Source organism: Chitinophaga sp. CF118, assembly GCF_900112615.1.
Lineage (GTDB): Bacteria > Bacteroidota > Bacteroidia > Chitinophagales > Chitinophagaceae > Chitinophaga.
Genome location: NZ_FOMK01000001.1, coordinates 115,344 through 346,029 on the forward strand (window position 1 = coordinate 115,344; position 230,686 = coordinate 346,029).

192 protein-coding genes, 7 tRNA genes and 2 riboswitches (2 of these 201 only partly in view) are annotated in these 230,686 nt (G+C 41.9%); of the genes, 93 read left to right on the forward strand and 106 right to left on the reverse strand.

The genetic code is table 11. The features are described from left to right. On the reverse strand, positions 1-1,709 hold the 5' portion of the coding sequence (locus tag BM176_RS00305; RefSeq protein ID WP_090098395.1) for an ABC transporter permease. It extends 703 nt beyond the left edge of the window; only the first 1,709 of its 2,412 coding nucleotides appear in the window; the start codon lies at positions 1,707-1,709; the stop codon falls past the left edge of the window. 183 nt (positions 1,710-1,892) lie between these two features. On the opposite strand from BM176_RS00305, the gene BM176_RS00310 reads away from it, so the two are divergent. The 6 genes from BM176_RS00310 (at position 1,893) to BM176_RS00335 (ending at position 10,283) form a co-directional block, all read left to right on the forward strand. Beyond that, the gene (locus tag BM176_RS00310) at positions 1,893-3,185 is read left to right on the forward strand and encodes an SWIM zinc finger family protein (RefSeq protein WP_090098397.1); all 1,293 of its coding nucleotides are present in this window, start codon (positions 1,893-1,895) and stop codon (positions 3,183-3,185) included. A 4-nt stretch (positions 3,186-3,189) separates the two neighbouring features. Further along, a complete protein-coding gene (locus tag BM176_RS00315) occupies positions 3,190-4,668 on the forward strand; it encodes a DUF5691 domain-containing protein (protein ID WP_090098399.1) in 1,479 nt (492 codons plus the stop codon). Between the two features lie 12 nt (positions 4,669-4,680). After that, complete coding sequence (locus BM176_RS00320; protein ID WP_090098401.1) at positions 4,681-5,760, forward strand: ATP-binding protein; 1,080 nt, start codon at positions 4,681-4,683, stop codon at positions 5,758-5,760. Then, positions 5,679-7,946, forward strand: a complete 2,268-nt coding sequence (locus tag BM176_RS00325) for a DUF5682 family protein (protein ID WP_255373389.1) — start codon at positions 5,679-5,681, stop codon at positions 7,944-7,946. The genes BM176_RS00320 and BM176_RS00325 overlap by 82 nt, the downstream gene beginning before the upstream one ends. Before the next feature lie 180 nt (positions 7,947-8,126). Continuing rightward, positions 8,127-9,269, forward strand: a complete 1,143-nt coding sequence (locus BM176_RS00330; protein WP_090098406.1) for a VWA domain-containing protein — start codon at positions 8,127-8,129, stop codon at positions 9,267-9,269. Between the two features lie 72 nt (positions 9,270-9,341). After that, on the forward strand, positions 9,342-10,283 hold the full coding sequence (locus BM176_RS00335) for a helix-turn-helix domain-containing protein (protein ID WP_090098408.1): 942 nt from the start codon (positions 9,342-9,344) through the stop codon (positions 10,281-10,283). A gap of 349 nt (positions 10,284-10,632) precedes the next feature. Here BM176_RS00335 and BM176_RS00340 read toward each other — a convergent pair whose 3' ends face one another. Together BM176_RS00340 and BM176_RS00345 are read right to left on the reverse strand one after the other, a co-directional pair. Continuing rightward, on the reverse strand, positions 10,633-11,196 hold the full coding sequence (locus BM176_RS00340; protein ID WP_090098410.1) for a hypothetical protein: 564 nt from the start codon (positions 11,194-11,196) through the stop codon (positions 10,633-10,635). Positions 11,197-11,545: 349 nt separating this feature from the next. Beyond that, the gene (locus BM176_RS00345) at positions 11,546-12,175 is read right to left on the reverse strand and encodes a hypothetical protein (protein WP_090098412.1); all 630 of its coding nucleotides are present in this window, start codon (positions 12,173-12,175) and stop codon (positions 11,546-11,548) included. 503 nt (positions 12,176-12,678) lie between these two features. Here BM176_RS00345 and BM176_RS00350 point away from each other — a divergent pair. Both BM176_RS00350 and BM176_RS00355 read left to right on the forward strand, forming a co-directional pair. Next, positions 12,679-15,930, forward strand: coding sequence for a SusC/RagA family TonB-linked outer membrane protein (locus tag BM176_RS00350; protein ID WP_090098414.1), 3,252 nt, complete (start codon positions 12,679-12,681; stop codon positions 15,928-15,930). An 11-nt stretch (positions 15,931-15,941) separates the two neighbouring features. Next, positions 15,942-17,549 (forward strand): SusD/RagB family nutrient-binding outer membrane lipoprotein, encoded by a 1,608-nt coding sequence (locus BM176_RS00355; RefSeq protein ID WP_090098416.1) that lies wholly within the window; start codon positions 15,942-15,944, stop codon positions 17,547-17,549. A 79-nt stretch (positions 17,550-17,628) separates the two neighbouring features. Here BM176_RS00355 and BM176_RS00360 read toward each other — a convergent pair whose 3' ends face one another. Further along, on the reverse strand, positions 17,629-19,839 hold the full coding sequence (locus BM176_RS00360; RefSeq protein WP_090098418.1) for a multicopper oxidase domain-containing protein: 2,211 nt from the start codon (positions 19,837-19,839) through the stop codon (positions 17,629-17,631). Between the two features lie 286 nt (positions 19,840-20,125). On the opposite strand from BM176_RS00360, the gene BM176_RS00365 reads away from it, so the two are divergent. Both BM176_RS00365 and BM176_RS00370 read left to right on the forward strand, forming a co-directional pair. Continuing rightward, the gene (locus BM176_RS00365; protein ID WP_143097662.1) at positions 20,126-20,977 is read left to right on the forward strand and encodes a helix-turn-helix domain-containing protein; all 852 of its coding nucleotides are present in this window, start codon (positions 20,126-20,128) and stop codon (positions 20,975-20,977) included. Between the two features lie 83 nt (positions 20,978-21,060). Beyond that, positions 21,061-21,597, forward strand: a complete 537-nt coding sequence (locus BM176_RS00370; RefSeq protein WP_090098423.1) for a YbhB/YbcL family Raf kinase inhibitor-like protein — start codon at positions 21,061-21,063, stop codon at positions 21,595-21,597. A gap of 2 nt (positions 21,598-21,599) precedes the next feature. Here BM176_RS00370 and BM176_RS00375 read toward each other — a convergent pair whose 3' ends face one another. The 7 genes from BM176_RS00375 to BM176_RS00405 form a co-directional block, all read right to left on the reverse strand. Then, positions 21,600-23,627: an alpha-N-acetylglucosaminidase gene (locus tag BM176_RS00375; protein ID WP_218162126.1), complete on the reverse strand. Its 2,028-nt coding sequence runs from the start codon at positions 23,625-23,627 to the stop codon at positions 21,600-21,602. Between the two features lie 7 nt (positions 23,628-23,634). Then, the gene (locus BM176_RS00380; protein WP_177230255.1) at positions 23,635-25,152 is read right to left on the reverse strand and encodes a right-handed parallel beta-helix repeat-containing protein; all 1,518 of its coding nucleotides are present in this window, start codon (positions 25,150-25,152) and stop codon (positions 23,635-23,637) included. 17 nt (positions 25,153-25,169) lie between these two features. Beyond that, positions 25,170-26,474: an IPT/TIG domain-containing protein gene (locus BM176_RS00385; RefSeq protein ID WP_090098427.1), complete on the reverse strand. Its 1,305-nt coding sequence runs from the start codon at positions 26,472-26,474 to the stop codon at positions 25,170-25,172. A 35-nt stretch (positions 26,475-26,509) separates the two neighbouring features. Beyond that, complete coding sequence (locus tag BM176_RS00390) at positions 26,510-28,333, reverse strand: RagB/SusD family nutrient uptake outer membrane protein (protein WP_090098429.1); 1,824 nt, start codon at positions 28,331-28,333, stop codon at positions 26,510-26,512. A 21-nt stretch (positions 28,334-28,354) separates the two neighbouring features. Beyond that, entirely contained in the window at positions 28,355-31,780 is a 3,426-nt protein-coding gene (locus tag BM176_RS00395; protein WP_090098431.1) for a TonB-dependent receptor, read from the reverse strand. A 142-nt stretch (positions 31,781-31,922) separates the two neighbouring features. Further along, a complete protein-coding gene (locus BM176_RS00400; RefSeq protein WP_090098434.1) occupies positions 31,923-33,044 on the reverse strand; it encodes a FecR family protein in 1,122 nt (373 codons plus the stop codon). Positions 33,045-33,062: 18 nt separating this feature from the next. Further along, the gene (locus BM176_RS00405; RefSeq protein ID WP_090098436.1) at positions 33,063-33,605 is read right to left on the reverse strand and encodes a sigma-70 family RNA polymerase sigma factor; all 543 of its coding nucleotides are present in this window, start codon (positions 33,603-33,605) and stop codon (positions 33,063-33,065) included. 498 nt (positions 33,606-34,103) lie between these two features. Between BM176_RS00405 and BM176_RS00410 the strand changes: the two genes are divergently transcribed. After that, positions 34,104-34,493, forward strand: coding sequence for a helix-turn-helix domain-containing protein (locus tag BM176_RS00410; protein WP_177230256.1), 390 nt, complete (start codon positions 34,104-34,106; stop codon positions 34,491-34,493). A gap of 14 nt (positions 34,494-34,507) precedes the next feature. Here the strand turns inward: BM176_RS00410 and BM176_RS00415 are convergent, their stop codons facing one another. From BM176_RS00415 to BM176_RS00440, 6 genes are all read right to left on the reverse strand, one after another. Beyond that, complete coding sequence (locus BM176_RS00415) at positions 34,508-34,747, reverse strand: hypothetical protein (RefSeq protein ID WP_090098441.1); 240 nt, start codon at positions 34,745-34,747, stop codon at positions 34,508-34,510. Positions 34,748-34,817: 70 nt separating this feature from the next. Continuing rightward, positions 34,818-35,867, reverse strand: coding sequence for a sensor histidine kinase (locus BM176_RS00420; RefSeq protein ID WP_143097663.1), 1,050 nt, complete (start codon positions 35,865-35,867; stop codon positions 34,818-34,820). A gap of 192 nt (positions 35,868-36,059) precedes the next feature. Beyond that, positions 36,060-36,956, reverse strand: a complete 897-nt coding sequence (locus BM176_RS00425; protein ID WP_090098444.1) for a TraB/GumN family protein — start codon at positions 36,954-36,956, stop codon at positions 36,060-36,062. Positions 36,957-37,028: 72 nt separating this feature from the next. Beyond that, positions 37,029-38,045 carry a terpene synthase family protein gene (locus BM176_RS00430; protein WP_090098446.1) on the reverse strand — a complete coding sequence of 339 codons (1,017 nt, stop codon included), beginning with the start codon at positions 38,043-38,045 and terminating at the stop codon, positions 37,029-37,031. Positions 38,046-38,049: 4 nt separating this feature from the next. Then, complete coding sequence (locus BM176_RS00435) at positions 38,050-39,837, reverse strand: ATP-binding protein (RefSeq protein ID WP_090098448.1); 1,788 nt, start codon at positions 39,835-39,837, stop codon at positions 38,050-38,052. 250 nt (positions 39,838-40,087) lie between these two features. After that, positions 40,088-40,879: a hypothetical protein gene (locus BM176_RS00440; RefSeq protein WP_090098450.1), complete on the reverse strand. Its 792-nt coding sequence runs from the start codon at positions 40,877-40,879 to the stop codon at positions 40,088-40,090. A 302-nt stretch (positions 40,880-41,181) separates the two neighbouring features. On the opposite strand from BM176_RS00440, the gene BM176_RS00445 reads away from it, so the two are divergent. Further along, positions 41,182-41,667 (forward strand): molybdopterin-dependent oxidoreductase, encoded by a 486-nt coding sequence (locus tag BM176_RS00445; RefSeq protein ID WP_255373390.1) that lies wholly within the window; start codon positions 41,182-41,184, stop codon positions 41,665-41,667. 93 nt (positions 41,668-41,760) lie between these two features. On the opposite strand, the gene BM176_RS00450 is transcribed toward BM176_RS00445, so the two are convergent. From BM176_RS00450 to BM176_RS00460, 3 genes are all read right to left on the reverse strand, one after another. Then, positions 41,761-42,768: a type II toxin-antitoxin system antitoxin SocA domain-containing protein gene (locus tag BM176_RS00450; RefSeq protein WP_090098454.1), complete on the reverse strand. Its 1,008-nt coding sequence runs from the start codon at positions 42,766-42,768 to the stop codon at positions 41,761-41,763. Then, on the reverse strand, positions 42,765-42,977 hold the full coding sequence (locus BM176_RS32695) for a hypothetical protein (RefSeq protein ID WP_218162127.1): 213 nt from the start codon (positions 42,975-42,977) through the stop codon (positions 42,765-42,767). The genes BM176_RS00450 and BM176_RS32695 overlap by 4 nt, the downstream gene beginning before the upstream one ends. Positions 42,978-43,594: 617 nt before the next feature. Continuing rightward, positions 43,595-43,774 carry a hypothetical protein gene (locus tag BM176_RS00460; RefSeq protein ID WP_090098456.1) on the reverse strand — a complete coding sequence of 60 codons (180 nt, stop codon included), beginning with the start codon at positions 43,772-43,774 and terminating at the stop codon, positions 43,595-43,597. Between the two features lie 107 nt (positions 43,775-43,881). Here BM176_RS00460 and BM176_RS00465 point away from each other — a divergent pair, with 107 nt between their 5' ends. Further along, complete coding sequence (locus tag BM176_RS00465) at positions 43,882-44,814, forward strand: YiiG family protein (RefSeq protein WP_090098458.1); 933 nt, start codon at positions 43,882-43,884, stop codon at positions 44,812-44,814. 93 nt (positions 44,815-44,907) lie between these two features. Here the strand turns inward: BM176_RS00465 and BM176_RS00470 are convergent, their stop codons facing one another. Both BM176_RS00470 and BM176_RS00475 read right to left on the reverse strand, forming a co-directional pair. After that, complete coding sequence (locus tag BM176_RS00470; RefSeq protein WP_090098460.1) at positions 44,908-45,873, reverse strand: MBL fold metallo-hydrolase; 966 nt, start codon at positions 45,871-45,873, stop codon at positions 44,908-44,910. Positions 45,874-45,918: 45 nt separating this feature from the next. Then, a complete protein-coding gene (locus BM176_RS00475) occupies positions 45,919-47,346 on the reverse strand; it encodes an RtcB family protein (protein ID WP_090098462.1) in 1,428 nt (475 codons plus the stop codon). Positions 47,347-47,563: 217 nt separating this feature from the next. On the opposite strand from BM176_RS00475, the gene BM176_RS00480 reads away from it, so the two are divergent. Next, entirely contained in the window at positions 47,564-47,896 is a 333-nt protein-coding gene (locus BM176_RS00480; RefSeq protein WP_090098464.1) for a DUF6799 domain-containing protein, read from the forward strand. A 96-nt stretch (positions 47,897-47,992) separates the two neighbouring features. Here the strand turns inward: BM176_RS00480 and BM176_RS00485 are convergent, their stop codons facing one another. Next, positions 47,993-50,224, reverse strand: a complete 2,232-nt coding sequence (locus BM176_RS00485) for a hypothetical protein (protein WP_177230257.1) — start codon at positions 50,222-50,224, stop codon at positions 47,993-47,995. Between the two features lie 86 nt (positions 50,225-50,310). Then, positions 50,311-50,429: transfer RNA gene (locus BM176_RS32330), tRNA-OTHER, on the reverse strand. A 181-nt stretch (positions 50,430-50,610) separates the two neighbouring features. Between BM176_RS32330 and BM176_RS00490 the strand changes: the two genes are divergently transcribed. Continuing rightward, positions 50,611-51,189, forward strand: coding sequence for a pentapeptide repeat-containing protein (locus BM176_RS00490; RefSeq protein ID WP_090098467.1), 579 nt, complete (start codon positions 50,611-50,613; stop codon positions 51,187-51,189). On the opposite strand, the gene BM176_RS00495 is transcribed toward BM176_RS00490, so the two are convergent. Continuing rightward, the gene (locus BM176_RS00495; RefSeq protein WP_090098470.1) at positions 51,190-51,990 is read right to left on the reverse strand and encodes an FkbM family methyltransferase; all 801 of its coding nucleotides are present in this window, start codon (positions 51,988-51,990) and stop codon (positions 51,190-51,192) included. A gap of 9 nt (positions 51,991-51,999) precedes the next feature. Then, positions 52,000-52,905, reverse strand: a complete 906-nt coding sequence (locus BM176_RS00500) for a hypothetical protein (protein ID WP_255373391.1) — start codon at positions 52,903-52,905, stop codon at positions 52,000-52,002. A 266-nt stretch (positions 52,906-53,171) separates the two neighbouring features. On the opposite strand from BM176_RS00500, the gene BM176_RS00505 reads away from it, so the two are divergent. From BM176_RS00505 to BM176_RS00560, 12 genes are all read left to right on the forward strand, one after another. Continuing rightward, positions 53,172-54,389, forward strand: coding sequence for an acyltransferase family protein (locus BM176_RS00505; protein WP_090098472.1), 1,218 nt, complete (start codon positions 53,172-53,174; stop codon positions 54,387-54,389). A 59-nt stretch (positions 54,390-54,448) separates the two neighbouring features. Further along, complete coding sequence (locus tag BM176_RS00510) at positions 54,449-55,219, forward strand: polysaccharide biosynthesis/export family protein (RefSeq protein ID WP_090098474.1); 771 nt, start codon at positions 54,449-54,451, stop codon at positions 55,217-55,219. A 13-nt stretch (positions 55,220-55,232) separates the two neighbouring features. Beyond that, entirely contained in the window at positions 55,233-57,590 is a 2,358-nt protein-coding gene (locus tag BM176_RS00515) for a GumC family protein (protein WP_090098476.1), read from the forward strand. Further along, positions 57,583-58,932, forward strand: coding sequence for a flippase (locus BM176_RS00520; RefSeq protein WP_090098478.1), 1,350 nt, complete (start codon positions 57,583-57,585; stop codon positions 58,930-58,932). The genes BM176_RS00515 and BM176_RS00520 overlap by 8 nt, the downstream gene beginning before the upstream one ends. Further along, on the forward strand, positions 58,929-59,636 hold the full coding sequence (locus BM176_RS00525) for an FkbM family methyltransferase (protein WP_090098487.1): 708 nt from the start codon (positions 58,929-58,931) through the stop codon (positions 59,634-59,636). Before BM176_RS00520 ends, BM176_RS00525 begins: the two co-directional genes overlap by 4 nt. Further along, complete coding sequence (locus BM176_RS00530) at positions 59,629-60,270, forward strand: class I SAM-dependent methyltransferase (RefSeq protein WP_090098489.1); 642 nt, start codon at positions 59,629-59,631, stop codon at positions 60,268-60,270. Before BM176_RS00525 ends, BM176_RS00530 begins: the two co-directional genes overlap by 8 nt. Beyond that, on the forward strand, positions 60,270-61,178 hold the full coding sequence (locus BM176_RS00535; protein WP_090098491.1) for a hypothetical protein: 909 nt from the start codon (positions 60,270-60,272) through the stop codon (positions 61,176-61,178). Before BM176_RS00530 ends, BM176_RS00535 begins: the two co-directional genes overlap by 1 nt. Before the next feature lie 9 nt (positions 61,179-61,187). Next, positions 61,188-62,606 carry a hypothetical protein gene (locus BM176_RS00540; protein ID WP_090098493.1) on the forward strand — a complete coding sequence of 473 codons (1,419 nt, stop codon included), beginning with the start codon at positions 61,188-61,190 and terminating at the stop codon, positions 62,604-62,606. After that, positions 62,587-63,681: a glycosyltransferase family 4 protein gene (locus BM176_RS00545; RefSeq protein ID WP_090098495.1), complete on the forward strand. Its 1,095-nt coding sequence runs from the start codon at positions 62,587-62,589 to the stop codon at positions 63,679-63,681. Before BM176_RS00540 ends, BM176_RS00545 begins: the two co-directional genes overlap by 20 nt. Continuing rightward, on the forward strand, positions 63,678-64,418 hold the full coding sequence (locus tag BM176_RS00550; RefSeq protein ID WP_090098497.1) for an FkbM family methyltransferase: 741 nt from the start codon (positions 63,678-63,680) through the stop codon (positions 64,416-64,418). Before BM176_RS00545 ends, BM176_RS00550 begins: the two co-directional genes overlap by 4 nt. Positions 64,419-64,508: 90 nt before the next feature. After that, positions 64,509-65,912: an undecaprenyl-phosphate glucose phosphotransferase gene (locus BM176_RS00555; protein ID WP_090098499.1), complete on the forward strand. Its 1,404-nt coding sequence runs from the start codon at positions 64,509-64,511 to the stop codon at positions 65,910-65,912. Positions 65,913-65,922: 10 nt separating this feature from the next. Then, positions 65,923-67,188, forward strand: a complete 1,266-nt coding sequence (locus BM176_RS00560) for a WcaI family glycosyltransferase (protein WP_090098501.1) — start codon at positions 65,923-65,925, stop codon at positions 67,186-67,188. Here BM176_RS00560 and BM176_RS00565 read toward each other — a convergent pair. From BM176_RS00565 to BM176_RS00585, 5 genes are all read right to left on the reverse strand, one after another. After that, positions 67,156-67,878 (reverse strand): hypothetical protein, encoded by a 723-nt coding sequence (locus BM176_RS00565; RefSeq protein WP_090098504.1) that lies wholly within the window; start codon positions 67,876-67,878, stop codon positions 67,156-67,158. The genes BM176_RS00560 and BM176_RS00565 overlap by 33 nt on opposite strands. A 494-nt stretch (positions 67,879-68,372) precedes the next feature. Next, positions 68,373-71,000, reverse strand: coding sequence for a glycoside hydrolase family 2 protein (locus BM176_RS00570; RefSeq protein WP_090098506.1), 2,628 nt, complete (start codon positions 70,998-71,000; stop codon positions 68,373-68,375). Positions 71,001-71,186: 186 nt separating this feature from the next. Next, positions 71,187-71,597, reverse strand: coding sequence for a hypothetical protein (locus BM176_RS00575; protein WP_090098508.1), 411 nt, complete (start codon positions 71,595-71,597; stop codon positions 71,187-71,189). Positions 71,598-71,688: 91 nt separating this feature from the next. Continuing rightward, the gene (locus BM176_RS00580) at positions 71,689-73,017 is read right to left on the reverse strand and encodes a HEAT repeat domain-containing protein (protein ID WP_177230258.1); all 1,329 of its coding nucleotides are present in this window, start codon (positions 73,015-73,017) and stop codon (positions 71,689-71,691) included. A gap of 5 nt (positions 73,018-73,022) precedes the next feature. Continuing rightward, positions 73,023-74,294 (reverse strand): Gfo/Idh/MocA family oxidoreductase, encoded by a 1,272-nt coding sequence (locus BM176_RS00585; protein WP_090098512.1) that lies wholly within the window; start codon positions 74,292-74,294, stop codon positions 73,023-73,025. A gap of 200 nt (positions 74,295-74,494) precedes the next feature. On the opposite strand from BM176_RS00585, the gene BM176_RS00590 reads away from it, so the two are divergent. From BM176_RS00590 to BM176_RS00600, 3 genes are all read left to right on the forward strand, one after another. Beyond that, a complete protein-coding gene (locus tag BM176_RS00590) occupies positions 74,495-75,454 on the forward strand; it encodes a helix-turn-helix domain-containing protein (RefSeq protein ID WP_090098514.1) in 960 nt (319 codons plus the stop codon). 305 nt (positions 75,455-75,759) lie between these two features. Then, positions 75,760-76,305 carry a sigma-70 family RNA polymerase sigma factor gene (locus BM176_RS00595; RefSeq protein WP_090098516.1) on the forward strand — a complete coding sequence of 182 codons (546 nt, stop codon included), beginning with the start codon at positions 75,760-75,762 and terminating at the stop codon, positions 76,303-76,305. Positions 76,306-76,329: 24 nt separating this feature from the next. Beyond that, complete coding sequence (locus BM176_RS00600; protein ID WP_143097664.1) at positions 76,330-77,481, forward strand: FecR family protein; 1,152 nt, start codon at positions 76,330-76,332, stop codon at positions 77,479-77,481. A 113-nt stretch (positions 77,482-77,594) separates the two neighbouring features. Here the strand turns inward: BM176_RS00600 and BM176_RS00605 are convergent, their stop codons facing one another. Genes BM176_RS00605 through BM176_RS00630 form a run of 6 tightly spaced genes read right to left on the reverse strand, consistent with a single transcriptional unit; the run spans position 77,595 to position 84,555 of the window. Next, positions 77,595-77,801, reverse strand: a complete 207-nt coding sequence (locus BM176_RS00605) for a hypothetical protein (RefSeq protein WP_090098520.1) — start codon at positions 77,799-77,801, stop codon at positions 77,595-77,597. Positions 77,802-77,831: 30 nt separating this feature from the next. Then, positions 77,832-78,614: a GDSL-type esterase/lipase family protein gene (locus BM176_RS00610; protein WP_090098522.1), complete on the reverse strand. Its 783-nt coding sequence runs from the start codon at positions 78,612-78,614 to the stop codon at positions 77,832-77,834. 14 nt (positions 78,615-78,628) lie between these two features. Then, positions 78,629-79,720 carry a sensor histidine kinase gene (locus tag BM176_RS00615; RefSeq protein WP_255373392.1) on the reverse strand — a complete coding sequence of 364 codons (1,092 nt, stop codon included), beginning with the start codon at positions 79,718-79,720 and terminating at the stop codon, positions 78,629-78,631. Between the two features lie 41 nt (positions 79,721-79,761). Further along, positions 79,762-80,322 carry a chemotaxis protein CheB gene (locus BM176_RS00620; RefSeq protein ID WP_090098536.1) on the reverse strand — a complete coding sequence of 187 codons (561 nt, stop codon included), beginning with the start codon at positions 80,320-80,322 and terminating at the stop codon, positions 79,762-79,764. A 6-nt stretch (positions 80,323-80,328) separates the two neighbouring features. Further along, complete coding sequence (locus BM176_RS00625; protein ID WP_090098537.1) at positions 80,329-81,147, reverse strand: CheR family methyltransferase; 819 nt, start codon at positions 81,145-81,147, stop codon at positions 80,329-80,331. A gap of 9 nt (positions 81,148-81,156) precedes the next feature. After that, entirely contained in the window at positions 81,157-84,555 is a 3,399-nt protein-coding gene (locus BM176_RS00630; protein ID WP_090098540.1) for a hybrid sensor histidine kinase/response regulator, read from the reverse strand. Positions 84,556-85,077: 522 nt separating this feature from the next. Here BM176_RS00630 and BM176_RS00635 point away from each other — a divergent pair. The 6 genes from BM176_RS00635 to BM176_RS00660 are packed head-to-tail and all read left to right on the forward strand — an operon-like array spanning position 85,078 to position 94,749. Then, the gene (locus BM176_RS00635; RefSeq protein ID WP_090098542.1) at positions 85,078-85,458 is read left to right on the forward strand and encodes a response regulator; all 381 of its coding nucleotides are present in this window, start codon (positions 85,078-85,080) and stop codon (positions 85,456-85,458) included. 43 nt (positions 85,459-85,501) lie between these two features. Continuing rightward, positions 85,502-86,629, forward strand: coding sequence for a HEAT repeat domain-containing protein (locus BM176_RS00640; protein ID WP_090098544.1), 1,128 nt, complete (start codon positions 85,502-85,504; stop codon positions 86,627-86,629). 6 nt (positions 86,630-86,635) lie between these two features. Further along, a complete protein-coding gene (locus BM176_RS00645; protein ID WP_090098546.1) occupies positions 86,636-88,087 on the forward strand; it encodes a glycosyltransferase family 2 protein in 1,452 nt (483 codons plus the stop codon). Positions 88,088-88,113: 26 nt separating this feature from the next. Beyond that, positions 88,114-89,610, forward strand: coding sequence for a glycosyltransferase family 2 protein (locus BM176_RS00650; protein ID WP_090098548.1), 1,497 nt, complete (start codon positions 88,114-88,116; stop codon positions 89,608-89,610). Further along, positions 89,607-92,474, forward strand: coding sequence for a tetratricopeptide repeat protein (locus tag BM176_RS00655; protein WP_090098551.1), 2,868 nt, complete (start codon positions 89,607-89,609; stop codon positions 92,472-92,474). The genes BM176_RS00650 and BM176_RS00655 overlap by 4 nt, the downstream gene beginning before the upstream one ends. Before the next feature lie 22 nt (positions 92,475-92,496). After that, positions 92,497-94,749, forward strand: coding sequence for a DUF4838 domain-containing protein (locus BM176_RS00660; protein WP_177230259.1), 2,253 nt, complete (start codon positions 92,497-92,499; stop codon positions 94,747-94,749). Between the two features lie 161 nt (positions 94,750-94,910). Here the strand turns inward: BM176_RS00660 and BM176_RS00665 are convergent, their stop codons facing one another. Continuing rightward, on the reverse strand, positions 94,911-96,452 hold the full coding sequence (locus tag BM176_RS00665) for an alpha-N-arabinofuranosidase (protein ID WP_369823682.1): 1,542 nt from the start codon (positions 96,450-96,452) through the stop codon (positions 94,911-94,913). Between the two features lie 213 nt (positions 96,453-96,665). Here BM176_RS00665 and BM176_RS00670 point away from each other — a divergent pair. Continuing rightward, positions 96,666-96,738: transfer RNA gene (locus BM176_RS00670), tRNA-Gly, on the forward strand. 725 nt (positions 96,739-97,463) lie between these two features. Here the strand turns inward: BM176_RS00670 and BM176_RS00675 are convergent. Together BM176_RS00675 and BM176_RS00680 are read right to left on the reverse strand one after the other, a co-directional pair. Further along, on the reverse strand, positions 97,464-97,664 hold the full coding sequence (locus BM176_RS00675) for a hypothetical protein (protein ID WP_090098555.1): 201 nt from the start codon (positions 97,662-97,664) through the stop codon (positions 97,464-97,466). Positions 97,665-97,724: 60 nt separating this feature from the next. Next, entirely contained in the window at positions 97,725-98,774 is a 1,050-nt protein-coding gene (locus BM176_RS00680; RefSeq protein ID WP_255373393.1) for a glycosyltransferase family 2 protein, read from the reverse strand. A gap of 64 nt (positions 98,775-98,838) precedes the next feature. On the opposite strand from BM176_RS00680, the gene BM176_RS00685 reads away from it, so the two are divergent. Then, a complete protein-coding gene (locus BM176_RS00685) occupies positions 98,839-100,008 on the forward strand; it encodes a sensor histidine kinase (RefSeq protein ID WP_255373394.1) in 1,170 nt (389 codons plus the stop codon). 53 nt (positions 100,009-100,061) lie between these two features. On the opposite strand, the gene BM176_RS00690 is transcribed toward BM176_RS00685, so the two are convergent. The 3 genes from BM176_RS00690 to BM176_RS00700 all read right to left on the reverse strand — a co-directional run bounded on the left by BM176_RS00690 (position 100,062) and on the right by BM176_RS00700 (position 101,364). Next, positions 100,062-100,637: a hypothetical protein gene (locus BM176_RS00690; protein ID WP_143097665.1), complete on the reverse strand. Its 576-nt coding sequence runs from the start codon at positions 100,635-100,637 to the stop codon at positions 100,062-100,064. Positions 100,638-100,936: 299 nt separating this feature from the next. Then, positions 100,937-101,020 (reverse strand) — tRNA-Leu (locus BM176_RS00695). A gap of 152 nt (positions 101,021-101,172) precedes the next feature. Beyond that, positions 101,173-101,364, reverse strand: coding sequence for a hypothetical protein (locus tag BM176_RS00700; RefSeq protein WP_090098559.1), 192 nt, complete (start codon positions 101,362-101,364; stop codon positions 101,173-101,175). Positions 101,365-101,393: 29 nt separating this feature from the next. Between BM176_RS00700 and BM176_RS00705 the strand changes: the two genes are divergently transcribed. From BM176_RS00705 to BM176_RS00715, 3 genes are all read left to right on the forward strand, one after another. Next, the gene (locus tag BM176_RS00705; RefSeq protein ID WP_090098561.1) at positions 101,394-102,023 is read left to right on the forward strand and encodes an HAD family hydrolase; all 630 of its coding nucleotides are present in this window, start codon (positions 101,394-101,396) and stop codon (positions 102,021-102,023) included. Positions 102,024-102,224: 201 nt separating this feature from the next. Then, complete coding sequence (locus BM176_RS00710; RefSeq protein WP_090098563.1) at positions 102,225-102,857, forward strand: DUF4136 domain-containing protein; 633 nt, start codon at positions 102,225-102,227, stop codon at positions 102,855-102,857. A gap of 12 nt (positions 102,858-102,869) precedes the next feature. After that, positions 102,870-103,490, forward strand: coding sequence for an outer membrane beta-barrel protein (locus BM176_RS00715; protein WP_090098565.1), 621 nt, complete (start codon positions 102,870-102,872; stop codon positions 103,488-103,490). 58 nt (positions 103,491-103,548) lie between these two features. Here the strand turns inward: BM176_RS00715 and BM176_RS00720 are convergent, their stop codons facing one another. From BM176_RS00720 to pyrF, 3 genes are all read right to left on the reverse strand, one after another. Next, positions 103,549-104,535 (reverse strand): FAD:protein FMN transferase, encoded by a 987-nt coding sequence (locus BM176_RS00720; RefSeq protein ID WP_090098567.1) that lies wholly within the window; start codon positions 104,533-104,535, stop codon positions 103,549-103,551. A 2-nt stretch (positions 104,536-104,537) separates the two neighbouring features. Continuing rightward, positions 104,538-105,719, reverse strand: a complete 1,182-nt coding sequence (locus tag BM176_RS00725) for an acyl-CoA dehydrogenase family protein (protein WP_090098569.1) — start codon at positions 105,717-105,719, stop codon at positions 104,538-104,540. Positions 105,720-105,810: 91 nt separating this feature from the next. Beyond that, positions 105,811-106,635 carry an orotidine-5'-phosphate decarboxylase gene (gene pyrF / locus BM176_RS00730; RefSeq protein WP_090098572.1) on the reverse strand — a complete coding sequence of 275 codons (825 nt, stop codon included), beginning with the start codon at positions 106,633-106,635 and terminating at the stop codon, positions 105,811-105,813. A gap of 427 nt (positions 106,636-107,062) precedes the next feature. On the opposite strand from pyrF, the gene BM176_RS00735 reads away from it, so the two are divergent. Both BM176_RS00735 and BM176_RS00740 read left to right on the forward strand, forming a co-directional pair. Beyond that, on the forward strand, positions 107,063-107,923 hold the full coding sequence (locus BM176_RS00735; protein WP_177230260.1) for a sugar phosphate isomerase/epimerase family protein: 861 nt from the start codon (positions 107,063-107,065) through the stop codon (positions 107,921-107,923). 15 nt (positions 107,924-107,938) lie between these two features. Next, positions 107,939-109,294, forward strand: coding sequence for a Gfo/Idh/MocA family protein (locus BM176_RS00740; RefSeq protein WP_090098576.1), 1,356 nt, complete (start codon positions 107,939-107,941; stop codon positions 109,292-109,294). A 96-nt stretch (positions 109,295-109,390) separates the two neighbouring features. Here the strand turns inward: BM176_RS00740 and BM176_RS00745 are convergent, their stop codons facing one another. Then, positions 109,391-110,488 carry an Mrp/NBP35 family ATP-binding protein gene (locus BM176_RS00745; protein WP_090098578.1) on the reverse strand — a complete coding sequence of 366 codons (1,098 nt, stop codon included), beginning with the start codon at positions 110,486-110,488 and terminating at the stop codon, positions 109,391-109,393. Between the two features lie 178 nt (positions 110,489-110,666). Here BM176_RS00745 and BM176_RS00750 point away from each other — a divergent pair, with 178 nt between their 5' ends. The 4 genes from BM176_RS00750 to BM176_RS00765 all read left to right on the forward strand — a co-directional run bounded on the left by BM176_RS00750 (position 110,667) and on the right by BM176_RS00765 (position 114,249). After that, on the forward strand, positions 110,667-111,332 hold the full coding sequence (locus tag BM176_RS00750; RefSeq protein ID WP_090098580.1) for a carboxypeptidase-like regulatory domain-containing protein: 666 nt from the start codon (positions 110,667-110,669) through the stop codon (positions 111,330-111,332). 12 nt (positions 111,333-111,344) lie between these two features. Then, positions 111,345-112,235, forward strand: coding sequence for a 3-hydroxyacyl-CoA dehydrogenase family protein (locus BM176_RS00755; protein ID WP_090098582.1), 891 nt, complete (start codon positions 111,345-111,347; stop codon positions 112,233-112,235). A gap of 171 nt (positions 112,236-112,406) precedes the next feature. Continuing rightward, positions 112,407-112,916 carry a helix-turn-helix transcriptional regulator gene (locus BM176_RS00760; RefSeq protein ID WP_090098586.1) on the forward strand — a complete coding sequence of 170 codons (510 nt, stop codon included), beginning with the start codon at positions 112,407-112,409 and terminating at the stop codon, positions 112,914-112,916. 220 nt (positions 112,917-113,136) lie between these two features. Then, on the forward strand, positions 113,137-114,249 hold the full coding sequence (locus tag BM176_RS00765; RefSeq protein WP_090098588.1) for a metallophosphoesterase family protein: 1,113 nt from the start codon (positions 113,137-113,139) through the stop codon (positions 114,247-114,249). A 70-nt stretch (positions 114,250-114,319) separates the two neighbouring features. Here the strand turns inward: BM176_RS00765 and BM176_RS00770 are convergent, their stop codons facing one another. Genes BM176_RS00770 through ribD form a run of 3 tightly spaced genes read right to left on the reverse strand, consistent with a single transcriptional unit; the run spans position 114,320 to position 117,327 of the window. After that, complete coding sequence (locus tag BM176_RS00770; RefSeq protein WP_090098590.1) at positions 114,320-114,910, reverse strand: IMPACT family protein; 591 nt, start codon at positions 114,908-114,910, stop codon at positions 114,320-114,322. A gap of 9 nt (positions 114,911-114,919) precedes the next feature. After that, positions 114,920-116,278, reverse strand: a complete 1,359-nt coding sequence (locus BM176_RS00775; RefSeq protein WP_143097666.1) for a hypothetical protein — start codon at positions 116,276-116,278, stop codon at positions 114,920-114,922. Continuing rightward, a complete protein-coding gene (gene ribD, locus BM176_RS00780) occupies positions 116,275-117,327 on the reverse strand; it encodes a bifunctional diaminohydroxyphosphoribosylaminopyrimidine deaminase/5-amino-6-(5-phosphoribosylamino)uracil reductase RibD (protein WP_090098593.1) in 1,053 nt (350 codons plus the stop codon). The genes BM176_RS00775 and ribD overlap by 4 nt, the downstream gene beginning before the upstream one ends. A 76-nt stretch (positions 117,328-117,403) precedes the next feature. Here ribD and prmC point away from each other — a divergent pair, with 76 nt between their 5' ends. From prmC to BM176_RS00795, 3 genes are all read left to right on the forward strand, one after another. Continuing rightward, on the forward strand, positions 117,404-118,252 hold the full coding sequence (gene prmC, locus BM176_RS00785) for a peptide chain release factor N(5)-glutamine methyltransferase (protein ID WP_090098596.1): 849 nt from the start codon (positions 117,404-117,406) through the stop codon (positions 118,250-118,252). 61 nt (positions 118,253-118,313) lie between these two features. Further along, entirely contained in the window at positions 118,314-119,516 is a 1,203-nt protein-coding gene (locus BM176_RS00790) for an AAA family ATPase (RefSeq protein ID WP_090098597.1), read from the forward strand. After that, on the forward strand, positions 119,517-120,221 hold the full coding sequence (locus BM176_RS00795) for a hypothetical protein (RefSeq protein ID WP_090098599.1): 705 nt from the start codon (positions 119,517-119,519) through the stop codon (positions 120,219-120,221). Positions 120,222-120,393: 172 nt separating this feature from the next. On the opposite strand, the gene BM176_RS00800 is transcribed toward BM176_RS00795, so the two are convergent. From BM176_RS00800 to pepT, 3 genes are all read right to left on the reverse strand, one after another. Then, complete coding sequence (locus tag BM176_RS00800) at positions 120,394-120,810, reverse strand: ExbD/TolR family protein (RefSeq protein WP_090098600.1); 417 nt, start codon at positions 120,808-120,810, stop codon at positions 120,394-120,396. A 26-nt stretch (positions 120,811-120,836) separates the two neighbouring features. Further along, on the reverse strand, positions 120,837-121,553 hold the full coding sequence (locus tag BM176_RS00805; protein WP_090098602.1) for a MotA/TolQ/ExbB proton channel family protein: 717 nt from the start codon (positions 121,551-121,553) through the stop codon (positions 120,837-120,839). A 111-nt stretch (positions 121,554-121,664) separates the two neighbouring features. After that, positions 121,665-122,909, reverse strand: coding sequence for a peptidase T (gene pepT / locus BM176_RS00810; RefSeq protein WP_090098603.1), 1,245 nt, complete (start codon positions 122,907-122,909; stop codon positions 121,665-121,667). 204 nt (positions 122,910-123,113) lie between these two features. Beyond that, positions 123,114-123,326: riboswitch (cobalamin riboswitch) on the forward strand. 170 nt (positions 123,327-123,496) lie between these two features. Between pepT and metE the strand changes: the two genes are divergently transcribed. Genes metE through BM176_RS00825 form a run of 3 tightly spaced genes read left to right on the forward strand, consistent with a single transcriptional unit; the run spans position 123,497 to position 126,506 of the window. Further along, positions 123,497-125,794 carry a 5-methyltetrahydropteroyltriglutamate--homocysteine S-methyltransferase gene (gene metE / locus BM176_RS00815; protein ID WP_090098605.1) on the forward strand — a complete coding sequence of 766 codons (2,298 nt, stop codon included), beginning with the start codon at positions 123,497-123,499 and terminating at the stop codon, positions 125,792-125,794. 59 nt (positions 125,795-125,853) lie between these two features. After that, entirely contained in the window at positions 125,854-126,096 is a 243-nt protein-coding gene (locus tag BM176_RS00820; RefSeq protein WP_090098607.1) for a cysteine-rich CWC family protein, read from the forward strand. A 14-nt stretch (positions 126,097-126,110) separates the two neighbouring features. Further along, positions 126,111-126,506, forward strand: a complete 396-nt coding sequence (locus BM176_RS00825) for an acyl-CoA thioesterase (RefSeq protein WP_090098609.1) — start codon at positions 126,111-126,113, stop codon at positions 126,504-126,506. Positions 126,507-126,872: 366 nt separating this feature from the next. Here BM176_RS00825 and BM176_RS00830 read toward each other — a convergent pair whose 3' ends face one another. Next, entirely contained in the window at positions 126,873-127,298 is a 426-nt protein-coding gene (locus BM176_RS00830) for an FKBP-type peptidyl-prolyl cis-trans isomerase (protein WP_255373395.1), read from the reverse strand. Between the two features lie 130 nt (positions 127,299-127,428). Between BM176_RS00830 and BM176_RS00835 the strand changes: the two genes are divergently transcribed. Both BM176_RS00835 and fmt read left to right on the forward strand, forming a co-directional pair. Continuing rightward, positions 127,429-128,592, forward strand: coding sequence for an exo-beta-N-acetylmuramidase NamZ family protein (locus BM176_RS00835; RefSeq protein ID WP_090098613.1), 1,164 nt, complete (start codon positions 127,429-127,431; stop codon positions 128,590-128,592). Continuing rightward, positions 128,582-129,511 (forward strand): methionyl-tRNA formyltransferase, encoded by a 930-nt coding sequence (gene fmt, locus BM176_RS00840; protein ID WP_255373396.1) that lies wholly within the window; start codon positions 128,582-128,584, stop codon positions 129,509-129,511. The genes BM176_RS00835 and fmt overlap by 11 nt, the downstream gene beginning before the upstream one ends. Positions 129,512-129,572: 61 nt before the next feature. On the opposite strand, the gene BM176_RS00845 is transcribed toward fmt, so the two are convergent. The 3 genes from BM176_RS00845 to hemH all read right to left on the reverse strand — a co-directional run bounded on the left by BM176_RS00845 (position 129,573) and on the right by hemH (position 133,319). Next, complete coding sequence (locus tag BM176_RS00845) at positions 129,573-130,577, reverse strand: LysM peptidoglycan-binding domain-containing protein (RefSeq protein WP_090098615.1); 1,005 nt, start codon at positions 130,575-130,577, stop codon at positions 129,573-129,575. A 364-nt stretch (positions 130,578-130,941) separates the two neighbouring features. Then, positions 130,942-132,279: a protoporphyrinogen oxidase gene (gene hemG, locus BM176_RS00855; RefSeq protein WP_090098619.1), complete on the reverse strand. Its 1,338-nt coding sequence runs from the start codon at positions 132,277-132,279 to the stop codon at positions 130,942-130,944. An 8-nt stretch (positions 132,280-132,287) separates the two neighbouring features. Then, positions 132,288-133,319 (reverse strand): ferrochelatase, encoded by a 1,032-nt coding sequence (gene hemH / locus BM176_RS00860; protein ID WP_090098621.1) that lies wholly within the window; start codon positions 133,317-133,319, stop codon positions 132,288-132,290. A 232-nt stretch (positions 133,320-133,551) separates the two neighbouring features. Between hemH and hemA the strand changes: the two genes are divergently transcribed. From hemA to hemL, 7 genes are read left to right on the forward strand one after another with little or no spacing between them, the layout of a single operon-like run. Next, complete coding sequence (gene hemA, locus BM176_RS00865) at positions 133,552-134,805, forward strand: glutamyl-tRNA reductase (protein WP_090098623.1); 1,254 nt, start codon at positions 133,552-133,554, stop codon at positions 134,803-134,805. Beyond that, a complete protein-coding gene (hemC, locus tag BM176_RS00870) occupies positions 134,798-135,727 on the forward strand; it encodes a hydroxymethylbilane synthase (protein ID WP_090098625.1) in 930 nt (309 codons plus the stop codon). The genes hemA and hemC overlap by 8 nt, the downstream gene beginning before the upstream one ends. Beyond that, a complete protein-coding gene (locus tag BM176_RS00875; protein WP_090098627.1) occupies positions 135,702-136,373 on the forward strand; it encodes a uroporphyrinogen-III synthase in 672 nt (223 codons plus the stop codon). The genes hemC and BM176_RS00875 overlap by 26 nt, the downstream gene beginning before the upstream one ends. Positions 136,374-136,378: 5 nt before the next feature. Then, positions 136,379-137,404, forward strand: coding sequence for a uroporphyrinogen decarboxylase (gene hemE / locus BM176_RS00880; protein ID WP_090098629.1), 1,026 nt, complete (start codon positions 136,379-136,381; stop codon positions 137,402-137,404). Continuing rightward, positions 137,405-138,316, forward strand: a complete 912-nt coding sequence (hemF, locus tag BM176_RS00885; protein ID WP_090098631.1) for an oxygen-dependent coproporphyrinogen oxidase — start codon at positions 137,405-137,407, stop codon at positions 138,314-138,316. Between the two features lie 19 nt (positions 138,317-138,335). Next, a complete protein-coding gene (gene hemB, locus BM176_RS00890) occupies positions 138,336-139,301 on the forward strand; it encodes a porphobilinogen synthase (RefSeq protein WP_090098633.1) in 966 nt (321 codons plus the stop codon). 24 nt (positions 139,302-139,325) lie between these two features. Then, positions 139,326-140,612 carry a glutamate-1-semialdehyde 2,1-aminomutase gene (gene hemL, locus BM176_RS00895; protein ID WP_090098635.1) on the forward strand — a complete coding sequence of 429 codons (1,287 nt, stop codon included), beginning with the start codon at positions 139,326-139,328 and terminating at the stop codon, positions 140,610-140,612. Positions 140,613-140,681: 69 nt separating this feature from the next. Here the strand turns inward: hemL and BM176_RS00900 are convergent, their stop codons facing one another. Beyond that, a complete protein-coding gene (locus BM176_RS00900) occupies positions 140,682-141,431 on the reverse strand; it encodes a carboxylesterase family protein (RefSeq protein ID WP_218162128.1) in 750 nt (249 codons plus the stop codon). 363 nt (positions 141,432-141,794) lie between these two features. Here BM176_RS00900 and BM176_RS00905 point away from each other — a divergent pair, with 363 nt between their 5' ends. The 3 genes from BM176_RS00905 (at position 141,795) to BM176_RS00915 (ending at position 143,997) form a co-directional block, all read left to right on the forward strand. Then, positions 141,795-142,169 carry a hypothetical protein gene (locus BM176_RS00905; protein ID WP_090098639.1) on the forward strand — a complete coding sequence of 125 codons (375 nt, stop codon included), beginning with the start codon at positions 141,795-141,797 and terminating at the stop codon, positions 142,167-142,169. Between the two features lie 196 nt (positions 142,170-142,365). Further along, a complete protein-coding gene (locus tag BM176_RS00910) occupies positions 142,366-143,157 on the forward strand; it encodes an alpha/beta hydrolase (protein ID WP_090098641.1) in 792 nt (263 codons plus the stop codon). A gap of 99 nt (positions 143,158-143,256) precedes the next feature. Beyond that, complete coding sequence (locus tag BM176_RS00915; RefSeq protein ID WP_090098642.1) at positions 143,257-143,997, forward strand: SDR family NAD(P)-dependent oxidoreductase; 741 nt, start codon at positions 143,257-143,259, stop codon at positions 143,995-143,997. A 94-nt stretch (positions 143,998-144,091) separates the two neighbouring features. Here the strand turns inward: BM176_RS00915 and BM176_RS00920 are convergent, their stop codons facing one another. Then, entirely contained in the window at positions 144,092-144,883 is a 792-nt protein-coding gene (locus BM176_RS00920; protein ID WP_090098644.1) for an O-methyltransferase, read from the reverse strand. Between the two features lie 33 nt (positions 144,884-144,916). After that, positions 144,917-145,657, reverse strand: a complete 741-nt coding sequence (locus BM176_RS00925; protein ID WP_090098646.1) for a glycosyltransferase family 2 protein — start codon at positions 145,655-145,657, stop codon at positions 144,917-144,919. A 267-nt stretch (positions 145,658-145,924) separates the two neighbouring features. Between BM176_RS00925 and BM176_RS00930 the strand changes: the two genes are divergently transcribed. After that, complete coding sequence (locus BM176_RS00930; protein WP_090098648.1) at positions 145,925-147,172, forward strand: hypothetical protein; 1,248 nt, start codon at positions 145,925-145,927, stop codon at positions 147,170-147,172. Between the two features lie 153 nt (positions 147,173-147,325). Further along, positions 147,326-148,273, forward strand: a complete 948-nt coding sequence (locus BM176_RS00935) for a hydrogen peroxide-inducible genes activator (RefSeq protein WP_090098651.1) — start codon at positions 147,326-147,328, stop codon at positions 148,271-148,273. Between the two features lie 151 nt (positions 148,274-148,424). Here BM176_RS00935 and BM176_RS00940 read toward each other — a convergent pair whose 3' ends face one another. The 3 genes from BM176_RS00940 to prmA form a co-directional block, all read right to left on the reverse strand. Further along, positions 148,425-149,228 carry a M48 family metallopeptidase gene (locus BM176_RS00940; RefSeq protein WP_090098653.1) on the reverse strand — a complete coding sequence of 268 codons (804 nt, stop codon included), beginning with the start codon at positions 149,226-149,228 and terminating at the stop codon, positions 148,425-148,427. A gap of 164 nt (positions 149,229-149,392) precedes the next feature. Further along, positions 149,393-150,034 (reverse strand): glycerol-3-phosphate 1-O-acyltransferase PlsY, encoded by a 642-nt coding sequence (plsY, locus tag BM176_RS00945; RefSeq protein WP_090098656.1) that lies wholly within the window; start codon positions 150,032-150,034, stop codon positions 149,393-149,395. A 130-nt stretch (positions 150,035-150,164) separates the two neighbouring features. Beyond that, a complete protein-coding gene (gene prmA, locus BM176_RS00950) occupies positions 150,165-150,989 on the reverse strand; it encodes a 50S ribosomal protein L11 methyltransferase (protein ID WP_090098658.1) in 825 nt (274 codons plus the stop codon). A gap of 156 nt (positions 150,990-151,145) precedes the next feature. Between prmA and BM176_RS00955 the strand changes: the two genes are divergently transcribed. Continuing rightward, a complete protein-coding gene (locus tag BM176_RS00955) occupies positions 151,146-151,724 on the forward strand; it encodes a hypothetical protein (protein WP_143097668.1) in 579 nt (192 codons plus the stop codon). A 124-nt stretch (positions 151,725-151,848) separates the two neighbouring features. On the opposite strand, the gene BM176_RS00960 is transcribed toward BM176_RS00955, so the two are convergent. The 4 genes from BM176_RS00960 to BM176_RS00975 form a co-directional block, all read right to left on the reverse strand. Then, positions 151,849-152,646: an NIPSNAP family protein gene (locus BM176_RS00960; protein WP_218162129.1), complete on the reverse strand. Its 798-nt coding sequence runs from the start codon at positions 152,644-152,646 to the stop codon at positions 151,849-151,851. Positions 152,647-152,776: 130 nt separating this feature from the next. After that, a complete protein-coding gene (locus BM176_RS00965) occupies positions 152,777-155,125 on the reverse strand; it encodes a polyribonucleotide nucleotidyltransferase (protein ID WP_090098662.1) in 2,349 nt (782 codons plus the stop codon). Between the two features lie 87 nt (positions 155,126-155,212). Further along, a complete protein-coding gene (gene rpsO, locus BM176_RS00970; protein WP_090098664.1) occupies positions 155,213-155,485 on the reverse strand; it encodes a 30S ribosomal protein S15 in 273 nt (90 codons plus the stop codon). Positions 155,486-155,631: 146 nt separating this feature from the next. Beyond that, a complete protein-coding gene (locus tag BM176_RS00975) occupies positions 155,632-156,324 on the reverse strand; it encodes a cell division ATP-binding protein FtsE (protein ID WP_090098666.1) in 693 nt (230 codons plus the stop codon). Between the two features lie 336 nt (positions 156,325-156,660). Between BM176_RS00975 and BM176_RS00980 the strand changes: the two genes are divergently transcribed. Both BM176_RS00980 and BM176_RS00985 read left to right on the forward strand, forming a co-directional pair. Then, the gene (locus BM176_RS00980) at positions 156,661-157,035 is read left to right on the forward strand and encodes a BlaI/MecI/CopY family transcriptional regulator (RefSeq protein ID WP_090098667.1); all 375 of its coding nucleotides are present in this window, start codon (positions 156,661-156,663) and stop codon (positions 157,033-157,035) included. A 2-nt stretch (positions 157,036-157,037) separates the two neighbouring features. Beyond that, positions 157,038-158,273, forward strand: a complete 1,236-nt coding sequence (locus BM176_RS00985) for a M56 family metallopeptidase (protein WP_090098679.1) — start codon at positions 157,038-157,040, stop codon at positions 158,271-158,273. A 134-nt stretch (positions 158,274-158,407) separates the two neighbouring features. Here the strand turns inward: BM176_RS00985 and BM176_RS00990 are convergent, their stop codons facing one another. Beyond that, a complete protein-coding gene (locus BM176_RS00990; RefSeq protein ID WP_090098681.1) occupies positions 158,408-159,586 on the reverse strand; it encodes an AIR synthase related protein in 1,179 nt (392 codons plus the stop codon). Between the two features lie 141 nt (positions 159,587-159,727). On the opposite strand from BM176_RS00990, the gene BM176_RS00995 reads away from it, so the two are divergent. Then, entirely contained in the window at positions 159,728-160,663 is a 936-nt protein-coding gene (locus BM176_RS00995) for a bifunctional riboflavin kinase/FAD synthetase (protein WP_090098682.1), read from the forward strand. 4 nt (positions 160,664-160,667) lie between these two features. Here BM176_RS00995 and holA read toward each other — a convergent pair whose 3' ends face one another. Continuing rightward, complete coding sequence (gene holA, locus BM176_RS01000) at positions 160,668-161,663, reverse strand: DNA polymerase III subunit delta (protein WP_090098684.1); 996 nt, start codon at positions 161,661-161,663, stop codon at positions 160,668-160,670. A gap of 10 nt (positions 161,664-161,673) precedes the next feature. Further along, positions 161,674-162,399 (reverse strand): ribonuclease H-like domain-containing protein, encoded by a 726-nt coding sequence (locus BM176_RS01005; protein ID WP_090098686.1) that lies wholly within the window; start codon positions 162,397-162,399, stop codon positions 161,674-161,676. Positions 162,400-162,505: 106 nt separating this feature from the next. On the opposite strand from BM176_RS01005, the gene BM176_RS01010 reads away from it, so the two are divergent. Together BM176_RS01010 and BM176_RS01015 are read left to right on the forward strand one after the other, a co-directional pair. Beyond that, the gene (locus BM176_RS01010; protein WP_090098687.1) at positions 162,506-163,468 is read left to right on the forward strand and encodes a hypothetical protein; all 963 of its coding nucleotides are present in this window, start codon (positions 162,506-162,508) and stop codon (positions 163,466-163,468) included. A gap of 419 nt (positions 163,469-163,887) precedes the next feature. Continuing rightward, positions 163,888-164,286, forward strand: coding sequence for a response regulator (locus tag BM176_RS01015; protein ID WP_090098688.1), 399 nt, complete (start codon positions 163,888-163,890; stop codon positions 164,284-164,286). A gap of 58 nt (positions 164,287-164,344) precedes the next feature. Here BM176_RS01015 and BM176_RS01020 read toward each other — a convergent pair whose 3' ends face one another. Continuing rightward, positions 164,345-165,994, reverse strand: coding sequence for an ABC-F family ATP-binding cassette domain-containing protein (locus BM176_RS01020; protein WP_090098690.1), 1,650 nt, complete (start codon positions 165,992-165,994; stop codon positions 164,345-164,347). A gap of 107 nt (positions 165,995-166,101) precedes the next feature. On the opposite strand from BM176_RS01020, the gene BM176_RS01025 reads away from it, so the two are divergent. After that, a complete protein-coding gene (locus BM176_RS01025) occupies positions 166,102-166,770 on the forward strand; it encodes a carbonic anhydrase (protein WP_090098692.1) in 669 nt (222 codons plus the stop codon). Continuing rightward, the gene (gene murI / locus BM176_RS01030; RefSeq protein ID WP_090098694.1) at positions 166,767-167,585 is read left to right on the forward strand and encodes a glutamate racemase; all 819 of its coding nucleotides are present in this window, start codon (positions 166,767-166,769) and stop codon (positions 167,583-167,585) included. The genes BM176_RS01025 and murI overlap by 4 nt, the downstream gene beginning before the upstream one ends. 289 nt (positions 167,586-167,874) lie before the next feature. Here the strand turns inward: murI and BM176_RS01035 are convergent, their stop codons facing one another. From BM176_RS01035 to BM176_RS01070, 8 genes are all read right to left on the reverse strand, one after another. Next, positions 167,875-170,007 (reverse strand): S9 family peptidase, encoded by a 2,133-nt coding sequence (locus BM176_RS01035; RefSeq protein ID WP_090098696.1) that lies wholly within the window; start codon positions 170,005-170,007, stop codon positions 167,875-167,877. 37 nt (positions 170,008-170,044) lie between these two features. Further along, the gene (locus tag BM176_RS01040) at positions 170,045-171,427 is read right to left on the reverse strand and encodes a Gfo/Idh/MocA family protein (protein WP_090098698.1); all 1,383 of its coding nucleotides are present in this window, start codon (positions 171,425-171,427) and stop codon (positions 170,045-170,047) included. A 202-nt stretch (positions 171,428-171,629) separates the two neighbouring features. Continuing rightward, complete coding sequence (locus tag BM176_RS01045; RefSeq protein WP_255373397.1) at positions 171,630-172,379, reverse strand: succinate dehydrogenase/fumarate reductase iron-sulfur subunit; 750 nt, start codon at positions 172,377-172,379, stop codon at positions 171,630-171,632. Positions 172,380-172,454: 75 nt separating this feature from the next. Further along, the gene (locus tag BM176_RS01050) at positions 172,455-174,431 is read right to left on the reverse strand and encodes a fumarate reductase/succinate dehydrogenase flavoprotein subunit (RefSeq protein WP_090098701.1); all 1,977 of its coding nucleotides are present in this window, start codon (positions 174,429-174,431) and stop codon (positions 172,455-172,457) included. Positions 174,432-174,450: 19 nt separating this feature from the next. Beyond that, on the reverse strand, positions 174,451-175,134 hold the full coding sequence (locus BM176_RS01055) for a succinate dehydrogenase cytochrome b subunit (RefSeq protein ID WP_090098703.1): 684 nt from the start codon (positions 175,132-175,134) through the stop codon (positions 174,451-174,453). Positions 175,135-175,252: 118 nt separating this feature from the next. Continuing rightward, positions 175,253-175,816, reverse strand: coding sequence for a hypothetical protein (locus tag BM176_RS01060; protein ID WP_090098704.1), 564 nt, complete (start codon positions 175,814-175,816; stop codon positions 175,253-175,255). Between the two features lie 119 nt (positions 175,817-175,935). Then, positions 175,936-176,748 carry an N-acetylmuramic acid 6-phosphate etherase gene (gene murQ / locus BM176_RS01065; protein ID WP_090098706.1) on the reverse strand — a complete coding sequence of 271 codons (813 nt, stop codon included), beginning with the start codon at positions 176,746-176,748 and terminating at the stop codon, positions 175,936-175,938. Between the two features lie 5 nt (positions 176,749-176,753). Continuing rightward, entirely contained in the window at positions 176,754-177,605 is an 852-nt protein-coding gene (locus tag BM176_RS01070) for an N-acetylglucosamine kinase (RefSeq protein ID WP_090098708.1), read from the reverse strand. 196 nt (positions 177,606-177,801) lie between these two features. Between BM176_RS01070 and BM176_RS01075 the strand changes: the two genes are divergently transcribed. Continuing rightward, positions 177,802-179,406, forward strand: a complete 1,605-nt coding sequence (locus BM176_RS01075) for a S41 family peptidase (protein ID WP_090098710.1) — start codon at positions 177,802-177,804, stop codon at positions 179,404-179,406. A gap of 280 nt (positions 179,407-179,686) precedes the next feature. On the opposite strand, the gene BM176_RS01080 is transcribed toward BM176_RS01075, so the two are convergent. The 5 genes from BM176_RS01080 to BM176_RS01100 all read right to left on the reverse strand — a co-directional run bounded on the left by BM176_RS01080 (position 179,687) and on the right by BM176_RS01100 (position 183,032). Then, positions 179,687-179,899, reverse strand: a complete 213-nt coding sequence (locus tag BM176_RS01080; RefSeq protein ID WP_090098712.1) for a hypothetical protein — start codon at positions 179,897-179,899, stop codon at positions 179,687-179,689. A gap of 85 nt (positions 179,900-179,984) precedes the next feature. Beyond that, positions 179,985-181,301 (reverse strand): ribosome biogenesis GTPase Der, encoded by a 1,317-nt coding sequence (der, locus tag BM176_RS01085; protein ID WP_090098714.1) that lies wholly within the window; start codon positions 181,299-181,301, stop codon positions 179,985-179,987. A gap of 51 nt (positions 181,302-181,352) precedes the next feature. Continuing rightward, on the reverse strand, positions 181,353-182,219 hold the full coding sequence (gene era, locus BM176_RS01090) for a GTPase Era (RefSeq protein WP_090098716.1): 867 nt from the start codon (positions 182,217-182,219) through the stop codon (positions 181,353-181,355). A gap of 93 nt (positions 182,220-182,312) precedes the next feature. Beyond that, a tRNA-Met gene (locus BM176_RS01095) sits at positions 182,313-182,384 on the reverse strand. Between the two features lie 255 nt (positions 182,385-182,639). Continuing rightward, positions 182,640-183,032: a single-stranded DNA-binding protein gene (locus tag BM176_RS01100; RefSeq protein ID WP_090098718.1), complete on the reverse strand. Its 393-nt coding sequence runs from the start codon at positions 183,030-183,032 to the stop codon at positions 182,640-182,642. A 187-nt stretch (positions 183,033-183,219) separates the two neighbouring features. Continuing rightward, a riboswitch (TPP riboswitch) is annotated at positions 183,220-183,312 on the forward strand. 110 nt (positions 183,313-183,422) lie between these two features. Between BM176_RS01100 and BM176_RS01105 the strand changes: the two genes are divergently transcribed. Continuing rightward, positions 183,423-185,789, forward strand: coding sequence for a TonB-dependent receptor (locus BM176_RS01105; RefSeq protein ID WP_090098720.1), 2,367 nt, complete (start codon positions 183,423-183,425; stop codon positions 185,787-185,789). Positions 185,790-185,929: 140 nt separating this feature from the next. Here BM176_RS01105 and argH read toward each other — a convergent pair whose 3' ends face one another. The 9 genes from argH to BM176_RS01150 form a co-directional block, all read right to left on the reverse strand. Then, the gene (argH, locus tag BM176_RS01110; RefSeq protein WP_090098722.1) at positions 185,930-187,261 is read right to left on the reverse strand and encodes an argininosuccinate lyase; all 1,332 of its coding nucleotides are present in this window, start codon (positions 187,259-187,261) and stop codon (positions 185,930-185,932) included. 2 nt (positions 187,262-187,263) lie between these two features. Then, the gene (locus BM176_RS01115) at positions 187,264-188,328 is read right to left on the reverse strand and encodes a M20 family metallo-hydrolase (RefSeq protein ID WP_090098723.1); all 1,065 of its coding nucleotides are present in this window, start codon (positions 188,326-188,328) and stop codon (positions 187,264-187,266) included. A 3-nt stretch (positions 188,329-188,331) separates the two neighbouring features. Beyond that, entirely contained in the window at positions 188,332-189,120 is a 789-nt protein-coding gene (gene argB, locus BM176_RS01120; protein ID WP_090098725.1) for an acetylglutamate kinase, read from the reverse strand. 3 nt (positions 189,121-189,123) lie between these two features. Then, the gene (locus BM176_RS01125) at positions 189,124-190,077 is read right to left on the reverse strand and encodes a Rossmann-fold NAD(P)-binding domain-containing protein (RefSeq protein WP_090098727.1); all 954 of its coding nucleotides are present in this window, start codon (positions 190,075-190,077) and stop codon (positions 189,124-189,126) included. Between the two features lie 27 nt (positions 190,078-190,104). Then, complete coding sequence (locus tag BM176_RS01130) at positions 190,105-191,235, reverse strand: aspartate aminotransferase family protein (RefSeq protein ID WP_090098729.1); 1,131 nt, start codon at positions 191,233-191,235, stop codon at positions 190,105-190,107. 94 nt (positions 191,236-191,329) lie between these two features. Further along, positions 191,330-192,313, reverse strand: a complete 984-nt coding sequence (argC, locus tag BM176_RS01135; RefSeq protein WP_090098731.1) for an N-acetyl-gamma-glutamyl-phosphate reductase — start codon at positions 192,311-192,313, stop codon at positions 191,330-191,332. Position 192,314: 1 nt separating this feature from the next. After that, entirely contained in the window at positions 192,315-193,514 is a 1,200-nt protein-coding gene (locus tag BM176_RS01140) for an argininosuccinate synthase (RefSeq protein WP_090098733.1), read from the reverse strand. A gap of 25 nt (positions 193,515-193,539) precedes the next feature. Continuing rightward, complete coding sequence (locus BM176_RS01145) at positions 193,540-194,343, reverse strand: GNAT family N-acetyltransferase (protein WP_255373398.1); 804 nt, start codon at positions 194,341-194,343, stop codon at positions 193,540-193,542. A gap of 669 nt (positions 194,344-195,012) precedes the next feature. Then, positions 195,013-197,085: an alpha-L-fucosidase gene (locus BM176_RS01150; RefSeq protein WP_255373399.1), complete on the reverse strand. Its 2,073-nt coding sequence runs from the start codon at positions 197,083-197,085 to the stop codon at positions 195,013-195,015. 288 nt (positions 197,086-197,373) lie between these two features. On the opposite strand from BM176_RS01150, the gene BM176_RS01155 reads away from it, so the two are divergent. Further along, the gene (locus BM176_RS01155) at positions 197,374-198,768 is read left to right on the forward strand and encodes a Gfo/Idh/MocA family protein (RefSeq protein ID WP_090098737.1); all 1,395 of its coding nucleotides are present in this window, start codon (positions 197,374-197,376) and stop codon (positions 198,766-198,768) included. Between the two features lie 54 nt (positions 198,769-198,822). Here the strand turns inward: BM176_RS01155 and BM176_RS01160 are convergent, their stop codons facing one another. Continuing rightward, positions 198,823-200,148 carry a sugar MFS transporter gene (locus BM176_RS01160; RefSeq protein ID WP_090098739.1) on the reverse strand — a complete coding sequence of 442 codons (1,326 nt, stop codon included), beginning with the start codon at positions 200,146-200,148 and terminating at the stop codon, positions 198,823-198,825. A gap of 327 nt (positions 200,149-200,475) precedes the next feature. On the opposite strand from BM176_RS01160, the gene BM176_RS01165 reads away from it, so the two are divergent. The 7 genes from BM176_RS01165 to BM176_RS01195 all read left to right on the forward strand — a co-directional run bounded on the left by BM176_RS01165 (position 200,476) and on the right by BM176_RS01195 (position 209,230). After that, entirely contained in the window at positions 200,476-202,107 is a 1,632-nt protein-coding gene (locus BM176_RS01165; protein ID WP_090098741.1) for an MFS transporter, read from the forward strand. After that, positions 202,079-203,044: an ROK family protein gene (locus tag BM176_RS01170; protein ID WP_090098743.1), complete on the forward strand. Its 966-nt coding sequence runs from the start codon at positions 202,079-202,081 to the stop codon at positions 203,042-203,044. Before BM176_RS01165 ends, BM176_RS01170 begins: the two co-directional genes overlap by 29 nt. A 20-nt stretch (positions 203,045-203,064) precedes the next feature. Next, complete coding sequence (locus BM176_RS01175; protein ID WP_090101513.1) at positions 203,065-204,111, forward strand: N(4)-(beta-N-acetylglucosaminyl)-L-asparaginase; 1,047 nt, start codon at positions 203,065-203,067, stop codon at positions 204,109-204,111. 2 nt (positions 204,112-204,113) lie between these two features. Continuing rightward, positions 204,114-204,866 carry a copper homeostasis protein CutC gene (locus BM176_RS01180; protein WP_090098744.1) on the forward strand — a complete coding sequence of 251 codons (753 nt, stop codon included), beginning with the start codon at positions 204,114-204,116 and terminating at the stop codon, positions 204,864-204,866. A gap of 293 nt (positions 204,867-205,159) precedes the next feature. Further along, positions 205,160-207,085, forward strand: a complete 1,926-nt coding sequence (gene nagB / locus BM176_RS01185) for a glucosamine-6-phosphate deaminase (protein WP_090098746.1) — start codon at positions 205,160-205,162, stop codon at positions 207,083-207,085. Between the two features lie 261 nt (positions 207,086-207,346). Next, positions 207,347-208,228: a class I SAM-dependent methyltransferase gene (locus BM176_RS01190; RefSeq protein ID WP_090098747.1), complete on the forward strand. Its 882-nt coding sequence runs from the start codon at positions 207,347-207,349 to the stop codon at positions 208,226-208,228. 39 nt (positions 208,229-208,267) lie between these two features. Then, the gene (locus BM176_RS01195) at positions 208,268-209,230 is read left to right on the forward strand and encodes a YpdA family putative bacillithiol disulfide reductase (protein ID WP_090098748.1); all 963 of its coding nucleotides are present in this window, start codon (positions 208,268-208,270) and stop codon (positions 209,228-209,230) included. On the opposite strand, the gene murB is transcribed toward BM176_RS01195, so the two are convergent. Then, entirely contained in the window at positions 209,223-210,239 is a 1,017-nt protein-coding gene (murB, locus tag BM176_RS01200; protein ID WP_090098751.1) for a UDP-N-acetylmuramate dehydrogenase, read from the reverse strand. The genes BM176_RS01195 and murB overlap by 8 nt on opposite strands. Positions 210,240-210,299: 60 nt before the next feature. Here murB and BM176_RS01205 point away from each other — a divergent pair, with 60 nt between their 5' ends. Next, on the forward strand, positions 210,300-210,962 hold the full coding sequence (locus tag BM176_RS01205) for an oxidoreductase (RefSeq protein WP_090098753.1): 663 nt from the start codon (positions 210,300-210,302) through the stop codon (positions 210,960-210,962). Here the strand turns inward: BM176_RS01205 and priA are convergent, their stop codons facing one another. The 3 genes from priA to BM176_RS01220 all read right to left on the reverse strand — a co-directional run bounded on the left by priA (position 210,963) and on the right by BM176_RS01220 (position 214,677). After that, positions 210,963-213,413 (reverse strand): replication restart helicase PriA, encoded by a 2,451-nt coding sequence (gene priA, locus BM176_RS01210; protein ID WP_090098755.1) that lies wholly within the window; start codon positions 213,411-213,413, stop codon positions 210,963-210,965. Between the two features lie 9 nt (positions 213,414-213,422). Continuing rightward, positions 213,423-214,109, reverse strand: a complete 687-nt coding sequence (locus BM176_RS01215) for a lysophospholipid acyltransferase family protein (RefSeq protein ID WP_255373400.1) — start codon at positions 214,107-214,109, stop codon at positions 213,423-213,425. A 148-nt stretch (positions 214,110-214,257) separates the two neighbouring features. Then, positions 214,258-214,677 (reverse strand): DUF4258 domain-containing protein, encoded by a 420-nt coding sequence (locus tag BM176_RS01220; RefSeq protein WP_090098758.1) that lies wholly within the window; start codon positions 214,675-214,677, stop codon positions 214,258-214,260. A 104-nt stretch (positions 214,678-214,781) separates the two neighbouring features. Between BM176_RS01220 and mtaB the strand changes: the two genes are divergently transcribed. Further along, on the forward strand, positions 214,782-216,101 hold the full coding sequence (gene mtaB / locus BM176_RS01225) for a tRNA (N(6)-L-threonylcarbamoyladenosine(37)-C(2))-methylthiotransferase MtaB (RefSeq protein ID WP_255373401.1): 1,320 nt from the start codon (positions 214,782-214,784) through the stop codon (positions 216,099-216,101). On the opposite strand, the gene BM176_RS01230 is transcribed toward mtaB, so the two are convergent. The 5 genes from BM176_RS01230 to BM176_RS01250 all read right to left on the reverse strand — a co-directional run bounded on the left by BM176_RS01230 (position 216,037) and on the right by BM176_RS01250 (position 221,428). Further along, positions 216,037-216,999 (reverse strand): Abi family protein, encoded by a 963-nt coding sequence (locus BM176_RS01230; RefSeq protein WP_090098762.1) that lies wholly within the window; start codon positions 216,997-216,999, stop codon positions 216,037-216,039. The genes mtaB and BM176_RS01230 overlap by 65 nt on opposite strands. Before the next feature lie 241 nt (positions 217,000-217,240). After that, positions 217,241-217,315, reverse strand: a tRNA-Val gene (locus BM176_RS01235). A 107-nt stretch (positions 217,316-217,422) separates the two neighbouring features. Beyond that, positions 217,423-217,497: transfer RNA gene (locus BM176_RS01240), tRNA-Val, on the reverse strand. Between the two features lie 31 nt (positions 217,498-217,528). Continuing rightward, positions 217,529-217,603, reverse strand: a tRNA-Val gene (locus tag BM176_RS01245). A 240-nt stretch (positions 217,604-217,843) separates the two neighbouring features. After that, a complete protein-coding gene (locus BM176_RS01250; RefSeq protein ID WP_143097669.1) occupies positions 217,844-221,428 on the reverse strand; it encodes a PKD domain-containing protein in 3,585 nt (1,194 codons plus the stop codon). A 442-nt stretch (positions 221,429-221,870) separates the two neighbouring features. Between BM176_RS01250 and BM176_RS01255 the strand changes: the two genes are divergently transcribed. Both BM176_RS01255 and BM176_RS01260 read left to right on the forward strand, forming a co-directional pair. Next, complete coding sequence (locus tag BM176_RS01255; RefSeq protein WP_090101516.1) at positions 221,871-222,395, forward strand: YceI family protein; 525 nt, start codon at positions 221,871-221,873, stop codon at positions 222,393-222,395. A 21-nt stretch (positions 222,396-222,416) separates the two neighbouring features. After that, positions 222,417-223,439 (forward strand): LLM class flavin-dependent oxidoreductase, encoded by a 1,023-nt coding sequence (locus tag BM176_RS01260; protein ID WP_090098766.1) that lies wholly within the window; start codon positions 222,417-222,419, stop codon positions 223,437-223,439. Positions 223,440-223,446: 7 nt separating this feature from the next. Here the strand turns inward: BM176_RS01260 and BM176_RS01265 are convergent, their stop codons facing one another. Further along, the gene (locus BM176_RS01265; RefSeq protein ID WP_090098768.1) at positions 223,447-224,853 is read right to left on the reverse strand and encodes an alpha/beta hydrolase family protein; all 1,407 of its coding nucleotides are present in this window, start codon (positions 224,851-224,853) and stop codon (positions 223,447-223,449) included. 16 nt (positions 224,854-224,869) lie between these two features. After that, positions 224,870-227,035, reverse strand: a complete 2,166-nt coding sequence (locus BM176_RS01270; protein WP_090098770.1) for a cation:proton antiporter — start codon at positions 227,033-227,035, stop codon at positions 224,870-224,872. Between the two features lie 162 nt (positions 227,036-227,197). Here BM176_RS01270 and BM176_RS01275 point away from each other — a divergent pair, with 162 nt between their 5' ends. Both BM176_RS01275 and aat read left to right on the forward strand, forming a co-directional pair. Beyond that, positions 227,198-227,506 (forward strand): ATP-dependent Clp protease adaptor ClpS, encoded by a 309-nt coding sequence (locus BM176_RS01275; protein ID WP_090098772.1) that lies wholly within the window; start codon positions 227,198-227,200, stop codon positions 227,504-227,506. After that, a complete protein-coding gene (aat, locus tag BM176_RS01280) occupies positions 227,506-228,153 on the forward strand; it encodes a leucyl/phenylalanyl-tRNA--protein transferase (RefSeq protein WP_090098774.1) in 648 nt (215 codons plus the stop codon). The genes BM176_RS01275 and aat overlap by 1 nt, the downstream gene beginning before the upstream one ends. Positions 228,154-228,185: 32 nt before the next feature. Here the strand turns inward: aat and BM176_RS01285 are convergent, their stop codons facing one another. After that, positions 228,186-229,106: a hypothetical protein gene (locus BM176_RS01285; RefSeq protein WP_090098777.1), complete on the reverse strand. Its 921-nt coding sequence runs from the start codon at positions 229,104-229,106 to the stop codon at positions 228,186-228,188. A 149-nt stretch (positions 229,107-229,255) separates the two neighbouring features. Here BM176_RS01285 and BM176_RS01290 point away from each other — a divergent pair, with 149 nt between their 5' ends. Further along, the gene (locus BM176_RS01290; RefSeq protein WP_090098778.1) at positions 229,256-229,915 is read left to right on the forward strand and encodes a metal-dependent transcriptional regulator; all 660 of its coding nucleotides are present in this window, start codon (positions 229,256-229,258) and stop codon (positions 229,913-229,915) included. After that, on the forward strand, positions 229,912-230,686 hold the 5' portion of the coding sequence (locus BM176_RS01295; protein ID WP_090098780.1) for an Nramp family divalent metal transporter. 1,103 nt of this gene lie beyond the right edge of the window; only the first 775 of its 1,878 coding nucleotides appear in the window; its start codon is at positions 229,912-229,914; the stop codon falls past the right edge of the window. Before BM176_RS01290 ends, BM176_RS01295 begins: the two co-directional genes overlap by 4 nt.

A 230,686-nucleotide genomic window follows, 5' to 3' on the forward strand; every position in this document is an offset into this window, starting at 1 on the left:
TTCATAACAATTGCCTGTGTATCTGTAGGCATCTTCGGCGAGAAATTCCTTCCTTTAGCCATTTCCATACCCAGTGTGGGTATATAATCAGCATCAACACTCCATTCTGTTAATCCTAACACCTGCCCTTCACTCTGGGCTGCATCTTTGGAGTAAATGCCAGTATTCAGATCCATTGCTGTGGGAAGAGCGCCCGCCATTGTTCCAGCCTCTACGCCTTTGATCTGCAATACTTCACTTTTAAATGTCTGTGCATGCGTCCATAGAGATTTAATATTACCTAACACGAGTACCTGTTCTCTTTTATAACCCAGGTTTTTGTTCCTTATATAATTCAGCTGACTGTAGATAACAAGCGTACCTACTATCAATACAATCGCCGTTGCAAACTGGAACACTACTAAACTATTCCTGAGCCATCCCCCCTTAAAACCTGTGGCAATCTTACCTTTCAAAACTTTCACGGGCTCAAAGGAAGAGAGGAAAAATGCAGGATAACTACCTGCCAGTAAACCTACTGTGATAGCTGCAAGCACTAATGAAGCAAATATCCAATTTGCGGCAAACAGATTCAACACCATTTGTTTTCCAGCCAGCTCATTCAGAAAAGGCAATAACAGTATTGCTATAAAAACTGCCAATACCAATGCAATGATACTGGTTAATACAGATTCTGTGAGGAATTGAGAGATAAGATTTGAACGTTGTGAACCCAGTACTTTACGCACTCCTACTTCTTTAGATCTTCCTGCAGAACGCGCAGTGGAGAGATTCATAAAGTTAACACATGCAATCAGTAAGATGATAACAGCGATCACAATAAAACTATACACATACTGAATATTTCCGGAAGGTTCCTGTTCATTTGTAAGCGTTGAATACAAATGAATTTTAGTAAGAGGAATGACATCATATCTGAAATGCCCGCCTTTCTTTTCCAGATCACTGATACTGCTTCCTACCATCTTTATGAGCGATGGCTCCATATATTTTTTAGTGACCTGCTTCAGATAGGTTTCAAGCATATGCTTATCTGTAGCGGGCTTTGTCAATATGTACGTAGTAAAATTATCCGTCATCCAGTTGTTATCACGACTCTCTTCCAGTCCGACCATTGCCTTAATGAAGTTCATATGGATATGCGAACGGGAAGGCATATCTTTTATCACACCGGTAATTGTATAAGTATCGGTATTACCTACCTGTAATGTTTTACCGAGTACATCTGTGCTGTTAAAGTATTTCTTTGCCATACTTTCCGATATTACCATCGTATTGGCCAGCGTTAATGCAGTTTTTGGATTACCCACAATCATTGGTAAGGTAAACACATCAAACAAGGTAGAATCTGCAAAGGTAGCATTGTGCTCTATCAGTGTTTCATTTCCTTTTTTTACCAACATATCTCCTATACCGGTGATACGGGCAGATCTCTCCACCTGTGGATAATCATTTACCAACACAGATCCCAGTTGGGCAGGCACTGTCCTTTCTTTAAAAACACTCCCGTTCACGAGAAAATCTGCATTAATCCGGTAGATCCGGTCGGCCTTTTCGTTATATTTATCATAACTCAGTTCATCTGCTACAAACAATGTAATCAGCAAACATATAGCTAACCCTATTGCCAGACCAAAGATGTTTATGGCAGAGAAAACTTTGTTATTCCAAAGGTTCCTTAAAGCGATCTTAAAGTAGTTTCTGAACATCAACAGTAAATTTATCCTATTATGATGAACATGTTATCCTAAGAAAGTGCCAGATTTACATTCACATAATAATCAATACCTTACAATAAAATATATTGTTAAAACTGTCCGTTTTTGATACGCATAGTGTTCGCTTTTGGAATTTTGTATTACTTTAAAAGCCAATTTACCGGGACAAATTATATGCAACTAACAGAAGAACAAGTACTGGCGCTGGCCCCTGACGATTCTTCCCGCAAAGCAGGAAGGGAATTAAGCGGTCCCTCAAAATGGGTCACCAAAGGTGCGAATGAACAAGCATTATGGGGTGAATGCCAGGGAAGCGGTAGCAAACCCTATCAGACACAGGTAGATCTGAACGGGATGGCTTTTAAATGCAGTTGCCCCAGCCGCAAATTCCCCTGTAAACATGGTATTGGATTACTAATACTCTACGCAAGGCAACCCGCTGATTTCACCACCACTGAACCACCTGCATGGGTAAGCGAATGGTTAGGTAAAAGAGAAGAAAAGGATACTAAAAAGAAAGAGAAGCCCACCAATGAAGCTGCACAAGTTAAAAGACAACAGGCCCGGGAGCAGAGTGTGGAAGATGGACTGGCAGAACTCCTGTTATGGATCAAAGATATTGTTCGTAATGGCCTCATCGGCATCCCTGAAAAAGATCCATCTTTTTTCATCAATATGACCCGGCGTATGGTTGATGCCAAAGCCCCCGGACTGGCAGGACTTGTGAAGACGGCCAGCAATCTTAACTTTTACCGTGAAGGCTGGCAGACAGAGTTTACAGATCTGCTGGTAAGGATGTATTTGCTGATAGCAGGTTATACCAATAAACAATCACCCGCTTTATTGGAAGATCTGCGCAGTGGTATTGGATTCACACAAAGTCAGGATGAATTACGCGAGCAAAAAGGCATTACTGATATATGGCTGGTATTAGGAAAACAAACAGAGGAGGAAGACTCACTCACCGTAGAACGGAACTGGCTATACGGTATCAATTCAAAAAAGTATGCACTGGTATTACAGTTCAGTGCTATGTCACAGGCAATGCCACTTAACCTGATACCAGGATTTTTCCTGCAGGCAGAACTGGTGTACTACCCTTCTGCACAACCATTACGGGCGTTGATCAAGAGCCAGGTAGTAGCAGCCACCATACCTCCCGTTTCAGGTATAAGCAGCTGGCAGGAAGTGGCAGAGTTAGAAACAGCTTACAATAGTGTATTGCCATTCAACACAGCAAGACCATTCCTTATGCAACAGGTAAGACCAGTGCAATATGAGGGAAGCTGGTGGCTGGCAGATAGCAGCAACAGACTGGTAAAAGTGAAAGAGAGTTTCACCGGCATATACCGGTTGATGGCAATCAGTGGTGGTAAACCGTTGGACCTCGCTGTGCTGGGAAGTGAGAATAATTATGAGCCATTGGGAATATTGTGGGGCAACCAATACATTTTCCTCTCAAACTAATAACATGCAGTTCTGGAACCATATTATACAAACAGCCATGCTGGGCACTGATAAAAAACAGATCGCCATCAGCGAACTTCCGGAAGCAATGGCAAATGCAACAACAATCATTACCGGCAATACAGCGATAGATAAAGAAGAACAGTTCTTACAGATAGCCAGTCTGGCAGCTAACTACAGGCAAAGCGGTGCGCAACCTTTACATAAAGAAGGTATCACCATTGAGTTGGCTCCACCGGAAGAAAAGCCTTACTGTAGTAATCGTGCCAGCGGAGTGTTGAAAGATATCCTGGACGAAGATTCCAATCCATTACTCGCGTTATGGCTGGAACACTGTGTCAGCGCCGGACAGCTGACAACTCCATTGTTGCTGCCATTACTACTTGACAAAGCCACACAGCATAAAACACTGCGTACTAATGTAGAGCAGTGTATGGGAAAACGTGGTGAATGGCTGTGTGGATTTAATAAAAACTGGCAGTTCTCCGCAGCAGAAACAGATGAAGAACGTTGGCAAACTGGTAAACCGGATCAGCGGAGACAGGTATTACAACAATTGCGTAATACCAATCCAGCCCTTGCACGTGAATGGTTACAACAAACCTGGGCACAGGAAAATGCCAACAGCAAAGCAGAATTGATTAAAGCACTGGAAGTAAACCTGGGTGCAGAAGATGTGGAATGGCTGGAAAGTATCTCTACTGAGAAAAGTCAGAAAGTGAAAGAGGAAACACTTAACCTGCTCAGACAGATCCCCTCCTCCACTATTATACAGCAATACTGGCAAATAGTACAGCAGGCAGTTACACTCAAGAAAGAAAGTGCCTTTCTGGGCTTAGGTTCCAAGACGGCTTTAAGCATTCAGTTACCAGCTGTTGTAGATGATAAGATCTTTAAAACAGGTATTGAAAAACTGAGTAATGATAAAGCTGTTTCTGATGAAGATTTTATCCTGTATCAACTGATCAGTTTTATTCCTCCGGATTTCTGGGAAACTCATTTTAATGAAACGCCCACAGTTATTTATCAGCTATTTTCAAAACATGAAAATTTACTTCCTGCATTGGGAGAAGCTGCCGGCAGATTTAAGAACCGTACATGGGCTCCATTATTTACCGGCAACACTGGCAGGCATTACCTGAGTTTATTACAATTGCTTCCGGCTAAAGTAAGAGATGCATATGTGGTGAAACATTTTGATGACATGCAGGAAATGGTGATTCCTTTTATTACACAGGATAATATGCCGGAATGGTCGATGCCTGTTGCAATGGCTGCTATCATCTATACCGCATCAGAGCCCTCTCAGTTTACACGAAGTTTTTACAGCAAAAATATTCACCTCATACCGGTGCAGATGGCTGCTGAATTAGCTAACTGCACTCCGGCAGATCCATATAAACATTATACCTGGCGCAGCACCAGTGAATATCTTTTAAAATTGTTGCGATTAAAAGAAAGAATAATACAATCCTTTTCATAAAATATTAAATCTATGTCCCAGGTTTTACGCGGTCATGCAGAACAACTATACGCACAGGAATTAGAAGAACTTAAAAAACAGGATAGCGGGAAAGTTCCTGCTAACTGGAAATTAACACCGCAATCGGCTGTTACTTACCTGGTAGGTGGTAAACTGAAGAACGGCTTTGAAGTAACACCCAAATACATCGGCAGCCGCCGGCTAATGGAAATTGCGGTGGCTACACTCACGACAGACAGGGCATTATTATTATACGGTTTGCCCGGTACAGCAAAAAGCTGGGTGAGCGAACACCTGGCTGCGGCTATCAGCGGCGACAGTACAATGATCATCCAGGGAACCGCCGGTACCAGCGAAGAATCTATCCGTTATGGATGGAATTATGCACGTTTACTGGCAGAAGGTCCAAGCGAAAATGCTATTGTGGAAACACCAGTGATGCGGGCTATGAAAGATGGCAAGATTGTACGTATTGAAGAGTTGACACGTATCGGGGCAGATGTGCAGGATACGCTCATCACCATCCTGTCGGAAAAAATGCTGCCCATCCCGGAACTGAATAAAGAAGTGCAGGCCATTCGCGGCTTCAATGTGATAGCCACTGCCAACAACCGCGACAAAGGTGTGAACGATCTTTCCAGTGCATTGAAACGCCGTTTTAATACCGTGATATTACCAGTGCCTGATACCATAGAGGAAGAAATAGATATTGTAAAACGCCGTGTGGAAAGTTTTGAGAAAGTGATGGAAGTACCTGCCGAAGCTCCGGCATTACATGAGATCCGCCGTATTGTGACCATCTTACGGGAGTTACGCAATGGTGTGACCCTTGACGGTAAAACAAAACTGAAGGTTCCTTCCGGTACATTAAGTACAGCAGAAGCTATTTCAGTAGTGAACAGCGGTTTGTCAATGGCGGGTTATTTCGGCGATGGCAGACTGACGGCAGAAGATATGGCCGCTGGTATTATCGGTGCAGTAATAAAAGATCCTGTGCAGGATAAAATAGTATGGCTGGAATATCTGGAAACAGTAGTGAAAACAAGGGAGGACTGGAAAGATATTTACAGGGCCTGCAGAAATATGATGTAATGGTTCATACACTGGGAATACGTCACCATGGGCCAGGAAGCGCAAGGAATGTGAAAGCATTTCTCGAAGCAACAAAGCCCGATATTGTATTGGTAGAAGGCCCTCCGGAAGCGGATGCAATTTTACAATGGAGCAATCATACAGAACTGAAACCTCCAGTAGCTATCTTAATCTACCAGTCAGATAATCTGCAGCATTCCGTTTTTTATCCTTTTGCGGAATTCTCTCCTGAATGGCAAGCCATCCAATATGCTTACGAGCACCATATACCCGTGCGCTTCATGGATATGCCAGTGGCACATGTATTTGCTCTACGGCAGGAAGAAACAGTACATGAACATCAGGAAAATCCGGTGGGCTGGCTGGCAGAAGCTGCTGGTTATACCAATACTGATAAATGGTGGGAACAAATGTTTGAACACCGTACCGGCAATGAACAGGTATTTGAAGCCGTAAGTGAAGCCATGCATACGGTAAGAGAAATGGCTCCGCCGGATAAAGATCCTAATGAACCGCTCCGGGAAGCCTGGATGAGAAAAATAATCCGGCAGGCACAGAAAGAAATGTATACGGAAATAGCAGTGATTTGCGGGGCATGGCATGTGCCTGCGCTGACCACTATGCCTTCTCAGAAAGAAGATAATGACCTGCTGAAAGGTTTGCCAAAAGTAAAAACAGAATGTACCTGGATTCCGTGGACTTACGACCGGCTCAGCTTTTATAGCGGCTATGGTGCGGGGATTCATAGCCCCGGATGGTACGAACATATCTGGCAGTTTCCCCACGATGATGGTACTCAGTGGATGGCAAAAGTAGCCCGGCTGTTCCGTGAAAAACAGATGGATACCTCCGTTGCACATATTATAGAAGCGGTACGACTGGCACAAAGCCTGGCAGCATTGCGCGAACGTCACAGGCCAGGACTGGAAGAATTGAATGAAGCAACGCTGAGCGTGTTATGCAACGGTGAATCTGTACTCATGAAACTGATCCATGATGAACTCATCGTCAGTAATAAAATCGGTGGTGTTCCTTTCGATATTCCTAAACCGCCTCTGCAGGCAGATATAGAAAGGCTGCAAAAGAAGTTACGTCTGCCCACTACTGCCGACTGGAAAGATTATGTGTTGGATTTAAGAAAAGAGAATGATCTGGAAAGAAGTATTTTCTTACATCGTCTGCAATTACTGGATCTCAATTGGGCAGAAAAGGTGGATGTAAGTGGTAAGGGAACTTTTAAAGAGCAGTGGCGCTTACAGTGGGATCCTGCCTTCATTATAGATATTATTGACAAAGGAGTATGGGGTAATACGGTAGAAACGGCTGCTGCTGCTTATGTGAAACATATGGCCACCAGCGCCTCCTCCCTACAGGTATTATGTACCCTGCTTGAAAATGCATTACCGGCAGAACTGCCACAGGCCGCAGCTGTGCTGATCCAACAGGTAAGTAACCTGTCTGCCGCTACCGGGGATGTTATCCAGTTAATGGAAGTAATTCCGCCACTTGTAAGTATCAGCCGTTATGGCAACGTACGTAAAACTGATGCAGAGCTGGTTACGGATATAGCCGTGGGCATGATCACGCGGATTTGTATTAGCTTGCCCGGTGCCTGCACCGGCATTGCAGATGAGGCGGCACAAACATTACTTCAGTTGTTCCTGCAAATGAACAACACGGTAAATATTTTACAGCAGCCGGATATCACCTCCCAATGGCAGCAAACATTGCATAAGATAGCGGCCAGTAACAGCACCAGTCCGATACTTGCAGGGTATAGCACCCGCCTGCTGGCAGACTATAAATTATTCAGCAGTGAGCAGTTGGTACAGGCCTTTTATAGTGCGATGTCTGCCGCTATACTTCCGAACATTGCAGCAGCCTGGCTGGAAGGTTTTCTCAAAGGCAGTGGAACATTATTGCTGATAGATGCTGATCTGTGGCGCGTTGTAAACGACTGGGTACACCAACTCGATGAGAATAATTTTATCCAGGTATTACCATTGCTGCGCCGCACCTTTGCCGGTTTTTCTACTCCGGAAAGGAGAAAACTCGGCGAAAAAGTGAAACATGGAGACAGCAAAACACCAACGTCTCAGCCAGAGAATATTATTGCAGATGAAAGGGCTGCTAAGGGCCTGCCCGTTATCATGCAGTTATTAGGTTATAAAAATACGGATGTATAACATAGGATAATTATCAAATGTCTGCTGTTATCATTCAGTTATCAGGTTATAGAAACAAGGACGCATAATTACAATACACCAGTTCTTATACGGTTGAGTTACAAACAGGAAACAAACAAATGATGTATACTATTACCGGTGTGAAACCAACCTATAGTTATGTCATAAAAATCATTTAGCATGACACAGGAAGAAGAACAGATTCGCAAATGGAGGCTAATATTGGGAGGTGAGCAGAATGATGGTACGGACTTCAAACTGAATAAAACAGACCTTCAGATGGATGGCGCGCTATCTGCATTATATGATAGCGACCGGCAGGGTGGACTTGGTCCCTCCTCTCCTAACGTGAGCCGCTGGCTGGGCGATATCCGTACTTTCTTTCCCAATACCGTAGTACAGGTGATGCAGCAGGATGCCCTGCAGCGGTTAAAACTCACCCAGATGCTGTTTGAGAAGGAGATGCTGGAACAGGTGGAAGCTGATGTGCACCTGGTAGCAACTTTGATGACACTTAGCCGGGTAATCCCTGACAAAACTAAAGATACCGCCCGGAAAGTGGTACGTAAAGTGGTGGATCAGTTACTGGCTAAACTAGCACAGCCAATGCAGCAGGCTGTGACCGGCAGCATCAACCGAAGCACCCGGAATACCAGGCCCCGGCATAATGAAATCAACTGGCATAGTACCATCCTGAAAAATCTGAAACATTATCAACCTGAGTATAAAACCATTATCCCGGAAACGCGCATTGGTTATGGCCGCAAACGTACCTCACTGAAAGATGTGGTGCTGTGTCTCGATCAAAGCGGATCGATGGGAACCTCTGTGGTATATTCGGGCATCTTTGGCAGTGTAATGGCCAGCATCCCTGCCGTGAACACTAAAATGGTGGTATTTGACACTGCCGTGGCAGATCTGACGGAAGAACTGACTGATCCGGTGGAGCTGCTGTTTGGCGTGCAGTTGGGTGGAGGTACTGATATTAATGCGGCATTGACTTATTGTCAGCAAATCATTACCCGCCCATTGGATACAGTTATGGTATTGATCACCGATCTTTTTGAAGGAGGAAATCCGCTCAAAATGCGGCAGAAAGCCACAGAACTCGTAGCTGCCGGCGTTCAGGTGATCGTTTTGCTGGCCCTGAACGATGAAGGAGCCCCTTCATACGATCATGAGAATGCACAGTTCCTGACAAATCTTGGCATCCCGGTATTTGCCTGTACCCCAGATCTTTTCCCCGATCTGATGGCCGCGGCATTGAGTAAACAGGATATTACGTCCTGGGCTGCCAAAGAAGAGATCGTACTAAAGAAATAAGGCACTATACTAAAGTATACCATTCATGGATAGCTGGAATTAGGCAATTTCCACTAATTTTGGCCCTTTATTATGAATACGACTACTCCAATATTGGATATTCCATCCACTATAAAATATTATCTGTCACTTGACAAAAAAGTGGAACAGAGTTTTGGGATGGATAAATATGATGAGCTCCTGCATCCTGATAATTTTGCATTACTCAGCAATGAAGGTAGCGTGAAGAAAGGAATGCCAATCAAAACGGATCATTACGCTGTCATACTTTGTATACGTGGTAGCTGTTCTAAAACAGTAGGGGCATTTACTTTTGAAGTAAAGCCCATGACCCTGCACATCGTTTCTCCAAGATATATTACTTCGTTCGAAAATGCCTCAGAGGATCTGCTGTTATATATGGTGATGTTTAAAAAGGAATTCATTGCAGATAGCTTCATCAAACAAAGTGTGCTCGATCCTTTGATGGATCTGAATCCGGCTTGTCCTCCCATCTATAAATTATCCGAACCTGACTTTGTAAAAATAAAGCACCTGTATGAAAAAATGGATCTCGAATACCGGGATAACAAACCATTTTATCTGCAGATTATTCGTCTGAAACTGGTAGAATTGCTATATGAAGTAAACCGTTCTTTTGAACAGTGTACTGATAGTAAACCACACCATCAACTATCCAGACAATATACGCTGTTTGTAGAATTCAGGAACCTGGTAGAAGATCATTTCCTGACCAAAAGAACAGTACAGGAATATGCTGATATGTTACATGTATCGGCTAAACATCTGAGTGAAGTGGTGAAACAGGAAACCGGAAAAAATGCATTGCAGATTCTTCATGGCAGAATGTATCTCGAAGCCCGTCTGCTGCTAACAACCTCATCTCTGAGTGTAAAAGAAATTTCTGATCAGCTGAACTTCGATACCAGTTCTCATTTCAGCCGCTTCTTTAAAAAGTTTGCAGATGAGAATCCTTCAGAGTTTAAAAAGTTTTCTACAACCCCATTGTCATAAAAAGCAAGAAAACTTATAGCTTTGTTTAGGGGAGTTAGGGGACACATAATAGTGAGTCTATATACTGAACGCACATTGAACAAAGATTGGACATTCGTTGGACAATCTTTGATCAGGGATAAGTGTTCAAAGATTGTCCAACGAATGTTCAATGTATGAAGCAAATATCAACTCAACCCCAACCCTCCCGGAAGACATTATTAATTTATTCTGATTAGCTATACACTTTGCATTTTCGCAAATAAGCTGATTTACAACCATTTAGAATATAATTCAAAAAAGGGGTGCATCAATTTTTGATACAACCCCTTTCTGTTTTCAAAATTGACTCTCCCTGAACTATGAATTCCTATAATCCAAATGCGTAAGCAACCCTTATCCCTATTGTATTGTTTGATTCTCCTCCGTCAACAAACTTCGAATTCCCTTCAAATTTCACACCGGCATCAAGATAATTCCCTTTTTTAAGGTGAATTAAATACCCTATCTGCGGACTGTAAACAAATGCGGTCGATTTATCATTATACAAACTTGTTCCGTTTGTAATGAAGGTCACACCTGCCTGTCCCTGTACATATAAATTCAGTTTGTTTACCGGGTAATATCTCAAACCAGCTTTTACAGGAATGAGTTGCAGATCCTTTATGCCGGGAGCATTGTCTGCAAAAACATTGGTATAACCGGCGTTCAGATTTACATACAATGTTCTTTTGATAATAGCCAGATCCCCCTGTATTGATCCCCCTAATGACCAGTTATAATAATTGTTCCAATTCCCTACCGGTATTCCTGCTTCTGGTCCTGCACTTAAAATTAAAGCCGGTCTTTCATTTTTACTCTGTGCGTTTGTTCCTATTGCCAGGCCCATAATCAGGCACAATGAGGCAATTCCTACCTTGATTGTCTTTTTCATCGTCTTTCGTTTTATCTAATTTTAATCTATCGTTTATATCCACAGCTGTTGTATAAATCTTATGATGCAAAGGTATAGTCGTCTGTAAGTTCTATCAATTCCAAAATGACGGATAAAAAAACCAATTTTTCCTATCGTCATAAAAAGCCCAATTTTCCCTGCCCCCGGAAAAATTGGTTACCTATTCCGTTCTTTTGGTTTTCATATATGGGGCGGGGATACTAATTTTGCCACCTGAACTAATTCTGTACAAAATACAGTTTTAACAGTTGTAGGTTAAGTAATAGACGGGGATAATCATATCCCCGTCTTTTTTATGGGTACTCCAATAGCATTTTCAAAATGCAGTCTAAAGACCATCCTGGTTCATTCCCTCCAGGATCTGGCAATGATAAATGTAATCACGATAAGAACTGAACTCACTCGGATAATTAAACCCATAAGGCCAGAAGTGCTGACTATCCCCATGAATCTGGACTGTAGAGTCGCCGGTGATTGTCCTTAAAATCTGTGTAGCATTGGCTCCTGTGTAAATACCACTTACAATTAGTGTGTTCCACCATATGCTGGATGTTCCTACACCTACAGTATGTGCCACTTCGTGCAATGCAGTAGCAGCATTCATGTAATAAGTGTTTGAACCAAACCGGATACTCCCGTTAATATTCCCGTCTGCAGTAGCTACAGAAGGAACATATGTGACAGTGATTGATTTAGTGAACGTAGTATATGCGTTCATGTAGTACACCGCCGTATCCATAGCAGCGGTAATTAACGCATACGCTGCCTGCTCTGTCGACGTTGGATTGGCCGACCGGACCAGCGTATAAGTTACATTTCCTGTTACAGCAACTTCGCTGTTGATTGTGGCCTTCGTAGAAGCATCTTTAATAGTGAGTTCGGCTTCATTTTTTGAGCAGCTGGAAACTGTAACCGTCAAAGCAACGATTACAGATAGCAAACAAGGGTTCTTTTTCATACTTACATTTTAAGTGGGTTTACAATTCGGGTTTCAAAAGATATTCTACAGTATTTTATTTTCCTTATTATGGATTGATCTGTTTTTATCCGCGGAATGGATAATACCAAGATAAGTATTAATTGTATAAAAGACAATTTATAAAGGCACTCAGTCGAGTTCTCCGGCGTGATTACCAGCCAGTCACTATCTTAAATTTAATTTCCTTTTTAATTGTCAAAATAAGGATATATGCGGTTAAAATACTGCCACATATACAGAAAGAATATACGGAGACATTATATAAATACTTAACAATTAGTTAAGGTATACTAAGGAAATGTTAAAATTATAACTTCGATATTTGCACCATCATACCATTATCAATCATCCGTCGTTGTTTTAACCTGCTATGCCATAATCAGTCAGCCTATTCATTTTAAAGTAAGTATAATGAATATGCCAGCATTGTTATTATAGTCCATACCGGATATTGAACTTAAAATAATTATCAAAAAACAGTTATGCCTAAACCATTTAAAGCATTCGCAGGAATGCTAATGCTACTGCTATTTTCTTTCCCCATCATGGCGCAGAAATTAATTAATGGCCATGTACTTTCGTCTGTCGACCAAACGCCTATTCCCAGTGCCACAATCATGCTGAAGGGAACAAAGACAGGCGCTGTGACCAATGTAGATGGCAGCTTTCAGTTAAAGGCAGAAATTGGCGATATACTGGTGATAACCGGATTGGGTATCTCTAAAACCGAATTTAAGATCACTGGTACTGAAATCACTATCCCCGTTGCGGCCAATGCAAGTGACCTCAACGAAGTGGTAGTAACTGCCACAGGAGTAAAAAAAGAAGTTAAGCGTCTTGGATATGCTATTCAGGATGTGAAGGCTGCAGATCTTACTCAGGCCCGCGAACCCAGTGTTTTAAATGCATTGAAGGGCAATGTGGCTGGTCTTACAATTAATATTACCGGCGAAATCGGGCACTCTCCCGATGTGATTATGCGTGGTGAAGGAACTCCAATGTATGTGGTAGACGGGGTACCGCTTAGCTCAGATACCTATAATATTAATCCGGACGACATTGAAAGTTTTACCGTACTGAAAGGCCCCAGCGCAGCAGCACTGTATGGTTTCAGAGGTAAAGAAGGTGCTATTATTATTAATACCAAAAGAGGAAGTAAAAATAAAAGAGGATTCAGTGTGGAAGTAAATACTTCTACCCAGTTCAATAAAGGATTCATATCCTTACCTAAATACCAGGATGATTATGGTGCAGGTGAATATGGTAAATACGCTTTTGGAGATGGTAAAGGCAGTGGTGTGAATGACTATGATTATGATGTATGGGGACCAAAGCTGGACGGCCGTTTATTACCTCAATATGACGGAGCATATGATGCCAACACAACCTACACCACAACTTTTGAAGACGGTACATCTTTTAATGGTCATATAAAACCAACTGCCTGGGTACCACGTGGTAAAAATAACCTGACACGTTTCCTGCAAACCGGCTTACTTAACAGTCTCAGTGTAGCTGTAAGTTCTTCAACTGAGAAAACAGATCTGCGTTTTTCATTAGGTAACAGTTATCAGAGAGGTATTGTTCCGAATACAGACCTGAATAATTTTAACGCTTCCGGTAGCATTGGCTACAAATTCTCGAAGCGCTTTACCATGAACACCTACTTTAATTACAGCAGACAATCTACCAAAAACATTCCCGACGTACAATACGGGCCAAACAGTATCATTTACGATATGGTATTATGGGGTGGTGCAGACTGGAATGTGGATGACATGCGCGACTACTGGCAGCCAGGTAAAGTAGGCGTACAGCAGAAATACGCGGAGTATTACAGATATAATAATCCATGGTTCATGAGTAAAGAATGGCTCAGAGGGCACTATGTAAATAACGTGAGCGGTTACACTTCACTGAATTACAATGTGAACAGTGCTATAGATATTACCCTGCGCCCAAGTATTACTACCTACAATTTTACCAACACAGAGAAATTACCCTACTCTGCTACTGTATATGACAGACCAGAACACAAAGGTGATTACCGTGTAGATAATCGTTCCCTGTTCGAATCAAATGTGGAATTACAGGCTAAATACCACAAGAATGCTATACTGGGATTCCTGGATGTACAGGGATTGATAGGTGCGAATTCAAGGAACTTCCGTTTCAATTCAGCATTCACTACTACAAATTACCTGAACGTACCAGGTGTATATTCTTTTTCAAATTCCTTGAATCCAATACAGGCTGCTTCCTATAATGCAGATATGAAAGTATTGAGCGGATATTACTCTGTAGACCTTGGTTATAAAGCATATGTAACTGCGAACATCACCGGTCGATTCGATAAATCTTCTACATTACCGGCATCTAACAACACCTATTTCTATCCTTCATTCAATCTTGCTACTGTAATTTCTGACTACGTGAAAATGCCTTCAGCCATTTCATTCCTTAAGCTCAGAGCTTCTTATGCAGAAAGTAAAGATGGTGGTACCAATAAATACTTTTCACCAAATGTAGGTACTCTCGCAGGTGGTGGTTATGGCTATACATTTAACTCACCATATGATGGCCCCAGCTACCGGTTCACACAAACCTATAGATTGTCTTCCTACTATAAAAACCAAAATAGTGCCGTATACAGCGATGAGCTTGTAGATAATAATATTAAAACGGCCAACAGAAAAGCATATGAATTCGGTATTGATATGCGCTTCCTTGAAAACAGATTAAGCCTGGACGCTACCCGTTACCGTTATAAGAATTACCTGATTTTTTCGGCTGACGTTTCTCAGGCTAGCGGCTATTCCAACCTGCTAAAAAATCAGGGTATTACAGAAAATAATGGTTGGGAAGTTACACTGAATGCATCTCCGTTCAAAAAGCGTAATGGCTTTTCATGGGATGTAAATGTAAACTGGTTCAAGTTTGTAAGAACATGGGTAGACAAACCAAGTGGTGATAATTATGTACACAGTGGTACCCGCTACGATCTGGTGACAGGAGATGCATTTGTACGTACATCTGCAGGGAAACTGGTAATAGATCAAACCTCCGGTTTGTTATTACGTTATTCGGATCTTGGTGTGAATGCACAGAAAGTATTTGGTCATGCTGACCCTGACTGGCAGTGGGGAATCACCAATACCTTCAGCTATAAAAGATTTGCTTTCCGCTTTAAATTCGATGGTATGGTTGGAGGTGTGATCGAGGATTACGTACGTAAAAAGACGTTACAGGCAGGCCGCCATACAGAAACTATAGAAGGGAAATTTGGTGCAGCCCGTCCGAACGATGCACTTGGTTCCAGCGGTTTTTCTTATGTTGGTGATGGCGTAAACTTAACTGGTGGCAGCATAATACTGGATCCGATCACAGGAAAGATCTCAAATGAAAAAGCACTGACTGAAAGCAGCAACACTACGAAAACATCGGTACAGCAGTATGCAACAAGAATGGCTTCCGTTCCGGACCTTGATATCATTAAGAAGACTTATGCCAAGCTGAGAGAAGTAACATTTACGTATAACATACCTTCCAACTTATTTGGCGGACAGGCATTGATCCAACAGGCTTCTATTTCGTTCGTTGGCCGTAATCTTCTGTACTTTTTCCCTAACCGCTATAAAGATATGGATATTGATCAGTATACAATGGATAGTGGTTCTGCACTTCAAACCCCTACAACACGCAGTTATGGGTTTAATTTAAACGTTACATTTTAATACCTGAAAGAATGAAAAGATATCAGCATATAATAAGTATTGCACTTACCGTCCTGATTTTGTCGGCGTGTAATAAAAAAATAGAATCACTCCAGTCCAACCCGAATGAACCCATCAGTGTAACCGCCGAGCTTATTCTGGGAGCAATCCTTACCGACATGTCCGGAACACAAGATGTAGGTGCACTGAACGGATATGCCTCCTGGGGCGGCGTACATCGCTGGAACCAGTATTATTGCCGTAACTATGAATATTATGGAGATAACCAGTATAACTGGCAGGATGGTTCGTTCGACGGATATGTAGTATTGAAGAATGTGGTACAAATGGAAAAAGAGGCATTAAGCCGTGGTGCAGCAGCAATAAACCCTTATGAGTCGATCGGCAAATTCGTAAGAGCTTATTATTTCTATAACATGACATCTATGATGGGAGATATTCCGCTGGATGAGGCACTACAGGGAACAGCGAATCTGACACCCGCTTATGCTACCCAGAAAGAGGTATTCCAATACATACTTAATACATTAGACTCTGCCAATACACACCTCACTTCATTGATCAGTGAGAAGGATGCAACACTATCTAATTCTACACAGGATATCTACTACGGAGGAGATCTGTCCAAATGGCAAAAACTGGTGAATACATTCCGGTTACGTGTTTTACTTAGCCTTAGTAAACAAACAGCGGATGCCGACCTGAACGTGGCAACACAATTTGCTAACATCATCAATACGCCGGCTAAATACCCGGTTTTTACAAGTATCGATGACGATTTTCAGTTTACCTATGTTGCTACTTATAATGTATATCCGCAAAGTCCGAATAACTTTGGTTCTGATGCACAGCGGTACAATATGGCAAACACTTATGTTAAGAGCCTGACAGATCTGAAAGATGCCCGTGTGTTTGTTACCTGCGAACCTGCCTGGAATCTGGTTACAAGCAAAGGATATTCAACAACTGATTTTAACGCTTTTGTTGGCGCCAGCACCGGTGAATCTATTGCTGTTATGTACTCCGATGCTATCTCTGGTAACCTCTCGCTGATCAATCGTAAAAGATATTACAGCGGCTACACTGGAGAACCGGATGTATTGGTAGGCTACAAGGAAATGTGCTTCAACATTGCAGAGGCCATCAATAGAGGATGGATTTCAGGTGATGCAGAAACCTGGTATAAATCAGGGATCATTGCTTCTATGAATTTCTACGGACTGACTACTACCCAAACAAATTTTACGGCTTATTTCCTGGAGTTTGGTAAGTCGCTGGGCGATTTCACTTCGTATCCTTTTACCTTCGATTTTAATGCATATTATGCGCAAACCAAAGTGAAATATGCCGGTGGTACAGACGGACTAAACCAGATTCTGCTACAGAAATACCTGACCATGTTCCAGAATTCAGGATGGGAAGCTTATTTCAACTACCGCAGAACAGGTATCCCCGCATTTGATGGAGGTACTGGTATCGGCAACAGTGGTGTTATTCCACTCCGCTGGGGATATCCCAGTTCAGAACAAAACCTGAATGCTACCAACTGGAAGAGCGCACTGGCTAACCAGGGCTTCGGTTCGGATGATATCAACGGAAAAATCTGGATGATTAAATAAAGTTTTTATAGCAGTTGAAGAATAAAAAAAGCCTGTATCAGAAGCGATACAGGCTTTTTTTTATTTGGAACCGCTAACACTAATAATTCAATGTAACACCTGCACCAAATCCCATATCACTATCATAATGGGTTGAAAAGGAAAAATATTTGGTGACGATATACCTGAATCCGGCCATATATTCTTTATCCGTATTTGCCATAAAGTTAAACCGTAATCGTTTTGTAACGGGTACATCTTCCCGGCTCAACTGAAATCTTAACTTCCCATCTGTATCTATAGAAGCATCTGCTATTACCAGCAGAGGTAAAGTATACTCCACCCCCGCATGAAAAGCACTACGGTAGTCTTTTGTATTGACTTGTCCGAACAGGTTCTTTTCAGGCGCATCCATTCTACGGTAACGAAAATCCCAGCCGATATAAGGGAACAGCCACTGCATTTTCCCAAAGTATCTTCCTAAATGACTTTCACTTTCATAACCATGCTCCGGTGTGAGGCCAATGCGCCATTCTGTTTGCAGGCGATACCTGGTATTGGCAAACATTAATTCGCCGTCACTGCCATTGCTTTCCAGTCCTACTTTTGCCATAGGATGAATTTGTCTATCATCAGCATAGATCTTTTTTATAGCCTTTTCAGGATTCGGTATCTCAGGATTTGCCGGAGAATTTTCATAACTGAATATTCTGCCCATGCCACTCATCATGTGATAAAGGATATGACAATGGAAGAACCAGTCACCACTTTCTGTAGCTGCAAACTCCAGTGTATCCGTTTCCATGGGCATAATATCCAGTGTATTTTTCAGCGGGGAATAATCTCCGTTTCCGTTTAACACCCGGAAGAAATGCCCGTGCAGGTGCATCGGATGCCGCATCATTGTACCGTTATACAGGATGATCTTTACGTTCTCTCCTTTTTTGATCAGGATCTTATCAGATTCTGAAACGGTTTTGTTATTGATGCTCCATACATAACGGTTCATGTTGCCCGTCAGATTAAAATGTAATACTTTTTCCGGGCCTGGAGGTAAAGTGGTTTTAACCGGAGAGCGGAGCATTCCGTAATTCAGTGTTACTATATCTCCACCACTATCCATCTGCATTCCTTTCATATCATGATCATGCTTTTCATTGCCCGACAATTCAGAATACATTACCGTATTCATATCCATCTGTTGCAAACTCATCTGCATGTCCATATCATTCATCTCACCGTTCATCTTCATCATATCGTTCATCATCTTCATCCCTTCAAAGTATTTCAACCTGGGTAGATGTTTGGCTGGCATATCCATACCACTGCCAAGCAATAACGATGTTGAACGGGTGCGGTCTTCTGATGTGGCCAGGAATTCATACCGCATATTTTCAGGAATGGTCACTACTACATCATAGGTTTCTGCCACACCAACAATGAGGCGGTCTACTTCTACCGGTTCTACATCCATACCATCATTAGCCACTACTGTTATTTTCCCGCCTGCATAATTTAACCAGAAATAAGTGGAAGAGCTGCCATTTACAATCCGTAACCGGACTTTATCACCCGCTTTAAATTGTGGTTGCTCATCTATAGTTTTACCATTGGTCAGGAACCGGTCATAATACACATCACTAACATCCATTGCCAGCATCCGCTTCCATTCATTTGTCAGTTTAGTTTTGAAATGTCCTGCTTTTGCGGCCTCTGCATAACTCTGTACACTGTTCTTTCGAATAGCATACCAGTCAGTCGCAATATGCAGTCTGCGATCAACCTCATAAGGTTTATCGTCTGTCCAGTCGCTAAGTAACATCGTGTATTCTTTCTCCGGGCCGGCCTTCTTTTTACGGATTACCAGGGCACCATACATACCGCTCTGCTCCTGCAACATGGTATGTGAATGATACCAGTAGGTACCACTCTGCACCAGAGGAAAGCGGTACAAATGTGTTTCTCCCGCTTCAATGGGAGCCGTAGTCAGATAAGGTACACCATCATACCGATTGGGCAGGATCAGGCCATGCCAATGTATGGAGGTAGACATGTGCATGGTATTATGGACATATATTTCCGCGGTATCTCCTTCTGTAAAATATAATGTGGGTGCCGGAATAGATCCGTTAATTGCAATAGCAGAACGCGACTTCCCGGAATAATTCACCGTGGTATCAGATACATACAGATCGTAACGGACCACACCAGCAGATGGCTTATTATAATGCGTTTCCTGCATTTTCATAGGATGCTGCGCAAATACAGATCCATATACTAAAAGCAGGATAATTGAAAAAAACTGTCTCATACGGTTACTTTATAATATCACTTACTTTTTCGCAGGTTAACATCTGCTTACCATACCCAAAGGTAGAGCTTCATCCCTTCTGATCGTTTATATAATTATGGGGAGGATTTATATAATTTACGTATTCTGCCTCAACCTTTTATTTAAACAAGGCATCTATCATTATCTCTCCAATGGTTTCAAATGGCTACAAATGCCTTATATATATGCTGATAACAGGATTCAAAATGATAAAACGAAATATGCCTTAAAGGATTAACTTTGTTACCTGATTAAACAACGAAAATTGGGGACTCATTTATTTCCGGAAGACTTTAATTCCAATGACAGTATTACGATTTTAAGTTATCAAACTTTCTCAGATACTGCAAAAAACAAGATCACTCTTAGTCAGAATCTTTTTAGTTTTCTTATAGAAGGAACAAAAAGCGTTTCCTATTCACAAAAGAGTGCCCGGATCGATAATACGGAGTTTTTACTACTCTCGTCCGGTAATTGCTTAATGAGTGAGAGAACGGCTCCTTCCAACGGGACTTATAAAAGTATCCTGATCTTCTTTGATAATAGTGAACTGGTCAGTTTTTTCCTGAAACACGCTAATACTTTCGATACTAAAACAAAAAGCAGTTCTCTTGAAGAACCATTCATTGTATTTCAACTGGATGATTTTCTTCAGAATTTTTTAGCGTCGTTACACCTGATGCTGAATAATAAAAAACCTGTTTCAAAAGCTATGCGGGTGTTAAAATTAGAAGAGCTGATGCTGTACCTGTGTGATAAATACCCACAGGAAATCATGAATCTTCATACATCAGTATATGAAAACCAGGACGAAATTACCATACGAAAAACCGTAGAAAACAATATAGGGAATTATATTACCATCGATGAGCTGGCATTTTTATGCAACATGAGTATATCAACGTTCAAAAGGAAATTCTCAAAGCTATACGGTACTTCTCCCAATAAATGGTTTCTGCAGAAAAGAATGGAACTTGCTGCATCACTGTTGCGCAACAGTAATGAAAAGCCCAGCGATATCTATCATAAGGTAGGGTATGAAAACCATTCCAGCTTTACACAGTCTTTCAAACAAACATTCGGACTCACCCCCAGCGAGTACCAACAGCAAAATTGAACTTCTATCTGTAACTTTTGAACCGATAGCCTTAACTGACAGTTCCGCAGCATTCTACCTTTGTACTCTAACAAAAAGGTAAAATGAAAAAGATCCTGTTTCTCTTTGCAACTGCTATTATCTGCACAACTGCATCTGCACAAACTTTTACTTTAAAAAGTAATGATATGAGCGGACAAATTTCCAATAAGCAGTATGCTAATTTCATGGGCTTCACCGGTGAAAATTTATCTCCCCAATTATCATGGGAGAATGCACCTGCCGGCACCCAAAGTTTCGCTATTACTATTTACGATAAGGATGCACCTTCCGGTAGTGGTTTCTGGCATTGGGTGGTATATAATATCCCTGCAGACACCAAAGAAATAAAAGCCGGCGCAGGTGATGTTACAAAGAATTTATTACCAGCCGGAGCCATCCAGGGTAACACAGACATGGGCATACCGGGTTATGTAGGGGCTGCACCTGTTCCTGGTCTTCCACACGAATACCTGGTAACAGTATATGCCCTGAAAAGCAAATTAACTTTAGATAAGAATGCTACTGCTGCATTTATCGGGTTTAATATTTCATCTATTCTGATTGCGAAGGCATCTATCGTTGCTTACGGGCAAAGATAAATTTAATGGGATTGGGTAATATTCTTTACCCAATCTCTTTCCCATGCAAACCAGTCGGGAGCTGTCTTAGTCTTTCCTTTCAGATAATCAAAATACAATTCCCAGCGCTTTTTATAAAACGTTTTCATCATCCCGCTCCACTCTTTATATGCATATTCATGAAGATTGTCTTCTTTGGGATTATTCTCTCCCCAGTAAGTGATCAGCATCATTGCATTCAAAAGATTGCCTGATCTCATAGCCTGTTGCTGATAAGTACTTAAACGGTAATAAGGATGCGAATCCAGTAGTAAATTGGTAAGATCGTGAAGATGTAGGAATTCCTTTGTTCCCTTATCAAAAGCCGAAGTGTCTTTATTAGTATAAGCAGCTACAAATTCAGCAAATACTTTATCTGCCCTGTTCGCCAGTACCTGCCTTTTGAAATTGATGAGATCAATTTTGTAGGTATTACTTTTAGTGAATAAAGGAGCAGCTTCTTCAAAGCTTTTAACAGCTTTGACAAATACTGTTGTATCATATCCCTTCTTCAGATTACCCCAGCTTGAAACAGATTTTATCTGTAAGGCTGGTCGTGCACACAGGATGTTCTCTGGTGGCCCTTCCTGGTACCCCGGATTGCTGTAAATAGTTTGCAAGAATCCATGCCAGGCACTATCAATCTGTTTATTGTATTTACCATAGCGGGCAGTGGTATATTGATTGATCCAGTCTTCTACTTTGACATGCTCTTTATGCCATCCCAGCTCCATCATTAACTCATAAACGACAGGGTTATTGTTAATCCCTTCCGGCATAATGCCTACACCTTTCATTAAGCTGGCATATTCCCCGTTGGATGCCCTGTATACTTCATCTGCAAAACGCTGAAGCTTGCCACTTAGTCCTGGTCTTTCCCCGAAGTTGGTAACAGTACACCAGATAAAGGGAGTATGTTCATACCCTTTGCGATCCTCCCAGTTATTGGTGTTTTCTCCAAAAAGTTCCTGTATAAGAATTGTTGATTTATCAAGGTCGGCCAACATTTCCTTATGCGGGTTATTCTGCCATCCCTGCAACACCCAGATAGCACCCGGAAAATATTGTTGCATGGCTTTCTGAATGCCTGCACCAGCTTTACCAAGATCCACACCATCAGTGATACCACCTTCATGAAAGGGATCTCCTGAAAAGAAGTGAAGATCTTTTCCATAGATACGTTGTGTTTCTTCATAAAAAATCCCGGCAATACGGGCAAAGGCTGTATCGGTAGGGTCCAGTATATCAGGTCTTCTAAAAGCTCCCCAGTACTTCTGATCAATGATATGTGCCTTTGTTTTATTTTTAAGCGTGCTGGGTACCATCCCATAAAATGCAGGCATTACCGGCTCAATTCCTAATAAGTGCATCCGGGCAATCATCTTTTGTACAAGGGCTTTCCGGCTATCAATCTCTTTTTGCGGCATAGGACCTCCCCAGCCCTGAATGTTCCCCATCAGCCACCAGGCGTTGTACGCAGGACCAGTAATATAATCACTGATCTCTTTTTCTGAATAGTTTAATCTTCTTAGCACATTCTGCCATACTGCTTCTTCGCCGTTAGCTATCAGCATTACGTTTACTCCATTTAAAGCCATCCAGTCAAGTTCATGCTCCCAGTCTTTCCAGTCGTAAAAACTCATGGTGTAATTGTAGGTGCAATAGTTCAACGCATAGCGATATTGCGCTGTTGCATTTACTTTGATACTTTCTTTTATAACAGGTAACGGAGAAACTGCAAACAGATTATCCCCCATATGCGACATAGACCGATGACAATAATATTTCAGATACCAGTTGAGTCCTACGGCAGCAGCATTGGCATTATCAGCACTGATAACCAGTTTCCTGTTTTTAGTCTGTAATGCAAACACATCTTTCCCCTGGAGTGTTTCAAACACAATATGCTGCTGCAACCACGGTACTCTTCTTTTAATTAATTCCTTTACACCGCTAAAATCAGCGGCCAATAACTGTACGGGTAATAGCAGTAAACAAAATATTCTGAACATTATTTAATTATTGCGGCTGATGTGCCCCTTTACTAATTTTATTATTAATGATCCGCGGACGACCATCAATGTCTGTCTGACCATTTACATCAGCACTAATAACTACGCCCGTATTGTTAGCAGGAGAGGTTGACTGAATATGCAGATCCGGCAAGGTACTGCTAACCAGTAATGGATCAATACCATATACTGAAGAAGCGTCATTTACACTGGTAGTTTTCCAGGCACTGAAATCTGTGATAGCCGGACCGTTGGTACTATTCCATATCCATTGTGGTGTACCTGTAGTGAAATAGAGATTATTATCAATCACATTACCACTACCTGTAGAAGTATATTTATGTACAAATACATCTACCGGCCTCGCATATATAATATTGTTCTTAATAACGTTATTAAAGCATTGTTCTGTAAGTCTTATTTCACCTTCTATTTCTCCGAATGCACCCAACTCCTTATTGTTATAATACAAAGTATTATTTACTACATAACAATTACTCGTTCCACCTGATGTATAATTCAGATATCCGCCCATGTAGATCCCTGCTCGCCAGCTGTTAGATACAAAGTTGTTACGAACAATACAATCATTGGTAGGGAAAGCATCATTCTCACTTACAATACCTATGCCCCTGTCTACCTCATGCACGTTATTTTTCTCTATGATAATATTCCTTGCCCCATCAACATATATTCCAATGGCGCCATGACCTCCAAGAGGCCCGGTGGACATATCAATATTGTATAATTCATTCCCGGTTATCAAACCATTACGTGCATAATTAAAAGCAGGTGTAGTATTAGCCGCATAACCACCGGCAGCATCAATACCAATGTTCTCCGCATTGTATATTTTGTTACCACGGATAGTGAATCCATCTACATAACCATTGATAGTAAGGTTTTCACTATATCCGGTGTTACAGTCATGGATCTCATTTCCTTCTACCAGGATGTTCTTCATCGCAATAGTAGTATTGCCTATGATCTCAATTCCATGACCGCTTCTGCCATCTGCCGGAGCAACATTATGTTCTATGTTGTAAATCCTGTTATTCCGTATAATCAGGTTACTGGAGCTGCCATTAGCCCATATGCCATTGACATTTGCCCAGGGAGTACTGCTTTTATAATTACATACATCAAAGCCCTCAAAAGTAATATAACTAACACTGCTGATGGTTACCAGTGCTTCTTTCCCTGTAATGGAAAGCCCTGTTCCATCAATAACAGGAATTTCACCTGTATATGCTTTCAGGGTGATTACTTTATCGAGCCTGCCGGATTTTGGGAAAGCTACTTTTTCGTAATAGATACCTTTCCTTACGATCACGGTGTCGCCTGCTATTGCTTTTCCCAGGGCCGTATTAATACCACGGAGTGGAGCTTTTAAAGTGCCTGCATTGGCATCATTGCCTGCAGGGGATACATAATATGTGTGCGTGCTTTGAACATTGTTATCTGCCGGTGATGGCACGCCTTTACTACAGGCGGCCATCAGCAGGGCTATCAGAAATATATTCATATTTTTCATGAGGGATGTTATTGCGAAACTATTTTCCTTACGCGGTTATTGTTTTTATCCAGTACATATACAATACCGTTCTTATCTACTGCCACACCTCCGGGTGCGCTAAAGGCTGCAGCCTCTCCAATCGCATCTGAATACCCGGCAGATCCGCTGCCTGCATACGTACTTACTACCCAGGAATCAGCGCTTATAAAACGAATACTTTGATCAGCATTGGAGGTACTTCCATCCCAGGTACCATTACCTGCTACATAGATGTTTGACTGAGCATCCACTGCCAGTCCCCAGGGATTTGAAAAACGCGCAACAGTACCGGCACCATTTATATATCCGGCAGATCCTGTTTGTCCGGCTATGATACTTCCAGCCCAGGTACCTTTCTCAAATTTTTCGATTGTATTATCACCGTTTACAGACACAAACAGATTTCCATCTTTATCAAAATCTATTCCTGCAGGGTAATTAAGACCTGTTATTACAGCCGTACTGCTTCCGTCATCATTTATCTTATAAATGTTACCGGGATTGGAGTTGCTTGAGTAATACACAGCTCCGCTAATAGGATCTAAAGCCACACTCCAGGGTGCCTGGCTTCCCCATGCAATGGTGGTAGCAGTACCATCCGGTGTTATTTTCCTGATATCCCAGTTACCGGGATCAACGGTGTATAAATTACCCTGTGCATCTACCGTAACATCGTAAGGGAGACTGAACTGGGCTGCAAGACCCTTGCCATCCGCATGACCTGAAGCATTTGGATTGCCCACAAACGTAGTTACATTTCCCGCGTTATCAATTTTTCTTATACAGTGATTGCCAGGATCAGCAACGTATATATTCAGGTCATTATCTACAGTTAAACCGCAACTCCGGTACCAGTTCTCACCACCAAAATTAAACATAACATCTGCACCTTTTCCATTGGAAAAACCGGCTGTACCATTACCAGCCAGTGTGCTTACAGTTCTGGTAAATACATAATTAAATACATCAGTACTCACCACACTATCCTTTCCTATTTTCACAACTAAATTACCTGAACCGCATTTACTGGGTACTACCGCCATGATCTGTGTGGCACTGGAACCAATAATTGCGAGTGACTGACCATTGATAGTGACGGTAATTGCAGCAGTATCTGTAGAGAAATTACTCCCCGTAATTAATATGGAGGTTGCATTTCCACCTACTGTAGGTGTAAATTGATCAATAGTCATCGGAGAGGAAGCACTATGTGTAAATCCATTATCCTTTTTGCAAGCTGTTATAGCAATCAAACAACCTGCTATGATATATATATAAAGTAGCCTGATCATAATAATTAGTTAAGTTTTAAAAGAAGGAATTCTTTTTACCATCCTGGATTTTGCACCAGCGCTCTGTCTCTTTCAATATCACCCTGGTTGATTGGGAACAGATACATTTTATTATCCCAGTACCGTTGTTGAAATAATTTTCTTGTATAAAAACCGGTAAAAGAAAAACCTAATCCATTATCATTTGCATTTACATCCATGCTGTAGATAGCCTGATTCTCTGCATTTCCCAACATAAGTCTTCTTACCAGTGTATAGTATCTGTCAGCTTCAAAACACAATTCAACCGCTCTTTCTTTTAAGATGTATTTCCGCATCAGGTCCTTGTTTCCTACTGCCTCCGGGTATACTGTTTCTATTCCGGGTAATCCTGCCCGTGTTCTCACCATATCCAGATATGTCACGATATCACCGTTACCGGGATCGTATTCATTCAATGCTTCTGCATAATCCAGCAGGATCTCTGCATATCGGATCAATATGTAGGGGCCGTGGAAAGAAGTAACATCGTTTCTGATATTATCTGTAGCACTAACTCTTTTTAATGGTAAATATCCTGTTATATTATTGCTGCCCGCTGATTTCTGACCCGATTTACCATTATAATAGAACTCTGTCCGCCCTTCCCCATTAATATTCGCATCCGAAGAATAATAATTCTTATCATCTACTGTAGGAGCAGGTATTACAGGACGTCCGTTATATAGTATGTTAGCGTAAAAACGTGGTTCCCGGTTAGCGTACATATTCCAGTCGTTTTTCCTATGTCCCCAGCTATTTGCACCGGCTGTCTGCGCAAAGCCTGTTTCTTTATAATTAGAAGCAGGATCATCGATGGACCGTCCGTTCTCCATGTAAAAAGCATCCACCAGATTTTGTGTCACATCATACAGGTTGTATCCGCCAGGGCCGGGTGATACACATTTTGTATATCCCCAGCGTGACCAGCCAACATTAGCAAAAATAATTTCGTCGTTCCAGTTTGTCAGGAACAGGTCTCTTACGGATAAGTATGGATCGAAGGAGGCGCCTCCGTTATCCAGGTTGGTAAACAATTTATAATTACCACCGTCAATGATCGCCTTTGCCGCTGTTGCTGCTATTTTCCATTTATTTTCATCATAACTGGCAGGGGCCAACGCTGTTCCATCTGTATTTTTAAAATTGGAAAAGTAGGGATTACCATTCCACAGCGGACTGGCAGCCAGTTGTGCCACCTTCGCTTTTATAGCCAGGCAGGCTCCTTTCGTAGGCCGGCCATTATTGCTTGATGATTCCCATACGGCAGGCAGGTTCACTGCTGCCTGCTCCATTAAAGCTGTGATAGTAGCAACACAGGTATCAAAGGGAGCACGGGAATATTGACTAAAATCAGCATCCTGGCTTATCAGACCTGTTAACTTTACATATGGTCCATACTGTCTTAATATCTGCCAGTAATAATATCCACGTAAAAACAGGTTCTCCGCTTTATACTGTGTTTTCAGATCATCACTTAACTGATTAGTGGGAACTTTATCGATATTCTGTTCAAAAACAAAGGACTTTCTGATACCAGCATAGTAATTGCTCCAGGCATAAAAATATCCGCTGGCAGCATTCCAGTTACCACTTACCATTTGCCTTACAGCCGTTGTAGGTATTGATACAGACGTTTCATCAGCAGCACCCATAGTGGCATAATCCCCTCCATCCGTAGTATATACATAACTATAGATATTATACAGGTAAGCTTCAGCATTCGCCTTTGTTTGCCAGATCTGGTCTTCTGTTAAAAGATTGTCCGGTTTTTTATCAAGATATTTGCTACAGGAAGACAATGATATTATCCCCGCTAAAAAAAGCAACAGCTTGTTCATATAATTATCTTTTTGTCTTGTTTAAAATTGTGCTCTAACTCCTACGGTTATAGTTTTTGCATAAGGGTACTTTGCCCCGTTACCCCCCAGTTCAGGATCCCACAATTTGAATTTTGAGAACGTTAAGAGGTTGGTACCGGCTGCATAAAATTCCAGATTACTGATCCCCTTTTTCTTCATATCAGGTGTGATCAGTGAATACCCCAGTGAAACCTGTTTCAGGCGCATAAAACTACCATCCTTCAGCCACCAGCTGCTATTCACATAATTGTTATCACTGGTATTAGTGATCGTTAAACGTGGGTAATCAACATCCTGGCGGGGATTCTCTTTTGTCCACCTGTCCATCGAATTGGAAAGCACATTTGCAGGGTATTGCCCGATACCTGTAAATGGCACAACACCTACACCCGGAGCAGCACCGGTTAAAGTGGTGATATCTGTACCATTGGCCATGATACCTACATCAGCCACACCTGAAAAAATTGCAGAAAGTGATATTTTTTTATACCCAAAATTAAACCCATACCCATAAGACCATGTAGGAAATGAAGACTTACCCAGGTAGGTTCCGTCATTACTATCTATATTACCATCACCGTTCATATCCTCATACTTGATATCGCCCGGAAAAACGATCCTCGTTTGTGTAGGACTTTTATCTACGTCGTTCTGGTCAACAAATAATCCCTTGCTCACATATCCCTTATATTCACCAAAACGATGACCTTCCGGCTGTTGGTAAGGATAGAGGAACTTAGGATTGTCTGCATAAATAATTTTATTCTTTGCGTAGGTGAGGTTACCAAAAATACGGAGGCTGATATCCTTTCCTATCCGGGTACTATATTCAAGGCTACCATCAATACCTCTGTTCTGCATTTCCCCCATATTGGCATAGATATTAAGATCGCTATACCCGGCAATGGAAGAAATAGACTGACGGCCAATCAGGATAGCCGTTCTTTTATCGTTGAAAGCATCTATCGTAAGACTTAATTTATTCCACAATCCTACTTCAAGTCCTATATCTGTTTTAGCGGATTTTTCCCAGGTCAGGTTTTGTGTACCAATCACTGATGCGGCAACACCTCCGTAAGCAGTAGGAGAAGAACCAAATGAAATGCCCTTTTGACCATCTTGTATATAAGTGAGGTAACCATACCGGTCGTTTCTATAATTAGTACCCAACTGATCATTCCCGGTCATACCTACGGATGCCCTGATTTTAAGTAAATTTACCGTATGAGAGAAAGGAGCAAAAAAATCTTCCTTTGAAATCACCCAACCTGCGGATACTGCGGGGAAGTAGCCCCAGCGGTGTCCCGCCTCAAAATTTTCAGAACCGGTAGCACCCACATTTACCTCTGCAAGGTATTTATCCATATAAGAATAAGTGAGTCTGCCAGCCATACTCTGATTGCGGAAAGGAATAGATTGCTTTACGTTATCAGCAACACCTATTACCCTGCTGCGCATTGTACCAACAAGCAGACCGCCAAAAGTATGGTTACCATAAGTACGGTCATAAGCAATATTACCCTCCAGGTACATGATCCGCTCCCCTCTTGAACTGGTAGAATACCCCAGGTATGTACTTCCGTTTCTTACGCGTTCTAATACGAGGTCTCCTTCAGAATTTCTTGAGCCGGCATACCACAGGTCATTATTACCGCTTCTGGTTGTATTGAACTCTCCGTAGGTATCAAATGAAAATCTTCCCATTGCACTCAGTCCCGGCACTACTGCATCCAGCTTTTGATTCAGCGTTAATACAGATTGAACGGAGGGCTTGAATTCAGAACTATAACCTGCATTCTGCACCAGGTTAAAAGGATTGGAGCCGCCATTATTTCTTGGTCCGGCCCACAGATTTCCCGGGTATTTAACAGGGAATGCAACAGGATTTGTAGCATATGCTGCATACCATATATCCGCTGCCGATGTACCGGGATACCGGCTGTTCACCAGCATTGCCGCAATATTCAGAGAAAGTATGGTTGTCTTTGTTACATTCAGATCCACATTACTTCTGAAATCGTATCTTTTAAAATTAAGATTAGGATTATAACCGCTCAGGTCTTTCACTTTATATTGTCCATCCTGATTATAAAAAGACATAGATACATAGTACCTCATGGCTTCTCCGCCCCCGCTCACATTTAAATTAGCGTTGGTCATAGGTGTATACTCCTTATAAATTGTATTGATCCAGTTTACATTGGGATACAGGTATGGATCAAGACCACTCGCAGTTTTTTGGATTACTTCATCAGAATATATAGCGTCATTATTATCATTTACTCTCGCCTCATTATATAACTTCATATAGTTTATCCCATCCAGCATTTTGGGTAACCTGGTCAATCCATTCACCCCGGTTTCCACTTTAGCAGAAATCCTCGGTTTTCCTGCAACTCCTCTTTTAGTAGTGATAATCAGTACACCATTGGCACCCTTAGCACCATATATTGCTGTAGCAGATGCATCTTTCAGCAGGGAAATACTTTGTACATCTTCCGGATCAATATTATTAAAGGCACCACCGAAAGTACTGTTCACATCATCGCGCTGTACACCATCTACAATGATAAGCGGGCTTGTACTCCCTGTGAAAGTACCTATACCCCGGATGGTAAAATTAGGGTTATCGTACCCTGGTTCTCCCCCTCCGCTTTGCATGGATATTACCCCTGCCACCTTTCCTGCCAGGGCATTTGTTAAAGAACGCACAGGCATTCTCATATCTTCCATGTTTACTGTAGATACCGATCCCGTAACAGTTATCTTTTTCTGGCTGCCGAACCCAACAACGACTACTTCATTCAGTTTATCTACTTTTTCTGTAAGTGTAACCTTCAGTGTTTTCTGACCACTAACTTTTACTTCTTCCTGATTCATGCCCATCATGGCCACTTTCAGAATATCATTGTCTGAAGTTTCTATTGAAAAAATGCCCAGTTCATCTGTAATAACACCTTTAGTTGTCCCCGTTATGGTTACTGTTACGCCGGGTAGCGGGTGTCCTTGCACGTCCATCACCTGTCCTTTTACTATCCGGCTTTCCTGCTTTCCCTCTTTTAAGGGAACAGCTGTTACAGGCGCCTTTCTGTCAAGTACAATACGGTTATTTTTTACCTCATAACTTATTTTTTTGTCCTTAAACAGAGAAGCCAATACTTCCTGCAAACTCACTTTGCTGAAGTTAACATCCCGTTTTTCACTATCGTTTAATAGTTGGTTACTATAAACAAGTGTGAATCCTGTTTGCTTTTTAATAGCCTGGAAAATTTGTAACAGGGAGATGTCATGGCCTGTTAACGTTATGGTTGATTGTAGCGGGGAAGTATTATCCTGTGCCTGTGTGATAAAACACACACAGCTCAGCATAAGGTATAGTATACCTCTTCGCATAGCCAACTGGCAATGACGTACACTTTTTCTCATTTTGGTTGATCATTTAGAAGTTATACGATGGTGTAGCATTTAGCTATTAAAAACTGCTTTTCGACATAACTACAACGCATTCTGCAAAAAGGGTGAATGCAAGGGAATATTTTTTTATAAATTTTTTCCGGGAAAGGGATGACTATTTAATAGTCAGCTCATTACCAGAAAGCTGGTAGGTGATATGAGCAGTTGTTTGCAGGTCGTTCAGGAAGTCGGTGAGTTTATTCCGGTCCATTAAACCGGTAGTGGTTACGCCTGCATATTTCTCTTCGTCTAATTTTATATGGATGCCATAAAAGCGGGAAGCCATATCAGCCAGTTCAGACAAGGGCATACTATGGAAATAATATACCCCGTTCATCCATGACAATACTTCTTCCTGGTCAAACGAATGGGTGGTAAATCCTTTTGAGGACTGGTAATCTGTTTTATAACCGGGACGCAGGTCCTGGCTCTCGCCGTTTATACTCCGGGTAATGACGCGGCCTTCGACCAATGCAGTTTCTACATGACCTTCTGTATATGTATTCACATTAAAAGACGTTCCCAGCACTTCTACCTTTGTAAGAGGTGTATGTACTATAAAAGGATGATCCGGGTCTTTAGCGACCTTAAAATAGGCTTCTCCGTCAATATATACCTCCCTTGATGAACTACCAAAGTGGAATGGGAAACGTAAACGTGTAGCAGCGTTCAACCATACCTCAGTTCCGTCCGACAGGATCAGCTTATAATTCTTACCGGCAGGTACCAGCAGAGTATTCTGTATAGTATCTGCAGAAGTGTATTTTAAAGTTCCGCCGCTGGAATTTAAAGTGGCATTGCTCAATGAAGTAATAGTGTCTTTATCTAGTGTGATGGCCTTCCCATTTCCCATTAACAAGCTAATTTGCTGATTACCGGGGTTTTGTTTAATAACATTACTGATTTTATCAGCAGATCTGTCACCGTTTTGCAGTATGAAATAAGCGCCCGCTGCTACCAGTATAAACATGGCCGCAACAGCGGCGATTTTCTTTAAAGGAAATATCCGCGGCTGTTGTTTCCGTTTCAGTTCCTGGAGGTCGCTTTCAGTATCGATCCTGTCGAGGAAATCGTTTGTACCTATGGCGATACTTTCCTTTTCGAGCGAAGTCCAGATTTTCCTGAAAGCAGCATCTTCTGCAAGCATTTTATGGATATACGTTTCCTCTTCTGCAGATAAATTACCTGTCAGCTTTTGTATGTATAACCTTAAAGCCTGTTCATATTGCTGTTCCATATACTAAGCGGAAACTATTTAATGATCCTTATTATTAATTGCATGACGTAATAACTTCAATCCGTTTTTCAGGTGGGTTTTGAAGGTATTGATACTTATACCCATCTCATCTGCTGCTTCCTGGTATTTTTTACCCTGCAAATATACCATTTGAATAGCCACTCTTCTCTGTCCGTCCATATCATTCAGTGAGGTACGTAATTGTTTATAGTGGTCCGGAGTTGTATCTACTTGTGTAGTAAAAGGTTCCTCCTGCATATGCCTGAAGGCTTGCTGTTTTTCCAGGTATACTTTCTGCTTCTTAATATAATTAAGACAACGATGTTTAACGGCCGTATGTAAATAGCCTTTAACATCTCCGTTAAAATTTAAATATAACTTTTTGTCCCATATGTCGAGGAAGAATGTTTGAACAATATCTTTTGCCTCCTGCTCATTATGCAGAAACCAATATGCATTCAGACATAACAACTTGTAATACTTCACAAAGAAAGTATCATACGCGGATACATCTCCTTTCTTTAATCGTTCAACCAGTTCCATATCTGGAAAATGATTCATAGAACAAGCACGTCTTTGATGGTAATTAATTACAGGCTCAACTGCTTCTTTGGTTGATAAAGCTACTTTTATAATGTTTGGCTTAGGAAACTCAATCCCCTATGATTATCAAAATAGGAATTAAAAATTGATTCTCATAACAATTATTTTTTTATCTCCATTTTATTGTTGTGTTAATTCATGTTGTCATGTTAATTCAAATTTCCCAAACAAAATAATAATGTAAAATCTATCTCAAAAATCACCACAGTACATTTACTAATTTATTTAGTAATTATTTCATTAAATGAAATTAAGTTTCCAAATAAGAAATACTATTTCCTAATCTTAAATAATATACTATATATTTATGAAGATTTTATCCAGATCTGCTATAAATCAATTCACCTTATGTTACTCAGATGTAACTGATGCACTTGTAAATTGGGTCAGGTTTATTGGTACACATGCACAATATGATGAATTAAATCTCGATAGTTTGTAATAAAATTAATGATGATGAAACAAAAAAAATCATTCCTTCTGGAAACACCTTCTTTTGAAAAAGAGTATGAAGTTATAATGGAAAAGATTGATGTGCTGATGAAAAAAGGATCCGGAAACCTATCGAAAGCAGATGCAAAAGAACTTCAGGCTCTTGTAAACATAGCTCATAATTATGAAGAGAAAAACTATTCTCTTCCAATGCCCAAAACATTAGAAGGGATCATTGAACTGAAGATGTTTGAGATGAAATTGAATCAAAAAGAAATGGCAGAACTTCTTGAAGTAACAGCCTCTAAGTTATCACAGATCTTAAATCGTAAACGCGAACCGGATCTGGATTTTATCAGGAATATGTATAAGAAACTGCATATAGATCCTAAATTCATCATGGAGCATATTTAATAAAAACCCTACCCCTACTTCTTCTTTACTTTAACCGTATCAGGCTGTGGTGTTACTGGCGCTATAACGGTATTAGGGTGATAACGATTGCCAGTTGAGACAATCGCAGCAGCATCAATTACGGCCTCCTGCGCCTGTGTATCCGGCTCTGTTGTTGTACACTTCTTATCTTTTTTCAGGAAGGAGGCTGCATAAACTACAGCTCCTACGAATAACAGATGCAATAACGTTTCTTTCCAATTTTTAGCAGGCATAAACTACTTACATAAAGTTTTAAAAAATCATACTCATAACTGCTCCTATCATCATCTCCTACTGCCTTTATCATGTTAAATGCATTGAAAGTTGCACAGAAAAATCACTGGCGGTATCCTCAATATGCAACTGATGCCGGGATGGATATAACAGCTGCAAACGTCTCATCGTATTTTCAAGCCCTATTCCCTCTCCGTCTACACCAGCGATAGCTACTTTTTTATTGGCAACATACAAACTAAGAATATTCTCTTTTAATTGCAACCTGATGATGATCTCAGATATTTTATCCGGATTTACACCGTACTTGAATGCATTCTCTATAAATGAAATCATGATCAGCGGTGCAATCATTTTATCTGCCGCCTGTACATTTGCCTCATATACTATTTTAACTGTTCTACCCAAACGGGATTGCTGTAAAGCGATATAATTATTGATATACTTAAGCTCTTTTTCCAGAGGCACCCTATCTTTGTCAACATCTTTAATAATATACCTCATCAGATCCGACAGTTCCACTATGGCATCCGGTGCGCTATCGTCTTTTGCCAGCGCAAGTGAATAGATGCTATTTAGCGTATTGAACAGAAAGTGAGGATTGATCTGTGCTTTCAGGTGACTGAGTTCATCATTATACCGGGCAGTTTCAGCCTGGAACCAGCGGTCTCTTATCCTCAGCAATACAGAGGCGAGAATCACAATCATAAAGAGAAAAACATGATGTCTGATCTGTTCAGGAAAACTACCACCCATTGGGTGGGGAGGCATCCAGTTGCCATGCGCCGGAGGCATCACATACATCTCCTGACGATGTTCACCCCACGGAACATAACCCGTTAAAAGGGATGGTAATAAACAGATCAGCAGAAATGCTGTTAATACAATAAAAGTATAAACAATGTACTTCTTCTTAAAATAGAATACCGGAATGAGCAGGTAATAATTGAGGTAAAAGACAAATAACATCAGGAAATTCCCAATAAAATCTCTTATGGTAGGTCTTGAAATAAACCCTATTTCTTCGGGAGGCCGGGGCGATAGGAACAAAGGTAATACCAGAAAAGCGATGCTTCCTATAATATGGTATATGAGATATTTATTCCCCCTTTTGAACATATGCCCCTGCAACTTCACCCTTTTTCATCTTTTAAACAAAGAAATGAGGCAAACTGTTCAATTATGGAGGTAAAAAACAATTTCGCCGGAGAAATAACTCTCCGGCGATACTATATTAATTAAATTCTGCAATTAAAGATTCGATTTCCTGGGGTGGCATAGTATGATCCAGAAATTCGGCTTTGGTCATTATTAATGCTTCTTATTAATCGTAAAGGGAATATTCTTCAATGTGTATCCTTTTTTCTGTAACAATGCTATCAGTCCTGTTTCAGTTCCCAGATGCCCTCCTCCTACAGCAATCAACGGACTCTCTTTACGAAGCAACGCATCGATCCTGTCTGCTATAACCACATTTCTTTTAATCAATAGCACTTCATTAAAATTGGCATCCAGTGGCATATCATCATTTATTTCATTAAGCATATTCTCAATATCCTGTTTAACGTAGATGGCGGTCAGCTGGCTTAACATCTGTTCTGAAGACATATTCTTTAACAGCGATTGCCGCAGCATATCTGTTTGTACGGGGATACTGATAGCATTGATTGCATCCATCTGTTCTTTGATAGTTTCCAATCCTCCCACAGAATCTTTTTTATTGATAGCAGCTTTATACAGCTCCATATCTACCGAGGATGCTTTACCATCATTATTCATCAATATGGTTTGTAAAAAAATAGGCTTAAGACTGTACATTTTGTCGCCAAACATCTTTAACGTGGCAGAAACCGCAGCCATCTGTTTCAACTTTGCCAGTGATGCCGCATCCAGTAGTTTATCAATGGTTTGAGTAGTATCAGTGATAAACATGGCCTCCATTATATCATTAGTATTTATATGCCCGAAGTCCACTTCAAAGTATACTTTCTTTACTTTATCCAGTAAGGCAAAAGGAGCCTCCGGCAAATAATAGGAGGAAGTATCGTACAGATGAACAGTTCCAAATAAATATGCGGGTTTTGTCATGCCTTTACCGGAAATCTCCCATAAAAGCCCTTTTTTATGCTGGGCAAATGATGGTTTAAAACCAGCTATACCCAGGGTTAAACAGATAACAATGGTTTTCAGATACATACGTGTTTTCATCTTTTAATAGTTTATTCAATAGTATATCAGCCAGTCTTAAACTTACACTTTTCCTGTATTTATTTTCAGAATTTATCTGTTGCCTCTTTTTAATTGGTACACTCCTGCTCCCAGTGATGGTTCATCATGATAAATAAAACTGTATCTGCTGGTTTCGTTTACACTCCAGTCAATGTTACCTCTCATCAATGCGGCCAGTGCATTTATGTAATTTGATAAAGCAGTATTTTCTGCTTCATCAAAAATAGCTGCTTTTTTAGATAAGGCGATGAATTCCTCCACCTGCTCATCGTGAATGCGAACAGTAGCCATGATAGCATCATCGAGTGACAGGTTATTTTCTCTTTGCAGGATAGCCACCATATTATATTTATCAAGGTGCTCTATTTCTTTACTGAATGAAAACAGATCATTGGCCCAGCAAACTGTATTACGGCATAATTCCGTAAGCCGGTGTACTAGCTGATGATGATAAACATATCCGGGTAGAGCAATACGTTCTGCTACCGGAATAGTATCCGTTGCAACATTTGCAGCACCAAGATATTGGCGCTTCTGCATGTAATCTGTCAGGCTGGGAAGAACCTGCTGGCGTTCATTCTCAAACTGCCACACAGCGGCTTCAAAGATGGCGATAATTCCATCGATAAACTGCTGCTGCCAGGAAGTATCACTCATCTTTTTTAATCGCTGCCAGAGATCTCCCAATGCGGCAAACATAGCACCATCCTTTTCCAAAGAAGGTTCTTCATTATTCCGGAGGATATCCACCAGTCTTTTTACAAAATACCGGAATTTGTCTTTACCGTTAAATTCGGACTGTGCACCAGGATGATCAAACAGGTCGTCCAGGAAAAACAGGTAAGTATTCAGATCACAAAATGCACACAGAGCATCCTGATCTGCATTCGGAAACATTCTTGCCACCATCCAGGCAAATTTCTGCTGTTGATAAAACTCCAGGATTTCATGAGAAGGGACCAGCTGGAATTGCCTGACCCATTGTGTTGTATGTTCATCAGCAACGTGCACCAGTGGATTGATCCGTGAAGGGAACGGGCAATAAAGCCGGGGAATGACTACCTGCATAAAATTAGTTTAGGGCAAACGGCACTTCTGTTTCTTTTGCTGATTGTTCGTTCAGATACTTATTCAATGCAAGATGCAGTATCCTGAAATCCACAGGTTTAATAATGAACTCCTTTGCTCCTGCATAAATTGCAGCATCTCTGACTTCCTTAAATGCATCGCCGGATACTGCCAGTACAGGGATTTTTTTTAGCAAAGGGTCTGCCTGAAGCTGTTTGAGGATGTCCAGCCCACTCATGTCAGGTAATTGCATATCCATCAGAATAATATCCGGATGGTGTTCATATGTTTTTGAAAGGCCCTCTTTGCCATCGTCTGCTACCACGACTACTAAGTTTAGTCTTTCAAGGTATTGAGCGATGTACACCTGGCTCATGCGATCGTCTTCAATTACCAGGATCTTTTGATGGTTATAACTATTTGCTACTACTTGCTGGAGTATAGGCGCAATCTCTCCTTTTTCATGATCCTCCATCAGGGGTAAATATACCGCAAAACAAGCCCCCATTCCCCGGAGACTGCTTACAGTAATAGTACCGTTCATAGATTCAACGAGCCGCTTCACAATATGCAGACCTAGTCCGGTGCCCTTAATAAAATCTGAATGTTCGCTTACATACGGCTCAAAAATGTCAGCTAACTTATCGGATGCAATCCCCTTACCCTGATCCTGAACTGTGAGCACATAGGTCTCTTTCTCTCTTATTAACGTCAACGTAACAGTACTGCTATGAGCTGTAAATTTAATAGCATTCGTCAGCAGGTTATTAATCACCTGTACTAATCTTGTTTTATCTCCCATTACATCTGCAGGGAAATCTTTTGCCACTACCAGCAGCAATGTGATAGATTTCAGGCTGGCAATATACTGGCATACATCCACTATATCGGCCAGCAGGCCAGGCAGGTATAAATATTCTACTAACGGCTCATCCTGCTTACCGGATTCAATCCTTGCCAGCTCGAGTACGTCATTAATAATGGTTTGCACATTATAACAGGCAGCATGCAGATGTATAATTTCAGGCTTAAAAGCTTTCAATTGCTCATTATACTGCATATCCATTTTAAGTAACTGGCTAATGCTGAAGATGGCATTCAGCGGTGTCCGGATTTCATGACTGATTTCCCGCACAAAATCAGTTTTGGCACGGTTCGCCTCTTCCTGTATCCTGGAATAGGCTTCCAGTTTTATGGCAGATTGCTCCAGCTGCCGGATCAGTTTATTATTATTCCGTTCGTAATTAAGCAATACCAGGATATTCAGGAAAACAACCACCGGATAAGCTATCCAGCGGATAATCAGCAATTGCTCATGGGGAATGGGCAATACGTCTATCATTTCGAAATAATAGTTTAGCTCCAGCAACAGTAACCCCATCAGTGTAATAAAAACACAGAATGCCCGTAAATATATATTGCTGAAAATCAGCATTGCTAACCCAACCAGGAATATCGCCATTAACTGTGCTTCGGCCATCCGCCCCAATATGATACTGAAATAAATTACGGATGTATATTGCAGTATGTAGAAACCAATATTGGCAAGAGTATATTTTTGTAAATAATTGAGATAGATGACTCCGCCAAACAAAACGGATTCTAACAACGCCGGGAATAAGATCATCTTCTGACCTGTAAACAAATATATCGTAGGAGCGAGCGTGATGGCCAATAAGGCGGAGATAAGGCTGATAGTATTCACATTGATGCACAGATGCCTCTTACGTTCATCCGTTATTACATGAGAGCCTATGGTAATTAAGGGCTTCAAAAGACGGAAAAACTTCATATGCTTATTTCCTTTAATAAAATTCCCCCAATTAAATAATTATCCTGCAACAAACATTCACTGATTAAGGTAATGTACCGAAAAAGTAGCTGTAAAACGTTAAATGATTTGCGAATATTAAAAAGCGTCAACTCACATTGATTAATACCAATATGCGTTGACGCTTTTGTATGTTGACCGGTCTCTGCTACTTTGCAGAGAGGGCTCCAAAATGAAGAAACGGGGAATTAAAAGAATATATACGGGGCAGTTACCCCAGCGTCAGGATCTTTGCACAACCAACATATTTCACGGTATTCACTATCGTATTGCTGACAGGCATACCCATTTCGATACCGATAGCGAGGATAAAGGTCCATGAATCATCCAATTTACTCTTATCCTGTAACTGTAAATCTATGCGTTCTCCTGCATATGGCAGCGATGTTGTTTGCCAGGCGGTGTATTCCGCAGGAGCGCTGTCAGTATCTTTCTGTGATAACTTTGGATAATTGTAATGCATATCCGAAACTGCCTGTAGTGAAATTACAAACCGGAACAGTGGATACTTCCAGGGCAGGTACAGATTAATATCCGGCAGCAGGTTAGGCAACTGAACATAAGCACTTGCTGTTTCCCTGGATATCTCACATTTGAGGGGGAGCCTTACCACACTGTCAAAAGGGTTCTTTTGATTTAAGCGAAACCCTTCCAGCATATCACGATGTTGAGAAAAAAGGATGGACCTTTCTCCCTTCACATTCGTTTTATCTGCTTCCTGCATCAGGCCACTTAATTTGGACAGTTCTGAAGTAAAATTGTAATCAGCCAGATGCCGTACAAACGTAAGAGCCCATCTAAGTCTGCCGGCGGCCCTGCCACGGCCGGCAAATTCTGAATTATTTTCCCGGGTTCTTTCAAAAGAAGGAGAATTTTTAATTTTTCTTTTTGAAGCTCCGCCTTTAGTGCGCATAATCGTACCTTCCATATCCCTTCTTTTATAAGCGGATACTCCTCCGATACTACCTGTAAAGTCGATGCTTCCTTTAGTAAGTCTTGCCATGGTGTTTGATGGTTATTTTGGTATCCTCAATTTAACGAAAATCTCTTATGATAAGTAATATAAGACGTATATAATTCCTATCTATATAAGGTGGGATTATATGACTGATAAATAGGAGTTAGATAGGGATTATATAGGGGTTATATATCCTACGGCGCTATGTATCAATACTTTATGAGGTACATGTAATATACTGTAGCAATTTAAAATTGTCTTTCATTATATTAAGCATATAGAAAAAATAATATTGTTTAGCTTTTGTGGTTTTAATATACTTTTGATGGCAATAAATAACCATGAAAATGAAACTTTTTTTTCTTCTCACGTTGTTCATTTGTTTTACTTTCTCCACATTACAGGCGCAATCTTTTATAAAAGTATCGGGAGAAGTGAAACGTCAGCTCCAACTTTATCCCACCGATTTTGCAAAAATGAAACGGGTGACTGTCAGCGCAAATGATCATGACGGTAAAGCGCACACCTATACGGGTATAGCCATTTCTGAAATACTGGACAGTGCAGGTGCTACCACAGGAGCCCAGTTACGGGGCAAAAACCTCGCTAAATATATGCTGGTGAAATGTGCAGACGGCTATAAAGTAGTATTCTCTCTCGCGGAACTGGATAATAACTTTACAGATAGAATAGTGATACTATCTGATATGATGGATGGAAAACCTTTACCTGAAGGAAAGGGACCTTACAAACTGGTAGTGCCCGGAGAGAAGAAACCTGCACGCAGTTGCTTACAGGTAACGGAATTAGTAATAGGTGTTGCGGGAGAATAAAAAGGGCATATTATTTTTGTTTCCGTTTCTTTTTAATATGTTCTTTTTCTGCTGCTAGTCGTAACTCTTGCAGAATCATAATTTATTTCCCTATCAATCAATGTTTTTCAACTCAAAGCCATACTCGAAGCTTATTCTATGACGCGCACCCATATTATTCTTCCAGGCAGGTTCTTCATGACTTATATCTACAATCTTTCTGGTACTCCAGCCTTTAAACTTTTCCGATACAGTCTCCATCATCTTTAATTCCGTAGCCGTAAAAGGTCCATGCTCCACATCAAAAATAACCAGATCGTCAGCAACAAATTGCTCTCCTACATAATCTCCAAAATCTTTCTCTTCTACTTTTGCGAAACCAGTATTCACAACATAATTATAAATACCTCCATAATTTTCCGGTACAGGGCCTTTAGGCAGGGCCTTATAATATATACCACTAATGCTTTGTCCATATTTTTTAAAATGCCCAAAATCTGCATAAAACATAAGCTTATTCAATGCAGTTGTAAATGGAGTATTATGATGAGCAAAGAAACGAATCATATTGCCTACTCTTTCCAGACACGGTACTCTATAACCATTATGTATGTTTGGATATTCGTTACCAAACAGCCATCCCTTCCACATTCCGGTTCTTTTTCCTTCCCCGCTCTGCGCATGATCTACTTTCTTCTTCACCTTTTCGTATTCATACTGCTCTAATGAATTCCTACTCATCTCCAACAACTTTCTAAACTCTTCCGGATCTTCTGCCAATCTTATTAGCCGGCCTGTTGCAACACTGGGCATTTCACCTGCTTCGTAATTCCTGTACACATTTGCTCCAAGACCAAGCACCTCACTCATTTTTGCAGCACTTAATTCATACTTATCCCTTATGTTTTTTATTTCGTCTGTAAAAGGAATACCATATTTTTCTCTATACTTATTATGTACCTGATTAATATTAAGGGTATCAATTTGCGTAGTTGTAAATTGTTCCCTGGTATCAACACATAAATAATAATGATGCAAAATTTCAAATGTATCTTTCCTGTATTCAAGTACGCGTGGTTCTTTTTCTAACTTTGTGGCTCCGCCGGTAAATGGACTTTTCATAAAAATTGATGTTTTAAAGGGTACTTCATAGGACTTTCTGCAATATGAAATGAAATGCAGATAACCTGTGCACCGCCTACTCCAAGGGTGATCTTTATATAGACTTCGTGTTCTTTTATTTTCTTCCCAAACACCCACATGTCTGCTCCTCCATATAGGTTTTCTGTTTTAGGTCCTTCACTATAATCTGTTACTTTCAACTCATTCAAATTGCTTCCCTGTAAGCAGGTGTAATTTCAAGGCTTAAAAGAGTTTTGGCATTCTTACCTCTGTCATCCCGGAATACTATTCCCCAAATACCTAACTTAATTTTAAAATCCTGTAAAAATGATTGCACGTCTTCTGAGGTAACCATATGCTCATTCTTAAATTCATAACATAAATATACTTCTTTTTATCAAAAACAACTAATTAGTTGAAAAATCACATGTAAAATCAGTTAATGCAACCTTAAAATTGCATTTAATTATCTAATCATGGCAGGATATCACTAAATAAACAGGAAGTTCCTGGTAGTAATTTTTACATTCCAAAAGGGGTTCTAACTTCAGGTAACCAATTATTAACGAGACTTTCCGCTCTCTTCTCTATACGTACATTTACGCATGAAATTCCGGGTTACTACTCTTCTCAGTTTCAATACAGGGATGTAATTTCACATCTTCATAGGACAGGGATTTCATTTTCACAGGTTTCACTTAAATACATTAAGTGGAACCTGTAAAATGAAATATAGTAGTTTATTGATGGCTTCTATTACCTGAGGAATAGATTCCACAATGGTCATGATAAAAGGGACCTAATCACTTTGCATCAGGTAATGAAATCAGGAATGTTCCCTGCTGTCTTTCCTGTCTTTCGTTTCTTTCTTATTATGGGTTATATTGTTTCCTTTATCATCCTGCTCTTCATTCTTTCGACTGTCCAGGTTATCCTTGTTTTCAACCCTTACCGGCTTATGGGATTGCCCTGTTTGAGGACTTTCCCGGGTGAATGCTTTTTTCATAACATACAAGTTTTGATTAAGTATTTAAGCTAAAAAAACATGCCAGAGATTGATGTATTGTTACAACAATCTTTATTGTAATTGTTCAAACCAAACCTTTTAAATAAATGAAGAAGATTGTCCGTTTATTTCTATTAGTAGCATTACTTGTAACAGCCTTTTCCTGTAAAAATAACAGTGGCTCTTACAACGATAAATCCTCGGAATCTGCCAGTAACATTATTGAATACACAAACCTGATAGTGGATATGTCCAATAACCATAATCACTACCTGGAACAAGTGGCAAATAATACCGACAAGATAGAAAGTGCTCTTCAGAAACCAGAAGACCGCTTTAGTTTTATCGGTATTACAAAACCGTTTTTAAGACCCAGTCATAACTTCGGAAAAGTAAAAATCGATGAACCTTCTGACGATCTGAGTAAAGCTGACCAGGCGTTTTTCAAGGAAAAAGTGACCAGTTATACAACATTGTTCAATAGCATTAAAGCTTCTAATGATGAGCTCCACGATTACCTCACTGCACAGGATTATAAAGATGATAAAGGAGCTAAAGGTTTTCAGTTGATAGATACCATCCGCAGTAAAATGAAAACAGCTTATACATTAAAAAGTGAGCTGATGAAAAAGGTGGAAACTGTAGCTGATGCCAGTGAAGAAGTTATTCTGAAAGATAGTCCGCTAAAAGATTATATCATTGCGATGAAAGCGGATATGAAATCAGTACGGGAATTTATAGACCTGCTGGAACAAGGAGGTGATAAATATACCAGTATCAGTGATAATGCAAAATCACTGTATGATGCGCTGGAAGCGGCTCAGGCTAAGCATGCCGGCATTAATACGGATAAAGCGAAAGGTGCGAATAAGGATACACAGTTCACATCTTTTTATGAAAGATTACATAGCTTTCTGCTTGATGCAAGGAAGGTGTTACGCAATGGCTCCGATAAAGGGGAATTAACAGAGAGTGATATTTCTACGTTAAACAATGATTATGATTCGTTGATCAATTATTATAATTCTTTTAATAGTTAGAATAAGAATGTCTTTATTTAACCTGACAGATCAGGTTAAATAAAGACATTCTTATCATTACACCATGCATACCACTGATGAGGTGGTAGATTATCATTCCAGACTTTTCTTTACTCTGTTCAGTAAAAATATACCCACTCCAATTACCGCCAGCGTTGCGGCAACTTTCAATACTAATTTCCTGTTATCTACCACTGGCAAGTATTCTACACCACTGATTCCTGTAACTGCAGGATCATCCACATATCTGCCGGAGCTGGGAACTGCCTGCTCCTTAAAATTTTCAGCCAGGCTGTGTAAAGCCTCCAGGTCATTTCCTCCCATAGGTCTGCCATGACCGGATGCAACCATTGAAGGTCTTAATCCTGCCAGTGTTTTCACGGATCTCTCTGCAGCCAGCCAATCGTACGTGAAATACTTTGGCGGACCAGAGATTATCTTTTCCTGGGTGATGACGGAGATTAGTGATTCCTGACGGGTGGTAACAAATGCATCTCCTGCCAGCAATACGCCATCCCTTTCGCGGTATAAACTGATATGTCCTGGTGCATGCCCCGGTGTATGGATATACTTCCATTCATTTAATCCTGGAATCTTACCATTTTCAGGCAATAATAACAATCGCCCTTCAAGGTCAAGCGCCTGCCGGGGATACAGGAAAGATAACCAGCTGAATAATCCGCCGCCGACAGAAGAATCCGGAGGAGGGTATGCTGAACGTCCTGTCAGATAGGGAGCTTCCAGATAATGTGCATATACGGGAATATCCCATTCGTCGGACAATTTCCTTGCAGAACCTACATGATCAAAATGTCCATGAGTGAGTACAATGGCAGAAGGTGCCACCTGCGGCCAGAAGAGCTGTTCTGCAACTCTTTTAATCTTTGCAGCTGTAGAAAATAGTCCTGTATCTACCAGCACCCAATGATTACTGGAGGGATCATGCACGAGATATACGTTTACAACTTTGTCACGTATCCCCCATACTCCCGGAGCTACATAAAACCACTCTTTCCGGATACGTTGCCTTATTATTACGTGAGTCTGTTTATTTTTCATATGTGCCAGGAATTAACACTGTACCACATACAAAAGTGATACCGTTTAATCTTCACTGCTACCATCATCTGCCATTCTCACTATCCGTGGATGAAACTTAGCCACTACATCCACCAATTCCTTTTGTGCATCCATCACCATATTGATGTCTTTATAAGCCATCGGCGCTTCATCCCGTCCAGCTCCTATCAGAGTTACCTCATTCTCTTTCAGTGCGGCAACCATCTCATCTTTTGATATGTTGTTAATGGCCATTGTACGGCTCATTTGCCGACCAGCCCCATGAGAAGCTGAATTTAGAGCACCCTCTACCCCTTTTCCGCGCACCAGGAAGCCCGGTGCCGTCATAGAGCCGGGAATGATCCCCATCACTCCTTTGGCGGCAGGAGTAGCCCCTTTACGGTGTACAATCACTTCTTCCCCATTCCACATTTCTTTCCATGCGAAATTATGGTGGTTTTCTACTTTCGCCAGCAGGTTTCCTCCAATAGCTCTTGCCAGTTTGTTATGGATTATTTCATGAGAAGCAGATGCATAATCACCTGCCAGATTCATGGCCAGCCAGTATTCCTGTCCGGATTCAGTATTCAGATCCAGGTAAGCCAGGTTGGACGCCTTCTGAGGTAGCTTGCACAGTTGCTTTGCCAATCGTGTATAATATCCTGCAATTGTAGCTCCCATACCACGGGAACCGGAATGTGACAATAAAGCTACATAACTTCCCTTCTCAATATTCAGCACTTCATCCTTTTCAGCAAATTCAATGATACCCCATTCCACAAAGTGATTTCCCCCTCCGGAAGTTCCCAGCTGGGAATATGCCTTATCCTTCAACTGACTGACAAATTGTGTCATGTTAAATGTTGAATTGTCCAGTACGGCATGCTGGGATCTATCTCTATGCTGATAACCGTGACCGGCACCAAACCTCGTATGTGCTATCAGCTCACGCTTATATTTTGCATGATTTTCATTGAAATGACTTCCCGGAATATCAAATATTGATAAGGCCATTCTGCAACCTATATCTACACCTACTCCATAAGGAATTACCGCATTCCTTGCCGCCAATACACCTCCAATTGGCAATCCATACCCCTGATGCGCATCCGGCATTAAAGCCCCGGCAACAGTTACCGGTAATGTCATGGCAATATTCATCTGGTCTTTAGCCCCTTTACCAATATTTGCATCGCCATATACCGCATACTTACCGGCTACTGTTTTCAGTGCAATTGTATCATCTGCAGGAGCATTCGCTTCCTCTATGATCTTTGTAGCAAGTTCTTCCAGTACAGGATCATCCAGGAAGTTTTCCGGATTATTTTTAACATCTTTAAACAGAGCTATCACCGTAGTGGCCTGCTGCTCTTTATAATGAGCATTTAATATATCCAGCGCCAGCCCCAGAATCCTTCCCTCTGCATATCCTACGGCTATAAGATCATTCCCGTTTATTGTATTTGTTTTCATATTACAAAGCTGCAAAACATGTACGCAGTTTTTTTGCGCAGATAAAAAAGTTTTTAAAACTATTATGGGAGGTCTGGTGTTAATACATATGCCGGAGGCCGCTAAATTACTGGCATATAAAGTGTTATACTCCTGTTACCCCTGTGCCTCAAGATTTTTTCTAAAGCTAAAAAAGCTATTTTAAAAAACCTGTAATTCACACAAAAAAGTTTGTTTTATGAAAAAGTTATTAATTGTTTCTGCTGTAATTCTTATGTGCGCAGGTAACATTTTTGCCCAGGATAGCACAACTATGAAAGGCAAAAAAATGCATCACACTGAACAGGCTGGTAAAAAAATGAAAGACTGTGTTATGATGGATGAGGGAAAAATGTGGGTGATGAAAGGAGGAAAAACAACGGAAATGACTAAAGAAATGACCATGACTAATGGTACTAAAGTTATGACAGACGGATCTGTAAAAATGAAAGACGGAAAAACAACGATGATGAAAGATGGTGACTGTATAATGATGAGTGGAAAGATGAAAAAGAAGGATGGTGGTATGTAATACTATAAAATTATAAAAAAGGGCTGTATCCTCGTAAGTGAGATACAGCCCCTTTTTTTATTCGGATGCCTTAATGGAACCATGTAATTATTATTTTTAGTCTACCAGCAACTTTGTTACTGCTGCTGTATTTGAGGCCCACTCAACCGTATACACCTCATCTGCCACTGCTGTATCTGTTAACACCAGGCCCTGGGCTGCTGCTTTAATCTTCAGTAAATTACCGATGCTCAATTTGGTATTTAACCGTTGCATAATAGCGGTAACATTTGCCACATCCAGGTTTTGTACTACCTGTCCGCCAAAAGGCATCTCCAGCCAGATGATTTCACGGCTTTGTACGTCCAGCACACCGAATACCAATCCTTTTGATAAGTTATTCACGATGCGTACCTGGTGCTGTACACAGGATGGATCATAAGCTACACCGGTGCGTTCAGAGATCTTCATTGGATACTTACTATTCATCCATCCCACCACCAAATTAGGCGTGATACTACCGGCCGTGTAGGCATTACAGGTAAATGTTACATAGATGGCGCCTGCCTTTTGCAGTGAAATTAAATCTATGTCAATATACTCCGCAGTACCTATCTTTTCCGGAATATGCCTGATATCACCGCTATGCTTACATCCAAATGGAGTTAAGGAACTGAAGGAACAAATATTTGTTTTATCCTTGTAAGCGATCATACAGCTAAGATCCATATCCAGGTGCTGTGCCTTTAATCCCACTCCCCATTGCATAAATAAACGAACAGTATCTCCTTCTACAGCGAAACGGGTTCCCTGTAATGCTACCGGCATATCCTGCACTGTTTCACTTCTGTCTCCGATTGCTACCGGAATCTTATACAGCAATGGGTCTATATACATAGAGGTATGCGCATTCTCTATCGCTGCAAAACGGCGCTGAACAGCAAGTTCTGATAAAGATTCCACAACCAGCTTCATTGACGCCAGCTCCTCATAATTGTATATTGACAGTAACGAATGAGCTGGTATTGTTTTACTATTACCTCCCAATGGTTTTACTATACGGTCTATTGAAAAATTGAAATAATTATCTGCATACATACCCAGTGTTAACACTAATCGTGCAGGTACTTTGTCAATCACTTCCTTAAAGGCCGCAATAGTATCATCCGGACCAAACCACAGCATATTGGCAAACAGGGAACGGGCAAACAGGCCAGGGCGCTGCTTAAGTAGTTCCATTGTTTTCTCCATATCAGACCGTAAGCGGTAATGATTCACACGTCCCTGCCAAACAGTATATGCTTCATTATAAAAGTAATCCAGCAGCTCCTTCAACTTTTCAAAACCAGAACGTTTACTATATTCTGCCAAACGCAAAGCGCGGATGAAACGGATCCACATGGCACGTTTAGGATGCATGATCTCGCACATACGCTCCAGATCCATATCCATATTATTCAACCAACCAGCTACCATAAGGCATTGCTTACGGTTGTATTTTAATTTTAATCCCGCTTTTGTGAACATCTGTGCAATAGCACTTTTATCCTGCTCCGGACGAATATGCTGGTGATTATTTTTATGCCTCTTCAGGATCGTTTTAGGTTCAATTATCTGTAAGAAACCAGTATGCTTATACCACAGGTAACGTAATACATCTGCAGGAGATGAAAATAATACCTGCGCTTTTTCGGCATCCTGCTGTTCTACCAGCGTATCTATTACCAGCATCAATGTTTCCTTCATTCCTACATTTGCGGCAGGCAAAGGGAAATGTGCCAGTAATATTTTAAGACTATCTATTTGTGTTGCATCCAGTGCTGTTTTAGATGCCAACAAATCTGCCAGGAAAGCCTGTGCATCTGCAGTTGTCCATTTCTCAAGTACTTTCAATTTGCTACCCTGACCAGTATGTTCCAATTCTCCATATTGAAAAGTTGCTCCGCAAAAAGGACACCCATTATAACGTTCCAGGGGAAAGGTATGAGCTGGAATTATATGACCGCATGGTAAAGCAGTACCTCTTCCTCCAAAGAAATTATTAAAGGCCGTAATTAAATGATCCAGGACAGATTCTCCTGTAGGTACATTCCAACCTTTCACCAGTGGTGTCCAGTTTTTATTCATTCCCATTACATCACGCAATGTTTCCAGGATTTCTTCCTGTACTGCCACGGTAGTTGCGTTTAACGCCTTTAACAGCTCAGGCCCTACTCCATATCCCAGTTTTGCCAGATTGGCTACCAGTATCGCAGTACGATCCAGTAACATTTTATTCTCATGCTGCGCTATTCCATCTGGAATAATAATTGCCTGCTGGCGTAAACTAACTTTTAATAACTTGTTCATTATCATTCAATTTATAATCAGATAATTTTGTTACTGTTTTTTCCAAAGTAAAATAGAAGTAAGTAACAATTGACCTTAACTATCAGTGAAGCAGGTTGGACTCGAACCAACGACCTAAGAATCCCTTTAGAAGTAAGTTCTAATTGACCATAACGGTAATGTTAAAACTTTAAATCTTTGCTCTAACCACCTGAGCTACTGCTTCAAAATGTGGGTAATTGGATAAGTAATCTTTTTCAAAGTTGGAGAAGTAACTTACCCTTGACCCGACAGTGCAAATATGCATGTACATATACGCAGTCTTTCTGCGTAGTTCATTTTTTCCTGTAAAAAACTTATTATACTACTGATAATCAATATGAAAATATTTAAATATCTTTGTTTTTATGAGCAATGGGGAGATACTGCACCAGCATAAGAGGTTTGAAAACATCAGTTATGAGGACAAAATAGTAGAGGGGCGGGAGTTTTATGACTGCACCTTTTACAAGTCTAACCTGAAAGGATGTACCTTTCTTGAATGTACTTTTGAGAAATGTACTTTTGAAGATTGTGACCTCTCATTGATCAAAGTTAAACGTACGGCATTGACAGGTATAAAAGTGATCAATTCAAAAGCTATTGGTATCTTATGGTGCGATGCCAGCAATCCTTTTTCGATCAGCTTTAATAATTCACAAATCAGTTACTCTAATTTTTACGGGAAGAACCTGAAGAAAAGTCAGTTCATTAAATGTATAGGAGAAGATATGGATTTCAGTGAATGTAATCTTAGCAGTGCGAATTTTACCGGTACAGATTTAAGAAATGTCCGGTTCTTTAATACTGATCTTACCGGGGCTAACTTTGTAGATGCAGAGAATTACTTTATAGATCCTAAAACCAATAAAGTAAAGAATGCCAGATTTAATTTACCCGGCGCCCTTTCTTTTCTGGCAGCATTAGATATTGTACTTGTTGACTGATCAGCACTTTAATGCCACAATGTTCTGAAAGGCAAAGATTTCAAAATCAACTACATTGTAAGTACCGAGTGCCCTTAAACCATCAGGTAACAAACGGTAGAACTTATACCCTGGTAATACATTAATAATATCCTTGAAAAATGTTCTGGAAATAACATTCATCTCATTGAATTCTATCTGGATCACATCTACCATCCCTCTTTCAATGGTATGACGTGCTCCTTTCAATACATTCAGCTCATGTCCTTCCGTATCTATCTTTAACAGTGCGATCTTTAAGATGTTATTCTCCACTACAAAATGATCTATCGATACCAGATCGATACTCACTTCTTCTACTGCGCTGTTGCGCAGATCAGATATTACCTCCTTATACATACTTGCATGTTCCGAACCCGCATTACCGGCATAGTCGTAGATGATGGCCGCGGAAGACTTCTCTCCTGCTCCACGCTTTACGGGAATGAACTGATGCAGGGACGCTGCCTGCTCCAGCTTCTTATATGCTACAGGATGCGGTTCAAAAGCAAAAATAGGGAGGGCAATTTTATTCTTCCGCAACATAATGGCATAATGGCCTACATTAGCACCTACATCTAATATAACACCGTCTTTAAAACCATCTCTGGCAATCATATATTTGATAAACGCCTTTTCTCCGCTTACATGATCGTTCTCATAATTACGGATGCCGATGCCTGCCATACTTAGTTTGTAGAACAACAGGTTAAATTTGTAAAATGCTTTCCGGGCAAATAAGAACACATAAACATTCTTTGCTATAGTACTGAATATATTCATGGCAATTTTTCAGAGAGACTCTATTCTGTCAGATGATATATTATAAACCGGCAATCCTTTAATATGGTCGTACCTGGCATCCCCCGTCAGGTGAGTGAAGTTCCCTTTCATATCCCGGCTTTCACGGAACTTAGACAATACATATCCCTGTTTCGCAGTTAAAGTCTTTAAGCTGCCTAACCGGTTCTTTTTAACGAAATAAGCATTATTGCCTATGGAATTAGAACCCACAAATGCATATCCCTTTTCTTCCCCAAGTGTGCACATGGCTATAATAGAGGCCCCAAAATAAAGATTGCTGTGATGCTCCCTGGATCTTATAAAATCGGGTTTGTAAGGCACTGTGAGTGCCCTTTCAGCCCCTAATACACTATTATATTCTATTACTACGATCACCGGCTGCACTACATTGATCGCTTTCCATATCCAGTAATCAACCCCATCTATATCTATACTTAATAGTCCAATCTCACCTTTTATTCCCTGAGAAGAGATTAGTTCATTAATATTTTCTGCTGTAATAAAAGAAGTGACCACTTTTAGCTCATGCTGATAATAAATATCGTCTGTCTTTATAAAATCAGTTGCTTTTTCAGAGCCATCGATAATTAACCCCGACCAGTTATCATGTTTCAGGAGGAAGCGGGTATTGGATTCTATATAACGTTCTACACCAAACTCAATAAATGTTTTATCCGGTATATCTATCTTATTTATCAGAAATTGAATAATACCATCATCTCCACCCTGTGAGAAAATTTTGAACTCGGCTTCAGCGAGATGATCAATATTAGTCAGTTGTTTATTTTGTCTTGACAGTAATTCTCCTAATACCAGGATATCGACTTGCTGATTTTTTCTTAAGCTATGTAAAAAGTGTAATAGGATGTTGGCTAATTTTTTTATCCGTATCATTCAATTCTAAATTTATCTGCTCTCTTAAATACATAATAACATCGCTATTGTTCATTTTAAATTATTTATAACAAAAAGTTTTCTTTTAACGCCATGCAGACGCTGCTGTAAGGCTTTTTCGCTCAATTTTGCACAACTGACAATTTTGGTTTACCTTCCATTTGTCAGAGAATGTTATATTCAATCAGGCCCCAAAATAGCCTTTAAGTATGTAGTGACTACCCAATCGCTATTGGTTTTCTTTTGTTTTATACATACACTATTCTATGGCTCCTCAATCATCAGGTCACCAATATTTTTTTAGTCTGGATGTTATAAGAGGTATTGCCGCATTTATAGTGGTTTTGTCCCACTGGCAGTTTTTCTTTTATACAGATGACTTTATGCCTCCTCTTACATTAGAAGGCGTGGGATTACCATTGTATCGTTACCTTGCAATGTTCTATAACCTTGCTCCGTATGCTGTAGACCTCTTCTTCCTTCTTTCCGGATTTATTTTCTTCTGGTTTTATGGAGATAAAATTGCCAGCAGAAAAACTTCGTTCAACAACTTTATAGTCTTCAGGCTTTCCCGCCTGTACCCTGTTCACTTTATTACCCTGATGTCGCTGGTTGTGCTTCAACCCATCATGTACAATCTGAACGGACATTATTTTATAGTCCATAACAATGATACCCCACATTTTATATTACATCTGTTTCTCATTCACACCTGGGGATTTGAAAAAGCGCCTTCTTTTAGCGGATTTAACGGCCCCTCGTGGTCTGCATCAGTAGAAGTATTGCTCTACCTCGTATTCTTCGTTCTTTGCTGGTTTAAACTAAACCATAAGAAGTTAGTGATTATTGCTATCATAGTATCTGCTCCCATAATCCAATATATCTACCCGATGGTGGGACAGGGGCTCTATTCCTTCTTCCTTGGTGCACTTGTTTATCATACATACAAATGGGCCATTCAAAAGAACAATGCCCGAAAAATAACAAACAGTGTTATAGCACTATCCATCCTGTTATGGATATTCATCTTATGTGAATATACTTTTTCCTTTACCAGAACAGCATCCATGGTATGGTTGCAAAAGCTGCTGCCTGCCAAAAGTATTGCTGCCGATACCCGGCTATTTGATATTGCCAGGAATACCTTTTTCCGCTCCGTCATTTCTCCTCTATTCGTGCTTACACTGGCACTCCTGGAATATTCCTATGGAAATTTTAAAATAAAATGGATATCGGTACTCAGGAATGCCAGTTATGCCATCTACCTGATCCACTTTCCCCTAATGGTACTTTTTGTAATAATAACAGACTTCTTCAGCATCAGTCGTGATATTTACCACTCTCCTCTCACATTATTATTATTCTACGCAATACTATTACCCTTAAGCATTTCGATAAACTACTATTACGAATTACCGGTTCAGCAAATGCTCAGGAAGAAATTAACGAACCGCAGCCCGGTACCTGCTGAAGTAACAACGTAACAGCATTCAAATAAGGACAACAAATACATAAACCCCAAGGGTTATTTAATCAATTAAACATGATTCCTAAAATCCAATTTCTATTATTTATGCTGGTCCTGTGCACTCTAACAGGCTGTGTAAACACTAAAAAACTAACGTACTTCAATGACATTGAAAAAGCGAACGGTACAGAAACAAATAACAGATTGCAGCCACTAAAGATCCAGCCTGGCGATGTACTTCAGATCACTATTACTACTATTGACAAAGACATCTCTATGATCCTGAATCCCGCATCATTGAGTCCATCTACGTCTTCATCTGCAAGTGGAATAGATCAGGGTTACCTGGTAGACAGTGCCGGTTACATTAATTTACCAATGGCCGGTAAAGTACTGGTAAGGGATAAGACCACTGCAGAGATCGATGCTATTGTAGCAGAGAGCCTTGACAAAACTATCCGCAATGCTTTTGTATCTACCCGCATTACTAATTTCAGGGTTTCCGTATTGGGAGATGTAGCCCGTCCCGGTTCCTTTAAAGTACCCGCAGAAAGAGCTTCTGTACTGGATGCATTAAGTATGGCAGGAGATATGAATACCACCGCACTTAGAGATGACATTATGGTTATCCGGGAAGTAGATGGCGTAAAAAAATATGCTTCCCTGAATATGAACAACAGCAAAACATTATCCTCTCCTTATTATTATCTGAATAATAACGATGTTATTTATGTAAAACCAGGACGGGGTAAGGCTCTCTCTGCTTCCACACTTCTTCAATTTTTCCCGGCAGCTATAGCAGTATTATCACTTATCAGCACGCTTATCATCGTTACGGTTAAATAGAGATATAAATCATATGGATAAAAACATTGAAAGAAATAATAAAAATGCGGTCATTGATATAAATGATCTGTTTAAGAAGATTATCTTCCACTGGCCCTTATACATGATTGTAATTGCTATTGCCTTTACCGGGGCATTCTATTATCTGAAGTATGCCGAACCCAGATTTCTTTCCAGTGCTAAATTATACCTGAAGGATGAAAAGAAAGGGGGTGAAGAAATGGACATGCTTAAATCTCTTTCCCTCTTCAATAGTGGCAAGAATATAGAAAATGAAATGGAAGTATTGAAATCCCCTATTCTGGTCGGGAAAGTGATCCTGGATAATGGGTTTAATGTGCGCTACTTTAAAAAAGGGACCGTAAGTAATGAGGAGTTATACGATAACAATCCACTGAACATCCACGTTCTCAGTGACAGCTCAAAAACAGGCAATTATATTTTTGATGTAACTCCTGAAAACGGAGCATTAAGGATAGAAAGTATAGACAACGCTTCTACAGTTCCATTTACTATACATTCAGGAGAGTCTTTTTCTATGCGTAAAGACAGGTTTCGCATCACTTACGATCCACAGGCTGCAAATATGTATGTACCTACATTCAGGATCCAGGTGGATTCAATTGCACAACTTGCTTATCAGAAAATTGAAGATATAGGAACAGCACTGGTGAACCGGGATGCAACAGTAGTGCTGGTCACTTACGAAGACCGTGTGGCACAACGGACCGCCCATTTCCTCAATGCACTGCTTGATACCTATAATGAATACACACTGGATGATAAAAACATGGTAGCACTCAAAACAATTCGTTTCCTTACAGTGCGCATAGACTCGCTTAAAGACGAGCTGGGCTTGCTGGAAAAACAGGAAGAACTGTTTAAAGTACAGCGGGGCATCACTGATATTGAAGGAAATTCCAAACTAGCGCTGGAACAGGTAAAAGATGCGGATCAAAAACTCAATGAGGCGAGCATGGAGTTATCCGTATTTGATCAAATGGAAACTTATATCAATGATCCCGGGAACGACTACCCGTTTGCTCCTGTTCTAGGTAATGTAGACCAGTCGCTGACAGCCATGATTAACCGGTATGAAGAACTTCTGAAAGAAAAGAAAAAACTGGCCCTCTCCCTCCAGCCCGGTAGTGTAATAATCCAGAATCTTGATGCACAGGTAACAGATGGAAGGAACACAATCAGGAATTACATTGCAGGATATAAACGTAATGCAGGAGTGGCGCAAAACCAAATGCAGAACAAGGTGAACCAGATCCAGTCCAGGATCGCAAATATTCCGGCTTATGAAAGAGACTATATCAATATTAAAAGACAACAAAGCGTAAAGGAAAATCTCTACCTCTACCTGCTGAAAAAGAAAGAAGAAGCCGCTGTATCATATGCCAGTAATGTGACGGATAACAAAATTATTGCTCCTGCATTCGTACCCGATAAACCTGAATCTCCAAAAAAGACACTCGTATTTGTTGGTTTCATCGCCGCAGGGCTAATGCTTTGCTCCATTTATATCTATATAAAATATTTCATGAACAATAAGGTTCTGAATAAAAGCGAAATTGAACAAACATTAGGATTGCCTATTATGGCTGAGATATACCTGGAGGAAGAAAAGAATAAAGATATCTCTCTAAACAACAGGTCAATATTGCTTGAACAGATCTATAGCCTGCGCACTAATCTGCGGTTCCTGCTGAGTGAACAAACTTCTTCCAGGACCATCCTTATTACATCCAGTGTTTCCGGAGAAGGAAAAACCTTTATGACCGCCCAACTGGGGAATTCACTAACGGTGAATAACAAGAAAGTAGTACTGCTGGAACTGGATCTGCGCAAACCAAAGTTATCCCGGTTACTGGGCATGGATAACGAAGTGGGAATCACTAACTATATAGTGGAAAACAAGACTATAGATGAGATCATTAAGCCGGTTCCCGGTTCTGAAGGTTTATTCCTGATATCTTCTGGCCCTATTCCTCCAAACCCCGTAGAACTTATTGAAGGGAACAGGATGAAAGTACTGATCAATATACTAAAAGACCGCTTTGACTATATTCTGATAGATACACCTCCTATAGGAATCGTATCTGATGCTAAAAGTGTTTCTCCGTTCGTTGACTGTACCCTCTTTGTAGTACGTTACAATTATACACTGAAAACCAAACTGACTTCCGTGGCAGAGAATATAAAAGACGGTTTCTTCCGTAAAACAGGCGTTATATTCAATGGTATAGAACAGGACTCCTTCCATACATATTACTACTACGATCACTATTCATATTCTTATACGGGGAGTAAACAAACGAGAAAAATGCGTTCATTCTTCAAAAAATTAAAACATAGGATTGCATAAGATACTAAAAAATAGCAGCTGGCTGCTCATTGATAAATTTGCGAGACTCTTGTTTGGTCTTGTTACAATGGCCCTGATAGCCCGGCATATTGGTCCGGAAGCATTTGGTATATGGAATTTTTCCATTGCACTGACTGCTATTGCAGGCGGACTGGCAGTACTGGGACTGGATAGAATAGTGGTAAAGGAATTGATGTCCCTGCCAGAGAAACAGGATAGCATCATATCTACGGCACTGACCATGCGCATTGCAGCAGGGATGCTGTCCTTCCTGGTTTGTACGGTTATTGTGGGTATCACTAAACAGCGAACACCTCTTTACCTCTTATGTATCATTATCACAGGAATGAATATAGTCCTGCAATCGTTCGATGTGTTCGATTATTATTACCAGGCTCAAAATGAAGTTCAACAGGTGATCATTCCGAAAGTGAGTGTGTTTATTATTTTCTGTGCAGTCAAACTAATTTTTATTTCATTGGATGGATCACTTGCCACATTTGTCTGGTTATCTTTTGCGGAGTTGCTGATTACCTATCTTGTGATCCTTACATTTTACCTTAGAAAACATACTATCAATTTTTTTGCATCCATCAGTATAGAAGAAGCTCGCAGATTAATCAGGTATAGCTGGCCGCTGATGTTCACAGGTTTCCTGGTAGTATTATACATGAAGTCTGACCAACTAATGCTGGATACATTCGGCAATCCGGTACAATTGGGAGAATACGTAGCCGCCACCAGAATCTCAGAATTATGGTATACTATCCCAACAGTGTTTGCAACAGCACTCCTGCCCGGGCTCATCAAAAAAAAACAGACGGACCTCAGCAAATATTATCACACAATAGAGAAGTGGTTAAGACTCTCGTTCTATGTAAGCATGCTGATAGCTCTGATGATGTCATTTATGGCAGGAAAACTTACAGGGATATTATATGGAGCACAATACCCCCACTCAGGGTTTATACTCACTATACATATATGGGCTAATATTCCCGTTTTTCTCTGTGTGGTAATCATGCAATACCAGATAGTAGAAGGTGCTTATAAAGCAAATTTATATGCTACTGTAGCGGGTATAATAATGAATACAGGAATCAATGTGCTGCTGATACCATCAATGGGAGGAGTGGGTGCAGCTATTGCCACTGTGGCATCATATGTATCAGTTTGTATCACCCTTATACTTCTTGACAAAAGCAGGAAAGTAATAACGTTTGCAAAGAAGATGCCGAACCCGGTATTAGCACTGGCAGATATCAAAGAGGTGTTAAATTCCGTCAGAACTTTCACAGAAAGTGTATTCGTCTTAATACGAGAAAAGCCAATCACGAAATGACTAGTGTTAAAAAGATATTTGCAGACATCGTTTCGAAATTAGTGCCGCGAATACGATACATGGTGCCGGCCTATAGTTCAGAAGGAGAAGATCTTATACTGAAAAGAATCTTTGACAGTAAAACAAATGGTGTATATGTAGATGTTGGAGCACACCACCCTTTCCGTGTGTCGAATACTTATCTGTTCTATAAAAAGAACTGGACAGGCATCAATATAGATCCCATGCCGGGATCACAGGTCCTGTTTAATAAATACAGACCGCTGGATATTAATCTTGAAATAGGGGTATCAGCTACCAGGCAACATCTCACCTATTACATTTTTAATGAAACGGCATTAAACACTTTTTCAACAGATAAAGTAAAAGAGTATACCGAGGGTTCGAAGTATCACGTAATTAAAGAACAACAGATAGAAACATGGCCCCTGGCAGATATACTGGATTATTACCTGCCGCTGGGAACCAATATCGACTTCCTCACCATTGATGCGGAAGGACTGGATATGGAGGTGCTGAGATCAAATAACTGGAAGAAATACAGACCCTCCTACATCCTTGTAGAATTAAATCCTTTCCTGCTCTCTAACATGCAGAACAGTGAAATAGGAAAGTATATGGAAGAAGCCGGATATGTCATTTTTGCGAAGACCTATTACACATATTTTTTCAAGAACATGAAAAGTGAAAACCGCAATGAGTAAGTTATATGTACAATATGGCTGTGGACCATATTCCGCTCCCAAAGGCTGGAAAAATTTTGATGCATCACCTACACTACGCATCCAGCAACTGCCGGTAATAGGTAAATTCCTGCGGACCAGAATGCATGTAACATTCCCTACAGATGTATTACAGGGAAATATCCTTAAAGAATTACCGGGTATCAGTGAAAATGCATGCGATGGCGTTTATTGTTCTCATGTGCTGGAACATCTTTCATATGAAGATTGCCAGCTGGCTGTGAGTAATACTTTCCGCATCCTTAAACCCGGTGGCTATTTCAGATGTGTAGTGCCTGATCTGGAATCCGCTGCCAGAGAATATGTAGCCGATCTTGCCAATCATGATCAAACAGCAAACACCAGATTCCTCGAAAAAACCATGCTGGGAAAAAAGCAAAGACCAAGGGGTATGAAGAACCTTTTGTCTTCTACACTGGGTAATCATGAACACCTGTATATGTGGGACACACTTTCTCTTAGTAATATTCTACAAAAAGCAGGTTTTAAAAAAGTAAGATCCTGCCGGTTTAATGACAGTGCGGATGATATGTTCAGATTAGTAGAAGAATCTTCAAGGTTTGATAACGCAGTTGCATTGGAAGCGATTAAATAATGAGATTACAAACGCCCATATTACTACTGATATTTAACCGTCCGGAACAGACGCAGAAGATCTTTGAACAGATCCGTCTGCAACAGCCTGTACAATTATTTATTGCAGCAGATGGGCCCAGATTCAACAAACCGGAAGATGCAGAATTGTGTGAGAAAACAAAGCAGGTTGTATTACAACGGATAGACTGGAAATGTGATGTGAAGACATTATTCCAGATCACTAACCAGGGTTGTGGCAAGGCGGTAAGTAATGCAATAAGTTGGTTCTTTGAACACGTGGAAGAAGGCATCATTCTCGAAGATGATTGTTTGCCGGATGCTACCTTCTTTTCATTCTGTAGCAATTTACTGGAACGTTACAGAAAGGATGAAAAGATCATGCACATCAGCGGAACCAACTACCAGATGGGAACTACAAGAGGGGATGGTTCCTATTACTTTTCATATTATACGCATATCTGGGGATGGGCAAGCTGGCGCAGGGCCTGGAAGAAATATGATTATACTTTAAACCGGTACAAAGATATATCAAGAGAAGGTTTAAATACACAATTACAGGATGATCTGCAAACCATCTATAGTAAAAAGATCGATACATGGGATATACAGTGGTTCATGACGGTATGGTTTAACAAAGGCTGGACCATTACCCCAAACACGAATCTTATCAGAAATATCGGCTGCGGCAAAATGGCTACGCATACAAAACATAAACCAGTCTGGTTTAAAAAACTGACTTATGGCAGTATTACGGAGATTAAACATCCTGTAACTATTGAAATAGATGAAAAAGCGGATCAGTTCTCTGCAGATACTTTGTTTAAATCAGGTAACCTGCTAAGTGCAGTGAGGAAGATCGTTAAAACAGTTCTGCCACATAAACTACTTGAATTCATTTCCGGATAAAATCACAATATGGATAACTCATACAGTGTACTCTTAAGCAGTAGTCCATACATAGAATTCTTTAAGGAAACAATGCCTTTATTGTTTGCAACAGTATTTTTATTCCTTCATTATAAGAAAAGGATCACCGCACTGGAAACAATCATGTATGCTTTTGCAACGGAAGCATATACGATGTTAATGATCGGGCCAACCTTTACGGCTACATTTTTTGTTAGCATATTTTTCATGGTTGATCAGGGTCATCAGCTAATGACCGGCAGAATACACATCCAGCGCAAATACCTGTTACTACTGCTCTTACCGGCACTGTCCAGTATAGTAATATTTATGATCATCCAGTTTTACAAGGATCCATTCTCTTATCCGCAGGGAAAAATGTCGGCCTTCTACATGAGGCCACTCTATTTTTATGTAAAAACATACCTCCCGTTATTTGCCATCGCATCAAAAATAGTACAGGAGAAAGAACTATTGTCCTTTGAACTGTTTTCCCGTACGATAAAGAAAATTGCCAGGATATCATTCCTCATTGCGTTCATTCAGATTGGCAGTCAATACATTTTCAAAAGCAGGATGCTTGGAGAAATACTTGGTTTGCAAAGCAGATACATGATGGGACAGGATTCTTCATTTTTCACTCTCAGAGTACAGGCTTTTTTTGCAGAACCTAAAGTATTCAGCGCGTTCATTTCCCTTTGCATACCGTTATTTGTGAAGGATAGAGAATACAAGATGACCTCAATTGCCATATTTATCGGGATACTGACAGCATCCCAGACCTTCTGGATTAATTTACTGGCTTTTTTAGTAACCTTTTGGGTAGTAGGAGGTATCCCTACTGTCAGAACAAAAATAGCGGGCACGTTAGGAATCATAATAGGGTTGTTTTTAATTGTAAATGCATCAAAGGTTTATTTCATCAGGTTCTATGCTAACAACCAGCATAATGCCGTTTACCAGCTGGTATTTAAAAGATCTGTATACCGTTATGATAATGAGGTATGGCAGAAGGACAATGTGATTTTAGGGATGCCACTGCAAAGGGATATGGAACTTCCTGTGGTGGATTTTCTCAGAGATCAGCCTTACCTACTCTTATCCGGATACGGGGCTGGTAACAGTACATTTATTCCCGCACAATATTTCTTCGGGCAAATGAATTATAAAAATCGGGTGAACGGTGTTGGTGGTCATAACCTGAACATGAGATGGTTTTATATCCTGGTAGAATTTGGCCTTTTCTCCCTCGTCTGTTTCTTTTTAATCCTTACCCAAACCAAACCTGATATTTCGAAATTCCAGAGCAGCTATCTGGCCTTTATATGGATCTGTTTCTTTTTCAGTCAGATCGATCTCTTTCTTATCACTACAGCGTTGTTGAGTGTATACAATACAAAAAGTGAACATGCAGATATTCCTGGATAACATAGTATTCACCATTCAGAAAGCAGGCGGAGTATCCGTTTACTGGTATGAACTATTGCAGGGTATATGCAATAAGGGATTGCCTGTGAGCTTCCTGAATGCGGGGCTTACATCCGATAATATTTTTGAGAAAAGCATTAATTACGATAATTATAACTGCATTCGTGAAAGCTGGATCCCGCATCAATATTTACGGTATCTGCCCATGCGGTATACGCTGCCTCATGCGTCTATTTTCCACGGCGGATATTTGCGGGTGTCTACACAAAAGAATATCGTAAACATCCTTACCGTACATGATTTTGCACATGAACGAAAACTGGTAACCAGTTTCCCGAGAGGATTTGCCAATAAAAAACAGAAAGCCTATGGGATCAAACATGCAGATGGGATCATCTGTATTTCAGATAGTACAAAAAGAGAGTTACTGCACTTTTATCCGGATACAGATCCCGCTAAACTAAGGGTGGTATATCATGGAATTGCAGATACTTTCTTTCCTATGGATAAAATCAATACTCCTCTTCAATCTGGTCTGACAACGCCATACATTTTATACATTGGCGGACGCAGTCATTATAAGAATTTTGCTATCGCACTTGAAACGATGGAGCAGTTACCACTGCATTTTAAACTGGTGGTAACAGGGGGAGAACAATGGAGCCCCAAAGAATTAATTAACATAGAACAGAAGATCCCCGGACGTTATCAGATCCTGCAAACAGTGGGCAAGGAAGACCTGAACCTGTTATATAATTATGCATGGTGTCTCCTCTACCCTTCTGCCTACGAAGGATTCGGGTTTCCTCCCGGAGAAGCCATGAAAGCAGGTTGTCCGGTAGTGGCCACCAATTTAACATCCATACCTGAAGTGGTAGGGCAGGCAGGATTACTAACAAATGTGGTTACAGCTGATGCTTTTACTGAAAAGATCTTACAACTGGAAAATCAGGATTACAGGGAACAAATAATTATTGCCGGACTGGCACAGGCGCAATTATTTACCTGGGCGAAAAGCGTACATGAAACAATTCTTTTTTATAAAGATTGCTGGAACAATAAATTTCTATCATGAACCTTATCTTCAAAATAGCGGACGCCGCAAGAGTTTTTCTGCAATCCGGCAGAGGACTTACTTCTTTATTAAAAAAAGGCATCTCCATTGCCTCTACACAGTTATTGCATAACTGTAAACATTATATTCCGGAAATAAATACCATCCTGGATGTAGGTGCTAATCAGGGACAATTTGCCTTGTCAGCAAAGCATTTCTATCCACAGGCTGATATTCATTCCTTTGAACCTGTACCGGCAGTATATCACATATTACAGCATAATACCCGCAAAGCAACTACTATCAGTACTTATAATTTTGCATTAGGCAATACGAGTGGCTCTCTTGAATTTTACTGCAATAACTATTCACACGCCAGTTCAGCTTTACCAGTATCTTTTCTGCAGCAGGAAATGCTTCCGCAAACGAATACTGTTAAAAAGATTAAGGTGCCAGTGAAACGGATGGATGACTTCCTGACAAATATCTCTTTTATGCCTCCAGTATTATTAAAACTTGATGTACAGGGATTTGAAAAAGAGGTACTGAAAGGTGCCGTTAAAAGTCTTGGTAAGATAGATTATCTGCTTTTTGAAACATCTTTTGTATCCATGTATGATGGAGAACCATTGTTCGATGAGATGCACAATTTCGTTAAAGAACTGGGCTTCGAATTCATAGCGCCAGTGGGATTTTTACAGGCAAATGATCTGCAGATTATACAAATGGATTTATTATATAAGAAACGAAATAACTGATTCACACTTAGATCTGCATATATATTTCTTTCCAGCCTTACCAACTACTATCAGAATTATTATTGATATACTTTGTAAAGCTACATCCTCATGAAACAGCGCATTAATACACATTCCATTTTAAGGAAAATCCTGGATTATGTTGTGTTGACTATTGCATTCCTTTTAACAAGGCAATACATTGCAGCAAAAGGAGATATCCTCTTTTCACAGCTCAATTTTCTTTTGTTATTAATCAGTACTCTTACATGGACAGTTACAGGAAGTTCTGTTCGTTTATACGACAGTTATGACAAGACAGGTTCATTCTCCTACGAGTTTGTAGCCATCCTCAAAACAGTACTGCTGCATGTTTGTGTGTTCACCTTCCTGTTCTTTTATTTCTTTAAACTCTATCCATATCCACGCACATTCATCCTGCTGTATAGTACTTATCTGTTCTCTGGCATTCTGATTTCAAAATACATTGTAAAGAAACTGTTGCTTCGTTTACAAACCAATCACCATAATCCTAAAAATGTACTGATCGTTGGAACAGGAGAAACAGGGATGAATTTTTATTATACGATACATAACAATAACCGATACGGTTATACCTGTGTTGGTTTTGTTGATGATCAGAGCAATAACGAGATCAATGGTCAGTATCTGGGTAAACTATCAGAGCTTACAAAGATCCTGGAGACGAATGAAATAGATGATGTAGTAGTAGCATTACCCGGAAAATCGAAAGAACAAACGGAGAAGATCATTGCAGCCAGTGAAAGAGCGGCCAAACGCGTAAGGATCATTGCTGATTGCCATCAGTATTGTACCCCTACTGCGAGCATGAACCTGTACGGTAATTTTCCGCTGGTAAATATCCGCTTCTGCCCGTTGGACGATCCTGGTAACCAGCGACTGAAGCGGGCGCTTGACATTGGCTTTTCCCTTTTCATGTTCACGGCATTCAGCTGGCTCTTTCTGCTCATTGCCCTGTTGATCAAATTATCCTCCAAAGGTTCTATATTTTTTAAACAGGAAAGATGGGGATTGAAAAACAAAAAGATCACCTGTTATAAGTTTCGTTCTATGGTTGTTCAAAACTGCGAAGTGGATAGTAATAACCAATTCTTACAGGCTACGCGGAATGACAGCCGCGTAACACAGATAGGTCGTTTTCTCCGTAAAACAAATCTCGATGAATTACCCCAATTCATCAATGTGTTAAGCGGAGAAATGTCATTTGTGGGGCCACGGCCTCATGCAACTCCGTTACACATTGAATCCAGGGAAACGGTGGACCATTATATGCTACGGCAGATGGTGAAACCAGGTATTACCGGATGGGCACAGGTGAATGGCTGTCGTGGAGAAACCAGGCACTCCGGACAGATGAAAAAACGGGTAGACATGGATATCTGGTACATTGAAAATTACAGTTTCTGGCTGGATTGCCAGATCATTTTCCAGACAATGATGAATATGATTAAAGGAGATAAAAACGCTTACTGATAACAGAAGTATGTCCGGACGTTTATTACTTATATGCGGGAATTTTGCACCCGAGCCTACCGGTACTGGTAAATACAGTGGTGAAATGATAAAATGGCTGGCAGATAACGGCTATGATTGTACGGTGATCACCTCCTATCCCTATTATCCGCAATGGCAGGTACAGGCCCCCTATGTTAAGAACAGGTACTGGTATAAAAAAGAAGTACAATATAGTGATAATGGGAAGAGAAAGATCACAGTTTACAGATGTCCGCAATACACGCCGGCAAATCCATCAGGTAAGAAACGAATTATCATGGATCTTTCTTTTCTGTTATCCACTTTTTTCAAACTGCTACAGCTGCTAACGGCTAAGAAATTTGATGTGGTAATGACGGTAGTGCCCTCTTTCCACCTGGGATTTCTGGGGGTATTATATAAAAAGATCCGTGGTGCAAAGTTCCTCTATCATATTCAGGACCTGCAGATAGAAACAGCCAGAGACCTGGGAATGATCCGTTCTCCTTCATTGATTAAATGGTTATTCATACTGGAGAAGTATATCCTCCAAAAAGCTGATATCATCAGCAGCATTTCAGAGGGAATGATCAGTAAAATACAACAAAAAACAGGAGGAAATGTTGAACTGTTCCCGAACTGGGTAGATGTAAGATTGTTTTATCCGCTGGAGAACAAAGCTTCTCTGAAAACGCAATATGGCTTTAATATTACAGATAAGGTGATCCTGTATTCAGGTGCGATAGGAGAAAAACAGGGATTGGAAATGATCCTTCATACAGCAGCCGGACTGAAAGAACAGGGGCACATAAAGTTTCTCATTTGCGGTTCAGGACCTTACAAAAAGAAGCTAGGTTCTATGGCGGCAGCGCTTGATCTGAAGAATGTGATTTTTTTCCCGCTGCAGCCGTTGGAGCGTTTTAATCATTTCCTGAATATGGCGGATGTGCATCTTGTAATCCAGAAAGCAAATGCAGGAGATCTTGTAATGCCATCAAAACTAACAACAATTATGGCCGTTGGGGGGGTATCCGTGATCACAGCAAACCCGGGTACCAGCCTGCATGAAGTAGTACAACTAAAACATATTGGCATCCTGGTAATGGCAGAAAATCAGCCGGCATTAAATGAAGGCATTCGCACAGCAGTATATAAAGAATCAGGGCATATTACCAGGAATGCCCGGGAATATGCCCTGAATTATCTTGCTACAGATATAATAATGATACGTTTTGAAAGATCATTAAGGCATGGTCATATTGATCCGCCCTGTTGAACTTCCATTGGTAGATGTAAAGGCCAGATTACAGAAACTGACAGTTACTGCGGAGCCTTCTACAGATACATACACACTGCCTGAGTTTGGTGTCCATGCTCCGGTGGTGGTGGTAGTAATAGTAGCTCTTGCATAACCGGTTGCCAATGTACCTGAAGATGCCTGTATAGTATATACACCTTCTACTGGTGGAGATACGCCTGCAAACTCGACAATTACGCCTGCATTTGTACTTACACCTTCAATCTTATAAGTACTGCTTGTTGTAACTGATCCCTTTACGGTACGGAGAGACATATATGTTACTCCATCCAGTTGGGCAGTATTGCTATCCAGGCCACAAGGAGCCCAGGGACCAACAACCGCTATTCCGTTGATGGAGTCCTTATAAGTACAACCACCGGGAGTAGAGATTTCCACTATGTAAGTTTTGTTCTTCCCTTTTGCAGGGTGAATGATAATTGGATTCGCCTCACGGGATGTAAATCCGTCGGACCCGGTCCAACTATAGGTATACCCAGATTCTACTCCGTAAACGCTTAGTCTCAGTGTATCATTCTGCCCTATTGGGGCATTGGATGATATCACAGGATCCACCACGTCATTACAAGAAGAACCTCCTCCCGAACAACCGGAAAGTAAACCTGTGAATAAAATAAGAAATGCTATGAGTGTAAATTTATGCTGCATCGTCTAGTATTCGTAAAATCATAATTTTTTTGTTAAACCCTTCCTGCACACATTATATCATGTGTACATTTCAGGTCGCGGAAATTGTTCAGGTACCTTTTCCGCAACAGGTAGTAAGTTCTTCATTAAATGACAATCATAGGTATCTCCAACCCCCTTTATAGGGATAGGATAACACGTAAAATTAAACGTGTGTGGCAATCTTAATCTTGACATAATTTTAGGTATAGGCAATAAACACACTATAAATATAGCAAATAGTTTATTTATTATGATTTTTTACAATAAAATATATTACTCATAACAGTACAACCTTCGTTTGATAAATCCCTGTAATCAGCTATTTTACAATTTATTACAGTACTGAGGTAATAAATAATTAATCTAAAAATTCCTCCTCCAACTACTCAATTTTCGAATAAATACTACAAAAATGGCCATGAGAAAAGCTCTAATTTTTCTCATGGCCGCAAACCTGACAAATCAGGATTGTATTATTTTATACTGATATATTGCTCAGATACGTTCCATCCGTAAACCGAAATCGCTGCATTTCCACTTTTGCCAACCACATCTCCACTGATGGTAACAATCTTCTCTTCCCCGGGTAATACTGATACATAGTTGTCATTATAGAACACTGGCAGGATACGTTTCCTGGTTTGCGCATCTACAAGGGACACACGGTTAAAGAATGCTACCGGTCCATTGGCGGGATTAATGATCTTAACAGCAATACTATCCGGACCTGCTTTATGTGCAGTAATCTGCACTTTCGCTGCTGACATTTTCTGCAAACCTGAATGATTGCCTTTTGCATCCGGGAACCAATAAAGGTTATCATCTAACACCTGCTGTTTTTTATCTCTCAGGCGTACTGATAAGAATACCCCTTCCTTGCTGCCCAGGTTATCGAGTGCCGTTTTCACAGAAAGGTATTTCTGTACCGTTTTCGGACTGATTTCTGTAAACACCTGTGTGATCAGGCTGTCCTTACCTTCCATATTATATACCTTCAGTTCCAGCATTACATCCGTATAATATTTAAAGGTATTATTCACGGTTAGAATGGTACCATCAATAGGATTACACATAACATGTAATGGTGCACTTCCATTATGCAGACCATATAAGCAGGCATTGGGATCCAGGTAATAATCGTACATCTGTCCACGTAAAGCTGTCCACGGGTTCTGTGTTTTCCAGATTATCACACCAGTGTACCAGTCCCACATATGTGAGCTAAAGCCTTCCATCAGGCCACGGTACTGATCATAGTTCACCAGCTGCGCCTTATTGGCAAAGTCCTTTACATCTTTCGGTTTACCATATGGTTCCAGGTGATTGAAATAAGGGATGTATTTATGATAGTCCCATACAGAATCAACACCATTTGGCGTATTTACCGGTGCAACCATATTCTGCGCAGGAATAAAACGTTCCAGTGATTCATAATCTCCCACACCTACGGAACCCACTTCAGAATTGAATGGGAAAGTGCGTTCATTCCAGAAAACAGATAGTGGCTGTATATTATAAGGACCATCGCCATTACCACCCAGAGAGTTGTAAGACATACTGTCCGTATTTGAATAATGGAAGAAGAAACGGGTACCATCCAGTTTTGGCAAAATGGAATCCTTCATAACAGACAGGATATCTGCCGGTGGCGTGATTTCGTTACCACCACACCAGAAAGCCAGTGAAGCATAATTACGTAACATTTTCACCTGATCTTCCACGGAAGTGATAAACAGGCGATGATCATCAGGGTACTGGCGTCTTGTCCACTGGTCTTCCTTCTTCATAGGATCTACCCAACGACCGTTACAATCGCCGGACATCCAGAAATCCTGGAATACCAGTAAACCATATTTATCACATGCCTCATAGAATTCCGGTCTTTCTGTTAAGCTACCTCCCCATATACGAATCAGGTTCAGATTCATATCGCGGTGAAAGCGGATCTCTGCATCATAACGTTCTTTGCTGAAACGGAACATTGCATCGGAAGTAATCCAGTTCCCACCTTTGATAAAGATCTTTTGTCCGTTTACAGCTACTTCGCGGCTATTAGTATGTGCGTTCCAGTAAGTCTGAATTTCACGAACACCAAAATCAACATCTTCTGTATCTTCTACTTTTGTATTATTCAGGAACTGCAGCTGGATATGATACAGGTTCTGCGGACCATACCCCGCAGGCCACCATAATGCCGGCTGTTTCAGTTCCAGATCTGGCAGTTGTACCTCTGTAACAGCATGCGGAGCCAGAGTTACCTTGCGGATAATGGTATTACCTGCCAGTTTATAACTTACGGCACCGGCTATACTTTTTGCAGTAGCATTCTCCAGTTCGGCAGATACCAATACAGTAGCAGGAGCCTGCACAGCATCGGGCAGTCTTACACCTGGTACTTTGGTAATGATATGTGGATTTTTGATGCGTACAGCACCGGTTTTTTCAATGGTCACTTTATCCCATATACCGGTATTACGGTCACGCATAGGTTGGATCCAATCCCATCCTGCAGTATACTGTGGGCCTACATTTTTGGCGATGGTACCATCGCCACCCTGTCCGCCATTAGGATTACCCGGAATAGCAGGTGGATAAACAATCACTGCCAGTCGGTTATGGCCATCTTTTGCCAGCCAGGGCGTAATATTATAAGAAAAGCGCAGGTACGTACCGAAGTGTGTTGTTGCATTCAGTCGATGTCCGTTCAGATAAACATCACATCCATCATTTACACCTCTGAAATGCAGCCATACCTGGCCATCTGCCGCCGGTTGTGCTTCTGTAAAGTCTTTTACGAACCAGTAAGTATAATGCTCACGTCCTGTATTATAAATATCAGGTATGCGCAAATTGTTCATACCATAAAACGGATCCGGCACCAGGTGGTTATTCAATAATGTTGTCAGCACTGTACCGGGTACTGTAGCCGGTAACCAGCCCATCAGCTTATAAGAAGGAGCAGAAAGTGCTTCCCCTTTTACTGTCACACTGGAAATATTGCGGCACTCCCATCCACTGTTAAGCTCATACTGGCTTTGTGCTGCTAACTTTAAAAAAGGTAATAACAAAAAAAAAGAAACATTCAGTATTCTCCGAACCATATGTACATTTAATTTAAAGGCGACCTGTTGCCTTGTTCACTGATGAGACAAAAATATATGTTGAAATGTCAAAATCAAAATACGAAGGGTGAATAATGGATGGGTGGCTAAATTAAATAAAAAAAGGTGAAAAGTGAATCCTTTTGGAGGCGCCACTTTTCACCTTGCTATTACTGCTGTAAAAATCTATACAGGATCTGAGTCTACAAGCACAATCTTAACGGTAATTGCTGCTGTAGGATGATTTGCAGGGAGAGAGCCGTCTGCATTCTGGCTATCAATAGAAATTGATCCGATAGAGTGTGTTACTTCAAACGTACTACCAAATAACACATCTGGAATAGCTTCATAAACAATACCATCAAAAGAAATGTACACCAGTACCCCATTGGTATTATATACCCGCCCATCAATTTCAGGCATACTGATCGTTACATAATAAGTATTCTTGTCGGTATCCAGCTTCCAGTCACTGGGATTTACAGTAGTAGTGATAGTACGGTTGGGAACTACTACCTGTTGAATAATTTCCTCTTTTCTACAACTTGAAAAAAGGACACCCAGTACCAACAAGGGCAAGAACAGGAATGATTTCATAATAAGATCTAATTGACGGTGATGGAATATAGATATGTGCTTACAGCAACATGTATTAAAGAATCTATAAATAACAAAATAAGTGCCATGATTATTGAGCAGGTCTCCTGATGGCAAGAACCTCTCTCAGTGCAGCTTGTGCAAAGGGAGGCTGAAAGGCCATGGAGGCTGATACACTAGCCAATACATCCTGCCCCCGGATAGCCAGTAATACGTCCCTTATGGCAATAACTGAAAGCGTATCGGCCGTTTTCATAGAGTTCAGCAAAGCAGGTACCATTCCGCTGCTACCAAAAACACCCACGGCCTGTATTGCAGCCAGCTTCACTTCCGGATTTTTATCAGACAGGGCTTTCATGATAAATTTGCTGGCCACGGTCTGTTTACTGTTTCCCAGCATCGTGATCACACCAGCTTTTACAGGAGCTTCCGAACGTTCAGCTTTGATCATCCATAACTCCGCTTTGCCGGACGTCATCATTCTTTCAGCAAGTTTAAAAGCGGCAGCACGATAAGCAGGCTGTGTATCATCTACAGCACGCATCAGGATCATTGTGGCATCATTGCTACGGGTTTCGGTGAGCACTTTTAATGCGGCAGCACGGAAAGCTGTTTCATGGCTGTTCTTCAGCAGTTTTTCTGCTGCCTTCACAGCCGGGCCAATGGGCCAGTTTTCTGCCAGCCGCCAGGTATATAACAGGTAAGCAGCAGTAGCATAAGTGGAATCGGATTTGTATTGGCTTTTTGCAGCAGCAGCTGCCAAAAGAGGTTCACTATTCCCATTCCCCACGTTTGCCAATGCCAGCAATGCTGTTTTTCTGGTCAGTGGATCTTCTGATGCTGTATAGGTTGTGAGATCGTCGAGTGCACCCAGATAGCGAAGCTGTCCCAGTGCTGCTATCAGCGTTATCCTGCTGTTACCGGTAGCTTTTTTCAGTGCGGCCAGTATAGCCACTTTTGCATCGGGACTTTTGATCTGAAGAAGTGCCCTTGTTGCAGGATCGCACAGGCGTTTGTTTGTAAGATATTGTTTCAATACCGGCACAGCCTTATTATCCCCGCAAATTTCCAGCAATGAAATAATGAATGCTTTGTTTTCCACGTCGGGCATTCGCACAAGTGCTTTGCAAAAGGCCCTGGAGGCAATTTTACGTGTATCTTCCTTTGCTGCCTGGGTTACATAATAAGCATAACCGCCTAATGCATATTGCAATGCTGTATTATCTCCTGTTTTTGCCGGTTTTAGCATCAGCGTCCGGGCTATCAGCCCGGCTTCTCCAGCAGCAGTTAACTTTTTCATCTCTGCTGCAAGCCTGCTGCTGTCTGTCGCAGGAAACTTTCCCGGCATTTTAGCGGGCAGTGTTTGTGCCTGTGCAAACCAACCGCTGCAAATCAGCAATATCAGAAGTATCTTTTTCATACTGTTTAATATAAGTTCCATGGAGCCCGCATGGGAGGGTCTATCAATTGATTGGCCCCATCATCATATATGAATGTCTGTTTTACAGGATCGAATTCCAGCGACCGACCCAGCTGTAATGCAATCTTTGCCATGTTGACCAGTGTGCAGGAGCGGTGACCATTTTCTTCGTTGAGGGCAAACTGTTTGCGGAGACGTACAGCCTCATTAAAGTCAGTAATCTGCACCGGAGGCTCAGGATAAGCTGTTAGTTTCTTTGCCAGATCCGGAATATCTGACCTGAAACCGGGATATAATTTACCTAGCGGACCTTCAATATAAGCAGCCCCTTCATCTTTTCCTTCTCCATCCAGTACTATCTGGCAACCGTCATCATAAGTATAAGTAATACGCCTCCAGGTGCCCACGGCATCCGGATGTTGCTGAGGAGCGTCTATTTCTACAGATACGGGACTGGTGTGATCTTTACCAAGAAGATATTGTACGGGATCCAGATAATGCTGTCCCATGTCTCCCAATCCCCCGCCATCATAATCCCAGTAGCCCCGGAAGGTTTGGTGTACACGATGTGGATGATAGGGTTTATAAGGCGCAGGTCCCAGCCAGCGGTCATAGTTCAGGTCTTCCGGTATCGGCATAACAGGCAGATTGGTTTTTCCGACCCAGTTAAATTTCCAGTCGAATCCCGTATGTTGGCTTACAGTTACTTTCAGCGGCCACCCTAACAAACCACTGTTCACCAGTTTTTTAACTGGTTTTACCGGTGTATTCAATCCGTAAAAATTATCTTCAAACCGGAACCAGGTATTTAGCCGGAAGATACGGCCATACTGCTGTACAGCCTCTATTACCCGTTTCCCTTCCCCGATAGTGCGTGTCATAGGTTTTTCACACCATATATCTTTTCCTGCCGCAGCAGCGTCTACAGAAATGATTCCATGCCAGTGAGGAGGAGTGGCGATATGAACAATATCCACTTCCGGGAGTTGGATCACTTCCCTGTAATCATCAAAGGTTTTAACTCCTTTTTCCAACAGTTCTTTTGCCTGCAGCAGATGTCCACGATCCACATCACAAATAGCCACTACCCGGGTTCCGCCATATGCAAAGTGATTTCGGCCCATCTCCCCTGTCCCTATAACGGCTTTAGTCAACTGATCACTGGGAGCAAGATAACCCCGGCCCAGAACATGCCGCGGTACGATGGTAAAGGCTGCTACTGCACCCACCGTATTTCTGATAAATGCCCGTCTGGAATGATTCTTTTTCTGTTCCATGGTTGAGTCCAAAAGTGCGGACCGGCAGGCAAGATATGAAAATCATTTTGCAAGTGTATATATAAGACGTTAACTGCAAGATATTTGCAGTAATAAATGGTATATTCGTTGCAGGACCAAACAAAAGTTTGTTTTGTGTCTTCTCAAATACCACGTAGTTAACCATTACATCAACCACAAGTCACTGTTAAAACATAATTATGCCCGCTGTACTATTACCACAGAAGGTAAAGATATTTCCGGCGATACCAGCGCAATATCAACGCTACGTATACCCTTTTTCAAAACCTCTTTTCAAAACCACACCTACATTTTCGCGTATAGAACAGGTTACTACCATACCAGGCTGCCGCGTGTCCAGCATAATTAATATTGCAGAGGAGGAAACAGTGATACGTCAAAACCGTAAAAGAGCTGTTATAATGTTACAGGTAACCCTTAGTGGGGAGATCATCTGCAGTCTGCCATCTTCAGAAAAAATCACACTATCAAAAGGAGAATATCACCTGTTAAAGTTAAACGCCGGGCAGCAGCAGTTGTACTTACAACCAGGCATTAATGAATTTATGCGGTTTGAGATCTCTCCTGCCCTGTTACAGGAACTGTTGCCGGATACTTTCCTTGTCCGGGAGATACTCACTAAAAAAGGAGATTATTGTACCACCAGCGTACCTGAATCGGGCAATGTAAAAAACAAAGTACATACACTGATCAACCAGTTGAGAAGTACGTATATCACAGATGGTATCCAACAACTGAAACAGCATACACGAATTAAAGAATTAATCTCCTCGGCTATCACTACTTTACCCTTATCTCATAAAAACATCGTTATGAATAATCCCCACCATGAACGAATCACCAGGATACAAACGTATATCAATGAAAACCTGCATAAATCAATTTCACTTTCTGTACTTGCAGGTATTTATTATATCAGCGAATCAAAATTAAAACAGGATTTTAAAAAGTATCTTAATTCTTCCGTACAGGTATATCTGCAGGAACAGCGAATGGGAAAGGCATTAAATATGTTACAACATTCAGATCAGGAGATTTCTGATATAGCCTTTGAAGTAGGATATGCCAATGTATCTAGTTTTACCAGGGAATTCAGGAAGCATTATGCCTGTACTCCCAAGGATATCAGGATAAGATGATGAACCGTACTACTGCATTTTTATCGTACAAATACTCAGTACTCCTTACTGCCTGATAAATATTTTTTTACTTTTTTATTTAGAAAAAATGACGATAAGATAAACATTTTTAATACATTAGCAGCATATAGCGTTATGGAGCTCTCAACTCATTTACATTTCATTAACAACTTATTATTTAAGTTAATTTGTTAAAACTATAATGTCTTTAGTAGTTTTGCCCCGTCTTAGCAAAATTGTATTAGAATTGGCTTTCAGAGTAGAATACAAGCATTTAATCCGTAAATCGTAAAGAGGGTATAAGAATGCGTCATGCGAATACGAACAATCTGCGGCAGGAGTGCCAGCCTGCAGATGATGAAGTTACGTACGAAAACATATTTAAGCTGTATGCAAAAGCTCTCTGGGCCGAAGCATATCGCCTTTTACAAGATCAGCAGGAAGCAAAAGACCTTGTTCAGGAATTACTGATTGAGATCTGGGAAAAAAGATCATTGAAGAATATAGAAACAACGGTAATGTCCTACCTGTTCCAATCTATTCGTTATAAATGTTACCGTTATATCAGAAATAAAAATGCTGAAGAACATAAGGCGGCAGCCTGGTCGTTCTTCCAGGAAGATTACACGAAGATAGAAAGCAATATAGAAAGACAAGAGTTACAACAAAGTATAGCAGCAGCCATCAGTACATTGTCAATGCAATCGTCCAAAATCTTTACACAGGTTTTCATCGAAGGTAAAAAAAGGAAAGAAGTAGCAGCAGATATGGGAATTTCAATAAACACTGTTAACGTTCACATTTACAATGCCTGCAAGAAATTAAAAGAGAAATTAGAAAAAACTCTATAATCCAGTAAATGATTTTGACATAAATTGTCACTCCTGTTTGAAATGGATATTCAACGGGAAACCATATATCAGTTGTTGCTATTAAAACTTACCGGATCCCTGGAAGAAAAGGAAGAAGGATATATCAACTCGCTGATAGAAAGTGATCCTGAAGTGTGGACTTTGTGGAATGAGATCCAGGCAGATTTTGCAGCTCCTTTTCAGCAGGAGGCACTGCAAAACTTTGATACGGAATCATTACTGGCAACTGTAAGTGAAGAAATGATCCGCCGCAAACAACGGCGTGTGCGACAAAAGAAGACCTTGTTCCTTAGTGTTGTAATGCTGGTGGGCGTGGGTATATTCATTTACGTGATTATGCATACTGCCTCTCCTGTTGAAAATAATAGAATAGCAGATGCTTCCAAAAAAGTACTGCTGCAAATGGCAGATGGAGAACAGGTAAACCTTTCAGATAGTATTCATGAACAGACAACAGATCATGGTACGATTGCTTTAAGCAATACAAATGGGTTACTCTCCTACAAAGCAAACGAGGAAAACAGTGCAAAAGGCACAATCATAGTACCGGCAGGAAAAGATTATCGTATCCGGCTCGCAGATGGTACAGTAGTGTGGATGAACAGTGGCAGTCAACTGCAATTTCCTTTTCGCTTTTCCGGAAGCAGCAGGGAAATCACTATCACCGGAGAGGCTTTTATAAAAGTAGCTGCGAATCCGACGTTACCTTTTATCGTGCATACGCAACATACAGTTGTACAGGTACTGGGAACATCCTTTAATGTGAACAGTTATGATTCGGGGAAAGTGACAGTATCATTGACGGAAGGAGCCGTTAAAATGAAAACAGATAAAAGTGAAGTGTTGCTCAAACCCGGTTATCAGGCTACGGTTACAGCAAACAAAGAGATCGATACATGTGTATTTGATGAAGAAAATGACCTGGCCTGGCTAAAAGATCAGTACATCTTCAGACATAAAACTCTGAAAGAGATCATCCCGGTGCTGGAAAGGTGGTTTGATGTGCAGATAACATTTGATAATCCTGCTATTGCCGGTAAAGTAGTTACCGGGCATATCATGAGATCGGATGAAATCAATACGGTACTAAGAATGCTGTCAATAATCAGCAACATTGATTATTACTATAAAGAAAACATTATACATATTAAATAGCGATCCCTCAGGGGTGAAACTATCATCTTCGTTTACGAACAATGCAAAATGAAATACCGGCGCTTTATTCCTTTAGTGCCGGTTTCTTTTTTTTACATAGATCGTGTATCTGCTTAATAAGCAGGCGGACGTTTTCTCCTGGTTTCATCATCACTTTCCAGCCTTTCGTCCAGATGTTCATCACTTTCTTCCCGGTCCATCTCTTTCGCCGGGCGTTCAGTTCCTTCAAATGCACCTCCGGAACCAGTATGTACTATGTTTTCTTCCCGTGAAGATTGATTCTCTGCCTTATTACCACCGGAGTATGAGGTCAATTGCATCGTTTACAAAATTTTTTATTGAGTTGCATTTCACCGGACTGCCTTATAGATGGCTTTTCCCCAGAACTCTCCCAATACAGCAGCTCCCTGCCTGTTTGGATGAAGGTAAAAAACACCCTGCCAGCCTTCCTCTCCCTGCAAATCTGTTAGATAATGTTTTTTAAAATACGAAAAAGCCTGCTTATCTCCAACAGAAACTTGTCCGGGGTAGGTTTTATGATAATCCTTTACCAGTGCATCTATTTCGGGAAAGTAGGTCTGTAGCCTGTCCAGCCCAGCCTGCAGATATATTGCTCCATTATAGGTATTAGGGCTATACCAGGTGGGGTAATGGAAAATAACCCTGCATCTGGGGTAATCAGTCAATAATTTATTGGCAATGGCTTCCAGATTCTTACGGTAATTTTCCGGAGATACCGGTGAGCCATTAGGACCCTGTATAGCACTGTCATTCGTACCCAGGATGATAGAAAAGATCAGTACAGCTGTTTCATCGGCCATATAACCTTTGGCGGCGGCAGCTACTTTATTAAAAGCAGTGCCTGTGGAGGGAAGAAAATCTACTGTAGTAAAACCACTTACACCCTGGTTGGAAAAAGAAACCCTTCCTATACCAGACTGTCTTTCCAGGTAAGCTGCTGCCTTTGCCGGTGGCGCCTGGGAAGAAGGATCAGATAGTAAAACACCATGAGTGATGCTGTTTCCAATAAAAACGATGTTCAGATTGGTGGCAATTCTTTGCGCCATTAAAGGATACTGGCTGATAGTCAGCAGGAGCAGGATTAATCCTGTTAGTTGCACATAGGTTTTCATATTCTTGACAATTATTATTTTCTCCACTGGAAGTAGAAACAACTCCCGTCACCTAACGTTGACTCCACCCACACTTTGCCACCCTGTGTTTCTACTAATAATTTCAGAATGTTCAGGCCAATACCTGTTCCTCTTTCATCACCTTCATCTAGTGTTTCAAATAACCGAAAAATCCGTTCATTGTCCTTCCCTTCAATACCGGGACCGTTATCCTTTACATAAAAATTATAGAATTCTCCATTTTCATTACATCCCACCTCTATATTGGTAGTTGCCTTGTCATTATATCTAATGGCATTGCTGATCAGGTTCTGGAACACCTGTTGCAATTTTTGCCTGCTGGTATGGATAACAGGCATATCATCCCCAATACTGATCTTCACATGAGCAGGAGGAAAAAGTAATTTAACCTGTTCCTCCAGCATTTTTCTGATATCCACATCTTCCTCTTTTTGATGCAACTGGTGTTCCCGGCTATAATCCAGGATTGCTGTGATCATATCTGCAAGCCGGGAGGTGGCGTCAATAGCCATATTTGTATATTCCAGCAGGAAATCGGAATCTTTGATCTCCTGTTCTTCCTTCATCAGTGACAGAAGTCCTGTAATTCCTGAAAGCGGCGATTTCAGGTCGTGTGCCACCACGTGCATAAAACGCTCCAATTGACCATTGATCTGTTCTTTGTCTTTTAATGCCTGTCTTAATTCATGCTGGTAAAAAAATAATCTCTCGAATACATCCACTTTTGCCCTGGTAAGATTAATGTCCAATGGTTTAGACAAATAATCCACTCCTCCCTTTTCAAATCCTTTCAATACATAAGACTCGTCCTTGTTTATGGCTGTTACGAAAATGATTGAGATATCCTTAGTTCTGGGATTAGTCTTTAACAGCCGTGCCACTTCAAAGCCATCCATACCGGGCATCTGTACATCCAGCATGATCAATCCTATGTCGTCATTCTTCAGCACCTCTTTTAATGCCTCATTTCCGGAAGTAGTCTGTATAAAATTTCTATTCTCTGCCAGGAGCATCTGCTCCAGGGAAAGAAGGTTTTCCATTCGGTCATCTACCAACAGGATGGTAAATTTTTTAGTCATACTCATCTTAATGGCTGGTTAATTAGTACTTACGAATTATGCACTCTTTACGTTTCAGAAATTATAAATTTTATTATTTCGTCAATCGTTAAAACTTTTACATTTTGACAGAGGTCAATAGCAGACTGTGGCATAACCTCAAAAGCAGCCATTTGGGGGTCCTGTGCAATGCCCGTACCACCGGCAGCTATGATCTGACATAAACCAGCCGCACCGTCTTTATTAGCCCCGCTAAGCAGAATACCCAATGCTCTGCTACCGTACACCTCAGCCGCACAACTGAAGGTCATATCTATGGAGGGGCGGCTGTAATTGACCAGTTCCGAATAATCCAGCATAAAGCTTTTGTCAGCTTCTATCATCAGGTGATAGTTTTGCGGGGCCAGGTAGAAGTGATAATCTATGATCGCTTCTTTATCCTCTGGCTCTCTGATTAACTTTTTAGCCGACAGCAAATGTCCCATTTCGCTTTCCACATTTCTGAGCCGGTGTAATATGATCACCACAGGTACCCGCATAAGATCGGGCAGGCCATCCAGAATGCTGCTTAATACTACCAGGCTTCCTGCAGACCCTCCTATTGTGATGATGTCATATTTGCCTTTCATAAATGATCACACTTTACGACGATATATTTTATGCGGTCCATTTACCGTTTCGAACTTTCCATGTACATCTGCAATCCTCATGGATTCTTTGATACCCAATGCAAGGTATCCCCGGGGCGATAAACTATCATAGAACAAGTTCAACACATGACTTTGTAAATCCCTGTTGAAATAAATAAACACATTCCGGCAACAGATCAGTTGAAATTCATTAAACACGGTATCTGTAACAAGGTTGTGCTGAAAGAAATTTATCTGCGTTCTCAGTTCTTTTTTAATAATCACATTATCATACCTGGCAGTATAATAATTGGAGAAATCTGCCAGGCCTCCGGATTGAATATAATTATACGTATAATCTTTCATATTATCTAACGGTAAAATACCCGCCGCCGCTCTTTCCAGATTCATGGGATTCAGATCACTTGCATATAATTTTGTTCTGTTCAACAGGCCGGTTTCCTGTAACAGGATAGCCATTGAGTACACTTCTTCACCGGTAGCACAGCCAGCATGCCATATTTTAATATTAGGATAAGCCGCCAGTTTGGGCAACACATCTTCCCTTAAAGTGCGATAAAAAGGGGGATCACGGAACATTTCTGTTACGTTCACTGTAATATATTGCACCAATTGGGTAAACAGATCACTGTTATTCACCAGCTGATGTTTAAGATCAAAAAGCGTTAAAATATTTGTCCGGCCCATAAAGCGAAGAACACGACGTTTCAGGGAAGCCTGAACATAACCAGTAAAATCATAACCATATTGCAGCTTTACAATATTAATAATGTCCAGGAAGTCTGCATCTGAAATATGTTCCATAAAAAATGGTTATACCATCCACACCCGCATTAAAGAAAGCAGCTTACTACTGTCTATTGGTTTCGCAATATAATCGGATGCCCCTGCAGCAATACACTTTTCACGATCCCCGGTCATAGCCTTTGCCGTTAAAGCAATTACAGGTAACTGTTTAAAACTTCTGTTCATCCGTATCTGACGGATCGCTTCATATCCATCCATTTCAGGCATCATAATATCCATCAGTACAATACTTACATCCGGATTCTCTGATAATCTTGCCAATGCATCCTTTCCATCAGCGGCAGTCACTACATCCATCCCATACTCTGCCAACAAAGCACTTAACGAGAATACATTCCGCATATCATCATCAGCCAATAGCACCTTCTTCCCTTCCAGGCTCTTTTCTGTTAACGGGTTATCATCTTTTTTGAGAGAAGTATTTGTTTCTTTGAGCTTATACAGGAATAATTCCAGTTCATCCATTAACCTGTCTGTAGAAAACGTGGAATTTCTTACAATTGCTGCTGCATCTCTCTTCAACAGTAATTCATCTGCTTCAGAAATATCATGATTGAGATATACAATGATCGGTTTCTCTTTGCTGCCCGTCATTAGCCGCAGTCTGCCCAGCTTTACTATACCATTACGAATGTCAATACTTAAGTCAAGAATAATGGCATCGTAATGTTTATCCTTCAATTCCTGTTCCGCATCTTCCATCGTCGTTACCCGGTGATATTGTGTCTGCATCTGTCTTTCATCACTAAGCGATTGCAGAGAAGGATGGTATTGCAATACTCCATCAGAAACAACAAGAACTTTTTTGAACGGGCCCTGCAACTGCTCATTGATACCAGTGAATACCGACTCAAGATCTGCCATCTGCAATGGCTTCTGAGTATATCCCTGAATTTTATCCCTCACTTGCAGAGAGATCCCTCCTGCGGATATCACATGCACCAGGATATGTTTCAGATCTTCATTATTCTTTAAGATTTTGAGGATACTCATACCGTCAATCAATGGCAGGTTCATATCCAGGAGGATAGCCTCCGGCATGTATTTACGGGTAAAGTATAAGCCGTCATTACCGTTCAGTGCTATAATTGTTTTATATCCTTTTTCCCTGGCAAAATCCCGCAGGATAACCGCAAAGTTGACATCATCTTCAATAATAAGAATCAGCTTATCCTGTTTACCGAACTGGTCACGGTCATCTTCTATCTTTTGCGTTGTTTCGGGGAGCTGCATTAACGGTAGCAGGGCTTCTGTTACAACCGGATCCTTAATGGTTCCCCGCAGGGGCTGCACCCCATTACTATGAATCACTACCGTAAAAGTACTTCCCAATCCTTCCTCGCTTTCCAGAAGGATCTCTCCTCCCAGTCTTTTCATCAATTCTTTACTGATGGAAAGTCCCAGACCGGTACCTCCGTATTTGCGGCTCGTAGAACCATCTGCCTGATGAAAGGCTTCAAAAATAAGTTGTTTCTTATCTGCTGCGATACCGCCACCATTATCTGCAACTGAAATGTGCAGGCCATCGGGTTTTACTTCCCAATGCATTTTTATTCTGCCATCTTTTGGTGTAAACTTGAATGCGTTGGATAAAAGGTTTTTTATCACCTGTTCCAGCCGCTGTTTGTCTGTATGGATGGTTTCAGGCACCCCGTCTGCTATTGAAGAGATAAACCGGATATTCTTTTCTTCCGCCACTACATGGAACAACTGATCCAGGTCTTTGACCATTGATTGCACCGATACATCTTCGATCTGCATTTCTACCTTACCCGCCTCTATTTTAGACAGGTCGAGAATATCGTTGATCAGTTTAAGCAGATCAGAACCGGATTTATGGATAATGCTGGCATATTCTATTTGTTTACTGGTCAGGTTGTTACCTTTGTTCTCTTCGAGCAAACGGGCCAGGATCAGTACACTGTTCAACGGTGTACGCAGTTCGTGCGACATATTGGCCAGGAACTCAGACTTGTAAGTACTGCTCTGCTCCAGCTCTTCCGCCTTAATAGATAACTGTTGACGGGTGATTTCCAGAGCCTTGTTCTGCACTTTCATTTCATCATTCACCTGTCGGAGTTCTCCTTCCTGCACCCGCAATTCTTCTTCAGAGGTCTGTAATACTTCAGACTGACGGGTGAGTTCTTCATTTGATTGCCGCAACTCTTCCTGCTGTGCCTCCAGAATCTCCTTCTGTTCCTGTACTCTTTGTAAAAGAGTCATCACCTTTTCCCTTGTTGCTGCAGCCTTCATAGCCACAGCAATCGCATTGGCTGTGGTATGCAATAAATCCAGCTTCCTTTGAGGCACCTCTTTAAAAACGGCCAGTTCTATTAATCCTATAAGCTTATCCTCCTGCCACAGCGGTAAGCAGATTACCGCACCAGGTAATGTTTCTCCACTACCCGCTTCAATTTGCCAGAAGTTAGCAGGGATATTATTTACCACTACCACATCTTTCTGTGTGCCTGCTTCACCTACGATACCCTCCTTCAAAGCATATTCCTGTTTTACAGTAAGGGGTAATGCTATACCGGCGCTCAAACGCAACGTCCCTGTAATTTCATCAAAACAATAAAATGCGCCTGCAGGCAACCCCAGGTATGTTACTATGGCCTGTAAGCAATTAGCGGACAGTGGTTTCTGCCCAATGTCTCCCTGCAAACTCTCGTTGATCCTGGTCACGCCCGTGAGTAACCAGTTATTCTCATTGGCACTCTTATTAAGCATAACCACTTCATCCAGGTTAATGCGCAATTCCTCCTGCGCTTTTACCCTGTTACCGATCTCGGAGAAAGACAGGATCATTAATGCAATTGCTACCAGTAAAGTAAAAATGGTATCTATTGCCAACGTAGTAGCAGCCCTTTTTACAGAACTTTCATCAGCCCGGTTTCTGGTAAATAACAGATCTTGTTCATGACCGATAATGCCCGTCAATTCACTATGTACAGCATCATAATATTCCTTTTCTTTTGATGTTATTTCCAGTCCGCGACTAAATACATAATTAGTATCATTCCGCACATTCAGGCTTTCCCAGAAATTCAACAACCGGATCATATCATTCTCCATCTTCGTTGCCTGTTTCATCTGTTGCGGATTATCGGCAACCATTTTTTTCAGGTCATTTACCAGGGGCAATATCTTAGGATGTAACTCGAAATAAGTATCAAGATATTTAAACACATGCGTATTTCTGTAGGCCGTTTCTGCAATTTCAATTTCATATACGTACCGGTTAATACGTTGCGTCATTGTAATCACCTCATAGGAATGCTCCACCAATTTAGCCTCTGTTTGTTGCTTGTTAAAAGTAATATAGGAAAAAATCCCCCCTGCAACTATCAGCACAAGTGCAAGCCCGAAACCAAAGTATAAGCGTTTTTTTAAAGGAATACCCATATTTGAACCGTTAATAATAACTAAACAAATATAATATTAAAAGAACTCGGCTATCGATTGTATATCAACAGTTAACGAAAATCATTTCAATTTTGTTGAAAAAAATACAAGATAGGACAATATATGTTTCTAACATCTTACACATATAAGTAAGATTTACTTTGATAAAAACAGTCTTAATTGGCAGCAACCAGACGTATATTTATACACATAATATTGTTTTATTTGGTAAGAGGGTGGTAACTTAGATGTAATAACATATATGTGAATATAGAGAGCGCATTGCATTTCGTAATAGATGAGTTAAAAACATTTTTAATATGAGGGATTGTCATATTTTTCTTTAAAAAGTCCAACTGGCTGATTTATAGTAAGTATATAAGTGAACAATTAATACTATAAACAACATTTCAGCCACACGCTAATTCCCTGGTATAATATTATCGCACATTTTAAAACCATATGCTTAAGGCTTAACTGGGTTGTAATCCCACAACAGCTATGACTATAAAAAACCAATGTATGAGTAAAATTCTGTTAGTTGAAGATGATGAAGTGATGCCAAAAATTCTGGAAAGGATCCTCCGCAAAGAAGAATATCAGATTGAACATGTTATCAACGGAAAAGAAGCCTTTCTGCGTCTTGAAGATACCAACTACAATTTCGACCTGATCATTACCGATATTATGATGCCTTATGCAAATGGTTTTGAAATATTGAGTAAAGTAAAAAACAGAAAAGAAGGCAAACCAATTCCTGTAATTATTGTTTCGAATGCTGGAAATGAAGATATGATTATCGAAGGATTCAAACTGGGAGCTGATGACTTTTTGAAAAAACCTGTTATTCCAGGCGAGCTCCTGGTCCGGGTTAAAAGGTTATTGATGCAATATAGCCTGTAAAAAATGCTTTTTCTTACTATTGACTAATTGACCGAATCCAGATATGGAGTTTAGCTTTTATGAATTCAGGTATGCACCTTTAAGTATACAAATAGCTTTCATATTTATTGTAGTCGCCGTAACATTTACTATCCTTGCTTACCTGTCTATTTTGCGTGGAAGATGCAAGGCTTACCGCCGTGAAAAAAAACTAAAGCTCCTGCATCCGGTTATCGACGACCTGCTGATGAATAATATCCTGCTGAATGAAGAGCTTGCCAGTGATATACCAGCAGAGCAGGTACAACTGAATATAGAAGGGTTTCAACTGCCGGTGTTTAAACACCGCTGGGCAAGAGAAGCATTGATAAACCGGCTTATCCATTACAGGAGTAATGTGCGTGGTTCCATGGGCGAACAGTTCCGTAATCTCTATATTCAACTGGAGCTGGATAAAGATTCTCTTAAGAAAATGAAATCCCATAATTGGGATAAAAAAGTACAGGCACTGGCAGAACTTACCAACATGAATATGTCTATAGCAGACGTAACCATTCTGCCACTCACCAACAGCAATAACCGGGAATTGCGCGCTGCCGCCAGGCATGCCTATATTAAACTAAGTAAAAATGAACCTTTCAAATTCTTCGATGTAGTAACAGAACCACTGCTGCTGTGGGACCAGGTAGAACTCTTCAGAATTATTTCTACAACAGAACATATTGCCATCCCCAACTTTGCACAGTGGATCACCTATTCTACCAATAAAACAATTGTGTCTTTCTGCCTGAAACTGGTAGTACATTATAATCAGCTCAGTGCAGTGCCCGCAGTTACCAACCTGCTGAATACAAAAGATCATTACCTGCGGGCAGATGCAATCAACTGTCTGGGTAAGCTGAAAATAGATGATGTGCAAGACAAACTTGTGCATATGTATAACAGTCAGCCGCTGAACTGCCGTTTGGAAATACTGAAAGCCATAGGCCGTATTAGCAGTGGTAAACATGTTGATTTTCTACGACTGGAATTTCTTCACGCTACCGATTTTGAAGTACGCAAACATGCTGCAAAATCGCTGATCAAAAACGCCTGGGCTGCCAAAGGCCTGATCCAGGAGCTGATAGATACTGCTACTTCAGAAAACAAACTGATCTTGAAACATTGCATGAATCCTTTAATAAAATTCTAGTTGGGAATGGAAAGCAGTAGTATATGGGAGATGCTGGCGAAAATTTATGAGAGCACCGTTTTTGTGTATGGTTCGGTGTTACTCTTTACGTATGCAATGCTGGCAGTATTCTCCATCATTGCTGTAAGGAAATATGCCAGGAAAGAAAAGTTCAACCAGGATACTACACTTCTGGGATCACCTCTTGCTCCTGGCATTACCGTTCTTGCTCCTGCTTTCAATGAAGGGATGACTATTATCTCCAATGTACGTTCCCTGTTAACACTTAACTATCCAAAGTATGAGATCATCATCGTCAATGACGGGAGTACAGATGACAGCCTGCAACAGATGATCAATGAATTTGAACTGATAAAAATTGACTTCGCTTATAATGCTAAAATACAAACCCAACCGGTAAGAGGGATCTATAAATCTACCAATCAGGCTTATGCTAAACTGATGGTGATAGACAAAGTAAATGGTAAAAGTAAAGCCGATGCCTCCAATGCTGCTATTAATGCAGCTGCATACAATTATTTTGTGTGTACGGATGTGGATTGTATTCTCGATAAAAACACGCTGCTTGAACTGATCAAACCGGTAATGCAGGAAGAAAAGAAACGGGTGATTGCTACCGGCGCTACACTACGTATTGCCAACTCCTGCGAATTCGATCATGGTGTAATGACGCGCATGCGTCCGCCACGGGAATTGCTTGCACGCTTCCAGGAGGTAGAATACATAAGGGCTTTCGTTCTGGGAAAAATGGGATGGAGCCTGATCAATTGTGTGCCCAACGTATCTGGCGGACTAGGATTATTCGATAAAGAAGTGGCCATTCGTAGTGGTGGATATGATCATAGTTCTTTTGGAGAGGATATGGAACTGATGACAAGGATGTGCCGTTATTCATATGATAACAAGATCGATTATGCCATCCGTTATATTCCTAAAACGCTCTGCTGGACAGAAGCTCCGGTGTCCATAAAAGTATTTAACCGTCAGCGCAGCCGCTGGTCAAGAGGACTTGCACAACTCATGACGGCCCACTTCAGCATGTTTCTGAACCCACGGTACGGTAAAATGGGAATGATCATTTTTCCTTATAATTTCTTCTTTGAATTACTGGCTCCTATTATAGAATTCACTGGTATTATCTATTATATTGTCATGAGCTGCCTGGGGCTCATCAACTGGCCTATGGCCATCATTCTGCTGCTTGTTGTATATACCTATTCTGTAATGATCACCACTATTGCCATATTGTGGGATCAGCTAACGTTCAGGTATTATAAAACATGGCTGGAAGTTGCTAGCCTCTGCATGACTCCCTTTATGGAATTTTTCTTCTATCATCCTTTAATAGTAATATTCGCATTACGGGGATATTTCTACTTCCTCACAGGTAAAAAAAGTGTTTGGGGAAATATGCAACGAAGAGGATTCCAGAGTACATCTGCGGCAACGACAAAATAGAATTATAATTTAAATGGACTAAGATATTGGAACTGTTTAATAATTTTTATGAAGGCTTTGTATTCGTGTATGGCTGTACCATGCTGTTCATGTATGCATTGCTGGCGCTGCTTTCTCTCCGTGGGATCATTAAATTCCAGCGGAAGAGCAGTTATGTAGATTACAATCAAATGCTGCAGTCGCCACTGGCGCCTGGCATCTCTATTATAGCTCCGGCCTTCAATGAAGCAGTAACAATCATCTCTAATGTGCGCTCACTGCTCACACTTAACTACCCACGCTTTGAAGTAATCATCGTGAATGATGGGAGTACAGATGATACTTTGCAAAAACTGATTGATGAGTTTCAACTTGTGCAGGTAGACTTTGCCTATAATGAACGTATTAAATCACAGCCTGTAAAACGGTTGTTCAAATCGGCTAACAGCGCATATGACAAGCTGGTGGTGATAGATAAAGTGAATGGTAAAAGCAAGGCAGATGCCTCTAATGCAGGGATCAATGCTGCTGCATATAACTATTTCCTGTGCACGGATGTGGATTGTATCATTGAAAAGAATACGCTTTTGCGTATGATCAAACCCTTCATGGATGAGGAGCATAATAAGATCAAAGAAACCGGTGATCCCTGTCCCGAATGCGGTTACATACATGTGGTAGAAGACAGTATACGCGTTATTGCTACCGGCGCTACTTTACGCATTGCCAATTCCTGCGAAATAGATGAAGGAGTGATTACCCGGGTGCGCCCGCCGGAAAAATGGCTGCCCCGCTTCCAGGAGATGGAATACCTGCGTGCTTATGTGCTGGGCAAAATGGGCTGGAGCATGATCAACTGTGTACCTAATGTATCCGGAGGATTAGGACTCTTTGATAAAGATATTGCAATTAAAGCTGGCGGATACGACAGTAAATCCTTTGCAGAAGATATGGATATGGTTACGCGCATGTGTACTTACATGATCGATAACAAACTGAAATATACTATCCGATATATTCCTACTACACAATGCTGGACAGAAGGACCTCCAAACATGAAGGTATTCAGCCGGCAGCGTACCCGCTGGGGACGTGGACTGGCAGAGATCATCACCATACACCGCAAGGTGATCTTTAATCCCCGTTATAAGAAACTTGGGATGGTAGTATTGCCTTACAACCTGTTCTTCGAATTTCTCGCTCCTATCATTGAATTTAGTGGGATTCTATATTATATCTACCTCATCATTACCGGTAATATAAACTGGCATTACGCATTCATCCTGCTGTTATTCGTATACTTCTATTCAGTAATGATTACCACACTAGCTATTTTGTGGGACCAGAAAACCTATCATTATTATCAAACGTGGAAAGAGGTGATCGGATTAGCATTAATGGCTTTTATTGAACCTTTTGTATACCATCCCTTCATCGTATTCTTTGCCCTGCGTGGTTATTATTTTTTCATGATAGGCAAAAAGCATAGTTGGGGTAATATGCAACGCCAGGGATTTGGGAAGAAGAAACCTGCAAACATATGATGTTCGTTTTTAAATATATACTGGTTGTTTCAGTGCTCTGTTTTTCATTACAGACACAGGCACAGCTTTTCAAAAAAGGAAAGGATGCAGATGACCTTTATAATGAAGCTGTAAAGGAAACAAACCTGCAACATTATCAGAAAGCTATACAGCTATCCAAAGAGGCGCTGAATAGAAGAGCTGATTTCACTGATCAGGAATTATTACTGGGCAAACTTTACCTTCTTACCGGTAATAAAGCAATGGCCAGGAAATATGTAAAAAAAGTACTTGAAAAAGATCCGCTGTACAGGGATGCATACCTGCATGCTACCAATATTGAAATCAGCGATAAAAAATACGAAGAAGCAGAATGTTATGTGGATGAAGGATTGTATCATTTTCCCGGAGACAAGGATCTGATGCTGAAGAAACTGGCAATCCTGGATGTTGCAGAAAATTTCTACCAGGGAGGTATATATGCTAATGCCCTGCTGGATAAATTTGCTTCAGATACCACCATTCAGAAAGCATATACCGGCCACTACCTGCTGGCAGGACATTATTACCAGGTAAGAGGGAATGATCTGCTATCCCAACAGAACTACGAAAAAGCATTAATACTGAACCCTGGTAATACAGAAGCAAAAGATGCCATCACCAGCATGTATATCAGAAGTGGCAGTTATACAAAAGCCATTGAACGGGTAAATGCCGGATTAGCCGGCAATCCGGAATCATACGACCTGATGATGCGCAAGTTAGGACTCTTGCAGGATATGCATGATTATGCAGAAGCAATCAACATGCTGGGAGTGATCCTCAAACGTTATCCAAACGATGCGAAAGCACGTAGTCTTGAAACACCCCTTCGCATGGAAGCCGCTGCCTGGTATGCAAACACAGACCCCTACCTGCTTTATCAGGGTATACTGGAAAAGAACCCCGGTAACAGGGAGGCGCTGGACAAGCTAATTGGCATGAGTATGTCCAGAGGTGCTTATCGTGAAGCCCTTATCTGGATCAACAGAGGACTGAAAAACAATCCGAATGATCAGCGGTTACTTAACTTGAAAATGGATATACTGGAGAACGACCGGAAATTTACAGAAGCTGCTGCCCTTGCAGAAAAACTACGGCAGAGCAATCCTTCTTCAGCAGATCTCCGAAGTCACTTTACTGCATTGAAAATAGCCAGTGGCCGTGATTATCTTGCACAGCAACAGTATGATCTTGCGTTGGCGGAATTTGAGAAAGCATTACAGGCAGATCCTTCAGATACTACTGCTCTTGATATGCTTGCAAATACCTACATCACACAGAAAGATCCTGGGCGTGCATTACAGGTATTGGATAAAGCGATTGCCTCCTATCCCGATAACATACGCTTCCTGATTAAGAAATCCGGCGTACTGGCAGATATGGGGCAATATGATGAAGCTGCAGAAATTGCTGAACAGCTGTTAAATAAATATCCTTCGGATGAGAAATTCACAGCCAACCTGGTAGACCTCCGTCTTACTGCAGGCCGCATCCTGATGCAGTCGGAAGAGTATGATCTTGCTGCGGGTCAGTTTCGTGCAGTTATCGCGCAAGCGCCCAATAATACAGATGCACTGAATTATCTTATTAACCTGAAAGCAGCCGTAGGCCAACCAGACAGCGCATTGCTCTACGCCAATCAGGCTTTACAATATTATCCGGGCAACAAAGAACTCCTGCTGAAAAAAGCAGGTATCCTTACTGATATGAAACGCTATGACGAAGCAAATGCAATCACCTATCAGCTGATGCAACGTTATCCTTTCACAATCAAATACAGAACCGCTTATACAGATGGATTGCTGGCTGCAGGAAACAATGCCATGAAGAATAATTCGCTTGACAGTGCACTGGCAAATTTCAGACAGATCCTTGCGATCAACAGGAAAGATTCTATGACTTTACTGTATACCATCAATATATTCAACACCAGGAAGGAATATGATAGTGCATTACTCTATGCAAACCAGGGACTCCGGTATTATCCCGACACCGAAATTTTCCTGCAAAAACGTGCTACAACACTTGAATTTCTGAAGATGTATGCCCCTGCAGCAGAAACTGCAGACTCGGTTGTAAAAGTGCATAATACGCCTGCCAATATTGATTATGCAGATTACCTGCACAGCAAAACCATGAAAGATCAATTTGGCATGTACTTCCTGCATTCCAGCTACGACTATTCAGATAGCAAATACAACATTGCTACCCTGGAATACCGTCACTTTATTAAGCGGGGATCTTATGCGGCAAGACTGAACTACGCCGGTCGTGCAGAGGGTACCGGCTTACAGGGTGAAGCGGAATTGTATTACATCCACAATCCTAAATTATATTCCTATGCGCTGGCAACATATTCAAATGAAGTGGCCTTTGCAAAAATGCGACTGGCATATTCCATATTCAAAACGTTCAAACATAATTTTGAAGGGGAACTGGGGGTTCGCTACCTGAATGCAGACAGCTCTAACACTATCTCCGGTGTGGCTTCCATTGCGAAAACCTGGAAAGACTTCTGGGTAAACTTCCGCGCGTATTATATCAACGGTGATTCCAAATCATATACATCTTTCAACCTCACTACACGCTATTATATGAACCGGCAGCAGGATTACCTTTCTTTCAATGCAGGACTGGGAACTTCTCCCGATGACAGAAGCCGGTTAGTACAGTTCCCGCAATTGGCAGGATTATTGACCCGCAGTGTAGGTGCAGGTTATCAGAAAACATTTAAATATCGCACTACAGTAGGATTATTTGGAACATGGATCAATCAGAAGATTGCTACTACGAATTACCAGAACCAATACGATCTTTACATTATGCTACAACGTAAATTCTAATCACTCTTTTTATATGTTCCGGATGATGCATACATTACTACTATTCATGACCCTGCTTACATATAACGGTTGTAAATCGCCCCAGGGTGATATCGAAATTATAGCAAATGGCGTCACAACTTATGTGATAGTATTACCGGAAGCTGCTTCCAGAAACGAAAAACGTGCGGCAACAATATTGCAGGATTATCTGAAACGTATTTCCGGTGTGTCTCTGAATATTATCACAGAAACTGCATACACAATGCAACCTGCTATTTTCATTGGTAATACTGGTCATTCGGAGAAGTTCAATACCGGCAAACTGAAGAACGAAAGTTTCTTCATTGCATCGGACTATAAATACCTTTATATTAAAGGCGGTGGTGGTAAAGGTGTTATATACGGTGTTTATACATTACTGGAAGATTACTTCGGATGCAGGAAGTATGCTGATATACCTACCAGCCTACCTGTTGATAAAAACATCCATATTGCAAAGCAGCTAATGGATAAGCAGGAGCCAGCATTGGTCTACAGGGAAACTTATTACCCTAATGCATTCGATAATGAATACCTGGAATGGCATAAGTTGCATCGCTTTGAAGATCTATGGGGATTATGGGGGCATTCCTTTTTTAAGCTTGTTCCTCCTAAAACATATTTTGCTTCACATCCTGAATACTATTCACTGGTCAATGGTAAAAGGGAAGCAACACAATTATGCCTGAGCAATGAAGATGTTTTTAATATTACTGTAGATTATTTCCGTAAAGCGATAGCAGATAATCCGGACGCATTATATTGGTCCATTGCTGCAGAAGATGGCAGCAGCTTTTGTACCTGTGATAAATGCAGTAAAGCGAATGCAGAAGAAGGTAGTCCTTCAGGTTCCCTGATCCGTTTTGTGAATCGTGTGGCGGCACAATTTCCTTCACAGCAATTTACCACCTTAGCATATTTGCATACATCCAAACCTCCGCAGCAAACCAAGCCGACCTCCAATGTATATATCATGCTCAGCAGCATTGATGTTTACCGTCAGGGTCCTATCAGCTCCACTCCTTCTGCTGCAGCCTTCAGAAAAAACCTGAAAGGATGGGGCGCTATCACTGACAATATTTTCCTCTGGGATTATACTACACAATTCACAAACTACCTGGCACCATTCCCGGATTACAATAATCTGCAACCTAATCTGCAATATCTTATTGGCAATAAGGTAAAGGGAGTTTTCTCACAGGGCAGCGCGGAGACTTACAGTGATATGGCTCCTTTCAACAGTTATATACAGGCAAAGCTGCTCTGGAATCCCGCACTGAAATATGAAGATCTTACTATAGATTTCCTGAATGGTTATTACGGGAAAGCAGGTACGTTTATAGGGCAATATATGCAGGCACTTACCACCAATCTGCATAACACCAAAACACAACTGGATATTTACGGTAATCCCGTTAATAATTTCATCAATTATCTTTCTGCGGAAGCAATAGATCAGTATTCTACATTACTGGACAAAGCTGAAAAGGCCGCTGAAGGCAATAGTAGATTCCTGAGTCGTGTGTATGCTGCAAGGCTGCCACTTGAATATACGGTACTTCAACAGTCACGTTTCTTTGGTACTGAGAAATATGGTTACCTGCTTCCGGGAAACAGCTCCGCTGAATATATCGTCAATCCAAGATGGCCTGAGCGGGTGAAGAAATTCATAGCTCAATGCAAAGAAGCAGGTGTAAAAGAATTAGCGGAAGGAGGACCAAGTCTGGATGCCTATCAACAAGGATGGGAAACCACCTTTGCCCGTAAATGGATCAACAGCCTGTCCTTCAGGGCACCGGTAGTACTTGCCAATCCATATTCAGAAGAATATCCTGCTAAAAAGGAAAGAACTCTTACAGATGGGTTACAGGGCGATAATGACTTTAGTATTAACTGGCTGTTCATATATGGGAAAGACCTGGTAGCCACTATTGATATCGGGAAAGTGCAGACAGTAAAAGAAGTGCGGATGAACTTTTTACAGGATCCAAGGCATTACATCTTTAATCCTTCTGATATTATTATAGAAACATCTAAAGATGGTATAACCTTTACGCCTGCCGGAAAGCAGGTTATACCGGTATCTGAAGAAGATTATGCTGTTAAGATCAACAACTTTCATTTCCAGCTACTGTCGGTGAGTACACGTTTTATCCGGGTGACAGGCCGTTGTTTGCAGAATATACCGGCATGGCGTGTGGCAAACCCTGGGAAGAAGCCTTCTGTATGTTGCGATGAAGTATTTGTATTATAGCATTATCGATTGATTGCAATCGCGCTCTTTAGGCAATACCTATACTTTATTTTAGTTATGCCCAACTGTTCATAATGAATATGGTCCGCCTTACGGCGGACCATATTCATTATGAACAGTTGGTAATGCTCTGATCATTTCCAGGCATTATTAATTAGATATTACTTTAGTTCCAGTACTACTACTGACTCAGCAGGTAATTCTACTACCAGTTTATCTCCTTGTTTCTTAGCTCCCGCAAAAGGTACAATATGTACTTTGTCTGGTTGTTCAAATGTATTTATGTCAGTAAACTTCGTCGCGGTCAGGATCTGTCCGCTTACTGTTTTCCATTGTACCCCATTAAGGCTGGTACTTACTGTGATCTTTTCTTTAGGATTTATGTTTACGAAAGAGATGTGTACAGCACCTGTGGAATCACGTGAGGCAGAAACATTCACGGAAGGGATCTGCTCATTACCGGAAGTATACGCAGGACTGTTCAGTTCCATGGGCAGGTATTGTGCATCCTGATGCACTTTATAGAGATCAAACACATAGTAGGTAGGTGTAAGCAGCATCTTTTCTTTATCGGTAAGGATGAGAGCCTGGAGCACGTTTATGGTTTGTGCCAGGGCTGCCATTCTTACACGGTCACTATGATTGTTAAAGATATTCAGGGTAGAACCGGCAATCAGGGCATCCCGTAAGCTGTTCTGCTGATACAGAAAACCCGGATTTGTACCTGGCTCAACATTGGTCCAGATACCCCACTCATCTACTACAAGTGCCACTTTCTTTTTAGGATCGTATTTATCCATGATAGCTGAATGTTTGATGACGAGGGTGTCCATCATCAGACATTTTCTCATGGTAGTGAAATACTGTTTTTCATCAAAGTTGGTAGCAGAACCTTTATCGTTCCAGGTTTGCGGAACAGTATAATAATGCAGGGTTAATCCCCATAACTGTCCGGCAGGGATCTGTTTCATACAGGTTTCTGTCCAGTTATAATCAAAGTCGCTGGCTCCGCTTGCAATTTTTTTCAGAGGTGCTCCCGGATAGTTTCTTGCATAGGTAGCATAGCGGCGATATTGGTCTGCATAGAAAGCAGGTGTCATATTACCACCACATCCCCAGCTTTCATTACCCACTCCCCAGAAACTCACTTTCCAGGGCGCTGGGTGGCCATTCTCTTTACGGATGGTACTCATAGGGCTCACTCCATCAAAGTTCATGTATTCTACCCATTTGGCCATTTCCTCTACAGTACCGCTACCCACGTTGGCAGATACATAAGGTTCGCAATGCAACAGTTCGCAAAGTTCCAGGAATTCGTGCGTACCAAAGCTGTTATCTTCAGTCACCCCACCCCAGTTTGTATTCACCATTTTAGGGCGTTGTTCCCGTGGACCAATCCCATCCCGCCAGTGGTACTCATCTGCAAAGCAGCCGCCTGGCCAGCGAAGATTAGGTATTTGGATTTTCTTTAGTGCTTCCACTACGTCCAGCCTGATCCTGTCTTTTTTAGGGACGTTCAGGTTAGGATCTACCCAAAAGCCATCATAAATACACCGGCCCAGGTGTTCAGAAAAATGGCCATAAATATGCCGGCTGATAGTGTGGTCCGATTTACCTTGTATAACAAGGCTGGCAGTATTTTGTGCATGCACGGAAAAAACTGACAATAATAGTAGTAAAAGAGAGACTCTGTTTTTCATCATGTTCTATTATATTAATAACGTAGTTACGGTGAAGACGTGGAACAGTAGCTAAGATAGAAAAAATAATTGTCAATTATACAACTAATTTAATCGTATAATTATTTACAATTATTTAAAAAAAATGGAACAATTTATTTTGTGATTTCAAACAATATCTTACATTTGCAATCCCAATCGGGAAAAACAACAAAGTTCTTTTATAAAAAAACACTTGCGGAAGTAGCTCATTTGGTAGAGCACGACCTTGCCAAGGTCGGGGTGGCCGGTTCGAGCCCGGTCTTCCGCTCATAAAAAGTCCTGATATTGCAAAATATCAGGACTTTTTTCATTTATGGCTGTGTTGTTTCGTAAGTTCTTTTTTCTGAAAGTCTATCCGGAAAGTTGTATTTCAAAGCCCCACTTAATAGACTGTTTTTCTGTCTGGATTTAAAGCCTTTTATACATTCCTGTCCCGGGAAAAAGAATATGCTGTCGCTTTCCTGTCTTTCATCTTATTTCCTTACTGTTACTTTGAATCAATTGTTTATTGGGATTACATTTTCACCGGACAATATGACTTTTATATTTGTTTATGACCGGTTTATGGTGGTTAATATCTGGTGTCAATGAGGATCTATAGGCAGAACACACGTAAAACATACCTTGAACACCCTTTAAACAGATTGATGCGAACTAAGGGTGTTCAAGGTACGTCCAAAGGGTGTTCAACCTACGAAGCAACTATAGACTCACTACGAACTTGCTATTAACTCTCCCCGAAAGCATTATGAGAAAACAATCGAAAATTAAAATCTTCTTCTTTAAAATTAACAATTATCCATGCAATTTTAGTGCATGATCCAGGTTACGCAATAAGATTTAAAGCATGAATTCCCACTAATGGGTAGATTAATTGTACCTGATCCGGATTTCTTCATTTTAAAGATCCTTCGCTCCAAAATCAGGTTTCTGTATAATAGAAAAACCCCCTTGGCAATGCCGAGGGGGTTCAAAAGAAATATCGCTAATTACTTATTTATACTTAGGATTGTACAGCGTGTTTTCAGGTACTACCACTTCTGGTTTACCCTGGTAACGGTGTTTAAAGAGATTATAGCATCCACCCAACACAAAACAAAGCAGGCAGATCACTGTTATGTAAAAGAGGAACCGGGAAGATGATACCCAGTTATTGGTAAAGTCGTTCTTGTTCTCAACAGTATTATGTTCCATAGCTATTATTTTCGCATTGCAAACTTACATCATGTCAGATAATAATCAAAGGAAAATGAGTTATTTTTCCAACGTCCTGAAAGTCTTTCTGTTCAGGAAATAATACCTCCAGATCATAATACCATGAAATACCCCTGTCAGTTCCAGCAATTTCTTATCTGGCAGCGGGTATTTTAAGCGATCATAGCTGCGGCGCCACCTGCAATAATGCCGGTAAGCCCTGAAAATAGCTCTCATATCTGCCGGTTTACCAGCTGCCAGGCTTTTCACAGCCGCCAGTACGTCCAGGAAGAAGCGTTGTGTTAATATGATCCACCTGTCTGCCGGATGCAGGTTCTTCCATAGCATCATCAGGTTGTTCCGGAAGTTGAGGTACAGCTTACGGGGATTTCCCTGGGGTAAGCTCCCCCCTCCCACGTGATAAACAATAGATTCCGGGCAATAACAGATCCTGTAACCGGCCCTTTGCAGCCGCCAGCAGAGATCCACTTCTTCCATATGAGCAAAGAAATCAGCGTCGAAACCATGCATCTGATGAAAACAGGAGGAACGGATGAACAAAGCAGCCCCACTAGCCCAGAAGATATCTTGTGCATCATCATACTGGCCCTCATCTTCTTCCGTTGTATATAAGATTCTGCCCCTGCAGAAAGTATAACCCAGTATATCCATCCAGCCCCCTGCCGCTCCTGCATACTCAAATTCGGTTTGGGCATGATAAGCACGAAGTTTGGGCTGGCAGGCAGCGATGTGATGGTCCCGCTGCATCTGTGCTACTACAGGTTCAATCCAGCCGGGCTCAACCTCTACATCCTGGTTCAGCAACACATAAATATCTGCTTTCACCTGCTGTAAAGCCGTATTATATCCTCCTGCAAAACCGTTATTCTCGTTGTTCAGAATGATCTTTATATCAGGAAAATGCGTACGTACAAATGCCACGCTATCATCTGTAGAAGCATTATCTGCCACATACAGCTGCAGATTTCCATAAGTGGATCTGCAAACAGAAGGCAGAAACTTCTCCAGGAAACTACGCCCGTTCCAGTTCAGAATAACAACCGCTACTGATGGTAATGCAGACAAACCATTCTCTTTATATGTTAACAATAATTTTAGCGTTGCAAATATGCGACAAATTATAATAGATCGATGCTTATACTAATTGCACAATATGCTTAATTTAGATGCTGGTATGTTTAAAAAGTTTATTGGCTGGAAATTCGTACTGGTATCTACGGCAGTGATTATCATTGTGGGAACTATATGGTATGTTAGCAGCCTGGCCAGCAAAATCGAAGAAGAAGAAACAAAAAAGGTAGCTACCTGGGTAGCCGCCAACCGTGAATTATTACAGGCTTCTGATGAAGCCAACATCAACCTTGCAGCCGAAATTATCACCAATAATACTTCCATTCCCGTTATTATCACCAATAAAACGGGCGAAATTATTGATTCCAGGAATCTCGATACCACCAGTATTTCCCGGGACCCTGATTACATGCGGGAGCAACTGGATATCTTCAAAAAACAACATCCTCCCTTTGTTATGGAGATTGATGGGAAAAATAACCTTTATAATTACATTTATTACGGAGATTCCCTTATTCTGAAACAAGTACGCTATTACCCCTATATTCAACTGGTAGTAGTGTCTTTCTTTATCTTCCTGGTACTGATAGCCCTTTCCAGCTCCAACCGTGCTACACAGAATCTCCTATGGGTAGGCATGGCCAAGGAAACAGCTCACCAACTGGGCACACCGTTGTCTTCCATTGAGGCCTGGATAGAACTCCTGAAAGAAAGTGAAGGGAATGAAATGGTAGCAACAGAGCTGCGCAAAGATGTGGACCGCCTTAAACTTATTACCGAAAGATTCTCTAAAATAGGCAGCGTACCCCATCTGGAAGAAAAGGATGTGATCCATCAGGTGGAGGCTATGATGCAGTATATCCGCAAAAGAGCTCCACAGAAAGTACTCTTTACCATGCATACCCAGGAAAACGAGATTCCTGCCATGATCTCTCCTTCATTATTCGACTGGGTAATAGAAAACCTGCTTAAGAACGCACTGGATTCAATGGAAGGAAAAGGAGCCATCGATATTTATATTGAGAGTTATCCTGCCCATATCATTATAGATATCACAGATACGGGTAAAGGCATTCCTAAAGCGAACATCGAAAAAGTGTTCAAACCTGGGTTCAGTACTAAAAAACGCGGTTGGGGTTTAGGATTGTCTCTGGCCAAACGGATTATAGAAGACTATCATAAAGGACGGTTGACGATAAAATCATCTGAACAAAATAAGGGGACTACCTTCAGGATATTACTGCGTAAGTAAAAAAGAGAGCCTGTACCCTACTCCGGATACAGGCTCTCTTTTTACAAAAAAATTTATTGATCTAATCTCAGGTTTATGTTTGAAGTTGCATTCTTAGGAATTCTGATTGCTTCAGAATGAACGTGACGACCACCATTAGGATCATAGAAATATTCTCCATATCTGATTCCACCATTCTTATAGGTAAGATGTTCCAGGGTATCAACTACTGTACCGGAAGGGAAGGGAATAGTGTAAGTCATAATGGTTTTTGCTGCATTCACAAACTTCCATGTCATTGGAGTTCCAGTTCCTCCTTCATCGGTGTAAACACCTGTCATATCTGTCTTGAAAGTGATATACTCATGATCGAAACTCTGGGTGTTTGAAGATCCACCTCTTAGATAGTAATAAGGAGTGTTGTCATTAACACCTCTGATTTCCTGGAGTTTCCATGGAGTGCTGGTAATCAGTTCAAGTGTAATAGCAGTATCTTTTAAAGTAATTGTGTCCCTTACAATAAGAGTATCTCTTACCGTAACTGTATCATACTTAATAGTTTCGTCCTTACCACATGAAGAAACAGAAACCTGAAACACGGCTAACATGCAAACGATTGCGATGAGGGGCAAACCGATTGAAAATTTCATAGTTTATTAGAATTAATTTATCTGCAAATATATGAATTAAAAATTATATAACTTAATGAGTAAAGTCTTTATGAATAATAAAGGAGTAATGAAAATATAGTGATTTTTCACTGAGTACTGCATTTTAATTTAACTGGCAGTATTCATTAGAGGAAGCACTTCCAGCCCTGGGGCTCAATTACCGGTTTTATTGAAGATTGATCACTAATAATGAAGATTTCGTATAGGGAATGCGTATTGGATCCTGGTAATTTATAAAAACGAAAAACCCGCCAATAAGGCGGGTTTAAATCGTTAAGTGCGGAAGAGGAGATTCGAACTCCCAAGCCCTTTCAGGCACTACCACCTCAAAGTAGCGCGTCTACCAATTTCGCCACCTCCGCAGCTCTGAAGCGGTTGCAAAAATAGATTGTTTTTGATAATGAACAAATTTAATTCATAATTTCCGTTGAATCCCCTTCTTATTGAGGCCTGTTAAGTATACAATTATCTCATTAACATCAACTTATTAATTGATGTTAATGATAATCCACTGTTACAGATTACCTATGTCAATGCCTGGCAAACGAACGCCTATCTGACTACCTGCCTGGAAAAAGGAAAATATTATATCCTGAAACCGGGTGGATACCATCTTACAGGCTCCTGTATATGACCTTTCATAGGTTTTCCGCATGATCCGGGATATGCAGAAAGAAAAACCATAACTCAATTTATATTTTTCCATAATTTATAAAATGCACTATCTTTATATTCATGAACACTGATGCTGCTAAAAAATATTCCAATCTGGTATTCGATCTTGGTGCTGTATTAATAGATTGGAATCCCCGGTATCTCTATAGTAAAATATTTGCCACGCCGGAAGAGACAGACTTTTTCCTTGAAAATATCTGTACATCAGACTGGAATGAAGAACAGGATGCCGGTAGAAGTTTGCAGGAAGCTACCGAAATGCTGATCATTCAACATCCGGAATATGAAGCACATATCCGTGCTTTTTACGGACGTTGGAAAGAAATGCTCGGTGGTCCGATCGAAGACACTGTAAATATCCTGCGTACATTAAAAGAAAGCAACCGTTTTAAACTTTATGCGTTAACTAACTGGTCTAACGAAACATTTCCGCTGGCTCTGCTATTTTATCCTTTTTTGCAGTGGTTCGACGGTATTGTTGTATCCGGCAGGGAAAAAATGCGTAAGCCTCAGGCAGAATTTTATGAACTGCTGTTAACCCGGTATAACATTGATGCACAAGCCACCCTGTTTATTGATGATAATCAGCGCAATATAGCAGGAGCTGCAGCCTGTGGCATAGAAGGCGTGCATTTTACCTCTCCCCTTCAGTTAAGAGAAATACTATCACAAAAATCCATTTTGAGCTAATAACTGACTTTAGGAAGATCTTAACACTTCCCAGGCCTATTTGCTGTAACATCCCCCAATTAACTACGTTTTATAACCGTGTCATGCCTTGTAAATAACTATTACAATTATGGCACATTTCCTGTTGTAAATAGATCAGCAAGAACCCACGTCCCTCTCCCCTTACCTGCCCGGAAACAGCAATTAATAAAACCCGTGAATATGAAAAGAGTCATGTATTTAATGAGTGCATCACTGATACTAACAGCGTCTATCAGTAGTTGCAGTAAGGACCCGCTGAAAAATATGACAGATGAGGAATCCCGAATCTACGTTACAAATCGCGCAGACAGTGTTGATTTTACAACTTACGCCACCTTTAGCATAGCTGATTCTGTGGCGGTGATCAGCAATACAAGCAATGATAGGCGGGAGTTAACAGATTATGATAAAAAATTGATTGCAGATGTCTCGGCAGCAATGGTTGCAAAAGGTTATAAACTGATAGCCAGAACAGGTAAGCCGGACCTTGCAGTGAACCTGACGCGTATTGATAATACCTACAGCTCGGTTTACTACGATCCCGGTTACTGGAGCGGCATTGGGGGGTACTATGATCCGTTTTACTGGGGGTATGGCGGTTATGGATATTACTGGCCTTCTTACTACCAGGTGTATCAAAAGGAAAGAGCTGTTTCTATAGATCTCATAGATCTGAAAAATCCAAAAAACAATCAACTGGTGGCCATTTGGAATGCAATGCTTCGCGGCTCCGGTGTATGGAATATAAATAATGTAGACTCCATGGTTACAGCAGTATTTGCACAGTCTACCTATTTAAAAACTTCTAATTAAAATAGAATACAGATGAAAAGTTTAAAGAATTGGATACTGATGATGATAGCCTTCATGGGCGTGCAAAGTGCCTCAGCACAAATGCGCTCCCCATTATCTGTAAATGTTGATTATTCCATCGCACAGCCGCTCGGCTCACTGAAGGATTATACTGATAAAACCAGCTTCCGTGGCTGGAGAGCCGGACTGCAATACCAACTGAATGATCAACTGGCAATTGGAATAAGATCAGGTTATCAGGAGTTTTTTCAGAAACTGCCGCGCGCTGTCTATCCTATAAAAGGTGGTGAAATATCTGCTGTACAAACCCGTACTTTACAGGTAGTGCCTATCCTGGCCACAGTACAATATCAGTTAACTAAGCCTGATGCTAAAGTAATACCATATGTAGGATTAGGTGCCGGTGCGGCTAATATGGAATACAATAAATATTACGGAGAATTTTCTGACAAATATACCGGATGGCAATTTATGGCGACACCAGAGGTAGGGATCAACATCCCTTTTGGACAAGGTTCTCCGTTGTTGTTTAACGCCAGTATACAATACACTTATTCTCCTTATAAAATACAGGAAATTACCAACTATAATGTAGTACAGGCCAATGTGGGTCTGAGGCTGCACATCAATTAATTTCCCACATATTCTATAAAACCAAATCAGGGGGGACGAGCACAGCCCCCCTCTTTTATTAATGCACCAATAACTTTTCAAAGCCTGGGGAAAACTGCTCTTTGATAGTACCATCCGTATCTTTATAAATAAAGTAAACTTCCAGTCCGTATTGCGGATATTGTTTAATGAATGTCATCGCCTTATCTACTCCCATTAAGATCAGCGCATTATCAAAACCATCTGCTGTTATAGCATCTCCGGCAATAACAGTTACACTGATAATATTGCTGTGTAATGCTTGTCCGCTTACCGGGTCAATAGTATGTGCAAAGCGGGTACCTCCCTGATCAAAAAAGCGACGGTAATTGCCACTGGTGGTAATAGCCCTGTTGGGTAACTGCAGGATTGCCTGTACCGGATCATCCTCTCCTGGTCGTTCTATTCCTACTGTCCAGATCTTATCATGCTGGTTATGCCCTTTACTACATAACTCTCCTCCCACATCCACCAGATAATTCATGATTCCCCGTTGTTCCAGAAAACGGGCCAGCACATCAGAAGTATATCCCTGTGCAATGCCATCACAATCTATTTCCACACCAGCCTCCCGCTTAATTAACCAGTTTCCTTTTATTTGTAAATGATGATATCCCACATGCCGCAGTACCTGTCGCAATGTATCCGCAGATGGTACTGTCTGCACAGCAGGACGATGAACACCGAATCCCCATAAATCTACCAGCGGTTTCACTGTAATATCAAAAGCACCTGAGGTGATTTTACTGATCCATAAAGACTTTTCTACAACAGCACGCATGTGTATATCCATCTTTATTTTATGCCCTGCATTAAAACGGTTGATGAGTGAACCGGGTTTATAAAGAGACAACGACTGATCAATAGCTGAGAAGATTGAATCAATCGGATGCTGCAGTGAAGTCGTATCTGCAGAAAGATATTTCACAATATAGTAAGTGCCCTGTGCTTTTCCTTCGAAAACCATCAGGCGCTGTGCAGAAATATTAACAGAAATAAGAAGAAAGAATACTAAAAACTTCATCATGTTTAATGGAAGGCATCTAAACCAGTAATGTCCTGCCCTGTAATCAGCAGATGGATTTCATGTGTACCTTCGTAAGTGATCACACTTTCCAGGTTCATCATATGGCGCATGATGGGATATTCGCCGGTGATACCCATACCACCCAGCATAGACCTGGCATCCCTGGCTATTTTAGTAGCAATTTCGCAGGAATTACGCTTCGCCATAGATATCTGTGCAGGAGTGGCTTTGCCTTCGTTTTTCAATACTCCCAGCCGCCAGTTCATCAATTGAGCCTTTGTGATCTCAGTGATCATTTCTGCCAGTTTTTTCTGTGTAAGCTGAAAAGCCCCTATGGGCTTGTCAAATTGAATCCGCTCCTTTGAATAACGCAATGCCGCATCATAGCAATCCATCGCAGCACCTACTACTCCCCAGGCAATACCATAGCGGGCAGAAGAAAGACAACTTAACGGGCCTTTTAGTCCCTTTACATTGGGAAGAATATTTGCTTTGGGAACTTTTACATTGTCGAATACCAGTTCGCCGGTTGCGCTTGCCCGCAGGCTCCACTTCCCTTTGGTTTCGGGGGTAGTGAATCCTTCCATTCCTCTCTCCACAATAATACCACGTATTACACCAGCTTCATCTTTGGCCCATACTACAGCTATTTGTGCAAATGGCGCGTTGGAAATCCACATTTTAGCACCATTCAGCACAACATAATCATCTCCGGCATCGCGGAAATTTGTGATCATGCTGGAAGGGTCGGAACCATGATCTGGTTCTGTTAGGCCGAAACACCCCATCCATTCTCCTGAAGCCAGTTTGGGTAGGAATTTCCTTTTCTGTTCCTCACTACCAAAAGTAAAGATGGGATACATTACCAGCGATCCCTGTACGGATGCTGTAGAACGGACGCCACTGTCGCCTCTTTCCAGCTCCTGCATCATAAGTCCATATGCAATATGATCCATTCCTCCTCCGCCATATTCCTGCGGAATAGTAGGACCAAAACAACCCAGTTCACCTAGTCCTTTGATAATCTGGCTGGGGAAAGTAGCCTGCTGACAGGCATCTTCAATGATGGGGGAAATTTCTTTTTTTACCCATTGGCGCACTGTATCGCGCACCAGCAGGTGTTCTGCAGTTAGCAGGTCATCTACCTGAAAATAGTCGGGGGATTGAAACAAGTCTTTCAGCATGTGGAACACGTTATGCTGTAATATACTAAAAAGTGAGGCTGCACCAAAAGTATGCAGCCTCACTTTTATTATTATGATTAACGAGGTCAGGTTATCTGTCGGCTAATGCCCCTTCAAGATATTCTGCCATTTCCCGCTGCAATTCCTGGGCTGCGATACGGGCATCCTGTGCAAAATCTTCACCATTACCCGCATAGATAATGGAACGGCTGGCATTTATCAGCAGGCCGCAGTCTTTGTTCATGGCATTGGCAGAAATTTCCTGCAGGCTGCCTCCCTGTGCTCCTACACCAGGCACCAGGAAGAAATGATCAGGTACCAGTTGACGGATATGTGCCAGCTGACTTGCATCATTGGTAGCACCTATCACAAACATCAGATTCTCTGGTGTACCCCAGCTCATACCGGCTTTAAGCACCTTTTCATAGAGGTATTCATCGCCCGATTGAAGCATCTGGAAATCACTGTTGCCTTCATTGGAAGTAAGGCCCAGCATGATAGTCCACTTTTCATGAAAAGAAAGGAAAGGCAGTACACTGTCACGCCCCATGTAAGGAGCTACGGTTACTGCATCGAACTGATATGTTTCGAAGAACGTTTTGGCGTATTGGGTAGAGGTGTTGCCAATATCCCCGCGTTTGGCATCAGCAATGGTAAACATACCGGAAGGAATATACTCAACGGTACGTTGTAGTGTTTCCCAGCCACGGATGCCCATGCATTCATAAAAAGCAGTATTAATCTTGTAAGACACACATAGGTCTTTTGTAGCATCAATAATAGCCTTGTTAAACGCAAATACGGGGTCTGGATAGGAAAGCAGGTGACGGGGTATCTTATGAAGATCTGTGTCAAGTCCAACACATAGATAAGATTGCCGCTCCTTTATCAGATTCACCAATTCCTGTCGGTTCATAAAGTATCAATTTGGGGCGCAAAGTTAAGTAAAACTTAATCAATGCATGGTTACATTTAAAAAAAGCAAAATATTACAGTCTGAAAGCCATAGGTCGCCATCCTTCAATTAAAGTTCTGATATTTTATTTGGATTTTAAAATTCATTAGTACTTTGTAGTGGCCCGGTTTGATTATTTTGATCAAAACCTCCGTTTTTTGTGACGGGGCTCCGCTCATCACAAAAAATGGGGGGTACGGGACTTCGCCCTGCACCTCAAAAAAATCAAACTGCCCTTTGTTAATCCCGGTTGGTGAAGGACTTCCGGCTCTTCGCCAACCGGGAAGATCTTATCTGGCATGGGAATAAACTCACCACCAATAATACTCCTGTTTGGATTTATTAAATAATGTTCCTAACTTTTGACTTCCTCGTTTATGAAAAAATTATGATGAAAAACTACCTCAGATGGCTCTTTTGCGGTGTATTCCTTGTTGCTTTGCAATCGAATGCACAAACCCGGTTACCCATGCTTGGCATGACTACATCTTTCAGGAATGATAGTCTGCTACATGCTGAAGGATTTACTTATATAGAAGAGTCAGTCACCAAGATCTTATCTCCTGATATTCCGGAAGATACCTTCCAGGTTTACCTTAAGCAGATACGTAAGATGCATTGTAAACTGGAAAACTGTAATAGTTTCTTTCCCTCGTCGATGAAACTGACCGGACCAGCTGTAAATGAAAATCAGGTACTTACGTACGTGGAAAAAGTAATGCAGCGGGCAAAAAAAGCAGGGATCACGACGATAGTACTGGGAAGCGGACCTGCCCGGCATATTCCGGATGGTACCAATCGCGACAGTGCCCGGACGCAATTTATAGCGTTATGTCGCAAAATAGCCGTGATAGCAGGTCGTTATAACTGCACAATAGCCATCGAAAACCTGAACAGTAAAGAAACAAACTTTGTCAATAGCCTGTCAGACGCCAATGATATTGTAAATGCAGTGAACCATCCTCATTTCAAACTCACTGCAGACATCTATCATATGCTCAAAGAAAATGAACCTGCCAGCATTATAGAGAAAACGAAAGGGAACCTTGTACATTGTCATATTGCAGAGAGAGAAAAAAGAACTCCTCCCGGTACTGCTGGCGATGATTTCAAACCTTACATGGCAGCCCTTTATCATATTGGTTTCCAGGGAAAGATCAGTCTCGAGTGCCGCTGGGATAATATGGCCACCCAAGGGAAACCCGCTTTAGAATACCTCCGTAACCAGATTATAGCATCCTATAAATAATTAAAATTAACCTAAATGAAATCACGTCGTGAATTCCTGAAACAATCATTACTTGCCGGCACCGGGGTTACCATCAGTGCAATGGGTATGCCCGCCAGCAGTTACGCCCGCATCATGGGGGCAAATGACAGGGTGAATGTAGGGCTGGTCGGCTTCTCTGACCGCGCCCGTCAGGCACTACTCCCCTGCTTTTATAACAATAACAAAGAACTCAACTTCGACATCATCGCAGTATCCGATATCTGGAAAAGGCGACGGGAAGAAGGACAGGCATTCCTTCAGCAAAAAGGAGGACACGATATCAAGGCCTGTGTCAATAATGATGAACTATACAAGATAAAAGATCTCGATGCTGTAATCGTTGCTACCGCCGATTTCCAGCATGCATATCATACCATTGAGGCTGTTGGCAACCGCATGGACGTATACTGCGAGAAGCCTTTTGCAGAAACAATGGACGATGCACGTAATGCCCTTAAGGCAGTAAAAGCTTCCGGCAAAATATTCCAGGTAGGTACGCAGCGTCGCAGTGGCGCCAGTTACCATGCTGCCAATGATTTTATCAAAGCAGGTAAATTCGGTCCCATCACTATGGTGGAAATGACATGGAACGTTAACCAACCGGGACGCTGGCGCAGGCCGGAACTCTTAAAAGAGATCAGGGAACAGGATACTGACTGGAAACGTTTCCTGGCCGGTCGTCCGGCAGACAGCTGGGATCCGCGGAAATATCTTGAATATCGCCTGTTCTGGCCATATTCTTCCGGGATCTTTGGTCAATGGATGACACACCAGATCGATACTGTTCATTGGTTCAGCGGGCTTAAACACCCCCGTACTGCAGTCGCTAATGGTGGCGTTTATATGTGGAAAGATGGTCGCTCCAATGCCGATACTCTGACCGCCGTATTTGAATATGGTCCTGAAAACGATCCTAAAAGCGGTTTCCAGGTAGCATATAGCTCCAGATTCTCTAATTCTGCCGGAGGTACCAAAGAAATGTACTACTCTAATGGCGGTACGATTGATATCGATAAGAATAAGATCAGTCCTACCGGTGGACTTACCGAACGTGAAGCACAGGAAATGGGCATGCATGCGAATTTATTACCTGAAATGACGCTGGCATCTGCAGAAAGTAAAGTATCTACCGGCGCCAATACCGGTGGAGATGCGCTGACTAATGGACATATGCGAAACTGGATGCAGTGTGTGAAAGATAGAAAACCAACGAATGCACCGATTGAAGCGGCTTATTCTCACTCAATAGCCCTGATCATGGCGAATGCGGCTTACCGTACCGGTCAGAAAGCAACTTTTGATGAGGAAAGACAAGAAGTAATGGTAGGAGGAAAACCATTTACCTTATAACCCTTTATATGGTGATGACGTATCAAAAATAAATAAATGGCCTGTATCATAAGTACGATACAGGCCATGTTATTTATAGCAAATAGTTATTTAAGTTTAAACGAACACTTCTACAATCTTTGTAGGAGGTACATTTGCATTCCGCATAGCAACGCTGCGGGCAACATGGCTGGCAAAACCCATAAAGGCAAGTTTTGTAGCATCATCTCCGCTGATCATTGCCGGTACTCCATCATCACCACCTTCACGGATACTCTGTACAAGGGGTATTTGTCCCAGTAAAGGTATTTCCAGGTCTGCCGCCAGGCGTTTACCGCCATCTTTACCAAAAATGTAATACTTATTGTTGGGCAGTTCTGCCGGTGTGAAGTAAGACATGTTCTCTACCAGTCCAATGATAGGCACATTGATTTGAGCGCCACTGAACATAGCAATTCCCTTTTTAGCATCTGCCAGCGCCACATCCTGAGGGGTGGTCACCATTACGGCACCTGTTACTGGAACTGTTTGCACCAGTGTCAGGTGAATATCTCCGGTTCCCGGTGGCATATCTATCACCAGGTAATCCAGTTCGCCCCAGTTTACATCAGTAATAAACTGTTTCAGTGCACTGCTGGCCATAGGACCACGCCATACAACTGCCTGTTTTTCATCTATCAGCAACCCGATAGACATCAGTTTGATGCCATGTTTTTCCAAAGGTACAATCATCCCTTTTCCATCTATATTGGTCATCATTGGTCTTTCACCACGTACACCAAACATAATAGGAACGGAAGGACCGTAAATGTCGGCATCCATCAGACCTACCTTTGCACCACCCTCAGACAGGGCAAGCGCCAGGTTAGAGGCAACAGTAGATTTACCAACACCACCCTTACCGGAAGCTACCACAATGATATTCTTCACATGTGGCAGTACGCTTTTGCCATCCTTACGGTTAGAATTCACATTGGCCGTCATATTCACATGTACCTCAGCCTCTTTGCTTACCAGGTGATGGATAGCATTTACGCAGGCATTCCTGATCAGATCTTTCAACGGGCAGGCCGGGGTAGTAAGCACTACCGTAAATTTCACCTTATTCCCGTCTACCTCAACATCTTTCACCATGTTCAGGGTTACCAGATCTTTACCCAGATCAGGCTCTTCCACGTTACTCAAAGCCTTAAAAATCTGCTCTATAGTGATCATAAATAGTTGTTAATTTTAATTCGAGACTGCAAAGTTAACCCAATTGAGACTTAATTTGTTCCCACTGTCAATACTTTTTGTTCTTTTAGCTGATGAGCTTCCCATTCATCAATCTATATTGTTTAGAAGACAATTGTATGCTACAGATTTTCAACAAATCCTTTATCTTAGAGCCGGCATGCACAAGAAGATTACCTACATATTGTTATCATCTCTGTTTTTTCCTTTCCTGCTGAAAGCACAATTCGCGCAGTTTAAAGACAGTATCATACAAATTTCCGGTATTACCATGACTGCAGACAGTCTCCGGGCTATTCCCGCAGTTAGTATACTCGTAAGAGGTCAGAACCGTGGTACCATTTCCAATACTCAGGGGGTGTTCTCCATTGTGGCTTTTAAAGGAGATACGCTGTCTTTCACTGCAGTCGGTTTTAAACGCAAGGACTATAAAATTCCGGCTACACTACCTGGTAACAATTACTCGATGATCCAGCTGATGGTAGACGATACCACTTATCTGCCGGTAACTATCATCAAACCCTACCCTACCCGGGAAGAATTCGATAAAGCCTTCGTTAGTTCGGACATTCCGGATGATGAATACGAAATAGCACGTCAGAATACTCAACAGGCCCGCTTACGCGCGCTATCCCGCTATACCCCGCCGGATGCACGTGAAGCCACCAGTATGTACCTCAACAAACAGGCGCAGTCATTGTATTATGCAGGACAGCAGCCTCCCCAGAATATTCTCAATCCGCTGGCATGGGCACAATTCATACAGGCCTGGAAGCGGGGCGACTTCAAAAACAGCAGTAACTCGAAATACGGTTACGGATATTAAAATCAATACACCATGCAACAAATTGCAGTCATCGGCTCCGGTACCATGGGAAATGGTATCGCTCACGTATTTGCACAAAACGGTTTTAAAGTAAACCTGGTAGATGTATCTGCCCCGGCACTTGAAAAAGCGCTGCAAACCATAGAAAAGAATCTTGACAGGCAACTGGCCAAAGAAAGTATTACAGCAGCGGGAAAAGCACAAACCCTGCAGAATATTACTACCTATACAGACCTGCCCTCCGGCGTTAAAACAGCAGACCTGGTTGTGGAAGCTGCCACTGAAAACATCTCCCTTAAACTTAAAATCTTCCAGGAGCTGGATCAGCATACGCCACCAACTGCTATTTTAGCTACCAATACCTCTTCCATCTCTATCACCCGTATTGCTGCTGTAACAAAACGCGCCGGGAAAGTGATAGGCATGCACTTCATGAATCCCGTACCGGTGATGAAACTGGTGGAGATTATCAATGGATATGCTACGGAAAAAACGGTAACAGATACAATTGTTCAATTATCTGAAAAGCTAGGTAAAGTACCCTGCGTGGTGAATGATTATCCCGGCTTTATTGCCAACCGCATCCTCATGCCCATGATCAATGAAGCTATTTATTCCCTCTATGAAGGAGTAGCCAATGTAGCTGAAATAGATACGGTAATGAAACTGGGAATGGCGCATCCCATGGGACCATTACAGCTAGCAGATTTTATCGGACTGGATGTATGTCTTTCTATCCTGAACGTATTACATGATGGTTTCGGTAATCCAAAATATGCTCCTTGTCCATTGTTGGTTAATATGGTAACAGCAGGATATATGGGGGCTAAAAGCGGGGAAGGATTTTATAAGTATGAGAAGGGCAGCAAAGACCTGATAGTAAGTGAACGGTTTTTAAAATAAGTGTAAGGGCTGATTTTTCATCAGCCCTTATTTTTTGCTGAATATTTGGAATAGTTGTACAAATTGTACAACTATATTCGTAACTTAGTGTAAAATCATCCAAAGTTTAAGTACCCACAATATGAAGGAAAGCGTGCTTAATTATTTATAATAATCAAAAATCTGATTAATATGAAAACAAGCAAAAAAATCCAGAAAGAGGATTTTGATGTTTTGATCGGGTCGGAAAATCCAAAAGAAGATTCTCCTGAACTTGCAGCAAAAACAGCAGCTCATTTCAAAGCACATGTAGCCCAAAGAACTGAGTCAAGAAAAATTAAGAATGAACTGTTGGCGATACAATACAGAATGGAAGAGTATCTGGACAACGAGGACAAAAAATCGGAGAAATACATTTCATTAGAAGCTTTTCTTTCAGAATTTCTCAAAGTACTTAATCTATCCTTTAAGAAATTTGCTGTCAATATTGATAGTTCTGATGCAAATTTGAAAAAGTATATGAACGGAGAAAGGAAATTCAATACTGAACTGGCAATGAAGTTTGGTCATTTCTTTCATACCAATCCCGAACTCTGGCTTAAACTTTATGTAAGGAATGAATTTATTCAATTAAATGCAGCCAAGAAAAATCAAAAAAAGTATGCTAAATATGACTACGAAAAGCAGGTGGAATTACATTAAGTCTAAATAAAGGTACATTGCCTATACCATGAGTATAGTCATGATATAGGCAGATACTATTCATATACTTGTTTCAATATATCCAGTATTAATATCCCGCTTCATGTAAATTAATAAATGATTAACAAGACCTTAACCCTAATAGCCGTGACTGTGAAGTTTATCTCAATTTACAGGTTTTGATATGAAAGGCTAAATTCTATTGTTTATTTTTACACCCATGAGATTTAAAACACCTGTGCTAAAGAAAGATCAGCCCGATGATTCATATAAATTCCGGGCTCTTCCTGAACCAAGCGGAAAATATCCTTATCATTTATCGCTGAAAGATGTGATTCCTTCCATTGGTGATAATAAAATCACATTCCATATGGTAGGTGATACTGGCAGCATTCGCAGCCCTGACTTTCAGAAAACGGTAGCAGGTGAATTGATCAAACAATACCAGGAAGCGGACTCAAAGGGAGATCAACCGCAATTCCTCTATCACCTGGGAGATATAGTATACAATCATGGAGAAGCAACACAATACCAGCGACAATTCTTTGATCCTTACAAATTATATCCGGGGCCGATATTCGCGATTCCCGGCAATCATGATAGTGATGTAAATCCAGATGCAATTACTCCTTATAATACCCTGGAGCCATTTATAACCGTATTCTGCGATACAACGCCACATACAGTTGCTTTCAGCGGCGGATCTGAGAGAAAAAGCATGGTACAGCCCAATATATACTGGACGCTCAAAGCACCATTGGCTAATATCATTGGCATGTACAGTAATATACCCAAATTCGGCGTTGTTACCGATGAACAAAGAGACTGGCTAAAAGAAGAACTGAAAGCCGCTAATGCCGAAAGACCCGGCAAAGCACTGATCATCTGTATACATCATGCACCATATACTGCTGATATCAACCACGGCTCCAGTATACCTATGATTACATTACTGGAAAGTGTTTTTGAAGAAACAGGTATCAGACCGGATATTGTATTCAGCGGTCATGTACATAACTATCAGCATTTTATCAGACGATATTCTGAAGGACCTTCTGTACATTTTATTGTGGCAGGAGGCGGAGGATATGATGAGCTGCATCCTATAGCTGCTACTGATGACAACCGCTTCACCAACGACTATCCGAATTTCAATGATGTAGAACTACTTGGCTATTGTGATGATAAACATGGCTTTCTTAAAGTGACACTGGAAAGGACACAAAAAGGGCTGACACTTTCAGGGAATTACTATGCTGTTACACACAGAGATACGAACAAAAGCGATTTTACTGCCACATTGGAAGACACATTTATACTGGAGATTTTATAATAAACAAAGGTGAGATAAATCCTCACCTTTGTTTATTATAAAACTTACTTCAGATTCCAGCAATGGATACCTATTTGATCTCCAGCCCGTGAATATCCTGGAGCTTCAGCAATGCCAGTTCCTTTGCTGCTTTAGGTACACCTATATCCATAGAACAGAATAGCTGCAATTCCTGCGCATAAATAGTACAGTTCTGCTGTTTCACCACCATCATTACATCATTCAGGATGGTATAATCAAAACTAAGATGATATTTTACTTCCACATTCTTTTGCACAGCAGGAATCAGTTGTAATACCATAGCTGCCGACATTTTATACGCATTGATCAAACCGGGAGCACCCAGCAGAGTACCTCCGAAATAACGAACAACTACCACCAGTGTATCTGTTAATTGCTTGCTGTCTATCTGCCCCAGGATTGGCTTACCGGCAGTACCCGAAGGTTCTCCATCATCACTGGCACGGAACTGCAGCCCATCCGTACCCAGTCTGTATCCAAAGCAATGATGAGTGGCTTTGGGGTGTTCTTTTTTCACTTCCTGCAGGCATTCCTTCACCTGCTCTACTGTTTTCACCGGCCATGCATAAGCCAGGAACTTACTGCCCCTGTCTTTAAATTCTGCTTTAGCCGTTTTTTCTATAGTAAAATAAATTTCCATGTCCTTTTTTTAGGGTGTCGGCGGTTGATAATTGATCAGTAACATATTATTCTGTTTCAGATCAGTTTTAATCCGCACATATTTCTTTATAGTACCTGCCGTGATTCTCATCACCGCGGTATTTGGGGGAATACTACCCAGGTTATCTGCTATTAATATTAAGCGGTTCTCTCCCGGTTCCAGTACAACAGATAATTGCTGTCTTTGTTTCAATACCGGAAATCCGGTCACTACCGAGCGGTCATTCAGTAGGATGGAAACAGTGTCTCCATCTTCTGCGGCATCATCCCATAATTCCAGTTCGGCTTGTGGTGTGCTAACTGTCAACTGATCTACCACACTATTCTTACGTTGTGTAATCCGTGGATCTTCCTGCAATTTCGATACAGGCGGCCGGGGCCATACCGGTGGTGGAGCTGATATACGCGCAGGAGGCGATACTCGTGCTGGAGGAGATACAGGAGGTACGGCAGGTACCGGTTTACCCGGGGGCCTGTAAAACTGTGCCACCAGAAAAGTAGCATATGCATTTGCACGATGTGAAAAGTCAAAAGTGTAATACCCACTATCAGTTCTTACTCTGAAAGCGCCAGTATTGGGTGGCAGTCTGCCATAATTGTCCGCAAAGAACGTGAGTATATTCATTCCTGTATCCAATGGGACTGTAATATCCTTTTCTTCATCGCTAATGAATGCCCTGTTCAGCAGCAGGTTTCCGTTAAGCAATAGTGAAACGGTATCCCTGTCAATCGCATCCTCATCCCTTATCAGTATATGTACTAAAGCATCTGTGACTGTCACCTTATCATAGATCCCGTAATAAATGCTGTCCTTTTCGGGGTGTAAAATCCTGTTGATATGTGGATCTTTCCAGGGTATATTGTTCGCTTTTTTCAGTGTAATAGAGTCCTGATATAAAAAATCGCGTAGTGTAACTTTGCTTTGTACATAGATCTCATCATCGTCATACAGTCCTTTCATAAATAATCCGAAAGAGCTGATCCACATTCGTTGCAGGGAGATTCCCTTTTTAGTGTAATCCAGTGTGCCATTCAGGTACATCATCCATTGACCCAGTTTATAGGGTTCTTCCTTTATAGGATACTTCCCTCTGCTTATGCCCAATTGTCCGTCATTCTTCTTAGCAAGCAGTACCTCATAAACACCGGAAAAACTACCATACGTTAATTTTAGTAGCGCAGGATACAATGTTGCCCTTTCCGGCATGCCTATCAGTAATTCCATCTGGATAGAAGCACCACCAGGCCAGGGTTTATAATCCATTCGCCAGGTGCCTGTCCATTTGTCCGTCTGGGCGGTGGCCGTCAGCATACAACATAACAATATCAAAGTAGATGCGATCCTCATACAGTTGGTTTCCTCCTATAATATAAGATCCTGTCCCCTTCCAGGTCTGTTTGTCCTGTCAGCTCCGCATGTGGCATTGCCGGTACGGGCAATCCGCCGGGGAATAGATTCGTGCCGGTAATCACGCGGGCTTCATCCCATAATTCTGTTGTTATGAAATGCTGTAATAAATTTGCGCCACCTTCTACCAGCACGCTTTGGATATGGCGTTCGTATAACTGTTGCATCAGCTGCGGCAAGAGAGGTTGCTGAAAATCTACCTGTACGGTTTCAGTCAGGCCATCTTTCCCTGACGCATGTTCCGTAAAGAACAGCGTAGCGATACTACCATCCCACAAATGATTCTGACGGGGTATTTTCAATGTTCTGTCTATCACCAGCCGGATGGGGTCTTTGCCAGTCCACAGGCGATTATTCAGCCGCGGATTATCCATAAGGGCTGTATTCGTTCCCACCAGGATGCTCATTTCCTCACTACGCCAGCGGTGCACCAGCCGGTCACTGAAGGCATTGGAGATCCTTACTGGCTTACCATCTATAGTACCAATATACCCTGCGGGTGACTGCGCCCATTTCAGGATAATGTATGGGCGTTTTTTCTCATGGAAGGTAAAAAAGCGGTTGTTGAGTTCCCGGCATTCCTGCTCCAGCACAGCTGTACGAACCGTTATCCCCGCATCTTTTAAGATTTCAATGCCCCTGCCGGACACTTTTGAAAAGGTATCTACACAGCCGATCACCACTTCTTTGATTCCCTGGGCCACGATCAGGTTGGCACAGGGCGGTGTTTTCCCGTGATGCGCACAAGGTTCCAGGCTTACATACATGGTGGCAGCCGGAATCAGATGCTGGTCTTCCGGTTTCACGGATTGTACACAGTTCACTTCTGCATGGGCAAAGCCATAAAGGCGATGATATCCTTCTCCTATAATACGACCCTGATGCACCAGCACAGCACCTACCATGGGATTAGGTGCCACCTGTCCTGCCCCCAGCCTGGCCAGCTGCAGGCACCGTTGCATAAAAAATTCATCAAAAGTGCTGTCCATGATAGCTAACGATATTATACTTTTGTGTGCAAAAATATCGTTTCAGCAGCGATTTTCCCTTGAACTTCAATTTTTTATGAACTTACAAGCCGCATTTACACTGATCATCAACACACTGGAGCCCTTACAGGGCGCGCGGGAAGCGGCTAATATCGCCCATATCCTGATGGAACATCTTACGGGTATGAGCAAAATGGACCGGATCGTTTATAAGGATAAACTCCTGAGTCCTGAGCAGGAGATCCGGTTACAACAGTCAATTGAAGCTTTATTAAAACATGAACCTATTCAATATGTAATCGGTAAAGGCTGGTTTTACGGCCTGGAATTGGCAGTAAACAGTCATGTACTGATACCCCGGCCGGAAACGGAAGAACTGGTAGAATGGATCGTTAATGACGTCAAAACGGCGGTGAAGATCCTGGATGTAGGCACTGGCAGTGGCGCTATTCCGCTGGCATTGAAGAAAGAACTGCCACAGGCGGATGTATGGTCTGTGGATATTAGTGCTGGTGCTTTGGAAATTGCAGCGGCTAATGCGGCTCAATTAAACTTAGCTGTTCATTTTGAACAGGTGGATATATTGGATAACATCGCTTCCCAACAATTGCCAATGTTTGATATCATTGTAAGCAATCCTCCCTATATCCGTGACAGTGAACAAGCTGACATGGAAGAACAGGTAGTAGCTCATGAACCACGCATTGCGCTGTTTGTACCTGACCATGATGCATTACTTTTCTACAGGGAGATAGGATTACTTGCGAAAGAGAAGTTAACTCCCGGTGGTAAATTATACTTTGAAATAAATGAAGCTTTTGGAAAGGAAGTGGTCGAATTATTACAGGAACAGGGATTTACAAATGTAGTGTTGAAACAGGATATTTATGGGAAGGACAGGATGGTGAGAGGGGATAAAATGTGATATAAAAAATAGGTACAAAGGATATTATTGTATACATTTATTAGAACTGAATTAAGGGCTGATGCTTGAAAATATTAACATAAAGAATTTTAAGTCTATCGATGATCTTTCCATTGATCTGGGAAGGTTTAATGTTTTTATTGGAGAGAATGGTTGTGGGAAAAGTAATATTTTAGAAAGTATAGTATTTGCATCTGCCGGGCTTAATGATAGTATAGAAAATGAGTTTTTAACACTCAGAGGTGCAAGAGTTTCAGAAGCTAAGTTTATGCGCAGTGGTTTTGAAACAAATAATAGTAATACCAATATCGATATAAGCTTAAAAGATTCATCAGGAAGTCATTTATACTTATCATTTGACAATGATAATCACCCATTCTCTAAATGGACTAGTTCTTTTGCATTAAATTCTGTCATTAGTGAAGATCTTTTAAATGAAGAAATAACATCAATATTAAATGAACCTTCGACTCCCTACAATAGTCAGGAAAAAAGTAATGATGAACTGGAACGGCAAAAGAATTTATTACAACGTTATGTTGATCAACTAAAAGGTAATTTATCTTTTAGTAAACGATTCTTTTCTAAAGAACAAACTGGTTTATCTAACTATATGATATTTTCACCTGAGAATTTTCATCTCCGAAAATTCAATGCAGATGAAACTTATGTTGAGCCAATAGGTTATAAAGGAGAAGGACTATTAAACCTGATCAAAGTTATAAAAAAAGAAAAGCCGGAACACTATAAACGTATCATTGAAAGTCTATCCTTAATTGATTGGTTTAGTTCTTTTGATGTGAAAGAAGATGCCAATCTGGGTGAAATTGAATTTCTGATAAGTGATAAATACCTGGAAGATGGTCTTAAATCATTTGATATCCGCAATGCGAATGAAGGCTTCCTTTTCCTTCTTTTTTACATTACGCTTTTCACTAGTGATTATACGCCATCTTTTTTTGCGATAGACAATATTGACACCGCTTTAAATCCAAAACTTTGTAGTAAGCTGATATCTGTATTAGCAGAGCTGTCAGTTAAATATAATAAGCAGGTAATACTTACAACACACAATCCGTCCGTTTTAGATGGATTGAACCTCAATAATAATGATGAAAGATTGTTTGTCATTTCCAGAAATGCAGTAGGTAATACTCGTGCCAATCGAATTGTAAAAAAACCATCCATTGAAGGTGAACCATCCTTAAAACTTTCCGAACAATTTATTCGGGGTTACATAGGAGGTTTGCCAAAAAGTTTTTAAATGAAAACATTTGGGATAATAGCTGAAGGTCCAACGGATCAGATTGTTATTCAGAATATTTTAGTAGGATTCTATGATAATGTTGACCTGACTCCAAACATTAAATTCCTCCAGCCATTAAGGGACACCACTGACACCATAAGAGGTCAAGGGGGATGGTTTAAAGTATTTGAATACTGTCAGTCTCAGTATTTTTTAGATGCACTTGAACAAAATGACTTTCTGATTATCCAGATTGATAGTGATGTATGTGCGGATAAACACTTCAATGTAAGCCGTACAAATGAAGCGGGAAAAACAAAAGCTGATGATGTACTAATCAGTGATATTATCAACAGATTTCAGGAAATTTTCATTGCTACATTTGGGAAGGATAAATATGACCAATTCAAGGATAGATTGATTTATGCTATTTGCCTTGATGAAATTGAATGCTGGTTATTACCCATCTATTATACAGATAAAACAAGATCCGCGACTAATAATTGCATTCATAAACTGAATAAGAAGATTGATCTGCAGCTTGACATGTTCATAGATCCAGCCAATAAAAACAATATGACACAACAATATTGGAAGATCAGCAAACCATATATGAAGAATAAAACACTGCTATCAAATGCCTATCATAATATAAGCCTGGGAAAGTTTATAGATGCATTAGAGGAGAAAGACATTCTTCTGGAAGAAGAAAAGGGGAATTAGTGCAATCTGATCAGTGTCATAGCTTCTCTCAATCACTGCCAAATAACAAACTATGGTTATAGTCAGGGATATCAAAGTCCTCTTTCTAATAAAACCTATATAACTAATTGATTTTCATAAAAAAGGCCTGGATCATAAACGACCCAGGCCTTTTTATATCAGAAGAACTAATTTACCCTTTACTCTGCGGATTCGCCGTAGCCAATACCACCTTCGCTCCTATCTCTCTCGCCAGTTCCATTATTCTCACAATATCTTCTACAGGTACTGATTTCTCAGCGTTGATCACAATGGTAGCATCTACCAATTCCTTTTCTTTGGATAAAGCGGGTATCAGTGCTTGTTTCAGCCCTTCAAATGGAACTTTATTGGTCCCAACAAAGAACTCTCTCTTTTCATTAACGCTGACTACAACTGTCTGCTTGGATTTAGTATTGCTTTTAGCTTTAGGCAGTGTCAGTTTAATTACATTCGGATTGGCCAGCGTAGATACAATCAGGAAGAACAACAGCAGAATGAACAAAATGTCATTCAGTGCACCGCTGTTCATCTCCACGTGCCGTTTTAATCTTCTATTGCGTAAGTCCATATTTTACAATTACGGAAATGATCAAATTACCTTGTCGGCTCTTGCAAAATATCAATAAACTCTGAAGATGCGGCTTCCATCTTATTGATCACCTTATCTATCTGTGCATTTAAAAAGCTGTAACCGATAAAGGCTACCAGACCGATGATCAGACCACTTGCAGAAGTGATCATCTTCACATAGATACCACCGGCAATAGTGCCAAGTGTAATATCTGATGTTATAGAAATGTTAAAGAAGGTCTGGATCATACCGGCAATAGTTCCAAGGAAACCGAACATAGGAGCGATACCAGCTATAATAGACAGGATCACCAGGTTTTTCTCCATCTTGTATATTTCCAGTTTACCTACGTTCTCCATCGCTCTTTCTATACTCTCGATAGGTTTGCCTATACGCTGTACACCTTTGTCTATCATACGGGCAATGGGGCTGTTTGTGTTCTTTGACAAAGAACGTGCAGCCGCAATGTTACCACTTGAAATGTGGTCCCTTATCATAGGCATGAAGTTATCTTCCAGCTTACCTGCCTTTAAAATAGTCAGGTATCTTTCAACAAAAGAGAAAACGGCTATGACGGAAAGGATACCCAATGGTATCATTAGCACGCCTCCTTTCAACAACAGATCCCACAATCTGATCTGCTGATCTGCAGCAGCAATATTGCTCGCTGCACTGGCTACCGTATCGGCTTTTGGTAGTAATAAAGAATCCTGCAATAATGTAACTAGTCCTAAGAGCATGAAAAAAATTTTAACCCTGCAAAAGTATTAAATTCAAATGCAATAAGAGGGAAGATACCAATAATATGGTAAACATTTAACGAATACAACCGGAAAATATTATATGGGCTGCTAGCTATGTTCTTCCCAAACCTGTGCCAGATGTACGATTGTTTGTACAGCTTTTTCCATATCCTGGATGCTCACATACTCATATTTGCTATGTAATGCCATCTCTCCGGTAAAGATATTCGGACAAGGTAATCCCATAAAAGAAAGACGGGAACCATCTGTACCACCTCGTATAATAAGGCGTAAAGGCTCTACCCCGGCACGTTTAATTGCTTCTTCAGCATAAGCTGTTACCTGTGGATATAGATCCAGCATCTCCCTCATATTCCGGTATTGCTGGGTAACCGTTAAGGTAGCATTTGCCTGTGGATAACGGGCGATTACCGTTTCCATGATATTACGAAGACAGGCAGCATGCTCTTCCAGTTTGGACGTCACAAAGTCCCTGAGAATAAAATCAATCTCTGCCTGTTCTACAATACCGTGTACTCTTACGGGATGTATGAACCCCTGTCTGTCTTCCGTTGTTTCAGGCGATAAGCTGTCTTTAGGCAACGCTTCTATCATTTCGGCAGCTATCTTCAATGCACTGATTAGTTTGTTTTTAGCTGTACCCGGATGCACACTTACACCCTGTATAACTATTTTAGCACCATCTGCAGAAAAAGATTCATTTTCCAATGATCCACGTTCGCCACCATCCATAGTATAACCAAACTTAGCGCCAAGTTTTTGCATATCCAGTTTTTCAACACCACGGCCCACTTCTTCATCCGGGGTGAATAATATCCGGATAGCACCATGTTTAATGTGAGGATGATTTACCAGGAAATGAACAGCATCCATGATTTCTGCCACACCTGCCTTATCATCTGCTCCCAGCAAAGTAGTACCACTGGCAGTAATAATATCATCTCCTTTTCTTTCCTGCAGATAAGTATGAACAGATGGTTTTATCACCGTATTATCTTCGGGTAGTAAGATATCACCGCCATCATAGTTATAATGAATGATAGGCTTTACATCCTTTCCACTGCTATCACTGGATGTATCCATATGTGAACAGAAGCAGATAACCGGAACGTCCTTTTCAGTATTTGAAGGCAATGTAGCATATACATATCCATGTTCATCCAGTTCGGCATCTGTGATACCGATCGCTTTCAATTCGGTTACCAGCAGTCGCCCCAGATCTTTTTGTTTCTCTGTAGAAGGAAAGCTCTTGCTGAGCGGATCAGATTGTGTGTCTATCTGAACATAACGCATAAAGCGTTCGGTTACTGTGTATTTATAATTACTGAACATATTGCAAACGTAAGAAAATTTCAGAAGCAGTAAATTTCACTGTTTCTCCGCCACTTCTTCCCCAAAACAGCACATACATCTATTTAAACTAATAATAAAGAACAAAACACCAAATAAAACAATATTACTATTTATTTAAACTATAATATTACGTTTGTGTAGAAAAACAACAAACTAAACTATCTTTACAACGGTTCTTTACACCACTCAATACCTGTTTGCGGTTTCCTTCCCGTTTTCAATGAGAAGGAATTAAAAAGGAACCGTGTGTAAATCACGGGCTGTCGCGCAACTGTAAGTAACCTTCGTAAAGGTTATGGCCACTGATTGTCCATTGCCCCGGAACTTCATCCGGGATGAGAAGGACGGCCATAACTGTTACAAGCCAGGAGACTTGCCACAAACAGATTGATGTATGCTTTCGCGTAAAAAGCAATAGTCAGGTAATTGTAGCTGGTAGTAAATATAGTTGGTGACGGATATTCCCGCACAACTGCTTTACTTCCATACACTCCTGCCTCTTACCCTTCTTCGTAAAGCATACGCGCTGTAAAGCCTTCATTTTTTACCTTTTAAACTTGAAAAGTATGCAAACCAACGTTCTTGGCTATCCGCGAATAGGTAGCAACCGGGAATTGAAGAAGGCGAACGAAGCCTTCTGGGCAGGTAAAATCTCCCTCGAAAAATTACAGCTTACTACCAGACAACTACGCAGACAAAACTGGGAAACCCTGCAAGCCGCTGGGATAGACCTGATCCCTTCCAACGACTTCTCCCTGTATGACCAGGTATTAGATATGTGTTTGATGACCGGCACCGTGCCCGCACGCTTTAAACCACTGATGGAATCCCTGGCCAGCGCCAGCAGTCTTGAGCTCTACTTCGCAATGGCACGTGGTTATCAGAAAAATGGCTTCGATGCTACCGCCATGGAAATGACAAAATGGTTTGATACCAACTATCACTACCTGGTTCCGGAATTCGATGCATCACAAACGTACAGGTTGTTATACAACAAATGCCTGGACGAATTTAAAGAAGCACTTTCCATTGGTATCCATACCAAACCTGTACTGATAGGCCCTGTCAGCTTCCTGCTACTTGGCAAAATAAAAGATGAACAATTGCAAACAGCAGACCTGCTGGATCAACTGCTTCCTGTATATATTCAGCTGCTTCAATCACTGCAAAAGGCAGGTGCTACCTGGGTACAGATAGATGAACCTACCCTTGTATCAGACCTTACACCCATCCAGCAATCGTTCTTTCTCCATGCTTACAACAAAATCAAAGCGGCTGTTCCTGAATTAAAAATCATCCTGGCTACCTACTTTGGCGGACTACAGGATAACACAGCACTTACACTGGAACTACCTGTAGCGGCGCTGCATGTAGACCTGGTAAGAGCACCGGAACAACTCGATACCATTCTCCCGTTACTCCCTTCTGAAATGCAATTGTCAATTGGAGTAGTGAATGGCCGTAACATCTGGAAAAACAATTATGATCAGTCACTCACACTTATCAAAAAAGCTACAGATGCACTGGGTGAGGAACGCGTATTCCTGGCTACTTCCTGCTCTTTACTACACACGCCTTATGACCTTGACCTGGAAACAGCATTGCCCTCACAGATTAAAAACTGGATGGCCTTTGCTAAACAGAAAGTGCAGGAGCTGAGCGAACTGAAACAAATACTTTCCGGCAATACTTCCCTGCTGGCAATTAACCGCGATGCAATGAAAGACAGAAGCACTTCTTCTATCATTCACAAACCTGCTGTAAAAGCCCGTCTTCTTGCATTGACGGCGGCAGATGCAACCCGTAAGAGCGCTTTCCCCATAAGACAGAAAGCTCAGGAAGAAGTATTGAAGTTACCTCTCTTCCCTACTACAACTATTGGTTCTTTCCCGCAAACAGAAGAGATCCGTAAACTGCGTGCTGACCTTAAAAATGATGTCATCACACAGGAACAATATGATGAGGAAATCAGAAAATCTATTACGGATTCTGTAAGATGGCAGGAAGATCTTCGAATAGATGTTCTGGTACATGGTGAGTTTGAACGGAATGACATGGTGGAATATTTTGGTGAACAACTGGAGGGATTTGTATTCACTAAAAACGGTTGGGTACAAAGCTATGGTTCCCGTTGTGTGAAACCTCCGGTGATCTATGGTGATGTGGAACGGAATGCGCCTATGACTGTAAAATGGAGCAGCTATGCACAATCCATTACCAGTAAGCCTATGAAGGGCATGCTGACAGGACCTGTTACTATCCTGCAATGGTCTTTTGTGCGGGACGATCAGCCACGTGCAGACACTACCCTGCAAATAGCATTGGCTATAAGGGATGAAGTAACGGATCTCGAAAAAGCTGGTATCAAAGTGATACAGGTAGATGAACCGGCTATCAGAGAAGGTTTGCCGCTGCGTCATGCCGACTGGCAACAATACCTGGAATGGGCAGTGAGAGCATTCCGCATCTCCGTTTCTTCCGTGGAAGATTCCACTCAGATCCATACACACATGTGTTATTCTGAGTTCAACGATATTATCAGCAACATCGCTGCAATGGATGCAGATGTAATTACCATAGAAACATCCCGCTCACAGATGGAGCTACTCGAAATATTCTCTACGTTCAAATATCCGTATGAAATTGGCCCCGGTGTATATGATATCCACTCTCCACGTGTACCAAGTGTTATTGAAATGACGGAACTGCTGGAGAAAGCGATACAATTATTACCAGCACGAAATATATGGGTAAACCCCGACTGTGGACTAAAAACACGCAAATGGCCTGAAACAGAACAGGCTTTACGGAACATGGTAGCCGCTGCAAAAAACATGCGTGTGGCAGTGAAAGAAATTGTCTGATATATAAGTGTAACAGGGCTGATCATCCTGTTACACTTTTTTTAAGCTAATTTTGCATTATGGCTCATCATGAATCTGTCATATGTCCCCGCTGTAAAGCTGCATTTGAGTGCCGTGTGGGTTCCATATTGCAATGCCAATGCCAGCAGGTAACTTTAACCGAAGATGAGCGTGCATATATCAATGAAACATATTCAGAATGCCTTTGTGCCAGCTGCCTCACAGCCATGCAAAAATCATACAGGCAAACGCATTTTTTGAAACGCCTGCAGCAATTCTTCTCCCTCTCTTCAAAAAGATAAATCATCAGATAGTTATGGCATACGAAAAACAGATTGAAGAATCCGTTACCCGCATCTTTAAAGCGGTATTTCCAAACACAGTAAACCATTATGATACACTCTTCGGAGGCACCGCTATGCAACTCATGGACGAAGCTGCTTTTATTACAGCTACACGTTTCAGCCGTATGCGCATGGTAACTGTTTCCAGTGATCGTATCGATTTTAAAAAGGCTATTCCCGGTGGTACAATTATCGAACTTGTGGGAAAAGTAGTGCATGTAGGAAAAACAAGCCTGAAAGTAGAAGTAGATATTTTTGTGGAACAGATGTATAACACACACCGCGAAAGAGCAATATCCGGAACCTTCACCTTTGTTGCGATTGACGACCAGAAACGGCCTACGCAAATCGTATTACTGCACGAGTAATAAAACCAGGAACTCCTATTTTGTATACTTATCTATCAACAGGCAATATCAGTAGGTCAGTGTTTGAGTAGTGTTCGGGAAGACTTCCGGGTTTGACTGGTGGTAGGACACTGGTAGGACACTGGTAGACAGGGGGTTGACCGGGGGTTGGGCGGGACAATAGCCGGTCTAACCCCGTTCTACCTGCGCTCTACCACCGGTCAATACCCGGTCAAACCCAGAAGTCTCCCCGAACACTACCCGAACTCCCTACAGCGTTTATAGCAAGATAATAACGCCTAAAAAGGCATACGTCTTATCCGGCATGAAATAAAAAGCCTGTATCGCAAGAACGATACAGGCTTTTTATTTATACATCGTTTGTATCTATTTGATTTCTACTAATTCGATATCAAATACCAGGGCTTCACCTGCTAATGGGTGATTCGCATCCAGAGTAATGAATTCACTACCGATAGCTGCAACTTTTACAGGGAATACCTGTCCTTCAGGATTGCTCATCTGCAGATCCATTCCTACTTCAGGATTCAGTTCTGCCGGAATGTTATCTTTAGGGAATTCCATGATCAGCTCTTCATTTTTAGGACCGTATGCCTCTTCAACCGGGATATTGAGGGTTCTTTTATCACCCACCTGCATATCGATCACACCATTATCGAAGCCTTTAATCACCATACCTGCACCTACCTGGAACTCCAGCGGGTCCCTGCCTTCTGAGGAATCAAATGTAGTTCCATTGGTCAGACGGCCATGATAATGTACACGTACTGTATCTCCGTTTTTAACTTGCATAATAATAAAGTATTAAGTGTTTACTGGATTTATACCTGCAAGGTAAGAAAATTTATAAACCCACGAACCAGCCTTAGCACTCACTATGGAGGACTATTGTCTATGGACTATTTAAAGTAAATTTACGCCCATGTACAAAATCATCATCCCTCTATTCATATGGATGGCCTGCAGCTTCACTGCCAGCAGCCAGGTCATTACCGGAGCAGACAGAACAAACGAATACCTCCCCCTGCTAAAAGGCAAAAGGGTGGCTTTACTTGTAAATCAGACTGCAACAATAGGACAGACCCATCTTGTAGATTCATTACTGAAACTGGGCGTACATATTCAAAAGATCTTCAGCCCGGAACATGGTTTCCGCGGTAAAGCTGATGCAGGTGAGAAAATAGGTAACAGTGCCGATGAAAGCACCGGACTGCCTATCGTATCATTGTACGGCAAACACCGCAAAGCTGATGCAGCAGATTTAAATGATGTAGATATCTTAATATTTGATATTCAGGATGTAGGTACACGTTTTTATACCTACATATCTTCACTACAGGAACTGATGGAATCTGCAGCGGAAAATAATAAACCGCTGATAGTACTGGACAGACCAAACCCAAACGGGCATTACGTTGATGGTCCTGTACTGGATACTGCTTTCCGCTCCTTTGTGGGTATGCAGCCCATTCCTATTGTACACGGTATGACCGTTGGAGAATATGCTAATATGCTTAATGGAGAAAAATGGCTGAGGAATGGTGTACACTGCCAGCTCACCGTTATCACCTGTCAGGAATATGACCACCACACTTTTTACCAGTTACCCGTGAAACCTTCGCCGAACCTGCCTAATATGGCATCTATTTATCTGTATCCTTCCACCTGCCTGTTCGAAGGTACAGCCCTGAGCCTGGGACGTGGTACTGATCTGCCATTCCAGGTGTTCGGACATCCGAAGTTTCCTTCAAGCCTGTTTTCATTTACCCCTCACAGTACAGATGGTGCTAAAGATCCGGTATTGAAAGATGTAACCTGCTATGGCTATAACCTTACGGGCACACCAGGAAAAGTAAGGGCACAAATGGAAAATCGTGTACAGCTGAAATGGCTGATCAAAGCATACGAGCTCTTTCCTGATAAAACAAAGTTCTTTATTGCATCTTTCAACAGGCTGGCGGGTAATGCTACCCTGCAACAACAGATCATAAAAGGTATGAGCGAAACAGCTATCCGCAAAAGCTGGGAACCCGCTTTAAGTAAATTTAAAACTATGAGGAAGAAATATTTATTATATGCAGAATAATACCAGGATCATCTTTATGGGTACCCCGGACTTTGCAGTAGCATCTCTGGATATACTGGTACAACATGGATATAATGTAGTAGGTGTAATCACAGCTCCCGACAAACCTGCCGGACGCGGACTACAATTACAGGAAAGCGCTGTAAAACAATACGCAATTGCCAAAGGATTAAAAGTATTACAACCGGAGAAGCTGAAAAACCCTGAATTCCTGGAAGAACTGAAGGCCTTACAGGCAGATTTACAGGTAGTAGTGGCCTTCCGTATGCTGCCGGAACTGGTATGGAATATGCCACCGCTGGGTACCATCAATGTACATGCTTCTCTCCTGCCCAATTACCGCGGTGCTGCCCCTATCAACTGGGCTATCATCAACGGTGAGAAGGAATCTGGTGTCACTACCTTCAAATTGCAGCATGAAATTGATACCGGTAACGTACTTTTCAGTCAGGCCGTTCCGATCAGAGACGATGAAACAGCCGGAGAGTTGCACGATGCACTGATGCAAACAGGTGCAGACTTGTTGCTGAAAACAGTACAGGCCATCGTTTCCGGCAATGTACATGAAACACCGCAGGCACAGATAGATGCTGCAGATATCAAACATGCACCCAAGATCTTCAAAGAGAACTGTCAGATCAACTGGGAACAACCGGTTGATCAGATTCATAATCTGGTGCGGGGCCTCAGTCCCTATCCTACTGCCTGGTCCACCTTGCAGGGAAAAGGAATTAAGATATTCAAAGCACAGAAAGAACATGTTATACCTAAAGTAGCTCCGGGAGAGATATTAACAGACAATAAAACTTACCTGAAAATTGCAGCGGCTGACGGATACCTTTCTTTACAGGAGATACAACTGGAAGGAAAAAAGAAAATGGATATTGAAGCTTTTCTGAGGGGTTACCGGGTAAACTAACTGCTTTAAAATAAAATAGACTCCAATGGAGTCTATTTTATTTTAAACTATATATAGTAATTTAATCTTCGTAATTCAATTCAACATAGAACTTTGCATCGTTTGTACCCAAAGCCTCCAACGCAGAATCACTCAGCTTGATAATAAGGCCGGCGTTCTGTTTGATCTGAGGAATAGACTCCAGCACCTTCGCATATATAAATTTACCATTCAGCGGATTAGTCACTTTTATGATAGTACCTCTCTGGGCAGTATTATGCAGGGCATAATATTTACCAGTAGCGGCATTGCTCTTAAACCAGCCACCAGGACCTTTTTCAGTAGTAACACTTTTCCCGTTGTTGGTCTGCTGCATATACAGCTGTTCAAAAGAAGCACTGGAAGGCAAAGACGTAGCAGGTTTGGTTTCAGGCTGTTTTACAGGTTCCGGCGTTGTTGCAGGAGGAGGTGTTGTAGCCGGAGGAGGTGTTACCACCGGTGCAGTTACCACTGGTTCAGGCTTAGTAGCAGGAGTTGGTGTACCATTTACGGGAGGTGTAGCAGGTGCAGTTGTAACTGGCGTTGTAGCCGGAGGAGGTGTTGTTACCGGCGGCGTTGAAGCCACAGGTGCTGTAGCACTACCATTCTTCAGAAATCCTATTATTACATAACTGTCCTTCTTTAATCCATCTCCGCTCAGATTATTCCAGTGACGGATATTATCCAATGGTACCTTGTTATGATTAACGCTTAAGCGGTATAAAGTTTCCTTCTCTTCCACTTTATGATAAACAGGAGTATAACCTGCTACTGCATCTCCCTTCTGTGTGAAATTGACATTATTTAAAGGTATTTTCACCTGCTGCCCAAGTTGTAACCCTTTGTCAAATGGAACACTGTTTTCTGTCGCTATATCTTTGGGAGATATACTGTAAGATCTTCCCAGGCTATAAAATGTTTCCCCTTTTTTTACCATGTGCGTTAAATAGAGGTCAGGCGAAGTGCCCTGTACCTGCAACATGTCCTGTGCCTTTACTCCTGTCACACATAATACAAGTCCTGCAATTGTCATGAACGTTTTTACCATACTACTACGCTGTTTGTACCTTTCGGGTAACGAAATTATAATTTTTTTTAGGTTTTGAGGTTTGCACTTCAAACTTCCTTAAGTATACGGAGTTCTTTTGGATAGTAATTATTGATGGAGTTCGGATAATACCCTGGTCCGGCCAGACTGCTATCTTCAAAATGGATTTTTTCTCCTACCGCAAGTACACGCAAAAAAGCTGCCAAATCCATATCCGGCAAAGCGGCTAAAGTGTTTGTAAATATACCTGGTAAAAAAACCACCCCACTATTTTATGGCAAAATAACAAATTTAGTCCATAGAAACGGGACTACACATGAGGAATCATTCATTCCCGGGTTAAATGTTGTATGATTTAGGTTTCTTACATTTTATCAGCAATCCCCTTTGCTGCCTGTATAATGGCAGGTACCGCAACTGCTGTAACATAACTACCTGCCAGTTGGATACCGGTATTACGCTGTTCAAAGGCTTTGATATGCTGGCGGATCTGTACATGCCCTACATTGAGTTGTGGGATAGCTCTTTTCCATTCACTAAAATGTTGTAATTCAGGTAATGTTTCCAGTCCCAGTAGAGACATGAACTCACTGATTATCTCTTTCTGCAGTTTTTCAGCACCTAACTGCTCAAATAAATGTTCCTTCCTGGCTCCACCGGTAAAAATGGTGAATAAGGCCTTGCCTTCGGGTGCACGGGAAGGAAAAATAGCGGAGTTACAGATAGCCCCCAGGAAATGTTTCTTTGCAGCATGAGGTACGAGGAAGCCGAATCCGGCAGGCACTTTGGAGAGAGCCTCTGCACCAAATCCCAGATGCAGCACACCCATATGCGGATAATGTATGTTATTCAGTTCTGCAGCCAGAGGAGCATCCAGGGTAGCGATAGCAGCTCCTGTAATGTAAGCTGGCGTTGTAAAGATGATACGGTCTGCATTCAGCATAGCTGTATGACCATTCTCTTCGTATTGTACAATATAATCTGTAGCTCCTTTGGTGATACCTGTAATAGTGCTGTTAAGATGTACAGGCCCGGTGAGCAGGGAAAGCAGACGTTCGGCCAGCACAATATTCCCTCCTTTAAAAGCAACGATTTTCCTGCCTCCCATCGCTTTCATATTCTTCATCAATCCCGCAGTAACACTGCCATATTCTTTTTCCCAGCGGGGTAGCATGGGTAATACTTCCTGTATAGACAGGTTGTCAGGATTACCTGCATAAATACCGGATAATACCGGTTCAAACAGGTACTCTCCTATTTCATGGCCAAAACGGCGATTAACAAAAGAAGACACAGACTCTTCGCCACCATCCTTACGTGCTTTGCGGAACCGTTCTGTGAACAATCGCCATTTTGCTCCACCACTCACATACTTCGAACGCAGTATTTTCAGTGGATGTGGAGATACGGCATGCAGCTGATCATTCCTTACCAGGAAACGGTTTTTGCTGGCAGCAGTGGCTTCCATCAATGCATCCTGCAAACCCAGTTCTTCAATGAAGGCCATGGTTTCTGGTGTAGCACCAATGGAATTAGGGCCCGCATCCAGCTCATAACCATTGATATGGAACGATTTAATAACACCCCCTACCTGCGGAGCAGATTCCAGCAGTTGATAGGGAATACCTTTCTTTTGCAGTTCATAAGCAATGCTAAGCCCGGATAATCCGGCGCCGACGATAATAACGGGTTGTGTCTTCATAGGTTAAATTAGTGTTGGAGAGCTGCCAGCCATTTTACAACAGCCTTCACCCATAACGGATGTATATTCATACAGGGGATCATAGTATATGCATCTCCACCGCTTTCCAGGAAACTTCTCTTGCCTTCCATTGCAATCTCTTCCAATGTTTCCAGACAATCTGATACAAATGCAGGGCATACGATCAGTAACTTCTTCACCCCTTCTTTAGGCAGTTCTTCCAGGCGTACTGCCGTATATGGTTTCAGCCATTCTTCCCTGCCTAAACGCGACTGGAAAGATAAGGCCCATTTTTCACGGGGAATACCCAGTTTAGCAGCTACCAGCTCCGATGTTTTAAACACCTGATGACGGTAACAGGTTTCATGTGCGGGAGAATCTACATGACAACAATCATTCACCTGCATACAATGCTTATGCGTTGGATCTGCTTTCGTCATATGCCTCTCCGGCAATCCATGATAGCTGAACAACAACTGGTCAAAGTCCTGCTGTAAATAAGGCCGCATACTTTCTGCCATCGCATTAATGTAATCCGGTTCACTATAGAACGGAGGTACTGTAGTGATCTTAAATTTGTAGCCTTTCTTCTTATAGATCGTTTTTGCATGCTCTACTGCCGTTTCATAAGAAGACATTGCATAATGCGGATATAACGGCAATAAGATCACTTCCTTCATATCCGGATTATATTTCAGCAGTTTCTCATAGGCAGATTCCTGCGATGGATTTCCATACCGCATAGCAACTTCAACCGGCATTGACAGATCGTTCTGCACAGCAGCCTGTAATTGTTTTGTAAGCACTACCAGCGGAGAACCATCTTTCCACCATATCTTTTTATAAGCCTCTGCAGAATTCGGCGCACGCTTAGGAACAATAATTCCTTTGATCAGCAACAAACGGAACAGATACGGATAATCAATCACCCGCTCGTCCATTAAAAATTCATTAAGATAACGTTTTACATCAGGCACCTCCGTAGAATCCGGCGACCCCAGGTTCATCAAAATGATTCCTATATCAGATTTAGCTTCCATTCCCTAACATTAAATTGTTGCAAATGTAACAGGTAAATTGCCCTGCAAATGTCATACAATTGTTGAATTAAAGAATGTTGTCGTTTATGATAACAATTATCCGCAGAACTGATAAAAGTCATTTTTCTGCAACGCTTATTACCAGCGGTAGAAATGACACACTAATGACAGCCTGTTGCCCTTTGTTGAGGTGTATGCAAGTATTTTTGCATCCGGAAGCTTATAAAATAAAATGCAGGGTAGTCATTCAAAAGATATAGCCCATTTTCATATCGTTGGTATCAACTATAAGAAAACAGATGCTGCTATAAGAGGATCGTTCGCAATTAATCAGTCACAATACCAGCAATTGCTGGAGGATGCGAAAGCTATACACATGGACGATGTGTTCGTGCTTTCCACCTGTAACAGAACTGAGATCTACGGCTTTGCCGAAGATCCTCAACAACTGGTAGAGTTGGTATGCCGCGAAACAGATGGCGATTGCAATCTGTTCAGTCAGCTTTCTTATGTCAAAACAGGGGAAGAAGCCATCAGGCATCTTTATCAGGTAGGCACAGGATTGGATTCCCAGATTCTGGGAGACTATGAAATAATCGGCCAGATACGTACCGCAACAAAATTTGCCAAACAAAACGGATGCCTTGGTGGCTTCCAGGAAAGGCTGATCAATAGCGTGTTACAGGTATCAAAACTGATTAAGAACGAAACAGGACTCAGCGCAGGTACCGTATCTGTTGCATTTGCCACAGTAAGATTACTGGAACATAAAGTACCGGATATCCTTAACAAAAAGATATTACTGGTGGGCGTTGGTAAAATAGGACGGAACACCTGTAAGAATATGATGGATTACCTGGGTGTTAAACAGATTACACTGGTAAACCGTACTACCACTGTAGCTGCGGAGTTTGCAGGACAACATGGCTTGCGCTATGCTCCTTTTGAACAACTTGAACAGGAGTTACAGGATGCAGATATCATACTCGTAGCGTCCAATGCACCAGAACCAACTATATTACCAGCTCATTTTACACAGTCATCGCCCAAACTGATCATAGATCTTTCCATCCCATTCAACGTAGCTCCGGAAGTAAAAGATCTTCCACATATAGAGCTGATTAACGTGGATGAATTATCAAAGATCCAGGATGAAACTTTGCAGATGCGTCAGCTGGAAGTACCAAAGGCACTGGCTATTATTGAAGAGCATATGGTAGAATTTCTCTACTGGTACAAGATGCGCAAACATGCGGTGGTACTGAAAGCAGTGAAAGAGAAATTACACGAAATACACACAAAAGAAATACAACAACAAAAGAACGGCGCTCAATATAATTTAGACGATGTGGAAGCAGTATCTTCCCGCATCATCCAGAAAATGATCAATCTGATGGCTGGGAAAGTGCGTAAAGAAGCAGATAAGAGCGATCAGTATATCGCTATGATCAACGATATTTTTGAAACAGGCATAACATATGAGTAAAGAGATAAAGATAGGTACCCGGGAAAGTCAGCTGGCCTTATGGCAGGCAAATAAAGTAAAAGACCTGCTGGAAGCACAGGGATATACCACCGTGCTGGTACCCATCAAAAGTGAAGGAGATATTGACCTGGTTACTCCACTATATGAAATTGGTGTTCAGGGTATTTTCACCAAAAGCCTTGACATTGCCCTGCTGAACGGACGTATTGATATTGCCGTTCACTCCCTCAAAGATGTGCCCACACAATTACCTGTGGGAATTATTCAGGCTGCAGTATTAGAAAGAGGTCCTGTAAAGGATCTGCTGGTATATAAAAATGATCTTTCCTTTCTCGATCAGGCTATGGCAAATATTGCTACCAGCAGCGTAAGACGCAAAGCTCAATGGCTACGTAAATATCCACAGCATCAGCTACATAACCTACGCGGAAATGTAAATACCCGCTTACAGAAACTGGCAGCGGAAAACTGGGATGGTGCCATCTTTGCAGCTGCCGGACTGGAAAGAATAGGTATACGCCCTGCAAAATCAATAGAACTGGACTGGATGCTTCCAGCACCCGCACAAGGTGCAGTAGTTGCCGTTTGCCGCGGAGAAGATGATTTTTGCAGACAGGCATGTGCACCTTTAAATCACTTACCAACGGCATTGAGTACACGCATTGAAAGGGATTTTTTACGCACGCTTATGGGTGGATGTACCACTCCTATCAGTGCCTACGCTTTCATTGAAGAAAATACCATACATTTTTCAGGTGAACTGTGCAGCCTTGATGGAAAAGAATTGCTGAGCATACAGGAAGAAGTTTCACTGGAACATGCGGCGACTATAGGTATCACGGCAGCAGAAAAGATCCTGGCACAGGGCGGCGACAAAATCGTAGCACAGATAAGACATGTCAGTCAAGATATTAAGCACTAAAGAATTACCCGCATCCCTGCTTGCAACAGCAGCAGAAAAGGGTGTCCATATCACCGTAGCTAAGTTCATTCACATACAGCCTGTCAGTACAAACGCTATACTACCTGCAAAAAGTGTTGTCATATTCACCAGTTCAAATGCAGTGAATAATGTGAATGCAGATAATCCGGACTGGCAGGTTTTTTGTTTAAACGGAGCTACTCTGGAAGCCGTAAAAGAACGTTTTCCAAATACATCCGTGATTGCTACCGCCACCAATGCTACTGCACTGGCGCAGCAGATCATCCAACAAGGTAATATCACATCGGCAGTTTTCTTCTGTGGCAATAAACGACGTGATGAACTGCCAGACCTGTTACAACAACACGGTATTGCTATAGAAGAGATAGTAGTATACGAAACAATTGAAGTGCCTGCGGTTACAACAAACGATTATGATGGCATCTTCTTTTTCAGTCCCAGTGGCGTGAAAAGTTATTTCACGGCAAACACGCCACCGGAACATACAGTTTGCTTTGCTATCGGTCATACCACGGCAAACGCTTTAAATGAGCATACCACCAACAAAATTATTATCAACCCGGATGTGCCTTCGGCAGAGCAAATGGTGCAAACGGCTATATCGTATTTTAACAACATCAATTGATACAAATGAGTGCATTGAAGAATGACCTTTTGCTGAAAGCTTTACGCGGAGAACCAACAGAACGTACACCCGTATGGATGATGCGCCAGGCAGGAAGATACCTGCCGGATTACATCAAGTTGCGGGAAAAATATTCCTTCTTCGAACGTTGTATGAATCCCGAACTGGCTACGGAAATTACCGTAATGCCCGTACACCAGATAGGTGTGGATGCCGCCATCATCTTTTCAGATATACTGGTTGTTCCTCAGGCTATGGGACTGGAAGTGCAGTTGATAGAAAAAACAGGACCGGTATTACCAAACCCGATTAAAAGTGCTGCCGACCTGAAACGTGTTTGCGTTCCTGATGTAAAAGATACGCTGCACTATGTATTTGATGCGTTAAGTCTTACGAAAAAAACACTGGCAGGTGCAGTACCTCTCATCGGTTTTGCAGGTTCTCCCTGGACATTGCTTTGCTACATGGTACAGGGCAAAGGCTCCAAAACATTTGATGAAGCAAAAACATTCTGTTATCAGCAACCCGCAGTAGCACACCAATTATTGCAAATGCTTACCGATACCACGATTGCTTACCTGAAAGCACAGGTGGAAGCCGGTGCCGATTGTGTACAGATCTTTGATTCATGGGGAGGATTATTAAGTCCTGCGGACTTTGAAACCTTCTCCCTCCAATATATGCGGCAGATAGTTGCTGCACTGAAAGATGTTGCTCCAGTAACTGTATTTGCCAAAGGTGCCTGGTTTGCACTGGAAGAAATGGCAGCAACAGGCGCAAACTGTCTGGGAGTTGACTGGTGTATCCAGCCAGCACGTGCAAGACAGTTTGCTGGGAATAATGTAACCCTGCAGGGAAATTTTGACCCTGCCAAACTGCTCGCCCCCATCCCGGAAATTAAGAAAGCCGTGAAGGAAATGATGGCCGGTTTTGGCAACCACCGTTACATCGCTAACTTAGGTCACGGTATTCTGCCAAATGTACCGGTAGATCATGCAAAAGCATTTGTAGATACGGTAAAGGAGAACTAAATGAGTATCAAGGAAAATTTCATATCACTCATCCATCGCCTGCAGAACGAAATCTGTGCGGCACTCGAAGAAATAGATGGCAAAGCTACTTTCCGTGAAGACCGCTGGGAACGCCCCGGTGGTGGTGGTGGCATTTCACGCGTAATTGCCGATGGGAATGTGTTTGAGAAAGGTGGTGTCAACACCTCTATCGTACATGGGGAGTTGCCCGAACTGATGGCTAAACAATTCGGTGTCAGCGATGCACAGTTTATGGCCTGCGGCGTTTCCCTGGTAATTCACCCGGTGAACCCATTTGTACCCACCGTACATGCCAACTTCCGTTATTTCGAACTGTATGATGAACAGGGCAACCTGAAGGATAGCTGGTTTGGTGGAGGAGCAGATCTCACCCCTTACTACCTCGATGAAAAAGATGGGATTCACTTTCACCAGACATTCAAGGATGCCTGCGATCCTTTCGGGAAAGAACTGTATCCGCTGTACAAAAAACATTGCGACGAATACTTTGTAAACAAGCACCGTAATAACGAAGCAAGGGGTATAGGCGGCATCTTCTACGATTATCTCCGCCCTACCGAAGAACGGAGTGCTGAACAACTATACAACTTTGCCAAAGCAAACGGCGAAGCGCTCATACATGCTTATCTTCCTATTGTTAAACGAACAAAAGATATACCATATACTACCGCACATAAAGACTGGCAGGAATACAGGCGTGGACGTTATGTGGAGTTCAACCTGATCCATGACAGAGGTACTTTATTTGGCCTTAAAACCAATGGAAGGATAGAATCAATCTTAATGAGCCTGCCGCCGCGAGCCCGCTGGGAATATGATTATCATCCGGAACCAGGTGGCAGGGAAGCTGAGTTACTGGAATATCTGAAGCCCAGGGAATGGGCTAAATAACATACTAAAAGATCAAATTATGATACGCAGAAACAGGATTTTAAGGACCACTCCAGCCATCCGTGCGATGGTAGCGGAAACAATATTAAAGCCCAGTGATTTCATTGCACCTTTATTTATCACCGAAGGAGAACATGTGAAAGAGGAGATCAGTTCCATGCCCGGTTATTTCCGGTATTCATTAGATGGGACCGTAAAAGAGGCAAAAGAATTGTGGAGTATGGGTATTAAAAGTGTACTGCTCTTTATTAAATGCCCGGACGAACTGAAAGATAATAAAGGAACCGAAGCCGTAAATCCTAACGGGTTGATGCAGCGGGCTATCAAAGCAATCAAAAATGCCATTCCTGAAATGGTGGTGATGACAGACGTTGCACTGGATCCTTACTCTTCCTATGGTCATGATGGTATAGTGGAAGGAGAAACAATTGTGAACGATGCTACAGTAGAAGTACTGGCACGTATGAGCGTAAGCCATGCAGAAGCAGGCGCTGATATCGTTGCCCCCAGCGATATGATGGATGGCCGCATTCTGGCAATCCGTACTGCACTGGAACAGAGCAATCTGACCGATACAGGAATTATGGCCTACAGTGCAAAATATGCATCCTGCTTTTACGGTCCTTTCCGTGATGCACTGGATTCAGCACCAGGATTTGGCGATAAGAAAACTTACCAGATGGATTATGCGAACTCCCGCGAAGCTATCAAGGAAACACTGATAGATATTGAGGAAGGAGCTGACATTGTGATGGTAAAGCCTGCATTGGCATACCTGGATATCATCAGGATTATTAAAGAACGCACAACTGTACCGGTAAGTGCTTATCATGTGAGTGGTGAATATGCAATGGTGAAAGCAGCTGCTAAAATGGGCTGGCTTGACGAAAATAAAGCGATACTGGAAATTATGACCAGTATTAAACGTTCAGGTGCAGATCTGATTGCGACTTATTTTGCAAAAGATGCGGTGCGGTTATTGTAATCAAACTAGTAATATTCATCTACCATGTACGATCTCAGTAAAACATTATTCGAAAGGGCACAAAGAGTAATTCCGGGTGGCGTTAATTCGCCAGTACGCGCATTTAAAGGCGTAGGCGGCACTCCCATTTTCATGAAAAGTGCCAAAGGCGCTTATCTGTACGATGTGGATGGAAACCGCTACATAGATTACATCAATTCATGGGGGCCCATGATCCTGGGGCATGCTTACGAACCAGTGGTGAAAGCGATCCAGGAATATGCTACCTACTCTACTTCTTTCGGTGCACCAACAGAGCTGGAAACCAAAATAGCAGAATTGATCGTAGCTATGGTGCCTAATATTGACCAGGTACGTATGGTGAATTCCGGTACGGAAGCCTGTATGTCTGCCCTCAGGGTGGCGAGAGGTTATACCGGCCGCAATAAGTTCATCAAATTCGAAGGGAACTATCATGGTCATGCAGATGCATTTCTGGTGAGTGCCGGTAGCGGTGTTGCGACTCTTGATATACAATCTGTTCCAGGTGTTACGCAAAGCGTTGCCGCAGATACCTTAACGGCTCCTTATAATAATCTGCCGGCAGTAGAAAAACTGGTAGCAGAATATTCTGACCAGATTGCAGCGATCATTGTAGAACCGGTAGCTGGTAATATGGGCTGTATACTGCCACAGCCAGGCTTCCTGGAGGGTTTACGTACCTTGTGTGATGCCCATAATATCCTGCTCATTTTTGATGAAGTAATGACTGGTTTCAGATTGGCCAGAGGAGGTGCACAGGAACTGTTCAATATTAAAGCAGATTTGGTTACCTTTGGCAAGATTATTGGCGCAGGTATGCCAGTTGGAGCCTTTGCCGGACGCAGTGAAATTATGCAACATGTAGCCCCTGTTGGTAAAGTATACCAGGCAGGTACGTTAAGCGGCAATCCAATTGCCATGATAGCAGGATATACTCTACTACAGACATTGAACGAGAATCCGGATATATACCGGCAGCTGGCAGAAAAAGGAGCTTATTTGTCAGGTGGATTACAAACAACTTTAAGTGCAGCAGGCATTGTTCACCAGGTTAATAACCTCGGATCTATGTTGAGTGTTCATTTCGCAGAGTATCCAATCGTTAATTTTGATGCAGCATCCGGAGCCAACAACGAATTATTTAAACATTTCTTTCATGCCATGCTGGAACGGGGTATCTATCTCCCACCATCTGCTTTTGAAAGTTGGTTTATAAGTAATGCATTAACAATAGAAGATATGGACCGTACAATAGCAGCTGTTAAAGATACTATTCAGGTCATTAAATAGTTAACAATTCAAATCCTGTGCAGAGTGGAGAAACGCCCCGGTCAAGTACCGGGGCGTTTTGTTTTTATTCTATTTCTTTGTATTCGAAAATAACCATTTCAGCAATCCAGGTTCTGCAAAAACATTATCCCAGCTGTTATGCCCTACTCCCGGATATTCTGTATACTGTACATCCGCATTCAGCGCTTTCAATGCCTTGTAATAATCCTGGGAAAAGGTAACCGGCACTACAGGGTCTGCACCACCATGGAAAATCCATACAGGCACCTTTGCAAAGCGTGCAGCAGTGGCTGCATTTCCTGCTCCGCAGATAGGAAAAGCAGCTGCCCATACTTTCGGATAACGGGTTATCAGATCGAATGTTCCCATTCCTCCGAGAGACAAACCTCCGATGTATACCTTTTTACTGTTTATTTTACCTGTTTTGAGAAGGCTGTCCAGCAATGACTTTACCATCTGCCCAGGTACAGGCTCCCTGTCATTTTCAGAGAATATCAGCCCTGTCACTTTACCAGTATTGTCCCTGTTCAAACGTAATGGTGCCCAGGTGGAATCTTTAGGGCATTGCGGAAATATTACGAAAGAAGGGTATTGCTGACGAAGGGAATCTTTGAGGAATAAACTACCCCCATGCAGCAATTGAGCGGCATTATCGCCGCCTCTCTCCCCTGCTCCATGCAGGAAAATAACCAGCGGATAAGATTTCTGACTATCATAATTGACAGGTAGCAACATACGGTAACGTAGTGTATCTCCATTATGGATATATGTTTCATAACTGTATGCACTGTAGTCCTGTGCTTGTGCAAATAGCCCCATACACAGGAAGATTAATAGGTAACAAAACGTTTTCATCATGGAATGTTTTTCCCAAGATAATAATAACCTGGTATTTCAATATGAAATGCAGTTCGATTTTCATATCAGGACGGAAAAATAACAGTCCTGGTGTTAAAGTCTCTTTATTTCGTGCCCAAACCCTTGCTTTGTCGATATACAGTGCAAATCAAAATCCCAAAGAGCATCAAACAATTGGCTAACAATAAGTTATTGCACGGCACAGTCATTGTATTTTCTTTTATTGATTAGGGATTTAAACTGGACGTAGCTATAGATAAGTTGTTGTTAGTACCTCTCTAATGAAATATAAAATCAAATATTTAATCTTTAAAAAATCTAAAAATGAATGATGAACAATTAATTGAATTAACTAAAGATCTTATCTATCATGCCACGCATTTTGATGTGCCGTATGTTAAGGATGCTTATGCAGATAAATTATTGATAGTTAAAGTTGATGAGAATGGAGTAGTGGATACCATGAACAAAGAACAGCTCCTTAATTTTATTCAGGGGAACAAGGATGCGAATGCCGAACCAATTTCCTCCAAGACTGAATATCATTACGCTGTATGTGAAGAAAACATGGGAATGGTGGTGATTACCCGCGAACTGGTATTTGATGGAAAATTAAATAGAAAGTTCTTTACCCTGTTTTGGGAATATCTGTCGGGAAGATGGCAGATCGTCAAAGAATCAGCAGTAGTACGCAGTTAAGAAATTCTCAATGAACATTGTTTCGCCATTGAACTGATTTTGGCGTACACCTAAATAAACCTTACATCATTGAGCGTCCTTACTGGATCAAGTAACGGATTGAAGCCTGCCTTCTTATGTTACTTCGATTAAGCTTAAAATATATCAGCTATATATTAATCGCAATTCAATAATTAAAATAAAATTGAAAACCATCATGAAAACAAAAGCTAATTTTTGCCGTAGCTATAACAGACTTTTAGTAGCTGCATTATTTTCTTTAAGTGGCCTGTTTCTTTTGGCAATACCCGCATCAGCACAGGCTCAACAAGTAAAAAACATCGTACTAGTACATGGGGCGTTTGTAGACGGTTCTGGCTGGAGAGGGGTTTATGACATCCTATCAAAAAAAGGGTACAATGTGTCGGTTGCTCAAATTCCATTAACATCCTTAAAAGACGACGTTGATGCCACCAACCGGCTTATCGATAAACAGGACGGTCCTGTAATACTGGTTGGACATTCGTGGGGAGGCGCTGTAATATCCGAAGCCGGGATAAATCCCAAAGTGGCTGGTTTAGTATTTGTAGCTGCTTTTGAGCTTGATAAAGGTGAAAACTGCATTCAATGGATTTCTTCTGTGCCGGCTCCTGCTGAAAGCGGAATTATGGCTCCGGATGATAAGGGCTTTGTATATTATGATAAAGTCAAATTTCATGCTGGTTTTGGCGCAGACCTGAGCCAGGCAGAAAGCGATTTTATGTATGCTTCGCAAAAGCCGATTTTTGCACAATGTTTTGCCGATAAGGTAGCAGATGCCGGCTGGAAAACCAAGCCAAGCTATGGCATTGTTGCGCTGAACGATAAAACGCTTAACCCCGATCTTGAGCGTAAGTTATATAAACGGGCAAATGCCAAAATAACCGAAATAAAGAGCAGCCATGTGGCTTTCCTTTCTCATCCAAATGAAGTGGCAAAGGTAATTATCGACGCCACCCTGCAGAAATAATATCCAGTTATCCATCATTAATTTACCAACGCCGGTACACATCATCCATGTTACGGCAGGTTGATGAACCAGTGTTAACATGTTTAAAACAAGAAGAAAATGAAGAAAAATATTTTAATAACAGGCGGTTCTTCAGGGATAGGTGAAGGACTTGCTCGGCACTTTTATAATAAAGGCTGGGCAGTAATGATAACCGGCCGTAACACCGAACGGTTATCAAATTTAGCCAGTGAAATGCCGGGCTTGCAGGCGTTTGAATATGATAGTTTAAAAGAAGACCAGGAAGCGCCTTTGGTTCAGTTTATTCGTGAACATTGGAAAGGAAAGCTGGACGTGCTTGTGAACAACGCGGGCCATGTAGCACTGACGCCAATAAAAGGGATCAGTCGGAAAACACTGGAAGAGATGTACACAACCCATCTTATCGCTCCCAGCTTGCTAACGGCAGGCTGCCTCGAATTCCTTACACTTTCTAAAGGACAGATCATCAACGTAAGCAGTAGTCACGGGATCAAGGCCTTTCCAGAGATCAGCGCTTACGGTTCGGCCAAAGCAGCCCTGAATATGCTTACCAAAATATGGGCTTTAGAGTTGGCTTCATTGGGTATCCGGGTAAATGCTATTGCTCCGGGGCCGACCAATACGGCTGTTCTTGCAAATGCAGGTTTACCGCCTGAAATCATCCAGGCTATTCATCAAAGCGAGAAGACAACTATTCCTTTACAGCGAAGAGGAGAGGTCGAAGATATCGTGGCCAATGCCGCGTTGTTAATCGACTCAGGATCCACCTGGTTAACCGGCGTTGTGTTACCGGTTGATGGAGGAATCTCAGTAAGCTGAGTTCCCTGTGATCTGCCACTTGATCATAAACCGCATAGTTTATTAAATAACTATGCGGTTATTTATTTAATGTTTTTCCCAGGATAATAACAACCTAGTATTTCAATACGAAATGCTGTTTAATCTTCATATCCGGACGGAAGAAAACCAGTCCTATGAAAAACAGATCTATTGTGAAAGTAACCCTCGGATGCTGCTGAATGGTGTGCCAGGCGGCTTCCATATCAGGAGTCCAGTGGATATCATCAAAAATGAAAATGGAGTTGTCATGAGCTTTGCTGAGGCATTGCTCAAAATACTGTAAAGTTGGTGCAGAACGGTGATTACCATCAATATATACATAATCCAACCGGGGTACATCTGCTAATACGGTAGGTAATACCGTATCAAAATTGCCGATGTACTGTTTGATATTCTGCAGTTGTAATGTTTCAAAATTACGTGCAGCCCGGGCCGCAATGTTCGGACATCCCTCTATCGTTAATACTTTTGCAGCAGGATCAGCTTTTGCCATATAGGAGGTAGACATTCCCATGGAAGTACCTAATTCAAGTAAGTATTGTGGCTTGAAATGCTGAATCAGTTTGTAGAATAACTGTCCGAATTTTGCCGGCTTTGCCGCATGACGAACTATATCACTGACTTTTCTTTCCGTTCCGCTATTTATAAGAGATCCAGCCCCGAGATCAGTTACCTGTAAGGTTTCACTACTGTGTAGCAATGACTTACGCACCTGTTCGATTTCACGGAATGCTGCTGGTTTTTGTTTATTGCGCAATACTTCATCTACCAATGTATATACAAAGGGAGAATGTACATCATGCCGGTTACCGGCAGTAAAATAGTAATGCAGGTATTTCTTTGCTAATTCCCACTGTAAGCCCATAATGCTAAATACTTAATAATTAAGCCCTTAGTGTTAATTATATATTTTTGCTTTGATCAGTCCCCATTTATGCAGGCGATGTTGCAGGGATACCCGCAATACACCAAGTCCATAAATACTGCTGCGTTTGAAGTTAATACTGGATGCTTCATCGAAATATTTGGTAGGACAGGTCACCTCTCCTATCTCATAATCTTTCATGAAGATCTGGGATAACATCTCATTATCAAAGATAAAATCGTCACTATTGGCCATATAGTCAATATTGCGCAGTACTTCACCGGAAAAAGCCCTGTAACCCGTATGATATTCACTCAGTTTCTGCCCAATAATGATATTCTGAGCTAGCGTCAGGAAACGGTTAAATACATATTTATAACCGGGCATTCCACCTTTTAGAGCTCCTTTACCCAGGATCCTTGAACCAAGCACAACAGGATACACTTCATTGGCAATAATGGTGCTCATTGCCAGGATCAATTTAGGAGTGTATTGATAATCAGGATGTAACATAATTACAATATCAGCTCCCAGTTCCAGGGCCTTGTTGTAACATGACTTCTGATTTCCTCCATACCCCTTATTATTGTCATGACGGATAATATGGCGGATTCCCAGTTGCTTACCAACATTCACCGTATCATCTTTACTGGCATCATCTACCAGTACGACTTCGTCCACAATATCCATTGGTATTTCCAGGTAAGTTTTTTCCAGCGTTAAAGCCGCGTTGTAGGCAGGCAATACCACCACTATCTTCTTATTATTTAACATGCAAAGTGGATAATTTGGCTGCAAAGGTAATAAAGTAGTTGAAAGACTGGCAATTTCAACTTATTATAAATTGTTATCTTTGCACCGAAAAGTTTTTTGGCACCATATTTTCTTAGCTTTTTACTAATAAAATGCTAGCATAGCATGCAAAAAACACTTACAGGTCGAAACTAAGGGCTTTCAATATTTGCCGGCCTTCCTGAATTGTCGTACCCGTGAGTGAATGGATTTGCACTTAAACCAGGCAACAACATGCATTTAAAATCTATGATGAGATATCTGACACTTCTATTGATTTTCCTTTCTGGTTTTCAACTAGCTTATGCCCAGGAACCAGATAAGACCAAAGTACCGGATCCTAATAATGATCTCAAGACTGTAATGCCTCAGGTAAGGACAGCAGACACCACCCTCCGCAGAATTGTGGATGAACTACAACGTATTACTGACAGTGACAAACAAAATTCTAATGCTATCCAGGGATTACTCCAGGGTCGCGAAATTGATAACATCACCAAGTACGAATTAATAAGAAATAACATTGTATATGCCAGCGAAACTTATTATCTGCTGAATAAGAAGATCATTGACCTCAAATCACGTACTACTACCAATAATCTCGATGTATTTATCACCTCTCTGAATAACCCGGAAAGTAAAGAACTGGGATTTTCACTGAGCGACCGCATTGTTGAACTCGTAGAAAAGGTTGTATTAAAAGGTAAAGCCGATAAAGATGAAAAGAACAGCAAAATAGTAGAGTCTACCAAGTCTATTATCGCCAGTCCGATCTTCCAGAGTTTTACATCTTTAACACCACCGTTGGCAATTGCCAACTCAGTGATGAACTTTCTTCACAGTGTAAGTGTGAATAATAAGGAGATCAATCAGAAAACTTTAAAGGAATTTGAAAAGGAACTGAATAAATACGTTGTTTATTACAGTGCATTGAATGATGCTAACCAGAAGTTTGAATATGGTCTGAATTTCAATAAAGACCAGCTCAATCTGTTACATGATAATCTGTACGATCATATCATGTTTACCGCCAGTGCATTAAAATACCAGCTGCCACAAAGAGGAAATAAATCTATTGGTGAAACACTGAACGATTTCTTCTTTGATTTCAAAAAAGAAAAAGTAGTGGTATTCTTTAATGATCTGGAAGTAAAATATACCAAAGGTAAAAAGATAGATTACGAAGCATTGCTGCGTGAAAATCCAAATCTGAAAGAGGTGAATAACCAGCTGGAAGATCTGATTCTGCAAACCAAACGTTTTGAGAACCTGTATAACGAATACTTTACCCTGCTGGACTCTTACTATGGCAAGGTAAACAGCTCGTTAAAAATTGCACAGGATAATGGTCTTGCAGATAAGAATATCATTGATACCAAACAGGCCGAATTCCGCAACCTGAAAGATGAAGCAGTGAAAGAGATCCAGGCTTCTATCAATATCAAGGAACTGTATAATAATACTGATAAGATTAAATACCGTTACAGAATTTTCTAGTAATGTGAGTACGTTTTAATGCAAATGGGAGTTGCCTTTGGTAACTCCCATTTGTTATTTATAAGTGTTCCCAAAGACGACTCTTATAAATTTTGATAACTTTGCTAAAAGAAATAGATTTCATCAATAACTCCAGGCGGAGTAATTTTGAGTATGACTACAGTTCAATTGGAATACGTTGTTGCGGTTGATACATACAGAAGTTTTGTAGTAGCAGCCGAAAAATGTTTTGTGACACAACCTACGCTCAGTATGCAGATCCAGAAACTGGAAGATGAGCTGGGAATTAAAATATTCGACAGGAGCAAATTACCGGTAGTACCTACGGAAATAGGTGTGGCTGTGATAGCACAGGGGCGTATCATTCTTAAAGAAAGCGCCCGTATCAAAGAAATTATAGCAGGGCATAAAAAAGAGGTACAGGGTACACTTCGTGTGGGCATTATTCCTACGCTGGCGCCTTACCTGTTACCAAGAATCCTTACAGGTTTCATCAAGAAATATCCGAAAGTAAAACTGGAGATATGGGAACATCCTACAGAACAGATTGTACAACTGTTAAAACAGGAACAACTGGACTGCGGATTACTGGCTACTCCCCTCGAAAATCCAAGCCTGGAAGAGCAACCATTATTCTACGAATCATTTGTAGTGTATGCTGCGAAAACCAACGGTCTCTTTGAGAAAAAATATATAAAACCGGAAGATATTGATGCACATGAAGTATGGCTGCTGAATGAAGGACATTGTATGCGCAACCAGGTGCTGAACATCTGTAAGGATAAATTTACGATGGGTGAATACAAGAACCTGGAGTACAATACCGGTAGTGTGGAAACGCTGAAAAGAATGGTGGATCTCAATGCAGGGTATACCATTTTACCCGAATTATCATTACAGGACCTCTCTGCCCGGCAAATGAATATGGTTCGTTATTTTAAGACTCCGGAACCTGTGCGGGAGATTAGTCTTGTTACTCATCGTTTCTTCATTAAACAGGCCCTTATAGCTGCTTTTAAGAAAGAAATACTGGCTCACGTACCAGATAAGATGAAAGTGCAGAAGAACAGAAAGGTGGTAGATATCGTAATAGAGAAATAACCAGGAGCTTGTATCAAAATCAATGAGAATCGCTTAAACAACCAAGGCTCCCTATCAGGTGCCTGAATGAAAAGGCTGTATCATACTTTTGGTATTTATAAATCCTTTATAATTAAAAAGACCAGCAATGCTGGTCTTTTTAATTATAAGTTTATTTTATCGGCTGATAATACTTCATCGCCTCAGGCATTACAGTTTGTAGCTGTGCAATACGACGTTCATCACTTGGATGCGTACTTACCAGTTCTGGTGGTTTACTGCCACCGCTGGCATTTGCCATACGCTGCCAGAAAGGGATCGCCTCCTGTGGATTATAACCCGCCATTGCCATGAAGATCACACCCAGGTGATCGGCTTCCAGTTCATTCTTACGGGAGTAAGCCAGCATACCCAGATTACCACCAACACCAAATGACTGTAAGAAGATATTCTGTGCCTGCGGATTACGGTTTAAAGCAACTGAGCCGGCTACCTGGATACCCTGAGCTACCACCTGCTGACTCATGCGTTCGTTACCATGACGGGCAATAGCATGTGCTATTTCATGTCCCATTACGCAGGAAAGGGCAGTTTCGTTCTGTGTTACAGGCAATAATCCTGTATATACAACTACTTTACCTCCCGGCATACACCAGGCATTCACTTCTTTATTATCTACGAGATTAAACTCCCATTTATAATTTGCCACTTCAGCAGCCAGGTTATTCTGTGCCATGTAACGGGTAACGGCGGCAGAAATACGTTGTCCTACCCTCTTTACCATTTCAGCATCTTTGCTGGCAGAAGAGGATATGGCCTTATTTGTTGATAAAAACGATTGGTATTCCTGCAATGCCATTGACTGCATCGTACTTTCAGGGATCAGGTTTAACTGACTCCTGCCTGTAATAGGAACACGGGCGCAGGCAACTAATAACGCAAGTCCGGCACCAATAAAAAACAATTTCTTTTGCATCTGAGAACAATTTGTACAGAGAATATAGCTACGTGAATTAATATGCCCCAATCACTACTTTCACATAATGTGTGTAGCACATGTAATGTACGCAACAATTAAAAGTCATGGAAAGTTAATAATTAAGTTATTCAGTGCAATAGATATGCCAGAAAGAAATCATTTTAGCCTCTTGTCCTCCTATTTTTGAAGAGGGGCACTTTGTTTTCATTACCAGTCAAGAGGCGGGTAATGTTTTTCTGATGGGTAAGTACCACCATTAATGCTACAGCGATAGCGAAAATGCGGTAAAATACTTCCGGCTCATTAAAAATGTAAAGAATGAGGATAGGAAATGCTATGCTGGCAATAATAGAACTCAATGATACATACCTGGTTAATGACAGGATGAGCAGGAAAACGCCTACGCAACAGATAGCAACCAATGGCTGAATAGCCAGTACCAGACCAAATAATGTGGCAATACCTTTACCACCACGGAAATTAGCCCAGATAGGGAATATATGCCCAACAACGGCGGCAAGTCCCAGACCTATCTGGAAATTAACCAGTTGTGTAAGATGTTCAGGATTATGGTAATAGGATAACAGGTAAGAAAGACGAACTGCCAGTACACCTTTGACCATATCTACCAGCATTACAAAACTGCCTGCTTTTGATCCAAGTACACGAAAGGTATTGGTAGCACCGGCGTTGCCGCTACCATATTCCCGGATGTCCATTCCAAAAATACCTTTACTAACCCAAACCGCAGTTGGTGTGGATCCAATCAGATAAGCGCAAAAAAGTAGTAATAATTCAAACATTAAAAAAAGTTAGGTTTTGCTAAGATAGTAAATTTCAGCGTTAAAGTTAAGCTAATATTAAGATTTCAATTAACACAAAGATGGGATAATCAGTTACTTTCATATAACTATTTTCTAGCGCCTGCTTTCCTTACCTAGCTAACAATTTCATTGCTAGCCAGTTATCTTTTTCAATTTGCGATTCAAGCACCAGGGCATGGCTCCTTGCAGCTTCCAATATCGCAGGTTCATCTTCTTTCAGGATCCCGCTAAGTATTAACACACCACCGCTTACCAGTAAACGGCGCATATCTCCCATAAATTCCAGTAAAATGTTACGGTTTATATTTGCCAATACCACATTATATGTATTTATAATGCTTTTTGGGGTATCAGACTGCCATACTTTAATAGCCAGGGCATTATTAGCAATAATATTCTCTTTCGTATTCTCTACCGACCATTCATCGATATCAATAGCTTCAATCACAGAAGCTCCCATTTTAGAAGCCAGGATAGCAAGGATGCCGGTTCCGGTTCCGAAGTCGAACACCCGCTTGCCCCTGAATTCTACCCCCTGCATCAGTTTAATGACAGAAGAAGTAGTGGCATGATGTCCTGTTCCAAAAGACATTTTCGGTGTAATAATAATTTCATGTTGCGGCTGTGGAGAGAAAGGTGGATGAAAACCAGCACGGATTCCACAGAAAGTATCTACGCTTACTGGCTCAAAGTTACTTTCCCATACAGCATTCCAGTTGGTCTGCGCTATATTCTCCTTTACATAGGAAACTCCATAAATCTTCGTCAACGCTTCTACCTCTACGGCTACTTCACTAAAACTCTCTTCAGGAATGTAGGCAACAAGCTCATTTCCGCGTTCTTCAAAACCTTCAAATCCTTGGTCGGACAACTGGGCTATCAGAATATCTCTCAGCTCTGGGTTACAAGTAAGGGTAATTGATGTGTGTGACATCCGCCAAAGGTAATCAAGATCCACAGGAGTAAAAAAGTCTGAAACGTAGTAGCTGTTATTGTAATGTTAATGATTTGATTACCCATAACTCTATTCGCTTTCATACATTATAAAAAAACTTATATTTGTGTAATCTTTAATGTAAACCATATTTTAATGAAGACCTTATTTCTCGTAATGACAGGGCTTGCGCTATGCGTGGCCGGAAAAGCTCAGGAAATCATCAAATTACGTCCGGACGATACCATGACGGACTCTATTGTTTATCAGACTTCAACAAGTATTCTGGTAATTAACAAAGTAGATCTGGTGAATTATATGCAGATGCTGGATACTATGCTGCAAAACAACTGTTACGATAAAAAGTCGTTCCGCAACATCCAGTTCAGCCACCTTACACCGGAAGAAGTAGAGTCGCACTTTACACAGGCCAAAGCCTACCTGGCCGATCCTTCCCATACAGAGTTGCACTATAGCACAGATAAGTTTACTTTATTCTGGACACCAGGTGAAGGAATCCTTCTCCCCTACATCGACGAGCTTTTAACACAGCTTTTAACCGATGCACGGATAAAAGTAATAGACAGGACCAGCAAACTCCCCGTACCTCAATACACCATATTTTATGAAGATATTGATGGACAAGCTTTTAAAATATATAAACTTCCTACTGGCAAGATTATTTTCAAGGAAAGTAATTACTACATAGAGCAGTTTGTGAAAGCAAGAAGCTAAAGATTGGAACAATTATCGACAAAACGAAAGGCTGTATCACATTGATGCAGCCTTCGTTTTTTGTATCATTAATCCGGCTGAGATAAACTCCGGAGTACAACTTCATTATTACCACACTTACCGTTTAAAAGTCCGAATACTCAGCGGGGTGAAGCAGGATCACCTCTGTACGGGAGGTATTATGAGCATATTGCGGCTGTGGCAATAACGCTTTCCAGGCCGGATCACTGCTGAATGCTTTCCAGTGTTCATCACGCGCTGCACGGTTCTCAAAAGTAGTCATATACATAAGGTTAGGCATACGGCTACCACTCAATACATCTGCATAAAACACTGCGTTAAAACCCAGTTTTTTGAAAATACCCACTTCATCTCCCTTATTGAACATATCTACCTTATTCTGGTGCAACTTCTCAGACGCACTTTCATAATTACGTAACTCATAAATCCTTTCACTTTTTATTGACTTCAATACTGGTATCTCCATTTTAGGCATACCTGGAAATGCTTCAAGGATCACTGTTTCCATCCTGGTATACACCGGTTTATCCCAGGCAGCATCTATATAGTCTTTCCCTGCTGTAACATAAGTACTGTTGGCAAGCAGCTGCTGTGGCAGTTTTAGCAGTTGCTCCGCTGAACGGCCAGGTAAAAATACATATACACGACGGTCTGCAGTTGTATCATTATCTATCGGTTTAAATACACCCACATTTGCAATACCGGCCTTATGGGCAGCGGGTAATAAAGCATCTTTCAGATAAGCATCCAGGCGGGTTTCCTGGGTCGCGTCCTTCAGGTGGTAGATCAGAATACTGTAATACTCTTTCTGAGGAGGAATCCGGCTTGCCTGCGTAAACAACGGCAGAAGTAATACAGTTAGGCAGATTATTACTGCCAGAGTGGAATTATGTTTTTTCACGGGAAGATCGTTTTTCGAAATATATCATGAAAAAAGAAATAACCGGTGGTAAATGTTAAGAATGGTAACAAAAAAACGGCCGCTCTGATATATCAGAACGGCCGTCAAGCTTATTGAATCAATTCGATTTCTATTGTTCGTCGAAAGTTGGTTCGTCTGGTTTTGAGTTTGAAGGGCGTGGACCACGATCGTTCCTGTCGCCACGGTCAAAGCGGTCACCACCTCTGTCACCACCACGATCATTGCGGAATGAAGGACGTCCACCACGGTCGCCGCCTCTGTCACCACCACGATCACCTCTGTCACCACGGTCTCTGCGATCACCTCTGTCTTCACGATCACCTTCAGGCCTTTCCACATAACCTTCTGGTTTTGGCATCAGCACACGACGGCTCAGTTTAAACTTACCGGTTTTAGGATCTGTACCTACCAGTTTCACTTTCACTTTTTCGCCGTCTGTCAGCACACCATCCATTGTTTCCAGGCGTTTCCAGGATACTTCGGAAATGTGCAGCAAACCTTGTTTACCAGGAAGGAACTCTACGAATGCACCGTAAGGCATTACTGATTTAACGGTAGACTCGTATACCTCTCCTACTACTGGTACCGCAACGATGCCTTTTATCCAGTCGAGGGCCTTCATCAGACCTTCTCTGTTTGCGCAGAATATACTTACTTCACCAGTTTCACCAACTTCTTCGATGTTGATGTTAGTACCGGTTTCGCGTTGAATTTCCTGAATAACTTTACCACCGGGTCCGATCACTGCGCCAATAAATTCGCGGTCGATGATCAGTTTCTCCATACGTGGAGCATGTGGTTTTGGTTCTGGACGGGCAGCACCCATACAGCCATACATGGCGTCAATGATGTGCAGGCGTCCCTGGCGGGCCTGGGATAATGCTGCACGCATTACATCCATGCTCAAACCATCCACCTTAATATCCATCTGGATACCTACGATACCATCGCGGGTTCCGGTTACTTTAAAGTCCATGTCTCCCAGGTGATCTTCATCTCCGAGGATATCTGTCAGTACAGCCCACTTGCCATCGGAAGCACGGGAAATAAGCCCCATTGCCACACCGGAAACGTGTTTAGGCAAAGGAACACCCGCATCCATCAGCGCCAGTGAACCGGCACAAACGGTAGCCATAGAAGAGGAACCATTGGATTCCAGGATATCAGATACTACCCTTACAGTGTAAGCATAGTCACTACCCGGCATCATTTGCTTCAGAGAGCGCATTGCCAGGTTACCATGACCTACTTCACGACGGCCGGGGCCGCGCATCATTTTCACCTCTCCTGTAGAGAAAGGCGGAAAGTTATAATGCAGTATAAATTTTGAATACTTGGAAACAGCAGCGCTTTCAATCAGCAGCTCATCATCCGGAGTACCCAAAGTTACAGTTGTCAGAGATTGTGTTTCACCACGGGTGAACAGTGCAGAACCGTGTGGAGAAGGAAGGATATCCACTTCCATGTTCAGCGGACGAACCTGATCCAGGCTACGGCCATCCAGACGAACTTTATCGTCCAGGATCATGTTACGGATCACTTCTTTTTCCAGGTCATGGAAGTATTTGCCTACTAATGGAGCGTCTTCCTCAGGCAATTCGCCCAGGGATTCTACCAGTTCAGTACGTATAGCATCAAAAGCATCTCCACGTTCGTGTTTACCAACAGCAGATTTAGCTACTGTAAGGATACGGTCTGTAGAGAAGGCGATAACTTTAGCTTTCAGCTCTTCATTTTCACGGGGTAATTCGAAAGCACGTTTTGCTTTGTCACCAGTCAGTTTACGCAGTTCTTCCTGCGCCTTCACCTGTACTTTAATGGCAGCGTGAGCGATTTCGATAGCTTTGATTACATCTTCCTCGCTGCACTCCTTACTTTCGCCTTCCACCATCATGATGTTCTTTTCGGTAGCGGCTATGATAAAGTCCATATCTGCTTTTTCCAGCAGGGTACGGTTAGGATTTACAACGAAGTTGCCATCTATGCGGGCAACTCTTACTTCGGAAATGATTTCCTGGATGGGTACGTCAGAAACGGCCAGGGCAGCAGAAGCCGCCAGGGCAGCCAGGGCATCCGGCATCACTTCTGCATCAGAAGAGATGAGGGAAACCAGTACCTGTACTTCGCAGAAATAATCATCAGGGAACAAAGGGCGCAATGCGCGGTCGATCAGACGAGATATTAAAACTTCGGAATCAGACAGTTTACCTTCGCGTTTAAAGAACGAACCCGGGATACGGCCTGCAGAAGCAAATTTTTCCTGGTAGTCAACAGTAAGTGGAAAGAATGATTGTCCTGGTTTGGGAGTTTTATTTGCAACAACAGTAGCCAACAGGATACTATTGCCGAGACGTACCGTAACTGCACCATCTGCCTGGCGGGCTAACTTACCAGTTTCGATAGTCACGATCCGGCCATCTCCTATATCGAAATTGACTGAAATAGGTGTCAGATTCATAAAAAAGTGAGGATTAAATTAGTATACCTAAAAAAAAACTATTCCCAACCTAATAAGTTGGGAATAGCGCTATAAAAAAGTTCTTCGTTATTTTCTGAGACCTAACTTCTCAAGCAGGCCACGGTAGCCAGTGAGGTTAGTTTTAGACAGGTAAGAAAGCAAACGCTTTCTCTGGCCTACCATTTTCATTAAACCACGGTCTGAAGAAAAGTCCTTTTTGTTTGCTTTCCGGTGACTGGAAATGCTGTTGATACGCTCAGTCAGCAGGGCGATTTGCGCTTCTGTAGAGCCTGTATTTTTCTCGCTTCCACCAAATTCTTTAAAAATATTGGCTTTCTTTTCAACAGTTAAGTAAGACATCTTTTGATAAATAATAAAATGATAAAGGTTTTTTATTCGCTATTTTTCCGGTGCAAAGGTAAATTAAAAATTACGAATTAACAATCATAAATAATAATTGCCATCCGGAGGCACTCCGGAATCCTTGCCCTCTGAATATTAATTGCTTATGCAAAGTTGACAGTCGCATTGTCACTCACCAGCCCGTTTTCCGTACGCAGTACACGGGAAGGGAACTTCTGAAGCAGGATATAATCATGGGTAGCCATCACAACGGCGGCCCCTTCTTCCCTGCTGATCCTGAATAATAACTGCATAATCCCGTCTGAAGTTTCAGGATCCAGGTTACCGGTAGGCTCATCCGCAAGAATCAGCTTGGGAGAGTTCAACATAGCCCGGGCAATATCCACACGCTGCTGTTCACCACCACTCAGTTCATATGGCATTTTGAACCCTTTGGTACCTAATCCCACCTTTTCCAGCACATCATGAATCTTTTCTTCCATCCTCTTATTATCCTCCCAGCCGGTGGCCTTCAGGGCAAATTTCAGGTTATCATGCACTGTTCTGTCTGTCAGCAACTGGAAATCCTGGAATACTACCCCCAGGTTACGCCGAAGGTAAGGCACCTTCTTCCAGTCCATCTTTTTCAGATCAAATCCTACTACCTGCCCGGACCCTTCACGTAAATAAAGATCCCCGTACAGCGTTTTCAGTAAGCTGGACTTTCCAGTACCCGTTTTACCGATCAGGTACACAAACTCACCCTTGTTCACAGTAATATTCACGTCGGACAGTATCAGGGAATTTCCCTGATATATATTCACATTTGATAACTGTATAATCGGTTGCTCAGTCATAAATCCTATGAAATGGGTTTAGAAGTATACAAAATTAGCCAATATAATTGGATTATACCCTGATATACCCTGAACAGATATCAGACAAGTTTCAGACAGGGAGTAAAGAGGCTCATCCTACCTTAAAAAACGTAGGATGAGCCTCTTTACTCCCTCTTTACTCCCTCTTTACTCCCTCTTTACTCCCTGTCTACTCCCTGTCTAAAACCCGTGTAATTAATATCTGCATAATACCTCAAAGAATCTTCAATATTCTTATATCCATTCAAACTAAAAATATAGTTTTAAAACTAATTAATTAGTTTTACCTTAGTTTCAGATTCCAAAACATACAAAATGAGTAGTGTAAAAGCATTAACAAAAGCAGAAGAGCAGATCATGCATGCATTGTGGAAAACCGGACCGGCATTCGGCAAAGAGATCGTTGACGCCCTCCCCGATCCAAAGCCACATTATAATACGGTAGCCACCCTGCTGAAGATCCTCATGGAAAAAGGATTTGTCGACTTTAAAGCCTACGGCAAATCTCACCAGTATTTTACCCTTGTCAGCAAAGATGATTATAGCCGTAATACCATGAAGCATTTTGTGAAAGGTTATTTCGCCGGCTCCTTCAGCGATATGGTGTCCTTTTTTGTAAAAGAAAAAGATATCAGCGTGAACGACCTGGAACAACTGCTGGAACAAATTAAAAACGCTAAAAACAAATAATCATGGTTCTGTTCATTACTTACCTCATTAAGGTATTCATCTGCTCAGGTGTGTTGTATGGCTATTATGCGCTGGCACTGAAAAATGATAATTCCCACCAATGGAACAGATACTATCTGCTGCTGGCTACTCTTTTATCTTTAGTTCTGCCCCTGTTGCAGATCCAGATACCTTTTTATAATCAGCCGGAGGCACAGACCTATACCACTCAACTGATAACCCTGCGGGAGTTTATCACTTATGGTGGAAACAAAGAAGAACACTCCCTCTCAGGGTTATGGCTGGTTTGTTATACCCTGGTAGGTACATTGCTTTTAGGACGCATGTTACTGAACCTTCGTAAAATACATATGCTTGCTAAAACGAGCCGTATAGATGAGCATACCGGTTTCATCCTGCTGGAAAACCATCAGATTCAGTCTCCCTTTTCTTTTTTTAATAATATTTTCTGGAATGGGAATATTAAGCCAGACAGTAAAGTAGGACAACAGATTCTGCGGCATGAACTGGCACACATAACCGGCCATCATACTACCGACAAAATGCTGATGGAAGCCATCTGCGCCCTCTACTGGATTAATCCCTTTTTCCATCTGCTGAAACGGGAACTGAGTATGGTTCATGAATTTATTGCAGATAAAGCGGCAGCCGATGAGGATACTGCCTCTGATTATGCACGCACCATTCTCCTGCTCACCTTACAAAGTAAACAACTGCCTATAGTCAACAATTTTTCACAGGCACCGGTAAAACGCCGCATCCTGATGCTATTTAATAACAAAACCAATAACACAATTATGAAAAAATCAATCGTCCTGCCAATTGTAGTAACACTGATTGCCTTTATCAGTTTTCAGCAGAAAAATCATGCCCAGGCTACTTCTCCTGCTAAGAAACAGGCCCCGGCTAACAACAAAGAGGTATTTACATTTGTAGAAAACCCGCCTACGTTTAAAGGTGGTGAAAATGCACTCGGTGAATTTTTAAGTAAAAATATTCACTATCCTAAAGCAGCTCATGAAAAAGGCGTTGGGGGCACTGTGTATATTAGGTTTGTTGTAGAAAGTGACGGTAGCGTCCAGAATATCAAGAGTATAGGCCAGCCTTTAGGTTATGGATTGGATGAGGAAGCCTTACGTGTGGTAAAGCTGATGCCTAACTGGGAACCAGGTAAACATAAAGGTCAGTTAGTGGCTGTGGAATTCAATCTGCCTATAAAATATTCTTTACAAAAATAAGGAAAGGCTCACGTATGGTAAGACCACCAGGTCTTTTAATGTGGTCAGGACGGCATTCACCGTCCGGCCACAATTCTCATTAAAACGAAAAGCGGTCAGCCGGTTAAAAAAACCGGCTGACCGCAGGCAATTTATCAGTTATACACAAACTCTCCCTTCTCACTACGTACCGTTACCTGTTTTACCTCTGCCGCTTCTACCCTTCCCACAATCTGTGCATCTATATTAAAGCTTTGACTGATCTTAATAAGATCTGCTGCAATATTTTCAGGTACATACAATTCCATTCTATGTCCCATATTAAATACCTGGTACATCTCTTTCCAACCGGTACCGGACTGCTCCTGGATCAGGCTAAATAAAGGAGGTATTGGGAAAAGGTTATCCTTGATCACATGCAGGTTATCTATAAAGTGCAGCACTTTCGTTTGCGCTCCGCCACTGCAATGCACCAGACCGTGAATCTGGGAACGGTAACCGTCCAGGATCTTTTTAATAACAGGTGCGTATGTACGTGTAGGTGACAACACAAGCTGGCCGGCATCAATAGTTCCAAAACCAGGGATCTCTATTTTATCTGTCAATGACTTTTTACCACTGAATACCAGTGCGGCAGGAATACCGGGATCAAAACTTTCCGGGAATTTAGCAGCCACCGCTTTATTAAATACATCGTGACGGGCAGAAGTCAGTCCATTACTACCCATACCTCCGTTGTAAGATTTCTCGTAAGAAGCCTTTCCGGAAGAAGACAATCCAACGATCACATCACCAGCCTGTATGGTATGATTAGAGATTACATCTGCTTTCTTCATCCGGCAGGTAACTGTAGAATCCACAATGATGGTTCGTACCAGGTCTCCCACATCGGCAGTTTCACCACCGGTAGAGTAAATACTGATACCATAACCCCGCAACTCTTCAAGGATCTCTTCTGTACCATTAATGATAGCAGCAATCACTTCTCCAGGTATCAGTTGTTTATTACGACCAATAGTAGATGATAACAGGATATTTTCAGTGGCCCCCACACATAACAGGTCGTCCAGGTTCATGATGATGGCATCCTGCGCAATACCTCTCCACACATCCAGATTACCGGTTTCTTTCCAGTAAGTGTATGCGAGAGACGATTTTGTACCGGCTCCATCAGCATGCATAATATTACACCAGTCATCCTGTCCACCCAATATATCGGGTACTATTTTACAAAATGCTTTTGGAAACAGTCCTTTGTCTATATGCTTTATAGCATTGTGCACATCTTCTTTTCCTGCCGAAACACCGCGCTGCGCGTAGATATTCTGATCCACTGAGTAGTTTTAAAATGAATAATCAAATGCAAAAGTAACAGATTCGTTACTATTTTGGACCAATACCGGCTAAACCGGGACTATTCTCCCACGTAAATGTTGTATTTTGCATATGAATAAAGATCGTTTTACAGGCGTTTTATGCAGATACACAGGGACCTAACCCATTTGCCAGCTTTAAGGCGGGCAGTTATAACTATCGGAACTTTTGATGGTGTTCATACCGGCCACCGTCATATTATACAGCAATTACAACAGGCAGCAGCAGTTTGTGAAGGAGAAACAGTGATCATAACATTTGATCCGCATCCGCGGGAAGTACTGCAACCCGGCACTAACGAAGTTCGTTTACTCACCACGCTGGACGAAAAGATAGAGCTGTTGGCAAAACAGGGAATAGACCACCTGGTGATCGTCCCTTTTACAAAAGCGTTTTCTGAACTGTCTGCACAGGCTTACCTGGAAGACTTTCTCATTGAAACATTTAAGCCCCATACCATCATTATCGGCTATGATCACCGTTTCGGACATAATCGTGAAGGGGGACTGGAGTTACTGGAAGCAGAACAAAGCAGATATGGCTTTCAACTAATAGAAATCCCGCAGCAGATAGTACATGACCTTTCCGTCAGCTCTACCAAGATCCGTAAAAGTTTACAGGAAGGGGATATCCAGCTGGCCAACGAATTACTTGGATACAAGTATTTCCTGCAGGGGACTGTTATTCACGGAGATAAAATGGGCCGTCAACTGGGTTATCCCACAGCTAATATGCACCTGCCGGATGCCCGCAAACTGGTTCCTGCCCAGGGCATCTATGCCATAAAAGTATATTTGCAGAAATATGATACTCCCTTAAATGGAGTAATGAGCATCGGCACCCGGCCCACCTTTAATGGTACCGATCTCAGGCTGGAAGCACATGTGTTTGACTTTAATGAAGAGATTTATGACCAGATTATAAGAGTGGAAATGATCAGCTTTATACGTGCCAATCAGAAATTTGACAATGTAGAAGCGCTGATCACCCAAATAGATAAGGACAGTCTTATCGCCCGGCAAATGCTGATGTACTGACAAATCAGTACATCATCTTATATACCAGTTCTTTCATCAGTTCACCATCTTCAACTCCGCTATCATTAATACCAATGCTGCGTAAATTATAAGCATGCAGTAAAAGAATGGCCTTTTCAGCACCCTCTGCCCCATATTGACGGGCAGCGCTGATATAGTCCTTTACAAAGAAAGGATGTACGCCCAGGGCGGCCGCTATTTCCTTTTCACCCCCTTTCACCCCAAAAACGATGTTCATTTTACTGAAGAAATTATAAAGAGCGGGAAGCACCATTTGTATAGGGCCGGCTTTAGGATTGGCCGAAAAATAATGGATAATACGCATTACTTTGGTGATATCCTTCTGACCTATAGCGTTTTGTAATTCAAATACATTGTATTCCTTACTGATCCCTACATATTTCTCAATATCGTTCTCATCTATCTTTTTACCCTCCGGCAGGTTCACCAGCAGTTTATCTATCTCATTAGCCATCCGGGCCAGGTCATTACCAATATGATCTACCAGCAGAATGCCTGCTTTCTGGGAAATGGCCCTTCCCAATCCATGCACATACGCCTCTACCCAGCCGGGTAACTGGTTATCGTACATCTTTTTGGTACTCAGCAGTACCCCCCTGTCTTTTATCAGTTTGGCGATCTTACTCCGTCCATCTATTTTACCCTGTTTATGGGCTACTACAAGAATGGTAGATTCCAGGGGTTTATCTATATAGGATTCCAGTTTAAGGATATCTTTCATGGCCTGCGCCTCTTTCAGCACTACTACCTGTCGCTCAGCAAACATGGGATATCTCCGGCAGGTATTTACCACCGTAGTCCAGTCTGTATCCTTTCCATACAGGATGGTGAGGTTAAATCCTTTTTCAGACTCATCCAGCAGATGTTCTTCCGCATAATTGCTTACCTGGTCAATAAAAAAGTCTTCTTCTCCTTCCAACCAATACAGGGACCGGAATTTCTTTTGTTTCCAATCTTTTATAATATCCTGATAATCCATCCTTTAATAACTATTTAATATATACTATCTCCTCCGGCTGTAACAGGGGTACGCCTTTAAAACGTAATAATAATTGAGCAACGGCTATTACATCTTTCTGGCAGTAGCTGGAAATGCGGTCAAGATCCCGCTCCTCCCAATATACTTTACCTACCATGCTCCCATCAATATCATCCTTGGGTGTAGGAATGTCCAGGATGGCGGTAAGCAGTTTCAAGGAAGTATAATGCCTGAAGTCCCCAAATCTCCATAAAAGCATGGTATCCAACATGGGGATTTCCCAGGGTTTAAAGCCATGCAATTGTAAAGGCTGGGGCAAAGATAACTGATGAATAACAGACCTCCTGCAAATAAAAGGAAGATCAAATTCTCTTATATTATGTCCGGCGAACTGGAAGCGGGGAAATTTTATATAAAATTTATTTATCAATTCTAAAAAACTGTTTAATACAATCTTTTCATCATCATCAGCAAAAGACTTTATACGTAATTGATAACGATTGTTTTCTACATAAAAGAATCCTACTGAAATGCATACAACTTTGCCAAATTCAGCATAAAGGCCAGCCCTGTCTGCGTATGCATCTTCCCCATCTGCCGATTCTGGCGCAGTTTTTGCATTTTTGTCCAACCATAGGGGTTTCATCCGTTCAGGTAGCTTGTCAAATGACGCCACGCCCGGAGTAGTTTCAATATCTAAGAGTAAAAGCTGATCCAGGGAAATATTTGGTAACACGTGAATAAACAGTTTATAATTTTTCTAAATTAAACAATTCTAACGTTTAACTTTGTATTGCAAGTTTTAACCATATAAGAATTTAACTATAAAAAAACAAACAACTATGACTGAGAACACATTTAACACACCAGCTCAGGGGTCACCCGGATCTGAAAAACCAAAAAGCCGCAATGGTCTTATATATGGTATCCTGATTGCAGCACTGGCCGGTACCTGGGTTTACATGCTGTATGATAAAAACAAAACTACGGATACAATTGCCCAGCAGACTTCACAGATAGATTCTATCTCATCATCCAGGGATGCACTGCAGCAGGAATATAATGCAGCAAATGCCCGCCTGGACGATCTGATTTCTCAGAATAGTCGTATGGACAGCCTTGTTAAAACAAAAGATAAGGAACTGGCTGATATGAAATCCAGGATTTCCAGTATCCTGAGCAATAAGAATGCTACACAGGCTCAACTGGCCGAAGCACGTAAAATGATTGAACAACTGAAAGGCAATATCGAAGGTTATACCCAAACGATAGAACGCCTGGAAGGTGAAAAAATCATTCTCACCGGCGAGCGTGATTATGCCCGTCAGGAAAGAGATTCTTTAGGCGTACAAAAAGCACAGCTGGATAAAAAGGTTAGCCTTGGTTCCGTATTGCATGCTTCCAATATCCACCTCTTACCAATTAACGTAAAGAAAAATGGTAAAGAAGTAGAAACTACAAAGGCTAAACGCGCTGATATGATGCGTATTACCTTTGACCTGGATGAAAACAGAATTTCTGAAACCGGCGATAAAGAACTGTTTGTTGCAATCTCTGCTCCGGATGGTTCTCCATTGGCTGTAGAAGCACTGGGATCCGGCAGATTCACACTGTCTGACGGTACTGAAAAGTTATATACCGCTAAGAAAACAGTTTCCTACACCCAGGGTGAAAAACAAACTGTAAGCATGGACTGGAAACAGAATTCCGATTTCAAACCAGGAGATTACAGCGTAGAAATCTACCATAATGGTTATAAAATAGGTTCTGGTAAAGTAACCTTGAAGAAAGGTGGCTTGTTCTAGTAGTAGCTTGTTATAACAATATAATTTCGGGGGAACTTCTTAAGAAGTTCCCCTTTTTCATTACAAAAGCCCTGTTGACTTCGTTTACTCACACTTAAGATAAGAGAACGAGGTCAGCAGGGCTTTTTATTGTACAAGACAGGTTTGTTACTTTGGTTATTTAAAACAATTTAATCCCACTACATGTTAAAACTCCTGACCGTCTGTGATAAACCAGAAAATCCTACTATCATTTTGTTAATGATTGGTTATTGTGAAAAACTCATATATAATATTATATTTAATTAGTGTTTCTTTGCATACAGCTTTAAGGTAAAGATGAGAAGCCTCCATACCTAAAAAGTACTAATCATGTGAAATCGGGGCAAATGCATTCAATTTGCAATTACTACGTTACCCCCTAAATAAGGAACCGCATTATGCAGGAAAACTCTAAGCAAGTATATGTTGTAGACGATGATGAAATATTCCATTTCATTCTGAAAAAGATGCTTGAACAGCAAAGTGAGAAGCTGGAAGTTACTTCTTTTCTCTGTGCAGAGGAAGCTATAGCAAAACTGCAATGTCTGCCCGTAACCTCACTACCTTCTCTTATTATTCTTGATATGAATATGCAAAGGATGAATGGATGGGACTTTATAGAGGCTTATCGCGACATTCAAAGTGCTATTCAGCAACAAATTCCTATTATTATGTGCTCTTCTTCTATGGATATGAGAGACATGCAAAAAGTAAAACGGACTCCGGAGCTTAAAGCTTATATCACCAAACCACTGGACCCTTCTAAAGTAAAGTTAATCACAGATTGCCTGGCATAAATGAAAAATGGTCAATTACGTTATCCGCAATTGACCATCGTGTATACTGTTATCAGAATTAATTATTTACCGGTACCCTCTCTCCGTACATCTCTTCCCTCAACGCTTTCACTCTTTCATCAACCAGGTACTCATCAAATGTAGTCAACCTGTCTATCACTCCCTTAGGTGTTATTTCTATTATACGGTTAGCGACAGATTGCATAAAGGTATGGTCATGCGTGGTAAAGAGCACTACACCTTTAAAGTTGATCATACTTTCGTTGAATGCCTGAATAGATTCCAGATCAAGGTGATTGGTAGGCTCATCCAATACCACTACGTTAGGATCCTGCAGCATCATACGGCTGGTCATACAACGAACTTTTTCACCACCACTCAGTACGCTGGTCTTCTTCATAATCTCTTCGCCACTGAATAACATCTTACCCAGGAATCCACGCAGGAAAGGCTCATCCACATCAGTTACGTGTGGTGGAACGAACTGGCGAAGCCAATCCATCAGGTTCACATTCTTATCTTCGAAATATTTAGTATTGTCATTTGGCAGGAAAGCGGTGGTTACGGTAGTACCCCACTCAAATTTGCCACCATCTGCGGTGTCTTCACCGTTGATGATTTCAAAGAAGGTAGATAATGCCAGGTGATCTTTAGACAGGAAAGCGATTTTGTCGCCCTTGTTCACGCTAAAGGTAATATTGCTGAACAGTTTGCTGCCATCTACAATTTTCTCCAGTTTCTCAATATTCAGGATCTGGTTACCTACTTCACGCTGCTGCTTGAAAATAATACCCGGATACTTACGGTTGGATGCCTGGATATCTTCAATTACCAGTTTTTCAAGTGCTTTCTTACGGGAAGTAGCCTGCTTACTCTTGGAAGCGTTGGCGCTGAATCGGGCAATAAAGTCCAGCAGGTCTTTACGCTTATCCTCCATTTTCTTGTTCTTATCAGCTACCTGGCGGGCCATTAACTGAGAAGTTTCATACCAGAAGGTATAGTTACCAGAGAAGATCTGGATTTTAGTACGGTCAACGTCGGCCACATGGGTACAAACAGCATCCAGGAAGTGACGGTCATGCGATACAACAATTACAATATTCTCATAATCTGCCAGGAAGTTTTCCAGCCAGCCGATGGTTTCCACATCAAGGTGGTTGGTAGGCTCATCCAGCAGCAGGATATCCGGGTTACCGAACAGGGCCTGTGCCAATAGTACGCGCACTTTCAAACTACCACTCAGATCTTTCAGTAACAGGTTATGGAACTCCTCTTTCACACCCAGATCGCCCAGCAATACACCGGCATCACTTTCGGCAGTATAACCGCCCATTTCACCATATTCACCTTCCAGCTCACCGGCACGCATCCCGTCTTCTTCTGTAAAATCTTCCTTTGCGTAAATAGCATCCTTTTCGTGTGCTATATCCCACAGCTTTTTATTACCCATCAGTACGGTATTAAGTACCGTTACCTCATCAAATTCAAAATGGTTTTGTTTCAGTACGCTCATACGTTCACCCGGAGTAATCTCCACACTGCCCTTGCTGGGTTCTATTTCTCCTGATAAGATTTTCATGAAAGTGGTTTTACCGGCCCCATTGGCACCAATAACACCATAACAATTGCCTTTGAAGAAATTGAGGTTAACTTCATCAAACAATACCCTTTTTCCGAAAGAGAGCGATACGTTTTTAACACTGATCATACTAGCGAAAGAAATTTAAGGCGCAAAGTTACGAAATGTTTACTAGTTTATAGATACCTGCCATATTCCTTATCTTTAACATATTGAATGTTCACAAAATCACAGCCATGACAGAATACAACGAAATTTTTGAGAATAATAAGCGCTGGGTAGCCTCAAAAATGGCTACAGATGAGAATTTTTTTGAAAAACTGGCAAAAGAGCAAAAACCGGAATACCTGTATATAGGCTGTAGTGATAGCCGGGTACCCACAAATGAGATTATGGGTCTCGATGCAGGAGAAGTGTTTGTACACAGAAATATCGCCAATCTTGTGAATAATGTGGACCTGAACGTGATGTCTGTGATCAATTATGCAGTCCGCCACCTGCATGTAAAACATATTATTGTTTGCGGGCACTATAACTGTGGCGGCGTAAAGGCAGCCATGGAATCAGAAGACCTCGGTTTGCTGAACCCCTGGCTCCGCAATATCAGAGATGTATACCGCATTCATAAAGATGAACTAAATGCCATTGAAGACGAACATGCCCAATACAACCGGCTGGTAGAACTGAATGTACAGGAACAATGTATAAATGTGATCAAAACAGCTGCTGTACAACAGTCATATGTGGCTAATCACTACCCTACCGTGCATGGCTGGGTATTTGATATCCATAACGGAAAATTAATAGACCTGAAGATAGATTTCGAGAAGATCCTTCATGAAATACAGGAAATCTATGATCTGACCGGAACCGGAAGACTCATGAGGAAAAAAGGTAGCAAATGACTGGTCCTATAGGCGTATTTGACTCAGGATACGGAGGATTGACCGTACTGAAGGAGATTATTGCGGAACTCCCGCAATATGATTATATCTACCTGGGCGACAATGCCCGGGCTCCCTATGGCAACCGGGGCTTTGATACCATCCATGCGTATACCCTGGAATGTGTACAGCACCTGTTCCAAATGGGCTGCCCACTGGTGGTAGTGGCCTGCAATACGGCTTCCGCCAAAGCATTACGAACCATCCAGCAGAAAGATCTGCCCCTGATTTCACCCGACCGCCGGGTGCTGGGCGTGATCCGTCCTACTACGGAAATGGTGGGTACCCTCACCCAAACCGGAGAAGTAGGTATTCTCGCTACCCAGGGTACTGTTACATCAGAATCTTACCCTATTGAGATCAGGAAGTTTTTCCCACACGTAAAAGTACATCAGCTGGCCTGCCCGATGTGGGTACCCCTGATCGAAAATAATGAGGCTGATAGTGATGGCGCAGATTACTTTGTGAAGAAATACCTGGATCAGATCCTGACGGATGCACCAAATATTGATACACTCGTGCTGGGCTGTACCCATTATCCTATTTTGACTAAAAAAATAAAACAGTTTTTACCAGGTGGTATTACCTTATTATCACAGGGCAAAATAGTAGCACATAGCCTGAAGGATTATCTGCATCGTCATCCTGAAATGGAAACACAGCTGAGTAAGAATGGTGTACAGAAGTTTTATACGACTGATGATCCACAGATCTTTGAGAAGTTAACAAATATATTCTTTGGTGCAACCGTAAAAACAGAAAAAATCAATCTTTAACGGATGCTGGCCTGCATCCCCTCCCCACAAAAAAACACTAATAAAAAAAGATCCCAAAAGGATCTTTTTTTATTAGTGTTTTTTGATTAGTAACCCGGTATATAAGTATAACATAATCTCCGCAGGCCAGATATTGTTGATCATAAATACACCTTATCTGACGTGAATGACTGGTGAAGTTTAATTGAAATACTAATCTCAAACTCTTATTCAAAAGCCAAATTGAAAAACAAAACAGTCAGATGCAGTGTATTTGTGATCAACAACATCTGGCAATCTTCGCTGTAATCTACTTCCCTTCCAATCCCAGCAAAAATGCATACTGCATTGCTATTTCCTCCAAAGGTTTAAACCGGCCGGAAGCGCCGCCATGACCCGCTTCCATGTTCGTATGCAGGAACAGCAAGTGATGATCTGTTTTTACCTCACGTAATTTCGCTACCCATTTTGCCGGCTCCCAGTATTGCACCTGTGAATCATGCAAACCTGTTGTAACCAGCATATTCGGATATGCTTTTGCTGTAACATTATCATATGGAGAATATGACTTCATATAATCATAATAATCCTTTTTCTTTGGATTACCCCATTCATCAAATTCTCCTGTTGTTAACGGAATACTTTCATCCAGCATGGTAGTTATCACATCTACAAATGGTACGGCAGCAATCACTCCATTCCATAATGTTGGACGCATATTCACTACAGCTCCCATCAGTAAACCACCGGCACTACCACCCATTGCATACAGATGTGTACTGTCTGTATAATGTTGTGCTATCAGATACTCTGCACAATCAATAAAATCAGTGAATGTATTTTTCTTTTTGAACAGCTTACCATCTTCATACCACTGTCTTCCCATTTCTTCTCCCCCTCTGATATGAGCGATGGCAAAAGCAAATCCTCTATCCAGTAAACTAAGACGGTTAGAGCTGAATGTGGGATCAATACTATGACCGTAAGAACCGTATCCATAAAGGAGCAGTGGCATTTTTCCATTCTTCTCAAAGTTCTTTTTATAAACGATAGATACCGGTACTTTCACACCATCTCTGGCAACTGCGTATATCCGTTCCGTTACGTAGTTCTTTGGATCATATCCGCCCAGCACTTCCTGTCTTTTTTTCAGTTCACTCTCCTTCGTATCCATGTTATAATCGTAGGTAGATACTGGCGTGGTCATAGAGGTATAAACATAACGCAGCTCCTTTGTATCAAACTCAGGATTAACAGAGGTAGAAGCTACATATGCTGGCTCGTCAAAATGCAGGTAATGATCTTCGTGCGTTTTTGTATTGATTACTCGCAGTTGTGTAAGACCATTTTTCCTTTCACTCAGTACAAGATGATTGCGGAAAAGATCGATACCTTCCAGCAATACATCAGCACGATGCGGAATTACTTCTTTCCAGTTGCTGCGCTCTGTTTTATCCAGCGGGCATTGCATCAGGCGGAAGTTTACAGCATCCCAGTTGGTAACAATATAAAACTGATCATCCTTGTGATCCACATGATACAGCATATCCTTTTGCCGGGGCTGAAAAACCTTAAATGCAGCAGTTGGTTTGGAGGCATCCAGGATACGGTATTCAGATGATAATGTACTACCACTTTCTATCAGGATATACTTTCCGGATTTACTGCGGGAAACACCTACTCCATATGTTTCATCCTTCTCTTCAAAGATCTCTTTATCATCACTGGCAGGCGTGCCTGTTACATGACGCAGAATCTTTTCTTCCCGCAGAGTAGTGGGATTCTTTACCGTATAAAAGAACGTTTTATTATCATTGGCCCAGGCTACACTACCGGATGTTTCTCTAATTGTTTCCGGCTGTAATTCTCCTGTTTGCAGGTTCTTGATATGGATCACATATTGACGGCGGCTCACTGTGTCTACACCATATGCCAGCCATTGTCCATCGGGACTTACCGTCAATGCTCCTACTGAATAATAATCATGCCCAACTGCCAGATCATTTACATTCAGGATGATTTCTTCTGTCGCTTCTGTACTTCCCTTTTTACGGCAATAAATAGGATACTCTTTTCCTTCCACATAACGGGAGTAATAGTAGTATCCGTCTTTCAGATAAGGCACACTTGCATCTGTTTCCATGATGCGTCCTTTCATCTCCTCGTATAGTTTAGTACGTAGTTGGGCAGATGACTGTGTCATCGTATCCATATAAGCATTTTCTGCCTTCAGATAAGCTATTACACGCGGATCTTCACGATCATTCATCCAGTAATAATTATCTATCCTGGTATCGCCATTAACTGTTAATTCCTTCTTTATTTTCTCAGCAACCGGTGGTGTTACTGTCGTTACTTCCTCTACCATAATTCTTTTTTTTTCCTTACAGGCAAACAGGCTTATGCCTGACAACATCATGCAAAATGCAGCGGATTTCCTCATAGGTTCTATAAATTGAGGATACGAATGTACAAATAGTTTACACGATCTTCATCTTTACAGGATCCCAGTCAATCGCTTTTTTCCGGAAATAACTTTCGTTGGTTAATAGTGCTGGTCCGGCGGCACGAAGACCAAAAGAAGCATCTTCAACAATGCTTTTTCCGTTCCGCATAGCTTCGAAGAAGTTCACAAAATGGTCATAGCGGGCATCATAACCGTTGGGTGATGCAAATGCGCTTTCTGATACCTGTGCAGGCTTTCGCTGTTCAGGGGAATATTTTGCATTATACTGTTTTACATATTCTTCCTGTGTAGCCTTTGTAAAAGTATTGTAGGTATCCCAGCCACCATAACCAGGCGCTGCAGAGAGCTTATGTTTCTTTATTTTGAAATCTTCCCAGCCCAGCTCCATAACACCTTCCGTACCTATCAGGCGGGTAAATTCGCCACCGCCGCCACCATCTGCGAAATTAACCCGAAGGGTCATCTGGAAAGCGGAATGTTCCTTTGTTTCAGGATAGTCAAAAATGGCCACTACCATATCAGGTACATCACGGCCGTCTTTCCACTGTACTAAGTTGCCACTGGCATAAATACGCTCCGGTCCCATAGAGCCGGTAATGAAATGCAGTCCGGATATCAGGTGTACAAACAGATCGCCGGGAATACCCGTGCCGTAAGCACGGTAGTTACGCCAGCGGAAAAAACGCACAGGATCAAAGGCCACTTTGGCTGTATCTTTCAGGAAGGTATCAAAATCAATGGTTTTGGGTGATGCATCCGGAGGAATTGAATATTGCCAGGCACCCAGCGCATCGTGCCGGTCCATTCGCGCCTCCACGATGTTCAGCTGCCCTATTTCGCCCGCCTGGTAGCGTTTCTTTGCTTCTGCCAGCATAATACTGCTTACCCGCTGGCTGCCTACCTGGAATATTGCTTTGGTACGCTGCTGGGTAGCTATCACCTTATGTCCTTCCTCCACCTGCTGCACCATTGGTTTTTCACAATACACTGCTTTCCCTTTCTCCATTGCATCGATAGCAATAGTATCATGCCATAGATCGGGGGTAGCGATAATTACGGCATCAATATCTTTTCTGTTCAGCAGTTCGCGGTAATCGCGGGTAGTAAATATCTGATTGCCATAAAGCTCTTTTACTTTTGCCAGATGCCCATCATAGAGGTCTGCTGCTGCCACAAACTCCACTCCGGGAACTTTGATGGCGGTTTCCACATCTCCAAAGCCCATAATACCCATGCCTATACATCCCAGGCGGATTTTATCGGTAGCTGCGGGTGGTTTATTGGGTTGTAAAATCTGAACGTGTTGTTTTCCAATTGCTGCAAGGGAACCAGCACCTAACATGGCTGCCGTACCACCAAGATTGCGGATGAATTTTCTACGGGAATGATCTGTCATAACGTGAGGGTTTACAAACAATATACAAAAAATGGGATTACAGTTTTGAAAAAGAGGAGCTTATTTACCTCTTGATAAAAAGCTATTTTATGAAGATTACAACAAGATACTCGTGGGAAGTGGAATCCTTTTTAGCCGGTTCCAAAAAACAAAACGCCTGATGCAGACTGCATCAGGCGTTCAGATATATCTTATTCAACAACTATTTCTCGTATGTGAAACCTGCAGAGATAAACTCGCGGTTCAAACGTGCAATGTTGGTGAGGGAGATCTCTTTAGGACATTCTGCTTCGCAGGCACCGGTATTGGTACAGCTACCAAACAATTCCTTATCCATCTGAGCCACCATATTCAATGCCCTGCTCTTTCTCTCTGGCTGTCCCTGTGGCAGTAATGACAACTGGGAAACCTTTGCAGATAAGAACAACATTGCAGATGAATTCTTACAGGCAGCTACGCATGCACCGCAACCGATACAGGCAGCAGCAGCAAAAGCAGCATCAGCGTCATCTTTGTTGATAGGAAGACAGTTGGCATCCTGAGCGTTTCCAGTGTTTACGGAAATATAACCACCTGCTTCAATGATACGGTCAAATGCACCTCTGTCTACTGTCAGGTCTTTTACCACAGGGAAAGCACCTGCTCTCCATGGTTCTACCGTTACAGTATCTCCATCCTTGAAAGCACGCATATGCAGCTGACAGGTAGTTGTACCTGCCCATGGACCGTGTGCACGGCCATTGATATGCATGGAACATGCTCCGCAGATCCCTTCGCGGCAATCATGATCAAATGCTATAGGCTCCTTACCTTCATTGATCAGGCGCTCGTTCAGCACATCAAACATTTCAAGGAAAGACATTTCTGAAGAAATACCCGATACCGGATATGTTTCAAACTTTCCCTGAGCATCTGTATTTTTCTGCCTCCACACCTTGAGTGTGAGATTCATGTTATAATGTTCCATATATCGTTGGACTATTATTGTAGTGAATAAACCCGGTTCCGCCTACGCTTCACCGATATCTTATTTATAGCTGCGCTGTGTTGGTTTACATTCTTCAAACACCAGCGGCTCTTTATGCAGTTCGAACTGGCTTGGGCCTTTATACTCCCAGGCAGCTACATAACTGAAATTGTCGTCGTCGCGTTTAGCTTCCCCTTCATCTGTCTGAGACTCTTCGCGGAAGTGACCACCACAGGATTCGCGGCGGTTCAGTGCATCTACGCACATCAGCTCACCCAGTTCCAGGAAGTCAGCCACACGGCCAGCCTTTTCCAGTTCAGGATTAAATTCGTTGGCAGTACCTGGTACACGAACATCTTTCCAGAATTCAGCACGCAACTGCTGGATTTCAGTGATCGCTTCCTTCAGGCCCTTTTCATTACGCGCCATACCACATTTATCCCACATGATCTTGCCGAGCGCTTTATGGAAATGGTCTACAGACTTGGTGCCTTTGATGTTCATCAGCTTGTCAATATCTGCCTGTACATTTTTCTCAGCTTCCACGAACGCAGGGTGATCTGTTGGGATCTCTTTCGTGCGGATATCATCTGCCAGGTAATTACCCATAGTGTAAGGAATTACGAAGTAACCATCTGCCAGCCCCTGCATCAGTGCGGAAGCACCCAGGCGGTTTGCACCGTGATCTGAGAAGTTAGCTTCACCCAATGCATACAGACCAGTGATGGAAGTCATCAGTTCATAATCTACCCACAGGCCACCCATTGTGTAGTGCACTGCAGGATAGATCCGCATAGGCACTTCATAAGGGTTCTCACCAGTGATTTTGGCATACATATCGAAAAGGTTACCGTATTTCTCGGCTACCACTTCTTTACCCAGCTGACGGATCTGCTCTGGTGTTGCGTTGGAGATCTGCCTTTTGCTGGCTTCGATCCTACCGTAACGGTCCATGTTGAAAGCAAAATCCAGGTATACTGCCTGTTTTGAGCTACCTACACCATAACCGGCATCACATCTTTCTTTAGCAGCACGGGAAGCCACGTCGCGTGGTACCAGGTTACCAAAGGCAGGATATCTTCTTTCCAGGTAGTAATCTCTTTCCTCTTCAGGAATATCAGAAGGCTTGCGATTATCGTTTTGTTTTTTAGGTACCCAGATACGACCATCGTTACGCAGTGACTCAGACATCAGCGTGAGCTTGGACTGATGATCACCGGAAACAGGGATACAGGTAGGGTGGATCTGTGTAAAGCAGGGATTGCCAAAGAAAGCACCTTTGCGGGTAGCCTTCCAGGCTGCTGTTACGTTAGAACCCATTGCGTTGGTAGACAGATAGAATACGTTACCATATCCACCGCTACATAATAATACCGCATGACCGAAATGACGTTCCAGCTTACCGGTGATCAGGTCGCGCGCTATGATACCGCGGGCCTTACCATCGATAGTAACGATTTCCAGCATTTCATGACGGCTGTACATAGTTACATTACCCAATGCTATCTGACGTTCTAAAGCGGAGTAAGCACCTAATAATAACTGCTGACCAGTCTGGCCGGCAGCATAAAAGGTACGCTGTACCTGTGTACCACCAAAAGAACGGTTGCTGAGCAATCCGCCATATTCGCGGGCAAAGGGAACACCCTGCGCCACACACTGGTCTATAATATTGCCACTAACCTCAGCAAGGCGATGCACATTGGCTTCGCGAGCACGGTAGTCGCCACCTTTTACGGTATCGTAGAACAAACGGAACACGGAGTCACCGTCGTTCTGGTAATTTTTTGCAGCATTGATCCCTCCCTGTGCAGCAATACTATGTGCACGGCGGGGACTATCCTGGAAACAGAAAGCTTTTACCTTATATCCTAACTCTCCCAAAGACGCTGCAGCTGAAGCGCCTGCCAAACCGGTACCTACAATGATTATCTCCATGTTGCGCTTGTTAGCCGGGTTTACCAGCTTACAATGCCCCTTGTAGTCTTCCCATTTCTTACCTAATGCGCCTTCTTTAGGAATTTTTGAGTCCAACATATATCCTTACTTTACTGAATTATTTAAAATAGATTACCAGTGGAATGATGGCATAGCCAACAGGGATCGCAATCCCGAATAACCATACACCTACAAAATTGATCAGGCCATTGTACTTTACATGGTTCAGACCGAAAGTCTGGAAAGCACTTTTAAAACCGTGAACAAGATGGAAGGAAAGGCCAATCATACCAATTACGTAGAGGGCTACTAACCATTCTACTTTAAAAGCACTGTTTACGATCGTATAAAGATCTTTCAGAGGCTCAATACCACCTTCATAAGTTCTGGTAGGAACATCTCCATAGTGGAATTTCCACCAGAAGTCTGCCAGATGGATAATTAAGAAGATAAGCAGGATGCTGCCCATGATAGCCATCTGGCGGCTGAACCAGGAAGAGGTCTGGTTACCGGGGTTGATAGCATATTTAACCGGACGTGCAGCCCTGTTGCGGAAAGTAAGCTGTAAAGCAATCACAGCGTGGACTATGATAATGATCTTCAGTCCCCAGGCAATGAACTGTATCAATGAGTTATGCCCCATGAAGGCCGCATACGCATTAAAAGCCGCACCTTCATCATTCTTAAGCAGTTGGAAATTACCTGCCAGGTGCACTATAATGAAACTACAAAGAAATAGGCCGGTAGCACCCACTAACAATTTCTTACCGATAGAGGTATTAAAAAACTGTGACCAATTCATAACTAAAATTCTAAGCTTCCTAAAAAGATGATATGATAATATTTCGAATATATCGGGCAAATTTAACGCAGGAAAAGTAAAAAGCAAATGATATTTCTCAGTTTTTCAACATGTGGAACTACTCCAACCTCCGCATCATGAGGTTATCTACCAGATTATAGAGATGCTGGGGCTGGAAAGTACGCCATTTATCAATGTCTATCAGGTGTACGTAATTATCAATATGCGCCCTCTCAAATTCCTGCCGGGTATATTCCGGCATATTTAAACTGACAATCCACCCTCCGTTGTCACGGATATCTTCCCACCACTCCTCATAATAACAATCATCTGAGGAATGGAAGTTCATTACATTCTCTGAAATTAATATAAATTTATTAATGCCACTGGAAATCATGATGTCTATCACATCCCGCTTCAGTGTCATAATATCATTCTCGATACAATCATTCCACTCTCCCAGTAATTCTATAATAGCAAAGTTGAACTGGTAATCTGCAAACAGGATCTTGATATACAGCGTGCGGGAACCAAATTCATCCCACTGTGGATGTACGTAATAATTATAAACAGTATTGGTATACTGAAATTCGCTATACTCTCTGCCAAAGAAAGGAGATTGCTCATCTTCCTCAGCTGTATATAAGTGGCGCCAGTTATAAAAAGGTTCTATGTTGTGCATGAAATCATCTTTATCTGGAAGATCTACCCTCTGGAGACCTCCAAAAAAACGTATGTTTTCACGAATTTCGAACTAAAAATTAAAAAATAGAAGTACGGCGTTTCTGAAAAAATTCGTACCTATATATAAGATTCTATTGCCTTTCTCACACTACCGGCTTTCAACAGCATATTCTTAGCTTCTTCATAATCTGTCAGCGACAATTTCTCCATCAGCATCTTCACACCTCTGTCTACCAGCTTGTCATTGCTCAACTGCATGTTTACCATTTTATTATCTTCCACACGCCCCAGCTGGATCATCACAGCCGTAGAGATCATATTGAGGACCAGCTTCTGCGCTGTACCGCTTTTCATACGGGTGCTGCCGGTAATAAATTCCGGACCTACCACCACTTCTATTGGGAAATCAGCTTCATCAGATAAGGGAGCGCCCGGATTACAACAGATACTGCCGGTGATAATGCCTTCCCGCCTGCACTTCTGCAAGGCACCTATTACATATGGAGTGGTACCACTGGCGGCTATGCCCACTACCACATCCTTTTCGGTGATATTACATTCCTGCAAATCTTTCCAGCCCTGGTTCCGGTCGTCTTCTGCAAACTCTACAGCTTTGCGGATGGCAGCATCTCCACCGGCAATCAAACCAATTACCAGCCCATGCGGTACACCAAAAGTAGGAGGACATTCAGAGGCATCAACAATTCCTAAACGGCCACTGGTACCGGCTCCAAGATAGAACAACCGGCCACCTGCCAGCATTTTATCTGCAATGGCGGTTACAAGTTTTTCAATCTGCGGTAATACTTTTTCTATTGCCTGTGGTACTGTTTTATCTTCTTTATTGATATTGCTCAGGATCTCCTGCACACTCATTTTTTCCAGATGATGGTAGTGTGAAGACTCCTCTGTTACTCTCTTAAAGGACATCGATGTTAGATTTGATTATGATGATATGCAATCAGCCCTTCCATGGGGCTACGCAATATCCTGCCCAGTTGCAGCTCGTACAATTCACATAACTCTTTCAGGATATCACGGAAAGTCCATGCTATGCTACCGGTAAAGTGTAGGGAATGTGTCCAGCTTTCGCTGTACTTGTAAATATGGTTAAAGAAAAAATCGTTCAGACTGTCTTCCAGTATATTTTCTATGAGATAATGCCCCCTGTTCTCCCCTAGGAATGGTGCAAAGCCCGCCAGATAACGGTTTGCCATCGGTTTGCGGTACACATTCTCCAGAATTTCATCGTTATTGGTATTATACTGGCCATCGAAGCGGCTTTTCAGCTCTTCGTCAAATGAATTGTACATATACATCTGCAACAGCTTTTTACCCAGGTAAGCGCCACTGGCCTCATCTCCCAGAATAAAACCCAGTCCGGGATTATTCTTCGCCACCACTTTTCCATCATAAAAACAGGAATTGGCGCCTGTGCCCAGAATGCTTACCACTCCTGGTTCTCTTCCGCACAATGACCGGGCAGCGCCCATCAGATCATGATTCACATCTACAGCTGCAAGCGGCCATACCGACTTCAGGGCAGATTCCACAATCATTACGCTTTTACGTTGCAGGCAACCCGTACCGTAATAATATATTTCCTCCACCTGGATAGTTGGGGGTAAATGTGGCATGAGTTCCTTTTCCAGGATCTCCTTTATCTGCTGTGAATCGAGAAAGTAGGGGCTGATTCCCTGAGTTTTATAGTGCCAGGTTTCATTGCCTGCCAGCAAACACCAGTCAGCCTTGGTGGACCCGCTATCAGCGATAAGTTTTATTTTCATGACACATCTTTGTTGTAGGTGAGGTTTAACTATTTGTCATCTGAAGATACGTTATCAAACATCCAACGTCAAACTTCAATCCATAAACTTATTATACTATTTTTGCCACAAGTTAAACAAAACGGGATTACATATACAAATGCTGTCAAAATTAGCCACAAGTTAGACACTGTTGCTATTTTTCAATACTGAGACTATGTTGAACAGGAAACTGAATGTTTTTTTACCGCTCTTATTTGCAATAGTGCTGGCCCTTGGTATGTATCTGGGACATCAAATGCCGGGTTCGAACTCTGGCGCGCAGACACTGCTCTTCAGCAGGGCTCCCCAGGGACCGCTGCAGGAAGTAATGGACCTGCTGAAAGTAAAATACGTAGATACTTTACAGGTAGCCGATCTGCAACAGGAGGCTATCGAAGGGTTGCTGGGACACCTGGACCCTCACTCTGTTTACATTCCACCGTCCAACCTGGAAGAAGTAAATGAAGATCTCGATGGCGCTTTCCAGGGTATTGGTGTGGAGTTCAACATTACTGCTGATACCGTAAATGTGATTTCCGTAATAGCTGGCGGTCCTTCCGAAACGGCAGGCGTGAAAACAGGTGATAAAATCATTAAAGTAAATGATTCTCTTGTGGCCGGTAATGGCATCACTGCAGATAAAATCCGGAAACTGTTACGTGGTCCGAAAGAATCCAAAGTGATAATCAGCATGCTGCGCAAAAATAAATTGCAGAATATCCAGATCGTCAGGGGTGTGATTCCTTTATACAGCGTGGATGCCAGCTATATGGTCACTCCGGAAATAGGATATATCAAAATCAGCAAATTTGCCGGTACCACTTACCAGGAGTTTATAGAGGCTATGCGTAAACTGCAAAAAACAGGTATGAAGAAACTGGTGATAGACCTGCGTCAGAATCCCGGTGGATACCTGGATGCCGCTACCCGCATAGCAGATGAACTACTGTCTGATAATAAACTGATCCTCTACACCAAAGGTAAAAGCTATCCGCGTACAGATTACGATTGCGAAAAACCAGGACTTTTCGAAAGAGGCGCCCTTGCCATTCTTGCAGATGAAGGTTCCGCCAGCGCCAGTGAAATTCTGGCAGGTGCAGTGCAGGACTGGGATCGCGGTACCATCATAGGTCGCCGTACATTTGGAAAAGGACTGGTGCAGGAACAATTTGACCTGAGCAATGGTGGTGCACTTCGCCTCACTGTAGCCCGCTACTATACTCCTTCCGGCAGAAGTATCCAGAAATCTTATGCAAACGGACGCGAAGCTTATGATGAGGATATCATGGACAGGTTCAATCATGGAGAATTTGTAACTAAAGACAGTATCAAACAACTGGATACTGTGCAATATAAAACTTCAAAAGGCCGCATCGTATATGGTGGCGGAGGCATTACACCCGATGTATTTATTCCTTTCGATACCAGCCGTTTCTCTCCCGTCATAGCGAGTATGTATGCCCATAGTACTTTCAGCAATTTTGCTTACCAATACTATAATTCACATCAGGATGAATTTAAGGGATATAAAGATGCCGGCGTGTTCAGCAAACAGTTTGAACTGACTAATGATATTTACAATGCATATAAAATCTTTGCTGCAAAAGATAGTGTGCGTGGGATTGAAACTATCAAACCACATGATGAAACAGAAATAAAAATCCGCCTTAAAGCCTTACTGGCACGACAGATATGGAGTTATGAGGGTTTCTATGAAGCGATGAACAAAGATGATGAAATGGTGAAGAAGGCTGTGGGGATTTTACAGACAGAGAAATAATCTTATAATAAAAAAAGGGCTGGTCAGATGATCAGCCCTTTTTTTATTATTTATCATGGTTACTTTCTACTTTGTAATATTTATCATCTTCAATAATTATACAAACTTTATCAGCTTTTTTAGAGAAGTGAATTCTGCTTTTGCTGAGCGAATATTTTACCAGGATAAAAGCTGATAATTAAAAGGAAGGCTGATAATAAATATCTCATTTTACCAAACTATTAAACATAAGAAAGCCGCTCCGTTTGCACGAAGCGGCCTATAACTTCTACAAAACAGATTAGTGTTTTGCTTCAGCAGCAGGAGCAGTAGTATCAGCTACAACAGCAGATGAATCAGCTACAACAGCAGATGAATCAACAGCAGGAGTAGCAGCTACAGTGTCAACAGCAGGAGCAGTAGCAGTAGAATCAGTAGTAGATTCAGTAGAACCACCGTTACAAGCTACAAAGAAGATACCAGCAGCAGCTGCTAAGAAGAATAATTTTTTCATGCTTTAGTTGTTTTAAAGAAGCGCAAAGGTATATAGATATTTTTAATTATAAAATACCTTGACACTGACAATATGGCAAATAATGTTATTTTTTCCTGAAAAACAGTCTCACCGGCACTCCTTCGAAGTCGAAATTCTCACGGAGCTTATTCTCCAGGTAATTTTTATAAGGCTGTTTCACATCATCCGGCAGATTACAGAAAAAGGCAAATGCAGGTGTGTGAGTAGGTAACTGTGTTACATACTTAATCTTAATAGGAATACCTCTTACTACCGGAGGATGGAATGCTTCAATTGCTTTCAGCATTACCTCATTCAATTTGGAAGTGGCAACCCGGCGTCTCCTGTTATCATATACACGCAATGCTTCTTCGATAGCTTTAAATATGCGCTGTTTCTCCGTAACAGAGGTGAAGATAATAGGTACATTACTGAAAGGTGCCAGGCGGCTTCTCAGTTCCTTTTCATAATCACGGGCGGTGTTGGTAGACTTATCTTCTATCAGATCCCATTTATTCACCAGTACTACCAGTCCTTTTCCTTTACGGCCCGCCATGCTGAAGATATTCAGATCCTGCCCGGTAATACCCTGGGTCGCATCCAATAACAACAGGCATACATCCGCTTCATCCATTGCCTTAATGGCACGGATTACAGAATAAAATTCAAGATCTTCATGCACTTTTGCTTTACGGCGGATCCCCGCAGTATCAATCAGCATGAATTCTTTCTGGAATAATTTATAGTATGTGTGAATAGTATCCCGCGTAGTACCCGGAATATCGGAAACAATGTTCCGCTCCGCTCCTATTAATGCATTCAGCAAAGATGATTTCCCTACGTTCGGCTGACCGATAATGGCTATTTTAGGTATCTCATTATCACCAGGTAATGCATTTTCATCTTCAGGGATAATGGCAGCTACTTCATCGAGTAACTCACCGCTACCACTTCCACTCATAGAGGATATAAAGAATACTTTATCGAAGCCCAGGCTGTAAAACTCTGTTGCTTCCAGCATGCGGTTGCTGTTATCCACTTTATTTACCACCAGGTAAACCGGCTTGGAAGAACGGCGTAATACATGAGCCATTTCCTGGTCCAGATCCGTAATACCGGTAGCTACATCACAAATGAAGAGCAGCAGATTGGATTCCTCCATTGCTATCTGCACCTGCTTGCGTATCTCACGTTCAAAAACTTCTTCACTTCTCGGTACAAATCCACCGGTATCAATTACGTTAAACGCCTTTCCGTTCCAGTCAGCAATACCATACTGCCGGTCGCGCGTTACACCGCTAACATCATCCACGATTGCCTTACGCTGTTCCAGCAAACGGTTGAACAGGGTAGATTTACCCACATTAGGACGACCAACGATTGCTACTGTAAATCCTGACATAAAATTTAAAAATTGCGAATGATCAATTCAAAATTGATCATTGAAAATTGACTAATAACCGTATTCCTTCAAATAAATATCATTGTCGCGCCACTTGCCGCGCACTTTCACAAACAATTCAAGGAATACTTTCTGACCAACAAATTTCTCAATATCCTGACGCGCCAGGGTGCCTATCTTTTTAATAGAAGACCCTTTGTCGCCAAGTATAATAGCTTTCTGTGTTTCTCTTGTAACGATAATTTCCGCTGTTATTTTGATCAGCGTATTTTTTTCCTGGTACTGAGTAACGGCTACGGCAGTATGGTAAGGAATCTCCTCATCAAACAGATGAAAGATTTTTTCACGGATCATTTCTGCCACAAAGAACCGCGTAGACTTATCAGTCAACGTATCCTCAGGATAAAATGCTTCACTTTCCGGTAACAGGGATACAATACGTGCCAGCAATTCGGGAATACCCTGCTGCTTTAAGGCCGAAATAACCACTACCTCTGCCTTACCCCATGCTTCACATTGCTTCACTACTTCATCCAGCGCTTCTTTTTTCAGCAGGTCTGCCTTATTCACTACCAGTAAACAGGTAGCCTTTAATTTTAACGAGCTAAATAACTCCAGATTCTCCGCAACATTATCCCTTGCATCCAACATCAGCATAGCAATATCAGCATCTTCCAATGCAGACTTTACCGCGCCCATCATTTTTTCGTGTAGCCTGTATCTGGGGTCAATGATACCTGGAGTATCGGAGAATACAATCTGGTAATCTACTGTAGTGACTACGCCAGTAATACGATGCCTCGTGGTCTGTACCTTTGGAGACACAATAGCCAGTTTCTCACCCACCAGAGCGTTCATCAGGGTGCTTTTGCCTGCGTTAGCCTTACCAAAAATATTTACAAATCCTGCTTTGTGCATGTATTATCATTTGTAGCAACCCTCACAAATTTCCGGAACTTCCTGAAATAAAAAAAGCCGAATCACTTCGGCTCTTTTAGTGCTATGTTTTTGTAGCGAGGAGGGGATTCGAACCTCTGACCTTCGGGTTATGAGCCCGACGAGCTACCTCTGCTCTACCTCGCAATGAGGGTGCAAATATAAGAGAATATTTGTTCCTGCCAAATCTTTTTGAAAAAATAACCTGATATTATTTAATTCCAGACCCCGCTCACAGCCACCACTGCAGCTATGGCGGAGCCTGTTTGAAATCAGAACAGAAACTCTATTGTAGCAAATTGCCCAAATATTTTTTATTCTGAGTCATAGTTTTGTCAGAAACCAACCGCGTTTATAGCTTTTTATGTACTTAATATAGCCTTTTGCGGGGCCTCCTTAATGTTAGAAAGGCAGATCATCCGCAGCTGATGCTGCATCATTAATCTCCTTTATATCATCATCAAATTGCCTTGGGCCTTCCCTCCTTCTTCCCAGTAATTGCAGATTAGTGACCCGCAATTTTAATCCTGCGGCAGGCTCCCCGGAATTTGTAACATAAGCTTCCAGGGAAGGGATCCCTTCCAGATATACCTGTGTGCCTGTTGTAAGATGGGGCCCTACATTTGTGCGTTCCCAATAAGCACAATCAACCCAGGTAGTACGTTCCTGTTGTACCCCGTGCTGATCTTTGAACCTGTACGTATGCGCTGCACTGAAGTTTAATACAGATGCGCCATTTACTTCTCTCCGGATAGCATCATGCCCCAGATTACCAATAAACTGAAGTTTAATCATACTGATTAATTGAATGAATGGTTAACAATAAAAAGGTAATTGTGGTGGATGTTCTTGTGGGAGTTCTAAATGGAAATTAGATAATTTTTTACATCCGGAAAAATATTTTCTCTTTTTTACAAGAGCAGCTATACCTTTGTAGTGGAAACCGGAGTTGTGTGTACACACACAAATATTTACTACTGCCGGCTTCACCTCGGGGTGCCTTACTATCAGGCTGAGATCAGACCCGTTGAACCTGACCAGGTAATGCTGATCAGGAAAGGTAAGCGAACAATCTCTTCCTTACCCGGAAAAATAAAAAAGCGACCTGTCGCCGGCTACAAGCATTTTCTGCTTATATCCTGCTGACGGCTGCTGATAATTTGTAGCTATTAAATTCAATAGTCCATGAGACAATTTCTATGCTTATTGCTGCTATGCAGCACCGGGATGCTACACGCACAAACCATCCTTACCGGTACCGTTACAGACAAAACCAGCGGCCATCCTTTGGAAGGCGTATCTGTTAGTCTGCTACAAAACAATACAGGCGTACGTACCAATATAAACGGCCACTACCGCCTTAACATACCAGCTAAAGGCACTTATACACTTCAAGCCAGCTACCTGGGATATAAACCTTTCAGCACTACCATCAACAGCGAGACCCATATAGATATCGTATTGGAAGAAACCGGACTGTTCGTAAAACCAGTAGAGATCACCAGCTTACGCGCCGGTGAACATGCTCCTTTCACACAGTCTACGCTAACAGCAGAAGAAATCAAAAAACAAAACCTCGGACAAGATCTTCCCATGCTGCTGAACCAGCAACCTGGCGTAGTTGTAAACTCTGATGCAGGTACAGGTATCGGATACACAGGTATCCGCGTGAGAGGTTCCGATATTACCCGTATTAACGTTACTGCAAACGGTATCCCCGTAAATGATGCAGAATCTCAGGGTACTTACTTTGTGGATATGCCTGATTTTGCCTCTTCCGTTAGCAGCATTCAGCTGCAACGCGGTGTGGGTACTTCTACCAATGGTGCCGGCGCTTTCGGGGCTTCCTTAAACCTCAGCACCAACGATTTCCACGATAAAGCCTATGGAGAAATCAACAGCAGCTTCGGATCTTTCAACTCATGGAAGAATACTGTAAGAGCAGGTTCCGGTTTAATAAACGGTCACTTTACCATAGATGCAAGATTGTCTAAAATATCCTCTGATGGATATATTGACCGTGCTTCTTCTGACCTGAAGTCCTTCTACACTTCTGCTGCTTATATTTCTAAAAACACCGCTATCCGCCTGAATATATTCTCCGGTACAGAAAAGACTTACCAGGCCTGGAACGGCGTGCCACAGGATTCTCTGAAAACACATCGTACCTATAACTCTGCGGGTCAGCGTTCAGATGGTACTTACTACGATAATGAAACAGATAATTATCAGCAGGATAACTACCAGCTGTTTCTCAACCAGTCTCTCAGCAGTAAATTAAACTTCAACGTTGCACTGCATTATACCCGTGGTAAAGGTTACTACGAACAATACAGAGAACAGGCAGCTTATGCTGATTACGGTCTTGCAGACCCTGTTATCAACGGAACACCCATCACCAATACAGACCTGGTACGCCAGTTATGGCTGGACAATAACTTCTACGGTAGTATCTACTCCATCAACTATAAAGGCAGCCGCTTCAACTGGAGCCTGGGTGGTGGCTGGAACCGCTATGAGGGTGGGCACTATGGTAAAATTATCTGGGCGCAATATGCCATAGATAAAGATCATAAATATTACGACCTGGATGCTACAAAAAGAGATGTGAATGTATACTGGAAAGGAGAATATAAACTCACCAGTGCATTACGTTTGTTCGCAGATCTGCAATACCGCGCTGTGAAATATAATATCGATGGTTTTGAAGATAATCCAACACTGATTCAACATAACAATTACAACTTCTTCAATCCTAAAGCAGGGATCTCCTACACCCTGAACGATCAGCAAGAGTTGTATGCATCGTTTGCTATCGGTAATAAAGAACCTAACCGCGATGACTTCGAAGCGGCTTTACAACAAACACCTAAAGCAGAAACGCTGCGCGATGTAGAAGCAGGTTATACCTTACATGGGAATAATGTGGTATTATCTGCCAATGTATATTACATGGATTACAAGAATCAGTTAGTACAAACCGGTAAACTCAATAATGTTGGTGCTTATACACGTACGAATATTCCCAGGAGCTATCGCACTGGTATAGAGTTGCAAGGCAGCACACGTTTAGGAAATATTTTTGTATTAGGATTGAATGCAGCGGTTAGTCAGAACAAGGTGAAGAACTTCACAAATTACATTGACAACTACGATAACGGCCTGCAGGATACAGTAACATATAAAAACAGCACTATTGCTTTCTCTCCTTCTTTTGTAGGTGGATATACATTAACAGCCAAACCTGTCAAACATCTGGAAATTAGTCTGCTGGGCAAATATGTAAGCAGACAGTATATGGATAATACAGAAGCGAAAACACGCAGTCTGGATGACTATTATACAAATGATATCCGTATCAATTATGTAGTACCTCAAAAGTTATTTAAAGAGTTGGGATTATCCTTCCTGCTCAATAATATTTTTGATGCAAAATATTCTCCTAACGGATATACATATATGTATACAGAGAGTGGAAAATTAGTGAACAGTAATGGCTATTATCCAATGGCGGGTACTAACTTCTTTGCAGGTGTAACAATAGGCTTCTAAATTAACAAACAATATAAACGTTCAAACAAAAAAGGAGTTCCGAAAGAACTCCTTTTTTGTTACCAACAATATCTCCGCGCCAGATGCTATTGATCAATAAATACCTTATCTGTCGTGAATATGATCAACAGCATCTGGTATTATGCTAATAACTTTTCAATCGCTCTATCTACTTTCTCAAACGGAAAACCTGCTACAACTTCTTTCATCATCCTGCTCACTTCTTCATTACCAGGATTGCCGATACTTCCTTCATGTGTATGCTGCAAATGTTTATCCGGAGAGAAATTACCCTTTTCAATATCCAGCCCTACCTGTTTGTAAGCTTCTCTGAAAGGTACTCCTTCCAGCACCAAACGGTTCACCACTTCCACACTGAAAAGATATTGATACTTCTCATCGTCGAGAATATTCTCTTTAATGCGGATGTTATCCAGCATTAATCCAGACAGGCGTAAACAATCTTTTAATGATCCAAATGCAGGAAACAGATTTTCTTTCAGCAATTGCAGATCACGATGATAACCGCTTGGCAGATTCGTGATCATCATTGCAATTTCATTCGGCAATGCCTGTAATTTATTACCATGAGAACGGATCAGTTCCCACACATCAGGATTCTTTTTATGCGGCATAATGCTGGAACCGGTAGTTAGCTCATCGGGAAAAGTGATGAAACCAAAGTTCTGGTTCATGAACAGGCATGCATCCATCGCCATTTTAGCCAGCGTAGAAGCAATACCAGCCAGTGCAAATGCTACAATCTTTTCCGTTTTACCCCTGCCCATCTGTGCATACACCACGTTATAGTTCAGATCATCAAAACCCAATAGTTGTGTAGTCATAGTACGATTCAACGGGAAAGAAGAACCATAACCAGCTGCAGATCCCAATGGGTTTTTATTCACTACTTTGTAAGCACTCTGTAATACCGTGAGATCATCAACCAGGCTTTCTGCGTATGCACCAAACCATAATCCGAAAGAGGAAGGCATAGCTATCTGCAAATGAGTATACCCCGGTAACAAATGGTCTTTATATTGTTTGCTCTTTTGCTGCAACAGTTCAAACAGTACATTCACTTCCTGCACGAGTGACTGTAATTCGCTGCGGAGAAAGAGTTTCAGATCTACCAACACCTGATCGTTACGGGAACGGCCGCTGTGAATCTTTTTACCTACTTCTCCCAGGCGGCGTGTTAGCAAAAGCTCTACCTGCGAATGAATATCTTCTACACTTTCTTCCAGCACAAAACTGCCTTCCTGTATTTCTTTATAGATCTGTTTCAGTTCTTTCTGTAATACGGTCAGCTCTTCTGCCGTTAACAAGCCAATGCTTTCCAGCATTTCAATGTGTGCCAGTGAACCCAGCACATCAAATGGCGCCAGGTAAGCATCCATTTCACGGTCTTTTCCGACTGTGAACTTGTCAACTTCTGCCAGTGAGGCTTTATCCTTTTGCCAAATTTTCATATCTATAAAATTTCTTCCAGTAATTTAATATAACTGTCTATGCCCTGACGGATTTCCTCCAGGTAAATATATTCATCTGCTGTATGTGAACGGGCAGAATCGCCGGGACCCATTTTAATGGAAGTAGCCGGAATGAGTGCCTGATCTGAAGTAGTCGGTGAACCATAACATGTTTTACCATGTTTGATACCGCCCAAAACAAAAGGATGATCCAGTGGAATACCAGAAGGCCGCATCCGCATAGAACGGGGCTTTACTTCACACTTCACATTCTCCCGGATGATTTCCAATACCTGTTCAAGTGTGTATTGTTCGGTTACCCGCACATCTACCACAAAGGTACAATCTGCCGGTACTACGTTATGTGCTTTATTGGAGGTATTGATTACCGTTACGCTCATCTTCACTGGTCCAAGAGTTTCAGACACTTTAGGATAACGGAAGGTTCTGAACCATTCAATATCCGGCAGTGCTTTGTATAAAGCGTTCTCCCCTTCATCGCGTGCCGCATGCCCTGCTTTGCCATGTACCGTACAATCCAGTACCATCAAACCTTTTTCAGCAGTTGCCATCTGGGTTTGCGTAGGCTCTCCTACAATGGCAAACTCAATAGCCGGCAGCGATGCAAGAATGCTTTCTATGCCGTTTATACCACTGATCTCTTCCTCTGCAGTAGCTGTAAGAATGAGATTATACTTAAGATCGGTACGATCGTAAAAATGCAGGAAGGTCGCAATCAGGCTCACCAGGCATCCACCGGCATCATTACTGCCAAGGCCATACAGACGGCCATCTACCACATCAGGTGAAAAAGGATCACGTGTATACTGCGGGTTAGGCTTTACTGTATCATGATGTGAATTGAAAAGGATCACCGGTTTGGCAGGGTCAAAATGCAGATTCTTTGCCCAGATATTATTCAGATGCTGCTGATAGGGAACTCCTTTTTCTTTCAGAAAATCACCTATCAGTTTTGCCGTTCCCTGCTCTTCCTTACTTAAGGAAGGGGTAGCGATCATCGACTGTAAAAGTTTTACTGCATCATCATACAATTGTTGGTTCCACATAGGTCAACGTATTAAAGTACCTGCTATTGTATCGGTGGTATTGCTGAGTACATCATCTGCATGTCCAATCAGCACTTCTGCTACCCCGCTTTCAATAGCGGCAAAAGCATTCTCAAGCTTGGGTAAAATGCCATCTGATAGTATATGATCAGCCAGCAGTTCCTGGTATATCTGACGATCAATCAGGTTAATGACTGCATTATCATCATTTGCATCATGCAGCACTCCCTTCTTTTCAAAACAGTAGATCAGTCGTACGGAATAATATTGCGATAAAGCTGTTGCCAGAGAAGACGCAATAGTATCCGCATTCGTGTTCAGCATCTGTCCCTGACCGTCATGTGTAAGTGGTGCAAACACTGGTGTAAGGCCAGCTTCCAGCAGTGCTTTTAACGGTACTGCCTGCACTTTTGCCGAATCAATATCTCCTACAAAGCCATAGTCGATCTCTTTAACAGGGCGTTTCACAGCGGGGATAATATTGGCATCTGCACCGGTCATACCAATAGCGTTACAACCATTTGTCTGTAATTTAGCTACCAGTTGTTTGTTTACCAAACCACCGTATACCATAGTTACTACATCAATAGTTTCCGCATCTGTGATACGGCGACCATTCACATATTTCGATTCAATACCCAGCTTATCTCCTATGCGGGTAGCGATTTTACCGCCACCATGAATCAGTATTTTCTTACCTGGTATGCTGGCAAATTTCTCCAGGAAACTCTGCAGTAATACCGGGTTATCAATCACATTCCCGCCTACTTTTATAATAAAGAGATCGATCATAGATTACTTTTCTTTTAAGATCTGGCTCAGCACTGCCTGTGCTGCCCATACACGGTTGCCCGCTTCTTTGATAACGATAGACTGCGGACCATCCAGCACTTCATCTGCTATCACCACATTCCTTCTTACAGGAAGGCAATGCATAACTTTAGCCTTATTTGTGCCTTTCAATTTTTCGTTAGTCACCATCCATTTGCTGTCCGTGCAGGTGATCTTACCGTAATCTTCATAAGAAGACCAGTTCTTCACATACACAAAGTCAGCATCCTGCAACGCCTTATCCTGGTCATATTCTATCGGTGCATTGCCTGTGAATTTCTTATCCAGCTCATATCCTTTCGGATGAGTGATCACAAAATCTGCTTCACCCCATGCATTGATCCACTGCGCAAAAGAGTTAGGTACTGCCTGTGGCAATGCTTTTACATGTGGAGCCCAGGTCATTACTACTTTAGGACGGCGGGTTTCTTTCCACTCCTCTTTGATAGTAATTACATCAGTGAGGCTCTGCAATGGGTGCAGCGTAGCACTTTCCAGACTCACTACGGGTACACCGGCATATTTAATGAACTGGTTGATATATTTCTCCGTATAGTCTGCCTCCTTATCCTTCAGTCCGGGAAAGGTGCGGATGGACAGGATATCAAAATACTGTCCCATCACGGCGGCGGCTTCCTTTACGTGTTCAGTCGTATTTCCGCTCATTACAGCGCCATCATTCATTTCCAGCTGCCATCCTTCCTTATCGATATTAAAGACCACAACTTCCATACCCAGGTTTTTGGCTGCTACCTGCGTACTTAAACGCGTTCGCAAACTAGGGTTCAGGAATATCATGCCCAGGGTTTTATTCTCACCCAAAGATCTGTCTTTGAAAGGTTGTTTTTTGTAGTCCAGTGCAATCTCCACTAAACGCGGGACACTTGGTACATCATCTACGGAAATAAATTGTTTCATTGTGTGTATAGCTCTGTAATGATGAGTTTAATTGTTTGCCAGTTCCTTTTTAAATGCTGCCAGGAATTCATTTGCATGTTCAATGGTCAGTGCCAGAGAAGGCAACAGCCGTATTACATTCGGTTTAGCTTCTCCAGTGAATATTTTATGTTTGAACAGCAAGTCCTTTTTCACATGTGCCAATGATTCCGGCAATTCAATACCGATCATCAATCCCCGGCCTCTTACTTCCAGCACCTGTGGGAACTTTTTCAGTTCTTCTATCAGGTAATTACCAACTTTGGCAGCATTCTCTATCAGGTTCTCCTTTTCTATCACTTCCAGCACTGCCAGTGCAGCAGCACAAGCCAGATGATTACCACCAAAAGTAGTGCCCAGCAATCCATAAGAAGGCTGTATATGTGGCGCTATTATGATGCCACCAATAGGGAAACCATTCCCCATTCCTTTTGCCATGGTATAAATATCTGCATTTACACCAGCATAATCATGAGAGAAGAATTTACCGCTTCTTCCATAACCACACTGTACGCTATCTGCTATAAACACAGCGTTATTGGCATCACACAGGCTCCGGATCTTTTGCAGGAAAGATGCACTGGCTACCCGGATACCACCTACTCCCTGTATTCCTTCTATAATTACAGAAGATACTTCGTATTGTTTAAATGCAGCTTCCAGTGCAGCTTCATCTTCCAGGGGAAGAAAAACCACATTATCAGTTTCATTTATTGGTGCTACTATTTTCGGATTATCTGTAACAGCTACCGCCAGGGATGTTCTGCCGTGGAAAGACTTTTTGAATGCAATTACTTTCTTTTTGCCATTATGGAAAGAAGCCAGTTTTAAAGCATTCTCATTCGCTTCAGCACCAGAGTTACAAAGGAACAACTGGTAATCCTCTTTACCGGAAATCTTACCCAGCTTGGCAGCAAGTTGCTGCTGCAATGGTATCCTGATTGAATTGGAATAAAACCCTACTTTCTGTAGCTGATCTGTTAGCCTTTTTACGTAATGAGGATGTGTATGACCGATAGAAATAACGGCATGACCGCCATACAGATCAAGATATTGAGTGCCTTTATCGTCCCATACATTGGAACCTTCGGCTTTCTCTATAGTAATATCGTTTATTGGATATACGTCGAATAATTGCATTGTTGATTGAGTTGGACAGACTGACCAGAAAATTCTGTCAGAAGCTGGCAAAATAAGTTCTTCTGATCAATCTCAATATTATAAAATAGTAAACTTAAAATACGATAGACTTCAGCTTCAATCCTGCTGTTTCTTCCAGTCCGCACATGATATTCATGTTCTGCACTGCTTGTCCTGACGCACCTTTCAGCAGATTATCCTCTATAGAGTGGATCACCAGTTTATTACCCGTTTTTTCCAGTTGGATCAGGCATTTATTGGTATTCACTATCTGCTTAAGATCTATTTGTTTGTCACTGACATGTGTGAACGGATGACCAGCATAATAAGCTTTGTACAGCTGCTGTGCTTCTTCCAGGGAAAGGTCACATTCCAGGTAGGAAGTTACCCAGATGCCTCTTGGAAAATCGCCACGTACCGGTACAAAGTTGACATCGGCGGCGAAAGAAGGCTGCAACAGCTGCAGGCTTCGTCGTATTTCTTTCAGATGCTGATGGGTGAGTACTTTATAAGTGGATATGTTGTTGGCTCTCCATGTAAAATGGGAGGTAGATTGCAGGCTCTGACCGGCACCGGTAGAACCTGTGATGCCGGTAGTATGTACTTCTTTCAGCAACCCTGCTTTAGCCAATGGTAATAATCCCAGTTGTATAGCAGTTGCAAAGCAACCGGGGTTGGCAATATTTTTCGCTGTTACTATTTTCTCACGTTGCATTTCAGGCAATCCATAAACGAATTCCCTTCCTTTTACAGTTTCTCCCAGTCTGAAGTCCTGGCTCAGATCAATCACTTTCACATCCGGAGCAATCTCCGTTGCTTCCAGGAATTTCTTTGATTCTCCATGTCCCAGGCAAAGGAACAACACATCTATATCATTGCTCAGTTCACCTGTAAAGGTCAATTCAGTTTCGCCCAGCAGGTCCGCATGTACGGCATACAGCGGATTACCCACATTACTCCGGCTATGTACAAAAGAAATAATTACATCAGGATGATTCAATAAAACCCGGATCATTTCTCCACCGGTATACCCTGCTCCACCAATGATCCCTACTTTTATTTTTTTATCGTTTGCCATCTTATTCTCCTTTAGCGCTTTCAGATACCTGGTGCCAGATCATAGTCTGGTTACCGAAGATCTTGCTGAAGCCTCTTACGTCTTCTCCACTCCAGCCATTATTCATTTCACCATACTTGCCAAATTTGCTGCTCATGAGATCATAAACAGACTCTATACCTGTTACCTGGAAACGGTATGGCTGTAATGTTACAAACACATCGCCGGTAACATGTTGCTGGCTGTTCTTCAGATAAGCTTCTATATCTCTCATCACAGGGTCCATGATCTGACCTTCATGCAGCCAGTTGCCATAGAACTGTGACAGTTGATCTTTCCAGCTCAGCTGCCATTTTGTAAGCACATGTTTTTCCAGTGCATGGTGTGCCTTGATGATTACCACAGGAGCGGCAGCTTCAAAACCCACACGGCCTTTGATCCCGATAATGGTATCGCCCACATGGATATCACGGCCCAGTGCAAACGGCCCTGCTATAGATTGTAAATACTGGATAGCTTCTGTAGGATGTGAGAATGTTTTATCATTCACACCTGTAAGTTCACCTTTTTCAAAGTGCAGTTTCACCTGCTCAGCATCCTTTTTGGAAAGCTGTGTAGGCCAGGCTTCTTCGGGCAGAAATCCATTGGAGTTCAGTGTTTCCTTACCACCTACGGATGTACCCCAGATACCTTTATTGATAGAGTATGCAGCTTTTTCAAAGTTCATCTGCACACCTTTTTTCTTAAGGTATTCGATCTCTGCTTCACGGCTCAGTTTCAGATCGCGTATTGGAGTGATAATTTCCACACCAGGGATCATGATATGGAAAATCATATCGAAACGTACCTGGTCGTTACCAGCACCGGTGCTACCATGTGCAACAGCTGTTGCACCTACTTCTTTCACATGTTCAGCAATCGCAATTGCCTGGCTCATACGCTCAGCACTTACGCTCAGCGGATAAGTATTATTTTTCAGTACATTACCGAATATCAGGTACTTAATAACATCATCATAATAAGAACGTACTGCATTTACTGCTTTATGGCTCTTTACTCCCAGGTTATAGGCGCGCTTTTCAATTTCCACCAGTTCTTCTTCTGTAAAACCGCCGGTATTTACAATCACTGAATGCACTTCATATCCTTTTTCTTCTGTCAGATATTTTACGCAATAGGATGTATCAAGCCCTCCACTAAATCCCAGTACTACTTTTTTCATTTATGATAATTGAAGTGTTAATAATTTAAAACAGATTGAACAAAAAGAACTTCTTTCTGCTGGAAGCTGCACCGCCGCCGCCATTGTCTTTTCCACTTTTCAGCAGCACGTATCTTTTAAACCGGATCCAACGTTCAAATAACTTAAAGTTTCCTTTAAATGTTCTGTCCTTCTTTTTATGATGCATCTGACCGTTGGCGGCAACCAGCATCTGAGGTTGTACATCTGTCAGCAATGTAATAGAAGATGCTCTCATATTTGCAGCCTTTTCTTCTGCTTCTTTTGCTTTTTCTGCCGGATCGTACAACATAGCAGTACACAGACAGTTCTTCCGGCCTTTGCTTGTTAGTACGTCAAAGTTCACACAACTTCTGCAGCCTTTCCAGAATTCTTCGTCGTCGGTCAGCTCTGAGTAGGTAACAGGTTCGTAACCAAGTTCTGAGTTGATCTTCATTACTGCCAGACCGGTAGTTAAACCGAAGATCTTGGCATCAGGATATTTCTGCCTGGATAATTCGAACACACGCATTTTGATAGCTTTAGCCACACCATGCCCCCGGAAAGCCGGGTTCACGATCAGGCCGGAGTTTGCCACGAATTTCTCATGACCCCATGCTTCTATATAGCAAAAACCTACCCATTCGCCTTTGTCTGTAACAGCAATCACTGCTTTACCTTCTTCCATTTTCAGTTGCACGTATTCCGGAGAACGCTTGGCAATACCGGTTCCACGTGCCTTGGCAGAAGATTCCATCTCATCTGTGATGGTTTTACCATAATGTTTATCGTCAGCAGTCGCAACTCTGACAATGATATTTGGATTTTCCAATTTTGTCAATTGAAAATGTAAATCAATAAATAATAAATCCTGAAATCCATTGCTGGATGTAGTCACCATGTGTGATAAGGGAGTATCACGGTGCGATAGCGTGCATTTTGTAAGCGGACACTATCAAATACGAGGTCGTCGGGAGAGGAACCTACAGACGTTGAAGACAACAGAGTATACCCCTTCCTTTAAAGAAGGGTGATAAGCGGAAACGTTGGTATGGTTTGAAAAGTTTTCCAACTTCTGTTCAACATTAAATTGTTAAAAACTGTCTTTTTTATAATCAACCGCAAAGTTATAATATTATTTTTTTATAACGGTCAAAAAAATTAAGACGATATGTTAAATTATGATCACATATAAGCAAATTATGGGCCAACTAATAACTGACGGCTTCTATAATGCTCCCGGGGCTGGGTAAAGATGTATACGGGAAGTAGTTTAAACAGGTAGTAAACGGGAGGTAAACAGGTGATAAACAGGTGTTTGGTCGCTAAATACCTGTTTACCTCCCGTTTACTACCTGCTTACCACCTGTTTAAACTACTTCCCGCTAAGCACTCATATTCAATTTCAATGCAAGTATACTTTTGGGTATATCTTCAATAATAAAGCAGCAATCCCCACACCTTATGGCGCGGGGATTGCTGCTTTATTATTGGAAATCAACTACTTCGTAATCACACCTAACTCTGCCACACTCGCCCAGTGTTCTTTTTCATTGGCCGGGGCCAGCGCTACCAGCCTTATGAAACGGCCATTTGCCGGTTTATCAAACTTAACAGACTGAATAACAGGGTTATTCGCAATATTGGCAAAACTACCCTGCGCTACCGGTTCGCCCCAGTTCTTACCATCCAGGCTCACATAAAATGCATATGTATATATGGTACCGGAACGTACCAACTGATGACGGGGCGTATAAGTAAACCCTTTCAATGCAAGGGTATCTTCCATATCTACCTGAATTTCATGGGGATACTTCGATGCATCCGGCTGGTAATTGGTCATCCAGTAAGAAGCCGGATCTCCATCTATAGCCCTTACAGGATCAGCCCCATCTGCCTGACCATCTGTAAATACCACCTTCCATTTCGCCGGTGCAATATCATAACCCGCTGATACTGTGGCGCTGGATATTTTCCCTTCTTCCAGGAATGCCTTTGCTTTCACAATTCCACCTTGTGGAAGGTCAAAATGACCCGTATATACCGGGGAGCTGAAAGTCGGTTCTTTACCATCCAGGGTGTAATGCAGTTCCGGATCAGGAGAAGCACAGGTGAGGCTCACCTGTCCATTCTTATTACGCTTAATTTCAGGCAATGCCAGTAATCCCGGTGCTTTATATAATTGTATTTCACTGATCACCGGACAAGCAAGCGCATCCAGAATGTTGATACGTATGCGGCTGGTGGTCACATCCGGCAGCAATAACACACGTTTATGCCCTATTGTGGTGGCGGTAGCCAGTTCTTTGAATGCACCATCCTGCCATACTTCTATAGAAAAAGCCTTTACCCGTTGTCCCAGCGGTACATATTCCTGCAATAACAGGCGGTTAAAAGTCACCGATTTCGGAAAATCCAGGGTAACAGATCCTTTCAGTTCGTTATCCGGTGTTGCCCAGTAAGTATTTGTTTTACCATCTACCAGGCTGCTATTTTTAACTCCCTTCCTGGCGGCAGAGGTGGTTACTTTAGCATTTAATGCCAGGTTAGTTTTAAAGATAGCTTCCCGGATCTGGCGGAATTCCATCAGGCGGATAGAATCTGCCGAATAGATCAGTCCTCTTCTATCCACAGGCACGTTCAGGAGCATATTACCATTACGGCCTACAGAACCATAATAGATGTCCATCAGGCCCTGCAAACTTTTCACCTGTTCATTAGTAGATTCACTGTAAAACCATCCCGGACGGATAGATACATCACATTCCGCAGGAACCCACTTTTCGCCATTCATATTTCCTTCATTCAACACTGCCTGTGAAGGCGCGGCAGAACCAGGAGCGAAACCGGTAATATTGAGGGTAGCCCAGTTGGTAGTACCGGCAATACCTTCCTCATTCCCTACCCAGCGGCAACCGGGTCCTACATCACTGAATATAACTGCATTGGGTTGTTTCTTATATACTGTATTGTGAAATAACGGCCAGTCATACTCCTGTTTTTTCCCATTGGGGCCTTCTCCGTTAGCACCATCAAACCATTGTTCAAATACAGATCCATAATTCCCTAATACTTCATTCAGCATATTCACGAATACCTGGTTGTACTCCGGTGTGCCATAAGCAGGATGGTTACGGTCCCACGGAGACAGGTACACCCCAAACTTCAGCCCGTATTCCTTACAGGCAGCAGAAAGTTCTTTCAAAACATCACCTTTCCCATCTTTCCAGGCGCTTTCCCTTACGGTGTGTGTGCTGTACTTACTGGGCCAGAGGCAGAATCCATCATGGTGTTTGGCGGTGATAATGATCGCTTTCATTCCAGCCAGCTTGGCGGTACGGGCCCACTGACGGGCATCCAGCTGTGTGGGATTAAAAACTTTCGGATCTTCATCTCCATGTCCCCATTCTTTGTCTGTAAAAGTATTTGGCCCCAAATGGATGAACATGTAATATTCCATGTCCTGCCAGTTTACCTGGGCTTTGGAAGGAAGAGCTCCGTAAGGAGCAATTTTCTGCGCATGAGCAGTCGCCAGGGTACCACAAAGCCCGGCCATCAATAAGAATTTTCTCATTTTTTAGATTTATCCCCCCGGGGCGGCGTTGTGCGCCGTATATCGACCTGTTTTCTTCCCCCGGAATGAGCCCAATAAAAATAGCGTTTAATGAAGAGTTAAACACATAGTATGATAAAATTGATGCAGGGAAAGTGAAAATAGTGCGCATTCAGCCTTCCATCAAAATTTTATGGGAAAAATTGTACATCACTATAAAAGAACAATCTATTTCTCTATTTTTAAACACCAGCTACCCATACACCACCAAGCAATCACGTTATCGACAGGAGTAAAACCAAACAACGCATGAAAAAGCAGCAATTACACCGGAGAAACTTTCTCAAAACCACCGTGGCCGCCGGCGTGGGACTTTCCCTGTTGGATACCCCAGCCCGGTTATTCGCAAATGTCAAAAAAGAAAAAGTAAGAGTAGGCCTTATTGGGGTAGGCGCCCGCGGACAAGGTCATTTGAATTTATGCCTGCATCGTGATGATGTAGATGTCGTTGCCATCAGTGATCCCGATATCAACTTTGCTATTCCACAATGCCGCGAACTGATCGCAAAGGCATACGGCGGCAAAAGGAAAGTAGCGGAATACACTAATGGCCCGGAAGATTTTTACAACATGCTGAAAAGGGATGATATCGATGCAGTGATCATCGCTACTCCCTGGGAATGGCATACCATCCAGGCTGTAGCAGCCATGAAAGCAGGTAAAACACCTGCCGTGGAAGTATGCGGAGCCTCCGATGTTCAGGAGTGCTGGAGCCTCGTGAATACCAGTGAAGAAACCGGTATTCCCTTGTTTGGTATGGAAAACGTGTGTTATCGCCGGGATGTAATGGCAGTGCTGAACATGGTACGCCAGGGCCTTTTCGGAGAAATCACACACCTGCAGGGCGGCTATCAGCACGATTTACGCAAGGTAAAATTCAATGATGGTAAACAGATTTATGGCGGTGGCGTAGAGTTTGGCGACAAAGCCATCTCTGAAGCCAAATGGAGAACCAACCATAGTGTACACCGTAATGGAGACCTCTATCCTACTCATGGCCTGGGTCCTGTTTCCAACATGATCAACATTAACAGGGGAAATCGCTTGCTGTCGCTCACTTCTGTGGCAACAAAATCACGCGGATTGCATAAATACATTGTTGATAACAGTAGTGCAGATCATCCAAATGCAAAAGTGGAATTCAAGCTGGGCGATATCGTCACAACATTGATCCGTACCAACAACGGCGAAACAATCATGTTATCGCATGATACCAATTCGCCACGTCCTTACTCTCTCAACTTCAGAGTGCAGGGTACCAACGGGTTGTGGATGGATGATACTGCTTCTGTGTATGTAGAAGGAAAAAGTCCTTATGATGAATGGGAAAAAGCCGGCAATGAAAAAGAAGCTGGCAGCTATATGGCGAAATATGATCATCCGCTATGGAAACGCTTTACCGCCAGTGCAGCAGGTGCTGGCCACGGAGGCATGGACTGGTATGTGGTGAATTCATTTATTGAAAGTGTGAAACGTGGAGCACCGTATCAGCTTGATGTATACGATCTGGCAACATGGTACGCGATCACACCATTGAGTGAGCAGTCTGTAATGGAAGGGGGCAATGTGCAGTATATTCCTGACTTTACACGCGGGCGGTGGATTAACAGGAAGCCGGTTTTTGCACTGGACGATCAGTACTAAATAAATTAAAAAAGCCCCGCAGATTTGCGGGGCTTTTTTAATTTATTTAATTAATTATCTCTTACCTACCTTATGGCCGGCTACAGCATAATAAAGAATGTAGATGTAGCAGGGAACCATACAGTAAAGGAATGCATGTCTGAAATCAATTGATTCTGAAAACAGGAAATTGAATAAACTCTTGCTGTTATAAAGGCCACCATATATCTGTGGTAAGATAGCGCCTCCGGCAATACCCATTACCAGTAATGCAGAACCTATTTTAGTAAACCTCCCCAGCTTGTAAATAGCCAGTGGCCAGATAGCAGGCCACATCAGTGCGTTGGCTAGACCTAACAAAGCAATAAAGGTAACCGCCATGTAACCTGTGGAGAAGAAAGCCCCCACAGTGAAAACGATACCCAGTATGGCAGATATCCGCAGGCTCATATCCTGTGAAAGGTATTTAGGAATAGTGATGATACCTGTTATATAACCTACCAGCATGGCTACCAGTGTAAACGAAGTAAAGTACTTGGTTTTATCCAGGCTCATGCCCAGGGATTTGCCATAGGTTCCAATTACGTCACCTGCCATTACTTCCACACCTACATATACAAAGATGCAAAGCACTCCTAATAGTAAATAAGGATATTGGAAAATGCTGGTACGTTTGGTAGCAACTACTGCACCTGCTTCTTCAGGAGCATCTGCTGTTTCTATTTCAGGAAGTGAAGAGCGGTTAATCATAATAGCTACCAGTACTAATACAATAGCAATTACTATATAAGGCATGATCACTCTTGAAGCAAGGCTATCCAGCAATAAAGCTTTCTGGGCAGCATCGGTGGTTTGTGCAATCTGCTGTTCCAGCGAAGTTGCATTTTTCAATACAATAGCACCCAGCACCAGTGGGCTGATAGCTCCGGCAATTTTATTACAAATCCCCATGATACTGATGCGTTTTGCCGCACTTTCGATGGGTCCTATAATACTCACGTAAGGGTTGGAAGCTGTTTGTAGCAATGATAAACCGGCACCCTGTACAAAAAGACCTGTCAGGAATAAGCCGAAACTACGGCTGTTAGCAGCAGGAATGAAGATCAGTGAACCCACTGCCATTACAACAAGGCTCAATGCCATTCCATTTTTAAACCCTGTTTTATTAATAACAAATGATGATGGCACAGCTAATACAAAATATGCCATGTAAAAAGCAAATGTTACCAGCAGCGCCTCAGAGATATTAAGATTACAGGCTATCTGCAAAAACGGGATCAGCGTTCCATTCACCCAGGTAACAAAACCCATCATGAAATAAAGAATACCTAGAATGCTGAGAGCCTGCACGTAACTGGCCTGTTTAGGCCCGGCAAGGGACGATGACGCGGTGTTAGCCATACTGCTGCTTTAATGTTTTTTATAGATTTGATTGATATTTGCGAACATACTTAACAAATTCCGCATTTCATAATGATTAACGACCAAGTCTGCCCTATTAATAGACAGATGCTAATTTTATATCTTAAAAGGCTTAAAAAGTATACCTTAAAGAGGCCGTTTTAGGAATTAATTAAATTTCATTTGTTTTAGATAGAAATTTTACAACATATTAGCTAAAACGTTTTTGCATCAGAAAAATACTCATAAATAATTTGAATATTTAGGAATTGTCGAAAAATAATTTATACATTTAACACGCAAAAATTACAGTAATTTATCACGTTTATGGCTCAACAAACAAAGCAAAGTACACATCCTTCTTTCTTTGTACTGATACTTGTATTTTTTTTCTGGGGATTCGTGGCTGCTTCAAACAGCATTTTTATTCCCTTCTGTAAGGCCCACTTTCACTTGAATCAGCTGGAATCTCAGCTGATCGACTTCTCATTTTATGGCGCTTACTTTATCGGCTCGTTACTGCTGTATCTCTTTTCAGCAATACGGGGCGTAGACATTTTAAACAAGATCGGCTACCAGAAAGGAATTATTTACGGCCTGCTCATTTCTGTAGTAGGTGCCGTTGCATTAATCGCAGCAGTGAATATCGGTAATGGCATGGCCAATACCACCTATGCCTTCTATCTTATTTTAGGAGCGTTCTTTATTGTAGCACTGGGATTTTCTCTGCAGCAAACAGCTGCAAACCCTTTCGCTATCTTATTGGGAGATCCTGCAAAAGGTACACACCGCCTCAACCTGGCGGGTGGTATCAACTCTTTTGGAACCACTATCGGCCCGCTGGTAGTAAGTATCCTGCTTTTTGGCGGTGCCAAAAATGCTTCTGATGCTGCACATACAGACATCAGTAAGATCAACACTTTATATATACTGCTGATCGTGCTCTTCCTGGTTGCAGCAGTTATCTTCTGGTTCTCTAAAATGCCTAAAAGCACTTCTGACGAACCATTTGAACAATCTACCAAAGCCAGTGGCGCTCTCACCGCTATCACAGCGTTGTTCGTGCTCATCCTGGTAGGTATCGGCCTGCAAAAAGAATTACCATTCTTTATTACCGGCATCGTTGGTATCCTCGGGATCTTATTTTATGCTAAAATTACTTCTCAGAAGAACAGCGAAGGCTGGGGCGCTATGAAGTACCCTCAGCTGGTACTCGGTATGATCGCCATTTTTGTTTACGTAGGTGTGGAAGTAACCATCGCCAGTAACATGGGCGCTCTGCTGAAACATCCGGGTTACCTCACACTGGAAGGATTGTCTGAATCACAGATAGATCCTTACGTATCCCTTTTCTGGGGTAGTATGATGGTAGGCCGCTGGACAGGTGCTATCACTGTATTCAACTTTTCAAACAGAACCAACAAACTGCTCTCCATTATAGTACCATTCGTGGCTTATGGTGTAGTATTGGGGGCAAACTCACTGAAAGGAACCGATGTTAGTGTATTATATCCTTATGCTGGGGTATTGGTTATCCAGGTTATCGGTTTCTTTGCCGGTCAGGATAAACCAGCTAAAACATTAATGATCTTTGCTCTGTTAGGTATATTGGCAATGGTAACCGGTTTAGTGACTACCGGTTCTGTTTCTATCTTTGCTTTTATCAGTGGTGGTTTATTCTGTTCTGTAATGTGGTCTTGCATCTTCGCATTATCCATCGCAGGTTTGGGCAAATATACCAGCCAGGGATCTTCCTTCCTTATTCTTATGATACTCGGTGGCTCTCTCATTCCTCCCGTACAGGGCGGTCTGGCAGATATTCCATTTATTGGGATTCACCATTCTTATATAATACCAGTGATATGCTTTGCATACCTGGCCTTTTTCGCATTCAGAGTTAAAAACATATTAAAATCACAGGGCATTGATTATGAGTCAGCAATTAGCGGTGGGCATTGATATAGGAGGCACCAATACCAAGTTCGGCATAGTAGATCGCAGAGGTAACATTCTTTGTGATGGTCGTATGTTAACAAATAAACATGAAGATGTAAATGCGTTTCTGGACGAGTTGCACGGTCATCTGTCCTTACTGATCACCCAGGTGGGTGGTATGGAAAACATCAGAGGCATCGGCGTAGGTGCTCCTAATGGTAACTTTTATACGGGCAATATAGAATATGCCCCTAACCTTCGCTGGAAAGGTGTTATTGAACTGGCAAAATTGCTGGAAGCTAAGTTTGGCGTACCGGCTATTCTTACCAATGATGCTAATGCTGCTGCATTGGGTGAATTCATGTATGGTGCAGCCAGAAGTATGAGAGACTTTATTGTTATCACCCTGGGAACAGGTGTGGGTAGCGGTATCGTTGCAAATGGTCAGCTGATTTACGGACATGATGGTTTTGCAGGAGAACTGGGACACTGTATTGTGATACCTGGTGGCAGACTTCATACAGGTACCGGTGCACGCGGCTCGCTCGAAGCATATGCTTCTGCTACCGGTGTTACCAATACTGCATTGGAATTCCTGGCCAGCCGTCCGGATACCAAAAGCATCCTGCGCGACCTGAAAAAGGAAGATATCAATTCCAAAACAATTTATGAAGCTGCTATGAAAGGCGATCCGCTGGCCATGGAAGTTTATGAATTTACAGGTAAGATATTAGGTGAAGCTTTAGCTAACTTTGTGATGTTCTCCAGTCCTGAGGCAATCGTACTGTTCGGCGGTCTTACAAAAGCCGGCGACCTGATCATGAAGCCAGTACGTGAGCATATGGAAAAGAACCTGTTGCCTATTTTCCAGAATAAGGTAAAACTGGTCTTCTCCGAACTGCAGGAAAGTGATGCTGCCATATTAGGCGCCAGCGCACTTGCATGGGAGATGAAAGACTAAACTTCATAAATAAAAAAATTATGCAAGATCGCAGACATTTTTTAAAAGCAGCGGCACTGAGTGCCGCTGCTTTATCTTTAGATGGGGTATCATCACACGCAGCCCCTTACGTAAAAGGCTCTAAAGCAATTAAGCCAATCGTATTGTCTACCTGGGACTTTGGCCGTGCTGCTAACCTGGCCGCCTGGGAGGTTCTTAAAAAGGGTGGCCGCGCACTCGATGCAGTAGAAGCCGGGGTGAAAGTACCCGAAGCAGATCCTAACAATCATACTGTAGGTTATAGCGGTTATCCCGACCGTGATGGTCGTGTTACCCTGGATGCCTGTATCATGGATGAACTGGGTAATTGCGGCTCCGTAGCTGCACTGGAACATATCACCCATGCTATCTCAGTGGCCCGGCTTGTGATGGAAAAAACGCCACACATAATGCTGGTAGGTGATGGTGCCCTCCAGTTTGCGCTGTCGCAGGGTTTTAAGAAAGAAAACCTGCTTACACCGGAATCTGAAAAAGCGTGGAGAGAATGGCTCAAAAAATCAGAATACAAACCTGTTATGAACATCGAGAACAGTTCATACAGTACTGAAAAGGAAACCACCTTTAACCCGCTTAAACTGCCAGGAAATGTATACAACCACGATACCATTGGTATGGTGGCAATAGATGCAGCAGGTAATCTTTCCGGCGCATGTACCACCAGTGGTATGGCCTTTAAATTACATGGCCGCGTGGGAGACTCTCCTATTATTGGTGCAGGATTATATGTAGATAATGAAGTTGGTGCAGCTACCTCTACCGGTGTGGGTGAAGAAGTGATCCGTATAGTAGGCAGTCACCTGGTAGTAGAACTGATGCGTCAGGGATATTCTCCCGAAAAGGCTTGTAAAGAAGCAGTAACACGCATTGTGAAAAAGAATCCCGAAAGAGCTAAAGGCCTGCAGGTAGGCTTCCTGGCAGTAAATAAAAAAGGAGAACACGGTGCTTACTGCCTGCAGAAAGGCTTTAACTATGCTGTACTTTCCAATGATTCGAACAATGTGCTGATTGATGGTAAAAGCTACTTTTAACGATGATAACACTTGAAATATGTGCGGGCTCTGTTGCTTCCTGCATAGCAGCAGAACAGGGTGGTGCTCATCGCATAGAACTGTGTGATAATCTGCTGGAAGGTGGTACCACTCCCAGTTATGCCACCATTGCTCTTGCCAGGGAAAATGTGAAGATTGACCTCTACCCGATTATCCGTCCACGTGGTGGAGATTTTTTGTATGATGACCTGGAATTTTCCATCATGCAAAAGGATATTGCCGTTTGTAAGCAACTGGGATGTAATGGCGTGGTAATAGGTTTGTTAACCGCCGATGGCAGAGTAGATCTGCCCCGTACCAAAATGCTGGTAGAACAGGCATGGCCGATGGGGGTTACTTTTCACCGTGCCTTTGATATGACCGCAGATCCCTTACAGGCTCTTGAAGATGTTATTGAAACAGGTTGCGAACGCATCCTCACTTCCGGGCAGCGCAATACCGCTCCTGAAGGAACTGATCTGCTGAAAACGCTGGTGAAACAGGCAGATGGCCGCATCATCATCATGGCAGGATCCGGTGTAAGGGCAAATAATATTGCCCTGCTGGTAAAAGAAACCGGAGCTGTCGAATTTCATACTACTGCAAGATCATATATTGAAAGCGGGATGAAATACCGTAATCCCCATGTAAGCATGGGAGGCATTCCCGGTGTGCCGGAATATGGTATCTCCCAAACCCAGGTACAGGATGTGAAACTGATCCTTGAACTGGCACAGCAAGCCGCTGCAGAATGACATTAAAACCAAAACGCTGAATACCTTATTGGCATTCAGCGTTTTAGTATCAAGCTTTCGTCTTTCCTATTTTCTACATCATCAAATGTCATTGTAATAAACCTCTTCACATATCTTATAGTATAAACGTAATCCGGCCCATTACAGTTTTAAGATTTTGTTAAATGTACCTTATACATTTATAAGAATTTCTGGTTTATTCTTAACCAAAGCATAAAGTTCTATTAGATTAGAGAGATTTTTTTTAATTTTCCGTTTCGTTTTTAAACCGCATCTAATTCAAAACACTAATCATGACGCTTAATCATCAGGAAATTGAACTGATTGACAGTTTCGAACAGATAGCCGTGGATATACATCCAACCGCTAAAGAGGGTTCCAGAGCAGTTGCGCAGGAAATAGCAGCACTAATTAAATCAAGACAAGCCGCTAATCAGAAAGTGGTTTTAGGTCTTGCAACAGGCTCAACTCCTAAATACCTCTACGCCGAACTAATCCGGTTACACAAGGAAGAAGGGCTGAGCTTTAAAAACGTAATGACCTTCAATCTGGATGAGTATTATCCTATTGAAGCAGATGCGCTGCAAAGCTACAACAGGTTCATGAAGGAACAGTTACTTAACCACATCGACATTCCTGAGGGTAACTATTTCATTCCGGATGGTACTATACCAAAGGAAAAGGTTAAAGAATACAGCGCAGCTTATGAGCGCCGTGTAGAAGAAGCTGGTGGTATAGATATCCAGATCCTGGGCATCGGTACAAACGGTCATATCGGGTTCAACGAGCCAGGTTCCAACCTGAATTCACATACCCGCCTGGTAACGCTGGACAACTCTACCAGGATGGCAAATGCTTTTGAATTTGCCAATATGAGCCAGGTTCCGCGCCTTGCCATCACTATGGGTCTCAGCACCATCTTCAAAGCTAAACGTATTATATTGCTGGCATGGGGTACCCACAAAGCAAAGATCGTACGCAGAGCAGTAGAAGGACATTCAACAGACCAGGTACCAGCTTCCCTGCTGCAACAACATCCTGATTGCAAATTTGTGATCGATGAACAGGCTGCTGAAGAGCTGACACGCTTTAAAGAACCATGGCTGACAGGAGATTGCGAATGGACGCCTAAAATGCGCCGCAAAGCAGTAACCGGCCTGGCACTGAAGCTGAACAAGCCCATCCTGATGCTGACCGACAGTGATTACAATGAAAACGGTTTAAACGATCTGATCGTTCAATATGGCTCTGCCTATGAATTGAATATTGAGGAATTCAACGGAATCCGCGATACTATCACTGGCTGGCCAGGTGGTAAACCAGGCGTACAGCCTGCTAGTCATCCTGAGCGTTCACAACCTCAGAATAAACGTGTAATTATCTTCTCTCCCCACCCTGATGACGATATCATCTCTATGGGTGGTACTTTTATACGCCTGCACGAACAGGGTCATGATGTGCACGTTGCCTATCAGACTTCCGGTAATATTGCAGTAACAGATGAATTTGTACTCCGCTTTATCGACTTCGCTGTAGGCTTCGAAGGCATGTTCGATATTGACCGCAGCAAAAGCTCACAGATCCTGGAAGATGCTAAAGCTTTCCTGAGAGTGAAAAAGCCAAGTCAGAAAGATACCCCTGAGCTCCGCGCTATCAAGGGTCTGATCCGCCGTGGTGAAGCAAAAGCTACCTGCCGTTATGTGGGTATTCCGGAAACGAACATTCACTATCAGAACCTTCCTTTCTATGAAACAGGATTAGTAGAAAAGAAACCAATGAGTGAAGCAGATGTTCAGATCACGGTAGACCTGCTGCGTGAAATTAAACCACAACAGATTTTCTGTGCTGGTGACCTGGCAGATCCACATGGTACCCATAAAGTATGTCTGGATATTATCTTCGCGGCACTCGAAAGACTGAAACACGAAGATTTCATGAAAGATTGCTGGGTATGGCTCTACAAAGGCGCATGGCAGGAATGGAATATCCATGAAATCGAAATGGCTGTACCAATGAGTCCTGACCAGGTATTGCAGAAACGTCTTGGTATCTTCATTCACCAGAGCCAGAAAGACGTAATACCATTCCAGGGTACCGATGTGCGTGAATTCTGGCAGAGAGCGGAAGACCGCAATGCCAATACTGCGCAGATGTACGACCACCTTGGCTTACAACAATATGCCGCTATGGAGGCTTTTGTTAGGTATCATTTCATTTAGGATATTATACTATAAAATAATCTGTATACCGGGGTGACTAAAATCATCCCGGTATTTTTTTATAAAATGGGCTCCCATCATTCTGATAATCAAGATTTCAGAATCAAAATATTTGTTACATTTATAAATTATAAAGTTTCAACCAATATCTTTTTAGCACCTGGGACAGTGCTATTGCAGAACCTATATTCCTACATTCTTATTTCAGTAGCTGTAGTTTGTTAATACATCTACCATTACTTTTAAAAACCAGTTCACGTTATGAAAATGGTCACTGCCAGCAAAGCTGCGGCCTATTTAGCACTGCTGCGTGCAATCGCAACAAACCTTCCATCAAAAGAAAGGAAATTCACAGATCCTTATGCGAAATTGTTTCTTCCCCCCTCACTTAAACTGGTAGAGCGGCTCTCAAGAATCCATTTAATCAACAGATTCATTTCCTGGTATATTGATCAACGCTGGACGGGTGCTTTAACTTCCTGCATAGCAAGAACCAGGCTCATAGATGTAATGACGGAGAATCTCGTAAAAGATGAAGGAGTCAATCAACTCATCATATTTGGAGCCGGGTACGATTGCCGGGTACACCGGCTGAAATTGAAAGAGCGCATTATGTTTGTGGAAGTAGATGATCCTGTAAAGCAACAGCTCAAAAGGAAAACTCTCGAAACATCACCGATCAAACCCGATACACAGGTGAATTATTTATCAGTAGATTTCCATACCCAAAAACTGGAAGACATATTACCCGAACTATTCCTTAATACATACTATAAAACATTGTTTATATGGGAAGGAGTAACCAATTATTTTACAGCTCCGATAGCAGATAAAATCTTCCAATACTTTAAAAATTTTCCTCCCGGTACTTTCATCATCTTTACCTATGTGGACGAAAAAGTACTTTCAGAACCGGAGCTGTTTACTGGTGCAGCAAACGTAGCTAAACTGCTGAAGAATAATAATGAATTCCTGAACTTTGGTATAGACCCGGCAAAAATTAATGACTTTCTTGCAGGCTATAATATGAAATTAATTTATGATGATAATGCGACCGTTTACAGGGAAACCTGCTTCGGCCCACAGGCAGCTAAAATGAAAGGATATGAATATTACAGAGTGGCATTAGCCGTTGTTCAATGAAAATAGCAATTACGGATGATCATTTGTATTTTTATATCTATGGAAACATACGATATACTGATCATCGGAGCCGGCCCTATAGGACTGGCATGTGGACTGGCAGCACAAAAGGCTGGATTGAATTACCTGATCCTTGAAAAAGGCTGCCTTACTAACTCCCTCTATAATTATCCACTGTATATGACCTTCTTTTCTACTTCCGAAAAGCTGGAAATAGGAGGCGTACCATTCGTTTCTATCAGTGCAAAACCCATCCGCCCGGAAGCTCTGGAATACTACAGGCGTGTTGCCGGATCCAATCATCTGAAGATAAAACTGTTTGAAGCAGTTGAAACAATCCAGCCTGCCGGAAACGGATATACGGTAGGAACAGTGAATACCTATTATTCAGCCAAACATATTATCATTGCCACCGGCTTTTATGATATCCCGAACAAACTGAATATTCCAGGTGAAAATCTTCCTAAAGTAACACACTATTACAAAGATCCCCACTTCTATTCCATGCAGAAAGTGGTAGTGATAGGTGCGAATAATTCTTCTGTGGATGCAGCCCTGGAAACCTATCGTAAAGGCGCGGAAGTAACAATGGTAATCAGGGAAGCCGGTATTGGCAAACGGGTAAAATATTGGGTAAAACCAGATATAGAAAACAGGATCAGCGAAGGTAGTATCAAAGCCCTGACACATTCTTCCGTACAGGCTATCAGGGAACACGAAGTGGATATCCTTACACCGGATGGTTTAATAACCATCCAGAATGATTTTGTGCTGGCGCTGACAGGTTATCAGCCAAACTTCAGCTTACTCGAAAAAGCAGGTGTGAGGTTGTCCGACGATGAAAAGAAGCATCCGTCTTACAATCCGGAAACCATGGAAACAAATATGCAAGGTATTTATTTAGCAGGTGTAGTATGCGGAGGAATGGATACCCATGTATGGTTTATCGAAAACTCCAGGGACCATGCCGATAAAATTATAGCACATATCAGCGCTAAATAATATTCACCTCCCTTTCAAGATCTACCCCGAATTTTTCATGTACACTATCCAGCACCTGCTGCGATAAGCGGTAAATGTCTGCACCACTGGCATGTCCGTAATTAACCAATACCAGGGCCTGTTTGGCATGTACACCTGCATCTCCTTCCCTGAAACCTTTCCAGCCACATTGTTCTATGAGCCAGCCTGCTGCCAGTTTATACTGCCCACCATCTACCGGATAAGCCACCAGTCCAGGATGTACTGCTTTTAACTGCTCATACACAGGGGCGGCAATAGTAGGATTCTTAAAGAAGCTACCCGCATTTCCGATCTCAGCAGGATCTGGCAGCTTGGAAGTACGGATATTGATAACAGCCTGACTGACAGCCTGTATGGACAATTCCGTTATACCCATCCTTTTCAGCTCTTCTTCAATAGCACCATACCTGATATTAAACTGCGGATGTTTACTTAATCTGTATGTAACAGAAATAATCGCAAACTGTCCCTTATACTTTCTTTTGAAAACACTCTCACGATAGCCAAATTCACAATCGCCATTATTAAAAGTATGGGTTGTAAAATCCTCCAGGTGGAAGGCTTCCAGTTCATAAAACGTATCCCTGATCTCCACCCCATAAGCCCCTATGTTCTGCATAGGACTGGCTCCTACATTTCCGGGAATCAGTGAAAGGTTTTCCAGTCCTGCACGGTTATGTTTAATACAGTCCATTACAAAGCCATGCCAGTTCTCCCCCGCCCCTGCTTTTACATATACAAACTCCTCATCCTCTTTTATAACTTCAATTCCTTTTATCTCGTTTTTAAGAAGAATGCCATCAAAATCTTTCGTAAACAGCATATTACTACCGCCACCTAAAATCATATGGGATAAACCTTTCACCAGCGGATCTGTTAGTATGGTACTTAGCTCTTCCACAGAAGAAAATGAAGCGAAGTAACGGGCTTGAGCAGGAATACCAAACGTATTAAAAGGCCGGAGCAAAACATTTTCAGATATGAGCATATGATCGGACAAAACTTTAGTAAATTTAACTACTGTTAATCAAACAAAGATAATAAAACCATGTCTCAAACAGCTGTCGTATTAGGAGCTACTGGTCTTACAGGTAATAGCCTGGTAACGCTGCTTTTGCATGATAACCGTTTCAGCAAAGTAAAAGTGCTGTTACGTTCACCTTCTTTGAAGCAACGCCCGGGACTGGAGCCCGTTATTGTTGATTTTGATGATGAAGAAAGCCTTACATCTGCATTGCAGGGCGATATGATTTTCTGCTGTATAGGCACTACCATTGCCAAAGCCGGCAGTAAGGAGAAATTCAGACAAGTGGATTTTGATATTCCTGTACGTTGTGCCACTATTGCCCGCAGACAAAATATCGCAGAGTTTCTGCTTATCAGTTCCGTTGGAGCCAATCCAAGGTCACGCGCTTTTTATATGCGTACCAAAGGAGAAACAGAGCAGGCCATAGAAAAGCTTGGATTCCCTACATTACATATTTTCCGCCCATCCTTATTAGTAGGACGCCGCCGGGAATTCCGTTTAGGTGACTGGATAGCCATGTTGCTCATACCAGTTTTTTACTTCTTTTTACAGGGAAGCTGGAGAAAATTCCGGCCCATTAAAGCCGTGAATGTAGCCAGGGCAATGATCAATGCCGCTGTCAATTCACCATCCGGTACACATGTTTATGAATCAGATGCCATCAAGGAGTTGGCAGGCAGATAACTACATACAATCCACATCCGGTACTATAATCACAGACCGGTATTGCTTTTCTGCCTGCAGTTTAACGAAATGTTCGCGCAGCAATTGTTTCGTTTGTGTAATCACTTTAGTATCGCGGGGTAACTTAATAAGCATTTCCTGCAGGTAGTTATTACGAACACGGCCTACTGGCGGTGCTGCCGGTCCTACCAGTTGCGGGCCAATATGCGGCCTTAACCAGTTGCTCAGAATATGTGCTGCCTGTTCTACTACCTCTTGCTTTTTATGCTTTAATGTGATTTTCAGCAAACGGTAAAATGGGGGATAACCGAAGTTCTGTCTTTCAGCAATTTCTGATGCATACATCCCCTTATAATCATGTGTAGTTACAAAGTGTAAGATAGGATGACGGGTATTACTTGCCTGGATAATCACCTTACCTACACCATCCCTTCTTCCTGCACGGCCACTCACCTGCTCCATCAATTGAAAAGCACGCTCATTCACCCGGAAATCGGGGAAGCTGAGCAGGCTATCCGCACTCAGGATGCCGATGAGATTTACATTGTCAAAATCCAGTCCTTTCACCACCATCTGTGTACCTACAAGGATATCAATCCCCCGTTGTTCCAGCAGTTGGATCATCTTATTATGACTATCCTTATTACGCACAGCATCCATATCCATGCGGGCCACGCGGGCCTTTGGAAATACCTGGATCAGGTCATCTTCTATCTTCTCGGTACCAAAATTCTTTGGAATCAGCGTATGACTGCTACCACAAGCAGCACAGGTATATACATACGGGTAACGGGTACCGCAATAATGACATTGCAGTTTATCCTGGTTACGGTGATATGTCAGTGATACATCACAGTTTTTACAATTGGGAATCCAGCCGCAGGTAGTACACATCAGGAAAGGAGAATAACCACGGCGGTTCTGGAAAAGGATTACCTGCTTATTATCAGTCAGGCTTTGTCCTATAGCAGCTTTCAGCTGAGGAGTAAAATTCTCCTGCATCGTTTTCTCTGCCTTTTCCTTCTTCAGATCTATGATCTCTATTTCCGGCATCGCCACTCCGCCAAATCGTTCCGTCAGTTCTACCAGACCGTATTTTCCCTGCTGTGCATTAAAATAGGATTCCAGCGCAGGAGTGGCAGAACCTAGTAACACTTTAGCGCCAAACAGGCCGGCATAATAAATAGCAGCATCTCGCGCATGATAACGTGGTGCAGGATCCTGCTGTTTATAAGAGGCATCATGCTCTTCGTCAAGGATGATCAGTCCCAGGTTATGAAATGGCAACAACAGGCTGGAACGTGCACCCAGTACTATCTGTAGTTCCCCACTCTTCACCTTATTCCAGATCTCTACCCTTTCATTATTGTTAAAGCGGGAATGATAAATCCCTATTTTAGTTCCGAAACTCTTTTGCAACCGCCGGATGATCTGTGCTGTCAAAGCTATTTCCGGCAGCAGGTACAATACCTGTTTACCACTGGCAATATGCTCTTCGATCAGCTTCATATAAAGCTGCGTTTTCCCACTTGAAGTAACTCCATGCAAAAGGGTTACCTGTTTGCTTTCAAAGCTGTGACGCAACGCTGTCAGCGCGTTTTCCTGTGCCGGACTTAATACAAAATCCACCTGTGCATCCGCCTTTCCCCCACCGGGTACACGATCTATTGTACGCTTCTCTATCCACACCACATTTTTGTCTACCAGCCCTTTCAGTTGTGCTGCCGATGCACCTGATTTTTTCAGCAGTTCACTCTGTAACACGCTGCCCTGTGTTTTCAGCAAATGCAGATATGCCAGCAGCAGTTCCATTTGTTTGGGAGCTTTACCAAGTTCATTGAACAATGCAGCCAGTTGCTCTTCTGCTTCATAGGTGGTATGCAACTGCACATAATTCTCTTTCTTCTCTTTATATACTTCCTTTAGTTCCTCATATACCAGCAGCACTTTTTTCTCTATCAGTTTTTTTATCACAGAGTATACATCTGATTTGTCGAGAATCAACTGTACCTCTTCAATCCGCAGCTCCTTGCGGATATGCAGCGCTTCTGCAACCAGGTATTCACTATCATCCAGACCGGTAAAATCATCCCCGAATGCATCGTTAAACAACAGCAATGTTTCACTGGACAGTTTCAGATGTGCCGGCAGAGCGGCATTCAAAACCTCCCCTTCTGTACACATATAATAGGACGCCAACCATTGCCAGAATAAAATCTGGTTCGGATATACTACAGGATCTTTATCCAGTATGTCCAGCAGATCTTTGGTTTTATAATCCAGCGGTGCCTGATTATGCAGCGCCTTTACAATACCGGTATATTTCTTTTGTTTGCCCAGTTGTACAGCCACGCGGCTACCCACCTGCACAGCGTCTTCCATATCGGGAGGCACCGAATAAGTGTAGTTCTTTGGCAAAGCCAGTGGCAGTATTACATCAGCAAATTTCATTCTCGGTTATTATTTCCAGCTTAACAGCTCTTCCTCCATGATATCAAACACCTGCTGCTTCAATGACGGCAGATCGTCCATTGTAAGTCCTTTAACTTCCACTGGAGGCAGATATACTACCCGGCAGCGGCCCGGGTTAATATTGAAAAGGCTGGTATGTGGTAAACGGACTCCGTTATCAAGATACAATACCGGACAAATAGGCGTTTGTGTTTCGATTGCTATACGGAAAGCCCCGTTATGAAAAGATTGTAATGGTTTGTTGGATTCATTGGTAGTGCCTTCCGGGAAAATCAGGATGGACACACCATGTTTCAGAGTGCTTATCATCTCGCGAACGCTACGTGAACGGGCTTTGGCATTAGACCTGTCTACCGGTACCACTGATTTTTTGTAGATGAACCCGAACAACGGGACTTTTTCCAGTTCTACTTTCCCAAGAGGCCGGAACGGTAATCTCATTACTCCCACGGCCAATGCAGCATCCAGGTATGAACGATGGTTCACCACATATATGCAGGGTGTTTTCGTTCTTTCACATTTATAGATCCTTTTAACTCTCATTCCCACCAATGGAAACCAGGTACGTGACCAGAACCAGAGAAAGTAAAATATAATATTCCCACCCTTTATCCTGCCAAGGGAAGAGGCCAGGAAAATAGGCGGGAGAATAAGCAACATAATGCCTACAAACATAATGGCAGCGTATGTGGCATACACAAGCCGAATCGGAAACAACAATAACTTCATAAAAACGGCCGGTCTCTTTTTAATCCGTAGCAAACCTGAAATTTACTGCAAGTGACCGGAAATACCTAATAAGGAGATGTAAATAGTGTACATGTTAGTTGCAGTTGCAATTCCATTCCTTATCCAGGTCTATACAGGTAACCACCCTTGTTACCGAGTCACAGGGCGCAAAAACGATCCGAAGGTGCTGCCCCTCATCTGAATAGCCCTCCAGCGCAAACGTAGGGCATGGCAGATCCATGGGATTGGACCTCTCGGTATTGATACGTCCTTCGGTAAGGATTTCAGTTACTTCCTCCTCTGTAATATGACGGCATTCCATCCGGCAACGGGCGTGAAGCGTATATTCCAACCGGGCATGCCGGTTCAGAATGGAAGGTTCATTTACTGTATTATGCCCTGACTTATGTGGAGGTGTGACAACACGTGGCCCTTTCCACCATTGCTGATGCCAGGCCATAAATAATAATAAAGCCAGTAATATGACAGGTATATACTTACCCTTTGATCTCATGTGGTGCTCTGATTACTAATCTATTTACTAAGATACGCTTACACATTGCTCAAGCGACGGCAATCTATATAATTTTAGCAATATAAGCGGTATTAAATTAGCATATGAGGGGCACATCGCAAAAAGATGTTAACTTTGCCAACTTTATGACAACAGGTAAAACAGTAGCATTTCATACACTCGGCTGCAAGCTGAACTTTTCAGAGACCTCCTCTATAAGCAGGTTACTGGAACAGGATGGTTTTGTGAAAACAGATTTTGACGGGCAGGCCGACGTATATGTGATCAACACCTGCTCTGTTACAGATAATGCAGACAAGGAATGCCGCCACCTGGTGCGCCGCATCCAGAGACGGGCACCGGAAAGCATGGTTGTAATAACCGGCTGTTATGCCCAGCTGAAACCAAAGGAAATCGCCGAAATTGAAGGGGTAGACCTGGTACTCGGTGCTGCCGAAAAATTCAACATCGTAGAGCATCTCAAAACCCTTACCAAAGGTGATAGTGCCAAAATATGCTCCTGTGATATTGAGGACGTAAACACTTTCCATGCGTCGCACTCCCAGAACGACCGTACCCGCACCTTCCTGAAAGTACAGGACGGCTGCGATTATACCTGCTCTTTCTGCACCATTCCTATGGCCCGCGGTAAAAGCCGTAGTGATAGTGTGGCTAACGTGACCCAGCTTGCCACTAACCTGGCAGCCAGCGGCGTTAAAGAAATTGTACTGACAGGCATCAACCTGGGTGATTTCGGGAAAGGCCTTGAAGGAGGTAAAAAAAGAGAAGAGAACTTCTTTGAACTGATCCAGGAACTGGATAAAGTGGAAGGCATAGAACGCTACAGGATCTCCTCTATAGAACCTAACCTGTTAAGTAATGAGATCATAGAATTTGTAGCCAACAGCCGCAAATTCATGCCCCATTTCCATATTCCGTTACAAAGTGGCAGCAATGAGATCCTTGGATTGATGCGTCGTCGCTATCGCCGGGAACTGTATGCGGAAAAGGTAGCCCTGATCCGCCAGTTTATGCCCCATTGCAGTATTGGCGTGGACGTGATCGTTGGGTTCCCAGCTGAAACAGATGAACACTTCCGCGAAACATATGATTTCCTGCATGCACTCGATGTTTCCTACCTGCACGTATTCACTTATTCAGAACGCGCAAATACAGGAGCACTGGACATCACACCCGTAGTACCTGTACATGTACGGAATGAGCGCAATAAAATGCTTCGTAACCTGAGTCTGAAGAAATTACAGTATTTCACTGAACAGCATATCGGACAAACCCGTAAAGTGTTGTTTGAGATACAAGGTAAAGATGGAATGATGGAGGGTTATACAGATAATTACATTAAGATAACAACTCCCTTCCGCCAGGAGTGGGTGAATAGTATTGTTGACTGGGATTTGAGATAAGAAATAAATCTTCCTTTTGCCATTCAGGTGTAAAGCCCATTTGTCTATAATCAAAATCTGGAAATTTAGCAATCAAATTCAATAATCGCTCTTTAAACCGGGCATCAGGATCTATTTTAGAGATCACAAATTGCATACATGCCAATATGCAATAAAGACTTGCATTATCCACTATTTCGGCCTCGTTTAAAAATCGCTTATTCTGTCTTATTGGCATAACGGGACGAATAGGAGTAGTTGTAAATACCAGCTTTGAATGATGTGCACATTTATTTCTTATAAATGTGAAAGCATGTAACCAGGATGGCAAAAGATTCTTAGCAGATCCAAAGTAGTGGCAGATATCATTACGTACTTCCGGATCCCCTAGATGCTCAAACATAAGTGATATTTTCCCAAAAGTTAGTAACTCCATGATCATCCAGGAAGGTGGAAATTCGGGTGTAGTAAATTCCCTCATATATCCTCTGATAAAATGATAATCTGATTGCTGATTACAATTTTCTTTCAGAAAAGACTCCAGCCCCGCAGAGTCATATGATGATGTAAAGTTGCTACTATTCAAATACCAATGCGGCCCATGTTTACAACTCATCCGGTCTGAAATCAAGGATTTCACCGCAACCTCTATCATCTCAATTCCATCAAATATAATATCTCTCAAATCTCTATCGAATGAATAGAGATCTATAATATGTTTAAAATCAGTTCCTTCAAGAAATCGACCCTCCCTGCCATTATAGTCTTTAAAATGTCGCATATAAACATTCAGTCGAAAATATCCGACATGTTTAAGCCATCTTTTGGCATTTTCTAAATCTGTGATTATTAATCCCTTTTGAACAAGAAGAGATATTTGTTCTTCGGGAGTAAGTGCGGGATAACAATAAGATCTCATATAAAAAAAATGACCCCCCAAAGTTGCGCATGAAACAGAGGCTTGGAGGGTACTGTTAACACGAATATACTACAATTATTTATTCCCAATAAAAAAATAGTGGATTATTTTCACGGAATTAATAAAAAAGAGATCAATACCAAAAGTTTGTGGAGTAGGAATGAAAATATTCTTTTGTGGTTGGATTCAGAAAGTAGGTTACCTGCAATAAAAAAGCCCCGAATTGCTTCGAGGCTTTCTGTGGGAGCTACTGGATTCGAACCAGTGACCCTCTGCTTGTAAGGCAGATGCTCTGAACCAGCTGAGCTAAGCTCCCTTGAAATTGATTCCATCTGGAACCTTATGTTGATAAAACGAGATCTTGTTGCTGGTACAAGATATTCCCTAAAATGAAAAAGCCTCAAATTACTTCGAGACTTTCTGTGGGAGCTACTGGATTCGAACCAGTGACCCTCTGCTTGTAAGGCAGATGCTCTGAACCAGCTGAGCTAAGCTCCCTAAATAATTAAAATCACTAAAGTAAAAAGAGTGGGAGCTACTGGATTCGAACCAGTGACCCTCTGCTTGTAAGGCAGATGCTCTGAACCAGCTGAGCTAAGCTCCCTTTTTACTATTCCACCAAACCGTTTGTCTGACGGGATTGCAAAGGTAAAAACTATTTTTATTCCACCAAATTTTTTTCCTGAATTCCCTTGTCAAAATCTCATTGCAGTCTCAACAACGGCTGCTATAAAGCATCCTGTGCTAATAAAAATTTCAATATACGAATGTACCGGGTGTATATTTCAGCAAGTGATTCTGCCGGGAAATCCTGGCAGAATCACTTACTGAAATATACAGATTACTAATTAGACTTGATGAACTTATTAGACAGATCCAGATTTTTATCATCCCTGATTTGTAATATGTACGGCCCTGCTGCAAGATTACTTACATCAATATCCTTTTGAATGGTGGTGATAGTACCCAGATAATAAGTACCCTTTATTTTGCCAGAGCTATTAATGATCCTCACAACAATTGGTGCGGCCATATTCAGCCTAAGATTTAAACGTAGTGTACTAACTACCGGATTTGGGTAAATCTTTGTATCAGGCGCATTACTAACAGTAACATCAAACAAATTTGCACTTATTTTTATATCTGTTTTTGTGCCTGTATTACCAACAATGATGCTTACATCATCGGTAGCAGTATTGTTATAAGTATCTGTTACTGTTAGCCGAAATACATAAGTACCCGTTATTCTAAATTTAACAACCGGATTCTCTACTTTTGAATTCACGAAGCTTTCGCCTTCTGGTCCGCTTACTTTTGTCCAGACATAATAGGATATGTATCCGCGATTTGTAGCATAGGAAGCAGAACCATCCAATCTTACTTTACTGACAGACGGATAATTTATGGTTTGATCAGCACCTGCAATGGCAAACAACAAATTGGCGGGATTAGGTTTTACATACACAGATAGATCATCTGTACTTATAGAACCTTTACTGTTAGTTATTTTTAACTGGAATATATATGTGCCTACACTAGTCAGCCGGTTCAGGTCAGTCTTAACCGCGGTGGGAGTAACGATGCTGGCTATGGTAGGCCCTGATATCTGTGTCCAGTTATAGTCTGTAATATTCCCGTCATTATCCATAGAAGCAGCACCAGTGGCGTCACTACTATTCCTTGGTTGTATAATGGTTTTATCCCTGCCGGCATTCGCCAAAGGTCCTTCTGTCAATAAAATAACACTTAGCCGGTCGCTGGAAACAGCTCCCTTATTATCAGTTACTATTAGCTCAAAAACATAATTACCTTTAGTTGTCAGCATACTTATTACTGGCATAGCTGTAGTTGCCGATGCGATAGTAGCAACAACAGGACCTGATACCTGCATCCAGGCATATGAAATGATTTTGCCATCCGGATCTGATGAAGCAGTGCCATCCAGTGTAGTTGTTGAAACCGGTAATAGTATTTTTGTATCGGAACCTGCAACTGATACAGGAGCCAGGTTTTTTATTGTGCCGGAATCATATTCATCTGCACCTATATCGTAAGCAGCACGCAAGGGCCTTTCCTCTCCATCTATATCCATCCTAAAATATGCACTCAGATTTTTACCTTTATTGAGCACAGGTGACCTTAATGCCAGATGGAAATCCTTAGCATTGGCATTAGAAAATCTAACCGCAGCGATATTTGCATAAGTACGATTATTTGAGGCAGTATAATTTATACCTGTCACTATATTCAAGGCCCTTAAATCTGGATTTACCAGCAAGTTATTGTAGAACAGATTTTTCCTGGCCACAGTACCATAACTATTCATAAAACGAATGGCATCCCGTCCATAATTAACGAAAGTGTTATTAAATACATTTACATGTAAAGGAAGAAAGTTGTTTTTAGTGGGCCTGTCATCAATAAAAAGTGCGTCTTTTTTTTGGGGAGTGCCATCGATACCTGCATCACTAATAATATTATTATACACATAACAAAGCCCGATACCCAGTATCTCTATACCACTTCCGGTACCTTTAATAATGCTGTTGTTATATACCTTTCCATTGGTTTCTCCTCCCAGAATAATACCAGCCTGCTGGCTCCCTATATTCCGAACACCATAATTCAATACTGAATTATTATAAATCTCAACGTTTTCAGGTGCAGATGCTACCTGTATACCATCATAGCCCGTATTTGCAGTAGTGATATTATAAACTCTCAGGTTATAGATACGAGGAGGCAACACATTTTTTTCCGTACTATCAGCGCAGGTTACTTTTATACCATTCGGCAAAGTATTTCCTATATAAATTCCTTCTCCTGATACATCGTGCACATAAATATCATGTAATTTCACATTACGCATAGCAAAATAAGGATACTGGTTTGCTCTATCACAGTCAGGGTTCACTTTAGCCATTACACCTACTTCACTTCCACTGATTTCAAATCTTTCTGCCTCAAAGTCGGTACATCCTTTACCCATTCCAAGACCTACATTCAGCTGTTTGCGAACCCCATTTATGACGAAACCATATTGGTCAGTAGTACCGGAGCCAGTAACCTTGAAATATTTAACGTTATTAAAAATTAATCCATAATTGCCTCCATTTCCCACTTTTACCTGGCCTCCACAGTTGATAAATATAATTGGTTTGGCTTCAGTACCGGTAAAGTTAAATAACTGGAGATACTTATAGTTACCAGCATGAATACAAACAGTATCGCCCGGTTGCACATTCAGGCTATCTCCGTTAATAAAGCTGCCGCCGTCAGCTCCTGGTGTAAGCAGGAATTTGCAATTACTGCATCCGGGAACTGCCCCTCCTACCGGATTTACTAATACTGTAACATATGCTGTGCTCGTAATACCAGCCGCATCTTTCACTGTCAGCCTAAATTTATAAGTACCAAATATCAGATTTCTCACAGTGATTTTAGCCGTATTGGTACTGCTGGAGATTGAAATAGGATGGCCTGAAACAAGTTTCCAGGCATAACTGACAATCCTGCTGTCTGGCGCTATTAAAGATGAACCATCAAGTATAAGACTGTCCTCTGGTAGTGTAATGGTTATTTTATCTCTTCTCTTGGTTGCTATTGGCGGAGGAGTCGCTTCTGCTATATCAGGTCTTCTGTAATTCAGCATCCATTCGTAAATGTTTGGAGACTGATAAGTGTGTGTTACATCATAAGCTTTATCCCATACAATATAATTGTGTGTATCTCCTGCATAGGAAGTAGCAATAACGGGAGATTCCGGGTTGCAGGCATTGATCCTGTCAACATAATTATTCTGGTTATTAATAAAAGTGTCTCTACTGCCGCAAAGAAACCATGTAGCAATATTACTGGTGGCGATATTGCAAAGGCCGGCTAATTTATTAGTATCTATAGGTGCAGTAGATACCGGTACAATTGCCGCCAGGTTTTTTGAATAATTGGTACCTGAAGCGGCATAGTTCAAAACCCCATAACCACCGGCACTATATCCGGTAAAATAGATACGGGAAACATCAATACGATATTTTGATTTAATATCATCCAGAATACTCTGGAGCATATCTTCACCGGCCAAACCAGTGGGGATTTGAGGTGAAACAGTAATGAATTTGAATAATTTTCCGCCAACTATAAATTGCATTTTTGCACCCTGCGCAATGATCTTTGGCATACCTTGATTAAGCACAACATTAACATTTGTACCACGTAGGCCTAAACCATGAAGAAATATAATGAGAGGATAACGGGTAGACGTACTATCATAATCATCGGGTAAATGTAGCCACGCTCCAGTAGTTGCACCTGGGGCTATATTGACTGTAATTTGTGTTTGATCCCCCTGTGCACGGCTCAGGCAAGGATAAAATATGCTCATCGTCAGGCTCACAGATAGTAATAACCTGCGTATGGTTAGGTTTTTCAAAGTTCTTTAATTTAAAATAGGATCCTTCAATAATCTTTAAATTTTTTTAGTCGTTGCCAGCAGGATAGCATATAGTAGTTATGACGGCAAACGATTATATAGCAGGAAGATAGGACGCTGGTAATTAAAGCGATATAATATACTGGGGTAATGCCTTGTTGTGACTACCTGCCCGTTATAATAACATTCCATGTAGAAGGAATGTTTAATAATTTAAAAAGCACGGCTTAAAACCATAAAAGTGCGTAGCGGTACTCTACAGTAGTGGCCAAGTTCATGCATTGAAAAGTAAGCATGCATACTAATTGTATTGTAAGATCTCCAGTTAACAATTTTAACATTCCTTTAAGTCAAAAGCAAAAATCGTCCATCATTTGCGGCATTTTATCCAACCATTAAAGGCATCAGATCGCTTAATTTTATGCCAATAAAAAATGGACTTATGACAAATTGGAAGATTGATGATTCACACAGCGAAATAGGATTCAAAGTAAAACACCTGATGATCACAAATGTTAGTGGTTATTTCACCCGGTTCTCCGGAAGTATTCAAACAAACAGCGATGACTTTCATGATGCAACGATCGCCTTTGAAGCTTCAACCGATAGTATTAATACACAAAATAAACAACGGGATGAACATCTTATGAATGGCGACTTCTTTGATGCAGCCAATTTCCCTAAGATCAACTTCGTGTCTAAAAAAGTAAAAAAAATAACTGACGAACAGTATAAGTTACTGGGCGACCTTACTATAAAAGGCCATACACATCCGATCGAGCTGGAAGTAACACATAATGGTATGACAATAGATCCTTATGGACAAGAGAAAGCAGGCTTTGCACTGAAGGGACGGTTACACCGCACAGATTATGGCTTACGCTGGAATGCTTCTACTGAAGCGGGAAGTATAGTGCTAAGTGATGAAGTAAAACTAAACATGGAAATACAACTTGTGAAATCATAAAGTTGTATTTCAAAAAATATTATGGAAATAGGAATAGATAGTTTCGCCGCCAGATTTAGTGAAAATGCGGCTACAGCAATCAATGATAAAGATGCTATGAGTCAATTGCTGGATAGAATTGAGCATGCAGATAATTCAAACCTTGATATCTTTGGCATCGGAGAGCATCACCGGAAGGGCTTTCTTGATTCCGCGCCAACACTCATTCTTGCTGCGGCAGCTGCCCGTACAAAACGCATACGACTTACAAGTGCTGTTACAGTACTTAGTGCTATCGATCCGGTAAGAGCATTCCAAAACTTTGCTACACTGGATCTGATTTCCAATGGCCGGGCTGAAATGGTTGTTGGACGAGGCTCGTTTACAGATGCCTTTCCGTTATTCGGTTATAGCCTTGGAGATTATGATGAACTTTTTACGGAGAAGCTGGATCTTTTGCTTAAGATCCGTGAGAACGAGTTTGTTACCTGGTCAGGAAAATTCCGGCCAGCACTAAAAAATCAGCCTGTTTATCCAAGACCGTTACAAGACCCTCTGCCTATTTGGTTGGGAGTAGGTGGTACACCACAATCGTTTGTTCGTGCCGGTATGTTGGGATTGCCGCTGATGGTGGCCATAATTGGCGGAGAAACACACCGTTTTCGTCCACTGATCGACCTTTACAGAGAGGCAGGATTAAAAGCGGGGCATTCGCCTGAAAAACTACAGGTAGGATTACATTCATTAGGTTATGTGGCAAATACCACAAAGGAAGCTATTGACGGTTTCTATCCAGGCTACGCCGCAAGTATGACCAATATAGGAAAGGAACGTGGCTGGCCTCCGATGACAAGAGCACGATTTGATGACCAAATGGGACCAAAGGGAGCTTTGCTGGTTGGAAGTGCTGAAGAAGTAGCGGAGAAAATTCTTCGTCATGCCAATGCGCTTGGAGGGATTTCCAGACTTACTTTTCAGATGGATAGTGCTGAGTTGACACACGAAAAACTTATGGAATCCATTGGACTGATCGGTACACGTTTGAAACCATTAGTTAACGGATAGAAAGATTTTAATGGTATACACGAGTAAGCATTTTACTTTCAATTGCTGAAAGGTTTATTTGAGAGGAGGTTTGAAATTCGGGTTGTTGCTGCAAGCGGTTCTTTTCCCTGAAACCATTTTTCACTGCTTTCAGCAAATCGTTTTCAGCCTCCTTTGGCTTGTTCTCCCGTGCATGCAGGATGGCGGAAAAATACCAGGCTTCGCTATTGGTGGGATCAACTATTTTATACAATTCTACATAGTACCGGCCTTCGTTGTTCGCGTTTCTGTTAATCAGTTGGTTGCTGTATGAATAAAATGCCAATGACAGGTAGGCTAGCAGTCGCTGATACATTCCACTTTCGGCGGTTTTAATATGAGCCTTTGTCTGCAGTTCGGAGATAGTTTTTTCCCAATAGGCCATATCAATCTGCTGAAAGTGTTCTCCATAACCAGCCTTTATGTTCAGTTCAGTAACCAGTAAGTGTTCCTGCTCATGTTGTTGCTTTAGATAAAGCGAATTGCCTATAATGGAAACGGACTTCTCTTTAAACCAGGTTACTTTATCTGTTAATCCGTTAAGAAAACTTATTGAGAGCTGACATTCCTGTTCAGCCTTTATAAATTGATTTGCTTTATAATACGCCTCAAGTCTTTTTTTACTTTTCTCAATATAGAGGTTGATAAGTGTATCGTCTTTAGGTATAATTCCTTTCTGCATGGCATCGAATTGTAATCCTGCAAAAGCCGTGTTCATACTATTTTCAGGAGCCCATTCATGCTTTCCGTCGAAAAGAATAATATGATGCCGCGTGCGACTTCTATTAAGCTCATTTTCGAATGCCATTATATCAGTTAAATTCAGATCACCTTCACCTGCTATTGCAGTGTAACTAAAGGCGAAATCACCTGCGGGAGTTCCATCCGGCAAACCTGCGCCATTTGCTATTACCCCCTTTATTGCAGGATATTTTAAAGCTACATAACCTGCTGCCTTAGCACCGCCAGAGAATCCGCATGTATAGATCCGGTTACTGTTGATCTTTAACCGGCTCTGCGTATCCTCAGACAAATGACGCCAGATATTTTCCGTAGTTGACCAGTCGTTTCCGTTTTTTGAATTATTACTGCCGATTAAAATATAACCATACGTATCCGCTAATGATTTGTATTTATTTAATGGAATTACTCCGTCGGCATGCGCATCGAAAAAATAAATTACAGGTAATGCTTCCTTATTACCTTTTGCCGGAATATATAATGCATAGGATTGCGAAGAATCCGTTCTACAAATTACAGTATCAATTATTTTTCCTGTCCCGAAAGAATCGGAAATGTTGACAGCAGTAGTAGTGCCTGTCTTTGTGGAATTATTATTTGCGCAGGCACTGATATAAAATACGAGAATCAGTGTAATAAGCTGGTTTGTTTTCATATACAAAAATCAAACGTTATTCATTGTCCTTATTCCCTTTGAAAATGCGTTTCACAACCTTGCCCAGTTTGTTCAGATTGTCCAGTTGTTCCTGTATTGGTGCCAGTGTAAGATCCTCGGGTTGCAACCCTGCTTCCACATAATCGATCTCTGTTTGCTCGGGATAAATCAGGATAACATTGTTATCATTAAAGTGCTTGCTTAAACGTGCCGATATCCCTTCAAGATAAGGTTTGTATGAGATGGTTCCCTTCCGTGCAGATACAACTACGATCAGATCATTACTGGTGATTTCCTGGGCAAGTACCAGCAGTTCTTCCACATCATCAAACTGTTTAAATATTATATCAACACTTTGTTTTAATTGCAGCAATCTTGCTTCTATTACCACCTGTGTTTTATGGTGACAGTATACCGCCAGTCTCGCTCCTACCTGCTTGTTCAGCTGGATGATCTTTTGCAGATAATGTGAAAATCCTATCTCATACTCAGCATTCTTAGGCATCACCAGTACCAGCTTCCTCGTAGTATTCAGCGGATAATTAAAATCACATACATACACTGTTTCCCATACGCTATGCAGTACGTTATTCAGCGTTGTACCAAAGATGGAACCGAATAGGCGGTCTGTTGTGCTGGTCTTATCAGCCCTTCCCAGGATCACATCAGTAATCATCAGTTCTTTGGCAGCACGTGCAATACCATCAGATACGTTTAAGTCTATACGCGTTACTACCTGCACATTACTTTCTGTAGCAGCTGCATGTACGATCGCTGTTTCCATAATTTTATTCGTAAGCGGAATTTTCTCTTTCGCCTCTTCATCATCCTGTACCACTGCAAGCGGATAAATTGGTGTGGCAGACTGTGGATCTTTGATCATCACAGCAAAATCCAACATCGATACAATACGGTCTGCACCGGAAATAGGAATCAGTATGCGTTCCTGTGTATCTTCTGCTGCCGGTTTACGCTCCGCTTCCACAATGGCCAGTTTACGACCCGCACTTTCCGTAACAAATGAACTGACCAGGCAGGTAATCAATATCAGTACAACGGTACCATTCAGCACACTTTCATTGATAATTCCCATATTGAATCCTATCAGGATCACTGCAATTGTAGCAGCAGCATGCGCACTGCTCAATCCGAATATGACGTTCCTTTGTGTAGCTGTATACTTGAAAGTTATCTGCGTGAAAAACGATGCCAGCCATTTACTTGCAAGTGCCATAATAGTCAGCGATCCTGCTATCAGTAATGCTTCCGGCCCCTTCAGCAATACCCGCAGATCTACTATCATCCCCACGCTGATCAGGAAAAAAGGGATGAACAACGCATTACCTGTAAACTCGATGCGGTTCATTAAAGGAGATGTATGCGGGATCAGCTGATTCAATGCCAGTCCGGCCAGGAAGGCGCCAATAATTCCTTCTACCCCTGCCAGTTCAGCAAGGAATGCAGCGAGAAATACCAGTGCCAGTACAAAGATGAAGTGAGATGTTTTATCGTCTTTAATCTTCTTAAAAAACCACCTTCCTATCATCGGAAAAATCCAGAGGATAATAGCTGCAAACACGACGAGCGAAACGCTGAGCCGGATCCAGAAATCCTTATTAAGATTACCGGCAGCAGCCCCTGTAATGATTGCGAGTATCACCAGGACTGCAGTATCTGTGATGATAGTACCACCAACTGCGACTGTCACAGCCTCATTTTTGGTAATCCCCAATCTGCTGGCCAGTGGATAAGCTACCAGTGTATGTGTTGCAAACATGCTGGATACCAGCAGCGTAGCCATGAAATTAAAATGCAGCAGGTAAGTACATACAAAATAACCCAGGATAATTGGTATAAAGAACGTGAATGCACCAAATACTATACTGCGGTTACGGTTCTTGCGGAATTCTGTCATATCCAGTTCCAGACCTGCCAGGAACATTATATATAGTAATCCTGCTTTTCCAAAAAGATCGATGCTTCCTTTTTCGATGATCTTTAATCCGTGATCACCAATAAACATTCCTGCCAGTATAAGACCAATAATACTTGGAATACGAAACTTGCGTAAGATGATGGGAGCCAGGAGAATAATAAACAATACCAGTGAAAAGATTGGAACCGGATCCTTCAAAGGCAAGCTGATGTCCATTAATAAATTAGTGCCATTCAATACATTCATAAGCTTGATTCTAACAATTACAATAATAATGAATATCAGTCAATGCCCAGTGAATATGTTAATTAAATGATTATCAAATCTATACTCTGCTGTTTATGTTAAAACTTTACTATTTAATTTAACGATTATTAACTGTAATTTCGTGTAAAGTTTTTACCGGATATGAGCCAGCGGAAGCAAACAGGCACGCAAACTAAAGAATGGGAAGATGTATTGGTGGCCGAAGATGAACAGTTCCCATTTAGTCTTATCGTTTGGAACGATGATGTCAACACATTTGATTGGGTAATCCAGTCATTAATGGAAGTATGTGGTCATACGCAGGAACAGGCCGAACAATGTGCACTTATCATTCATCACAACGGCAAATACGCTGTAAAAGAAGGTGAATTCATCAAATTACGCCCTCTTTGTGACGCATTGCTGGACAGAGGGATCAGCGCTACTCTCGAAGAAGCCATCACACGCTGATGTCCGTTTTTTTACTCAATGATCAGTTGATCTTTCCTCCCGTTAAGTTTGCAGATTCTGACGGACTTCTGGCTTATGGCGGCGATCTTTCTTCAGAAAGATTACTGCTGGCTTACCGTGAAGGGATCTTTCCCTGGTATAATGAACCACCTGCTTTATGGTGGAGCCCCAACCCCCGTTTTGTATTATTTCCCAATGAAATTAAAATATCTGCCAGCATGAAACAGGTCTTTAAAAAGAACCTGTTCACCATCACTTTTGACAAAGATTTTGAAGGTGTTATTGCCGGTTGTAAAGAAGCATATCGTCCTGGTCAGGCTGGTACCTGGATCACATCAGAGGTTGAGGCCGCATATACCAAATTGCATAAAGAAGGCTATGCACATTCCGTTGAATGCTGGCATAATGGTGAGCTGGCTGGTGGATTTTACGGTTTGCAGCTGGGGAAATGCTTTTTTGGAGAATCAATGTTTGCCAGGATAAGTAATGCTTCAAAGGCTGCTTTTATCACCTTTGTACAGCGTGCTCAGGAAGAAGGAATCCAAATTATTGACTGCCAGGTATATACTGAACACCTCGCCTCACTGGGTGCAGAGTTTATCAGCAGGGAAGAGTTTATTACGATTATTAAGAAATACCAGGATTAAAGTATACAAGATCCCCCGGATATCCTTGTGCCTTATTTCTTCTTAAAATTACCTTCAAAGAAACATTTCACACCTCTGTAGGCACCACACCCCCCTATTTCCTTGATACTCAATCGACCGGAAGAAAACTGAAAGGAAATACCGCAATCTGTATCCTTATCCTTGTATTCTCCTTTATTGGCAGAAGTAAAATGACCGGTACCAGATAACTCTCCTTTGCAACCCGTGGTTTCTTTGGAGAAAGAGATAAAGAACTGGAATGATTTAGGGTCGTTTCCATCGCGGATTGATACGATACTCAGTTCACCTGATTCGTAATCGCCGGAAAGTTTATGTTTGGCAGGAGAAGTCTCAATCGGATTAAAGATCTGACCGGCAGCAGCTTCCCCGCTGGAATTGGTCATAATCAGTGTGGTAGCACCTTTTGCATCAACACCATAAAATTCTTCTTTGGTGGATGAATGACCCGGACTCAGCTCCTTTTCCTCTGTTATTTTAATAACCTGCTTGTTATCTACAGAGAAATATTGAAGGCTTTTACCGGTACTGGAAACTTTGGCAACCAGCAGGCTGTTCAGGTAATGTCCTTTTTTATCAACCATGCACAGATAGGCTGTAGTAGCAGTCTTACCAATCGCTTTTACTACAAAATATTTCATATCTCCCCCTTCAAAGTATGACAGTGGGAAGAACTGAACCGGACTATCCGCAGGAAAGATTGATTTTGTCAGTGTATCTGTCAGGAACTGAGACATCAATTCCGGTGTAATAGCAAGAGAATCAGCCTGTACTACCTTTAATGAATCAGGTGTCAGCTTATAAGGCAATACTGTATTGGTAAATAACTGGCGGAAATCTTCAAATGTGAATTCGTCGCCAGCTCCCTTTTTATGTTTAGACTTACAGGACCCCAGTAAGCAGATGGCCAATAGCGCTAACACGAGCTTATTCATGCGTATTTGCTTGTTTATTACGGCCGAAAAGTTAAAGAAAAAATTGATATGAAATGTAAAAAATGTAAAGATGGTATGGAGTGCAATGGTCTCTGTTTGTAAATTTGACTATTATTATTTAGATTTACCTAAATTTTATTTTAAGAGATATGAACTTGTCTGTTTCAGAAGAGAATTATATAAAGTCGATTTACAAATTAGAGGAAGGACAGGATGCCGTTACTACAAATGCCCTTGCTTACGAACTGGATACCAAACCAGCTTCAGTAACGGATATGGCAAAAAAATTAAAAGAGAAAAAGCTCATCGCTTACGAAAAATACCAGGGAATCAACCTCACGCCTGAAGGCAAAAAAGCTGCCTTACAGATCGTACGCAGACACCGTCTATGGGAGTGTTTCCTGGTAGATAAACTGGGCTTTAGCTGGGAAGAAGTACATGAACTGGCAGAAGAACTGGAACACGTACGCAGTGAAAAACTCACCAACCGGCTAAGTGAATTTCTTGGAAATCCGGTAATAGACCCTCATGGCGACCCTATTCCCGATGCACAGGGCAAGCTGGGTAAACCCCGCACACAAACCTCCCTTCATAAATCGCAGGCCAAAAGACTGGAAGTTATGGCCGTGTCTGACAAGTCTACCGCACTACTGGAATTCCTCAATGCTAAAGGCATTCACCTGGGAACTCAGCTGGACGTAATAGAACGTTACTCTTTCGACAATTCAATTGAAATAAAGATCCGTAATCAACCTGCTTTTACAATCAGTGAACAGGTGTCAAAGAATATAATGGTTAAACCTATATGAATCATCAGCACACTTCCTTAAGCGACGTTCATCAGAGTGTAGATATGACCAATTCCGGCGGCCTCCGCTGGAGAAAACTACTTGCATTTTTCGGTCCGGCATATCTCGTAAGCGTTGGGTATATGGATCCGGGCAACTGGGCTACCGATCTTGCAGGTGGCAGTCAGTATGGATATAAACTCCTGTGGGTTCTGTTAATGAGCAATCTCATGGCTCTCCTGTTACAAAGCCTTAGCGCACGCCTGGGTATTGTAAGAGGCAGGGATCTTGCACAGGCCAACCGCGAAACCTATCCTTCTTCTGTTAATTTCATTCTTTATATACTGGCAGAAATTGCTATCGCAGCTACAGATCTGGCAGAAGTACTGGGTATGGCAATCGGGATTCAGTTGCTCACAGGTCTTCCGCTTGCCTGGGGCGTGAGCATTACCGTTTTCGATACCTTCCTGCTCCTGATATTACAACGATATGGAATCCGGAAAATGGAGGCCTTTATTATTGCATTAGTGGCCATTGTAGGAATATCTTTTATGATAGAGCTATTCATGGCCAAACCTGCCCTTAATGAAGTCGTGGTGGGCTTTATTCCTACTATTCCGGACAACACAGCACTGTACATTGCTATTGGGATTATCGGGGCTACAGTAATGCCTCATAACCTATACCTGCATTCTGCATTGGTTCAGACCCGTAAAATAAAACGGGATGATGCTGGGATCAAACAGGCACTGAAACTTAATTTCATTGATAGCGCGGTTGCACTCAACCTCG

What these genes read in the sequence shown, in the direction of transcription:
- BM176_RS00310 (WP_090098397.1), top strand. Translation starts at nt 1,893, where the DNA reads ATGCAACTAACAGAAGAACAAGTACTGGCGCTGGCCCCTGACGATTCT.
- BM176_RS00315 (WP_090098399.1), top strand. Translation starts at nt 3,190, where the DNA reads ATGCAGTTCTGGAACCATATTATACAAACAGCCATGCTGGGCACTGAT.
- BM176_RS00320 (WP_090098401.1), top strand. Translation starts at nt 4,681, where the DNA reads ATGTCCCAGGTTTTACGCGGTCATGCAGAACAACTATACGCACAGGAA.
- BM176_RS00325 (WP_255373389.1), top strand. Translation starts at nt 5,679, where the DNA reads ATGGCTGGAATATCTGGAAACAGTAGTGAAAACAAGGGAGGACTGGAA.
- BM176_RS00330 (WP_090098406.1), top strand. Translation starts at nt 8,127, where the DNA reads ATGACACAGGAAGAAGAACAGATTCGCAAATGGAGGCTAATATTGGGA.
- BM176_RS00335 (WP_090098408.1), top strand. Translation starts at nt 9,342, where the DNA reads ATGAATACGACTACTCCAATATTGGATATTCCATCCACTATAAAATAT.
- BM176_RS00340 (WP_090098410.1), bottom strand. Translation starts at nt 11,196, where the DNA reads ATGAAAAAGACAATCAAGGTAGGAATTGCCTCATTGTGCCTGATTATG.
- BM176_RS00345 (WP_090098412.1), bottom strand. Translation starts at nt 12,175, where the DNA reads ATGAAAAAGAACCCTTGTTTGCTATCTGTAATCGTTGCTTTGACGGTT.
- BM176_RS00350 (WP_090098414.1), top strand. Translation starts at nt 12,679, where the DNA reads ATGCCTAAACCATTTAAAGCATTCGCAGGAATGCTAATGCTACTGCTA.
- BM176_RS00355 (WP_090098416.1), top strand. Translation starts at nt 15,942, where the DNA reads ATGAAAAGATATCAGCATATAATAAGTATTGCACTTACCGTCCTGATT.
- BM176_RS00360 (WP_090098418.1), bottom strand. Translation starts at nt 19,839, where the DNA reads ATGAGACAGTTTTTTTCAATTATCCTGCTTTTAGTATATGGATCTGTA.
- BM176_RS00370 (WP_090098423.1), top strand. Translation starts at nt 21,061, where the DNA reads ATGAAAAAGATCCTGTTTCTCTTTGCAACTGCTATTATCTGCACAACT.
- BM176_RS00375 (WP_218162126.1), bottom strand. Translation starts at nt 23,627, where the DNA reads ATGTTCAGAATATTTTGTTTACTGCTATTACCCGTACAGTTATTGGCC.
- BM176_RS00380 (WP_177230255.1), bottom strand. Translation starts at nt 25,152, where the DNA reads ATGAATATATTTCTGATAGCCCTGCTGATGGCCGCCTGTAGTAAAGGC.
- BM176_RS00385 (WP_090098427.1), bottom strand. Translation starts at nt 26,474, where the DNA reads ATGATCAGGCTACTTTATATATATATCATAGCAGGTTGTTTGATTGCT.
- BM176_RS00390 (WP_090098429.1), bottom strand. Translation starts at nt 28,333, where the DNA reads ATGAACAAGCTGTTGCTTTTTTTAGCGGGGATAATATCATTGTCTTCC.
- BM176_RS00395 (WP_090098431.1), bottom strand. Translation starts at nt 31,780, where the DNA reads ATGAGAAAAAGTGTACGTCATTGCCAGTTGGCTATGCGAAGAGGTATA.
- BM176_RS00400 (WP_090098434.1), bottom strand. Translation starts at nt 33,044, where the DNA reads ATGGAACAGCAATATGAACAGGCTTTAAGGTTATACATACAAAAGCTG.
- BM176_RS00405 (WP_090098436.1), bottom strand. Translation starts at nt 33,605, where the DNA reads ATGAATCATTTTCCAGATATGGAACTGGTTGAACGATTAAAGAAAGGA.
- BM176_RS00410 (WP_177230256.1), top strand. Translation starts at nt 34,104, where the DNA reads ATGAAACAAAAAAAATCATTCCTTCTGGAAACACCTTCTTTTGAAAAA.
- BM176_RS00415 (WP_090098441.1), bottom strand. Translation starts at nt 34,747, where the DNA reads ATGCCTGCTAAAAATTGGAAAGAAACGTTATTGCATCTGTTATTCGTA.
- BM176_RS00420 (WP_143097663.1), bottom strand. Translation starts at nt 35,867, where the DNA reads ATGTTCAAAAGGGGGAATAAATATCTCATATACCATATTATAGGAAGC.
- BM176_RS00425 (WP_090098444.1), bottom strand. Translation starts at nt 36,956, where the DNA reads ATGAAAACACGTATGTATCTGAAAACCATTGTTATCTGTTTAACCCTG.
- BM176_RS00430 (WP_090098446.1), bottom strand. Translation starts at nt 38,045, where the DNA reads ATGCAGGTAGTCATTCCCCGGCTTTATTGCCCGTTCCCTTCACGGATC.
- BM176_RS00435 (WP_090098448.1), bottom strand. Translation starts at nt 39,837, where the DNA reads ATGAAGTTTTTCCGTCTTTTGAAGCCCTTAATTACCATAGGCTCTCAT.
- BM176_RS00440 (WP_090098450.1), bottom strand. Translation starts at nt 40,879, where the DNA reads ATGGCAAGACTTACTAAAGGAAGCATCGACTTTACAGGTAGTATCGGA.
- BM176_RS00445 (WP_255373390.1), top strand. Translation starts at nt 41,182, where the DNA reads ATGAAACTTTTTTTTCTTCTCACGTTGTTCATTTGTTTTACTTTCTCC.
- BM176_RS00450 (WP_090098454.1), bottom strand. Translation starts at nt 42,768, where the DNA reads ATGAAAAGTCCATTTACCGGCGGAGCCACAAAGTTAGAAAAAGAACCA.
- BM176_RS00460 (WP_090098456.1), bottom strand. Translation starts at nt 43,774, where the DNA reads ATGAAAAAAGCATTCACCCGGGAAAGTCCTCAAACAGGGCAATCCCAT.
- BM176_RS00465 (WP_090098458.1), top strand. Translation starts at nt 43,882, where the DNA reads ATGAAGAAGATTGTCCGTTTATTTCTATTAGTAGCATTACTTGTAACA.
- BM176_RS00470 (WP_090098460.1), bottom strand. Translation starts at nt 45,873, where the DNA reads ATGAAAAATAAACAGACTCACGTAATAATAAGGCAACGTATCCGGAAA.
- BM176_RS00475 (WP_090098462.1), bottom strand. Translation starts at nt 47,346, where the DNA reads ATGAAAACAAATACAATAAACGGGAATGATCTTATAGCCGTAGGATAT.
- BM176_RS00480 (WP_090098464.1), top strand. Translation starts at nt 47,564, where the DNA reads ATGAAAAAGTTATTAATTGTTTCTGCTGTAATTCTTATGTGCGCAGGT.
- BM176_RS00485 (WP_177230257.1), bottom strand. Translation starts at nt 50,224, where the DNA reads ATGAACAAGTTATTAAAAGTTAGTTTACGCCAGCAGGCAATTATTATT.
- BM176_RS00490 (WP_090098467.1), top strand. Translation starts at nt 50,611, where the DNA reads ATGAGCAATGGGGAGATACTGCACCAGCATAAGAGGTTTGAAAACATC.
- BM176_RS00495 (WP_090098470.1), bottom strand. Translation starts at nt 51,990, where the DNA reads ATGAATATATTCAGTACTATAGCAAAGAATGTTTATGTGTTCTTATTT.
- BM176_RS00500 (WP_255373391.1), bottom strand. Translation starts at nt 52,905, where the DNA reads ATGATACGGATAAAAAAATTAGCCAACATCCTATTACACTTTTTACAT.
- BM176_RS00505 (WP_090098472.1), top strand. Translation starts at nt 53,172, where the DNA reads ATGGCTCCTCAATCATCAGGTCACCAATATTTTTTTAGTCTGGATGTT.
- BM176_RS00510 (WP_090098474.1), top strand. Translation starts at nt 54,449, where the DNA reads ATGATTCCTAAAATCCAATTTCTATTATTTATGCTGGTCCTGTGCACT.
- BM176_RS00515 (WP_090098476.1), top strand. Translation starts at nt 55,233, where the DNA reads ATGGATAAAAACATTGAAAGAAATAATAAAAATGCGGTCATTGATATA.
- BM176_RS00525 (WP_090098487.1), top strand. Translation starts at nt 58,929, where the DNA reads ATGACTAGTGTTAAAAAGATATTTGCAGACATCGTTTCGAAATTAGTG.
- BM176_RS00530 (WP_090098489.1), top strand. Translation starts at nt 59,629, where the DNA reads ATGAGTAAGTTATATGTACAATATGGCTGTGGACCATATTCCGCTCCC.
- BM176_RS00535 (WP_090098491.1), top strand. Translation starts at nt 60,270, where the DNA reads ATGAGATTACAAACGCCCATATTACTACTGATATTTAACCGTCCGGAA.
- BM176_RS00540 (WP_090098493.1), top strand. Translation starts at nt 61,188, where the DNA reads ATGGATAACTCATACAGTGTACTCTTAAGCAGTAGTCCATACATAGAA.
- BM176_RS00545 (WP_090098495.1), top strand. Translation starts at nt 62,587, where the DNA reads ATGCAGATATTCCTGGATAACATAGTATTCACCATTCAGAAAGCAGGC.
- BM176_RS00550 (WP_090098497.1), top strand. Translation starts at nt 63,678, where the DNA reads ATGAACCTTATCTTCAAAATAGCGGACGCCGCAAGAGTTTTTCTGCAA.
- BM176_RS00555 (WP_090098499.1), top strand. Translation starts at nt 64,509, where the DNA reads ATGAAACAGCGCATTAATACACATTCCATTTTAAGGAAAATCCTGGAT.
- BM176_RS00560 (WP_090098501.1), top strand. Translation starts at nt 65,923, where the DNA reads ATGTCCGGACGTTTATTACTTATATGCGGGAATTTTGCACCCGAGCCT.
- BM176_RS00565 (WP_090098504.1), bottom strand. Translation starts at nt 67,878, where the DNA reads ATGCAGCATAAATTTACACTCATAGCATTTCTTATTTTATTCACAGGT.
- BM176_RS00570 (WP_090098506.1), bottom strand. Translation starts at nt 71,000, where the DNA reads ATGGTTCGGAGAATACTGAATGTTTCTTTTTTTTTGTTATTACCTTTT.
- BM176_RS00575 (WP_090098508.1), bottom strand. Translation starts at nt 71,597, where the DNA reads ATGAAATCATTCCTGTTCTTGCCCTTGTTGGTACTGGGTGTCCTTTTT.
- BM176_RS00580 (WP_177230258.1), bottom strand. Translation starts at nt 73,017, where the DNA reads ATGAAAAAGATACTTCTGATATTGCTGATTTGCAGCGGTTGGTTTGCA.
- BM176_RS00585 (WP_090098512.1), bottom strand. Translation starts at nt 74,294, where the DNA reads ATGGAACAGAAAAAGAATCATTCCAGACGGGCATTTATCAGAAATACG.
- BM176_RS00590 (WP_090098514.1), top strand. Translation starts at nt 74,495, where the DNA reads ATGCCCGCTGTACTATTACCACAGAAGGTAAAGATATTTCCGGCGATA.
- BM176_RS00595 (WP_090098516.1), top strand. Translation starts at nt 75,760, where the DNA reads ATGCGTCATGCGAATACGAACAATCTGCGGCAGGAGTGCCAGCCTGCA.
- BM176_RS00605 (WP_090098520.1), bottom strand. Translation starts at nt 77,801, where the DNA reads ATGCAATTGACCTCATACTCCGGTGGTAATAAGGCAGAGAATCAATCT.
- BM176_RS00610 (WP_090098522.1), bottom strand. Translation starts at nt 78,614, where the DNA reads ATGAAAACCTATGTGCAACTAACAGGATTAATCCTGCTCCTGCTGACT.
- BM176_RS00615 (WP_255373392.1), bottom strand. Translation starts at nt 79,720, where the DNA reads ATGAGTATGACTAAAAAATTTACCATCCTGTTGGTAGATGACCGAATG.
- BM176_RS00620 (WP_090098536.1), bottom strand. Translation starts at nt 80,322, where the DNA reads ATGAAAGGCAAATATGACATCATCACAATAGGAGGGTCTGCAGGAAGC.
- BM176_RS00625 (WP_090098537.1), bottom strand. Translation starts at nt 81,147, where the DNA reads ATGGAACATATTTCAGATGCAGACTTCCTGGACATTATTAATATTGTA.
- BM176_RS00630 (WP_090098540.1), bottom strand. Translation starts at nt 84,555, where the DNA reads ATGGGTATTCCTTTAAAAAAACGCTTATACTTTGGTTTCGGGCTTGCA.
- BM176_RS00635 (WP_090098542.1), top strand. Translation starts at nt 85,078, where the DNA reads ATGAGTAAAATTCTGTTAGTTGAAGATGATGAAGTGATGCCAAAAATT.
- BM176_RS00640 (WP_090098544.1), top strand. Translation starts at nt 85,502, where the DNA reads ATGGAGTTTAGCTTTTATGAATTCAGGTATGCACCTTTAAGTATACAA.
- BM176_RS00645 (WP_090098546.1), top strand. Translation starts at nt 86,636, where the DNA reads ATGGAAAGCAGTAGTATATGGGAGATGCTGGCGAAAATTTATGAGAGC.
- BM176_RS00655 (WP_090098551.1), top strand. Translation starts at nt 89,607, where the DNA reads ATGATGTTCGTTTTTAAATATATACTGGTTGTTTCAGTGCTCTGTTTT.
- BM176_RS00660 (WP_177230259.1), top strand. Translation starts at nt 92,497, where the DNA reads ATGATGCATACATTACTACTATTCATGACCCTGCTTACATATAACGGT.
- BM176_RS00665 (WP_369823682.1), bottom strand. Translation starts at nt 96,452, where the DNA reads ATGATGAAAAACAGAGTCTCTCTTTTACTACTATTATTGTCAGTTTTT.
- BM176_RS00675 (WP_090098555.1), bottom strand. Translation starts at nt 97,664, where the DNA reads ATGGAACATAATACTGTTGAGAACAAGAACGACTTTACCAATAACTGG.
- BM176_RS00685 (WP_255373394.1), top strand. Translation starts at nt 98,839, where the DNA reads ATGCTTAATTTAGATGCTGGTATGTTTAAAAAGTTTATTGGCTGGAAA.
- BM176_RS00690 (WP_143097665.1), bottom strand. Translation starts at nt 100,637, where the DNA reads ATGAAATTTTCAATCGGTTTGCCCCTCATCGCAATCGTTTGCATGTTA.
- BM176_RS00700 (WP_090098559.1), bottom strand. Translation starts at nt 101,364, where the DNA reads ATGGAAAAATATAAATTGAGTTATGGTTTTTCTTTCTGCATATCCCGG.
- BM176_RS00705 (WP_090098561.1), top strand. Translation starts at nt 101,394, where the DNA reads ATGAACACTGATGCTGCTAAAAAATATTCCAATCTGGTATTCGATCTT.
- BM176_RS00710 (WP_090098563.1), top strand. Translation starts at nt 102,225, where the DNA reads ATGAAAAGAGTCATGTATTTAATGAGTGCATCACTGATACTAACAGCG.
- BM176_RS00715 (WP_090098565.1), top strand. Translation starts at nt 102,870, where the DNA reads ATGAAAAGTTTAAAGAATTGGATACTGATGATGATAGCCTTCATGGGC.
- BM176_RS00720 (WP_090098567.1), bottom strand. Translation starts at nt 104,535, where the DNA reads ATGATGAAGTTTTTAGTATTCTTTCTTCTTATTTCTGTTAATATTTCT.
- BM176_RS00725 (WP_090098569.1), bottom strand. Translation starts at nt 105,719, where the DNA reads ATGCTGAAAGACTTGTTTCAATCCCCCGACTATTTTCAGGTAGATGAC.
- pyrF (WP_090098572.1), bottom strand. Translation starts at nt 106,635, where the DNA reads ATGAACCGACAGGAATTGGTGAATCTGATAAAGGAGCGGCAATCTTAT.
- BM176_RS00735 (WP_177230260.1), top strand. Translation starts at nt 107,063, where the DNA reads ATGATGAAAAACTACCTCAGATGGCTCTTTTGCGGTGTATTCCTTGTT.
- BM176_RS00740 (WP_090098576.1), top strand. Translation starts at nt 107,939, where the DNA reads ATGAAATCACGTCGTGAATTCCTGAAACAATCATTACTTGCCGGCACC.
- BM176_RS00745 (WP_090098578.1), bottom strand. Translation starts at nt 110,488, where the DNA reads ATGATCACTATAGAGCAGATTTTTAAGGCTTTGAGTAACGTGGAAGAG.
- BM176_RS00750 (WP_090098580.1), top strand. Translation starts at nt 110,667, where the DNA reads ATGCACAAGAAGATTACCTACATATTGTTATCATCTCTGTTTTTTCCT.
- BM176_RS00755 (WP_090098582.1), top strand. Translation starts at nt 111,345, where the DNA reads ATGCAACAAATTGCAGTCATCGGCTCCGGTACCATGGGAAATGGTATC.
- BM176_RS00760 (WP_090098586.1), top strand. Translation starts at nt 112,407, where the DNA reads ATGAAAACAAGCAAAAAAATCCAGAAAGAGGATTTTGATGTTTTGATC.
- BM176_RS00765 (WP_090098588.1), top strand. Translation starts at nt 113,137, where the DNA reads ATGAGATTTAAAACACCTGTGCTAAAGAAAGATCAGCCCGATGATTCA.
- BM176_RS00770 (WP_090098590.1), bottom strand. Translation starts at nt 114,910, where the DNA reads ATGGAAATTTATTTTACTATAGAAAAAACGGCTAAAGCAGAATTTAAA.
- BM176_RS00775 (WP_143097666.1), bottom strand. Translation starts at nt 116,278, where the DNA reads ATGAGGATCGCATCTACTTTGATATTGTTATGTTGTATGCTGACGGCC.
- ribD (WP_090098593.1), bottom strand. Translation starts at nt 117,327, where the DNA reads ATGGACAGCACTTTTGATGAATTTTTTATGCAACGGTGCCTGCAGCTG.
- prmC (WP_090098596.1), top strand. Translation starts at nt 117,404, where the DNA reads ATGAACTTACAAGCCGCATTTACACTGATCATCAACACACTGGAGCCC.
- BM176_RS00790 (WP_090098597.1), top strand. Translation starts at nt 118,314, where the DNA reads ATGCTTGAAAATATTAACATAAAGAATTTTAAGTCTATCGATGATCTT.
- BM176_RS00795 (WP_090098599.1), top strand. Translation starts at nt 119,517, where the DNA reads ATGAAAACATTTGGGATAATAGCTGAAGGTCCAACGGATCAGATTGTT.
- BM176_RS00800 (WP_090098600.1), bottom strand. Translation starts at nt 120,810, where the DNA reads ATGGACTTACGCAATAGAAGATTAAAACGGCACGTGGAGATGAACAGC.
- BM176_RS00805 (WP_090098602.1), bottom strand. Translation starts at nt 121,553, where the DNA reads ATGCTCTTAGGACTAGTTACATTATTGCAGGATTCTTTATTACTACCA.
- pepT (WP_090098603.1), bottom strand. Translation starts at nt 122,909, where the DNA reads ATGTTCAGTAATTATAAATACACAGTAACCGAACGCTTTATGCGTTAT.
- metE (WP_090098605.1), top strand. Translation starts at nt 123,497, where the DNA reads ATGCAAACCAACGTTCTTGGCTATCCGCGAATAGGTAGCAACCGGGAA.
- BM176_RS00820 (WP_090098607.1), top strand. Translation starts at nt 125,854, where the DNA reads ATGGCTCATCATGAATCTGTCATATGTCCCCGCTGTAAAGCTGCATTT.
- BM176_RS00825 (WP_090098609.1), top strand. Translation starts at nt 126,111, where the DNA reads ATGGCATACGAAAAACAGATTGAAGAATCCGTTACCCGCATCTTTAAA.
- BM176_RS00830 (WP_255373395.1), bottom strand. Translation starts at nt 127,298, where the DNA reads ATGCAAGTTAAAAACGGAGATACAGTACGTGTACATTATCATGGCCGT.
- BM176_RS00835 (WP_090098613.1), top strand. Translation starts at nt 127,429, where the DNA reads ATGTACAAAATCATCATCCCTCTATTCATATGGATGGCCTGCAGCTTC.
- fmt (WP_255373396.1), top strand. Translation starts at nt 128,582, where the DNA reads ATGCAGAATAATACCAGGATCATCTTTATGGGTACCCCGGACTTTGCA.
- BM176_RS00845 (WP_090098615.1), bottom strand. Translation starts at nt 130,577, where the DNA reads ATGGTAAAAACGTTCATGACAATTGCAGGACTTGTATTATGTGTGACA.
- hemG (WP_090098619.1), bottom strand. Translation starts at nt 132,279, where the DNA reads ATGAAGACACAACCCGTTATTATCGTCGGCGCCGGATTATCCGGGCTT.
- hemH (WP_090098621.1), bottom strand. Translation starts at nt 133,319, where the DNA reads ATGGAAGCTAAATCTGATATAGGAATCATTTTGATGAACCTGGGGTCG.
- hemA (WP_090098623.1), top strand. Translation starts at nt 133,552, where the DNA reads ATGCAGGGTAGTCATTCAAAAGATATAGCCCATTTTCATATCGTTGGT.
- hemC (WP_090098625.1), top strand. Translation starts at nt 134,798, where the DNA reads ATGAGTAAAGAGATAAAGATAGGTACCCGGGAAAGTCAGCTGGCCTTA.
- BM176_RS00875 (WP_090098627.1), top strand. Translation starts at nt 135,702, where the DNA reads ATGTCAGTCAAGATATTAAGCACTAAAGAATTACCCGCATCCCTGCTT.
- hemE (WP_090098629.1), top strand. Translation starts at nt 136,379, where the DNA reads ATGAGTGCATTGAAGAATGACCTTTTGCTGAAAGCTTTACGCGGAGAA.
- hemF (WP_090098631.1), top strand. Translation starts at nt 137,405, where the DNA reads ATGAGTATCAAGGAAAATTTCATATCACTCATCCATCGCCTGCAGAAC.
- hemB (WP_090098633.1), top strand. Translation starts at nt 138,336, where the DNA reads ATGATACGCAGAAACAGGATTTTAAGGACCACTCCAGCCATCCGTGCG.
- hemL (WP_090098635.1), top strand. Translation starts at nt 139,326, where the DNA reads ATGTACGATCTCAGTAAAACATTATTCGAAAGGGCACAAAGAGTAATT.
- BM176_RS00900 (WP_218162128.1), bottom strand. Translation starts at nt 141,431, where the DNA reads ATGGGGCTATTTGCACAAGCACAGGACTACAGTGCATACAGTTATGAA.
- BM176_RS00905 (WP_090098639.1), top strand. Translation starts at nt 141,795, where the DNA reads ATGAATGATGAACAATTAATTGAATTAACTAAAGATCTTATCTATCAT.
- BM176_RS00910 (WP_090098641.1), top strand. Translation starts at nt 142,366, where the DNA reads ATGAAAACAAAAGCTAATTTTTGCCGTAGCTATAACAGACTTTTAGTA.
- BM176_RS00915 (WP_090098642.1), top strand. Translation starts at nt 143,257, where the DNA reads ATGAAGAAAAATATTTTAATAACAGGCGGTTCTTCAGGGATAGGTGAA.
- BM176_RS00920 (WP_090098644.1), bottom strand. Translation starts at nt 144,883, where the DNA reads ATGGGCTTACAGTGGGAATTAGCAAAGAAATACCTGCATTACTATTTT.
- BM176_RS00925 (WP_090098646.1), bottom strand. Translation starts at nt 145,657, where the DNA reads ATGTTAAATAATAAGAAGATAGTGGTGGTATTGCCTGCCTACAACGCG.
- BM176_RS00930 (WP_090098648.1), top strand. Translation starts at nt 145,925, where the DNA reads ATGATGAGATATCTGACACTTCTATTGATTTTCCTTTCTGGTTTTCAA.
- BM176_RS00935 (WP_090098651.1), top strand. Translation starts at nt 147,326, where the DNA reads ATGACTACAGTTCAATTGGAATACGTTGTTGCGGTTGATACATACAGA.
- BM176_RS00940 (WP_090098653.1), bottom strand. Translation starts at nt 149,228, where the DNA reads ATGCAAAAGAAATTGTTTTTTATTGGTGCCGGACTTGCGTTATTAGTT.
- plsY (WP_090098656.1), bottom strand. Translation starts at nt 150,034, where the DNA reads ATGTTTGAATTATTACTACTTTTTTGCGCTTATCTGATTGGATCCACA.
- prmA (WP_090098658.1), bottom strand. Translation starts at nt 150,989, where the DNA reads ATGTCACACACATCAATTACCCTTACTTGTAACCCAGAGCTGAGAGAT.
- BM176_RS00955 (WP_143097668.1), top strand. Translation starts at nt 151,146, where the DNA reads ATGAAGACCTTATTTCTCGTAATGACAGGGCTTGCGCTATGCGTGGCC.
- BM176_RS00965 (WP_090098662.1), bottom strand. Translation starts at nt 155,125, where the DNA reads ATGAATCTGACACCTATTTCAGTCAATTTCGATATAGGAGATGGCCGG.
- rpsO (WP_090098664.1), bottom strand. Translation starts at nt 155,485, where the DNA reads ATGTCTTACTTAACTGTTGAAAAGAAAGCCAATATTTTTAAAGAATTT.
- BM176_RS00975 (WP_090098666.1), bottom strand. Translation starts at nt 156,324, where the DNA reads ATGACTGAGCAACCGATTATACAGTTATCAAATGTGAATATATATCAG.
- BM176_RS00980 (WP_090098667.1), top strand. Translation starts at nt 156,661, where the DNA reads ATGAGTAGTGTAAAAGCATTAACAAAAGCAGAAGAGCAGATCATGCAT.
- BM176_RS00985 (WP_090098679.1), top strand. Translation starts at nt 157,038, where the DNA reads ATGGTTCTGTTCATTACTTACCTCATTAAGGTATTCATCTGCTCAGGT.
- BM176_RS00995 (WP_090098682.1), top strand. Translation starts at nt 159,728, where the DNA reads ATGCAGATACACAGGGACCTAACCCATTTGCCAGCTTTAAGGCGGGCA.
- holA (WP_090098684.1), bottom strand. Translation starts at nt 161,663, where the DNA reads ATGGATTATCAGGATATTATAAAAGATTGGAAACAAAAGAAATTCCGG.
- BM176_RS01010 (WP_090098687.1), top strand. Translation starts at nt 162,506, where the DNA reads ATGACTGAGAACACATTTAACACACCAGCTCAGGGGTCACCCGGATCT.
- BM176_RS01015 (WP_090098688.1), top strand. Translation starts at nt 163,888, where the DNA reads ATGCAGGAAAACTCTAAGCAAGTATATGTTGTAGACGATGATGAAATA.
- BM176_RS01020 (WP_090098690.1), bottom strand. Translation starts at nt 165,994, where the DNA reads ATGATCAGTGTTAAAAACGTATCGCTCTCTTTCGGAAAAAGGGTATTG.
- BM176_RS01025 (WP_090098692.1), top strand. Translation starts at nt 166,102, where the DNA reads ATGACAGAATACAACGAAATTTTTGAGAATAATAAGCGCTGGGTAGCC.
- murI (WP_090098694.1), top strand. Translation starts at nt 166,767, where the DNA reads ATGACTGGTCCTATAGGCGTATTTGACTCAGGATACGGAGGATTGACC.
- BM176_RS01035 (WP_090098696.1), bottom strand. Translation starts at nt 170,007, where the DNA reads ATGAGGAAATCCGCTGCATTTTGCATGATGTTGTCAGGCATAAGCCTG.
- BM176_RS01040 (WP_090098698.1), bottom strand. Translation starts at nt 171,427, where the DNA reads ATGACAGATCATTCCCGTAGAAAATTCATCCGCAATCTTGGTGGTACG.
- BM176_RS01045 (WP_255373397.1), bottom strand. Translation starts at nt 172,379, where the DNA reads ATGAATCTCACACTCAAGGTGTGGAGGCAGAAAAATACAGATGCTCAG.
- BM176_RS01050 (WP_090098701.1), bottom strand. Translation starts at nt 174,431, where the DNA reads ATGTTGGACTCAAAAATTCCTAAAGAAGGCGCATTAGGTAAGAAATGG.
- BM176_RS01055 (WP_090098703.1), bottom strand. Translation starts at nt 175,134, where the DNA reads ATGAATTGGTCACAGTTTTTTAATACCTCTATCGGTAAGAAATTGTTA.
- BM176_RS01060 (WP_090098704.1), bottom strand. Translation starts at nt 175,816, where the DNA reads ATGCACAACATAGAACCTTTTTATAACTGGCGCCACTTATATACAGCT.
- murQ (WP_090098706.1), bottom strand. Translation starts at nt 176,748, where the DNA reads ATGTCCTTTAAGAGAGTAACAGAGGAGTCTTCACACTACCATCATCTG.
- BM176_RS01070 (WP_090098708.1), bottom strand. Translation starts at nt 177,605, where the DNA reads ATGAAAATAAAACTTATCGCTGATAGCGGGTCCACCAAGGCTGACTGG.
- BM176_RS01075 (WP_090098710.1), top strand. Translation starts at nt 177,802, where the DNA reads ATGTTGAACAGGAAACTGAATGTTTTTTTACCGCTCTTATTTGCAATA.
- BM176_RS01080 (WP_090098712.1), bottom strand. Translation starts at nt 179,899, where the DNA reads ATGAAAAAATTATTCTTCTTAGCAGCTGCTGCTGGTATCTTCTTTGTA.
- der (WP_090098714.1), bottom strand. Translation starts at nt 181,301, where the DNA reads ATGTCAGGATTTACAGTAGCAATCGTTGGTCGTCCTAATGTGGGTAAA.
- era (WP_090098716.1), bottom strand. Translation starts at nt 182,219, where the DNA reads ATGCACAAAGCAGGATTTGTAAATATTTTTGGTAAGGCTAACGCAGGC.
- BM176_RS01100 (WP_090098718.1), bottom strand. Translation starts at nt 183,032, where the DNA reads ATGATTAAACTTCAGTTTATTGGTAATCTGGGGCATGATGCTATCCGG.
- BM176_RS01105 (WP_090098720.1), top strand. Translation starts at nt 183,423, where the DNA reads ATGAGACAATTTCTATGCTTATTGCTGCTATGCAGCACCGGGATGCTA.
- argH (WP_090098722.1), bottom strand. Translation starts at nt 187,261, where the DNA reads ATGAAAATTTGGCAAAAGGATAAAGCCTCACTGGCAGAAGTTGACAAG.
- BM176_RS01115 (WP_090098723.1), bottom strand. Translation starts at nt 188,328, where the DNA reads ATGTGGAACCAACAATTGTATGATGATGCAGTAAAACTTTTACAGTCG.
- argB (WP_090098725.1), bottom strand. Translation starts at nt 189,120, where the DNA reads ATGATCGATCTCTTTATTATAAAAGTAGGCGGGAATGTGATTGATAAC.
- BM176_RS01125 (WP_090098727.1), bottom strand. Translation starts at nt 190,077, where the DNA reads ATGAAACAATTTATTTCCGTAGATGATGTACCAAGTGTCCCGCGTTTA.
- BM176_RS01130 (WP_090098729.1), bottom strand. Translation starts at nt 191,235, where the DNA reads ATGCAATTATTCGACGTATATCCAATAAACGATATTACTATAGAGAAA.
- argC (WP_090098731.1), bottom strand. Translation starts at nt 192,313, where the DNA reads ATGGCAAACGATAAAAAAATAAAAGTAGGGATCATTGGTGGAGCAGGG.
- BM176_RS01140 (WP_090098733.1), bottom strand. Translation starts at nt 193,514, where the DNA reads ATGAAAAAAGTAGTACTGGGATTTAGTGGAGGGCTTGATACATCCTAT.
- BM176_RS01150 (WP_255373399.1), bottom strand. Translation starts at nt 197,085, where the DNA reads ATGAGAAAATTCTTATTGATGGCCGGGCTTTGTGGTACCCTGGCGACT.
- BM176_RS01155 (WP_090098737.1), top strand. Translation starts at nt 197,374, where the DNA reads ATGAAAAAGCAGCAATTACACCGGAGAAACTTTCTCAAAACCACCGTG.
- BM176_RS01160 (WP_090098739.1), bottom strand. Translation starts at nt 200,148, where the DNA reads ATGGCTAACACCGCGTCATCGTCCCTTGCCGGGCCTAAACAGGCCAGT.
- BM176_RS01165 (WP_090098741.1), top strand. Translation starts at nt 200,476, where the DNA reads ATGGCTCAACAAACAAAGCAAAGTACACATCCTTCTTTCTTTGTACTG.
- BM176_RS01170 (WP_090098743.1), top strand. Translation starts at nt 202,079, where the DNA reads ATGAGTCAGCAATTAGCGGTGGGCATTGATATAGGAGGCACCAATACC.
- BM176_RS01175 (WP_090101513.1), top strand. Translation starts at nt 203,065, where the DNA reads ATGCAAGATCGCAGACATTTTTTAAAAGCAGCGGCACTGAGTGCCGCT.
- BM176_RS01180 (WP_090098744.1), top strand. Translation starts at nt 204,114, where the DNA reads ATGATAACACTTGAAATATGTGCGGGCTCTGTTGCTTCCTGCATAGCA.
- nagB (WP_090098746.1), top strand. Translation starts at nt 205,160, where the DNA reads ATGACGCTTAATCATCAGGAAATTGAACTGATTGACAGTTTCGAACAG.
- BM176_RS01190 (WP_090098747.1), top strand. Translation starts at nt 207,347, where the DNA reads ATGAAAATGGTCACTGCCAGCAAAGCTGCGGCCTATTTAGCACTGCTG.
- BM176_RS01195 (WP_090098748.1), top strand. Translation starts at nt 208,268, where the DNA reads ATGGAAACATACGATATACTGATCATCGGAGCCGGCCCTATAGGACTG.
- murB (WP_090098751.1), bottom strand. Translation starts at nt 210,239, where the DNA reads ATGCTCATATCTGAAAATGTTTTGCTCCGGCCTTTTAATACGTTTGGT.
- BM176_RS01205 (WP_090098753.1), top strand. Translation starts at nt 210,300, where the DNA reads ATGTCTCAAACAGCTGTCGTATTAGGAGCTACTGGTCTTACAGGTAAT.
- priA (WP_090098755.1), bottom strand. Translation starts at nt 213,413, where the DNA reads ATGAAATTTGCTGATGTAATACTGCCACTGGCTTTGCCAAAGAACTAC.
- BM176_RS01215 (WP_255373400.1), bottom strand. Translation starts at nt 214,109, where the DNA reads ATGTTTGTAGGCATTATGTTGCTTATTCTCCCGCCTATTTTCCTGGCC.
- BM176_RS01220 (WP_090098758.1), bottom strand. Translation starts at nt 214,677, where the DNA reads ATGAGATCAAAGGGTAAGTATATACCTGTCATATTACTGGCTTTATTA.
- mtaB (WP_255373401.1), top strand. Translation starts at nt 214,782, where the DNA reads ATGAGGGGCACATCGCAAAAAGATGTTAACTTTGCCAACTTTATGACA.
- BM176_RS01230 (WP_090098762.1), bottom strand. Translation starts at nt 216,999, where the DNA reads ATGAGATCTTATTGTTATCCCGCACTTACTCCCGAAGAACAAATATCT.
- BM176_RS01255 (WP_090101516.1), top strand. Translation starts at nt 221,871, where the DNA reads ATGACAAATTGGAAGATTGATGATTCACACAGCGAAATAGGATTCAAA.
- BM176_RS01260 (WP_090098766.1), top strand. Translation starts at nt 222,417, where the DNA reads ATGGAAATAGGAATAGATAGTTTCGCCGCCAGATTTAGTGAAAATGCG.
- BM176_RS01265 (WP_090098768.1), bottom strand. Translation starts at nt 224,853, where the DNA reads ATGAAAACAAACCAGCTTATTACACTGATTCTCGTATTTTATATCAGT.
- BM176_RS01270 (WP_090098770.1), bottom strand. Translation starts at nt 227,035, where the DNA reads ATGAATGTATTGAATGGCACTAATTTATTAATGGACATCAGCTTGCCT.
- BM176_RS01275 (WP_090098772.1), top strand. Translation starts at nt 227,198, where the DNA reads ATGAGCCAGCGGAAGCAAACAGGCACGCAAACTAAAGAATGGGAAGAT.
- aat (WP_090098774.1), top strand. Translation starts at nt 227,506, where the DNA reads ATGTCCGTTTTTTTACTCAATGATCAGTTGATCTTTCCTCCCGTTAAG.
- BM176_RS01285 (WP_090098777.1), bottom strand. Translation starts at nt 229,106, where the DNA reads ATGAATAAGCTCGTGTTAGCGCTATTGGCCATCTGCTTACTGGGGTCC.
- BM176_RS01290 (WP_090098778.1), top strand. Translation starts at nt 229,256, where the DNA reads ATGAACTTGTCTGTTTCAGAAGAGAATTATATAAAGTCGATTTACAAA.